Below are 230686 nucleotides of genomic sequence, written 5' to 3'. Positions count from 1 at the left end.
GAACGCCGGGATCGTGATCGTGTTTGCCGTGACTGATCCGAGTGCCGGCAAGCGCGGGATCAGCGCGTTTATCGTGCCGACCGACTCGCCGGGCTACAAAGTCGCCCGGGTTGAAGACAAGCTCGGCCAGCACGCCTCGGACACCTGCCAGATTCTGTTCGAAGACGTGAAAGTGCCGGTGGCCAACCGGTTGGGCGAGGAGGGCGAGGGCTACAAGATCGCCCTGGCCAACCTCGAAGGTGGCCGCGTCGGCATCGCTTCGCAATCGGTGGGCATGGCCCGCGCTGCGTTCGAGGCGGCCCGTGATTACGCCCGCGAACGCGACACCTTCGGCAAGCCGATCATCGAGCATCAGGCCGTGGCCTTCCGCCTGGCGGACATGGCCACCCAGATCGCCGTGGCGCGGCAGATGGTGCATTACGCCGCCGCCCTTCGCGACAGCGGTCAGCCGGCGTTGGTCGAGGCGTCGATGGCCAAACTGTTCGCCTCGGAAATGGCCGAGAAGGTCTGCTCCATGGCCTTGCAAACCCTCGGCGGTTACGGTTACCTCAACGACTTCCCGCTGGAGCGCATCTACCGCGACGTGCGGGTCTGCCAGATCTACGAAGGCACCAGCGACATTCAGCGCATGGTCATTTCGCGCAATCTTTGAGAAGGAATCTGCACATGAGTTACGAAACGATTTTGCTGGAAACCCATGGCCGCGTCGGCCTGATCACCCTCAATCGCCCGCAGGCGCTGAATGCCCTGAATGCGCAACTGGTCAGCGAAGTGAACCGCGCGCTCGATGGGTTTGAAGCCGACGCGAACATTGGCTGCATCGTCATTACCGGCTCGACCAAAGCCTTTGCCGCCGGCGCCGACATCAAGGAAATGGCCGATCTGACCTACCCGCAGATCTACATGGACGACCTGTTCAGCGACAGCGATCGCGTGGCCAACCGCCGCAAGCCGATCATCGCCGCCGTCAATGGTTTTGCCCTCGGCGGCGGCTGTGAACTGGCGCTGATGTGCGACTTCATTCTGGCCGGCGACAACGCCAAATTCGGCCAGCCGGAAATCAACCTCGGCGTGCTGCCAGGCATGGGCGGCACCCAACGCCTGACCCGCGCCGTGGGCAAGGCCAAGGCCATGGAAATTTGCCTGAGCGGTCGCATGATCGACGCGGTGGAAGCCGAGCGCTGCGGCATCGTCGCGCGAATCGTGCCAAGTGCCGAGTTGCTGGATGAAGCGCTGAAAGTCGCGGCGGTGATCGCCAGCAAATCGCTGCCGATTGCGATGATGGTCAAGGAAAGCGTCAACCGCGCGTTTGAAGTGAACCTGACTGAAGGCGTGCGCTTCGAGCGCCGGGTGTTCCATGCGGCGTTTGCGACGCAGGATCAGAAGGAAGGGATGGCGGCGTTTGTGGCCAAGCGGCCTGCCGAGTTCCAGGGCAAGTAATAGCGTTCGCCCCCACGCATTGCGTGGGGGCGATCAGTCAGAGCTGATAGTTCTTCAACTCCCGAGCAATCACCATCCGCTGTATCTCGCTCGACCCCTCATAAATCTGGGTAATCCGCGCATCCCGGTAGTACTTCTCAACCGGGTAATCCTCCAGATACCCATACCCGCCATGAATCTGAATCGCTGACGAACACACCTTCTCGGCCATTTCCGACGCAAACAGCTTGGCCTGCGAAGCCTCCGACAGACACGGTTTGCCCGCCGTGCGCAGCCGCGCCGCGTGCAGGATCATCAAGCGGGCCGCGTTGATCTGCATCTGCATGTCCGCCAGCAGGTTGGCGATGCTCTGATGCTCGACAATCGCTTTACCGAACTGCACCCGATCACGGGCATAACCCAGCGCCGCTTCGAACGCTGCACGGGCGATGCCCAATGCTTGCGCGGCGATACCGATACGTCCGCCTTCCAGGTTGGAAAGGGCAATCGCCAGACCTTTACCGCGTTCACCCAGCAGATTGGCTTCGGGAATGCTGCAGTTGTTCAAGGTCACCGCGCAGGTGTCGGAAGCGCGGATGCCCATCTTGTGTTCGGTGCGATCAACCATGAACCCCGGCGTATCGGTCGGCACCAGAAACGCCGAGATGCCACGCTTGCCGAGATCCGGATCAGTGACGGCAAACACGATCGCCAGTTTCGCCCGCTTGCCGTTGCTGACAAATTGCTTGGCGCCGTTGATTACCCATTGCCCGTCGCGCAGTTCGGCGCGGGTGCGCAGGTTGTGCGCTTCGGAGCCGGCCTGGGGTTCGGTCAGGCAGAAGCAGCCGATCACCGCGCCGCTGGCCAGATCCGCCAGCCAGGTCTGTTTCTGCTCTTCGCTGCCGTAATTGAGCACCGGCCCGCAGCCCACCGAGTTGTGGATGCTCATGAACGCGCCGGTGGCGCCGTCACCGGCGGAAATCTCTTCCACCGCCAGCGCGTAGGCCACGTAGTCGACGTAAGTGCCGCCCCATTCCTCCGGCACCACCATGCCCAACAGGCCGAGTTCGCCCATCTTTGCCACCAGGGCGTCATCGATCCAGCCGGCCTTTTCCCAGGCTTGTGCGTGGGGCGCGATTTCGCCACGGGCAAAGTCCCGGGCCATGTCGCGGATCATGACCTGGTCTTCAGTCAATTCGAGATCGTGCATGGCTCAGCTCCCGCTCTCTGCGAAACCGTGGAAGAAACTCGCGACCTGTTCGACGTGCAGCGCGGTCAAGGTCGGCGGATTCCAGTGTGGTGATTTGTCTTTGTCGATCAGAAGGGCGCGCACGCCTTCGATCAGGTCGCCGCGTTCGAACCACTGGCGATCCAGATGCAGTTCGAGGGCGAAGCAGTGTTCCAGGCTCAGATGGCGGCCGCGACGGAGCATTTCCAGGGTCACACCCATGGCCAGCGGCGAGCGGGTTTCCAGCAGGTCGGCGGTGGTGGTCGCCCATTCGTGGCTGTCGGCGACGGTCACGGCGCGCAGTTGCTCGACGATGCTCGGCACATCTGGCAAGGCGAAGAAGTGGTCGATGGCCGGGCGCAAGGCTTCGAGCGGCGCATCCGGCAGGGTTTGCACGGCGTGGCGGGCCAGCAGGCTTTGCAGGTCTTTGAGCGGCGTGTCGTGCCACTCCAGATGATCAAGCTGTTCGTCGAGGATGCCGAGTTTGCTGCTGTCCAGATACCAGTCGGCGAGGCCGCAATACAGCGCATCCGCTGCACGGATCTGCACGCCGCTGACGCCCAGATAAATCCCCAGCTCGCCGGGAATCCGTGGCAGGAAATAACTGCCGCCGACATCCGGGAAATAGCCGATCGCCACTTCAGGCATCGCCAGACGGCTCTTCTCGGTGACCACCCGCAGATCCGCGCCTTGCACCAGACCCATGCCGCCGCCGAGAACGAAACCGTCCATCAGCGCCAGCACCGGTTTGCGGTAGTGGTGGATCGTCAGGTCGAGGGCGTATTCCTCGACGAAGAAATCTTCGTGCAGCGTGTCGCCGCTTTTGAAGCTGTCGTACAGCGAGCGAATGTCGCCACCGGCGCAAAAGGCTTTTTCGCCGGCACCGCGCAGCACCACCGCGTGGATATCGGCATCGGCGGCCCAGGCGTCCAGATGCTGCTGGAGCTGGCGCACCATGTCGAGGGTCAGGGCATTGAGGCCGGCGGGGCGGTTGAGGGTCAGATGACCGATGTGATTGCGAACCTCGGCCAGCACTTCGTGCGGCGTGGCATCCATGGACGAAGTCCGCGGGGATGAAGCCTGAGCAGTCATCACTAACTCCCTGCTTTTATTGTCTTTATTCGAGAAGCTCGCGCGCGAGCGTTAGCGGATCGTAACAGTGCAAATTTGCCGTGTACAACGGGGATATGTGCACGGGCTGTCTGCATTTTTACCTTAGGCCAAATGCACGGGATCGCGGCTTCTTTTCAATCGACAACGCTGACAGGGACAGGCTCCGGACTCAGCGGAATACCTGACCAATGCTGCGCCGCTTGGCGTGCAGTTCACTGGCATGAATCAACTGTTCCAGATCCTCCGGCGTGACATCGATGAACGCCTCCATATCGGCCAGTGCCCGTTTCAGATCCTCGGCCGTAATGGACTGAATATCCACCGGCGCCACGGCCGGCGCCGGTCCTGCGGGGCGTTTCGGGTAGCGGATGCGGGTGAGGTTGTTGTAGGCCAGTGCGGCGAGCAGCAGGCACGCGGCGCTGAGCATCACCGGTTCCAGGGCTTTCCAGTCCATGGCGATGGTCATCGGGTCGGCCAGCACCATGGTCAACGCGACGGCGCCGGCCGGCGGGTGCAGGCAGCGCAGCCAGCACATCAGGATCAGCGCCATGCCCGCCGCGAGGCACGCACTGCCGAGGGTTCGGCCGAGGACGTGGGCCACCAGCAACGCGACGACGCCGGCGCACAGGTAGCCGCCGATGATCGACCATGGTTGGGCGAGGGCGCCGGAGGACACCGCGAACAGCAACACTGCCGAAGCGCCCAGCGGGCCGATCAGGTGGTAGGCCACTTCAATGCCGAACACCTGACTGCACGCCCACACGCTGAACAACGTGCCCAGGGCCATGCCGATGGCGGCGCGGCTCCATTCAGTGGGGCGGGTGTTGATGGCGGCGGGCAACCAGCGAGCGAGCATGCAGAATCGATCCTTTGCGAAATTCAGGGCAAAAAAAAGGACTTGTCCGTAAACGCGGAAAGTCCTTCGAAGTGTTCCAACTATTGGGGGAGGAACGCGCACAGTGTGCCAAGCAATCTCGATGCTGACAAATTCATATAAATGCAGTTTCAGTGCATTATTTGTGAAGTAAAGCCACGCGCCGCCCACTCATGAAACACAGGAATCCACCCATCGCCGTCAGTGCGCTGAGGGCGTAGAACATGGTCGGCGCCGGCGTATGCATCAGCAGAAAGCCGCAAATCACCGGGCTCAGCGCGCCGCCGAGGGCCGCCAGGTTCTGCGCGCCGTAATAGCTGCCGCGCAGTTCTTCGGGCGCCAGGGTGTCGACGAACAGAAATTCCGACGGGTAAATGATCATCTCGCCGAGGGTGAAGATGAACATCGCGATGCACCACGTCACCAGGCTGTCGGCGAGGCTGAAACCGATCAATCCAACGATGAACAGGCTGGTGCCGGCGGCGATCCAGTAGCGCAGTTTTTCCCGGTTGAGGAAGCGGCCGATCTGGTACTGCAGCAGAATCACCGCGATGGCGTTGCAGGCGAGCAGGGCGGCCATGGTTTGCAACGCCCGCTGCGAATCCTCGACCACCAGCAGGTATTGCGACAGGTACAGGGTGAAGCGGCCGTGAACCACGGTGCTGAGCAGACAGCCGCAGGTGAACATGATCAGCGTGCGGTCGTTTTTCAGGGTGATCAGCGTTTTCAGGAAGCTTTGCGGCTGGCCGATGGCGGCGACCGGGCTGGCATCCTTGGGAATCCCGATCATCAGGAAGATGCTGCCGAAAGCGATACCAGCGGCAATCAGGAACGGCGCAATCGGGTAGACCCCGGCGATTACCACGCCGAGCATCGGGCCGGTGGCGTAGCCGATGTTGGTCAGGGTGTAGCGCAGGGAAAACGCCTTGGCCCGCTGACCCATGGGCAGGTTTTCACTGAGGATCGCCTTGGAGCCGATCAGGAACAGCGCCGAGGCGGTTTCGGTGATGACCAGGGTGGCGGTCGTCAGGTACAGGTCTTTGGCAAAGGTCAGCAGCACGAAGCCGATGGCGCTGGAAAGCATCGCCAGAATCAGCAACCGGCGCTTTTCCAGCCGGTCGATGATGTAGCCACCGTACAGCGCAAGCAGGGTGGCGATGAACACCGCGATGCCCAGCAACAACCCGACATCCTGTTGGTTGAGGCCGAGCTTGTTGCTCAGAAACAGCGTGAGCAGCGGACTGGTGATGGCGCGGCTGACGACGATGGTCAGCGAAACGATCATCAGGCGGCGGATAACGAGCGAGTAGGTGGCCACGGAAAATCAAATGTCCTTATTCGGTTAACAGGTGCTCGAGATCGCGCACGGAATCCAGCGTTTGCAGTTGCCGCAGCTGCGCCAGTAACGGCTCGGCCTTGACCGGTGAAATGACTCGCAGCGCCAGACTGAAAAACTTCTCCTCCAGCGCCGCCTCGCTCAGCGGATTGCCCGGCGCGCCCAGCGGCACCTCGACACACAGACTCGTCTGACGCCCGTCGCGGGTTCGCACCACGACCACCGGCTCGCCATCCTCCGATAGTCGCTCATCCACTTCAAGGCGAATGCGCGTCAGCCAGTGGGCAATACGCGGATCGTCGCGCGGCTGTTCGTCGTAAGCCTCGAGCCGGCAATGGCCGTGCACCAGTCGCGCGGCGAGGGCGTAGGGCAGGCTCATTTGCGCGGCGGCCAGACTTTGGATGTCGCGACCGCCGCACATGTCGAGCAGAAACCCGCACAGGTTGACCTGCACGTCTTCCACCTGATCGGCGCCAACCTGCAATTGCTCCAGCAACAAGCCGAGTGCATCGATGGCCGAATGGGTGCCACGACACGCGGCATAGGGTTTGATCGAACAGCGCGCGAGTTTCCAGACCTGTCCCAAATCAGCATCCAGCGCGTCCGGCTGCGCGCTGCACGGTGCCAGGGTCTTGAGAAATCCACCCCAGACATCCTCGAACAATACCGACGGTCCACTGACGCCTTCACGGGCAAAACGCGCCGCGAGCAAACCACCCTCGGCCGCACGGCCGCTGTGCAGTTTCTTGCTTTGCGAACCGTCATGGATGAACGCCCACAACCCGCCGCTGAAACTACCGGCAATGCCCAGTGCCGACACGGTTTGCCCGACATCCAGCGCAAAGATCCGCGCACAGGCCGCCGCCGCGCCGAACACACCGCAAGTGGCGGTCGAATGCCAACCGGCGCCGTTGTGGGCCGAATAACTGCCGCAGGCTTCCAGTACCCGCCGGCCGATTTCGTAGCCGATCACCACGGCGGTGATGAACTCGCGACCGTCCACCGGCCGATCCACCAGCGACAGTGCCGCCATCACCGCCGGAAGCACCACCGCGCCCGAGTGATCGCACCCGCCGGTGTCGTCCAGCTCCAGCGCATGGGCGGCGATGCCGTTGAGCAATGCCGCATGCCCCGCGCCGACCCGCAACGATGAACCCCAGACCAACGCAGTGCCGGGTTCGGCGCCGAACACCTGCCGCGCCTGAAGCGCCACCGCGCTGTCGGCCCCGGCCAGTGCTGCGCCGAAGGTGTCGAGAATGTGTCGCTTGGCCTGTTCCACCAACGCTGGCGGCAGGTCTTCAAAGCGTGTCTCGACGCAAAACTGCGCCAGCCGCTGCATGCGTTCGGTCATACGAGGTAGTCCCGATAATGGCGCTCATACACCGACGCCGGATGATCCTGCGCAACCGGCGCCGCCGTCTGCGCCCACCACTGCGCGACTTCGGCGCCGGTGGCGATCCACACGTCGTGATGCTGCTGAATGCCTTGCAGCAATTCGCGCAGCACGCCGATGCGCCCCGGTGTGGCGATGATTTCCGGGTGCAGGCGCAGCACGTAGCACAGGCCGAAGCGGTGGAAGCCGGCGAAGTCCATTTGCAGGTTGCCCAGGGTGTGGCTGTAAGAGGCGATCCGCGATTGCGCCGGCGGTACGGCCGGGCTCAGGTTGAAGGCGAAGTAGGGTTCGTCTTCCAGTTCGTAATGCAGCGGCAACTCGACCACTTCGGGCGCGGTCGGGTGCAAGAACGGCAGGTCATCGCCACGCCATGAGGAAGACCAGAGAATGCCGTGATCTTTCAAGGCTTCGATGAAGCCCGGCGCGCCGTTACCCGCCGGAATCCGGAAGCCGGTTGGATGCACGCCGGTAAGTGCTTCCAGCGCTGCGCAGCCTTTGGCGACTTCCGCACTCTGCGCCGCCAGATCCAGCGTGTCGTAATTCTGATGGCGGTAACCGGCGCAGGCGATTTCATGCCCGTCAGCCAGAATCGCGGCGATGTGCTGCGGGTTTTCTTCGGCAACGATGCCGGGCACGAACCAGCTGCTGCGCACCCCGAGTTCCCTGAACAGGCCGAGCAAACGCTCGACGCCGCGTTGCGTGCCGTAGCGCCACACCGACAGCGTCTTGTCGCGCCCCGCGACTTCCGGGGCCTGGGTGAGAATGCCGTGGATGTCGTTGTAATCGACGGTCAGCACCACCGCGCAGCGTTTGCCGGCGGGCCAGAGGTTGTCAGCGTCAGCCATGGTGATGCTCCTTCAGCCACCAGCGGGCGACGTCGCGGCACGTGGCGAACCACACGTCATCGCGCTGGCGCATGTGTTCGAAGAGTTTCTCCAGCAACAGGATGCGCCCCGGTTTGCCGGTGATTTTCGGGTGGAACAGGGTGGTCAGGCACAGGCCTTCGTCCATCGCGCCGTTGTACTCGCGTTGCCAGTTGTCGAGGGTCAGCTCGTAGCTGGCGGTGCGGTCGAGCCCGGACGGGAAGTTCGGTGCGCGGGTGTAGGCGAGGGAGGCGTAGTCGTCCATTTCCCAGCGGCCGGGGATCTCCACCAGCGGGGTGTCGTGGCCGGGGACGTTGACCAGATAAGGGCGGTCGTCGCCGCGCATGCTGCTGGAATAGATGACGCCGTTGTCGGTCAGCATCGCCGGGGTTTCGGCACGCCAGTCGCCGGACGGGGTGCGAAAACCCTCGGCGCGGATGTGCAGATATTGCCAGAACACGTCGCGGGACTTGTTCATCACGGCCTGCTGCTGGTCCAGCGTCAGGGCGTAGAAGGATTCGTGTTTGTAGCCGTGGTAGGCGACTTCATGACCGCGCTCGACGATGGCCTGGCATTGTTTCGGCCAGTTTTCCACGACCCAGGCGGGGACGAAGAAGGTGGTCGGGATCTTGAAGGCATCGAGCAGATCCAGCAGGCGTGGCAGGGCGCGATACGGGCCGTAGCCGCCGAAGCCGAAGTATTCGGGTTTGTGCCAGATCGAGTTGTTGAGCATGGCATCGCCGGTCGGGCCGTCGAGGTCGAAGGCCAGGGCGAGGCAGGCTTTGTGCTGGTCGGGCCAGGTGGGTTGGGGTGAGGAGGACATCACAGCGCTCCGATACTCATCTGTAGGAACTGCCGAAGGCTGCGATCTTTGTTCGGGACGCAGAGCGTCCCCGGCTGCATTCCCACGCAGAGCGTGGGAACGATCAATCAAAAGATCGCAGCCGGGCATCCGTGGCGAAGGTTTACTTGCCCGCGTTAATGGTCACATCCTTGATCGCACCCAGCTCCAGATCCCACTTCTTCAGAATCGCGTTATAGCTGCCGTCATCCACCATGCTCTGCAGCGCTACCTTCACCGCTTCACTCAGCTCAGGCTTCTTCTTGCTCACACCCAACCCGGTGAACTGCACGGAGATCGGCTGGCCGACCGTTTTGTACATGTCCTTTTCCTGGGTCTTGAGGTACGACAGGGTTTCGCTGCCCTGCATCGCCGCATCGATACGGCTCTGGCGCAGTTGCGCACGGGCGTCGGCCGAGCCTTCGGTGCCGATCACGTTGATCGCCGGTTTCCCGGCGGCTTCACAGTTGGCCTTGCTCCACTCGGCGATTTCCGCCGGGAAGGTGGTGCGGCGGCTGGTGCCGACTTTCTTGCCGCACAGGTCGATGATCTCGTTGGTCGCTGCGTTCTTCTGCAAGGTGTAGAACTGCGGGCCGCTGGTGAAGTAGTCGACGAAGGTCACGCTGGCCTGGCGCTCGGCGGTGTCGGTCATGCCCGACAGGACCATGTCCACGCGATCGGTGGTCAGGGCGTTGATCATTTGCTCGAAGCCGGTCTCCTGCCACTTGATCTTCACCCCGAGGCGTTCGGCCAGGGCGTTGCCCAGGTCGTAGTCAAGGCCGGTGAGCTTGTTGGTGGCCGGGTCCTTGAAATCCATCGGCGGATAGTTGGGCATGATCGCGACGACGATCTCGCCTTTCTCCTTGATGCTGGCCGGCAACTCGGCGGCCACGGCGACACCGCAAGACATGAGGGAGGTGAGTACTGCTGGAATGACGAAGTTCTTCATGGACGTTCTCTTATGAGTGTTGTGAAGGCCAAAGGGGCCTCAGGTTCGAACGGCAGAAATGAAGCTTTGGGTGCGCGGGTTTTGCGGACTTATTAGTATTTCTTCGGGGCTTCCAGCCTCCACGATCTGGCCGCCGTCCATGAACACCATGCGGTTGGAAACCTCCCGGGCGAAGCCCAGTTCATGGGTGACGACGATCATGGTCATGCCGGTCTGCGCCAGATCGCGCATCACCGACAGCACCTCACCGACCAGTTCCGGGTCGAGTGCCGAAGTGGGTTCATCGAACAGCATCAGCTTGGGTCGCATGGCCAGCGCGCGGGCAATCGCCACCCGTTGCTGCTGACCGCCCGACAGTTCGATCGGGTAGCTGTTGCGTTTGTCGGCCAGGCCGACCCGGGCCAGCAGTTCCAGGGCTTCTTCGTGCGCCTCTTTGGGCGAACGCTTCAGCACCTGGCACGGGCCTTCGATGATGTTTTGCAGCACAGTCATGTGCGGGAACAGGTTGAAGCGCTGGAACACCATGCCGGTGGCCAGGCGCTGGCGGGCGATCTGCGACTCGTTGAGTTCGTGCAGCTTGTGCCCGACGACGCGGTAGCCGACCAGTTCGCCGTCGACCCAGAGGCCGCCCTTGTCGATCTTTTCCAACTGGTTGACGCAGCGCAGCAGGGTGCTCTTGCCCGAGCCCGACGGGCCGATGATGCACAGCACTTCGCCTTGCTCGACCTCGATGTTGATGTCCTTGAGCGCGTGGTACTGGTCGTAATATTTGTTCAGGCTCACGGCCTTGACGATGTTTCTCATGTTCGACTCCTCAAGAACGCTTGCCGGCGCCGCGAGCGAAACGACGCTCCAGACGGCTTTGACCAAAGGACAGGACAGTGACGGTGGCCAGGTACCAGATACCGGCGACGATCAGCAGCTCCATGACCCGGGCGTTGGCGTAGTAGATGTTCTGGGCGTTGTAGAGCAGTTCCGAGTACTGGATGACGCTCGCCAGCGAGGTCATTTTCACCATGCCGATGAATTCGTTACCGACCGGCGGAATGATGATCCGCATGGCCTGCGGCAGGATGATCCGGCGCAGCGCCTGCAAGCGCGGCATGCCGATGGACTTGGCGGCTTCGTACTGGCCGGTGTCCACCGACAGCAGGCCGGCGCGCACCACTTCGGCGGTGTAGGCGCCCTGGTTGATGCTCAAGCCGAGCAGGGCGGCCACGAACGGGGTCATCAGGCTCACGGTGTCGAGTTCGAACAGGCCGGGAATGCCGATGGTGGGGAAGATCAGCGCCAGGTTGAACCACAACAGCAGTTGCAGAATCAGCGGCGTACCGCGAAACAGCCAGGTGTAGGTCACGGCCACGTAGCGCAGGATCGGGTTGGCCGACATGCGCATGATCGCGGTGATCACCCCGAACACGATGCCCAGCGCCATGGCCAGCACGGCCATGATGATCGTGTTGAACAGGCCCCACATGATCGCTTCGGAGGTGAGGAACTGGCCGATGTACGACCATTCGATCTTGCCTTCGGCGAAGGCCCGCACCAGGCCGATGATGGCGATGACGATCACGGTGGCGAAGAAGATCCGCCCGTAATAACGCCGTGGCACATGCTGGTACTGGGTAATGTCGAACTGGTTTTCCGCCAGTTTGCGCTCCGCCTGGAGTCGTTCTGCCTGAGTCTGGCTCATGGTGTTTCTCCGTACACTGTACTTGTCGATCAACCCCCTCCCGATGGGAGGGGGACCCGGCTTAGAGGCGGAAGCCCTGGTAGTTTTCGGTCCACTGTTGCTGCGCGGCGAGGGCGGTTTTCAGGCGGCCGATCTGCTCGCGCACCTGTTGCGGTGCGGTGCCGCCCCAGCCGCTGCGTGCTGCGATGGCGGCTTCCAGGGTCAGGCTGTCTCGCACGTCTGCCGTGAGGCGCGGGTCGATCTCGGCCAGCAGCGCCGGCGAGGCTTCCCACAATTCGAGGTCGTGTTTTTCGCAGGCCTGCACCAGCGCGCCGGTGATTTCGTGGGCCTCCTTGAACGGCACGCCGCGCACCGCCAGCCAGTCGGCGACTTCAGTGGCGAGGGTGAAACCCAGCGGCGCCTGACGCCGCAGTTCCTCGACGTTGACGGTCATGGTCGCGACCATCCCGGCCATGGCCGGCAGCACCAGCAGCAAGGTGTCGACGCTGTCGAGCACGCCGTTCTTGTCTTCGCTCAGGTCGCGGTTGTACGACAGCGGCAGGGATTTGAGCGTCGACAGCAGGCCGGTCAGGTTGCCGATCAGACGCCCAGCCTTGCCCCGCGCCAGTTCGGCGATGTCCGGGTTTTTCTTCTGCGGCATGATCGAGCTGCCGGTGGCGTAGGCGTCGTCCAGATCGACCCAGCGGAACTGGCGCGACGACCACAGGCAGAACTCTTCGGCCAGACGCGAGATGTTGATCCCGAGCATGCTGGCGATGAACAGGAATTCGGCGACGTGATCACGGCTGGCCACGGCGTCGATGGAGTTTTCGCAGACCCCGGCGTAGCCCATTTCCCTGGCCGATTGTTGCGGCTGGCGAGCAATCGCGGAACCGGCCATGGCCGCAGCACCGAGGGGCGACAGCGAAGTGCGGGCGTCCCAGTCCACCAGGCGTTGCACGTCGCGCAGCATCGATTGCGCGTGGGCCAGCAGGTGATGGGCGAACACGATCGGTTGCGCCTGCTGCAAGTGGGTGAAGCCCGGGCAGATGCTTTCGACATGCTGCTCGGCCTGATCCACCAGCGCCGTTTGCAGGGCCAGCACTTCCACGGCCAGGGTGCGCACGTGGTCACGCAGGAACAGGCGCAGGTCGTTGGCGGTCTGGTCGTTGCGTGAACGGCCGGCGCGCAGCTTGCCGCCCAGTGCGCCGAGGCGTTCGGTCAGCAGGCGCTCGATGAAGGTGTGAACGTCTTCGTCGTCCAGCGTCGGGGCGATGCGCCCGGCAGCGAAATCGGCACCGATGCCGTCCAGGGCTTCGATCATCGTGCGGGTTTCCTGCTCGTCGAGCAGGCCGGCACGTTGCAGTTCCCCGGCGTGGGCCTTGGAGCCGGCCAGATCGTACGGCGTCAGGCGGAAATAGCGCTCGGGGCAACGGGACAGGGCCGCCAGGGCTGCGGACGGGCCGCTTTTGAAACGGGCACCCCAGAGACGGTCGGTGGTTTGAGACATTGGTTGTTTTCCTCGTCGGTAACGCGAACTGAAATCGGTGTGCCGGGCCCTGAAATCGCGCTGGCTATTCAGCGAACAGCAGCAGCGGACAGAATCAGGCCAAAGCAGTTTTCAAGAGGGCAGTTGCAAAGAGACAAGAGCTGATCGAAGTGTCAGCTTTTAATGTTTGGCGATCAGTGAGTTGGCACTGATGTTCGGGATTTTCTGGCGGTTGCCAAGGCTGGTTTTCTGTGATCATTATTATTAGCCGGCGATGTTTTTGTTGTTGGACACAGATTGTTGAACATTGCGCCAGAGGTAAATCAGCATTATGGAAACCCCACTTTCCAATTCCGGAAACCCACCGGTCAAAACCGCTCACCGGGCACCTTTGGCCCTCAGCGGACTGGATTTCAAACTGCTCAAGGTGTTCAAGGCGGTGGTCGAGGCCGGCGGCTTCAGCGCGGCGCAAAACGAGCTGAACGTGGGCCTGGCCGCGATCAGCAAACAGATCTCCGACCTGGAAATCCGCATCGGCATGCGCCTTTGTACCCGGGGGCGCGAAGGGTTTCACCTGACCGAAGAAGGGCGTCTGGTGTATCAGGCGTCGATTGATCTGTTTGCTTCGGTCGACAACTTTCGTGATCGGCTTAGTTCGGCACAGAACGAACTTATCGGCGATCTAGGAGTGGGGGTGATCGATAATACGATCAGCGACAATAATTCGCCGTTAGTTGCCGCGCTTAAAAAGATAAATGAACATTCACCGAAAGTAAGGTTTCAACTTCAGGCGACTCAGTTGGATGAAGTAGAAAGAGGCGTGGTCGAGGGTCGCTTAGTTGCCGGAATAGTCCCGGTTTATCAAAAGCGTGAAGAGTTCGATTATTACCCGCTCTATGAAGAACGCTCGCAGGCTTACTGCGCTGTCGGCCACCCGTTGTTCGAGATGCCGGCGGAGCAGATGGGCGGCAACGTGCTGCAGGATTACGAGTGCATCAACCACCGCTACGCGATCCATCGCGACAAGCTCAACTTCGCCCGCTACGACAGTTTTTCCGCCTCGGCGACCCAGGTCGAAGCGGTGGCATTGTTGATCAAGACCGGGCGTTTCGTGGGCTTTCTGCCGCAGCATTACGCTGCCACGCTGGTGGCCGCCGGGCAGTTTCGTGCGGTGTGCCCGGAGCTGATCCACTTCGACACGCCGTTCAATCTGATCCTGCGGCACAACACCGTGCGCAGTCCGTTGGTCAAGGCGTTCGCCCAGGCGCTGGGGGTCGATCTCAAGGCGACGGCGTAAGGATCAGACGCATGGCGCAACGTCGCTCGCCGGGCAATCCGTGAGCGATTTCATCGCGCAATACATGGTTCAGACGTGCGTCGCTGTCGTCGGCGTTCAATAGCGCAAAACCCATGCGTTGATAGAACGGCGCATTCCACGGCAGATCGCGAAACGTCGTCAGCGTCACCGCCCGAAGTTGCCACAGACGCGCCTGTTCAATCGCCGCCAACAGCAACTTGCGACCGACGCCCCGGCCCTGAAAGTGTTGGCTGACGGACAGTTCCTCAATGTGCAACTGTTGGTCGACAGTCACTGCCCTTAAAAAACCTGCAAGTTGCCCGTCGTTGTTTTCCGTGACCCACACTTCACCCCGTTCAATGGCCGGTAAATGCGCCGAGGCCTGGGGCACGGCGGCATCTGCCAGCCAGGCCAGTGATGGGTCGAGGCCAAACAGCGCGGCGGCCGAACGCTCGATGGCGGGGAGGGCGATGGCATCGGCTGCAAGGGCCTGTCGCACGGTAAAGGTCATCAGTCAGCGGTCCCTGTCGAAATCACGTCGCGCAGGTTAAGGCGTCAGCCACAGCAACACATAATCGTTTTTGTCGAAACGGCCGCTCAATATCGGCTGCAACGCCCCGAGCGACGTGCCTTGCAGGGCTTGATAGTCGCTGCGATCCATCATCAGCCACGCCGGCCCCTTGAGTGCTTCGAGCGCTTGCGTGGTTTCGCTGAACTGCGGTTGCAGATCCTGCTCGACGTTGACCATGAACTTGATCGCCTTGGCGTCCTTGCCCATGCCGTGCAGCACCAGCGGCGCGGGTTGCTCGTGGATCCGCACCATTACCGCCTGGCTGAAGGTTCGCGTGTCATACAGCTGTCGCTCCACCGGCTCGAACACCAGCGCGTAGGCCGACCAGACCGCCAGCACAGCGCTGAACGCGAGGACTTCGGTTCGCCAGCGCGGTAGCCACAACCGTGACAAAGCGGCCAGTTGCAGCAATCCGAGCACGATCATTACCGGCGTCAGGTCGGTCAACGACTCGGGAAACCGTCGCTTCGCCAGCCACAACAAAGCGATCAACAACGCGGGAATCAACAACCACAGCCCCTGCATGCCGACGCGCAGCCAGGCAAACACCCGACCATGCAACACCTGAAACGGATACGCCGCAATAATCGCCGCCATGGGCAGCATCGGCAGCAGATAGCGGGCCTTTTTCGCCTGGGGAATCGACAGCCCGACCATCACGATCAATCCCGCCGCGGCGCAATACTGCACCAGGCGCAAGGCCGGGCCGCGTTGCCGGGGCTTGCTCAGCCACACCGCCGCCAGCGCGAGCAAGGCCAGCGGATACGCCAGCGCATAGTTGCCCAGAGAACTGGTGAAGTAATACAGCGAACCGCTGACGCCTTCGCTGCCGTCCATGCGCCCCATGAACTGCATGCGGATCACGTCCTGACGAAACGCCGGCCCGCCGCTGACCTCCGCCAGCCACAACAGCAGCCCCACGCAGGCCGCCAGCAGCAGCGAAGCCAGCACGCCGAAGGTCAACAGACGCGACCACTGGCGATCCAGCAGGTAGTAACTGCAGAGCATGCCGCTCGGCACCACCAGCCCGATCGGCCCCCGAATGCCGAACCCCAGCAGCAACAGAAGGAACACCAGCGGCCAGCGCCGACCGGCAGCGAAATGGTCGTGGGCATAGCCGAGGTAGAACACCGAAAACGCCACGGCGGCGAGCATCAGGTCCTGCGACACCGCCCGAGTCTCGGTGATGAAGGTGCTGGTGAGCATCAGCAATGCGATGCTCACCACTGCCCAACGCACGGATGAGGGCGCGAGCAAGCGATACATCAACGTCACGATCACCGCGCCGGCGAAAGCGCTCGGCAGCCACGCCGTCAGGCTGTTGACCGTGCCGAACGGCAACGACAACAGCCAGATGAACAAGGTCGAGAGCGCCGAATAATCGGCGTACGGCTCACCGTAAGTGGTGGGAAATACACTGGGCCCGTGGCGCAGCATTTCCTGGGCGAACAACACGAAGCGCGAGTCGAAACCGATGGGTGCCTGCCCGTACACGCCGGCGATGAACAGCAGAAACGCCAGCAGCCCTGCGATCAGGGACTGCCGGCGCCGGGCAGGGGTTAAACCGATCAAGCCACGTCCGAGGCGTGCGGCCATTGCTGCAACGGAATCGGCAAGGTACGCGATTCGCCACGGCCCATCGGGAAGTAATGGAAGCCGTTGCGGGCCAGGCGTTCGGCGTCGTACAGGTTGCGACCATCGAAGATCACCGGGGCCTTGAGGCGTTGTTGGATCAGGTCGAAATCCGGCGCCTTGAACTGCTGCCATTCGGTGCAGATGATCAGCGCGTCGGAACCGGCAAGTACCGATTCCGGGGTGCCCATCAGCATCAGTTTCGATTCGTCCGGGTACAGATGCTGGGTTTCCTGCATCGCTTCCGGATCGAACGCGCGCACATTGGCGCCGGCGGCCCACAGCGATTCGAGCAGGACCCGGCTCGGCGCATCACGCATGTCGTCGGTGTTCGGCTTGAACGCCAGGCCCCACAGGGCGAAGGTTTTGCCGCGCAGTTCGCCCTTGTAGAACGCGTTGATGCGCTCGAACAATTTGTGTTTTTGCCGCTGGTTGATCGCTTCCACCGCTTGCAGCAAGTCGCTGGAGCAGTGCGCTTCTTCGGCGCTGTGGATCAGCGCGCGCATGTCTTTTGGGGAAGCACGAGCCGCCGTAACCGCAACCGGGGTAGATGAAGTGATAGCCGATACGGCTGTCGGCGCCGATGCCCTGGCGCACCGACTCGATGTCCGCGCCAAGGTGTTCGGCCAGTTCGGCGATCTGGTTGATGAAGCTGATCTTGGTCGCCAGCATGCAGTTGGCGGCGTACTTGGTCAGCTCGGCGCTGCGCAGGTCCATGAACATGATGCGGTCGTGGTTGCGGTTGAACGGCGAGTACAGGTCGCGCATTACGTCGCGTACTTCTTCGCGTTCGCAGCCGATGACGATCCGGTCCGGCCGGCGGCAATCGGCGACCGCCGAGCCTTCCTTGAGAAATTCCGGGTTGGAGACGATATCGAACTGCAACAGACGTCCGGCCTTGACCAAGGCTTTGTCCAGGTGCGTGCGCAAGGTGTCGCCGGTGCCGACGGGTACGGTGGATTTTTCCACCAGAATCAGTGGCTGTTCACGGTGCCGGGCCACCGCGTCGCCCACCGACAGCACGTAACGCAGATCGGCCGAGCCGTCTTCTTTGGACGGGGTGCCGACGGCAATGAACGCGACCTTGCCGTGCTGCACCGCGAGTTTTTCATCGCAGGTGAATTGCAGCCGCCCGGCGTCCAGGCCCTCGCGGACCAGACTGGCCAGCCCCGGCTCGAAGATGCTGACGTGACCCTGGCGCAGCAGTTCGACTTTCTTCTCGTCGATGTCCATGCACACCACGTCATGGCCGACTTCGGCCAGCACGGCGGCCTGCACCAGGCCGACATAACCGCTACCAAACACTGTGATTTTCATGGCGAACTCCTCAATTCGGGCGCACGGGCCGGACGAGTGTTGATGGTGATGACCCCGAGCATGACCAGCGCCACGCCCAGTGATTTGGAGAAACTGAAGGATTCGTTGAACAGCGGCAGACTGGCCGCCAGCAGGTACACCAGCGCGTAGCTGATACTCAGCAGCGAATAGGCCCGGCTCAGCGGCAGATCGCGCAGGGCGGCGAGCCAGCAGAGCATCGACAGCGCATAGGCGAAGATCGCCGCCAGCACCACGACCAGCGCGACTGAGTCGACACTGGGCAGGGCCAGCCACTGATCCGGCCGGGGCAGGCGCGTCATGCTCCAGCGCATGCTCAGTTGCGCCACGCTGACCAGCAGCACGCTGGCCAGGGCGAAGAAGATTCCACGGCACCGGTTCATGACTGTTGCCCCAGCAGCGCCACGCCACCAATCACCAGCACCACACCGAACCAGTGCTGAGCGTCGACGGGCTCCCTGAATACGAAGCGAGCGATCAGGGTGATGATCACGAAATTGAGGCTGAGCATCGGATAGGCGATGCTGACCGGCAGGCGCTGCAACACCAGCAGCCACACCAGCAGGCCCGCGCCGAGGGCGAGCAGGGCCAGCCATAGCCACGGCGAGCGCAATTTGCTCGACCACGACAGGCTCGCGCCGCGCCAGCTCTCGACGGCAAATTTCTGCGCGACCTGGCCCAGGCAGGTCAGCAGGCAGGCGGCCAACAGCAGCAACAGGCTCATGACGCCTCCTGCGGCAGGATCATGATCACCAGGTTGCCCTGCTCATAACGAACGCCGTCCTTGGGCAGTCTGTCGAGTTCGTCCAGTTCGTCTTGCCCCTTGACCCGCATCACCACGCCGACCGAACCGGTCTTGCGGGCTTGGCGCATCCACTGCTGCACCTGATCGGGATCGACCCGTTGTTGGATGCCGTCAGGATAGGCAAGGCCATATTTCAATTCGCCTATCGTGTTGTACAGCGCCACCTGCGGGCGTTTGAGGCGCCAGGACAGGGCCGACGCGGCGCCCAGGTCGTTGCTCAACAGGTGAGCGGCGCTCGCCAGTTCCGCTTGGTGGGCGAGGACGAACTGGTCCGGCATCTTGTTCGCCACCACCGATTTGGGCAGTGCCGCCGGCAGCAATGCGATCAGCAGCAGACTGCCCACCGCCGGCGCCGCCCAGCATTGCAATGGACGGAAGGCTTGCAGCAGGTTGCTGATGATCCAGCCGGTCAGGGCGATAAACACCAACACCAGACTGTGCAATTCGTGGTCGTACAGCGGACGTTTGAGCTGCACGTAAACCAGCCCGATCAGCGTGACGATGCCCAGCAACAGGTTCAGCAGACCATTGAGGCCCAGCGCCCGGCCTTGCTCCAGACGCAAGCGATCGGCCAGCGCATGGCCCAGCAGCAACGCCAGCGGCAGCAGGCACGGCAGGATGTAAGTCGGCAGCTTGCCGTTGCTCAGGCTGAAGAACAGCAGCGGCATCAGCAGCCACAGGCCAAGAAACGCGATGCCGGTTTCGCGGCGGGTTTGCCACGCCTGCTTCAGCGCCACCGGCAACATCCCGACCCACGGCAGACTGAACGCCACCAGCAGCGGCAGGTAGAACCACCACGGCGCGTCATGTTGGGCATCGTCCCCGGCAAAGCGGCGGATGTGTTCATGCCAGAAGAAGAACCGCCAGTAATCCGGTTCCTGACCGTGCACTGCCAACACCCACGGCAGGCTGACGATCATCGCCACCGCGATGGCCAGCGGGCCGTACAGCAGCAATTCCTTCCAGCGCTTCTGCCAGAGCATCCACGGCAACGCGACCAGCACCGGCAGCAGCCAGGCGAGAAAACCCTTGGTCATGAATCCCATGCCGCAGGCCAGGCCCAGCACCGACCAACCGGCCAGGCGCTGACCGTTGGAACGGCTGTCGAGGGCGAACCACAGCGCCACCAGACTCAGGTTGACCCAGAAGGTGAATTGCGGATCGAGGTTGGCGTAACCGGCCTGGCCGACGACGATGACGAAGCTCATGTAGAGCAGGGCGCAGACGAAACTTTTGCGCGGGTCATTCCACAAACGGCGGGCAATGAGGAAGCACAGCAGCACGCTCAGCCCGGTGCTCAGGGCCGAGGCAAACCGCACACCGAACAGGTTCTGCCCGAACACGGCCTGCCCGAGGGCGATCATCCAGTAACCGGCCGCCGGTTTTTCGAAGTAACGCAGGTTCATGAAATGCGGCGACACCCAGTTGCCGCTCAGCAGCATCTCCTGGCTGATCTGCGCATAACGGGTTTCATCGGGAATCCACAAACCATGGCTGCCCAGCGGCAGCAGATAAGCCAGCAGAAAAATCCCCAGCAACAGCGGCAATGCCCAGCGTTTGCTCATGCGCCTTGCACTCCCAGCCAGCCTTCGCGGCCTTCGAGGGCACCGCGTTGCACACGGCCGACGGGCAGGGTGTTGAGAAACTCGGGCAGCAAGTCGCCCAGCGGTTGAAAGTTGATGTTTCGCTGGCGTGCGTCGGCCAGCAGTCGACGAAAGTCTTCGGCCATCAGAATCCCTTCTACTTCGGCGTGAATGGTGTAGACGTTGAGGTTGTCCGGGCGGAACCGGTCGAGGATGAAGGCGTTGAAATCCTTCGCTGCCACACTCGGCCCGACCACCTCATCGAAGGTCGGCAGGTCCACCGGAATCTGCGGCGCACCGACCGAGCCGTCAGACAGCAATGGGCGAAACAGCCGCTGCCCACGGCAATCGCTGTTGTAGCGAAAGCCGAAGGCCTGTTTGGCTTCGATCACACGCTCGTCCGCGCGCCAACCGGCGGCGGCCGAACATGTGACTTTTTCGCCAAGGATGTCGCTCAAGGTGTCGACGCCCTGACGGATCTGCTTGACCAGTTGCGCATCGCTCCAGCGCCCGGCATTGGCCTGCCAGCCGTGGTGATCCCAGGCGTGCAGGCCGACTTCGTGGCCGGCGGCCCGGGCCTGACGCATCAGGTGCCCGAGGTCGCGGCCGATCGGTTTGCCCGGCCACGCCGTGCCGGCCAGCAGGATGTCCCAGCCGTACAGGCCGGCGGCGTTGGAGCGCAGCATCTTCCACAGGAACTGCGGACGGATCAGGCGCCACAGATGCCGGCCCATGTTGTCCGGGCCGACACTGAAGAAAAACGTCGCCTTGATCTGGGCTTCATCGAGAATTTCCAGCAAGCGCGGCACGCCTTCGCGGGTGCCGCGAAAGGTGTCGACGTCGATGCGCAAACCGGCCTGCATCAGCGCTTGCTCTCGATTTCGGCCATGGCCTCACGCAAGAAGAAATCCAGCGTGTTGCCGATGGTCTCGCGCATTTCCACGGTCGGCGTCCAGTCCAGCAGGCGCTTGGCGTTGGCGATGCTCGGTTTGCGGTGCTCGACGTCCTGGTAACCGGCGCCGTAGAACGCCTTGCTTTCCACGTCGCGGAAACCGGCGAACGGCGGGAAGTTGCTGCGCAACGGGTGAGCCTCGAACTGGCGCAGCAGTTCTTCGCCCAACTGGCGAATGCTCGCTTCGTTGTCCGGGTTGCCGATGTTGATGATCTGGCCGTTGCAGACGTCGTTGTCGTTATCGATGATCCGCGCCAGCGCCTCGACGCCGTCGGCGATGTCGGTGAAGCAGCGTTTCTGCTCGCCGCCGTCGAACAGGCGGATCGGCGTGCCTTCCACCAGATTGAGGATCAACTGGGTGATGGCGCGGGAACTGCCGATGCGCGCCGAATCGAGGCGATCCAGCCGTGGGCCCATCCAGTTGAAGGGGCGGAACAGGGTGAAGTTCAGGCCTTTGGCGCCGTAGGCCCAGATCACCCGGTCCAGCAGTTGCTTGGACACCGAGTAGATCCAACGCTGCTTGTTGATCGGGCCGACGATCAGGTTCGAGCGGTCCTCGTCAAAGTGCTTGTCCTGGCACATGCCATAGACTTCCGAGGTCGACGGGAAGATCACGCGCTTGTTGTATTTGACGCAGTAGCGCACCAGTTTCAGGTTTTCTTCGAAGTCGAGTTCGAACACCCGCAGCGGGTTGCGCGTGTATTCGATCGGCGTGGCGATGGCCACCAGCGGCAGGACCACGTCGCATTTCTTGATGTGGTACTCGATCCACTCCGAGTGAATGCTGATGTCACCTTCGACGAAGTGAAAACGCGGATGGCTGCGCAGACGGTCGATGGCGTCGGAGCCGATGTCCAGGCCATAGACTTCGTAGCGCTCGTCACGCAGCAGGCGCTCGGACAAATGGTTGCCGATGAAGCCGTTGACGCCAAGGATTAGCACCCGCGTGCGACGCGGGCCACGACCGGACTCGGCACCGCGCAGCAACGAGCCGTCCACCAGACCCAGTTCATTGGCCAGTTGCGGGCCGCTCAGGTACAGGCCGTTGTCGTTGCGCTGGCCGGCGTTGATCACCAGCGAGTCTTCACCGCAGGCGATGCGCAGCGGATCGACACTGATGACCCGGCCCGGCGCCTGGCCTTCGTTGCCCTTGACCACGTCGGCGCTCCACACGATCAGCTTGTGCTCGCCCACGGCGCAGAAGGCGCCGGGGTAGGGCTGAGTCACGGCCCGCACCAGGTTGAACAGTTGCTCGGCCGGTTGCGCCCAGACCAGTTTGCCGTCCGCCGGGGTGCGACGGCCGAATACCGTGGCCTGGGATTCGTCCTGCGGGGTTTCCCGCAGTTTGCCGTGCAACATCGCGGGCAGTGCATCGCGCAGCAGGTCGCTGGCGGTGATCCGCAGTTTGCCGTGCAGGCTCAGCGCTGTGTCGCTGCGTTCGATGGCCACGCGTTGCTGGGCCAGAATGGCGCCGGCGTCGGCGCGCTTGACCATGCGGTGCAGGGTGACGCCGGTTTCGGTTTCGCCGTTGACCAGCACCCAGTTGGCCGGCGCGCGGCCACGGTAGCGCGGCAACAAGGAGCCGTGCAGGTTGAACGCGCCTTTTTTGGCCAGCGCCAGCAGCGGCTCGCTCAGCAGGTTGCGGTAGTAGAACGAGAAGATGTAATCCGGGTCGAGCTTGGCGATCCGCTCGATCCACAGCGGATGGTTGGCGTCTTCCGGTGCGTGAACCGCGATGCCTTTGTTGGCGCACAGTTGTGCAACCGAGGCGTAGAAGGTGTTCTCCTTCGGGTCATCGGCATGGGTAAATACCGCCGCAATGTCATAGCCACTGTCGAGCAGGGCTTGAATGCCGGCGCAGCCAATATCGTGGTAAGCGAAGACAACGGTTTTTGCGCTCATGAGAGAACCTGATCGGACGTGGAGTTGGAAGTGAGGCCGTCAACGGTGATGGCGGGGGCCGGCGAGGCGGGATGGCCGCGCAGGACTTTTTCAATGAAGAAACGTGGACGAGCGCGCACGTCGCTGTACATGCGGCCCAGGTATTCGCCCAGCAGGCCCATGCCGATGAACTGGCCGCCAGTGAACACGAACAGCACGGCGAACAGTACGAACAGGCCATCGCCGGCCCATCCGGCGCCAAACGCCAGGCGCATGAAGATCAGCGCCGCCGCGAACAGCACGCCGAGCCCGGCCATGGCGAAACCGACGATGCTCAGCAGGCGCAGGGGCGTGGTGGTCATGCAAGTGATCAGGTCGAACATCAGGTTGATCAAACGCATCGGGCTGTACTTCGAATCACCGTGTTCGCGCTCGGCGTGGGCCACGACGATTTCGGTGGTGTGGCGGGCGAAGCTGTTGGCGAGGATCGGAATGAACGTGCTGCGTTCGCGGCAGGCGAGCATCGCGTCGATGATCGTGCGGCGGTAGGCGCGCAGCATGCAGCCGTAGTCGCTCATGGCAACGCCGGTGGAGCGCTGCACCGCGAGGTTGATCAGTTTCGACGGATAACGGCGCAGGGCCGAATCCTGGCGATTGCCGCGAACGGTGCCGACCACGTCAAAGCCTTTTTCAGCCTCGGCCACCAGGCGCGGGATTTCTTCCGGCGGGTTCTGCAGGTCGGCGTCGAGAGTGATCACCACGTCGCCCTTGCACTGCTCGAAACCGGCCATGATCGCCGCGTGCTGGCCGTAGTTGCGGTTGAGGATGACGGCCACAAACGGGCTGTCATCGACCGAGGCAGCGTCCTCGAGCAGTTGCGCGGAGGCGTCGCGGCTGCCGTCGTCGACCAGCACGATTTCGTAATCATGATGCAGTTGCTGGCAGGCGGCCTGGGTGCGGCGCAGCAGTTCCGGCAGGCTGTCTTCTTCGTTGTAGACCGGGATGACGATCGACACACAATGAATCGGATAAGGTCTCACGGGCGTTTCCCCATCAGGTGTTCAATGGCTCCGACGACCCGGTCCAGATCCTGGTCGGTCATGTCGGGAAACAAGGGAATCGAGCACAGCCGCGCCGAGTTCCACTCGGTGTCGGGCAGGGACAGGTGCGGATCACGCTGGCGATACCAGGTGTGCAGGTGGGTGGCGATGAAGTGGATGCCGGTGCCGATGCCTTGCGCCTGCAAACCCTTCATGAAGGCTTCGCGGTCGATGCCGCAGCGTTCGCTGTCGATGCGCAGGATGAACAGGTGCCAGGCGTGCTGCTGGGCGTATGGCGGCACGGCCAGCGGTTGCACCGGCAGGCCTTCAAGTTTTTGCAGGTATTGCGTGGCCAGCTCGGTGCGGCGGGCGTTGATTGCGTCCAGACGCTCCAGCTGCACCAGCGCAATCGCGGCGTTGATGTCGGCCAGGTTGTATTTGAAACCGGGCTCGATCACCTGGGCCTGGGGTTTGCGGCCGTGGGTCAGGCGGTCGTAGGCATCGACACCGAGGCCATGGAACTTGAGCATGCGCACGCGGTTGGCCAAGGCTTCATCATCGGTGACGAACATCGCGCCTTCGGCGCAGGTCATGTTCTTGATCGCGTGGAACGAGAAGATCGCGGTGCCTTGCGAGCCGACGTGACGACCCTTGTAGCGGGTGCCAGCGGCGTGGGCGGCGTCTTCGATCACGGCGATGCCATGCTTGTCGGCCAGCGCGTAGAGCGGGTCGAGATCGAACGCAGCGCCGGCGTAATGCACGGGAATGATCGCTTTGGTGCGCGGGGTGATGGCGGCTTCGATGCGCGCGGCGTCGGTCATCAGGGTGTCGCGGTCGACATCGACGAACACCGGCGTGGCACCGAGCAGGGAAATCATGTTGGCGGTGGACACCCAGGTCTGCGACGGGGTGATGACTTCATCGCCGGGGCCGATTCCCAGCGCCAGTAAAGTTACATGCATGGCACCGGTGGCGGAGGAAAGTGCCACGGCATGCCGACTACCGACATAGTTGCCGAAGTGTTCTTCCAATGCCTGATTCTTCGGCCCGGTGGTGATCCAGCCCGAACGCAATACTTGTTCGACGGCGGCAATTTCTTCTTCACCGATACTGGGCCGGGAAAACGGGAGAAACGCTTGACTCATAAGAACCTCGGGGCGACAGCCATCCTTCAGCCAATTGTCTGAAAAACACGTGTTTTCAAGGGTTTGAAGTACCGCCCGGGGAATGCCCGATTGACTTTTGCGTCCCCGGACGGCACGTTGTGAGCCATTCGGGGCCCACTGGATGCAAGTAAGGTTATGCGCGTTTTTGTGAAAGGAACATGAAAAAGCGGTTGGCGAATCGTCTATCTGAAACTTATACAGCCACCGTTCAGACTTCTTCCGTTCATCGGCGTTTTTAGTAGAAAAGTCCTACAGAAGTGCCCCGTCTTATTTAAGTTTTGTTGCCGTTTTTAGTTGTTTTGTTGAACTGTTTCTTATTCAAGGCCGTTTCGTTTGATTGACTTGTCGAGTACTGAATCCTCACCCTCCAACAGCAATCCGCTGACTGTTTATCTGGCGCGCCTGGCGCCCTCCAGCCAACTGACCATGCGTTACGTGTTGCAGGACGCTGCCGACCGCCTCGGTTTCGAAGACGTGAATCTCGAGGACATTCCCTGGCACGGGCTGCAACCGGAAGATGTCGTTGCGTTAGTCGCCGCATTGCGCGCCGACAATTACGCGCCAAATACGTCTTCGCTTTATGTAAACGCAATTCGCGGTGTGATGAATGAAGCCTGGCGCATGAGCCTGATCAGCCAGGACCATCTATTGAAGATGCGCTCGGTCAAAGGCATTGCCGGCACGCGACTGTCCCAGGGGCGCAATCTGAAGCGCACGCTGATTCATGAATTGATGGAAGTCTGCGCCGCTGATCCACGGCCACAAGGTTTGCGCGATGCGGCGGTGATTGCGTTGTTGTACGGCACCGGCATGCGCAAGTCGGAGTCGGTGGATCTGGACCTGAATCAGGTGGACTTCACCGAGCGCAGCTTGTGTGTCACCGCTAAGGGCAATAAGCAACTGATCAAGTACGCGCCAGCCTGGGCGTTCGCCAAACTGAATGCCTGGCTGGAGTTTCGTCGTTCGGAACTCAAGGAAGGCGAGAGCGACGACGCGTTTCTGTTCAACCGTATTCGCCGTGGCAGCCACATCACCCGCGAGCGCATCACCAAGCACGCGATCTATTACATCGCCCGCCAGCGCGGCACTCAGGTCGGGGTGAAGATCATGCCCCATGATTTCCGGCGTTCGTTCATCACCCGGGTGATCGAGGAGCATGACCTGTCGATTGCCCAGAAGCTCGCCCACCACAGCAATATCCAGACAACCGCCAACTACGACGTGCGCGACGACAACGAAAGGCGCCGCGCGGTGGATCGTTTCGACTTGTAGGCAGTGCGTTTCGATCAGGAGGCGGGCGGGCAGCCGCGTGAGCCGGCGGACGCCTGGCTGATCAACGCGGCCAGACGTTTGACGTTGTTCTGCTGGGCGATCACCAGATCGTCGATGGTCGGCCCGGACGGGGTTTGCAGCAGCGAGCGGCAGGCGAGCAGGGCGTCGTCACCGGTGTTGGCCTGGCGCAGGCGCCATTTGACGTCGATCAGCCCGTATTGCCCGGGAATCGAATCGAAGCGTTGCACATCGATGCGCACCGAGGTTTTGCGTGGGCCGCCGGCATTACTGAGCTGATCCACCAGTGCGCTGCGCAATTCATCGCTGAGGCTGGCGCCCCACCATTCGGTCTCGAGAATCGCCAGGCCGCTGTTGCCTTGGCGGATCACGATTTGTGGCCGGTCGACCTGCGGCGGCACGCTGATGCCTTCGATGGTGATTTCCGAGCCGGCGCGGCCGGTCATCGGTTGCGTCGGTGTCAGGGTGTGAAAGCTGATCGGGGCGCTTTTACAGGCGCCCAGCAGCAGACCGATCGCTAGCACGGTGAACTTCAGCTTTAAAGCCATGGGACAGCTCCTGTGCTCAATTGCGCGGCGGCCCTTTGAGGTCCAGCGGCGGGGCGTTGTCGGGACGGCCGCGAATCAACGATTCCGGATGACGGCCCAGATAATCGGACAGCTCACGCAGCGAACGGGACATGCGCCCGAGCTCGTCGAGGGTCTCGGTCAGTTGTTCGCGTTGCGGCGAGTCTTCGGCCAGGGTCGAGCTGGCCGACTGCAGGGTCTTGCTCAGGTCGGCGAGGGTGTTCTGCACGCCGGGCAGGGTCCTGGCATTGAACTGGGTCAGGCCTTTGCGCAATTCCACGAGGTTGCTGTCGAGGTTGCCGGCAATCCGTTCCACCGGCAGCTTGTTGAGCTTGTCGATCATCGCTTCGAGTTTTTCCTGCAACTGTTCGAGGCTGCCGGGGACGGTCGGAACGCTGATCGGGCGGGCGGTCGGGTCAAACGCGACTTTTTCGGCCTTGGGGAAGAAGTCCAGAGCAATGTACAACTGGCCGGTCAGCAGATTGCCGCTGCGGGCCTGGGCGCGCAGACCGTTGTCGATAAAGGTGCCGATCAGGCGCACGGCGGCGGCTTCGTCGTCTGGATTGTGCTCGAGTACCTTGAGCATCTTGACGTGAGCCTGGCCGAGGCGTTGCGGGTAGATCACGATGCCGACGTTGAGCGGGAAGCTGCGTTTTTTCGCATCGAAGTCCAGATTGACGCTCACCACCCGGCCGATTTCGATGCCGAGAAACTCCACCGGCGCGCCGACTTTCAACCCGCGCAGGGCCTGATCGAAACGCAGGGTCAGGTATTGCGCCTTGCCGTTGGGCGGGGCGAGGGCGGTTTGCTGGTCGTCGAACAGGTCGTAGGTTCTTTCTTCGGCGGCGGCGACATCGTTGGGGCTGTACTCCGGCGCGCGGAAGGCGATGCCGCCCACCAGCAAGGTCGACAGCGATTCGGTTTTCACCGCAAAACCGTTGGCGCCGACGTTGACGTCAATGCCGCTGGCGTTCCAGAACCGGGTGTTTTCGGTGACGTAGGCGTCGTTCGGCGCGTGGATGAACACCTCGATGTTCACGCCTTTGCCATCGGCGTCCAGCGCATAGGCCACCACTTGGCCGACCGGGATCTTGCGGTAATAGACCGGCGAGCCGATGTCCAGCGAACCGAGGTCCGAGGCGTGCAGATTGAAGCGTTTGCCCGGCTCGCCGTAGGTGATCGGCGGTGGATTTTCCAGGCCTTTGAAGTTTTTCGAGCGCGAGTTGGACTGACCGATGTCGGCACCGATGTAGTCACCGGACAGCAACGTGTCGATGCCCGAGACGCCACCCGCACCGATGCGCGGCCGGACGACCCAGAACTGCGAGTCTTCGCGGGTAAAGGTTTCGGCCTGCTTGGCCAGTTTGATCGTGGCGTTGACGCTTTTCTGGTCGTCGCTCAACTCGACGTCCGTGACCTGGCCGATCACCACGTTGCGGTATTTGACTTCGGTCTTGTTCGCGGTCAGGCCGCTGCCGGTCTTGAAGGTGACGGTGATGGTGGGGCCTTCCTGCATCAGGTTGTGCACCACCAGCGACAGGCCCACCAGCACCGCGACGATCGGCACGATCCACACCAGCGAAATGCTGAAACGCCGGGTCTTGACCGGCGCCTGGCCGGGCGCTCGCGGTTGATCGGCGGCTGACGACTCCATCCATGACCTCCAGGGTGTGTTGGGCACTGAGCGTCAGGAACGCAAAAGCACTTCATCAATATAGAAGTGCTTCGCGATAGAGCAAATGTGCAGGGCGCTTTAACCGGCAGGCCTCATCCCAGCAGTTCCCGCAGGCGATACCAGAACATGCCCAGTGCCAGCAGCGGCGAGCGCAGCGCCGGGCCGCCGGGGAAGGTCATGTGCGGCACGCCGCTGAACACATCCATGCCCTGACTGTGGCCGGCATGAATCGCCTCGCCCAGCAGCTTGGCGCACCAGTGGGTGACGTTCAGGCCATGGCCGGAATAGCCCTGGGCGTAGAACACATTCGGGTGCTGTTTCAATCGACCGACCTGCGGGAAGCGGTTGGCGGTGATGCCGATCTTGCCGCCCCACTGATAGTCGATGCGCACATCCGCCAGTTGCGGGAACACCTTGAGCATCTTCGGTCGCATGTAGGCAGCGATGTCTGCCGGATCCCGTCCCGAATAATGGCAGGCGCCACCGAACAGCAAGCGTCGGTCCGCCGAGAGCCGGTAGTAATCGAGGCCGACTTTCTGGTCGCACAGCGCCAGGTTTTGCGGAATCAGCTCGGCGGCGCGTTCCGCCGGCAGCGGTTCAGTGGCGATGATGTAGCTGCCGGCGGGCAGGACCTTGCCGCTGAGTTGCTGTTCGAGTTCGTCCAGATGCGCGTTGCAGCCGAGCACGAGACTGCCGGCGCGCACGCTGCCGCTCCGGGTGCGGACTTGAACGGTCGAACCGTGGAGGATTTCCAGCACCGGGCTCTGCTCGAAAATCCGCACCCCGAGGGACGCTGCCAGCCGCGCTTCACCCTGCACCAGATCCAGCGGATGCAAGTGCCCTGAACCCATGTCGATCAGGCCGCCCTTGTAGACCCCCGCGTTCACCACTTGCTGACGAATCAGCTCAGGGGCAACCAGCCGCGTTTCATGGCGGTAGCCCAACTGCGCCAGGCTGTCCTGCTCGGCTTTGAAGGCTTCGAACTGCGCCGGGGTGTTGGCCAGCTCGCAGAAGCCCCAGCGCAGGTCGCACTCGATGGCGTTGTCGGTGATGCGCTGGCGCACCAGTTCCACCGAGTCGATCCCGGCTCGGTGCAGGTAGCGCACACCTTCGCTGCCGACATGCCGGGCGAAGCCTTCTACGTCATGACCGATCCCGCGAATCAACTGCCCGCCATTGCGCCCGCTGGCGCCCCAGCCGATGCGCCGGGCTTCGAGCAGAATCACCGAAAGCCCGCGCTGCGCCAGTTCAATCGCCGTATTGACGCCGGTGAAACCGCCACCGATCACGCAGACATCGGCAATCAAGTCACCCTCCAGTTGCGGATAAGGTGTGCTGGCCCGGGCCGACGCGGCGTAATAGGAGCGGGCGTGTTCCTGGGTGTACTGATTCATTTGTTCGACTTCACTTTGCTCCAGGACCGGGTCATCAGACGCATGATCGACTGGGGCGGGGTAGAGGAGATGTAGAGCTTGTCGAGGACTTCCTGGGACGGATAGACCTCGGGATTGTTGACCAGCTCTGGATCCATGTATTGCTTGGCCGCCGGGTTCGGGTTGGCGTAGCCCACCGAGGCGCTGACCTTGGCGATCACTTGCGGATCGAGCAGATAATTGATGAAAGCGTGGGCTTCCTTGGTGTTGCCGGCATCGGCAGGAATCGCCAGCAGGTCGAACCACAGGTTCGCGCCTTCCTTGGGAATCGAGTAGGCGATGTTCACGCCGTTTTTGGCTTCCTTGGCGCGGTTGGCGGCCTGGAACACGTCGCCGGAATAACCGAAGGCCACGCAGATGTCGCCGTTGGCCAGGTCGGACACGTATTTCGAGGAATGGAAATAGGTGATGTACGGCCGGATGCTCAGCAGTTTTTCTTCGGCCTTCTTGTAGTCCTCGGCTTTTTCGCTGCGCGGGTCCATGCCCATATAGTTGAGGATCGCCGGGAACACTTCATCGGCCGAGTCCATCATCGACACACCGCACTGGGTGAGTTTCTTCAGGTTTTCCGGTTCGAACAGCACGGCCCAGGAATCGATGTGATCGATGCCCAGCACTTGCTTGACCTTGTCGACGTTGTAGCCGATGCCGTTGGTGCCCCACAGGTACGGCACCGAGTGCTCGTTGCCCGGGTCGTTTTTCTCAAGCAGGGCCAGCAGTTTCGGGTCGAGGTTTTTCCAGTTCGGCAGTTGCGCGCGGTCCAGTTTGAGGAAGGCGCCGGCCTTTACCTGACGGGCGAGGAAGTGGTTGGACGGCACCACCACGTCATACCCGGTACGCCCGGCGAGCAGTTTGCCTTCGAGGGTTTCGTTGGAGTCGAAGACGTCATAGATCACCTTGATCCCGCTGGAGGACTGGAAGTCGGCGAGGGTGGTTTCGCCAATGTAATCGGTCCAGTTGTAGACGCTGACCTGGGGTTGGGCGAAGGCACCGGCACTGCATGCCAATGCCAGGGTGGCGGGAATCAGGGATTTCAACAGACGCATATCGACACCTCTTCGATTGATCTTCCCATGCTGATCGTTCCCACGCTCCGCGTGGGAATGCAGCCCGAGACGCTCCGCGTCCCAAAGCGGACGCTGAGCGTCCATTGAGGCATTCCCACGCAGAGCGTGGGAACGATCGTTGGGTTGGGTTGTTTTTATTTTGGTTAAACGCTCAGCAACAGGAACTCCCGCTCCCAGGAACTGATCACACGCTTGAAGTTTTCATGCTCGGCACGTTTCACCGCGACGTAGCCGCGCACGAACTTGCTGCCCAGGTACTGCGCGACGGTGTCGCACTCTTCCATCTGGGTCAGGGCTTCTTCGATGGTGATCGGCAGGCGCAGGTTGCGGCGCTCGTAAGCCCGGCCTTCGACGGCGGCGCTCGGTTCGATGCCTTCGACCATGCCGATGTAACCGCACAGCAGGCTGGCGGCGATGGCCAGGTACGGGTTGGCGTCGGCGCCGGGCAGACGGTTTTCAACCCGCATCGCCTCGGGCCCAGAGGTCGGCACCCGCAGGCCGACGGTGCGGTTTTCTTCGCCCCATTCGACGTTGACCGGTGCCGAGGTGTCCGGCAGGAAGCGGCGGAACGAGTTCACGTTCGGCGCGAACATCGGCAGCACCTTCGGGATGTACTTCTGCAGACCGCCGATGTGATGGCGGAACAGGTCGCTCATGCTGCCGTCGGCATTGGCGAAAATCGGCTGGCCGCTGGCGATCTCAACCACGCTCTGGTGCAGGTGCATGGCGCTGCCGGGCTCATCGCCGATCGGCTTGGCCATGAAGGTTGCGGTGACGTTGTGCTTGAGCGCCGCTTCACGCAGGGTGCGTTTGAACACGGTGATCTGGTCGGCCAGATCCAGTGCATCGCCGTGGCGGAAGTTGATTTCCATCTGCGCCGGGCCGTCTTCGTGGATCAGCGTGTCCAGGTCCAGGCCTTGCAGTTCGCACCAGTCGTAGACGTCTTCGAACAGTGGGTCGAATTCGTTGGCGGCGTCGATGGAGAACGACTGACGACCGCTTTCGGCGCGACCGGAGCGGCCGAGCGGCGCCTTGAGTGGCAAGTCCGGGTCTTCGCAGCGCTGGGTCAGGTAGAACTCCATTTCCGGCGCCACGATCGGCTTCCAGCCTTTGTCGGTGTACAGCTGCAGGACTTTCTTCAGCACGTTGCGCGGCGACAGTTCGATCGGGTTGCCGAACTTGTCGAAGGTGTCGTGGATGACGATGGCGGTCGGCTCGATGGCCCACGGAATCACGTACACCGCGTCGCTTACCGGCTTGCAGACCATGTCGATGTCGGCCGGGTCGAGCAGGTCGTAGTAGACGTCGTCGTCGACAAAGTCCCCGGTTACCGTTTGCAGCAGCACACTTTCCGGCAGGCGCATGCCTCGCTCATGCAGGAACTTGTTGGTCGGTGCGATCTTGCCGCGGGCGATGCCGGTCAGGTCGCTGACCACGCATTCCACTTCGGTAATCTTGTGATCTTTCAGCCATGTGAACAACTGATCGAAAGGGGCATTCATAAAGACCTCGTCGTTGGTTTTGTTGACGCGGGGGAACGCGATTTCATCTTTCGCAGGCTTCCCCTGTGGCGCGTTGACGACTATCTTGGGCGGGCCTTGCCGTTCCATCTATCCACTTTCAGCAGCACCAAAGCGCACCAAAAGAGTGCGCAAGGTTCACCATGACGACGTGCAATCCGCTTCAGGTCCAAGCGTTCAACACCGCCGATGTCACCGAACAAATCCGCGCCACGCCGGGTTGGGTGCAGCATTACCAGCAGATGTCGCCAGGGCATTTCGCCGGGCAGATTCGCTATCTGGATTTGCAGGGAGTGGAGGTTTACGAAGAACAGATGAACACCCGGGTCGAGCAGAATTTCAGCGCGCCGCAAGGGGCGCTGGCGTTCTGTTTCGATCGCAGCGACAACGCGCTGTATCTGCTCAATGAAGAGAGCCGCAACATCTGGATCACCCCGGAGAACTACCAGGAAATCGCTGTGGTGTTCGGCCCGGAATTCGTCCAGCGCAACGGACTGGACATGGCCCGGCTGGAGGGGTTGTTCATGGCACCGCTCAATGGCGCGCAGAATGGATTGTTCAGCCGCTGGTTAAGCTCCACTCTCACGAAGTTGTCGCAAGCCCTTGATCTGCCGAGTAAAGAGGCACTGACTCAGCAGCTATTGGAGGACTGCCTGTTCATCCTCGACAACGCGAGCGTGTGTCTGGACGGCGGCGGTTTGCAGCGTCGCGCCGAGGAGCGAATCACCCTCAAACGCGTGGGCGAGTGGGCGGCGGATTCGCCGGAAGAAACCCTCAATCTGCTCGAGTTATCGCGGGTCGCCGGGGTTTCCCTGCGCCAGTTGCAGCAGACCTTCAAGGCTTACACGGGGATGTCGCCGAGCCACTGGCTACGGTTGCGCCGGCTCAACAGTGCGCGGCGCGAATTGCTCAAGCGTTCGCCTGCGGAGACCACCGTGGCGGAAGTGGCGATGAACTGGTCATTCTGGCATTTAGGCCGTTTTTCAAGCAGTTATCGAGCATTGTTCAAGGAGTTACCGAGCGAGACGTTGAAGCGCTCATCGTCCTTGTGACGGGCGCTCTGCGCCACAAACAAAAAAAGGCGGGAGAGGTTTCGGTATTCACCGAAGCCTCTCCCGCCTTTTTCATCTGCCGATATTGCCAAGCCTGTTGCGTTACCGACTAACCAACTCTGAGACGCTTGAAGGAGGACGAAAGAGATCTTTTCATCAGTCTGGCCATCGGGGTTTCTATTTCTTTATGGATGACATGGGACGCACCTATCATCAAAGCGATGGTGCCCCAGAGCAGCACGTGTGGATTGATGGTCGGATAAGCGATGTTGAAGATCATGAAGCCGATCATTTGATGCAGCAGGTAAAGCGGGTAAGTCAGTGCGCCCAATGCTGTCCAGTCGAACTTCCCCACGGCTGACGTCTTATGCGTCGCGATAAAAAGGAAGGTCATGAAAAACAGGGCAATGACGCCGCAGATGATCAAGGAGTCGTATTCGGTCGAATATTTCAGTTCAATCGACTCGGCCCACTTGATCGCGTTGAAGCTGGCCAATGCCTGCGCGGCTGCCAGCAGGGAAATACGGGATTTGGTAAAACCCTTGTCCCAGATGATGTAGAACGTCGCGCCAGCGATGAAATAGGCCGCGTAGTCGGTGATCAGGACCGAGCGCAGCTTTTCGAAAGCAAAGACTTCCGCTGCGGCCGAGATCAGCAGCCAGAGTACAAGGAAGGTTTCTATTTTCTCTATCTTCTTGAAAGCCAACAGGATCGCGATCATCAAGTAGAACTTTATCTCGACGAACAGAGACCAGTAGACCCCGTCTATGGGGGGCACACCGAGCAGGTCGCCTAGAAAGGTCAGGTTGATCAGGTATTGATAGAAATCGGCCGAAAATCGTGGCTGCCCGATGGCCAGCGTGATGAGAAAGGTGATCGTGCAGCACACCCAGAACGCCGGGCAGAGGCGGATGACCCGAGAAATGAAGAACACTTTGAGGTTGTTGCTCGAAGCGGTCATCAGGATCACGAATCCGCTGATCATGAAAAACAGTTCGACGCCCAGATACCCGTATTTGGCAACGTCAGCCAAAAGTGGATAGGGCATGACCGACATCTCACCCCTCGCATAGCCGCGAAACGCATAGTGAAAGATCACCACCGCGAACGCCGCAAGAAAGCGCAGCAAATCCAGTTCTGTCAGCCGTCGGTTGTTCATGTGCATGCGCTCCGGGGGTGTTCGCGCGAATTGAAAACTGACGACTGTGCCGAGTGAAAATCGACTCAAGGCGAAAGCTATGACGGTTGGGGCGGCTCATCGTCTGGCCCCAGGCCTGGTGTGAGGGTCAAGGATTGCGTTGCCACATGCGGATGTAATCGACTTCAAAAGTGGAGGGAAGGTCAGCATCGTCGACCACGCCGAACCATTTCCACATGGCCTCGCTGTCGAAGACGATCTGCATGGGGAAAAAGAAATAATGGTTCTTCGATTCTCTGACCAGCACACCATCGACGTACCAGCGCAGGGTATCGGGCTGCCAGTCGAAGCCGTAGACATGAAAGTCGCCGGCCAGCCGCCAGGGACTGGTCCAGGTGCTGCCGTTGGCAATATGTTCAGTGCTGTGCGGCGTGGCCCAGAGGTGGGCGTTCATGTTGTAGGCGCGGTCTGAAAGCGCATTTTTGGTCTTGCCGCCGATTTCAAAGATGTCGATTTCGGTAGCGTTGTCAGTCATGCCCGTCCAGGCCAGCCAGAAGGCGCTGGACGCTGCGGAATTCATGGGTTTGGCCCGCGCTTCGTAGTACCCGTAGAAGCCGCGTTCAAGGGTACGCACCATGGCTGAGGTGTAGTCCTTGAAGCCGAGCTCGACGTATTTCTGCGCCAAGGTTTCCTTGCGAAAGACAATGTTCAGGTTGCCATTGCCGACACTGGCGTTGCGCTCGGTGAACAACGCCGGCTTGCGGCCCAGTGACTCATTCCCGACAGCATTGTTGACGTGCCAGCGTGTGCGGTCGAGGGTGGTGCCATCGAACTCGTCGGACAGCGTCGTGTTGAGCACCCATTGCCCGGCATTGGCCTGATCGGACAAGGGCAGTTGGGCGTTGATGCGCGTCGGCGATGTCCCCAATGGACCGACGCGGGTCCAGGTGTCGGCATGCGTGGGGATGGTCACGGACCATTTGTCTGCCAGGTATTGAAAGGCGCGCTGGCGCTCGGCGAGCGAGGCGAATGGACGGTCATACACCAGCACTTCGGCGATGTCGCCGCGAAAATTTTCCGAGTGACCGACGGCATTGCGCCCGACCCCGTAGGGGCCGATCGGCACGTCGTGCAGTTCCAGCACGGAAACCGTCGGCTCGTACTCCCCGGTTTGCGCCAGGCTGACCGCGAAATTCGGCAGCACGTTGTCGTTGCTGGCGGCCTGCGGGCGTGAACTGAACAAGCGTTGCCAGGGATCGACTCCGGCCTGTTCCGGCAACCGCCGGGACACGATCAGTACGGTCACAGATCCTTTAGCCGTGCGCAGGGCCCGGCCGAGTAATCCCGAATTGCCGTCGAAGCGCACCACCGCATGGCCATTGAGGCTGTTTCCTATCCACTGTGGCGGTGAGCTGGCGTCAGCGACCGTCGCGTCATTGGCCTTGCCGGATTTGTCGCTCCAGCGCTGGAGCCGGTTCTGCGCATCCAGGGTCATCGCGGATGAGTCGGCCGCGTCCAGCCACAACACGAGGCCGGTGGTCGGTACAGGCGCTGGCGCCTGCGCGGCGTTGCTTGCCAGCGCAACCGAAAACAGCACGACCAGCAGACATTCCTTGAGCATCGGCATCACTTCACCGCAACGGGTGCCGGAATCTTGAATGAAGATTGATACCCCTGCGGATTGCACGACTGCCAGCGCCAGCTATCGGTGATCATTTGTTCCAGGCCGCGCTGCGCGCTCCAGCCCAGTTCGCGTCCTGCCTTGGCCGGATCGGCCCAGCACTTGGCGATGTCGCCGAGACGTCGAGGGGCGAAGCGGTAGGGAATGCTGATGCCGGTGATGTCCTCGAAACTGTGGATGATCTGTAGCACGCTGTAGCCGACGCCCGTGCCGAGGTTCCAGAAATGAATGCCATTGTCGTGCTGTAGCACTTGCAGGGCCTTGAGATGACCGATGGCCAGGTCGACCACGTGGATGTAGTCGCGCACGCAGGTTCCGTCCACGGTGGGATAGTCGCTGCCGTACACCGTGAGTTCGGGTATCCGGCCTATGGCAACCTGGGTCAGGCAGGGCAGCAGGTTGTTGGGGCGGCCGCTCGGGTCTTCGCCGATCATTCCGCTTTCGTGGGCGCCGATCGGGTTGAAGTAACGCAACAATCCAACGCTCCAGCGCGGATCGGAGTTGCACAGATCCGTCAGCAACTCTTCGATCATGAGCTTGGTGCGGCCATAGGGATTGACCGGTTTGCCGGTGCCGAAATCTTCGGCAATCGGCGTGCGAGTAGGCTCCCCGTACACCGTGGCTGACGAGCTGAACACCAGCCGAAATACGTTATTGCGGGCCATCGCCTGACACAGGCCAAGCGTGCCGGCAACGTTGTTGACGTAGTAGTCCAGCGGCTTGCGCACGCTTTCCTCGACGGATTTGAGACTGGCAAAGTGCACGACGGCGTCGATGTCGTATCGGCTGAAGATATCGTCGAGCAGGGCCGGGTCGCGAATATCGCCCTTGATGAAGTCGACCCGGGTCAGGGTCAGTTGCTCGAGGCGCCGGATGCACTCTCGACAGCTGTTGCACAGGTTGTCGAGCACCAGCACCTTGTGGCCGGCGTTAATGAGGGCCAGAGCCGTATGCGAGCCGATGTAGCCGGCACCGCCAGTAATCAACGTGGTTTTGCGCATGGTGAGGCCTTCCTGTCTCAGGGCTGAACTCAGCGGGAGGTGAAAACCGATTTGAATTCCTGTGGCCAGTGCGGGTGCAGGGCGCTGTAACCCACGGCATAACTCAGTGCGCCGAGTACGACGCTGCCGATCAAATGCAGGTAACCCTGGAGACCCAGCTGCGGTAGCACCAGCAGCACGGTTGCCGCCATGACCAGGGAAGCGATCACGCTGCGGTAACTGGCTTCGAAAAAGCCGCGCCAGCTGTAGCCGATCGCCGTGTTCAGGCCGCGGATTTGCAACGGCGTGATGACCAGCATGCGCGCCAGCAGAGCGACGGCTGCAGCCATGCCGCCGTACAGGTTGCCGAGGGCGTAGACCAGCGCCAGGGCCAGCGCGGTGGTCAGCACTTCAGCCTTGATCGTGAGGTGGCTGCGGTTGACCGCCACCAGTGCGGTGGTGGCGTACATGGCGCTGTTGCCGATGGCGGCGGTGCAGGCCAGCACTTGCAGCAGCGGAATGGCCTCTGCCCATTTGGCGCCGAAGATCAACAGGATCAGGTCGCTTGCGGTGAGTGCGAGTCCGACGAACAGGGGCGTCAACACAAAACCGCTGACGGCGGTTGAATCGCCAACGATCCCGATCAATCGTTTGGGCTCTGCGCTGCGCCGGGAGAACGCCGGCAGCGCGTAGCTCAGCAAGCCGTTGTAGATCGCGGTGCGTGGCAGTTCGATGATGCGCATGGCCATGTTGAACATGCCGACCGCGTTCGCGCCGGCGGTGATGCCCAGAACCACATTGACTCCGCGCTGCAGGGTTTGCGAGCTCAGCGCGTTGACGGCAACCGGTGCGCCTGACCTCAACAACTCGCGCAGGATCGGGCCGTCGATGTGAAAGGGGATGTGGCGTGGGTCTGCGCGCATCAACACAATGATCGACACCAGTTCCATGATCAGCGCCTGGGCAATGACCGCCCACGCACCCAGTCCCCAAAGCGCCACGGCAATCCCGCCGACACCACCCGCCACTTTGCCCAGCAATGTGCGCGAAGCCAGCATCTTGAAGTTACCGCTGCGGCGCATCTGCGCCACATAGACCCGCGCCATCATGGTGAACAGGATCTTTATCGAGGCTATCGCCGTCATCCATTGCAGCAGCGGGTCGGGGGTGTACAGCATGACCGCGCCGGAAATGACGCCAATGCTCGCCAGACTGACCAGCACCGCCGCCCAGTAGGCGGTGCTGATGTGCTTGTCCTCCAGTCGCTCAAGCCGGACCAGCGGGTCTTCGAGCACCGAGGAGTACACCAGACCGATCAACTCGACGATGGCGATGATTACCGTGCCCACACCCAGCTCGGCAGGCGACAGCAGCCTGGCGTAGGCGACAAAGGTAATCATCGACAGCAGGATCAGGCCGAATTTCTCGGTGAAGATCCAGGTCAATGTCGTCAGACGGTGGTTGGCCATGGCGGATTCCGGATCAATGAGCCGTGGTTGACGCCGTTGCCTTGCGCAAGGTTCTGGCGCGGGCATACAGGTAGCGCAAGGTCGGTTTGCCGCTGGCGAAGATCAGGGCCTGCCAGGAGCAATCCAGCATTCGCCGGTACACGCCGAGGACCTGGTCATGCTCGCCACGTCGGGAAAACGCCTCGAGAAAATCGGTGTGGTTGCCCAGCACGAAATCGATCCGCTGCTGCCGGGTCAGCTGCGCGCCGTAGCGGGCGAGGTACACCTCGATGAAGCGGATTTTGTTCTGGTAGTACTTTTTCGGATTCGCGGTCATGTTGCCGCCATTGACCGTGCGCTCCAGCAACACCTCCGGCACCGTGTGGATCTCCCAGTGTTCGGCGATCCGGGTCCACATGAAGCGGTCTTCGGAATAACGCAGGCTGGCATCGAAGCCGCCGAGTTGCATGATCACGTCACGCTTGACCAGCGCGGTGGAAACGCCATTGACGACGTTGGCGTGGATGAAATCGTAGAAATGCCGGCCGTTCTTCAACCGGTCGTCCCGCTGACGTCTGCCATCGCTGTAATTGACCTGCGCATAGCAGTCGATCAGCCCCACCGGTCGACCCTGTCGCGTGAGCTCGTCATACAGTGCCAGTTGTAACTCCAGCTTTCGCGGATGCCATTGATCATCGGCGTCGAGCATTGCCACAAACGTCTCTTCAGAGTGGCGCATCCCATGATTGCGGGCGCTGGCCTGGCCTTCGTTGGTTTGCTGCAACAGGGTCAGGCGAAACGGCGCGGCGAAGTCTCGAACCCGTTGTGGTCCGTCATCGGTGGACCCGTCGTCGATGACGATGACGTGATCGGGCAGTCGGGTTTGCCGGGCCAGGGAGGTCAGTGTCTGCTCGATGCTGTCGGCGCCGTTGTACATCGGGATGATGACGCACACCGAATCTGCTGAAGGGGAGGATTGGTTGGGCACGGTGATTCTCCTTGGGTTACGCGCGGGCGGAATCGCGCGGTAGTGCGCGGCCCGACGAGCGCTGACGCAGCGCTGCCGGTGAGGATTCGGGGTAGGTCGCGTGGTGGTGCCGGAAGGTCAGGGCCAGGGTGCAGAACACCAGAAACTCGGCGGAGCGGTAGTTGGGAATCACGTACGCCACATAATTGGTGACGGCGAACAGGCCGATGATGACCAGCGCACTGGCACGAAACCGGGCTGCCTGATTCGCCGTCACCGCGCGGTATTGCTTGAACAGTGCCTCACCCAACATCAATGCCAGCGCCGTCAACTGGATGAGGCCGCCGTTGAGCAGGGTCTCCATGTAGCCGCTGTGGGCGTTGCCGATATAACCCCAGCGGGTGATGAACGCATCGGCATCAGGGCTGGACCAGAAGGCGCCGAAGCCGTAGCCCTTGAGAAACTGGCTGTCGATAAAGGGCGCGAGCAGCTCCCAGATCAACGTCCGATCGGTCAGTGACGGGTCGCGACCGGCCATTTCCAGCAGCACCGCAAAGTTGCTGTACAGAAACAGACAGACCAGCAGGTAGAGCAGGGTGCATCCGAGGAACAGCAGCTGTGAGCGATTGATGCCCAGGCGGATCATTGTGAGGAAGTACCAGTAGCTGATCGTGCCGGAAATGATCAGCGCCACGCCGGTGGCTGACTGGGCAAGCAGGATCGCGACCAGCGAAAAGAACGAACAGAAGAGCGCCCAGCGATTGCGCTGCCGGATCATCGGCAGCAACAGCATGATGGCGATCGCATTGAGTCGGGCGCCGGCATTCTTTTCGGCGAAAACACCTTTGAACGCGCCGTCGCGAATGCCCCCGGAGAGAAACGCCACTTCAGGCATGACCACGGCGAGCAACAACCCGATCAACGCCGCGATGCCGATGGCGCAGCCGAGCATGAAGGCGATTTTTTCAAGGGAGTAGTTATAGGCAATGAAGCCTGCAAAAAACACCACGCCGAGCAGGGCGATAAACCGTTTGAGACTGAGCATCGGGTCGTGGGACCAGCCGATCGATGCGATGACACAGAGCAGGAACACCAGCAGAAAGAAATTGCTGCGATAAAAGGTCTTGCTGAGGAACACCTTGTTGCGGATGAAAAAGAACAACGGCACCAGCAGCGTGATGAGGCCGCAGACCTGATTGGCGACATTGCCTTCGAGGTCCTTGTTGATATCGCCGAAGCTCGCGGCACTGCCCAGACCCAGGACAAAGGTAATCACCTGGATGTAGAACAGGATGCCGAACAGCGTGAAGGCGTCGCGCAGTGTCGAATAGCGGATCGTCAGGGGGCTCATGATGACGGGTCTCCGATCAGCGCTTTGAGGTAGGTCTGCACCGCGCTGGCACTCATGAATCGCGCGGCCGCATCAAGGCGTGATTGACGCTGCAGATCGCGCGGTATGGACAATTGCTCGGCGATGGCCTGTGCCAGGGCGATCGGATCTTCCACTGCGACCAGCGGGGCAACCACGCCGCCGCCGAGAATCTCCTGAGGGCCATGGGGGCAGCGGGTCGCCACCACCGGCGTACCCGTGGATAACGCCTCGACCAGCGCGTTGGGGCTGCCCTCGAAACGCGACGACAGCACGAAGCAATCGGCTGCGGCCACTTCTGCCAGGGGATCGTTGGCATAGCCCGGCAGATCGAAGCGTTCCGCCACCCCCAGCTGTTTCGCCTGTTCAAGCAGTTCGGCCCTGAGGGCGCCTTCGCCAAAAATAATCAGGCGGGCATGCTGATCCGGCAGTGCGGCGAACGCTGTGATCAGCGTGTCGAACCCTTTTTGTGGCGCCAGACGCCCCACGGCGACGATCACCGTGCCGGACTTTTCCAGCAGCCAGCGGTGGCGGGGCGGTCCCGGTGTCTTCTCGCGAAAATCGTTGTCGAGCACCGGATTGTCGGCGATGGTCACGTCTTGGCGCCGGGCGAGGGTGGTATCGACCAGATCCTGGGCGACACCGCGCGAAACGCAGATCACCGGATTGGGAATCAGCCGATACAGCAGCGGCGCCACCCGATAAGCGATGCGCACCATCAAATCGGGATTCACGTGCCGGTCATGGGAAAAGGCATTGCGCTCGCTGACGTGCAGCCGGGCCAGCGTGCCGGACAGTGCCGCCGCGATGATCGCCACCACGTTGACGTGGGTGAGGGCTGCCAGCTGGGCGTCAAAGCGATTGTCACGCAGGAATCGCGTGAGTGCCGGCACCGCACGGACGCTGCGCGGGCTGTGCAATTCGACTTTTTTCACACGCGGATCGAGATGCGCTGCGTGAAGGCCACCGCCGGTGAGCATCAGCAATGTCACGTCGTTGCCTGCATCCACCAGCGCTTTGGCCAGGCGCGCCATCATTTTTTCAGCACCGCCGGCGCTGAGGTCATGGAGGATGATCAGTAACTTTTTCATTGATTCCAGACCTGGTAGTACGCCTGCGCCGCGTACTGACTGGTGTACGGGCGCAGGGTGGCAGTGAGCGTCTCTTCGCCGGGGGCGATGGCATGACTTGAGATCAGGTTGCGCAGCATTCCCTCGGCCAGTGCCTGTACATCGTTGACGATCACCAGTTGACCGAGTCGGCCGTGGTCCAGCAGTTCTCTGGGCCCGGTCTCGCAATCGCAGGCCAGCACCGGCGTGCCCAGCGCCAACGCCTCGATCAGCACGGTCGGCATGCCTTCTTGCAGCGAACTCAGAATGAACAGTCGGGCGTGCCTGAGCACGGGATAGGGATTGCTCATGAACCCGCTGAAATGCACACGTTGCGCGATACCCAATTGCCTGGCCTGGGTGACCAAGGCTTCGCGCAACGGGCCATCGCCGACGATCACCAGATCCGGCAGCGCCGCGCTGCGCAGCGCCAAGGCGTAGGCATCGAGCAGCAGATGAAACCCTTTGGGTTCGACCAGACGCCCCAGGCTCAGCCAGTAGTTGCGGGGCAAGTCGGCGGGCCGGGGCGCCCGGGCGGCTTGAAACAGTTGATCGGTGACGACCGCGTTGGGGCAATAGCTGATGCGCTGCCGCCCCCAGGGCACGGCATCGGCGAGGGTCTGGCGCAACGCCGAGGACACCGTCACCACCTTGCCGCTGCCACACAGGTACAAGGCGTAGAGCAGACGCAGGCTTGAGGGGCCGGTTTTCTGTTCGCTGCAGTCGAGGGTCGCATGCCGGCTGTAGATGACCTTGCAGGCACTGCCGAGGGTGGCGAACCACGTGCAGAGGTTGGCCTGCTCCTTGGCGGAAATGAGATGGGTGACACCTTCGTGCCGTATGAGCCGGCGCAGCAAAACGATGGACTTGAACAGGCCGACGAGGCCGTTGCCGCCACCGCTGAAGCATTGAATGTCCCGGGTGTCGGGCATGTCTGCGTTCATGACGAAAAAACTCACGCGCCGGCCGTCCTTGAGAAACTGCTCGGACAGCCGCTGCTGAACGCGCTCGACGCCACCGCCGGGCTTGAAATCCTTGAGGGTAAACAGGATGTGCATGGTCATTCCCCAACGCTGATGGCGACTTTGTGTCGAACGATCATGTTCAGCAGGTGCAGGAAGTTGCTCGGGTAATCGATGAGGTAGCGTTTGATCGTGTGGGGCTCGCGGTACATGCGATAGAACGCGCGCAAGTGCAGGCGGTTGATCAGCGCCGGGTAGTACTGCCGCGTGGCCAGAGCTTCCTGGCGGATGAACCCGCCACAGCTGAAGGCGACACCGCGAAAGCCTGCGCGCAGGGCATCCTGCTCGAACTGCTCTTGCCGTCCGGCGCCCAGGCCGACGATCAGAATGTCCGCTGCGCTGCGACAGATGTCGTACCGAATGTCTTCGGCCTGGGCAGCGTCGAAATAGCCGTTGTGATAGCCGGCGATGGACAGCTGCGGATAAAGGATCTTGATCTTGCTGATGAACAGGTCGAGTTCGGCTTGTCGGGCGCCGACGAAATAGACGCGTTTGCCCTGTTGCTCGGCGCTGCGCAGCACGACGTCGGCTATCGAGGTGAAGTCGAAGCTGACCCGGCCAATCGGTCTGCCGGTGATGCGAGACATGAAGGTTGACATCAGCATGCCGTCGCAAAAATAGGCAACGCTGCTCGGATTCTGCTCGAAAAAACTGCCAATCGAGGCAAAGTTGATGAAGGAATAGGCCTGGTTGGCCTCCAGCAATTTCGCCGAGTAGTGGCCGACTATCTCCAGTTTGAACATGGCGCGGCTCCTCTCAGAGAACTGAAGGGGTCTGCCGACCCACGGAGACGTAGGTGAACCCACGTTTGCTCAACCGCTGCGGATCGAACAGATTGCGCCCGTCGAAAATCAGTGGCTGTTTGAGCAACCGGCTGAGCTGGTCGAAGTCCGGTGCCCGAAACGATTGCCACTCGGTGACGATGATCAGGGCGTCGGCATTTTTCAGCGCCGCCTCCTTGGTGCCTGTCAGCGTCAGGTCGTCGCGCGAGCCGTATAGGCGCTGGGCCTCTTCCATGGCTTTGGGATCAAACGCCTGCACGCTGGCGCCGGCTTGCCACAAAGCCTCCATCAGTACCCGGCTGGGGGCTTCGCGCATGTCGTCGGTGTTGGGTTTGAAACTCAGCCCCCACAGGGCAAACGTCTTGCCGCGAAGGCGGCCGTCGAAGTGATCGAATACCTTGCGGTAGAGGCTGGCTTTCTGTTCCTGGTTGCGCGCCTCCACGGCCTTGAGCACCCGGGCGTCAATGTCGACAGCGTCGGCCGCCTGTATCAGCGCTTTCACGTCTTTGGGAAAGCACGAGCCGCCGTAGCCCAGACCTGGGTAGATAAACTGGTAACCGATGCGCGGGTCGGCGCCGATGCCGTGGCGCACTTTTTCAATGTCGGCGCCGAGCCTTTCGGCGAGGCAGGCCATTTCGTTCATGAAGCTGATTTTGGTCGCCAGCATGCAGTTGGCGGCGTACTTGGTCAGCTCGGCGCTGCGAACATCCATGACGATGATTTTTTCGCGGCTGCGATTGAACGGTTCATACAGTTCGCGCATGACCTCTTCGGCACGCGGGCTGTCGGTGCCGATGATGATCCGGTCCGGGCGCATGCAGTCCTCGACCGCGCAGCCTTCCTTGAGAAATTCCGGGTTTGAAACCACGTCGAACGTCAGATCGCCGCGACCGTTGTCGGCCAATACTTGCTCGATACAGGCTCGCACCCGATCGCCCGTACCGACGGGCACGGTGGATTTGTCGACGATGATCTGGTGCCGATCCATGTTCAGCGCGATGGTCTGCGCCACGCTCAGCACGTATTGGAGATCCGCCGAACCGTCTTCGTCGGGCGGTGTGCCGACGGCGATCAACAGCACATCGCCATGGTGAACGGCGTCCACCAGGTCTGTGCCGAACCGCAGCCGGCCGCTTTGGTAGTTGTCGCGCACCAGACTCTTCAGGCCCGGTTCGTAGAGCGGCAGCGTGCCCTCTTTCAATGCCTCGACCCTGCCGGCGTCGACGTCGACGCACAGCACGTTGTGCCCGACCTCGGCCAATGCAGCTCCCTGGACAAGGCCTACGTAACCAATACCGAATACGCTCACATTCATGGTCGAACCTCAGATCGTGGTGACGGTTATCAACGGTCGGGCAGGGGACGGCAGAGTTGGGGCGGGCTTAGTAGATGTTTTTCGAGAACAGGGTGAAGGGGGTCTTGATGAGGATTTTGATGTCGAGCCACAGCGACCACTGGTTGATGTAGTTGAGGTCCTGGGCGACGCGCAGCTGCATCTTTTCCACGGTCTCGGTTTCCCCACGATGGCCGGTGATCTGGGCCAGCCCGGTGATCCCCGGCTTGAGGCGATGCCGGGCCATGTAGGCGCGCACCTTGCCGGTGTAATAAAGGTTGTGGGTGACGGCATGCGGACGCGGGCCGACCAGCGCCATGCGGCCGGACAGCACGTTGAACAGTTGTGGCAATTCGTCGATGGAACTGCGGCGCAGAAAACCGCCGATCGGCGTCAGGCGATCATCGTTGCGGGTGGCCTGCCGAACCTGCTGGTCGTCGTGGACGTGCATCGAGCGAAACTTCCAGACCTTGATCACTTCGCCGTTGCAGCCGTGACGGTTCTGCTTGAACAGCACCGGGCCGGCGGAGGTCAGCTTGACGGCTATGGCCACCACCAGCAGCACCGGGCTGAGCAGAATAATCGCCAGGGCGGCAAGGCTGCGTTCAAACAGATCCTTGCAAAACAGGCTGGCAGGGTGCGAGCTGATCAGGCTCTCGTTGAGGTAGATGGCCGGCATTCGCTCGATTTCCGAGATCGAATGGTTGAGCAACACCATGCTGCCGAAATCCGGGATCCACACCACGTCGACGTTCATGTCCAGCAGGTCGATGTAGAGGGCTTCGATGGTGGCGGCATGGGCCATTGGCAGCACGATATAGACACGACGCACTTCCAGGCCCGTGATGATCTCGCGGATGGCGGAAACGTGGCCGAGCAACGGCAGAATGCTGGGTGCAGGGCCGCAGCTGTCCTCGGCGGCAATGAAGCCCAGCACCAGCGCGCGGTTCGGTCGGGACAGTTTTTTCGCCAGTTCATGGGCCGTCGGGCAGGTACCGATGATCACCGAACGGCGTCCGTTGCAGACCTTGCGTGAATACAGGCGGGCCAGGTAATGCAGGGGCAGAAAGCTCAAGGCCTGAACCACGAAACCCAGCACCGCCCAGACCATGATCACCTGGCGTGAATAAATGGCGCTGGTCTGGGTGAAGAACGCAATCGCCGCCAGTACGGCCAGCAGGGTCAACCACCCGGCCAGCAATCTGCCGAGCCCGACCAGCAGGCCATGGCGCTTGTGGTAGACCTGCATCACGCTGTAGATCGGCACCGAGCCGAGCACCGTCAGAATGATCAGGATCCGGTATTCGCTGGTCAGACTGCCGACGCGCCAATGCACGAGCAATATCAACAGCGCCGTCACCAGCGACAGCGCGCACAGCCACTGGCCCCAGAACGTCAGGCCTCGGCGGTGTGTCATGTGAGCGGTATAGAGCGATGTCATGGGCTTAACCTCGAGACAGCATTCATGCATCAGCGCGAATCGAGCAGGCACGGCGTGCCTCCCGATGGCTTTTCCGTAGCTCGGCGGAGGTGAAGCGAGTGGTGCGTTGGCAGAAGAGGGCGTAGCGGCGGGCGTATGCGCCCGATGGTTACCTGGGCGCGAAATCGTAGTTATAGAACGCCCGGGAGTGGTGGTAGCCGTACTTGCGCGCCTTGCGCAGGTCGACCTGGTTAAGCACCGTGCCGAAGACCGGCACATGGCTTTGTTGCAACATGGCAATCCCTCGCTGAACCTGGCTGATCGAGGTGCTGTCAGCCTTGACGACATAGATCACCGCGTCCGAATGTTTTGCCAGCAGCAGCGCGTCACTGATCATCTCCGCTGGGGGAGAATCAATGATGATGTGGCGATAACGTGACCTGAGCGCCTCGAGCATGCGCGCCATGCGCGGCGAGCTGAGCAAATCCTGTGGCGGTGGCTGAACCGGGTTGAGCGGATCGCCAGGGGACGGCAGGCGCGGCGCAACGAACATATCCAGCGACGGCGGCAAGACCTTCCCGGCCGGCAGCATGTCCAGATTGCCCACTGAAACAATGCAGTCTTCAAGCCTGGCCGTGCCGGCAATGACATTCGCCAGTCCGGGGCTGTCCGGCGGAAAATCGAAGTTCAGCGACAGGGTTGGCTGACGCATGTCGGCATCGATCAGCAGCACGCGTTCCAGCGGTGTCAGCGAACTGGCGAGGTTGGTGGCGATGGTGCTTTTGCCCTCGCCGGCAACCGTGGAGGTCACGAGCACCACTTGTGACGGTTTTTCGCTGCTTTGCAACATCAACCAGGTGCGCAGGTTGCGAATGGTCTCGGAAAAACGCGGGTTGTCGTTGTCCTCGAACAGGCGCGCCAGTTGCCGACGACTTTTCTTTATCACCAGCGGCACGACGCTGAGCAGTGGAACATTCAACACGCTCTCGATCGATTCATCGGTTTTGAAGGTATTGCTCAGACTCTCGAAGAGCAGTGCCAAACCGACGCCGATCACCGCCGCAATCAGCCCGACGATCGCGACAATCAATGTCTTGCGCGGTTTGCTCGCGTCGACGGGAACGATGGCCGGGTCGACGATGCGCACTTTCGTCGAGTCCATGTCGGCGGTGGCCGTGGTTTCTTTCAGGCGTGTGACGAAGGTTTCATACAGCGCGCGCGTGCTGTCGACCTCACGCTGGAATTCGCGCAACTGGAACTCTTTGCGCGCGATGTCCTGGATTTGCGCCTTGTTGCTGTTGAAGGATTGACGCAGCGACGCTTCACTCGCCGTGGCGAGCTGGTATTGCCGCTCGATACCGGCCACTACTTGCTGCACCTGCAATTGCAGGCTGGTGGTGGCGGTGCGCAACTCGGTTTGTGCGGAGATCAGGCTGGGGTGCTTCGGACCATAGCGCCCGGCCAGTTCATCAACCTTGGCCTGGGCCACCGCGCGATCGGCCTGGAATTTCTGCACCAGGGGGTTGCTCAAGACCGCCGGCACGCTGGACAGTCGGCTCAGGTCGCCGTTGCCCAGGGCCTTCGCCTGCCGGTACTCGCTCTCGGCTTCAGCGCGGTTGCGTCGGGCGTCGACCATGCGGTTGCCGGTCATTTCCAGTTCGTTGGCGCTGATGGTGGCAACGCCGCCAACATCCACCAGACCTTGTTCTTCGCGGTAACCCTGCAGCTTTTTCTCGGCCGCTCGCAGGTTGTCGCGCAGCTTGATCAGACGCGTGTTCATCCAGGCCGTGGTGGTTTGCGACGATTTCTCGCTGGTATCGAGCTGGCTGTCGGTAAAGCCCTGAGCCAGTGCGTTGGCCGCCGCCGCTGCCAGAACAGGGTCTGGCAACTCGACTTCGATTTCGAGCAACTGGCTTTTGCCAACGAACTTGACGCTGGTGTGCAGCATGAGGTTCTGCGTGACCTGATTGAAGACGTCTGCTTCAGTGAGTGGCTCTTTCTTTTGCGGTAGATATCGACCTAGCCCCGGGATCCATTGATCAAGGTCCAGATCGGCCAGCCATTGGCGCGGCGCAAACCAGGACTTTGGCTGCTGGCGCGGATCGGTGACCGGGTGAGTCGTCAGCCCGAGTTTTTTCACCGCGCGTTCGGCGAGGTCTCGCGATTGCAGGAGCGCCTGCTGAGTCTGCAAGTAATCTGTGGCGTTGCCGCCTGAGTCCTTGACTTGCTGGAACGACATCAGCGGAGGTGTTTTGTCGTTGAACAGCAGGGTGGTGCTGCCAATGTATTGCGGCGTGATATTGGAGACCACCACGGCCGCCAATACGCAACTGAGCAGCACCAGCCAGCCGATGCGCCACTTGGCGCGCCAGATGATCCTCCACAGATTGAGCAGATCCAGGGTGTCCTTGTCTTCGGCGTGCTGCGGATGCAGATGCGCTTGAAGAGGACGTTCGACGTAGTTGCTTGGGCTGTTGTCCATGATCAGAAAAAGCCTTGTGCAATGGAAATGGTGTCGCCGGGGGCGATCGTGGTGCTGCGTGAAATGTTATCGGTGACGCTTTCGCCACTCTCGCTGCGCAAGATGGTCACTCGCTTCATCGAGGCCCGCTCGGTCAAGCCACCGCCCAGTGCAATGGCTTTTTCCAGTGTCAGTCCGGGCACGAACGGATAGCTGCCGGGCTTTTTCACTTCGCCATTGATGTAGAACGAGCGGTATTCAATCTGGCTGAGACTGACTTTCGGGTCGATCAGATAACCCTGCTTGAGCCCGTCGACGATGATTTTCTCGACCTGGCTGGGGGTCAGTCCCTTGGCGGAAATCTCTCCCAGAAACGGATAGGAGAAGGTGCCGGCATCGCTGAGTCGGATCTTTTTGATGCTCAACTCCGGTTCACCGAAAACGATGATTCGCAACACGTCGCCGGCAGCGAGTTTGTATTGCGTGGCAGGATCTGCCGCATGGACGTGAGGCAAGAGAAACAACGCGAACAAAAGGACAAGTGTGCGAGTGTTCATGTCGAGACCCTCTTAAAGGCTGACGTTGAAGCTGATCTGGAACACGTTGCGGGTGAAGCTTTCGTTGTCGGCATCGGAATCGTTGTCGCGATATCGATAACCCAGTTCAATATCCAGCCAACGGCGCATGGCGTACACCACGGCCAGGTTGTAGTCCTGAAGATTGTCGGTACGGCTTTGGCCTTCGTAGACATAACGCCCGTAGCCGGCCTGTGCCACCGTGGTGATCCGTTCGGTCCAGCCGTGACGCCAGCCGACCTGGGTGAACGTGGACTTCACGGCATCCGCGCCGTCGTCACCCTCGGCGAGGGCCTGGCGAGCGACGAAGGTGAATGTCGAATAGGTCCGCGGTTTCCATTGCAGATCGACTTGCCAGGTCGGGTTGTCGAGGTCTTTGGATTCGCTGTTGTCGAAGTTCTTTTTCTCGTAACCGACGCGGACTTTACCCGTCGTGCGTGCCGTGAAATCCCATACGGCACCGGCCATGACGGCGTCGGATTTACTGCTGCGCGGGCTGTTGGCCTGCTGGTAATCAAAGTCGGTGTGGTTATATTCGACAAGACCCCGGGTGTTGCTGCCGATGCGGTGATACCAGGTGCTCGTCAGGGCAGTGGTATTGCGTTCCTTGTCGTCGTTAATGCCATCGGCGTTGTCGTAGCGCAGTTGTGCGTAACTGGCCCCGAGATCGATTTGGTTGTCAGCGCTTTTCGCCCCGAAGGTGTAGAGACCGCCCACCCGTTTGTTGTTGAGCTTGTCGTTGATGCCTTCGACCGCCGTCGATTCCGTGCGCTCCCATTTCCGGTACTCGGCGTCGAGCTTCAGACGATGCCGGTCAGTGAACTCCATGATGCTGTCGGCACGCACGCGTTGTGCCGTGTTCGAGGCATCCGACTCGTCGTGATAAATGTAGCGAGTGGGTTGCCAGATCAGTCGCGTGGCACTGTTGCGATCCTCGGCCTTGAGCTCGAAAGAAGGCGCCAGCTTGGTGACCATGGAGGACTGTTTGCTGTTTTCCAGTTCGCGAAAGTTGTCGTCATAACTTTCTGAAAACAGGAACGATGGCGTGAAGTCGAATCCATACACATCAATGGCTTGCGGATTGATGCTCCAGGCCATTTCGGGATAGAGACAGGCCATCATCAGCGCGACAGGGCATCGTGACTTCAAAGCCATGTTATAGCTCCTGAGCAAGGGCATATAAGGCAAGTCGTTAGTTGTAGGGGTGAAAACCGGCTTGTTGTCGTTCAATCACGCTGAGTGGCAGGCAGACCGGCTGCTCACGGTTGAGAAACTGCAGGAGGATCATCACGCGGTCGGTTCCGTGCAATCCGAGGAACACGCCCTCCAGTGGCGCGAGCGGGCCGCTGACAATCTGTAGATTCTCTCCGGGTTTCAGCGCTTCATCCGGCCCTGACGTCATTGATTCGATGCAACGCGTACGCAGATGCTCGATGACGTGCTCAGGCACGGTCGCGGGACCATGATTGAATTCGACAAAGCGACTGACCCCTCGGGTGGAACGCAAGGGTGCCCAGTTGTCGTCACGACTGAGCTGGATGAACAAATATCCAGGAAAGAGGGATTCGTGCACTCGCTGGCGTTTTCCGCGAATAATGCGCTCGCTGACGAGTTGGGGATGAAAGACCACGTAATTCTGTTGAAGCAGATTGAGATGAGCACGCTCATCCTGACGTGGCTTGCATTGCAAAAGGTACCAATTTGGGTGGTCCGAGCTGATGACTGGCATGCTGGTAAACTCTGTAATGATCGAAAGTTTATGGCAGGCAGAAGCTCTATTGAGGGCTAAGTAAGGGCAGTCAGCGAAAGTGCTTTTTTATTATGGGTTATTGAAGTGTTTCAAACATGAATCACAAAGTGTTTCATTGGTGTGCATCGAGCAGTGAAGTTTCGCTCTGTTATGCGGCACCTCTGGAGGAATCATCGGTTCAACTTTTTAGAGGGCAAAGCTACCGCACGGTCTGTTCATGCAGGCTTAAGGTTAGGTAACTAAGTAGTTGTCCCTGAAGCGACAGGGCGCGAGTAAGTAACTGCTCGCGCCCTGCAAAAAATCAACCTTGGTAGTTATCGGCCAGTCTTTCTGGTCTGTCAAACGTTAGCAGTCAAAAAACACGCCATCCATCCAGTAATGCTTTTGCCGATGGATAACTAACTGTTTTTTAATGACTTATTCTTTTGGCTGAACGGTAGAAACTTTTTCTGCCTGTTATGGTCGCGACTATTATTTAGATCGAAAGCTTTCCCCACTATTGGGTGCTGTTATAAAACCTGGACTGAATAAGTCATCCAGCGCTATAACTTATCGCCTGTCGGCTTGTGTGGAGCAGGGATTATGACCGTTCTTGTTACAGGCGCTGCGGGCTTTATCGGGTATCACGCGGTCAAACGATTGGCGCTGCAAGGCCAGGAAGTTGTCGGTATCGACAACCTTAACGATTACTACAGTGTGGATCTCAAACGGGCTCGGCTTGAACAGTTGAGCGGTCTGCAGAGTTTCAGTTTTGAAACACTGGATATTGTCGACAAGCCTGCCTTGATGGCGTTATTCAAAGCGCACGATTTCACCGAGGTGGTGCATCTGGCCGCTCAGGCGGGTGTGCGCTATTCGCTCGACAACCCGGATGCCTATGCGCAATCGAACCTGGTGGGGTTTCTGAATGTGCTGGAAGCCTGCCGACATTATCCGCCCGCGCATCTGGTCTACGCGTCGAGCAGCTCGGTATATGGGGCCAACAGCAAGTTGCCATACAGCGTCGATGATGCGGTCGAGCACCCTGTCTCGCTGTATGCCGCCACCAAGCGTGCCAATGAGCTTCTCGCCGACAGCTATTGCCATCTCTACGGCTTGAAGGCCAGCGGCCTGCGCTTTTTCACGGTTTACGGGCCCTGGGGCAGGCCGGATATGGCGCTGTTCAAATTTACCGAAGCCATTCTTCAGGGACGACCGATCGACATCTACAACCAGGGTCAGATGGCGCGGGACTTTACTTACGTCGATGACGTTGTCGAAAGCATCGTCCGCCTGTGTCTGAAACCGCCAGCGCCGGAGAAGGAGGCGAGTGGCGTCAACCGGATTTTCAACCTGGGGCGCGGCAAACCGGTCGCGTTACTGGATTTCGTCGACTGCCTCGAACAGGCACTGGGCATAAAAGCCCAGCGCAATCTGTTGCCGATGCAGGCCGGCGATGTCATCAAGACCTGGGCTGATGTTTCGGCATTGGAACAATGGATCGGGTTTTCTCCGCGAGTGGAAGTTGCAGAGGGTGTGGCGCAGTTTGTGAGTTGGTATCGCCAGTACTATCGAATTTGAGCGGTGCTTCATGCGCCTGGAGTACGGTCATGAGGCGAGACCCACCCGGTTGTTGCGCATGATCGAAAAATTAAGCGCCGCAGCGACACACAGCCAGGCCAGATAAGGAAACAGGATCAACCCGGTGATCACATCCAGGCGCAGGGCCAGGACCACCATCACGGCGACGACCAGCCACAACAGGACGAGAATAATCATCGCGGCAACGATCCGCTGCGCGCCGAAGAACACAGGCGTCCACAGTGTGTTCAGCGCAATCTGCGCCGCCCACAAAGCCAGCACCTGTTCGCTGCCGGGAATCATGGTCAAGCGATAGCCAACCCAGGCCAGCAGCAGATAAATCGTCGTCCAGGCCACCGGAAACACCCAGTTGGGTGGCGTGAACTTCGGTTTGTTGAGCTGCGCGTACCATTGGCCGGGCTTGAAAACCATGCCGGTGGTTGCCGCCGCACCGCACGCGATCAGAAAAATCAGGAAAGTCACCATTTCACACTCCTTGGCCGCAGCCCGTTTGCCTGGTTTGTTCCGCCGCAGCGGTCGTTCATTCGGATCTTGAGCACATCAGTTCACTGACCCGCGCCACCAGCGTATCGACCGCGAACGGCTTGGTCAGCACCTGCATGCCCGGGCCCAGTTGGGCGGCGCCGATTACTGCGTTCTCCGCGTAACCGGTAATGAAGAGGGTCGTCAGGTTCGGGCGGATCTCCCGGCCGGCGTCGGCCAGTTGCCGGCCGTTCATGCCACCGGGCAGGCCGACATCGGTGATCAGCAGGTCGATATGCACGTTTGATTGCAATACTTTCAGCCCGGCAACGCTGTCGCCTGCCTCAAGCAAGTTGTAGCCGAGATCGCCAAGCACATCGGTCAGCAGCGCGCGCACCGTGGGTTCGTCGTCCACCACCAGAATGGTCTCGCTGGCCTTGGGCACCACCGCCGGTGCGATGTGCTTGTCATCGTGGCTCTGCACGGGATCGCCACGGTGACGAGGCAGGTAGATGCACATCGTGGTGCCCCGGTCGACCTGGGAGTGCACGCGCACCTGGCCGCCGGACTGTTTGGCGAACCCGTAGATCATCGACAAGCCCAGCCCTGTGCCCTGGCCCAGCGGTTTGGTGGTGAAGAACGGGTCGAAGGCCTTGGCGATGACATCGGCCGACATGCCGGTGCCGGTATCGGTGACGCATAGGCACACATACTCGCCCTCGGGCATGTCCAGCGCGCCGGCGATCTCGGCATCCATGATGCGATTGGCCGTCTCGATGGTGATGCGTCCGCCGTCGGGCATTGCATCGCGCGCGTTGATACACAGATTGAGCAGCGCGTTCTCCAGTTGACTGGCATCCACAAGTGTCGGCCAAAGCACGGGCGAGCCAATGGTTTCCAGGAGAATGCTCGGGCCCACGGTGCGCTGGATCAGCTCGGTCATGCCGGTCATCAGCGTGTTGACGTCGGTCGGTCGCGGATCGAGAGTCTGGCGTCTGGAGAACGCCAGCAGGCGGTGGGTAAGGGCGGCGGCTCGCTTGACCGCGCCCTGTGCAGTCACCATGTATTTGTCGACTTCGCTCAAGCGGCCCTGATTGATCCGCGCGCCCATCAACTCCAGTGCGCCGGAAATGCCGGCCAACAAGTTGTTGAAATCGTGAGCGAGGCCTCCCGTCAGTTGGCCAACCGCTTCCATCTTCTGCGACTGACGCAGTTTTTCCTCTGCCTGCATCAACTCGGCGGTGCGCGATGAAACCCTTTGCTCGAGGGTGTCGTTGAGCGAACGCAACGCGGCAAGAGCCCGGTCGCGCTCCGCCTCGACGGTGCGCCGCTCCTCGACGTCGATCAGCACGCCGGGAAACCGCAGGGGAACTCCGTCATCTGCACACTCAACGCGTCCGTTGGCTTCGATCCACTGGAATCTGCCGTCCTCGCGCCGTACACGGTACTGGTGGGAATAGGCGCCCCCACGGCCAATGGCTTCGTCGATTGCCATGGTCAGGCTATCGCGGTCGTCGGGGTGCACGCTGGTGATGACTTGTTCGAGGCTGAGGCCTTCGCGCCCCAGTGCCGGGTCGAGGTTGAACACCTGGGCGAAGCCTTCGTCGATGGCAAAACGGTCGGTCAGCAGGTCCCAGTGCCAGGTGCCGATGATGGCGCCGGCCGCAAGGGCCAGTTGCACACGTTCGACGTTTTCCCGGGCGATTGCCTCGCTGGCGCGCAAGCGTTCCTCGGCGGCGCGCCGCTCGGTGACGTCGTTGAACAGGATCGCGATCTGTCGGTCGGCCGGATCGCCGACCCGCACCGCGCGCACATCGAACCAGCGCTCGAAGGTATTGGCGTAGTTCTCGAAATTCGCCGGCTCCCCGGTCTTGGCCACGTGGCCGTAGGTTTCGAACCAGAAGCGTTCAAGATTGGGCGCGAACTCGGTGACCCATTTACCGCGCAGGTTGACCCCGCACTGGCGCTCGAAGGCCGGGTTGGCCTCGACGAAGTAGTAGTCGACAGGCTCGTCGTTGGCGTCGAATTTGACTTTGACGATGGCAAACGCCGACTCGATGGTTTCCAGAATGGTACTGAAACGCTCTTCACTCCGGCGCAACGCCGTTTCGGCACTGCGCGAGCGCGTCAGGTCAAGCATCGCGCCGATCATGCGTTCGGCCTGGCCGGCGGGATTGCGAATCAAGTGGCCGCGATCGAGCACCTCGGCGTAGGAGCCGTCCTGACAGCAGAACCGATACTCCGCGCTCCATGTCGTGCCGTCGCCTTCGATGGCGGCGCGGATCGATGCCTGCACCCGCGCCTGATCCTGCGGATGGATCCGCGCGAATCGCCAGTCGCCACTGGGATCAACATTCTCCAGCGGGAACCCGTACGCCTGTTGCAACGCCTGGTTCCAGATGATCTGGTTGGTTTGCAGGTCCCAGTCCCACACCGCATCGCTGGTCGCCATGACGGCCAGTCGATAGCGTTCTTTTGTTTCGATGATGGCGCGCCCGTACAGATGCTCCTGAGTACGGTCGCGGAGTATTTTCACGAAACCCAAGTGAGTCTGGTCTGCATCGTAAAGCGGCATCAGCTCGCCAGAGGCCCAGAATCGCTCGCCGTTCTTGCGCAAATGCCAGCGCTCATCGTAGGCACGGCCTTCGACAAGGGCGCGCTGCATTTCCTGTTCGACGCGGCCGGCGGCGCGGTCTTCAGGGGTGAAAAAGCAGGATGCGCTCTGGCCGCGAACCTCTTCGGCGGACCAGCCGAGCACATTGGTCGCGCCGCAGTTCCACTCGGTGATGTACCCGGCAAGGTCGGTGACGACCATGGCAAAATCCACGGCACTTTCGAATACCGCCCGCTGCCGCGCTTCACTGCGGGCGAGCGCGGCTTGACTGGCGTGCAGTCGCGCCGTGATGTCGCGCTCAATGTCGACTTCATTGCTCTGCAGCGCGGCGCGTAATCGCTTGACCTCGCATTCGAGCGCTTCGCGACTAAGGTGTTTGAGGGTGTCCATCTCACCTTCTTGGTCAGGTTTTTCATGGGGTGGGTAAGCCCGTCAGGTGCAACCATCAGCGCGAAGCGGTGTGGCTCTGTGGTTGCTCATCCGTTGACAGGTTGCGTCGTCGTTAAGTTTCACTGATGGAGCAAGGTCGCTTCGGGTGAACGCTGATTTCAAATCGAATCGCCGTTATCCAGGCGCGCCAACAGTGCCTGGCCGCGTTGCCAGAGTGCCTGTTGCCTGGTTTGCGGCATGCGGTCGAGGTTCTTGTACATCATGCTCATGCGCTGATTGCCGCGCAGCAGCTCACCGTGGCGCATCAGGAAATGCCAATACAGCGCGTTGAACGGGCAGGCATTGTCTGCCGTGCTTTCGCTGACCTTGTACGCGCAGCCGCGGCAGTAATCCGACATGCGATTGATGTACTGGCCGCTGGCGCAATAGGGTTTGGAACCGAGATAACCGCCATCGGCGTGCATGACCATGCCCAGCGTGTTGGGCAGCTCGACCCAATCAAAGGCGTCCATGTAGATCGCCAGATACCACTCGCAGATCTGGCTCGGCGCGATGCCGGCGAGCAGGGCGAAGTTGCCGGTGACCATCAGCCGCTGAATGTGATGCGCATAGGCATGCTGCAGGCTTTGCCCGATGGCGTGGCGCATGCAGTTCATCTGCGTGTCACCCGTCCAGTAGAACTCGGGGAGCGGCCGGCTGTTGCCAAAAGAGTTGCCTAGCGCGTAATCCGGCATCTTCAGCCAGTACACGCCCCGCACATATTCCCGCCAGCCAATCAGTTGCCGAATGAAGCCTTCGGCGGCATTGAGCGCAACGCTGCCGGCCCAGTACGCCGACTCCACATCACTGCAAATTTGCCGCAAATCCAGTAGGCCAATGTTGAGCGCTGCGCTGATGCGCGCATGAAACAGGAACGGCTCGTCACTGGCCATGGCGTCCTGGTAATCGCCAAACCCCGCCAGGCCATAATCGAGAAAGTAAGCCCAGAGTGCCTGCGCATCGGCATGGGTGACGGGATAGTTGAAGTCATCAAGCGCACCGTAGTGCTGGCTGAAGCGCGCCTTGACCAGTGCCAGCACATCGAGGGTGATGGCGTCGTTATTGAAGCGTACCGGGTAGGGCGCTTTGACGCCTTTGGGCAGGGCCTTGCGATTCTCGGCATCGAAGTTCCATGCGCCGCCCACTGGTGAACCGTCGCCATTGAGCAGCAAGCGGCTCTTGCGCCGCATCTCACGGTAGAAAAACTCCATGCGCAGCTGTTTCTTGCCCTCGGCCCAGGCGGCGAACTCTTCGCGACTGCACAGAAAACGCGTGTCGGCGTGCCACTGGACGGGCAAACCGCATTCCTTGATCGAATGCTCCAGCCGCCAGTCGCCACACTCAGTCACGTGCACTTCGTCGGCCTGCAACAGCTTTTTCCAACGATGCAGCTCATCCGGCACCGAACCGCTGTTTTCCGGGTCATCCAGGGTCACGTATTCAACACGTATGCCTTGGTCTTCCAACGCCTGAGCGAAATGGCGCATGGCGCTGAAGATCAGAGCAATCTTCTGTGGATGGTGGGGCACATGGCTGGCTTCTTCCATGACCTCGACCAGCAGCACCGTATCGCGCTCCGCATCGAGTGCCTGTAAGGACGCCAGGTCGAAGGACAACTGGTCGCCCAGGACCAGGCACAAGCGGCGGGTAGTGTTCATTTTGCGGTTCATTGGCTTGCTTCGGTGCTCTGACGACGGAAGAACAAGGTCACCTGGCCGACCTCCACGCCGAACTTGGACATGCTGGTGCGGTTGATCAACGTGTCCTCGTCCATCAGGTACATCCAGTCGTCCATGCTCATTTCATAGGTCGAATCGTCGACCGGTACGTTCAGCCGATAGCGCCAGTGAAATGTGTTGCCCGCCACCTGGCCTTGGGCAACGCCGACTACATCGCCGGCGCGACCGCTCCAGCGTCCCTGGCCCTCGGGCGTCAATGTCCATACGCGGTGCTGGCGGGTGCCATCGCTGTACAGAAAGCGCTCGTCGAGAATCAGGTTGTTGCCTTCGCGACGGCTGACGATATTGACTTCGAAACGCTTGGTCACTTCGCCGCTGCGCTTCTGAAACATTCCCCAGGCCTTGACGGGCTGGTTGAAAAACCGATGCAGATCCAGGACTGGTTGTTGGTCGGCATAACGGGCGACGTCCACGCTGGTGCAGCTTGCGATGCTGAATATCAGTGTCAGTAGCAGCAGGAATCGTGTCATTGCCTTGCTCCCTGATTGCAAAGGTGTCGAAGGCCATGTTCGAACCATTTGCTTGTACGGTGGGCTGGATATGTACAGGTTTATCGTTTTATCCGGCTGGTCTTGACGCTCGAGTTTTGACGACGTCAACGAGAGTCTTACGGCGATGGCCGGCTTTTTTTTCCTCGCGGCAGCGCTGTACGTGAGGGCAAGCCATCGCTAAATAGTTGTACGTAGTTGGATAGTCTGTACAGGTATAAATCAAGATAGGCTGAAAAAAACCATCTGACAATACTTCTTCCCCCACGCAGGGCGCTTGCTGCGCCTTAACGCGATGCCGAACGTTTTGCCCTGGAAACAGCGGTTGGTCGGTCTGCCGGGCGAGCGCTGGTACTGGGCAATATCCAGCGCAGTGAACGCCGGACCGTGAGGCGCAGGATGCTCAGTGAGCATCCTGCGGGGATAGGAGTGGCCGACAGATCAATGCGCTGTCGGACTTGGCTGTGCACCGTATTGCGCAATGATGTGAGTACCCAGCTCCTCAATAACGTCCGCTGCCGGGCGCTTTCCGTATTTGAGATTCAGGATGACGTGATCGACGCCGATTTCCTCAAGCGACTCCAGCAAAAAACGCAAATGGTAACGTCCGAGTTTGAACCCCAAATGAATGCGAGTGGGTGGCGTAGACGGGTTTTCATCAAGGTCGATGTAAAGCGACTGAGTGAAGGGCTTATAGACGGAACCACATTGCTTCGTGACCTCCAGCCGCCAATCTTCCACGACCAGTCTCTGCATGTTCGGTATGCGTGGATAGTTGATCCATCCGTTGCTTTCGCGCGCGATCCAATCCAGTGACTGACGGCTATTGCCGGTCACGAGCATTGGAATGAATTGGGTGGTCGGTTTCGGAATCAGATCCGCGCCGCGCATTTCCCCGGCGCTCCAGTGGATGGGTTCGAAACTGGTGCTGTGGGCTCGGCGAATCACCGCGTAGTGCTCGCGAAAGATATCCCCGCGCCTTTCGGGATCGACGCCAAAAGCCGAGAACTCCACCGGGCGGTCGCCGGACGCCACCCCAAGAATCAAGCGACCTGCGCTCAACTGATCGACGCTGGCTGACGCCTTGGCCGTGTGCAGGGGATGGTGCAAAGGGATGGCGATGGAGGCGGTGCCAAGCGCAATTTCCGATGTATGGGCGGCCATATAACCCAGGTAGACCCAGGGGTCGAAGACTTGGCCGACATCGCCGAATCCGGGATCGCGAAGCGGCACGTCACGAAACCAGAGCGCGCTGAAGCCCAATGCCTCGGCCCGTTTTCGCCAATGCGACCTGGTTGAGCATGCTCGGCGTGTCGCCGTCGAAGGCCTCCATGGGAAAGAACAATCCAAGGCTCAAATGCCCCGGCGTGAAGGTTCGGCTGAACCCTCGATGCTGCTGATAAGGAATCGTGCTCGGCCGATACATACTGATTTTCCTCAGTGGCAGAACGTGAACAGCGCCCCGTTGCCAGAGGTGCTGCGGCATCGGTCGCTTGGGAACGACAGGTGGGGGGACTGAGTGCAGCTTTGCCCATTGCGCCGTACTGCCGGTCGGGTGGACCGGATTGAGGAGCCAGTTGCTGGCGATATGCGCGGGCAGGTCCGGATGGGTGATAAGCGGACGGTAAAAGGAATCCTCTCCCGGCTCGATACCGTCAACTCGGAAACGGGCCCAGAGGTTACCTCATCAGCGTAGGCGGTATTGCCGTGTTGCGCCATTGTGCCTCGCACATCGTGGGAGACCTTTGCGACTTCAACCGATCACAAGCAGGTGGCAGGATTACGATCCATCGAGTCCCACTCGACATGACTTCGGTCATTGGGCGAATCATCGATGAATCTCGAGCGGTTCCAGCAAAGGGTGAAAGCTGCATGCCATCAGGCATGCAGGGCCGAGCGGGCAGGTTCAGTCTTGGAGATGGATTCAATCCGTTTCATTTTGCAGCCAGCAGTCGCTTGGCGGTAGCAAGGATTGAATCGATATTGAAAGGCTTTTCCAGGACAGCATTGAACAAGTCCGATCTCTCCATGCCGAGGTGGGCTTGTGCGCCGCTGATCAGAATGATGGGCAAGAGATGCGCTGAGGGCAGGGCGCGGACGGCCGTGGCGAATTCGAGTCCGTCCATTACCGGCATCATGAAGTCGGTAATGATCAGGTCAGGGCGCTCTCGCTCAAGTACCTCAAGCCCTTTTTTGCCATTGCTGGCCTTTACGACCATGAAGCCTTCGTCCTCCAGCGCAAAGCCGAGAATGTCAGCGATCAAATATTCGTCGTCGACAACCAGGATGGTGGTCATGAGAATGCAACCTGAATAGAAGACCTAGGAAAATGAACCTGGCAGGGCTGCAGGATTAGGAACTGGCGGTTCATTTCTTGAAGCCTTTTTCAGATCAACGTCCTGGTCACGGATGACCACTTCAAATCGCGAAGGGTCATAAGAGCTATCTCTGACTTTAAGAATGGAAATGGTTCTGCTTAGTTCAGAGTCATTCTCGAAGAACCGCATCAGCATCAGATTGTCGACGATGCTGGACAGGTCAGAGTTTGGTGAACTGATCTCGGAGCCGAACAGATCTCGCATCTCCCAAGAGGCAAACACGGTCACGCCCCTGGAACGTAATTCGTTCATGAGGGCACTGTAAAAGTCAGTAATTCGGGCTGGATTCGTCGAGACGCGCGTCATGCCGCTAAGGCTGTCGATGAATAAACGCTTGATGCCCTTTTCTTCGACGATGCTCAGCAACCTTGAGCCCAGGCCGTCCAGGAGACCTTCGGTGGTCGGTTGCCACGCGATGCTCAACGCACCGCTTTCTTCCATGCCTTTGATGTCGATTCCTAGTGACTGGCCCTTCAGGCGTAACCGCTCCGGGCTTTCATAAAAGCCAAAATGCAGGCCCGGTGCCTTCACCGTCGACTCACCCAGGAATTTAAGACCTAGGGTTGTCTTGCCTATTCCTGACGGGCCCATGACCAGCGTCACGCTGGAACTGTGCAGCCCGCCACCCAGTATCGTGTCCAGAGAATGTATACCGCTGGGGATGCGCGTCATGTTGGCGCTGTCGGGCGAAGAGGGGTGGCTGTAGAGGCTTTCCAGGCGCGGATAAACCACCAGACCGTTCTCGGTGATTTCGCACTCGTGAAGCCCGGTCAGTGCCGCGCTGCCCCGGGTTTTACGCAGTTGAATACGACGCACCGAGCGGGTGCCATAAAGCTCCTCTCCCATTTCGATCACGCCATCCACCATGGTGTGCTCGGGGCTGCCGTCATCCAGTCGGGAACTGGTGAGAAACAACACGGTGCATCCAGCAAATGCAGCGTGCCCTTGCAATTCAGAGATGAACTTCTTGGTGTCGATGGGCGAGTCGGCTTTAGAGCGTGCGTTCAGCAAGCCGTCGACAACCATGACTGTGGCCTTCTGGCGGCTGATCTCACGCCTCAGCAGTTTTACGACTTCATCCAGACCTTCATTTTCCAGCGTATCGAATGCGCTGACGAACTGGATTTCAGCGCCAACTTTGGAAGCGTCGTAAAAGCTCAAGGTGGACAGAAACTGAAAAAGCCGGTCATGGGATTCGGCAAGCAGTGTCGCTACCAGAACACGGCCGCCGTTGCGCGCATGATGGAATCCAAGTTGGTTGGCGAGGATCGTTTTGCCCGACCCTGGACGCCCCTGAATAATGTAGGAAGCGCCTGAGACCAATCCGCCCTTGAGCAGAGCATCCAGGCCTTCGATTCCACTCTGAAGGCGATTTAACTTTTCCACTATGCGACCCTGATCTTGAAATCATGCTGTTAAACCGAATGTACGGGATGCTAACGCCATTTGTGTGCCGGAGCTATCTGCACTTCACTGACGTTTCAGGCAGCAGTGCCGGTAAAGCTATTCATTCGCCGCTGAACATGCGTTGGAGCAGCAACGCAACTTACTCAACCTGGTTGCACACTCTTTTCCACCCTGGGCGGCTCCAGCATTGTCAGCGGATGAACTACGCTCCTGAAACAACCCCCGCAGATTGAAGAAAACAGTACAAAGGGTCGATATGACCAGAAGGCTGGAGGGAACCAACAGGCCATTCTTCAGGATCCGGTTTCCCTGATGTTCATTGCCCGGAGTACGCTCCGTGAGAAACCAGCAGCGATGAGCCTTGGAGATGAAGGCTTTGCCTGATGCTGGCGGCTGGATCTCATATAGCCTAAGCGTAGCTTTTTATTCCCAAAACGAAGTTCATATTAATTTTATAGTGCGTTTTAATCTAAACAGGTATTTCCTGATTGGAGCATTCGCACTTGAAGATCCCCACACATTTGACACTTGGCCTGGCGCTCGCCGTCAGTTGCGCGGCAGCCTTCGCCGGGCCCACCCTCGATCGCGTGACGCAAAAAGGTGAGCTCACCGGTGTCCTGATGGAGAGTTACCCGCCGTTCTCTTTTCTCAATGACCAGAACCAGCTCGACGGCTTCGATGTGGATGTCGCTAAAGCTGTGGCCGAGCGCCTTGGGGTCAAGTTGAAACTTGAAACGCCTTCCTGGGACGTGATTGCCGCGGGGCACTGGAACGGTCGATACGACATCTGCGTGTGCTCGATGACACCGAGCAAGGCGCGGGCCGAAGTGTTCGACTTCCCCGTGGAGTATTACCAGTCACCGGCGGTGATCGTGGTCAATGCGAAGGACAAGGACATCGTCACTGGCAAAGATTTGTCCGGCAAAAAAGTCGGTGTGATCAGTGCCTCGACTTATGAGGCTTATCTGAACAAGGACCTGGTCATTGAAGGCGCCGAGGACAAACCGTTGAGCTATCCGTTCGACAATGTCCAGATCGCCCCTTACGACAATGAAACCGTTGCCTTCCAGGATCTCGCACTGGGTACCGGCGTGCGCCTGGATGCCATGGTCACCAACCTGATCACCGCGCGCGAACGCATCGCTCAGGATCCGCGCTTCAAGATCGCCGGAGATCCACTGTATGCCGAACCGAACGTCGTGGCGGTCGAGAAGGGTGATCCGCAATGGAATGCGAAAGTCACCGAGGTCATCGCACAACTCAAGACTGACGGCACGCTGAGCAAAATATCCCGCAAGTGGATCGGTTCTGATATCAGCCAATGACAGCCATCAATCCGCATCCGGCCAAAGCGGCTGTCAGCCCGCAAAAGCAGCCGCCACTGACACGTCAGCTGTTCGGTTTTCGCACGCGCCTGTATCTGACGTGGGCGGCGCTGTCGGGTCTGGGCGTGTGGTTTTTCATGCGCTTCGATCTGAAGTTTTCGATCATTGCGGAAAAGTGGCCAAACCTGGTCGGCCTGCATCTGGGGCCGAACGGGTTCTTGCAAGGCGCGGCGCTGACGATATTCCTGTGTTTCTGCTCGATCTGGTTTTCGTTATTGCTGGGCTTTGTCACCGCGTTGGCCAGGCTGTCGAGCAGCGCCGTGGCGTTTGGTATCGCCAGCTTCTACGCCTCGTTTTTTCGCGGCACGCCACTGTTGATCCAGATCCTGTTGATCTATCTGGGGCTGCCGCAGTTGGGTGTGGTGCCAGGCGCAATCAGCGCCGGGATCATCGCGCTGTCGCTCAACTACGGGGCTTATCTCAGTGAGATTTTTCGTGCCGGCATCCTCGCGGTTGCCCCAGGTCAGCGCGAAGCAGCCGCCGCACTGGGCCTGAGGCCGGCCGCGACGTTCATCCATATCATCCTGCCGCAAGCCATGCGCACGATCATTCCGCCGACCACCAGCCAGTTCATTTCGATGCTCAAGGACTCTTCCCTGATTTCGGTCATGGGGGTTTGGGAAGTGATGTTTCTGGCGCAGTCGTACGGGCGTTCGTCCTACCGTTACATTGAAATGCTGACCACCGCAGCCGCCATCTATTGGCTGTTATCCATCGGTCTCGAACTGATCCAGCATCGCCTCGAACGCCATTACGGCAGGGGCTTCAAGCATCAGCGCTGAGCCATTCCGTTGAATGATTTCTTGCAGGAACCAAGATGTCCGATCCCAAACCTCTGCTTTTTGCACTCTATGAACAAGCCAGTGTCGGGTGCGGCGGTGCGCCGAGTCTGTGGACGCACCCGGCTGACGAACGCCTGGCGATCAACTCGCTGGGCTACTGGTCAAACCTGGCGCGGATTGCCGATCAGGCGCACCTCGATATGTTGTTCTTTGGTGATGTGCTGGGCTTCTACGATGTGCTGGGTGGCAACGCCGATGCGGCAGTGAAATGGGCGGTGGAAGCACCGGCCAACGATCCGTTGATGATCATTCCAGCGTTGGCGGCCGTGACGGAAAACCTGGCGTTTGGTGTCACGGTGACCACCAGTTATGAGCACCCGTTCACCCACGCCCGGCGCTTCAGCACGCTTGATCACCTCACCAATGGGCGAGTGGGCTGGAACATCGTCACCTCTTACCTGTCCAGCGCCGCCCGCAATTTCGGGCTGGAGCAAATGATCAAGCATGACGATCGCTATGAACGCGCCGAGGAGTTTCTCGATGTGGTGTACAAACTCTGGGAAGGCAGTTGGGCCGACGACGCCGTGGTTGCCGACAAGGCCCGCCAGCTGTATGCCAGAGGCGAGCGGGTGCGACCGATCAATCACGAGGGTGCGCACTATCGCGTGGCCGGGCCGCACCTGACCGCTCCGTCCCCGCAGCGCACCCCGTTGCTGATTCAGGCGGGCTGGTCGGGACGCGGTCGAGAGTTCGCCGCCAAGCATGCGGAACTGATCTTCATCGCCAAATCCAACCCGCAGGAAATCCGGCAGGGCCTGGAAGACATCTGGGCCCAGGCTCAGGCGCGTGGGCGTCAACGTGAAGACGTGAAATCGTTGACGGTGTTGCGCATCGTCACGGCCAAAACCGAAATCGAAGCCCAGCGCAAATACGACGAGCTGCAAAGCAACTATCACTTGCAGGCACAACTGGTCAGTTACGCCGGCGACACCGGCATCGACATCAGCCGCTACGCCGACAGCGATGCACTCTCGACGCACACCGAAGGCCTGACCTCATACGTCATGCGCCCCGATGGCAGTGGCAAGCCGCTGACGGCGGGTGATGTGAAAAAGCGCTTCGCCAGTGTTACCCGTGGCAGCGACCTGATTCTCGTCGGTACACCGCAGCAAGTCGCCGAGCGCATCGAAGAACACGCGCGAATTTCCGGCACCAGCGGCTATATGCTCAACCCATTGCTCAGCCCAGGCAGCCTTGAGGACTTTGTCGAACTGGTGATTCCCGAACTGCAAAAGCGTGGGCTGTACCGTACTCAACCGCAAAGCGGCACTTTCCGCTCGCGGTTACGGGCAGATCACTCCAATCACCTGCCTGACTCGGCCTATGGGGCTTCGTTCCGCTTCGACAAGGCGCTTCATGGCTGACGCTATTTAACCGCATACACCTTGCGTACATAGCGCGTGCTTTTCCAGGCGCACGGTGCCCCGCGCGCAACAAATACGCTGTCGCCGGTATTGACGGTCATGCTCGACCCCTCAGGTGTCTGCAACGTTACGCTGCCTTCGATCAGATACATCAGCTCATTGAGCTTGTGCGGGCGACCGTGACGTTCGTAGGGCGTCGAGTCCCACACGCCGACACGCAGATCGGTTATGGCATCTTCGAAGGCATTATGTGACCGGCATTGCGGTGTCGGACCGATCAGGATCTGCTGCTCCGGCGCGGCGGAGGGGGACAGGTGCGCGAGCGGGTCGAGCAAGGTCAGGCCGGGTGTCGCGGCTGCGCTGGCCATGGCGCAAAACGCCCACCGGGTGCCGGTCTGCGCCTCGATCTGCAGGGCTGTGCCACGGCCGATGACTGCGCTGGCGCCGACGGCCAGTTCCAGCGTCCGCTCGCGGGTTTTCAACGTCACATGCCCCGCGTGAACCACGATCACTTCGGTGTGCGGGAAGTCCTCGATATCAAGGCTTGCGCCTGCTTCGACGATGCCTGCAGATATACCGTCGCTCCCTGACCAGGCGACCTGACGTCCGGTCGAGAAAGGGTCTGCAGCGTTCAAGGGTTGCTGTTTGAAAGCGGTGTCGACGCGACTGCCATCGGCACGAGCCAACAGCATGATGCAAGGTTCGGACATACGGGTGACGCTCCAGATATTGAGAGGATTTATTGAGGGGCGGCAAGCGCCAGCGCGATAGTCAGCCGATGGCTTGAGTGACCAGGGCAAACTGCCGAACGCCATTGTTTGCTTGCGGTGCTGCACCGCGGGACATTTGTGCCACGGTGTCGACCTTCTTCAGGCCGGCTGCTTCCAGCCAGTCGGAAAGGCCACAATCCGCTGGAATATCAATGCGCACAAAGGCGTCCGGTATCCCGGCCAGCAATGTCGCGATCAGATGTTGGGCCTGTCCAAGGTTTTCGGCGATCAGCGGGCCGATGCAACGACCGCGACCGAACGGGCGCAGCAGGGCGAAGGCGCGCAACTGACCGTCGCGCACAATGCCCACCGAATGTTCTACGACAGAGAACAAATCGTTGAGCACCGCTTGCCGATCCAGCCCGCTGCCGGCATTGGCCAGTTCCAGCACCCGCGCATGATCCGCTTCTCGCAGTGGGCGGCATTCTTCACCGTCTGCCAATGGGCCGGGCAGAGGGGCTTGCGCCTGGCCCTGATGCTGCTGAATCCGGCCAAACTCGACAAAACCCTGGCTGGCATACAGCGGTGCGCCGGCCACGGTTGCATTCAATATCGCCGTGCTTGACTGGCAAGCCTGCAGTGCGTGTTCCATGAGCTTTCGCCCGATGCCCTGGCCCTGGTAATCGTCACTGACAATGACCAGGCCAATGGTCGTGAAATCACCTTGCGGGCAGGCGAACGCGGTGCCGATCAAACGCTCGCCATCGAGTACGACAAAGCCCTTGCTGACCCGTTGCAGCATGGCCCAGTCGTCAAGTCGATGGGGCCACTTCAATTGCACGGACAGGGCATGGGCCTTGGGCAGGTCGTCGGCAGTCATCGGCCGATAGACGTAGGAAGGGAGTGGGGTGGACATGGCGATTCTCCGATCAAGAGTGTGCGCTGGCGCCGGGTTTTGCGGCGAGGTGACGCCTGTATCCCATCTGGATGAAAGCCTGACAAGGGGGCAGGGAATATTCGGCAGATTCCGCAAAGTGAGGTCCCGAAGACCACACTTACTACTTAATCGGGGCCTTCTGCCGGCAGCAAATGCTTGGGCTTATTTACCCTATAAAAGGCTTGCGCGCAGCCTCGTCGCTCACGGCGCTGGATGCGCTTTCAATTGCTTCAATCAGTACCGGACAGACCTGCGCCGCAGCAACTGATGCCAAGCCTGCGATGGGGCGCAGTTTCTGCGGGCAAAGTCGCTGTCGGAAATCAAAAACGCCAGATAAAGGTCCATAAGTGCGCATGAACCGGGGCTTTGCCCAAGGCTGGAGCGCACCGCAAAGTCTGCTGAGCGGCGTGACCAAAACGGTGATTTGTATCGAACGGAGGTCGCTTTTAACGCCATCTGCTGATTTCACGGTGTTGTAATGACGGTGTGCTGCAGCGTTGCATCGCTACTGCGCAAACCAGGCAAATGCTTGTAGCGCCATTGACCTCAACGAACTTCAGGAACGCACTCAATGAGCTTTCTTCGCCCCAAATTCATTACCTTCGACTGCTACGGAACGCTGACCAATTTCCACATGGGCACGATGACCCGCGAACTCTTCGCCGATCGCGTTCCCGCTGAGCAGATGGATCAGTTCGTCAAGGATTTCTCGGCCTATCGCCTCGATCAGGTCATGGGCGACTGGATGCCGTATGACGAGATTCTCAAGACCGCTCTGGCGCGTACCTGCAAGCGTTGGGGAATCGAATACCGCGAAGAAGGCCAGCTGTATTACGACGCCGTTCCGACCTGGGGCCCGCACCCGGACGTACCGGCCGGCCTGTCGAAAATCGCCGACAAGATTCCCCTGGTGATTTTCTCCAACGCCAGCAACAGCCAGATCATGTCCAACGTCGAAAAACTCGGCGCACCTTTTCACAAAGTCTTCACGGCCGAACAGGCACAAGCCTACAAACCACGTCTGGCGGCGTTCGAGTACATGCTCGACAACCTCAACTGCGGCCCGGAAGACATCTTGCATGTGTCCTCCAGCTTCCGTTACGACCTGATGCCGGCCCACGACATGAAGATCAAGAACAAGGCCTTCGTCGCCCGTGGCCACGAAGTACCGGGCAATGCGTTCTACAGCTACCACCAGATCCCGGACATTGGCGGTCTGGCCGCACTGGTCGGCCTGTAACGACATCCTCATTGGCAAAGGCGGGATTGAACATGGGCAGTGAATCCTACTGGCTCGACAGCGCACCGGCCTTCACCGGCGCACAGCTCGGCGGTTTGCCCGGGCAAGTCGATGTGGCCATCGTCGGTGGCGGTTTCACCGGGCTGGCGGCGGCCCGGGCCCTGGCGCTCAAGGGTGCCAGTGTGGTGGTGCTGGAAGCCGGGCGCGTGATCGGCGAGGCCTCGGGACGCAATGGCGGGCAGTGCAACACGGGGGTGGCGCAGGATTACGCCAGCCTCAGCGCCAGCCTCGGTGCCGACCGGGCCAAAGCCTATTACCAGGCTTACGAAAGTGCCGTGCAAAGCGTTGTGTCGCTGGTCGAGCAGGAGCAGATCGCCTGTGACCTGCTGCGCAACGGCAAGCTGAAACTGGCGGCAAAACCGCTGCACTACGAAGGGCTGGCCCGCACCTGCGAGCTGATTCGCAACGAAGTCGATGCCGATGTTGAATTGCTGTCTGCCGAACAGACCCGTACCGAAGTCAACTCTGCGCAGTTCCATGGCGGCCTGTTGCAGCGCAATGGCGTGCAGATGCACGTCGGGCGTTTCGGCATCGGTCTGGCAGAAGCGGCGGTGCGTCACGGCGCGCTGGTCCATGAGGGCACCCCGGTGCTCGACTGGAAAGCCCGGGCTGGTGGTTATCAGGTCAACACCAGCAAGGGATCGCTGCACGCCGGGCAGGTTCTGCTGGCGACCGGTGCCTGTCAGCACGGTGGTCTGGGCTGGTATCGGCGGCGAATCGTACCGGTGGGCAGCTTCGTCATTGCCACCGAGGTTCTGCCGCGGGCGCTGATCGACCAGTTGCTGCCGGGGCGCCGCGCTTATGTCACCAGTCGAATGATCGGTAACTACTTCCGCCTGACCCCGGACAACCGCCTGCTGTTTGGCGGGCGTGCGCGGTTTGCCATGTCCGACAGTGTCAACGATGCCAAGAGCGGCAAGGTGCTGCAGGCGGCAATGATCCAGATGTTTCCGCAACTGGCCGGCGTCAGGATCGATTACTGCTGGGGCGGCCTGGTAGACATGACCTCCGACCGTTTGCCGCGAGCCGGCCAGCACGGCGGCGTGTTCCATTCGATGGGCTACAGCGGCCACGGCGTGCAGATGTCGGTGCACATGGGGCAGGTGATGGCTGATGTGATGGCGGGCAATGCCGAGGCCAACCCGTGGCGTGAACTCGACTGGCCGGCGATCCCCGGGCATTTCGGCAAGCCGTGGTTCCTGCCTTTCGTGGGCGCCTATTACCGCTTTCAGGACTATTTGCATTGAGCTGATGCTGTGGCTTTACCGTCGTTTGCGTTTCCAGGACGTTCCGGCCAACCGGAACACTTGAGCCTTCTTAATTTCGACAGGTAGCACTGAAATGACTGATCACAAGAACGACTCACCTCTGATCTCGGGCGAAGAAAGCCTGCGAGTGTTCGAAGGCCTCAATCGCGGCATGTCACGCCGTCACGCGTTGCAAATGCTCGGCGTCGCCGGTGTAGCGGCTGCCGGCGCCGGCAGCCTGTTCGGTGCCGCGGGCAAGCTGTTGGCCGACGACACGGCGACGCCGGGCAAAGGCAAACAGGGTGGGCGCATACGTGTCGCCGGCATGTCCAGCTCCACCGCCGACACCCTCGACCCGGCCAAAGGCGCGCTGTCCACCGACTATGTGCGGCACTACATGTTCTACAACGGCCTGACCCGTTTCGACGCGCACCTGGTGCCGCAACTGGAACTGGCCGAGCGCATCGATAACACCGACGCGACCCTGTGGACAATCACCCTGCGCAAGGACGTGACTTTCCACAACGGCAAAACCCTCAGCGCGGCCGACGTGGTGTTCTCGCTGTCACGACACAAGGATCCGCTGACGGGTTCCAAAGTCATGCCGCTGATGGAGCAGTTCGCCGAAATCAAGGCCACAGGGGCCAACGAAGTACAGATTCGCCTGACGGCCCCGAACGCCGAATTGCCGTCGATTCTGGCCGTCTCGCATCTGCTGATCGTTCCCGAAGGCACCACTGACTTCAACCAGGGCATTGGCACCGGACCGTTCAAGGTCAAGGAGTTCAAACCGGGCGTACGTTCGGTTGCCGCACGCAACACCGGCTACTGGAAGCCAGGCCTGCCGTACCTCGACGAAATCGAATTCATTGCCATCGGCGACGAGCCGTCGCGGGTCAACGCGCTGCTGTCCGGCGATGTGCACATGATCAACGAGGTCAACCCGCGATCCACCGACCGGATCAAGGCCAGCGCCAGACACCGGGTCGTTGATGCGCCGTCGGGCAACTACACTGATTTGATCATCCGTCAGGATCAGCTGCCGGGTCAGAACGCTGATTTCACCCAGGCGATGAAGTACCTGCTCGATCGCGAACAGATCAAGTCGGCGGTGTTTCGCGGCTTTGCCGTGGTCGGCAACGATCATCCGATCGCGCCCGGCTCGCGCTACTACAACAGTGACCTGCCGCAAACAGTCTACGACCCGGAAAAAGCCAAATTCCTGCTGAAAAAAGCGGGCATGGAAAACATCAGCATGGAGCTGTTTGCGTCGCCTGCCGCAACGGGTTCCGTCGATATCGCAGTGCTGTTGCAGCAGTCGGCCAAGCAGGCGGGGCTCAAACTCGACGTCAAGCGCCTGCCGAGCGACGGCTACTGGTCCAACCACTGGATGAAGCACCCGATCAGCTTCGGCAACATCAACCCACGTCCGAACGCCGACGTGATGTTCTCGCAGTTCTTCCAGTCGAAGGCGCCGTGGAACGAGTCCGGCTGGAAGAACGAACAGTTCGATCAGTTGCTGATGCTCGCCCGCGGCGAAACCGACGATGCCAAGCGCGGCAAGATGTACGCGGACATGCAGACCCTGGTGCACGACCACTGTGGCATCGGCATTCCGGTGTTCATCAGCAACATCGACGGCGTCGATCAACGGATCAAGGGCTACGGCAGCAACCCGCTCGGCGGCTTCATGGGTTACATGTTCGCCGAGCAGGTCTGGCTGGACGCTTGAACAGAGCCGTCGAAATGAACGGCAAGCCAGGTGCAGGAGGGTAGGCGATGAATAGCAGCACACTGTGGTTGATCGGTCGACGGCTGGGCGCCGCGATCGTGACTTTGTTGATCGTATCGATGGTCGTGTTCGCGATCACGGCGGTACTGCCTGGAGACGCGGCGCAACAATCCCTTGGCCAGTTTGCCACCCCGGAACAGGTGGCGGCGCTGCGTCTGAAACTGGGGCTCGATCAACCCGGTGTGGTGCGTTACCTGCACTGGTTGATGAGCCTGCTCAGTGGCGATATGGGCGTGTCGGTATCCAACGCGATGCCGGTCGTCGAGCTGATGGCCGGGCGCGTGCCCAACACCTTGATGCTGGCGGCCGCCACGGCGCTGGTGTCGGTGCCGGTGGCGCTGGTTCTCGGCATCGGCTCGGCGATGGGTCGTGGCGGGCGGATCGACAGTGTCTTGAGTTTCACCACCCTGGCCATGGTCGCGGTGCCAGAGTTTCTGGTGGCGACCCTCGCGGTGCTGATCTTTGCGGTAAACCTGGGCTGGTTGTCGGCGCTGTCCTATGCCAGCGACATCACTTCACCGTGGCAATTCATGCGCACCTACGCCTTGCCGGTGATGACGCTGTGCTGCGTAATCGTTGCGCAAATGGCGCGGATGACACGCGCAGCAGTGATCGATCAGCTCGACAGTCCCTACGTGGAAATGGCCCGGCTCAAAGGCGTCAGTCCGATGCGCATCGTACTGCGCCACGCCTTGCCCAATGCCATCGGGCCGATCGCCAATGCGATTGCGCTGAGCCTGTCGTATCTGCTCGGCGGGGTGGTGATTGTCGAAACCATCTTCAACTATCCCGGCATCGCCAGCCTGATGGTCGATGCCGTGACCAACCGTGACATGGCACTGGTGCAGGCTTGCACCATGTTGTTCTGTACGGCTTATCTGGGTCTGGTGCTGATTGCCGACCTGTGCGCGATTCTGTCCAATCCGAGGCTGAGAAACCAATGAACAATCTCATTGTGAAATCGACGCCCGCGGCCCCCGATCTGTCAGCCGGCAAGGTGTCTCACGGGCCCGCGTGGCTGGGGCTCATCGGCGCCGCCATCTGCGTTATCTGGCTGCTGGTCGCGTTGTTCGGCCCGTGGCTGGCGCCGCATCCGGTCGGCGAAGTGGTTTCAGGCAATGTGTTCGACAACATCAGCGCGGTGTACCCGTTCGGCACTGATTATCTGGGCCGCGATATGCTCAGCCGGGTGCTCGTCGGCGCACGTTTCACCGTGGGCCTGGCGTTGATTGCGGCGGTGCTGGCCAGTGCGCTGGGCACCGGTTGCGCGCTGCTGTCGGTGGTCTCGCCGAAGTGGCTGGACGAAGTGATCAGCCGCTTGATGGACGCCTTTATCTCGATTCCGAGCAAGATGCTCGCGTTGATCATGGTCTCGGCGTTCGGCTCTTCAGTGACGCTGTTGATCAGCACGGCAGTGTTGAGCTTCGCCCCGGGCGCGTTCCGTATCGCCCGCAGCATGGCGGTGAACATCGAAGCGCTGGAGTATGTGCAGGTCGCCCGAACCCGTGGCGAGCGGCGCTTGTACATCGCGTGCGTGGAGATCCTGCCGAACATGCTCAACCCGGTGCTGACTGACCTGGGCTTGCGGTTTGGTTTCATCGTGCTGCTGCTCAGCGGCATGAGTTTTCTCGGGCTGGGCGTGCAACCGCCGGATGCCGACCTCGGTTCGCTGGTGCGGGAAAATATCGGCGGCCTCAATCAGGGTGCGCCGGCCATCGTCATCCCGGCGCTTGCCATCGGCACCCTGACCATCGGCGTGAATCTGTTTATCGACAGAGTGTCGTCGCGACGCAGTCGCCGCACGGGAGGCCATTGAAATGACCCAATTGATTCGAGTTGAAGACCTGCGCGTGGTCGCTTGCGGCGAGCACGGTGAAACCGAAATCGTAAAAGGCGTGAGCTTTGCCCTGGAACAAGGTGAAGTGCTGGCGTTGATCGGCGAGTCGGGCTCGGGCAAGACCACCATTGCCCTCGCTCTGTTGGGGTATGCCCGACGGGGCTGTCGGTTGTCCGGCGGCGTGGTGCAGGTCGGCGAGCACAACATGCTCGCGCTCAGCGAGCAGCAATTGCAGGGCCTGCGCGGTAATCGGGTGTCGTATATCGCGCAGAGCGCTGCGGCGGCTTTCAACCCGGCGAAGAAGCTGATCGACCAAGTGGTGGAGGGCGCCTTGATTCACGGCCTCGGCACCCGCGCCGCCCTTGAGGCCAAGGCCATTGAACTGTTCCGCGACCTGGCCCTGCCGGACCCGGATCACATCGGCCAGCGTTACCCGCATCAGGTGTCCGGCGGGCAACTGCAGCGGGTGATGGCGGCAATGGCGCTGATCAGTGATCCGTTGCTGGTCATCCTCGACGAACCGACCACGGCGCTCGATGTGACGACCCAGATCGACGTGTTGCGAGCGTTCAAACGCGTGGTGCGTGATCGTGGCGCAACAGCGGTGTATGTGTCCCATGACCTGGCCGTGGTGGCGCAAATGGCCGATCAGATTGTCGTGCTCAATGGCGGTCAGATCTTCGAACAAAGCGCCACGGCGGCGCTGCTCAAAGGCCCGCGTCATGAATACACCCGCAGTTTGCTGGCCGCCGCGCGACCGGACACGACGATCCGCCCACCTGGCGGTATTGCCGAAGAAACTCCGCTGCTGACCATTCGCGGACTGACCGCCGGTTACGGCAACAAGAACACCCAGGGCATGCCGGCCATTCGTGTACTGGAAGACATTGATCTGACCGTGCGCCGGGGCCAGGCGATTGGCGTGATCGGCGAGTCGGGTTCGGGCAAGTCAACGCTGGCCCGCGTGGTGGCCGGCTTGCTGACGCCGGCATTGGGCGGGCTGACCTTTGACGGGCAACCGCTGGGCGGTTGTCTGGCCGAACGCAGCGACGAGCAATTCCGGCGGATCCAGATGGTGTTCCAGAACGCCGACACGGCGCTCAATCCGATGCACAGCATCAGCACGATTCTGAGTCGGCCGCTGAAGATGTATTTCAACCTCAAAGGCGCGGCGTTGCGCGAGCGTATCGGCGAATTGCTGGATCTGGTGCGCCTGCCGCGAGCTCTGGCCGAGCGTCGTCCGAGTGAATTGTCCGGCGGGCAGAAACAGCGGGTGAACCTGGCGCGGGCACTGGCGGCCAAACCCGATCTGATCCTCTGCGATGAAGTGACCTCGGCGCTGGACACCGTGGTCGGTGCAGCGATTCTTGAGTTGCTCCGCGACTTGCGTGAGCAGCTCGGCGTGTCCTACCTGTTCATCAGTCATGACATCTCCACCGTGCGCGCGCTGTGCGATGACGTGGTGGTGATGTACAGCGGCCACAAGGTTCAGGCCGGCAGCCGCCAGTCGTTTGCGCAGGCACCGTTCCATCCCTACACCGATCTGTTGATTCACTCGGTGCCGGAGCTGCGCCAGGGCTGGCTGGAAACCTGCGGGACGACTTGCGGCGAACTGCCGCCCATCGGGCCCAAAGCCAATGTGGCCGAGCTGTGCACCTTCCTCAATCGCTGCCCGGTGCGTGTCGATGGCCTGTGCAACCGTACGGCACCCAACCGCCGAATCATCGACGGTGGCAGTGAAATTCTTTGCCACCACGACAGCGTCGAACTGCTGAAAACCCAGCGCGACGTGACCACCTTCAATCAGGGAGCCTATGCATGAGCGCTCGTTTTGTGAGACTGGCCGAGCAGGGCCGGGTGACCGTCGGGTTGACCGTGGATGGCGTGCCCATCAAGGCGTTGCAGGGCGATACATTGATGGTCGCATTGCTCACTCAGGGCAATGCGTTGCGTCAGTCGGAGTTCGATGCCGGTCGACGTGCCGGGTTCTGCCTGATGGGCGCCTGCCAGGATTGCTGGGTGTGGACGCGCAGCGGCGAACGTCTGCGTGCGTGCTCCAGTGAAGTCCGTGAAGGGCTGGATCTCGTCACCACACAACCGGAGGCGACATGGCCACTGCACGGGTAGTTATCGTCGGCGCCGGCCCTGCGGGGATTCGCTGCGCCGAGACGTTGGTGAAGGCCGGCATCAAACCGGTCCTGATCGATGAAAATCGCCGCGACGGCGGCCAGATCTATCGGCGCCAACCCGAAGGTTTCACCCGCGACTACCGCGCGCTGTACGGCACTGAAGCGGCCAAGGCGCGCGACCTGCACGAGAGTTTCGAGCGCTTGCGCCCACACATCGATTACCGCCCTGACACGCTGGTGTGGAATCTGGTGCCCAGGCAGTTGAGCTGCGTCAGTCAGGGTCACCATACGACGGTGGACTTCGACGCGTTGATCCTGTGCACCGGCGCCACGGACCGTTTGATGCCCATTGAAGGCTGGCAGCTGGCGGGCACCTACAGCCTCGGCGGGGCGCAGATCGCGCTCAAGTCGCAGGCGGTTTCCATCGGCCATCGCGTGGTGTTCATGGGCAGCGGCCCGCTGTTGTATCTGGTGGCCAGCCAGTACGTGAAGGCCGGCGCCAACGTCGCCGCGGTGCTTGATACATCGCCGATGAGCAAACGTATTGTGGCGCTGCCGAAGATGCTCGCGCGGCCCGGGGTGTTGCTCACCGGGATGAAACTGTTGGCGCAGTTGTATCAGGCAAAAATTCCGGTGCACCTGGGAATCAAGCCGGAGCAGATTTCGGGAGATGCCACCCACGGCGTCAGTGGCGTGCGCGTGCGCTCAGCCAAGGGCGAAACCCTGGACATCGATTGCGATGCCGTGGCCCTGGGGTATCACTTGCGTCCGGAAACCCAGTTGGCCGATCTGGCCGGGTGTCGCATGCGTTTTGATGAAGCGTCCGGCCAATGGTGGCTGGCGCTTGATGAAGAGGGCCGCACTTCGGCCAGCGGTGTGTATGCCGCCGGCGACGGCGCAAAGATTCGCGGCGCCGATGCGGCTGAACATGCCGGACGTCTGGTGGCGATGGCGCTGCTGGAGGATCAGCAACAACCGGTGGATGCCGGTTTGCGCGCAGAGCAACGGCGTGCACTGGCGGTGATGGATCAGTTCCGCCTCGGTCTGGCGCAGGCATTTCCCTGGCCCGCCGAACAGGCCGGGGCGTTGCCGGACTCGGCGATCGTCTGTCGCTGCGAGATGATCAGCGCGGGCGAACTGCGCCGTACGGTCAGTGAAAAGGGCGCGTGTGAAGTCAATCGGGCCAAGGCCTTCAGCCGGGTCGGCATGGGCCGCTGCCAGGGCCGCTACTGCTCGCAGGCCGGCGCCGAAGTAATTGCCGCCGCGGCCGGTGTAAGTGTGCAACAGGTCGGCCGCCAACGCGGTCAGGCCCCCGTCAAACCGTTGCCGATGGTCATCATCGAGGAGCCGTCATGAACCCGCAGAAAAGTGATGTATTGATTATCGGCGGCGGCATCATGGGTGCGGCGTCAGCGTTTTTCCTGCGTCAGCGCGGGCACTCCGTGACCCTGCTCGAGCGCGACCTGATTGGCCAATACGCCAGCGGCGTCAACTTCGGCAACGTGCGGCGTCAGGGTCGTTATCTGGGGCAACTGGAGTTGGCCAACCGTTCCTTTGCGCTGTGGAAGCGCTTGCCGGAGCTGATTGACGACGATCTGGAATTCATCGCCAGCGGCCACATGCGTGTGTGTTACCGCGAAGACGAAATTGCCGAGCTCGAGGCGTATGCCGCTGCACCGGAGGCGGCCCAACTGGATCTGCAGGTCTATCGCGGCGCTGAACTGCATCGGCGCTTTCCGTTTCTGGGACCGGACGTGAAGGGGGGCTCCTACGCACCGCACGACGGTCACGCCAACCCGCGTCTGGCGGCGCCGGCATTTGCCCGGGCGGCGCGGCGGATCGGTGCGCGTATCGAAGAACAGACCGAAGTGGCCCAGGTGCAGAAAACCGCAGGCGAGTTCAGCGTCACCACCACCGATGGCCGGCAATATCGCGCCGCACAACTGCTGATCACTGCCGGCGCCTGGGGCGAGAAACTGTCCGCGCAGTTCGGCGAACCGGTTCCGCTGGACACCCATGGCCCGCAGATGGCGGTGACGGAACCGGTGCCGTACGCCTTGCCGACGGTGATTGGGGTGTTCACCAAAATCCCTGAGGAAGTCATTTATTTCCGGCAGATTCCGCGCGGCAACATCATCATTGGCGGCGGCTATCGCAGCAAACCGGACATGCTCAATCGTCGCGCTTATGTCGAGCCGCGCAGCATCCTCAACCAGATCCGGCAAATGCGCCGACTGCTGCCGGGTGTCGGCAATCTGAACATCATTCGGGTCTGGAGCGGCATCGAAAGCTATCTGCCGGACTCGCTGCCGATCATGGGGCCAAGCGGTACGGTCGATGGCCTGTATTACGCGTTCGGCTTCTGTGGCCATGGCTTCCAGTTGGGGCCGGGCGTCGGTGACGTCATGGCTGAGCTGATCAGCACCGGCAGCACTTCCACGTTGATCGAACCCTTTTCCATACGCCGGTTCGCCCCCTTGGCCGAACAACGGAGCAAAGCCTCATGAAACCCCGTGTACTGGAGATTCTCAAACGATTGATTGCGTTCGAGACCGTGTCGTCGGAATCGAACATGGCGTTGATCGAGTACGTTCGCGAGTTGCTGCTGAGCAAGGGCATCGAGTCGCTGATCGTCAAGGACGAAAGCGGCAAGAAGGCCAATCTGTTTGCCAGTACCGGTCCGAAAGACCAACCGGGTATTCTGCTGTCCGGACACACCGACGTGGTGCCAGCAGCGGGGCAGGCGTGGACGGTTCCACCGTTCCAGCTGACGCAGCAGAACGGGCGGGTTTACGGGCGCGGCAGTTGCGACATGAAAGGCTTTATCGCGCTGGCCATCGACGCGATGCTTGATGCTGCTGAACATTCCCTCAGCCGTCCGCTGCAGCTGGCGCTGTCACACGACGAGGAAATCGGCTGCGTTGGCGTGCGGCGTTTGCTCGATGTGCTGCACCTGGCGCCGGTGCGGCCGTTCCTGTGCCTGATCGGCGAACCGACCAACATGCAGTTTGTGCTGGGGCACAAGGGCAAGGGCTCGTACCGCACCTATTGTCGGGGGCTGGAGGCGCATTCTTCGCTGGCGCCGCGCTCGGTCAACGCGATCCACGTGGCCTGCGATTTCATTGCTGCGTTGCGTGAATCCCAGCGCCAACTGCAGGAGCAGGGCGCCCGGGATGCCGATTACGACGTGCCTTACACCACCGTGCACGTCGGCCAGATCGGCGGTGGCCGGGCGCTGAATATCGTGCCGAATCTGTGCACGGTGGATTTTGAAGTGCGCAATTTGCCGGCCGATGATCTGCAACAGATTCTCGCGCAGATGCAGGAGCGTGCCGAGGTGATCGTGCGCGAGGCGCAGAAGCTCTCGAGCGTGGCAGCCATCGAGATTGAAACGGTCAACGTCTATCCCGGACTGGACACCCACCCGAGCGTCGAAGCGGTACGGTTCCTGAAAAATTTCGCGGCGCCGGATACCGCGACGTCCAAGGTTTCGTTCGGTACGGAAGGCGGGTTGTTCAAGCAGCGTCTGGATGTGCCGGTGGTTGTCTGTGGGCCCGGATCGATCGAGCAGGCACACAAGCCGGACGAGTTTATCGAGATCAGCCAGATGGAGGCGGGGGAGCGCTTTCTGGATGGCCTGCTCGGTTCGCTGAAAAGATAGAAAAACAGCAGTTCTGCTGTTCCACCGCCAATTTCAGCAGCCGACACTGTCCGCTACGCGCTTTCAGCATCCTTATCCGTCGAGTCTCCCTAGACTGGAATCTGTCTCGGATCAGGACTCGACCATGCTCAAGAATCGTTTGAAAGACCCCGGTCTTCTCGCAGAACTCGCTTACGTGAACGGCCAGTGGATCGGCGCCGATGACCGCGCGACCCTGGATGTCGTCGACCCGGCCAGCGGCGAATTGATCGGCCGCGTGCCCGCCATGCAAGGCGTGGAAACCCGGCGCGCCATTGCCGCCGCCGAACAGGCCTGGCCCGCCTGGCGGGCACGACCGGCCGCCGAACGTGCGGCGCTGTTGGAGCGTTGGTATCAGGCGATGATCGACAACCTCGACGATCTGGCGCTGATCATGACTTGCGAACAAGGCAAGCCGCTGAATGAAGCCAAAGGTGAAATCCGCTACGGCGCGGGTTTCGTCAAATGGTTTGCCGAAGAGGCGCGGCGGATTTACGGCGAAACCATGCCGGCCCCCAGCGGTGACCGCCGACTGTTGACCCTCAAGCAACCGGTGGGTGTCTGTGCGGCGATCACGCCCTGGAATTTCCCCAACGCGATGATTACCCGCAAGTGTGCACCGGCCCTGGCGGCAGGGTGCCCGATCATCGTCAAGCCGTCGGATCTGACGCCGCTGTCGGCGCTCGCGTTGGCGGTGCTGGCTGAGCGCGTCGGCATTCCGGCCGGGGTGTTCAATGTGCTGACCGGCATGCCCGCCGGGATTGGCGAAGAGCTGACCGGCAACCCGACGGTACGCAAGATTTCCTTCACCGGTTCCACTGCGGTGGGCCGTTTGCTGATGCGCCAGAGTGCCGAACACATCAAGCGATTGAGCCTGGAACTCGGCGGCAACGCACCGTTCATTGTGTTTGACGACGCTGATCTTGAGCAGGCGATTACCGGGATCATGCTGAGCAAGTTTCGCAACGCCGGGCAGACCTGCGTCTGCGCCAACCGGATTCTAGTGCAGGACGGCATTTACCCGCGTTTTGCCCAGCGTCTGGTCGAGGAGGTCGGCAAACTCAAGGTCGGCAATGGCCTGCAAGACAACGTGACCATCGGCCCGCTGATCAACAAGGCCGCCGTGAGCAAGGTCGCCCGCCACATCGATGATGCCTTGAGTCAGGGCGCGCAGTTGCTCTGCGGTGGCGTTCCGCAGGGCGACAGTCAATTTGTGCAACCGACGGTGCTTGGCGATGCCCACGCCGGCATGCTCCTGGCCAATGAAGAAACCTTCGGCCCCGTCGCGCCGCTGATGCGGTTCACCGACGAAGCCGAAGCCTTGGCCCTGGCCAACGCCACACCGTTTGGCCTCGGCGCCTATTACTTCACTCAAGACTTGCGTCGCTCATGGCGTTTCGGCGAAGCGCTGGAATTCGGCATGGTTGGCCTCAACACCGGAATCATCTCGATGGAAGTCGCGCCGTTCGGCGGCATCAAGCAATCGGGGCTGGGCCGTGAAGGCAGCAAATACGGTCTTGACGAATACCTTGAAGTCAAAGCCTTCCACATCGGCGGCTTGTAACTTCACAACAACGGGGAGCCACAACTGATGAGCAAGGTCTTCAAGATCGCCGCGATTGCCGGCGACGGGATTGGCAAGGAAGTGCTGCCCGAGGGGCTGCGGGTTCTGGAGCAGGCCGCGAAGAAATGGCAGCTGGACTTGAGCATTGAAGTGCTCGACTGGGCGCATTGCGATTATTACCTGGAACACGGGCAGATGATGCCCGAGGACTGGTTTGAACAGCTCAAGGGCTTCGACGCGATTTACTTCGGCGCCGTGGGCTGGCCGGAGAAAGTGCCAGACCATATTTCCCTGTGGGGGTCGCTGCTGAAATTCCGTCGCGACTTCGACCAGTACGTGAATATCCGCCCGGTGCGCTTGTTCCCCGGGGTGCCATGCCCGTTGGCCGGACGCGAACCGGGGGATATCGATTTCGTGGTGATTCGCGAGAACACCGAAGGCGAGTACTCATCGGTCGGCGGCAAGATGTTCGAAGGCACGGAGCATGAGTTCGTGCTGCAGGAATCGGTCTTCACCCGCCGGGGTGTCGACCGGATTCTCAAGTTTGCCTTCGACCTGGCCCAGACCCGGCCACGCAAGCGCCTGACCGCAGCGACCAAGTCCAACGGCATTTCGATCAGCATGCCTTATTGGGACGAGCGCACTGCGCTGATGGCTGCGCAGTACCCGGAAGTGACGTGGGACAAGCAGCACATCGATATCTTGTGCGCGCGCTTCGTTCTGCAACCGGATCGGTTCGATGTGGTGGTGGCGTCCAACCTGTTCGGCGACATCCTCTCCGACCTGGGGCCGGCGTGTGCCGGAACCATCGGCATTGCGCCGTCGGCCAACCTTGATCCGCAGCGACGCTTTCCGTCGCTGTTCGAGCCGGTGCATGGTTCGGCGCCGGACATCTATGGGCAGAACATCGCCAACCCGATTGCGATGATCTGGTCCGGGGCGCTGATGCTCGATTTCCTGGGCAACGGTGACGAGCGTTATCGTGCAGCACACGACGGGATCCTGCAGGCGATCGAGCGGGTGATCGCCGAGGGCCCGATCACCCCGGATCTGGGCGGGAAGGGCTCGACCCAGGATGTCGGCAGGGCCATCGCCGAGTTCCTCTGAAACATCGTCATCCTCTGCATGAGTGAGCCTGCTCACTCGTGCAGAGGGTATGAATCAGTAACCTTTGTTGCGGTCGATCTGACCGCTCATGGACTCGCCGCGTTCGAAGCGGCGGATGTTCTCCAGCAGGACAGCAAATGCACTTTCCGGCTGGGTCATCGCCGCGATATGCGGCGTCAGCAGAATCTGCGGATGGCCCCAGAAGGGATGATCCGCCGGCGCCGGTTCGTTCTGCACCACATCCAGCACCGCGCCGCTGAGTTGCCCGCTGTCCAGCGCTTGGAGCAAGTCTTCTTCCACCAGATGCCCACCGCGCCCCATGTTGATCAGTGCCGCGCCACGCGGCAATTGGCGAAAAAACTCACGATTGAGAATGCCACGGGTCTGCTTGGTCAGCGGCAATACGCACATCACAATATCGCACTGGCTCAGAAACGCCGGCAGTTGCTCGCGACCGGCAAAGCACTCGACGCCGGCAATCCGATGCGCACTGCGCGCCCAGCCCTTGAGGGCAAAGCCCAGGGGCTGCAAGGTGGCGAGAATCTGCTGCGCCTGAGTACCGAGGCCCATCACCCCCACCCGTCGCTGATGCGCCGGCTGCAGCAGGTGCGCCTGCCAACACCGCGCGATCTGCTGCTGGCGATAGCGCAACATGTCCCGGTGCAAAGCGAGCACGGCAAAACTGGCGTACTCGCACATGCCTTGGGTGATGCCGGGATCGAGCAGGCGCACCACCGGAAGACTCGGCGGGATACGGCTCAAATCCAGTTGATCGACGCCGGCCGACAACGCAAACAACACCTGCAGATTCGGCAGCACCGTCTGCAGATCTTCCGGCGCCTGCCACGCCGCCAGGTACTTGATGTCTGTGGGATCGCCGATGTCCGGCCAGGCGCGCCATTCGATGTCCGGGGCATGTTCGGCGAACAGTGCTTTCCACCGTTCGCCGCGCACGGGGTCAGCTTTGTAAAGCAGGGCCATGGTCAATTCCTGAGGAGGTTGAAGGTGCTCCCATCATCGCCCAACGCCAGAGCAGGATCTGTCGAAAGCAGCGTTGCGAACACTGCGCGCCACCTCATATCCGCACGCGGCCGGCAGATTCGGCGGCCTGAAGGAATCTGCCGTTTGGCAGGGTGAAAACAGTCGATCCGGATTTCTCAGGGGCCAAGTTCGGCGTAGTTCGTTCCGCACAAGTCTTAATCTTAAGACCCTGTGTAACCACCTCCTGCATTCACTCCGGGCTGCCGGACTCACGAAGGGAAATGCCATGAACAGCCAAGTCGACCAAACGCCTCATTTACTCCGTCAGCGTGATCAGTTCGTGCCACGCGGACTGGTCACCGCTCATCCACTGGTGATTGATCGCGCCCAAGGGGCTGAATTGTGGGACGTGGACGGCCAGCGTTATCTGGACTTCGTCGGCGGCATCGGGGTGCTGAACATCGGCCATAACCATCCCAAAGTGGTTGCAGCGGTGCAGGCCCAATTGCATAAGGTCTCGCACGCCTGCTTCCAGGTGGTGGCCTACAAGCCGTATCTTGATCTGGCCCAGCGTTTGTGCGAGATGATAGGTGGCGAGGAACACTACAAAACGGCGTTCTTCACCTCCGGTGCCGAAGCCGTGGAGAACGCGGTGAAAATCGCCCGCGCTCACACCAACCGCTCTGCGGTGATCTCCTTCCGCGGCGGTTTCCATGGACGCACCTTGCTCGGCACCACGCTGACCGGCATGAGCCAGCCCTACAAACAGAACTTCGGGCCATTCGCACCGGAGGTGTTTCACACCCCATATCCCAATGCCTATCGCGGCGTCACCAGTGAGATGGCGCTCAAGGCGCTGGACGAGTTGCTCGCCACTCAGATTGCGCCGGAGCGGGTTGCGGCGATCATCATTGAACCCGTGCAGGGCGACGGTGGTTTCCTTGCGGCGCCGGCACCATTCCTCCAGGCATTGCGCGAGTTGACCCACAAGCATGGCATCGTGCTGATCCTCGATGAAATCCAGACCGGATTCGGCCGCACCGGCAAGTGGTTCGGTTTCCAGCACGCCGGCATCCAGCCTGACCTGGTCACCGTCGCCAAGAGTCTGGCCGGCGGGCTGCCGTTGTCGGGCGTGGTCGGCAAAGCTGACATCATGGATTCGCCACTGCCCGGAGGCCTCGGCGGCACCTACGGCGGCAATGCACTGTCCTGCGCGGCGGCCCTGGCAGTGATCGACGCTTATGAAGAGGAGAAACTGCTCGAACGTGGCGATGCATTGGGCAAGCGCCTGCGTGAAGGTTTGCTGCAGTTGCAGCGCCGTCACCCGCAGATCGGTGACGTACGCGGCACCGGTTTCATGCTGGCCATCGAGCTGGTCAAGAACGATGAAGCACACTCCCCGGACGCCGATCTGAACCAGCGTGTGATCGATGAAGCGCGCAAAGGTGGCTTGCTGGTGATCAAGTGTGGCGTCTATCGCAACGTCCTGCGCTTCCTCGCGCCACTGGTGACGACCGAAGCGCAGATCGATGAAGCGTTGCAGATTCTGCAGGCTGCATTGGCACGGGTATTGAACTGATGTCCGCCGGGTTCAGCGGCGCGGTCGCTGGCCAGCGTCGCTGAACCTTTTTGGCGCACGGATTGATGAAACGCATCATCGGAGGCTGTGTACACCATGGGGCTGACTGATTATCGAGCACTGCTCATCGATTGCGACGAAGTCCTGGTCGACCGTGATTCGGGGGTCTGGACAGCGCTGCAGCCGTTGCTCGACAGCCGGGGCGGGCGCCCGGACAAGGAACAGGTGCTGGGCGAGTTTCGCGAAGTGGTGCAGGGGCTCTATCCGCGCTTTGCCGAACTGGGCTTCAGTGGATTGCTGTGTTTTGCCCATCGCCAGCTGGCCGAGCGCTGGAGCTTGAACGCCAGTTGGGAGGAGGGCATGAGTTTCGCGCGCTCTGCTGCCAACTGGTCATTGTTCGAAGACGCACCGGGAGCGATGCTGTACTTGCGCAAGTTTTATCGCCTGTTGGTGGTGGGCGACCGGGATGCCGAGGATCGCGCCGTGTTGTGCGAGCATCTGGGGATTGTGGCCGATGATTTTATTTCGCTGGCCAGCGATCCGCTGCGGGACGAGGACTGGTTGAATGCCAACGAGCTGAAGCCGGAGCACATCCTGCGGGTGACCCGACCCGCCGCCCGCGGCCCGGCACTTACCGATGTGTGTCTGATCGGTCGCGAACGGGGCCAACAGCCGACCCCATGTGCTGCGGATTATTGCATCAACAGCATGGCTGATCTGGTCGCACAGCATCAGCAGTGTTTACGGCGCTGATTTTGCTAGTAGATTGTCCTACAAATGGCAGTCAAGAGGTTCGCAATGGAAGGTTTAGTCAAACTGGACCGCATCGACATCAGTATCCTGGTTGAGTTGCAGAGGGACGGGCGCATGACCAATGTCAGCCTGGCCGATGCCGTGGGATTGTCGGCCAGCCCCTGTCTGCAACGGGTCAAACGGCTGGAATCGGCCGGGTACATTTCCAGCTACAAGGCCCACCTGAACCTGGCGAAGATCACCGAATCGGTAACGGTCTTCACCGAAATCACCCTGAGTGACCACAAGCGTGAAGACTTCGCCAAGTTCGAGTCAAATATCCGGCTGGTGGATGAAGTGCTCGAGTGCCATTTGATCAGCGGTGGCTACGATTATCTGGTGCGTTTCATGACGCGCAGTATTCAGCACTACCAGGAAGTGATTGAAAGCCTGCTGGATAAAAACATCGGCATTTCCAAGTACTTCAGCTACATCGTTATCAAGTCCCCGGTGCTCAAGGACGGTGTGCCGCTACGCAAGTTGTTGCGGCACTGAAGCTCCCTACATCCATCAGGTGCGAACCAATGGGGGACAGCTGACTGTCCCCCATTGTGTGCTAGCCACCGAAGCCGACGATGGCTTTGGTTTCCAGATATTCCTCAAAGCCGTAGACACCGAATTCACGACCATTGCCTGAGCGTTTGTAGCCACCGAACGGGGCCATGGGATTCCAGGCCGGGTGGTTCAGCAGTACTTGTCCTGCGCGGATGCGTGAGGCAACGGCGCGTGCCTGATCAAGGTCGCGGGATTGAACGTGGGCGCTCAGTCCGTACACCGTGTCGTTGGCGATCGCGACAGCCTCATCGAGCGTTTCATAGGCAATGATGCACAGCACGGGCCCGAAGATTTCCTCCTGGGCAATGCGCATGCTCGAGTCGACCTCGGAAAAGACAGTCGGTCGGGCATAGAAGCCTGTTTCATGACCAGGCACGCGGCCTGGTCCGCCGCAGACGAGTTTGGCCCCTTCATTCAGGCCCGATTCGATCATGGCTTGCACGCGCTTGAACTGGGCCTCATTGGCTATCGGACCGAGTACCGTTTCTTCCGATTGTGGATCGCCCACGATGATCGCGTTGGCGGTTGCGGCGGCCAGCGCCTCGACTTCCGCCAGCCGGTCCCTGGGTACGATCATTCTGGTCGGGGCGCTGCAGGATTGCCCGACGTTGCGAAACGCCGTCATCACGCCCAGTGGCACGACGTTGGCGAAGTCGGCATCGGGCAGCAGCACGTTGGGTGACTTGCCGCCCAGTTCCTGGGTGACGCGTTTCACTGTAGGGGCGGCCGCCTGGGCGACCAGCGCACCTGCACGGTTTGAACCGGTGATCGAAATCATATCGATATCCGGGTGTGCAGCCATGGCGCCGCCGACCTCGGGGCCCGTGCCATTGACCAGATTGAAGACACCCGGTGGCAGGCCGGCGTCATGCACCAGCTGGGCGAAAAGAAGGGCGCTCAATGGTGACAGCTCGCTGGGTTTCAGCACCACTGTGCATCCGGCCGCAATCGCTGGAGCCACCTTGGCGGTGATTTGATAAAGCGGCCAGTTCCAAGGGGTGATGAGACCGCAGACACCGATGGGTTCGCGTTCAATCGCGGTGCCGCTTTCAACCGTCTGGAAGCGATAGGTGGACAGCAGATCACGGGCAATCCGAACGTGTTCGGCCGCCAAAGGCACTTGCATCGCTCGGGCAAAACCGATGGCAGCGCCCATTTCCAGAGAAAGGGCCTGCGCAAGCGACTCTTTTCGTTCAAGGATCAGGTCGTAAATCTTCCCAAGAAAACCCGCGCGCGTTTCGGCGGAAGTCGCAGACCAGTGAGGAAACGCAGCACGCGCTGCAGCGACGGCCCGATTAACGTCTGCGGCCGACCCGTTGGCAACCTCTGCAACTACGCTTTCAGTCGCTGGATTGACCACGGGCGAACTGGCAGGCGTTGCCGGCGAACACCAGCCACCATTGATATAAAACTGTTCAGACGTATGCGAATCCACGGCGTGGATATTCGAAGATTGTGTTGTCATCCAACTAGCTCCTTAGAGGACTGATGGGGGCTGTTAACCGCAGGGACGGAGGGAGGTCAGAGCAACGCCGGGGCACCGGTATATCGGGTGCCCTGTGGTTTGAATAAGCTAGCAAAAGGGCTCAGTCGAAATATGCCGTTCTTGAAGTCGGCAAGGGATAATCTGCTGTATCTCAGGGGCTGACGTTGCTTCTGTGCGATCGAGCATCAAAGCTGATAGTCAGGTATTACTCACATCGATATTTTTTCATGTCTAAACTTGCCGAATTCCGCCAGCTCGAAAAACACCTCGCCGAACAGCTCCAGGCCCTCGAAGCCCTCAAGGGCGTCTGGCTGTCATTGACGATCCCGACAGCCTCGACGTGATGCCGACGATGTCTGTCAGCAGAACTGATGCACCTGCGAGCTCCATGCTCGAATAATAAACATTTAACGATATCTGAAATTCAACAAAACATAACAGATCATGGTGGCTGTCAGGCCGACCAATATGTACTCAATACGCGGTAGGAATATGACCAACCCACCTAGAGAAAACACGATCAAGGTATTTTGTATTATGTATTTCCTTATTTTAGGTACCGCTATGAAGTAGCCATATTGCTTGCCTAAGAAAAACAAGGCCATGCCGATGATTGACGCAATCTGGAAATCGCGCATCGCAATGTCATTCAAGATCGCATGCCTGATCAAGTTTGCGAGAAGTGCCAGCCCCACAAATAGAAAAAGGTGCGAGTAGATTAAGGAGTGTCCACTCATGCTGCTTTCATTTTTGCTCAACAAGTAAAAGCTATCGAAATATATCCACCATATACTGCAGATCATGATGAATCCGGTGACTGCCGCCATCACATTATAACGATCCCATTGAATGTCAGATAACCCTCCAGAAAGGCTAATTACTGACTCGCCCAATAAGATGAGGGTGAGTAAACCTATTCGTTCAACCAAGTGTTCTGTATGTGCGGGCAATGGCTTTAGCTTACCCCAAGAAAATAAAGGGAGCAGAATATCAAGAAAAATCCCAATGTAAGCGACAAGGTAACGCATGGGTGGTTCAAAAAGAATGGATGAAAGACTAACAGCTGCACTAACTAACAGGGCAACGCCAAGCCTGGAGGAGAATTCGCTATGATGATCGAATTTATTTATGGACGAAATGTACATGATACTGATAATGGCACGTATGCCAAAATAGCAGGCAATAACAAGCGCATAGTTGACTTCCAATTCTTCCCCAATCCGTGCAGACAGCACAATGAGCAACAACATTATAAATAATGTTGCCAAGCGGTGAAGATTGCTATCTGTATCAAACCTATTTGAGTAAATCGTGTGGCTGGACCAGATCCACCATAATGGAACAAAAAGCAGTAAAAATGTCCATAATTGCTCCTGTTCAAAATGGCCGTGATGAAGATGTCCGAGAGTGTGCGTTACCTTGCCAATTGCAACAACAAAAATCAGGTCAAAAAACAACTCTAACCATGTGGCGTGTCGATTCTTTTCATAATACTTCAAGGATTTCATTCGCTGCTGGCTCCGTATCGGCGGTCTGTATATGGCCAAATGGCGAGTGCGTGGCAGCGAGCCAATTGGATCGGGCAGATGCTGCCGTTCAACAGCCGTACATGCCGCCTCGATTACGGTGGGGAACTATCAGGCGAATTGACTATCCGGCCATTTCGTCAACTCACCAACGAAAGCTCAATCATCTGACTCATTTCGGCGAACTCTGGAACCCCGTCATAGCGAAGCCCGTCAATGTAAAACGCGGGGGTGCCGTTAACGCCGCTCCGTACGCCGCCATTAAAGTCGGATTTTATTTTGGCCAGGTAAGTGCCTTCCTGCAGCGCAACATAAAGTTCTTCACTGGAGAGACCGTGTTTTAGAGCGATGGCCCGAAACAGTGGCATGCCCAATCGATCCTGATTTTCATACAGTTCGTCGTGAGCCTCCCAGAAGAGTCCTCGACTCCCTGCATATTCAGCGGTGACGGCTGCACCCATGGCGTGCGGGTGGGCGGTGGTCAGGGGAAAGTTACGGAACACGAAGAGCAAATCGTTGCGAAAACGCTGTTGGAGATTTTTGACGACCCAATACGCTAAACCGCAATAGGGACATTCATAATCGCCAAATTCCACCAAGGTGACTTTGGCATGCGCGCTTCCCTGGCGATGGTCGTTGGCACTTACCGGCACTTTGAGAGAGGCCATGTGATCACCTGTTAATTTTTGGTTGGCGTGCTTTCTGGTGCATTCGCCAGCGCATCCAGCGCATCCAGAATGCCGTCCGCCCCTGGGTTGATTGCCATTGGTGAGATGTAGCTCCAGGTGATCACTCCCTCCTTGTCAATCACGAACAGTGCCCGTTTACAAACTCCCAAATGGGAGTCGTACGCTCCATACCGTCGCGCCACAGCTCCTTTGGGCTCAAAATCGGCCAGCAGGCTGAAGTGGAAATTCCGATCTTTGGCAAAGGCCTGATGACACCAGGCGCTGTCGACTGAGATCCCCAGGAGCGTCGCACCGTATTCTCTGAATGTGGGAAGCAACTGGTTGTACAAGGTCAGTTGATCGCCACAAACCGAACTCCAATCGGCGGGATAAAACGTCAGTATCACGGGATTTCCCTTCAGCTCGCGTAGCGACAATTGCTGATCGGGAGTCGCATACAGTAAGAAGTCGGGGCTACGGTGCCGGCTGGCAGCGGCTCCTGAACCAGGTCGTCTTTCGTTTCCTCTGCATCACCAAATTCTGAAGTGTTCATTGCTTGAGCCCTGATAGATAGGAGTTTGGGGTCTACTCAGGGGGGATGCGACTTGCCCGGCGGGGATAACTCCATCCACCATTAAGGGATTTACAAGAGGCAACGCTGCCACGATCTCAGCCTGAGCCTGAGTGTTTTCGGCAGCAAGACGTTCATACTCCGCGTCCAGAAGCACGACGACGCCCGCCGTGCTTTCGCGGTATTGAATTGAGGGCCAGGTGGGGAGAGCAGCGACAGGATTCGCTCTGGCTCACCAATGACTATAGTCGCTGTTGTCGCTTGTCGTAGTCGCTAAACGCGTTTTCGGTTTCCTTGGCAAGCCCTCGCGCGCTCGCTCTGTTGCCATACACCTTCGCCGTAAACGCCTGGTCATCTCATTACTGATCGATTCGCCCTGGCGAATTCGCAGATCAAAGCGTTGCTCGATCACTCTGGTGATTCTATAGCCTCAATTGCTGATGAGTGGGTGATTTACCACTGCCGGTATTTCTGATCATGAAGTCGATGTTCTTTGCTGGTTTGGCTGAGGTGCAGGAAGGGCTGGAAGCGGACGAACGGGATGGTTTCGTCATCATCGGAAATCCCAGTGAACTGCCTTCACTTGGAACGACCCCTGGGCCCGTAAGTCTATCTGTATCTACTCATTGGTAAGGTACAGCGCAATGGATAAGACAATCACTGTCGATCAACTGGCTACCACCGACCTCAGACCAATCAACGAAATATGGCTCGGCGAAACTCATACTCAACTTTGCCTATGGCGAGGTGAACAAGTCTTTACGCACGAGATGATGAGTGAGGGCACCCACGATCAGAATATCCAGCGCCTGTGCCTGCAGCTGGTCGACCCTGACGATCAAGCCGCAGTTGCCAGCGTTGAGTTGATGGTGCGCGAACAGCTCAAAAGGATAGGGAAGGAAGGTGAGTTTTATCCGGCCGAGGATGCGGATACTCATCGATAAGAAAGAGCTTTGGCCATTCACAGGGAATCAATTCAAGGCCTGTTGAGGCTGTCCAGGTAAAGACCCAGCGCCAGTCCTTGTAAGTGCGGGCCGTGATTTATGGTGTAACCTTCAGCTATTACCCACATCGAGATTTTTTCATGTCTAAACTTGCCGAATTCCGCCAGCTCGAAAAACACCTCGCCGAACAGCTCCAGGCCCTCGAAACCCTCAAGGGTGATGCTGGCCTCAAGAAAGAAATCGAGTTCGAAACGAAGCTGCGCGACTTGCTCGCAAAATACGGCTACAGCCTTAAGGACGTGATCAACCTGCTTGATCCGCAAGCAGGTCGTCGCGCTCCAGCCGCCGGGTCCAAAGCCGGCAGTCGCAAGCCTCGCCAGTTGAAGGTCTATAAAAATCCGCACACTGGGGAAGTTGTTGAAACCAAAGGCGGCAATCATAAAACGCTGAAGGATTGGAAAGCAGAGCACGGCTCCGACACTGTGGAGTCCTGGCTGACCAAATGATTTTGGTTTGAACACAAAAGGGCCTGATTACGGCCCTTTTTTGTTTTCGATTTTTAGCTACTTGAGAGGAATTCCATAACTCTAATCAGGGTGTAAGTGAGGCGCCTTTTACTTGCACCCTGGCAAGATATGTGAACTTTAGTGATACGCGAATTTCCATTGCTTGAGAGTGGAGCCGCCTGACTTCCAGCCCGGTAATCGGCCCTCCGAACCTCAAGTCAGGAAGTAGATCGTGAAGACCTTGCCCTCCAAGACCTCCCTGCGCCGGGCCGTTACCGGCCCGATGCTTTTTCTATTTATTCTCGGCGATGTGCTCGGAGCGGGCGTTTATGCTCTTGCCGGGACAATTGCGGGGGAGGTGGGTGGCGCAATATGGATGCCGCTGCTGATCGCTCTTTTTTTCGCGATGCTTACTGCAGGTTCCTATGCCGAGTTGGTGACAAAATATCCCCACGCGGGCGCCGCTTCGGTTTTCGCCGAGAAAGCGTTCGGGTCACCGCTCATTTCTTTTCTCGTGGGTTTTTGCATGCTATCTGCAGCTGTCACGAGCGCTGCGGGTTTATCGCTGGCGTTTGCGGGTGATTACCTGGCGGCGTTCATCCATGTACCACCCCACATTTCAGCCTTACTGTTCCTTCTCGTGATCGCACTACTAAATGCCAGGGGAATCAAAGAATCCTTGGGAGCCAACCTGGTGATGACAGTCATTGAGCTGTCAGGCCTTCTTTTGGTCGTTGTTGCCGCCGCTTGGTATTTGCGTACAGGTGATGCAGATTTGGGTCGCAGCCTGGAGTTCAAGCCGGGAGTCAGCCCGGTGTTAGCCGTTTTGGGTGCGGCACTGATCGCCTTCTATTCTTTTGTAGGATTCGAAACATCCGCCAATCTTGCAGAAGAAATTCGAGACGTTCGAAAGGTTTACCCCCGCGCATTATTTGGCGCATTGCTGACCGCCGGAGTCCTCTACATGGCGGTCGGTGTAGCTGCATCTTCCGTACTGCCCATGGAAAAACTGGTTGCAACCTCTGCTCCTCTTCTTGAGGTGGTTCGGGCGTCAGGTTTGAACATCCCGCCTCGCGTCTTTGCCTTTATTGCATTGGTCGCGGTAGCCAACGGTGCACTTCTAACCATGATAATGGCCAGCCGCCTTACTTATGGCATGGCCTGCCTTGGACTTTTGCCGAATGCCTTGAGCAAGGTGCTGCCTCAACGACGCACCCCGTGGATAGCAGTGATCGCTACCACCCTCGTGGCAATCGGGCTCACGCTGACGGGGACGCTAGCCACACTCGCTGAAACGGTCGTCCTGCTCCTGCTGTTCGTATTTCTCAGTACCAATTTGTCCGTGTTGATCCTGCGCCGTGACGAGGTTGCGGAAGATCACTTTCGAGTACCTACGTGGGTTCCGTTACTGGCTATCGTCTCGTGCCTGGTACTGCTTAGTCAGCAAAGTCTGGAAACCTGGATGCGTGGAGGCGCGCTGATCCTGACAGGCATGCTGCTTTTCGCCTGTGCAAGAGTGGCACTGCCGGCGCCAGTGAAGCCTGGCTAGGCTTGTAAGCGCTTTCCCTGTCTACCGCAGCGTTAACTTGGCTACGTCATACAAGTGCCAAGGCGAGCGGTTGTATGGGTGCATTCAATGCCTTGGATCGGCGGTTGTGAGCAACACTGGAACATCATCAGAATCCGGCCTTACGCCGAGAGTTAATCAGGCTCTTGGAGCGAGCTGAACCATTCGGCATAAGGGGAATTGCTGACCAGCCGCCGGTTGAAGTCCGGGCTTCCATCAGTCCACCAGACAGGCCCCCGTTCCCCGAGGGCCACTTTGGCCATTTGTACCTTTTCCCGAGCGCGCTTCAGTTGCGACGCGTTTTGCGAACCCTTTGCGTTCTTGACCTCTCGTCGAGCGGCCATAAGCGTATCGACAAGACACTGGCGCACCTCTTCATCCAATGATGGGTTGGAACATCGCCATAGCTGGCCTTTGACAACAAAGTAGCGACCGTCTGGTGTCACTGGATGCATTCCCGTCTCCGACCGTTCAAAGAGCACTTCTCCAAAAAATCAGCAAGGACGGCTATCTCGGTTTTCGGGCAGGAAGGCGATTGGCTTGTTTGACTCCAAGCAGTATTCCCAGTACTAGCGCGGCGCCTGCCGCCAGGAGTATTGGATACGGATGTTTACCTGATATCCGGACGCCCTCGACTCCGAGTTGATCGCTTGCCGGAGCAGGTCGATGTCGTGATGACGATGGAGTAAGAAGGCTTGGACTGGCAGTGGGGTCGGCATCTGCCCTGTACGGCATTTCGTTCAAGGGCAAACGCGCACCGTCCGCGAGAGTCAGGGTGAGGTCTTCGACAGTGCCGGCGAGTCGATCGGGAAACACCGGCTCACCCGTGGGATCAAGCTCATCGTAATAAAACTGCTTTCCTTCCAGCCAACCTATGGCCGTCATCAATTCCGGGCCAAGGTAATATTTTCCGTCGAGGAAGAAACCCGGGAAATGTCGCGTGCGTTCGAGACTGTCTATGGTGTAGCGCTCGCCTGCCTTCATACCGGTTGCTGGGTCGATCATGATGAAATCCTCAGATTCGCTGGTGTTGCGATAGAGGACGGGGCCTGGCGCAACGTTCCATCGAGATTACCGAAAGGCTGTTCTTCGTCAGACCTTTTGAACCTAATTCGAAAACTGTTGCTCAACCGGGAAATGTTTGGGGTGGGTGAAATGAATGCTTTCAAGAATCAACTGACGCTTGAGCAGGAATCCAAATTGAAAGCCCTGGATGCCTGGCATCGTGCGCTGGAGAATCGAGCGCTACGCATGGAGTGTCCCGATGCCTATCACGAGGAGCTATTGCGCCAGTCTGATGAGATGCATCGGTTGGGTATGTTGACCGATACCGAATGGCGTGACCTGCGAAGGGGGGCAGATGCAGCCTATCTGCGTGCCGTCGCCGGCGAGGATTATCACTGAGGGCATTCAGCTCATGTCTATTGCCGACGACACTGTTCACTACCTGCGCGCCAATGGTTTGGTGCTCACCACAGCGGAGTCGTGTACCGCCGGTAAAATTGTGACGCTGTTATCCGAGGTCGAGGGTAGTGGCGAGTTTATCGAGTGCGGGTACGTGGTGTATTCGCCTCAGGCGAAACAACGCCTCCTGCATGTCAAACCGCAGACCATCGAAACGTTCAACCTCACCAGCGTGGAAGTCGCGCGTGAAATGGCAATGGGCGCATTGCGCGACAGTACCGCCAACGTTGCCGTTGCTACAACGGGCATTCTCGGCCCGGACGATGTAGACGGTATCCCGGCTGGCACGATCTGCTTTGCTTGGGCATATCAGATAGCTGATGAGTGTCACGTGTTCAGTCACCAGCATCGCTTCTGCGGCGGACGCTGTGAAGTGCAGAAATACGCCACCGAGTATGCGTTGCAGTATTTAACGCGTTTCCATCAGCGAGTTCTGCAAGGTGAGAATGGTGAGCCCGATGAGCGATGAGCGAGACCATCCCCACTTGCGCAGCCGGAATTATCCAATACGCGAGGACATGGCCTATCAGCTGAAAGTCTGGCGTTTCGAGCGTGTTGGCTGGTACGTGTTGGTGTTAGTGGTGGTACTGGGGCTGGTCGGGGTGTTTTCCAGAGGTTTGGTCAGCTCCCGAGATGTGCGCAGCGACGACGGCAAGATCAGGGTGGAATATGAAATGTTCCATCGCAATGGATCCACCAACCCCATGAAAATCACTGTAACCGCGAAGCCCGACTCGGCGGTGGAACTGGAGTTGGCAGGTCAGTTGCTTGAAGGGTTCAGTATCGAAACGCTGCAACCTGAACCTTTGCGCTCAAGAAGCTCTTCACAGGGCATCAGGTTCTGGCTGCACACCGATCTCAACGGTCTGGCGACGCTGTACATCACCCTGCGTGGAGATGGCCTCGGCCTTTTCCGAAGTCAAATCGCTTCTCCAGGCACCAGCGGCGTAAGGCTGGAACAGTTCGTTTTTCCCTAGGTGATTTATGGATTCGGTACTACGTGCGGGTGCGATGTATCTGGCGCTTATGGTGCTTTTCAAAATCGCTGGGCGGCGCTCCTTGGCGGAGCTGACCACATTCGATTTCGTTCTGTTGTTGATGATTGGTGAGGCGACTCAGCAAGCGCTGCTGGGCGATGATTTTTCACTGACCAACTCGATGATTGTCATCGTTACCCTCGTCGCCATTGATGTTGGCTTGTCCCTGCTCAAGCAGCGCTCGGGGTGGATCTCGCGACTGATCGATGGTGAGCCGACCATCATCGTCGAGAACGGAAAACTTCTCCACGAACGCCTCCGTCGAGCGCGATTACTGGAAGCGGACGTAATGGAGGCAGCACGTTCCAGCCAGGGCATTGAGAAGCTTGAAGAGATCAAGTTCGCCATCCTTGAGCGCAACGGCAAGATCTCCGTTATTGCCCAGGAAGACTGAGTCGCGGGTTTCGAACAGCCAAGCAGCACCCGTTGGTCGACAGGGCAGAAGGTTTTTGAAATTAACTCCGGCGCATTTGCTTCAGATGAATGTGGGTTGGCATTCGGTCTATTGCCGAGTGAACGGCAGCCCTGATTCACCTGAGGAGAATGTCATGTTCCTACATAACAAACGACTTCAATACACCGTGCGCGTTGCTCAGCCCAATCCAGGGTTGGCCAATCTTCTACTGGAACAATTCGGAGGAGCCCAAGGGGAACTCGCCGCAGCTTCACGCTACTTCACACAGGCGTTGGCCGAAGATGATCCAGGCAGAAAGGATCTCCTTATGGATATTGCCACCGAGGAGCTCAGCCACCTTGAGATCGTCGGCTCGATTATCGTGATGTTGAACAAGGGCGCCAAAGGGCAAATGGCCGAAGGTGTCGAGGAAGAGGGCGAGTTGTATCGCGCCATCAACGGGGCCGGCAACGATTCCCACATCACAAGTTTGTTGTACGGCGCCGGTGCTCCCTTGACCAACTCGGCAGGCGTTCCCTGGTCGGCGGCTTACGTCGATACCATCGGCGAACCGACTGCAGACATGCGCTCCAATATCGCCGCTGAGGCCAGGGCGAAGATCGTCTACGAGCGTTTGATGAATGTCACAGATGATCCGGGTGTAAAGGAAGCCCTCGGATTTTTGATGACCCGTGAAATCGCCCATCAACTGTCTTTCGAAAAAGCACTGCACGCCATCCAGCCTAATTTTCCTCAGGGCAAACTGCCGGGTATGCCTGAATTCACCAACGTTTACTTCAACATGTCTCAGGGCGAAGGCAGCACCCGCGGGCCGTGGAACGAAGGGGAGGACTGGGAGTTCGTAGAGAATCCAGCGCCGGCGGTGGATGGAGGCGAGGGCACCGCGACTGTGCAATTGAGCGCCGAGGATGAAGCGTTGCTCATGGACATGAAAGCCAGGACGATGTCCGACCCAGACAGCAATCCGATCACGGGTGCGGACCTGGGGGCGGGTGTGCAAGGCGAACCACAACCTTAACGACGCGACCGCACGCCGAAGGGCGTGCGGTTTTTCCAACTCAAGAAAACAGGAGGGTGCGATGTCCGAGCCGTTGACCTCATCTGGCGCAACACTTCGCTCACGGTTTGTTCGACTCTCAAAATCCGGATGGGGCGGGCTAGCCTTCTGGTCAATTCTGATTGGCGTGACGCTTTGCCTGCTGATCAGCGGGTACGGCGCCTTCGTCGGCGCCAACAAACAAAATCTGCACTTTGCATTTCTCGGCGGCATGTCAGGCTTCGCTGCCACGGCCATAGGTGCGGTGGCAGCGATTGCGTTACGCGATATCGCCGCCAGAACGCAGGACATCATGCTCGGCTTCGCCGCCGGAATGATGCTGGCCGCCAGTTCGTTTTCGCTCATTCTTCCGGGCATCGAAGCAGCCCAGTCGCTGTACGGTAACCAGTTGCTCGCAGCCTGCGTCGTCGTCGCAGGATTGGGACTGGGGGTAGCGCTGATGGTCGGTCTGGATCGATTCGTGCCTCACGAACATGAGAAAAGCGGTCGCCGTGGGCCCGAGGCGCAGCGCATCAATCGCGTATGGCTGTTTGTCCTGGCAATCACGCTGCATAACTTGCCGGAGGGGATGGCCATTGGAGTGAGCTTTGCCAATGGCGATATGAAGGTGGGATTGCCGCTAACCACTGCCATCGCCATTCAAGACATTCCCGAAGGCCTGGCGGTGGCGCTTGCGTTACGCGTGACCGGGATTTCAGCGCTTCGCGCTGCGCTTATTGCGGTGGGCTCAGGGTTGATGGAACCCATTGGCGCGATCATCGGCTTGGGGATTTCGAGCAGCTTCGCATTGGGATATCCCATAGCGCTTGGTCTGGCGGCGGGCGCGATGATTTTTGTGGTGTCCCATGAGGTCATTCCCGAGACCCATCGCAACGGTCATGAGACACCTGCGACCTTGGGGTTGATGCTCGGTTTCGGGGTGATGATGTTTCTCGACACGGCTTTGGGTTGACCTTTACCTCCCATCCATCATTTCAAAGATTTTCTGAACACCACTTCTTTGAGGTGAGTCAGTTTCCATGCAAGGCCAGTTTTACTTGCAGGCTGACTCCATGCGAACGCCCCACCCGGCGACGCCTTACCGACCAAAAGGAAGTTTGAAAATGGCGAGAAAAACTGTCGAAGATTTGTTTATCCATGAGCTGTCCGATGTTTACAGCGCGGAAAAGCAAATTACCAAAGCACTGCCACGCCTGGCGAAGGCTGCGACCAACCCATTGTTGGCGGAGGCCTTCACCTCTCACTTGGAAGAAACCCATGGGCAGATTGAACGCATTGATCAGCTCGTGGAACTGACCGGGATAAAACTCAAGCGCATGAAATGCGTCGCCATGGAAGGCTTGGTTGAAGAGTCGAAGGAGCTGCTGGAAGAAATCGACAAAGGCGCCGTGCTCGATGCCGCGTTGATTGGCGCAGCGCAAAAAGTGGAGCACTACGAAATTGCCGCCTATGGCACCTTGATAGCGATGGCTAAGCATCTAAAACTCGACGACGCAGCCTCGCTATTGGCTGCCACGCTCGTTGAGGAAAAGGGTGCCGACGAGAAACTGAGCAAGATTGCCGAGCAAGGTGGTAATCAAGCCGCGACTCTGGAAAAGAAAGGATGAACAGGGCGCATTGAGATCTGACTTTTGGTGACGGTGGCAACATCGTCACCTTTTTTCATTTGTAATCAGTCTCGCTATTGACCCAGGAATTCGATTATTTCTCTCGCAAGCTCTTCCGGCACTTCCTCGGCCATGTGATGCCCACAGTCAACTCCACGACCACGTTGTTGTGTTGTCCATGGTTCCCACACGGCTAAAACATCGCCGTACAGAAGTTCCAGATCATCACGTAGCGACCATAAAATCATGGTCGGGCACTCAACCTTGCGGCTCTCTCGGCGATCGACTTCATCGTGAGTACGGTCGATTCCAAGGCCTGCTCGATAATCTTCGATCATGCCATGAACGGTCGCCGGGTCATGGATGGCTGCTTGATAGTCTCTGTAAGCGTCTGCACCCATCGCCTCGGCGGTGCCACCGTACCATCGATCAGGGTCAGCCAGGATTGCCTGTTCCGGTATGTCAGGTTGACCGAAGAAGAACCAATGCCACCATTTTGTCGCGAACTGAGCGTTGCAGCGTTCGAGAGCTTCCAGAATCGGTACGCCGTCCAATATGCCGAGATGAGTAACGACTTCGGGATGATCCATTGCCATGCGAAAGGCGGTGTAACTACCTCGATCATGACCAATCACGGCAAACCGCTGATAACCCAGATGGCGCATCAGGGCGATGCAATCCCGTGCCTTGGCGCGTTTCGAGGAACCTGCATGATCGGGTGTATCCTCAGGCTTTGATGACTGCCCAAAGCCTCTAAGGTCTGGGCAGACAACGTAATGTTTTTTTGCCAGGAGTGGAGCAACGCGATGCCAGGTCGCATGAGTTCTAGGATGCCCATGGAGTAACAAAACGGGCGAGCCGCTCCCACCATGCCTGACTCTGAGGGTCGCCTCTGGAAGTTTCACGGTATCGAGAGAAAAGCCATCGAACATCTCAATGTCCTTGGCGGTGTCCACCGCTCTTCGATTAACAATGACCCCCACCGGCTGATTCAGGGTCAATAATTAGGCGTCGCGCATAAGTAAGGGTTCCTTTCTTCGTGCCTCGCTCAGCTGGATCATTCGTGATAGCGCCGGGTCTAAAAACCATCGAAGTTTTTATGAAGGACGCCGCTGCAGTGCTGCTCTGAACCACCTGCTAACTCCCACCTACACTGCCTCTCAATTACGTGCAGCAAGGAGAAATCATGACAACGCACAGGCTGACAACGAAGGGCTTGCAGTTGAATGTTTCGATCTGCGGCCAAGGCTCTCCGCTGCTTTTGCTCAATGGTTTGGGTGGTTTGATTCGTACCTTCGATCCGCTGCGCAATGAACTTGACGACTTCATGACCATCACGCTGGACGTGCCCGGAGTCGGCAAGTCGCAAATGCCCCGTTGGCCCTTTCGCCTGCCACGCCATGCCGACGTGATTGCCGGGATGCTTGAGCAATTGGGGATCGACCAGGTCGATGTGTTCGGTGTGAGTTGGGGAGGTGCATTGGCTCAGGAGTTCGCTCTTCGTTACCCGAGCAGGGTACGCAGGTTGATCCTCGCGGCGACCTCTCCCGGCCCATTGCTGTTGATGAAGCCTGCAGACGTTATGGATTTTTTCCGCAAGAGCAAAAACACCAAAACGCACCAGCAAGAACGATCCGGCCATTCAGTTCAGACGCTGCTGCGGTTCGGTGTAATGAAGGGCATGCTCTCTGTTAATCCGCGAACCTACTATTTCCAGCTCGCAGCCTTGATCGGATGGACAAGCCTGCTTCGCTTGTCCCGACTGCTTCAACGCACGCTGATTCTTGCCGGCGACCGCGATCCGTTAATACAGGCGTACAACGGCCATGTCCTGCGCCGCACAATTGGACGTTCAGAACTTCGCCTTCTGAAAGGTGAGGGACATTTCTTTGTGGTGACCAGCGCTGGACGAACTGCCGTCCTGGTCCGCGAATTTCTTTGCCGCCATTACGACGATGAAGAGAAGGCACCGAGGATCGCGAACTGAAACACCAAGGCTGGCCTGGAGCGCACACGCTCGTCTCATCAATAGTCGCTCTGTACCTGATAAAGAAAAGGGGAGACCCGCTACACGCTGATGCTGAAGCAGCGTCTCACGCGTGCTCCTCAAGCCTGCGCACATCACCCAACGAATCACGTTGCATCGACTGCAAGTTCTTTTCAATGGTTTCGCACAGTGCTTCCATTTGAATCTGGTGTTCGCTGTGGCGAAACGGGCTTTGCAGATCGGTGCCGATGCGTTCGATGGCCAGCAGCATGAATCCCACCACGGTCGACGCCAGCGGCGTGAACCAGCCCAGGGATTCGACCAGTCCCACCGGTACGATCAGGCAGAACAGCGAAATAAACAGCCGCGGAAAATAGACGTAAGGGTAGGGCAGCGGGGTATTGGCGATCCGCTCCATGCCGCCCTGACTGTTGGACAGGTCGACCAGCGTCGACTCAAGCCGCGCCAGGCGAATACTGTCCAGATGCCCGGCCTTGTATTCCTTGGCGAGCAAAGTCGCGGAGCCGGTGAGGATATCGTTGGCAAAGTTATTGGTCGTGCCACTGCGGGCGAACTCTTCGGCGGGAATAAACGCCCGCACCTCGTCGGGACAAGGCTGGCCTTGCAGATGCGCGGCGAGGCAGTTCACATACGCGACGTGGCGGCGCAGCAGAGTGGATTTGACCGGATTCACCTCGCCGCCGGCATCGTCCAGCAGCGTCAGCACCTGCCGGGCGAAGCTGCGGGAGTTGTTGATCATCGCCCCCCACAACGTCCGCGCTTCCCACCAGCGGTTGTAGGCGCTGCTGTTGCGAAAACTGATCAATACGATCAACGCCGAACCGAGCAAGGTCAGCGGCATCAGCGGCAGGTTCAGCTTGGCGTTGAGGAACAGCATGAAGTCGACGGTGACGGCGATGTCCCACAGCAGCAACCAGAACAGAGACCAGCCCACGTAGCCCAGGGTCTTGATGATCAGGCGGTATTTTTTGACGATGGCAGCTTTCAAACGGAAACCTCGTGGCGAGCAGTTTGCTTAAACGCTTAAGCTCGGACGACGCCTGGCATCGGCAGTTCCCTGGTGAAGCAGCCAACCGTCAGTCAATCTACGAACGCAGAAGGGAACGGACAGAGCGACCGAGCAAAAAGTTGTTCGTCCGCTCTCTCAAAGACTCTTGAACACTAGGCAGGGGTTTGCCGCGCTGCCGACACACTGGATCGTCGGTCCGCCCGCTCGCCGAGCCGCCATCCCAGCAGACCCCATAGCAGTGCACACAACGCGCCGACCAGCGCTGCCATGCCTGCACCTTGGCCGAGCGCGTCCAGCGCGCTTTTCGCCCAAGCACTGATGGCATCGCCGGCGCGGTAAACCACGGTGTCGATGACGTTCTTTGCCTTGTACTTGCTTTCGGCATCGAGCGGGGCAAACAGCATCTCCCGGCCTGGGCGAACGAGGGCGTACTCACCGATGCGGCGCACGATCATCAGCGCGGCGATCAGGCCAAAGCCGGGCGCGAAGATCAGCCCGATAAACCCCGCGCACATGACCAGCGGCACCATTGCCAGCAACACGCCGACCCCTAGCTTTTGGGCGACGCGTCCAGTGATGAACAACTGACAGAGCAGGGCGCCAGCCTGCACGACAAAGTCGATGATGCCGAACACGCGCACCTGCGACTCGCGGTCCGGGAAGTGGTCGGCGACGACACGTGCCTGCTCGAAGTAGAGGAACGTGGTGACCGTGGCCAGCAGCACCACAAAGCCACAGATGCCGAACAGATAAGGTGATTTCAAAATGGCCGTCATCCCGCTGAAGGGATTGCCCGGCAACGGCCTGCGGGGGCTTTCGCTCGGCGCTGCACCTGGGCGTCCTGCGCCACCCCGATTACGCCAGCGCATCAACTGGCGCTTGAACAACATCGCAGCGCCCAGCAGAACAGCGGCCAGTAGCATCAGGCCGGACTCGCCCAGCGGACCGATCAGCAAGGTGCTCAGAGCAGGGCCACTCAGGCCACCCACGCTGGCGCCCGCCGCGATGAAAGCGAACAGGCGTTTGGCCTGGGCACTGTCGAATACATCGGCCATCAGGCTCCAGGCGACCGATACCACAAACAGGTTGTAGACCGATATCCAGACGTAAAACACTCGCGCCAGCCACGGGCTTTCCTCGCCCAGGAACAAGGCGGCGAACAACAGCAGGTTGGCGCAGAAAAATCCGTACACCCAGTCTACGAAATGCAGGCGCGGCACGCGTGTGCTGAGCCAGGCGAACAGCGGAACGGCCGCCAGCATGACGAAGAAGGTTGCGGTGAACAGCCACTGCAAGTTCTCGACGCCAGCAGTGATGCCCATCGATTCACGGATCGGACGAAGCATGAAATAGCCGGCGAACAGGCAAACGAACAACACAAAGCCATTGAGCGCGGGACGCAGCTCGTGAGCCTCGGCATTGATGATGGCGCTCGTGCGGTGGGCGAGAAGGGACATATCCATGTTGCGCTCCTGTAGGAGTGTCGAGGCAATGGCACGCGGCTTGCCCGTGCCGGGTTGGTCAGCGGTAGGTCACGCCGGTCAGACGCTCGGAAAGTTGCCACAGCGCGTCGGAATTCGAGCGATCGGCAGCGGCCGGAGGCATCTTGGCGAAGCCCAGCGGCCCGCGCTTCTCGTTATCACCGGTGGGCCCGTAGTAGGCTCCGCCGACGGCCTCCGGCGCCGTCGCCGCATACAGTGTGGGCAGTGCGCCCTGCGCTGCGGAATGGTACATGTCCCGCTCTACAGCCCATTGTTTGCCGAATTCACTGTCCAGGCCAGGCCCTCGGGCGATCAGCTCGGTCACGGCAACGCCGGGGTGAGCGGCGATGCTGCGTATGCCCCAACCGGCGGCATCGCTGCGCTGCTGCAGCTCAATACTCCACTTGAGTACCGCCAGTTTCGATTGGCTGTAGGTGGTGAACGGGTCGTAAGCGCGCTCAGCCTGCAGGTCATCGAAGTTCAGGACGGCGCGCCCTGCGGCGATGCTCGACAGACTGACTACCCGACCATCGTCGCTTTTGCGTAGCAGAGGCATCAGCAGGCCGGTCAAGGCGAAATGCCCCAGGTAATTGGTCGCCAGCTGCATCTCGTAGCCGTCGGCCGAAACGCCTCGAACAGGCGGCGACATGATGGCGGCGTTGTTGATGAGCACGTCGAGCCTTGACAGACGCCCTTGCAGACGGTTGGCGAGGTCGCGCACGGATTGCAGATTGGCAAGATCCAGCGTTTCGAATTGCACGCGTGCCTCGGGCACGGCTTGCTTGATGTTTGCGATCGCTTCGCGGCCGCGCTCGGCGTTCCGTGCGGCGATGATCACCTCGGCACCGGCTCGCGTCAGGGCCAGCGCGTCTTCATAGCCCATGCCGCTGGTCCCTCCGGTCACCAGCACGATGCGGCCATTCTGGCTGGGCATGTCCTGGGTTGACCAGTCCGGCTTCGGCTCTGTTCGGGGAGTGGCTTGCGCAGCCAGTGTGCTGGCCAGCGCGGAAATGGCGAACAGCGTCCGGACGGCCTTGAGGATGCGTTGGGTTGCGGTAATGCTCGGCGTAACGGGTGAATGAACCATCGGGGAATTCTCATTCGCGTTGTAGGTTCCCGGTTTACGGGGCGAGCGAGCAGTATCGGTGTACGAGTGCGCGAGGATAAGTCGGACATTGGTGGATGGCCCGTACGGCATGGCGTACAGTCAACTGCCTGCGGAGGAATAATCCATGCGTAAACCAAACCTTACCGATGTGTCGATATTTGCTGCGGTGGTCGAGGCAGGGGGATTTCGAGCTGCGGCGCAGAAGCGGGGTTTGTCCGCCTCGTCGCTGAGCGACTGCATACGTCGGTTGGAAGGCGACCTGGGCTTGCGCCTGCTCAATCGAACCACGCGCAGCGTCACGCCAACGGCGGCCGGCGAGCGATTGCTCGAGCGCCTGCGCCCGGCCTTGCAAGAAATCGACGCTGCTTTCAACGATCTGGACGACGATGCTCAGCGCCCGGTCGGCACGCTGAAGCTCAATGTGCCAGTGCCGGTGGCCCGCTTTTTGTTGCCCGACCTGCTGGCGCGTTTTCTGCGTCTTTATCCAGGGATCAACGTCGAAGTCGTCATGGACAATACATTTGTCGACGTCAACGCTGGCGGGTATGACGCCGGCGTGCGCTATGAAGAGAGCCTGGCCAGGGACATGATCGCCGTTCCCATCGGCCCACGTCGCCAGCGCTTCGTGGCGGCGGCCGCCCCGCGCTATCTGGCTGAACGTGGGACGCCTACTCAGCCCGAAGAACTGCCGGGCCATGACCTGCTCGGGCATCGCTTCGAGAGTGGAAAAGTGGGCGTGTTTGAGTTCCATCGAGACGGCCGTGTGGTGCGTATCCCGCCTCAAGGACAATTGCTGACGTCATCCCACGATTTGAAAATCCAATCGGCCATCAACGGGCTGGGCATCGTGTATACCTTCGAGGATTTTCTGCGCGAGCCGCTATCCGATGGTCGACTGGTGCCGATTCTCGAGGACTGGTGGCAGGCCTTCGACGGTCCGTTTCTTTACTACCACGGGCGCCGTCACATGCCTTCGCCGCTCAGGGCGTTTGTAGATTTTCTGCGGGCCGAGCGGCAACTCGCAGAGAGCTCAAGCATCTTCAGCGCCGTGTCGTAAGGCCTGCATCAACAGCAACCTGCGTCTCCGCTCAGGGTCAATCCGCCCCAACGAACACTGCAGCAACCCAAGGCCGTACCATTTCCATGCTTCTGGCGGTGACGCCAAGACCTGCGCGCGTCGCTGCTTTGATGCCAATGGGAAGGCCTAAGCTCATTCCAAAAAGATATTTATTTAATCTTTTTAAGATCGTTTAGCTTTTAGCAAAGGAAACGTGCAGCGCCTCGCTTGCGGCGTTTTTTTGCCTCAGGCCAACCCTGTCCGCGGTCGTGCCTGAGGCTACTGTCCATTTTTTCTACCCTGGTACGGCCACACATCAGGCCGTCAGCGGTTTGTTGCCCGGAGCCCTCGTGACACTTATTCAAACCTCTTTGGCAACGGTACAGGTCGACTTGCCTGAACGATTGGCCCCACCCATCGACGATAGGGCCGAGGAGGGCGATGTTGTCCTCGAACTGCGAGGCGTCACTAAAGCTTATCTGCGCAAAGGCGGATCGCCGTTGCCGGCTGTCAACCATGTCAGCTTGAAGGTTCGGCGCGGCGAAGTGCTGTGCCTGATGGGCACCTCCGGCAGCGGCAAATCGACCTTGCTTCGCCATATCAATCGTTTGATCGAACCCACCAGCGGTGAGGTCTTGATTGACGGTCAGGCTATCAGCGGCCTGAGCCACAAAGCGTTGCGGGATTTGCGCTCGCGGCGAATCGGCATGGTGTTCCAGCATTTTGGTCTTTTGCCCCATCGCACGGTGCTGGACAACGTTGCGCTGCCTCTGGAGTTGCGCGGCGAATCCGAGGCCGTCCGGCACGCAGCGGCCACCCGACAGTTACAGGCGATGGGCCTGGAGGCATGGGGCGAGCATTATCCCCACGAGTTGTCCGGCGGTATGCAGCAACGGGTCGGTCTTGCGCGGGCATTGGTGACTGATCCGGATATTCTCCTGATGGACGAGCCTTTCAGCGCACTGGATCCGACCATCCGGCGAGACCTGCAAAGCCACTTTCTGGCCTTGGTACGCGAACGCGGGATCACCACGTTGCTGGTCACCCACGATCCTGCCGAAGCGGTACGCCTCGCTGACCGGATAGCGGTATTGCGCCAGGGACGTCTGGTGCAGTCGGGCACCCCGAAACAGCTGCTCGAGACGCCGGCCGATGCTGAGGTCGCGGATTTTTTCCGCGATTGCCTTCCAGCCGCACCGGTATTGCACGATGCCGGTGGCGCGGTACGTCAGGTTCCCGAAACGGCACCGAAGGAGCAACCGGTTCAGCCGGGCTTGCGCGGCTGGCAAGCCCTGTTGCTCGGGCCGGCAGCGCTGGCGGCGCGGGGTCGAGGCGGGTTGTTCTGGCTCGGGTTCGCCGCAGAACTCGCAGCCCTGGCCACTGCGGTGCAAGGCATTGCGAGCGCATCCTGGATATCGGTCGTGGTGGGATTGGCCGTGCTGGCGGCCAGTCGTTTCACCGCGTATTCGCTGGGCCGTCAACCGGTGCGGCGCGCCGTTTCGAGTTGGGCGTTGCCGCTGGCGGTGCTGCTGGTCAGTCAGGCATTGGTGATCTGGCGCGTGTTGACGCCCGATACCACCCAGGCGTTCTTGCAGTTCCCGGCCAGCCGCCAGGCGCTGTTACTGACTGCACAGAGCCTGGATGATTTTATTGGTTGGTCACAGGTGACATTCGAGAGCGCTTTTGTCGGCGTGATCGTTGCGGTTCGCACGGTCATTGAAGGGATCGAATCCCTGCTCGGTTGGCTGCCCTGGCCGGTTTGCGCGCTGGCGCTGGTATTGCTGGCCTGGCGCTCGGCGGGCTTGGCCCTGGCGCTCACCAGCAGCGCTGCGTTGTTGTATATCGGCCTGTTCGGGTTTTGGGAGCGGACAATTGCCACGCTGGCGCTGGTTGGTTCGTCGGTGCTGATCGCACTGGTCATCGGCGTACCCACCGGCATTCTGCTGGCGAAGCGGCCATTTGCCCGCAGGCTGCTCACGCCTTTGCTGGATGTCATGCAGACCCTGCCGACCTTTGTCTATCTGATTCCCGCTGTGGCGTTCTTTTCGGTAGGCAAGACCCCGGCGGTCATTGCAACGGTGATTTTTGCCCTGGCACCGATGATTCGTCTGACGTCTCTGGGCATTCAGGAAGTCCCGAAGGATGCCGTGGAAGCGGCGATCGCCCATGGAGCAACCCCCTGGCAAACCCTGGTGAAGGTGCAACTGCCGCTGGCGCGACGATCCCTGTTGCTGGGGATCAATCAGACCATTGTCATGAGCCTGTCGATGGTGGTGGTTGCTGCCCTGATCGGCGCTGGAGGGTTGGGTTACGACGTCATGACGGCGTTGCGCAATATCAAGGGCGGCGAGGGCGTGCTGGCCGGCGTGGCGATCGTGCTGTGTGCATTGATCCCCGATCGAATCATTCAATCGAGCTTGCGCAAGCAAGACCATCTGCATAACTGAACTGTGAGACTTATCGTGACAAAACATCTATTGCGTAACCTGAGTGCGGTTGCAGTGCTGGCTTCCCTGATCGTGCCGGCCAGCGTGATGGCCAAGGACAAAATTGTCATTGGCGAGCAGAACTGGACGGGGGCCATCGCCATTCAACACATTTTGGGTGAGGTGATCAAAAGTCGTCTGGACGGTGATGTGTCGTATCTCGCCGGGGACGTGCCGGTGCTGTTCAGTGCGGCGGCCAAGGGCGACGGGTCTGTGGATGTGCTGACGGACATCTGGCTGCCCAATCAGTCGGCGGCGTGGGCCAAGTACGTCACCGGCGGCACCCGCTCACTGGTGCCCAATGCTCACCCTTATACCGGCGAACAAGGCTTCTACATTCCCGGTTATCTGCAAGACAAGTACGGCGTCAAATCGATCTACGACTTGAAAAAACCGGACGTGGCCAAGCTCTTCGAGCCTTTGGGCGGCGGCAAGGCCGAACTGCTGGTGGGGCCGGCGGGCTGGGAGTCGACCTATATCGGCCAGATCAAGGCCAAGGATTACGGCTTCGCCGATAAATTCGAATCCGTGTCGACGGAAGCCTCGGTGACTTACGCCAAACTGGCCTCGGCTTACAAGGCGCAACGCGGCGTGGTGTTCTACGCCTACACCCCTGACTGGATTTTCTCGGCCTATGATCTGCGTCGCCTGGAAGAGCCCGCGTTCGATGGCTACGCCCAGGACAACAAAAAAGAAGATCCTCTTTACAAGGCGGATGGCTGCTGGAAATTCATCAGCCCGACCGTCGATCCCGACTGGCTGAACAAGAGCCACATCACCTGCGCCTTCCCGGATGCCAAGGTGTACGTCCTGGCTTCCACAGCACTGCAAAAGCGCGCGCCGAAAATTGCCGAGTTCCTGCACAATTTCTCCATCGACCCGGCACAGTTGAACGGACTGATCCAGAAGATCGAAAAGGAGAAACAGCCAGTAGACGTCGCCGCCAAAGCCTGGGTTCAAGCCAACCCTTCTACTGTTGACCAGTGGTTTGCAGGTCAAGCGCAGCAAGTGAGTTCAGCCCAATGACCAGAGCGAACGTACGTGTACTCGATGGTGGCATGGGGCGCGAGTTGAAGCGAATCGGCGCGCCGTTCCGTCAACCGGAGTGGTCGGCCCTCGCGCTGATCGAAGCGCCCCAGTATGTGCTGCAGGCGCATCAGGCGTTCGTGACAGCGGGCGCCCGAATCATCACCACCAACAGCTATGCGGTGGTGCCTTTTCATATTGGCGACGAGCGATTTGCCGAGCAGGGAAGAGCGCTGGCTGAGCGCGCCGGACGACTGGCGCGGCAGGCCGCCGGCGAAAGTACCGATGCGGTCACCGTGGCCGGGTCGTTGCCGCCGGCACTGGGGTCGTACCGGCCGGATCTGTTCGATCATCAGCGTTCAGTAGCGATCCACCGCGAACTGATTGCCGGATTGCAGGCGCACGTCGATGTGTGGCTGGCCGAAACGCAAAGCTCCATTGCTGAAGTGCGTGCGGTGGCCGAAGCCCTCGGAACGAATCCCGCGCCACTCTGGGTGTCATTCACGCTGTTGGACGAAGAGGGCCGGGAACCGCGATTACGCTCAAACGAGGCCGTTGCTGATGCGGTTGGGGTGGCGGCTGAGCTGGGGGCCAGGGCGGTGCTCTTCAATTGCAGCCAGCCGGAAGTGATGGCCGCGGCCTTGATTGAGGCACGCGCTGTGATTGAAAACCTGGATCATCCTGTCGAACTGGGGGTTTATGCCAATGCTTTCCCCCCTGTCAGTGCCAAAGCCGAGGCCAATAGCGATTTGTTGGACATTCGGCGCGATCTGGGCCCCGAGTCCTACCTGGACTGGTCGAAATCATGGGTTGCCGCAGGGGCCAGCATTGTCGGCGGATGCTGTGGAATCGGCCCGGAGCATATCGCCCAGTTGCATTTGCACCTGCACTATCAAAAGGGTGAGGAGGCCGCGCATGAGTGATTTTCCAGGCGACGTTCTGTCAGAGCAGGCGACATTCGGTGCCGGCTGTTTCTGGGGGGCGGAAGCCTCATTCCGGGCATTGCCGGGTGTGCTCGACACCCGCGTCGGGTTCGCGCGGTCAGACTTGGGCGATGCCACCCTGATCGAAGTCGTGCAAGTCGACTTCGACCCCCGACTCATTTCCTACAGCCGTCTCGTCGAGCACTTCTGGACACTGCACGATCCCACGTCAGTCGACCGGCAGGGTGCGGACGTCGGGGCGAAATACCGTTCCGCGCTGTTTTTCAACAGTGCCGAGCAGTCCCGACTGGCGCTTGTCGCCAGGCAGCAGCTGGATGCCAGTGGCCAGTTGGGCAAGCCAGTGGCTACGGTGATCCTGCCACTGGGTGAGTTTCAAAAGGCAGATGAAGAACATCAGCGCTACCTTGAAAAGCATGGTGGTAGCGCCTGTTCCATTTGATGCATAGGCAACGCTTTTGCCGTCTGGGCCGGGGCGTTGCAATTGCTCGGCGAGGTACAGGTCACGGGGACGCGGATCGATCTGCGGAAAAGGTGCCGTTTCAGCATTGCCGATTCTGGCGACCAGGTTGTCGGCTTGACGGCCGCTTTGGAGCCAGATGGCGTAACCGTCGAGAAAGCCAGAATCGCCTCGCAATAGAAAGCCTGGTTCGCTCGCAGGTGCGCCGTAGAGATGTTGTACGCAGGGTGCCTGAGTTCAGTAGGACGTAGATGAATGGAATGAGTATGGGCAACGGCGCTGCATCACCAACTAAAATTTCAGTTCGACGAGATGGGGTCGAGCGCGTGCGCCTGGAACTGAGTAGGGGAAGTCCGGCTAGAGTCGGTAGGCTCCTAGATATTTGATGGGCACGTTTAGCCGAACGTCTGAGCGGGGAGAACCGTTTGCCGGCGTTACCTAGTGAGGTGTCGCAGGCGTTTATCGCTGTGTGGCAGCAGGCGATCCACATGGCGCAGGGTGTCGCCGAACAGGGTTTAGCGGAGCAGCGCCAAGTGCTGGACGCCGAACGCGAGCGACTCGCAGAAATTGAAGGTAGAACGTATCAGGATCTGGCGAAAAGGCGTCATCAGGCTTCAGAAGCAATTGCCGGGCGTCAGGCGGCCGAATCTCGCTTGGCTGACCTGGACCTTCTGTTGGTGTAGCGGCAGGCCCAGATTGAGGAGCTCCAGCAACAGCGTGATGTCTTGAAGCGTGAACGGCACGATGCCCAGGGGCAAAATCAAATTCTCCAACAGGAACTCCATTCGCTACGACTCAAGGCCGAGCAGGAGCGAATCACACAGGAGAACTATTTGCGTGGCGTTGAGGATCGAGCTCACCGCGAGGTTGATCGGGCCCGGGAGGAGGGGAAAGCCGCAGTAAGCCAATCAAAAGTAGCCAACCGCAGGTGCGACGACTTGCGACGTAGGTTGGAGTCGGCCCAGAGCGAGCTCAGCCGAGCGGAGCAACGTGCGGCGGCGCAGTTGGCCCGCGCAGAAACTTTAGAACAACAGTTGATTCAGATACGCCAGCTGCCAGAGATCAAGCGCAAGCCGCGAGTCAGAAAAAACCGACATCAAGCAACCCTAAAGACTAACCGCAGGTGTCAGCTAGCGGCCATTAGAAAACCCTCAAAAGCGACCGCTATTGGCCAAAAGCGGTCATTCGTGATCTGCAGAAATCGGCCATTAGCAGTCATTAGCAGTCATCAGCACTACCTGATTTGGGGCATGAAGCAGCAATTCGATTGCTAGCCCGCACCATGCAACAAACTAAATACTCCTTACTCAGCTATGATCGCCTAATGATTTAACTAAGGCGTCGTTGCTAGCTATGTTCGAAATTACAGGGGCCGACATCGCAAACTTGAGTGACGGAGATTTGCGCACTCTCGTGGCGCGTCTAGCGTTGTCAGAATTACGTGCGCAAGACTGCCCACTTTCGTCCGTGACCGCTGGTGGTAATCAAGATGCCGCGGACGGCGGACTCGATGTTCGGGTTGAGTGCCCTAATGCAATGGTAAAACCCGACTTCGTACCAAGAGCGCTCACTGGTTTTCAGGTGAAAAAGCCCAATATGTCCGCCAGCGCGATTCGCAGCGAGATGCGTCCAAAAGGCGTACTGCGGCACGTAATTGGCGAGCTTGCTGCTGCGTCCGGTTCCTACATCATAGTGAGCGCACAAGGGTCAGTCGCCGACAAGCCGTTGGCGGATCGACGCCAAGCGATCCGTGAACAACTACGTGATCTGGCCGATGCCCGAAAGCTTCACACGGACTTCTACGATCGGGACCGGTTGGCCACCTGGGTAAACGAGTATCCAGGCATCGTGGCTTGGGTTCGTTTACGGATCGGCATGAACTTAACTGGATGGAGCAGTATCGGAAATTGGGTCGGGACAACTGTCGCCGAACCTGGCATATATCTTTTCGACGATAAGGCGTGTCTAACGGATGAACGCTTTCCAGAACGGCCACAACTAACTATCGATGAAGGGATTGCTAAGCTTCGCGTTGCATTACACGCTCCTAAACAATGTATTCGGTTGGTCGGTTTGTCTGGGCTCGGCAAGACTCGATTGGTACAAGCCCTTTTTGAGAGTCAAGTTGGGGTAGATCCACTAGACCCAAGCCTCGCGGTTTACACGGATTATTCGGTCGAGACTGATCCAACAGCTCGGGATATGGCGCGTCTACTCGTTATGCGAGGCCAGCGCTCGATTCTCGTGGTAGATAATTGCAATCCAGCCACACATAGCGAACTCGCACGTATCTGCTCTGACAGCACAAGTAGCGTGAGTCTTCTGACTATTGAATACGATGTCGGTGATGATGAGCCTGAACGGACCGAAGTATTCCGTCTGCAATCAGCGTCAACCGACTTGGTTTCGCTATGGCTCAAACAGTCCTTCCCCAATATTTCGCAGATAGACAGGAGCACGATCGCGAATTTCAGCGACGGTAATTTTCGTGTTGCTCAGGCAATAGCCGACACACTGAGAAAAGGAGAAACCTTAGGTAAGCTTAAGAGCCGCGATTTGTTTGAGCGAATCTTCCAGCAACGTAACGAACACGATCAATCCCTACTGTTTGCGGCGGAAGATCTCTCACTTTTCTATTCGCTAAACGGTGAAGATACTTCGAGTGACGGCGAGCTGGCAAAAATTGGAAGCATTCGCTTAGTCACTTCAAATGACATGTTTACAGCGCTTGTCAGGTTAGGTCGTCGCGGAGTCGCCCAGTCGCGCGGCAGGTGGCGCGCAATACTACCCCATGCGATCGCCAACTCCTTAGCGACATCCGCGCTGGAAAGAATACCCCAGCAAGAATTCGATCGTTTTTGCAAAACTCTGACGCCGCGGATGCAGAAGTCACTTTCACGGAGAATAGGCTTCCTTCACGACAGCACTGAAGCGCAGTCAACGGTCGCTCGCTGGCTCTGCGTAGACGGCCCACTTGGAGATCTTTTTTCGTTGGGCAAGCAAGGTCTCGAGATCTTAACCAACATTGCCCCTGTCGCTCCTGATGCGGTACTCGCGAAAATTGAGCGGGAATTGAATAGCGCCAAAGGCGAACTGGTATTGGCACCTAATTCTACAGATCGCTGGCAGTGGGCCCGCCTAATCAAGATGCTTGGTTACGATCCACAACTTTTCGAGCGTGCCGCTATGTTGCTTGCCCGTTTCGTAGCTATTGAGCCTGAAGGTAACAAGGGTAATTCCGCGCAAAATATGTTTGCCGAGCTTTTTCATTTGCTTTTATCAGGGACACAGGCATCGCCGGAACAGCGATATGCCGCCGTCCGGCAATTGGCGATGTCAATCGATCTAGAGCAGCGCCGTTGTGCATCAATCGCTCTCGATGCCCTGCTAAAAACAGGCCAATTCACTTCATCGAGCACCTTTGAGTTCGGAGCCCGTCCTCGTGACTGGGGCTGGAGTCCGAAGATCAATAAGGATGCTTGGGATTGGTATACGGCAGCAATTGCGCTCGCAGTTGAGCTTTCACCTGCCATCGACGACGCTCCTAAAATCCTCGCACGCAGAGTTCGCGAAATTTGGGCCATCGATGCTTGCCACGAGGCGCTTGAAAGCGCCGCTGTAGCCCTAACGAAAGAAAAATCTTGGATTGAAGGTTGGCTTGGCTTTCGAGCTGCGCTTCGTTTCGAAGGGAAGGCTATGCGTCCTGACGTCAGGGGAAGGCTCGAGACAATCATTCAACGGTTGAAACCGTCCGATCTTTTGAATCAGGCACGCGCCATAGTCCTCAGTGGCGCCAACAGCGGCTGGGACATCATTGATGGCGACCCAGATGACGACGATGTAATGAAACCATGGCGGAAGGCTTCGCTTATGGCGAAGGAGGTAGGAAGTTTTTTGGGGCAAGACTCTGAGGCACGTAAGCAGTTTCTCGTTGAGTTAATACCTGCGTCGAATCAGCAACGCGCCTTTGAATGTGGAGAAGGTCTTGCGGAAGGGGCGACTGATCTATCGCAAATGTGGCACGAACTAGTTGGTGAATTTGCGCGTATCGCTCCAAATACGCGAAATGCAACAGTGCTAGGTGGTTTCATCTACCAAGCAAATCAGCGGGATGCCACATTCACATCATCGGTGTTGGAGTCCGCTATTGACGATCCCGATCTTGCTCCAAGTCTGCCCTATCTCCAGGCACGCGTAGGAATTGATAAAGCTGGTATCAATCGGTTGCGACGGGCAATTGGCAAGGGCGTACTCCGTGCGATGGACTTCAACAGTATTGCGAATGGCGCTGTCGGTGACTCGCCGCCTGAGGAGCTAAGTGCGCTCCTTCTTGATATTGCGGAATTGCCAGAAGGTGTGGAAATCGCGCTCGATATATTACATATGCACTTCTTTCGAGATAGAGAAGGTGGTCAACAATGGGATCACCTACTGATTGAGACCGGTCGAAATCTTCTATGCCGCACCGATTTCAGCAAAAGCGGACAACTACGCGATTACGGTATGTACACAGTAGTGAGCATATGCTGCGCTGGCATTAAAGGTGAAGATACCGCGCGCGACGTATGTAATCATCTGAGTGTGGCCATTGAGTCGTATCAAGCCTCTCCCTACGATTTGAACTACGTGCTCAAAGGATTGTTCGAGACTCAGACCTTCATCGCGTTGGATGCATTCCTACTCCACGGAGCGACGTCAGGAATAACCAATCTATTTGATATGCATTTTAGTTCTGACACTCCAGTTGAGAAAATTGATCCGGCGCTCCTTCGTCAGTGGGCGAACATGGATCCCACGTTAAGGTATCCGCTGCTAGGTCAAGCTATCCCAATGTTCAAGCGTAAACACGGCGAAGAAAGTGATGACTTTGACCCAGTTTTCTTGGAGTTATTGGAGGCTGCTCCAGATAAACACGCCTTTCTCGGAGACTACTGGGCACGTTTGCACCCGCGAAGCTGGATGGGGTCTCTAGCCAATGTATTGATTCAGCGCCGGTCGCAGGTGCTCAGGCTTCAAGTAAGCCCACATGCAGAAGTGCGCCAATGGATTGATGGGGTGCTTCCTGACCTCGACGTTTGGATTGAGAAGGAACAGATCCGTGATCGAGATAAGGAAGAAAGTTTTGAATAAAGAGCGTCGGCTCTATTCAGACGCGTCTATTAGGGTACGATCAAGAAGGCTTTTAAAATCTGCGGTCCTGCACGACAGGCAGCAATGGACCATAGCGGCCGCTTACTTGCATTCAAAAAACTGACTTTGCTGCTCCTAGAAGTTGTAGGCAGATTTAAATTTAGTATTTCGAAATACATGCGAAATTCTATAGGTAAAGGCTTAGTTTCGCCGCTTGTGGAAGTTTCGCTGGACGCCCAGTGTGTATAGCAAGCGGTGGAGCACAACACGGATGGCCGAAAATCGGGAGCTCAGAATGAACAGCGAGTGGGAGCGGTGGTGCCGCGATATACACCACGTGGTGGATGGTCTAGTCAAAGAGGTTGCTGAGATGAAGCAAGAACAGATCGTAGAGAAGCAGATCAGCGCGTTCATCCAACTCAATGAGAAACTGATGAACAACGCCAATGCATATACCAACCTAATCATGGTGGCGGGATACGCCGGCTACTTCGCCTTCTGGTCGACCTTGTCTGGAAAATTACCCACTTGGCTTTTCAATGCGTGCGGCCTTTCCATCACGCTTTCCCTTACCCTGTTCATCACCTGGGAAATCGTAAAAATGTTTTGGAGCGCCAAACATATGCGAGCGACCCAAGCGATTCTGTCGAAACGGCCACACGCGAGCGTTATTTCCGAATTCGAGAAAGCTTTTCAAGACTTCAGTACTCGCTCGCAAAAGGTCTGGCTCGTGTTCTTGGTTCCGACTGTGGTGAGCGGCATGACCGCAGCTTGCCTTTTGATCGGGTATTTCTGCCTAGGCCTGGCCGGAATGATATCGACTGCCTAAAGGGCCTGCGAATCGTCTCCGTTTTTGTAGATATCAATGACCGCTTTTGGCCGAAAGCGGTAGCCTGGTACGGCAGGTTTCGGCTAGAAGCGAACTCGACAGCTAGCCGCTGATGTCTCTACGCTGATCGATCTGGTGAAAGCACACCACTAAAAGGAGCAGTCATGTTGGTAGTTGCCATTGATCGAGATAGCGTTCATGCGGGAGATGATCTGGAAAGTCATGCAATATCGATCACACTCGATCAATCAGCAACACTGCGCACCTTGATCGAAGTGATACAAGATATGGACTACCTACCTCTTATCAGTGGAGGCAAGGCCACTTGGGTTGTTTATTCATCTGGCAAACCATTAGGTGTTTTAGCCCAGCAATGGCCAGAACCTAAATGGGTCGTGCGCCCCGAGAGCATCGTGGATCAATATTTGGGAAATATCGAGCCTCGCCTACTTTTCAGATATTGGTGTCAGGCAGATCCAGATGAGGTCTTTTCGGATGCCCAGGCCGGAAACGAACTGCCATCACGATTTTAGGATAGGCAGGAGGCATTGCTTCAGATCAATGCGGTTCAGATTACTGCTGTGGGTCAATAGCTGCCTCCTTGAACGACTGCTTCTGGCCGGTTGCTGCCTTTTGCGAGGGCTAGCTTCTAGCCGATTCTGTTGAAAAAGTCGCTTTGCCGAAACGGTCTCATCGTTGATCGGTGAAAACGCCTTTTTTGCACGCTCTTACGTGAAATCGTAATCCGGACGCCTCTGCCCAAAGCAAAGATTTCAATCTCACGCGCTTACTTTTCTGCCGAGGAAACCATGGCCGACTTTTTCAACAGAATAAGTCGATAGCAGTCGCTCGCACGTCTCTTCTTTTATCCTGAGGCTGTCGTAACGAACGGTAAGATTAATCGCAGGTAGACAGCTTATGGAGCTAATCCCAGTCCATTTTGATGTTTTCTTGTTTGCGGAACTCATCCAGTACGCTCTGATAATGGAGCCTTTCAAAAATCAAGCTCGGTATCGCGTCGTACCAGTCAACAGTAGGGGATTTCAGCGTGATCAAATCCCTTAACAAGCCAAATCGGCACCACTGGACTTGATGCTCATCAGCGGACTGCTCAGCGACGATAACGGTACAGGTCAGGTCCAAGTCATCAGAGCAGACAAGCAAAGGAACCAAGGTCTTCCATCCCGGCGCAGTGGAATAAATCCGATCCCATATCAACCAGGTATCTTCATCGCTGTATAAACCTGAATGGGCCGCTACAAGGTGAAGCTCAGCATCTGGATTTTGCCTAGGCAGCCAAATCTCCAAAGGTACTCCGTCAACGGCAAAGGTTGGATAGAAGCCGATGCTGTACTTCGATTTATGGCTTGCAATTGATAGTAGGTTGCTCATTCCATTCCTTGATTCTCTGGAAATTCGTAGAGCCTACATTTTTCCAAATGTAGATGTCTGCTTTTGGCCGGTTGCTGCCGGAGGCCGCTATTGGCCGATAGCTTCTCCCAGGAGAAAGGGCGACTGTTGGTCGGGTGCGGTACATTCTCAACGGTGGCTCGTGTCCAATTGCTTCCTGTCACAAGCGTCCATTTTTTGCCGATAACTCCTCCTAACTGCAATCAACTTGCTACAAGTGCTGACTTCCAATACGAAACAGTTCCAGTTTCAATACGCTCAAGGTCGCTCTTTCACTCGATTTCGAAGCAGCAAGGGCTGTCTGTTCACACCGAATTGCCTGCACCACTCCAGCACCGACACCCCAAACCATCGATGAAAAGCCCGCGAGAATGTACTGACATCGGCGTAGCCCAGCAGGTGCGCTACCTGCGGCAGACTGATCGTCGGGACCTGCAGGTATTTGCGCGCCAATTGCTGGCGCGTCTCGTCCAGCAACTGCTGAAAAGAGGTCTTTTCCTCAGCCAGGTGGCGCTGCAAGGATCTCGGGGTGACGGCCATGCAATCGGCCACTCTGTCGATCGTCGCGCGTCCGCTGGGCAACAGATTGCGCAGCAATTGCCTGACGTATCCCGGCATGGCATCGGTGGACAGACGTTCAATACCTGCCAAATGTTCAGCGATGAGCTGATGCAAGGCTTCACTGGCGCAATCCAGCGGCTGCGCGAGCACACTGGCATTGAAGAGCAATCCCGTGTGGGCGGCTGAAAACGTCGGCGTGATGTTTAGCGCCTGCCGATAGAGGCCTTCATCCGCCAAAGGCGCATGGCGGAGCATGATTGTCTCGGGTTGCCATGGTGCACTGGCCAGGGTTTGCATCAGGCGCAGACCGACCCCGCACGCCAGCTCTTCGGCCTGAGCGAGGCCGTCGATCTCCTGCTCATCGGCTCGATAACCCAGTAACGCGATGCCGTCGGCCACCTCCAGATAGAGATGCGCCGCGCCGTTGTACAGGGCGAAATTGGCGCGCAGTTCGCGCAGCGCGTCGCCGACGGTACGGGTGTTGTGAATCAGGAAAAACATGTCACCGAAGACGTCGACTCCCTGATGGAGGCCGAACTCCAAACCGAACAATGCGTTGTTCGAGCGCTGCCGGCACAGCGTCAACAAGCGGCAGTAATTGCGAAAGGACAGGATGTCTTCCGGGCGCTGCAGTGACGCTACGGACAGACACGCTTGGCGCAGCATCCGGTTCGGCTCCAGTCCCTGACGCCGGGCAAATGGATCGAAACCTGTCAGGCTGATGGCGCGAATGAACGGGTTGCAAGCCATGTCGATTTACCGAGGTAAGTGTTGCATGCGTTGTTTCCACTGCTGCGGGCTGACCCCGTTCCAGCGCGTGAATGCCCGGGAAAACGCGCTCAGGTCGGCGTAACCCAACAGACCCGCCACTTGCGTCAGGCTGAGCGAAGAATCGCAGAGGTAGCGCGCGGCCATCGACCGGCGTGTCTGGTCCAGCAGCGCCTGAAATCCAGAGCCCTGCGCTCGAAGATAGCGCTGCAAGGTGCGTGGACTGATCATCATGTACTCGGCCATGTCGCGCAGCGTGACCGGGCCGTGGGCCAGTTCATTGCGCAGCCTTTTTTGTAGGTAAGACGGCAATTCCTCCAGCGTCACGCGGGCCAGTTCGTCGATATGTTGCCGGGCCAATTGTTGGTATCTGGCGTCTGTCGTGCTCAGCGGTGTCGTCAGTAATGACTCATCAAACACCCAGGCATTGACCGGGCTGTCGAAACGCGGCGCTACCCCGAGCAAGGCGCGATAGGCCAGGCGGTTGGCCGGAGCACTGTGGCGCAACAGCAGCGATTTTGGTTGCCAGGCGTGCCCGAGCAGTTCGCGCAGCAGGCAACTGGCGATACCCATCGCCAGTTCCACGGTCTGGCGGACCGAAATAAAGGTGCCATCCGTGACGTCGTATAGCAGCAGGGCGTTACCGGCCTGACGCTCAAGCTGCACGAGCGCGCCGTCGCTATGGATATGGAAATAACGTGTCAGCAGGTTCAGCGCCTCGCCGACCGTGCCTGAACTGCGCATGGCGTAAAGCAGGGTGCCGAGACTTTGCGTGCCCTGGCGCAAGCCGAACTGCACGCCGAATAGCGGGTTGTGCGAGCGCTGGGCGCACAAGTCAATCAAGGCATTGAACTGCGCGCCGGACAGTCGAGCATCCAGAGGGTCTTCAGGCAGCTCAACCGCGGCCAGCGCCGAAGCCGGGTCGATGCCCTGACTGGCACAAAACGCCTTGAACCCCAACAGCGCAGTACCTCGAACCGTGGACATCCGCTCAACCCTCAGAATGACCGGCCGCCGCTGGCCGGAAAGAACTGGCACGATTTGCAAAATCGCTGGCGCGATCTGCAAAGCTTTCACCTCGCTCGGAGGGCCAGACTCGAAGCACCCATAACAATAAAACTGCGTTCGGCCCGCGGCCGGACGATGGAGGTGTTCGATGCGTCGGTTCCTGTTTGCTTTGCTCGCGGTCGCATTGGTTTCGGGTGCGCTGTATTCGCAGCACCGGCCAGCTGGCCACACCGTTGTCCATCATTCCAGTCACCCTCCGGTCGCCAGCATCAGCGATGCCTTCACCCATTTTTGAGCGTTAGAGCATTTTTTCCGGCAAGCAGGCGTCCTCGCGCAATTGACTACCAGCCAGCGCGCCATGCAGGAACATTTGCTCAAGGGTGCGTGCCGAATCGGCGTTGGCGGCTCGCCCGCGCTGTTCGGCATCCACCAGGCCATACACCAGAGTGATGAACAGCTCGGTGAAAATCGCGGCGGTGATGTCGATGCGAAACAACCCTTGTTGCTGGCCTCTCAGAAAAAATCCGTCCAGCGCCTCCAGGTAAAACTGCCAGCGTGTGTCGCCCCGTTCGAAATCGAGAAAGTCGGGGCGGTAATGTGCCATCAGAAACGCCAACAACTCGCGATGGGCGAGGTGTTCGCGGATCAATCGACGTAACGCGTCCAGCGCCTGCAAATGCTGCAAACCGGCACGGCGGATAATCAAATTGAGCGTTGCTTCGGCGTGTTCTTCCAGTTTTTGCACCAGGTTTTCCCGTGTCCCGCAATAGCGGTGCAGGGTGGCCTTGCTCACGCCTGCCAATTGCGCCAGCTCTTTCATGGTTGCCCTCGGCCGGTTGACGACCGCCACGGTCAACGATTTGAGCAGGTGTTCTTCATGGAAAATCAGGTTCATCACCAAGCCTCAAGCGACCGTAATGTAAGATTCATATATTTCTCACATGAGACAATATTGACTCATTAGGATTTGAAAAGTAGCATTCGCACCAAATTCAATCAAGCCTCGGGTGAGTTATGGGCAATTTGCGTGCAGTAGGGATGGCGGGGTCGTTGGCAGTTGCCATTGCGCTGGCCGGGTGTGGACCAGCGAATGAACAGGCGGATATGGCTGAAGTGGCGCGTCCGGTAGAGGTGCTTGCAGTGAAGACTGAGCCACTGGCACTGACGTCAGAGCTGCCGGGGCGGGTGGAACCGATGCGCGTTGCGGAAGTGCGTGCGCGGGTGCCGGGCATCGTGATGCAGAAGCGTTTTGAAGAGGGCGCTGATGTCAAAGCCGGCGACCTGCTTTTCCAGATCGACCCGGCACCGCTGAAAGCAGCCTTGTCTCGCGCCGAGGGTGAACTGGCCCGTGCGCAATCCGTTGCCCTTGAGGCTCAGGCGCGGGTCAAGCGTTATGAACCGTTGGTGAAGATCGAAGCGGTCAGCCAGCAGGACTACGACAGCGCCATGGCCGATTTGCGCAGTGCTCAGGCGGCCACGCGTTCAGCCCAGGCTGATCTGCAAAGCGCCCGGTTGAACCTGGGTTATGCCTCGGTGACCGCGCCGATTTCCGGGCGTGTCGGCCGCGCACTGGTCACAGAAGGCGCCTTGGTCGGTCAGGGTGACGCAACGTTGATGGCGCGGATTCAGCAGCTGGATCCGGTGTATGTCGACTTCACCCAATCGGCCGCTGACGCGCTGCGTCTGCGCGAATCACTCAAGGGCGGCAAACTCTCCGCCGACGACAACAAGGCGTTGTCGATTCGTGTCGACGGCACTGCTTACGAGCGTCAGGGCGCCCTGATGTTTACCGATGTCGCCGTTGACCGTGGCACCGGCCAGGTGTCGTTGCGTGGCAAGTTCGCCAACAGTGACGGTGTGTTGCTGCCGGGCATGTTCGTGCGCGTGCGCACACCTCAAGGCACCGACAATCAGGCCATTCTCGTGCCACAGCGCTCGGTGCAGCGCGGCAGCGATGGCGGGGCGCAAGTCATGGTGGTCGGCGCCGACGGCCGCGCCGAAGCGCGCACTGTGGTGACCGGTTCCATGCAGGGTTCGCGCTGGCAGATCAGTGAAGGCCTGAAGGCTGGCGATCAGGTGATTGTCAGCGGCCTGAGTGGCCTGCAGGCAGGCGCCAAGGTCGCGCCTGCTCAGCCTCAAGCCCAGGCGCTGACGCCTGAGTCGAAACAGTAAGGGCGCCGTCGCCGCGAGGATATTCCGATGTCTCAGTTTTTCATCAAACGCCCGAACTTCGCCTGGGTGGTGGCGTTGTTCATCTCTCTGGCCGGTCTGCTGGTCATTCCGATGCTGCCGGTGGCGCAATACCCCAACGTCGCGCCGCCGCAGATCAAGGTGACGGCAACCTATCCCGGCGCCTCCGCGAAGGTGCTGGTGGACTCGGTCACCAGCGTGATCGAAGAGTCGCTCAACGGTGCCAAGAACTTGCTGTATTTCGAGTCGACCAACAACTCCAACGGTATCGCCGAGATCGCAGTGACGTTCCAGCCGGGCACCGACCCGCAGCTCGCTCAGGTTGACGTGCAAAACCGTCTGAAAAAAGCTGAAGCGCGGATGCCGCAAGCCGTGCTCACCCAAGGTCTGGAAGTGGAGCAGACCAGTGCCGGGTTCTTGCTGATCTATGCGCTGAACTATAAGGAGGGTACCCAGCACAGCGACACCACCGCACTGGGCGACTACGCCGCGCGCAATATCAACAACGAGCTGCGCCGGGTTCCGGGTGTCGGCAAGCTGCAGTTCTTCTCCTCCGAAGCGGCGATGCGCGTCTGGCTCGACCCACAGAAACTGGTGGGCTACGGGCTGTCCATCGACGACGTCAGCGCGGCCATCCGCGGCCAGAACGTACAAGTGCCGGCCGGCAGCTTCGGCAGTACGCCGACCAGCAGCCAGCAGGAACTGACCGCCACCCTGGCGGTGAAAGGTACGCTGGACAATCCGGAAGAATTCTCACGCATTGTCCTGCGTGCCAACGAGGACGGTTCCACGGTCAAACTGGGCGACGTCGCCCGCGTGGAAATCGGTCAGGAAAGTTACAACTTCAACTCGCGTCTCAATGGCAGACCTGCCGTGGCAGCGGCGATCCAGTTGTCGCCCGGCGCCAACGCAATCCAGACCGCAACCGCAGTCAAGCAGCGCCTGGCCGAACTGTCGGCGTACTTCCCGGATGACGTGGAATATTCCGTTCCTTACGACACCTCGCGTTTCGTTGATGTCGCGATCGAGAAGGTGATTCATACCCTGATCGAAGCGATGGTCCTGGTATTTCTGGTGATGTTCCTGTTCCTCCAGAACATCCGCTACACCCTGATTCCGTCGATCGTGGTTCCAGTGTGTCTGTTGGGCACGCTGATGATGATGTACCTGATGGGCTTCTCGGTGAACATGATGACCATGTTCGGCATGGTGCTCGCGATCGGCATTCTGGTGGACGACGCAATTGTTGTGGTGGAGAACGTCGAGCGGATCATGGCCGAGGAGGGCTTGTCGCCGGTTGATGCCACGGTGAAAGCCATGGGGCAGGTATCGGGCGCGATCATCGGTATCACCCTGGTGTTATCGGCGGTGTTCATGCCGCTGGCGTTCATGTCCGGCTCGGTCGGTGTGATCTACCAGCAGTTCTCGGTATCGCTGGCGGTGTCGATTCTGTTCTCCGGTTTCCTTGCCCTGACGTTCACCCCGGCGCTATGCGCCACGCTGCTCAAGCCGATTCCACAAGGGCACCATGAAAAGCGTGGCTTCTTCGGCGCTTTCAACCGTGGCTTCGCCAAGCTCACCGATCGCTATTCGGTGCTGAACAACGGGCTGGTGGCGCGCGCCGGCCGGATGATGTTGGTGTATTTGGGCATTATCGCCATGCTCGGCTTCTTCTACCTGCGCCTGCCGGAATCCTTCGTGCCGGTGGAGGATCAGGGCTACATGATCGTCGACGTCCAGTTGCCACCGGGCGCGACTCGCACCCGTACCGAAGCGACCGGCGAACAACTGGAGCGCTACCTGGCTACCCGCGACGGGGTTCAGTCGACGTTCCTGGTGTCCGGCTTCAGCTTTTCCGGGATGGGCGATAACGCAGCGCTGGCATTCCCGGTGTTCAAGGACTGGTCGGAGCGTGGCGAAGATCAATCGGCCATGGCGGAAGTCAATGCGCTGAACGAGCAATTTGCCGTGACCAACGACGGTGCGGTGATGGCCGTGCCACCGCCACCGATTGACGGGCTGGGCAACTCCGGTGGTTTCGCCTTGCGCCTGCAGGATCGTGCCGGTCTGGGCCGCGAAGCATTGCTCGCTGCCCGTGACCAGGTGCTCGGTCAGGCCAACGGCAACCCGAAAATCCTCTACGCCATGATGGAAGGCCTGGCCGAGTCGCCGCAATTGCGCGTGGTGATCGACCGTGACAAGGCACGCACCCTGGGGGTGAGTTTTGAATCAATCAGCAGTGCGTTGTCTGCCGCGTTCGGTTCGGAGGTGATCAACGACTTCACCAACGCCGGCCGCCAGCAGCGCGTGGTGGTGCAGGCCGAGCAGGGCGACCGGATGACTCCGGAAAGCGTGCTCAAGCTTTATGTACACAACACCGCGGGTGATCTGGTGCCGCTCAGTGCTTTCGTCACCACGCATTGGGAGGAAGGTCCGGTGCAGGTGGTGCGCTACAACGGTTATCCGTCGGTGCGCATCGTCGGTGATGCGGGGCCGGGCTACAGCACCGGTGAAGCCATGGCGGAAATGGAGCGTATCGCTGCGCAATTGCCGGCCGGCTTCAGCTACGAGTGGACCGGTCTGTCCTATCAGGAGAAGGTCTCCAGCGGTCAGGCCACGCAGCTGTTCGCGCTGGCCATTCTGGTGGTGTTCCTGCTGCTGGTGGCGCTGTACGAGAGCTGGGCGATTCCGCTGACCGTAATGCTGATCGTGCCGATCGGCGCCATCGGTGCGGTGCTCGCGGTGATGGTCGCCGGCATGCCCAACGACGTGTACTTCAAGGTCGGTTTGATCACCATCATCGGTCTGGCGGCGAAAAACGCGATTCTGATCGTCGAGTTCGCCAAGGAGCTTTGGGAGAAAGGTTACAGCCTGCGCGACGCCGCGATCGAGGCCGCACGGCTGCGCTTCCGGCCAATCGTGATGACGTCTATGGCGTTCATTCTCGGCGTAGTGCCGCTGGCACTGGCGACCGGGGCAGGTGCCGCAAGTCAGCGGGCGATCGGTACCGGGGTGATCGGCGGCATGCTCAGCGCGACGCTGCTGGGGGTGTTGTTTGTACCGATCTGTTTTGTCTGGGTGCTGTCGATGCTGCGCAGTAAACCTGCGCCCATTGAACAACCCGCTTTGACTCAGGAGTGACACATGCGTATTTCAGGATTTTCTACGCTGGTGATCGCCATGCTGCTGGCCGGTTGCTCGTTGGCGCCGACCTATGAGCGGCCCGTTGCACCGGTCGCGGACAACTGGGCGGGCGAGTCGCTGAAACAAGGCGCTCCGATCAACCAATTGGCGTGGCAGGCGTTCATCGTCGATCCCGATCTGCGCCGTCTGGTGGAGGTTGCGCTGGATAACAATCGCTCATTGCGCCAGACCCTTCTGGACATCGAGCAGGCTCGGGCGCAGTACCGAATTCAGCGGGCTGATCGGGTTCCCGGGCTGAATGCAAGCGCGTCCGGCAATCGCCAGCGCTTGCCGTCGGACCTGGCCAGCGACGGCCGGGCAGGGGTGGCCAGCCAGTATCAAGTCGGCCTGTCGCTGCCCGAATACGAGCTGGATCTGTTTGGCCGGGTAAAAAGCCTCAGCGACTCGGCGCTGCAGGAATATCTGGCTACCGAAGAAGCCGCCCGCGCCGCGCAGATCGCGCTGATCGCCGAAGTCAGTCAGGCCTATCTTGTTCATGACGGCGCCCAGCGTCGTCTGGATTTGACTCAACAAACCCTGAGCAGCCGCGAATACTCGTTCGCGCTGATCAGCCAGCGCCGCTCCAGCGGCACGGCGACTGCGCTGGATTATCAGGAAGCACTGGGGCTGGTGGAGCAGGCGCGGGCCGAGCAGGAACGCAATCTGCGCGAGAAGCAGCAGGCGTTCAACGCGCTGGTTTTGCTGCTGGGGACAAAGGATGCAGGGAAAGTGATTCCCGAGCGGCTGACGACGCAGCCGATGCTGGTGCAGGACATCGCCCCGGATACCACCTCGACGCTGATCGAGCGCCGGCCGGACATTCTTGCGGCCGAGCATCGACTGCAAGCGCGCAATGCCGACATCGGCGCGGCACGGGCGGCGTTCTTTCCGCGTATCAGCCTGACCGGCAGCTTTGGTACTTCCAGCGCGCAGATGTCCGGTCTGTTCGACGGTGGCTCGCGCTCCTGGAGTTTCGTGCCGAACCTTTCGCTGCCGTTGTTCGATGCCGGTCGCAACAGTGCCAGGCTGAGTCTGGCCGAAGCCCGCAAGGATTCAGCCGTGGCGGCCTATGAAGGCACGATTCAGACGGCGTTCCGCGAGGTCGCCGATGCATTGGCCGCCACCGACACCTTGCGCCGGGAGGAAGCCGCGCGCCGCGCACTGGCCAACACCAGCACTGAAACCCTGAGTCTGGCCAAGGCCCGTTATGAAGGCGGTATCGACAGCCACCTGCGTTATCTCGATGCCCAGCGCACCAGTTTCGTCAACGAAACGGCGTTTATCGAAGTCAGCACTCAGCGCCAGATTGCCTTGGTCGATCTGTTCCGTTCGCTGGGTGGAGGATGGTCATCACAAACAAACGTCAGATAAATCCTGGCAAGAGCTCCTTTGGGTTGGCGCATCCAACCCTTTGCCCCGTAGACCGAGAGGTCACGGGGCTTTTTTGCAGGAGGACAGAGTGTGGATTATTGGGGTTTTACGTTAGCGGCACCGTGCAGGAACATCTGTTCCAGCACATTGGCCGAGTTGGCGCTGGCCGCGCGCCCTCGGCGCTCGGCATCGACCATTCCGAAGATCATGGTCAGGAACAACTCTGTGAAAACGGCTGCTGTGATATCGATGCGAAATGCGCCCAATTGCTGGCCGCGCAGAAAAAAAGCATCCAGGGCATCGGCATAAGATTGCCAACGGTCGCCCTCACCGTTGACTGGAAAAGTGTCGGGTCGGTACTGAAAGAGCAGGAAAACCAGCATTTCACGATGCGCCAAATGCTCATTGATCAAACTGCGCAACGCCTGCACCGGCTCTCCGTGCAGCAGGTCGGTTGTGGTGGTGATCTGGTTCAGCACCGTCTCACCGTGGCTTTCCATTATCTGCACCAAGTTGTCGCGGGTGCCGCAAAAGCGATGCAGCGTAGCCTTGCTCACGCCTGCCGCTTCAGCCAGTTCCTTGAGCGTCGCACGGGGGCGATCAACGATGGCCAGGGCAAGCGCCTTGATGAGTCGTTCGTCTTGAGGAGTCAGGGACATCAGTCGGTCTCGAATCGTATTTCAGTCCTCGGAATTGTGCAGGAAAAGCTCATTACTGCAATGAAAACCACAGAACTTGAGCAACTTACTTCATCTGAGACGAAATAAGCTCAACGCCCGGCTCACAAAGCTGAACGGATTTCGGGGTATTTGCATGTCATGAACTGCAAAATACCTGGCGTGATCTGCCAAGCTTTTGCATCGGTCGTTATCCAGAATCGAAACCCTCAATAACAAAAGACACTGCATTTGGCTCCCGCCAGATGACGGAGGTTTGCGATGCGCCCGATTCTATTTTCCTGCCTGGCCCTGACTCTCGTCTCTCTCGCCATCTACTCGATTCATAGCTTCTACTCAGTGGGCTCATACGGTGTGTTCAGCCCGGTCAGCTGGAACCCGACAGCACAGTCGCAGCCAGCCTATCCCGTTGCCAGCATCGGTGATGTTTTCCGGAAATTCTGAAACGCCGCGGATATTCGATCTTCAATCACGCCCTCTCAACACCCTGAATACGTCAGTAAGGGACACTCCATGTGTGACCTGATCCATTACCGCGTCGTAGATGGCCTGGCGCTGATCGGTCTTGACCGTGCGCCGGTCAACGCACTCGACCAGACCCTACGTGCAGCCCTCATTGATGCCTGTGAGCGTGCCGCTACGGACATAGCGGTGGGTGCCGTCATTCTCTATGGGGTGCAGGGACTGTTCAGTGCTGGTACCGACATCAAAGAATTCGGGACCGAAGCGTGCTTCGCTGAACCTGACTTGCCTGGCATCCTGACTCGCTTGAGCGCGCTTCATAAACCACTGATTGCGGCGATCAGTACGTTTGCGTTAGGAGGAGGGCTAGAGCTGGCCCTGGCCTGCGGATACCGGATTGGTGCGCCAGATGCACGGCTAGGGTTGTCGGAAATCAATCTTGGTCTGATGCCTGGCGCCGGCGGTACGCAACGCTTGCCCAGGCTGATAGGCGCCGAATCGGCTTTGAACCTCATTCTTTCAGGTGAGCAGATCGATGCCGAGCGTGCTCGAATGCTCGGCATTCTTGACCGTATCTCCTCCAGCACCGAACAGTTGCTGGAAGAGGCGCGCGCTTATGCCAATGAGCTGATCGAATGTTGTGCTCCTGCGCGGCCAGCCGAAGCATGGCCAAACCCCGCCGAGGACTTGCCCGATGATTTCCTGGCGCGTTATCGCGTGGAGCATGAGCCGCGCTGGAAAAGTCGACTGGCGCCCAGGTTGGTGCTTTCTGCGCTGGAGGCCGCCTGCCTGTTGCCGATGGAAGAGGGATTGGTGCGGGAATTGACGCTGTTCAAGCAGGCTGAAGCATCACGTCAGTCGAAAGCATTGCGGCATGTTTTCTTCGCAGAACAAGACGCGCGGCGAACGCCCCGGATCGATACGGCTGATCCGTCGCGCAAGATCAACAAGGTTGCCGTGATCGGTGCAGGCACCTTGGGTGGAGGCATCGCGATGAGCTTTGCCGATGTCGGTATTCCCGTTGCGCTGATGGATCTTGATGGGCGCACGCTTGATCGCGGTCTCAAACGTGTTCGTGAAAACTATCAGCTCAGCGTCAAGCGCGGAAAACTCAGTGCCGTACAAATGCAGCAGCGGATGGAGCTGCTGTTTGGCACGCTCGACTACGCAGACCTTTCAGATGCCGACCTGATCATTGAGGCGGTATGCGAAAAGATGGAGAGCAAGCATCAGGTGTTCCTCGCTCTGGAGAGCGTGTGTAAGCCAGGTGCCATTCTTGCGACCAATACGTCGTCGCTGGATATCGATGCGCTCGCGAAGATGGTCTCTCGTCCGCAGGATGTCATTGGCATGCATTTCTTTAGTCCGGCCAACGTCATGCGATTGGTGGAAATTGTGCTTTGTCAGACTACAGCGCCGGACGTCGTAACCGCTGTCATGGACATCGCCAGACGTATCGGCAAACTTCCGGTCATCTCCGGTAACAGCGCCGGCTCCATCGGTAATCGCATGCTCGAACCCTATGCCCGCGAAGCTCACCGTCTGGTACTGGAGGGGGCGACGCCGGTCCAGGTTGATGCAGTGCTGACCAGTCTGGATTTGAATATGGGCGTATTCAGCATGCTGGATCTGGCAGGTATCGATGTGAGCTTTCTAATGCGCGACGCCAAGCGTGAAGCCATCGCCCATGACCAGAGCTACTGCTGCCTTGCCGAGGAACTGTATGCCTTGGGACGGTACGGGCAAAAGACCGGACGTGGCTTTTACCTCTACGAGGGACGTAGTCCAAGGGAAGACCGGGAAGTCATCATGCTGGCAGAGCAGCTTGCCCGTGAACACAACGTTACGCGTCGCAACATCGAAGATTTGGAAATTCACGATCGCTGCCTGTTTGTAATGATCAACGAAGGCATTCGCTTGCTGGACGAAGGTATTGCCCTGCGTGCCAGTGACATCGATCTGGTGTGGATCAACGGCTATGGCTTTCCCGCGCATCTCGGAGGCCCCATGCATTACGCCGAGCAGTTGGGCCTGGAAACGGTGCTCAGCCGCATCCATCACTATCGCAGCGCGCTTGGCGAATACGGTGAGATGTGGTTTCGCCCAGCGGCGCTTCTGGAACGTCTGGTAGCCGCCGGCAGATCTCGCATCGAAATATTCTGAAAATTCCCTTTCTCCGGACGAGAGCGAGTCATGAGGACGACCACGCATCTGCCTCATGCTCGCCCGATTTCGGAGAAAGGGACCTGTTACCCGTAGAGCGCGCCAGCGCGATTCATTTCGAGGTGTGTTGATGACTCAAGATTTCATTCAGAATTTTTCGCTTGCCGGCCGAACTGTATTGATCACCGGCGCCTCCAGCGGCATTGGAGCTCACCTGGCAAGGGTCGCTGGGCATGCCGGCGCCCGGGTTGTGCTGACTGCACGACGCGTCGAAAGACTCGCACAGGTGGCAAAGGACATTGAATGGGATTGCGGGCAAGCGCTGTCCGTCGAACTCGATGTGACTGACCGGAACAGTGTCGAAGCGGCGTTCGATGCGGCCGAAGCACATTTTGGCGTGGTTGACGTGGTACTCAACAACGCAGGTATCGGTAACGGCCAGCGTCCACTCGAAATCAGTGAAGAGCAGTGGCGTGAGATGCTTTCAACCAATCTGGATGGCGTCTGGCGTGTCGCCCAGGTTGCTGCACAAAGGCTGGCAAAGGCCGGACGTAAGGGCAGCATCGTCAACGTGGCCTCGATACTCGGACTGCGCGTTAGCACCGGTTACAGCCATTACTGCGCTGCAAAAGCCGGGGTGGTTCAGCTGACCAAGTCACTGGCGCTGGAGCTGGCGCGGTACAACATCAGGGTCAACGCCATCGCGCCAGGTTATTTCAAGACTGAAATGAACGAAGCTTTTTTTGAGGGTGACAAGGGCAACAGCTACATCCGCGATAGGGTGCCCATGCGTCGACTGGGTCAGTTACACGAACTGGCCGGTCCCTTTTTGCTGTTAGCGAGTGACGCCGGTGCATTCATGACTGGCAGCGTACTGACCGTGGATGGAGGCCATCTGGTCAGCAGCATGTGATCGGCTCAGTGACTGGCCACCAGCAGGGCCAGTGCGGCGCAAGCCGTCTCGGTTTCGGCCCTCAATCTATGCAGGTCTCCATGGGCGGACCACGCGATAGTCAACCCGTCAACTAGTTGGACCAGAAGCCGACTTGCGGCCTTTAAAAACTTTTCCCCCAGCTCTGCGCCTACAGCTCGCTCCAGTGCCTGCTCAGTCGCTTCAATGGCTACTGAGTAAATCTTGCTTGCCATTTCGGGGTCATTGCGCAGTGCCCAAAAAAACAACTCACTCTGCGCCTTGGCCGCGTCCGGATGATCGATGAACCAAGTGATCAACTGTCGCAGGACTTCGGCAGTCGTATCAGCGGCAGTTGTCCCGGCAGGGACGTGTTCCAACGCTTGATGAGGCAGGTTAAACAGTGACTCATAGACGGCATAGAAGAGGTCGTTCTTGGTATGGAACACGTAATGCAACGATGCCAACGGACAACCGGCCGCCGCCGCTATCCGTCGGGTCGTTGCATTGGCGACACCGTGCTCGGCAATCACTTTGATCGTTGCCTCGACGAAATCCTGCCGGCGTAATTCAGCGCCCATTCTGGCCATAGGTCAGCAATCTCCAATATTCCTGGCGCCCTTTATCGGTAAGGGCACTGTCGACGCTTGCGGATGCTACAGCAACGAATCGCCTTGCGTCAGGGAAGAAACGGTGGTCTGAAACTGTCGCACCATTATTGGTAACGACTGTTTCGCAAATTCCCGATTTGGTGCGAACCGAAGAAACACTCGGAAATGTTTAACGAAACTCTCGTGGCTCGAATCTATCCCGCGTCTCTGTAATCGATTGATTAAACGTGACTATTTCCCGCGCTTCAGACATTGGCACCAGCCTTGCTTTGATCAAGCGACTTGGTCAATTGATCAAGTCAGTTGATTAGGTTAGCGCAGGCAACGTGTTACTGCCGTCAAAGTGGCCACGGTGCCGATCAAGACCCACGAGGATCCTCCAATGAACACAGTGATTGAGCGCCCCAATAACAATGTTTCTAAAGGCGTCGTACGCAGATGTTTGATCGCGGCCGTCGCCGCATCAACCTTCATCTGCACGGCGCAGGCGGCAGATAAGGATCCTGCATTGCTCGGCACAAAACTGACCCCGCTGGGAGGTGAGGCGGCGGCCAGCGCCGATGGTGTCATTCCTGCCTGGACACCACCCGGACCACAAGGCGGCGGTTGGAGCCACGGCCAGGTGCGAGGTCAGCAGTGGAAGTTCAAGGATGACAAACCGCTGTTCAGTATCGACTCAGGCAACGTCGCGAAGTACACCGGCAAGCTTTCCCCTGGCCAAGTGGAAATGTTCAAGAAGATTCCGGGGTACCGGATGGATGTGTATCCGACACGGCGCAGCTGTGGGGTACCGGATTTCGTCGCGGAAAACACGAAGAAGAATGTCGGTTTCGCGAAACTCGACGGCGACGGTCTGGCACTGCAGGAGGCTTACGTCCCCGGTATCCCATTTCCGTTTCCAACCTCGGGTGCCGAGGTTATGTGGAACATGAAAATGCGTTATCGCGGCGTCGGCTTCGATATGTCGAAAACCGTTTCCGGAATTTCGCCGCGAAAAGGGAGTGAAGACTGGCTGCGAACCTCCACGGACTGGTTCATGTACACACCATGGGGCGTGAAGGGCAGTGCATTGTTTTCTTCATTCGATCGACTCGAAGTTGCGACCTACTTCAGCTACTCCGACCCCGCCGCCCTTGCCGGGCAGGCCGGCGTGGTGACGACCAAAGCTGGCGAGCAAGCCACTACGTTCTATTACTTCCCGGGCCAGCGCCGGGTACGTCGCATGCCGGCGTACTCCTACGACGCACCGCAAATCGGTCTGGACAATCAGTACACCATTGATGAGTCCAACGTGTTCTTTGGTCCGATGGATCGCTTCGACTGGAAGTTGGTCGGCAAGCAGGAAATGCTTGTGCCCTACAACTCGTTCGGCGCCTACGACAACTCGGCGAAGATTGAGGATGTGGCCAAGCGCGACTTCATCGCCCCCGAATCGCGTCGCTATGAGTTGCACCGCGTCTGGGTGGTAGAAGCAACCGTTCGCCAGGGCATGCGTCATCAGGCTCCGAAACGTCTGTTTTACATCGATGAGGACAGTTGGAACGCGCTGATGGCGGTGGACTACGACAAACAAGGGCAAATCTGGAAAGTCCGCGAAGGCTACACAATCCCGGTCTACGAGACTGGCACCTGCGATATGGAAGCCCAGGCGCAATACAACCTCGTTGATGGTCGCTACCTCTACGACATGACCTCCATTGGTACCGGCAAGAACGACCATCGCTGGCTCACCGATAGCGCCAACAACCCTCGTTTGAAACGCGACTTCTACACCTCAGACAATCTGCGCGCCACCAGCGAACGCTAACAGCGGCTTTCGGGAACAGACATGAAAAAAATAATCAGTAAAACCTCAGGTCTTGTCATCGCGTGTGCAACCCCATTTGCCATGGCGTTCACTTTTGAAACCGAAAACATCCGAGGCTCATTCGATTCCACTCTCGCTGTGGGCATGGGGTTACGGACCGAATCTCGCGGATGCAATCTCATCACCAGCAGTCCAGGCGGTCACAATCCTCCCAGCGGTTGTCTGGCTCCCAGCGCCAATATTGGTGACCAGGGCGACTTGAACTACGACCGGGGGGATCTGTTCACCAACTACATAAAAGGTACCCATGAACTGGTGCTTAAATTTCCCGAGGACTACACGTTCATGGCACGCGGGAGTTGGATACGCGACTTTGCCGCGACCGACACCAGCGGTGCGCTATCGGCCAACCGGCCTGAAGGTGTCGGGAGCGACGGCCTCACCAGCAGCGCCCGGGACGATCTGGAGTTCAAAGCGCGCCTGCTGGACCTGTGGGTGAGCAAGAGTTTCGATGTCGGTGAACAGCGTGTTCGTGCTCGTCTGGGTAATCAGGTCATCAACTGGGGCGAGAGCCTGTTCGCTGCCGGCGGCATCAACAATACCAACGCCTACGATGTCATGGCGTTGTCGCGTCCCGGCACCCAGCTCAAGGAAGCCCTGTTGCCAGCGCCGATGTTGAGCCTTGCGTCAGGACTGGGTGCCGGCGTCAACATCGAGGCGTACTGGCAGTTCAACTGGAACAAAAGCGAACTGCCTCCCGTGGGCAGTTATTGGTCCACCACCCATGCACTGGGCGAGGGCAGGGGAGCCTACGGTTACGACGAAAAGGACGCACGCAATGGAGGCCAATGGGGGGTGTCGCTGCGCTGGCAGCCTGACAACACCGATCTCAACCTCGGCCTGTACGTGATGCGTTATCACGACAAACTGCCGTCGTTGAGCATGCAGGTACTGGATCCGGAAACCTTCGCTTTGGCGCAAACCTGGAAGTATCCGGAGGACCGCATGATGTACGGCATCAGTGCCAACATGCCGGTCGGCGACTGGGCATTGGGTACGGAGCTTTCATATCGCCCAAAGGATGCGGTGCCGCTTAATCCAGTCATCGACGCCTGTGCCAGCAACGGTGGCAAGTGCTGGACGGATGAAAAGAAACTGCAATGGCACCTGACCGGCATTTACAGCATGACCCCGTCCAACTCGCCGACGTTGCTCGACCTCACCGGTGCCAGCACCGGTACGCTGCTGAGCGAACTCGTGGTCGTGAAATACCCGGGGCTGCATAACGAGTACGCCGGTGAACCGATTGCCGCCGGTCTCAATACCTGGCAACTGGATCCGTCCATCCCGCCGAGCGCCAAGGGCAACAAAACCTCTTCCGGAATCAGCCTCGATTTCAGCCTGACGTATGACAACACGCTGATCCCTGGCTGGCAGGTGACGCCGGGAGTGTTCTATTCGCAATCCATCAAGGGACGCACACCCAACCTGTCGGCGACGTTCACCGAGGATGCCAGCAGTATGAACCTGTACCTCAACTTCGTGCGCAATCCTGCGAGCTGGCAGATCTCGGCCAACTACGCCAAGTTCATGGGCGGCAAGACCCCTTACGATCAACTGCTGCGTGATCGCGATTACGTCGGCCTTGTGGTCTCCCGAACCCTATGAGGCACGCCGTGAATAGTTCTCTGAAAATGAAGGAAACCAAAGTGCGCGGTGTATTGCCGCGCATCGAACAGTGGTTGTTCACTCATCGCCTGCTGACGTTGTTGAGTTTGGCGGTGTTCACAGCGGGCATGGCCTGGTTTGCCGTCCAGTTACGCATGGAAGCAGGATTCGAAAAGCAGCTACCCATTGGCCACGAGTACATCTCAACCTTTGAGACGTATCGCAACGACTTGCTCGGTGCGAACCGGCTGACCGTGGTGGTAAAGGCTCGTCAGGGGACGATCTGGAGCCAGGTAGGGCTCAAGCGCCTTTATGACGTCACTCAGGCGCTGATTTTCCTGCCGAACGTATCGCGCAGCAGTGTGCGTTCGTTGTGGACGCCCAACGCGTTCGTCAACGAAATCACCGAAGAAGGTTTTCGTGCCGATCCGCTGGTGCCGGGTACGGTGACGCCCGAAAGTCTCGATGAAACGAGCATGGCGATGATCGCCAACTCGACGGCGCAGGGTGGCTTTATCGGAACGCTGGTCGCTCGCGACCAAAGCAGCGCAATGATCACTGTCGATCTCAACGAATTCGATGCTGACGGCCAGCGCCTCGACTATGTGGCCTACAACCATGTGCTTGAGGAGAAAATTCGCAATCAGTTCGAGGATAAGGACTTCGAGATCCAAATCATCGGTTTCGCCAAGCAGATCGGTGACATTGCAGTAGGTGCCTCGGCGGTGCTGGAGTTCTGCCTATTGGCATTGCTGCTGACGGCCGCTGCGGTGTACTGGTATTGCCATTCGCTTCGTTTCACCTTGCTGGCGGTGGGTTGCTCGCTGGTGTCACTGATCTGGCAGTTCGGCGCCTTGCGTTTGCTCGGCTATGGACTGGATCCGCTGGCAGTGCTGGTGCCCTTTCTGGTGTTTGCCATCGGGGTCTCCCATGGCGTACAGCAAATCAACTTCATCATTCGCGAGATCGCCTGCGGCAAGTCGGTGGAAGGAGCGGCACGCGCCAGTTTCAGCGGCTTGCTGATTCCCGGCACGCTGGCGTTAGTCACTGCATTTGTTTCGTTCGTAACGCTATTGTTGATCCCGATTCCAATGGTTCGGGAGCTGGCAATCACTGCCTCGCTCGGGGTGGCGTTCAAGATCGTCACCAACCTGGTGATGCTGCCGATCGTGGCATCAATGCTACGGGTAGATGCCGGTTACGCCGCTGCCGAGGAAATTTCTCGCCAGCGCCGGGCTCGTTGGTTACGCGGTTTTGCCCGATTGACTGAATGGCACAACGTCCGGTGGGTGCTGGGCATGGCCATGCTGATATTTGTCACCGCGGCCTGGCAAAGCCACGATCGGGTGGTTGGCTCCCTGCAGGCCGGGGCGCCTGAACTGCGCGAGGATGCGCGCTTCAATCGTGATGCGGTATCCATTGCCGGCAATTACGACATCGGGCTGGATTGGCTCAGTGTGGTCTTCGAAGCCAAAACTGACGCCGGCGCAAACGCTTGTGAAGACATTGCCCTTGGTCAGTATCAGGATCGCTTTGTATGGGCTATGCAAGGTGTACCAGGTGTGGTGTCGGTCACCTCGTTCTCTAACAGCCTGCGGCAGTTTAACGAGGGCTATAACGAGGGCAACCCGAAAATGAACGCAGTGCCCATCGACCCGACCAACTACTCGTCGATGGCCGCCGAAGTAGCTCGAGTGCCAGGGATGATGCGTCCCGATTGCAGCATGACGGCGGTGCATCTGTTCCTAGCCGATCATAAAGCGACGACCATTCACCGCGTGATTGCCGCCGCCAAGGCATTCCGTTCTCAGTTCATTCAGCCGGGCGTGAGCATACGCTTGGCTTCCGGTAACGCTGGCGTGATTGCGGCGATCAACGAAGAGGTAGAACGCAGCGAGCTGCCCATGATGCTTTATGTCTATGCAGCGATCGCTCTGTTGGTGTTTGTCGTCTATCGAGACTGGCGCGCGGTGTTGGTCTGTTGCCTACCGCTGACACTGGGCACCTTCATCGGCTACTGGTTCATGAAAGAGCTGCAAATCGGTCTGACCATCGCCACCTTGCCAGTCATGGTGCTGGCCGTCGGCATCGGCGTGGATTACGCCTTTTATATCTACAACCGTCTGCAACTGCACCAGGCTCTCGGGCAGCCAATTACCAAAGCGGTCGAGCACGCGTTGCTGGAGGTAGGCGTCGCTACGATCTTTACCGCCATCACCTTGGCGGTGGGCGTCGCCACCTGGGCGTTTTCCGATCTTAAGTTCCAGGCCGACATGGGCAAGCTGCTGGCCTTCATGTTCCTGGTCAACATGATCATGGCCATGACAGTTCTGCCTGCATTCGCCGTCTGGCTTGAACGAATGTTCCCACGGCGTCGTCCAGTGCGCCTGATTGGCTCACTGGTGCATTGAGGAGATCCCGATGCGAAATCTGATTGCTTTACTCGTTCTAATGTTATCGGCGTTATCGCAGGCTTCGCCCTTGCCGACCGTACCTGCAGCAAAAACTGCCAACGCCAGTGCCGCCACGCTGTTGAGTGTTACCTGGGCTGGGGAGCGGACCGTTGCCGTCGGCGATCACGGGGTGGTGTTGCTGTCGGACGACCGAGGCCAGCATTTCCGTCAAGCGACATCCGTACCGGTGTCCACGCCTTTGACCGGTGTGTCCTTCGTCGATGCCAGACAGGGCTGGGCTGTCGGCCACTGGGGCGCAATTCTCGCCACCAGGGACGGAGGTGAGAATTGGCAAGTTCAACGCTTGTCCAGTGCAGAAGATCGGCCATTGTTTGCGGTGCACTTTTTCAACCCGATCCAGGGTGTCGCGGTAGGGCTGTGGTCGCTGGTGCTGACAACCGATGACGGCGGAAAGACCTGGATCGAGCAAAAAATCGATGCGCCTCCCGGAGCGAGTCGTGCCGACTTGAATCTGATGGGACTGTTTGCCGATGGAGCAGGGCATTTGTACGCAACTGCGGAACGCGGCCAGTTATTGCGCTCCGATGACCAGGGCAAACACTGGCGCTATCTGGATACGGGCTACAGCGGCACGTTGTGGACAGGGGCCGTGCTTGGCGACGGTTCACTGCTGGTGGGCGGGCAACGCGGCACCTTGTTGCACAGCTCTGCAGACGGTTCGAACTGGCAGCGCGTACCGTTGCAAAGCAAGAGTTCAGTCACAGCCATAGATGTTTCCGGGCGAGCAGTGATTGCGGTAGGACTCGACGGTTTGATGGTTCGCAGTGACGACGGTGGGAGCAGTTTTCACGAGCAATCCAGTAGCGACGGTGTTTCTCTCACCGCGATCCTGCTCAACAGTGACACTTCACCGATTCTGTTTTCACGGCGAGGCGTCGTCCCTCAACGCTGATGCCATCGATATGTCGGAAGACAGGTGCCAGCCCGCTTTCCGGCATTTCAGCGCGAAAAAACATCTAGAACTCTGCTGATTTTCGGCCGGATTTTCCGTGCCTGGAAGGCTGCCATTTACGTTTCGAACAATAAACATAACAAGTGTTGCGTTAAATAATTTTGCTTGTTAGAGTCGATTGCAAATAACAAGACGCAGAACGCTGCAAAGCGCAGCGACCTGCGATTTCGATGGAGGTACTCTGATGATCTCGCTCAAGTCGACACTTACCCTGCCAGCCGCCGGACTCTCCGGATTCGAAACACCGCTGACAGAAGAGGAGGCTGCAATACAGGCCTCCGTCCACCGCTTCGCCAAAGAGGTGTTACGCCCGCTGGGTCGAGAGCTGGACCGGATGACCCCGGAAGAAGTCGTTGCCCCGGGCTCGCCTTACTATTCGTTGTTCGGCGAATTCGCCAAGCTCGGTCTTGACCCGGCACTGTTGGCGCAGTTACCGCCGGAAATGGCAGTGCGGATCGAATCTCTGATAGGCGAAGAACTCGGCTGGGGCGATGCAGGCCTGGCTGTCTCGCTGGGTTGCGCCGACTTCCCTCTGCAAATGGCCATCGCCGCTGGCAATGCCGAGTTGGTCGAACTCTGCCAAGGCCGGATCGGCTGCTGGATGGCCACTCAACCTGATCGTGGCAGCGACAACCAGATCTTCGACATGGCGCGAGACTGGCCGGCAGGTAAGCTCGGCAATATCGGCAATCTGACCGCTAAAGTGGTCGGCGATGAAGTCATCCTCAATGGCCAAAGCTCCGCGTGGGTCTCCAACGGAGCCATTGCACAGGTTGCACTGGGCTTGATGTGCGCTGATTACGGCGACGGTTTCTACGATGAGAACGGCCGGCCGCACGGTATTGCGCTGATTATCCCCCTCGACCTCAAAGGCGTGTCCAAAGGCAAGCCCCTGGACAAGATCGGGCAGCGTTCCTTGCCCCAAGGCGAAATCTACTTCGACAGTGTACGAGTGCCACGTCGCTTCGCTATTGCCGAGCGCGACCAGTACTACGGTGCTGTCAGCTCCTCCTGGTCCTTCGCCGGCACCCACATGAGTCAGGTGTTCACCGGTGTCGCACGTGCCGCCTTCGAGATGGCGCTGCAGTACTGCCATGAGCGCCGCCAGGGCGGTCATCCATTGATCGATCACCAGATGACCCGTCTGCGCCTCGGCGAAATGTTGCGTCGGGTCGAGGCAGCGCGTGCGGTTGCCCGACGTTCGTTGAGCTTCGCGCGCCTGTCGCCGCAAACCCACCCGTACGCCACAGCCTCCGCCAAGGTCACGGTGACCGAAGAGGCAATGGCCGTTGTGCAAGAGGCTTTCCGCCTGTTCGGCGGCAATGGCACCACGCGCGAATACCCGATCGAAAAACTGCTGCGCGACACCCAGTCGTCATTGATCGAGGACGGCGAAAACCGGGTCCTGACCATGCGACTGGGGCTGCTTGCCCAGCAGCTGTATGCCGAAGGCTGGGCGAACAACTGACTCTGCAGATTCACCCGACATCACTCATCCAAAAACAACAAATGAGGTAAATCCCGATGGCCAAATATCCAGTAGTTGTCTACGGCGCCAGTGGTTACACCGGCATGCTGATCATGGATTGGTTGATCGACCAGCACATCCCGTTCACCGCCGTAGCTCGTAACGCTGCTCGTGCTCAGGAAATGATGGCGCAACGCGCTGTCGGTCTGGAGTCGGCGACCTACGAAATCATCGAGTGCCCACATGAGGTCGAGGCTTTGGTTTCGGTATTCAAAGGCGCGCGCGTGGTTTGCAACACAGTCGGCCCATTCATCAATTTTGGCCTGACCGCCGTTGAGGCGGCCTTGAAGGCTGGCTGCCATTATCTGGATCCGGCCGGAGAGCAGGCGCACATTCGCGCCTTGCGCGATCAGTTCGGCGAGCTGTATCGCCAGGCCGGTCTGCTGCTGTCGCCATCGCTGGCATATATGTACACCTACGCCGAAATAGCCGCCGAGCTGGCCCTGGAAACTCCGGGCGTCGATTCGCTGGAAACCGCCACACTGACTCGTGGCCCACGCACCGGTGCCGCCGGGGTGACCGTCGGTTCAACGGCGACCATCTTCGAAGGCGTCCGCTATCCCGGGGCCTACCTGTGGGAAAAGGAACTCGTGCCTTATGCACCGAACGCCAGCTTCAATGTGGTTTGTCCCGATCTGCTGGAAGCGGTGTTTTGCCTGCCTTGGGGCGGCACCTCATTGCCGGTGTTCTTTGAGGATGATGGCCGTGTCCGCAGTTGCATGTCCTGTGTCGGCTTCTACGACAACCCGGTAATGAAAATGGTCCACGGCCTGGGTGAGAAGTGGGAAGCGGAATACAAGCACTTGCCTAAGGAGCAGCAGGACGCGGTGATTCAAAGCCTCGTTCAATCGACCACTCCAAGCATGCCACCGCGTGAACGCAGCACCTTGCAACGCACCGTCGACTTCGCTATCGGTCGCGGTCAACTGACGGCCGTGCGTGCAACCGTGCATGGCATCACGCCTTACATCGCCACTGGCGCCTTGCACGCTGCGGCCGTGGTCAAGCTGTTGAATAACGACACCGCCAAGACAGGTTTCGCTTCGGCCTCCAAAGCCTTCGGTCATCGCTATCTGCTGGGCTTCCTCGAGCAACGTGGTCTGGCCCGCGCAACCGTTACTCAACTGTGAAGTGACTGACATGGCGATTATTGATTTCTTTGACCGTGGCTGGCGGATCAATCCGCATGGCGCGGCGTATATCCAGGACGATCGGGTGTTCACTTTTACCGAAGTCCGCAACCTGTCATGCCGGATCGCCAACGCACTGTTGGCAGCCGGTTTGCCCAGCGGCACCAAGGGCGCCATCTGGTCTGCCAATGATGCAGTGGCGTGGACCTGCACCTTGGGGTTATGGCGCGCCAACCTTTGCTGGATTCCTGTTGGTGCACGCAACAGCGCCGAAGAGAACCGTCACGTGCTCGACGCGTTCGACTGCGAAGTGCTGTTTTTCCAGAAAGAGTTCGCGCCGATCATCGACGCGTTGCGTCCTGGCCTGCCGAAAATTCGTCTGTGGATCTGTATCGACGAGCACCTGCCGGGGGCACCGTCGCTCAAGTCCTGGATCGATGGTCAGCCGGTCACGGCACCGGAGGTCGAGTATCAACTGGACGATGTCGTGGCACTCTCGCCAACCGGCGGCACCACCGGGCTGCCGAAGGGGGTGATGAACACTCATCGCAGCATCCAGACGTTCTGCGCACACTTCATGATCAATTTCCCTTACGGGGATGACCATCCGCCAGTCAACCTGGCGGCGGCGCCGATGACCCACACCGCTGGCACGCTGTCGCTGCCGTGCACCTCGCGGGGCGGCACGGTGGTGATCATTACCAAACCGGATCCGGCGCTGATGCTGGCAATGATCCCGAAGTACAAGGTCACCGAAACCTTTTTGCCGCCGACCGTGATCTATCGACTGCTGGATGTGCCGGATCTGGCGCAGAAGGTCGATTTCAGTTCGCTGAAGTATTTCCTGTACGGCGCGGCGCCGATGTCGGTGGACAAACTCAAGCAAGCCATCGAGACCTTCGGCCCGGTCATGGCCGGTGGTTACGGCCAGACTGAAGCCCCAGCCTCGATCTCCAACCTGCCGCCCGCCGAGCATCTGCACGGTGGACGCCTGGCATCGGACGAGCGTCTGTCTTCGGTGGGCCGGCCCAATCCGCTGGTGCGCGTGGAAATCCTCAGCGACGCCGGGGACATCCTCGGCCAGGGGCAAACCGGCGAAATCTGTGTGCGCGGCGATCTGGTAATGAAGGGGTACTACAAGGACCCGCAGAAAACTGCAGAAACCATCATTGATGGCTGGCTGCACACCGGCGACATCGGCCACGTGGATGCGCACGGCTACCTGCACATTACCGACCGCAAGAAAGACATGATCATCTCCGGCGGATTCAACGTTTATCCCAGCGAAGTCGAGCAAGTGCTGTGGAGTCATCCTGCGGTGCAGGACTGCGCGGTCATCGGTGTGCCGGATGAGCAATGGGGCGAGGGCGTGAAAGCCGTGGTTGAGTTGAGCGCCGGGCTTACCGTCACCGCCGAGGAGTTGATCGAGCTGTGCAAGAGCCGGCTCGGCTCGGTCAAGTCGCCGAAAACCGTGGATTTCATTGATGCATTGCCGCGCAGCCCGGTCGGCAAGGTGCTGAAGAAAGATCTGCGTGCCCATTACTGGCAAAACGTTGACCGGCGTATCTGAGGGGAACGATCTGATGGAACCTATTTACATCGCCGGCATTGCCATGACCGAGTTCGGTCGCCACCTGGAACGCAGTCTCCAGGATCTAGCGCTGGAAGCTTTGCAGGGCGCACTCGCTGACTCCGGCGCCTTGCGCGCTGATATCGGTGCGGTGTTCTACGCCGGCATCACCAACGGTCATCTGCAAGGACAACTGTCGATTCCCGGGCAGGTGCTGTGCAGCAAGATCGGCCTCGAAGGGGTGCCGGTGTACAACGTCGAAAACGCCTGCGCCTCGGGCAGTACTGCGGTTCATCTGGCAGTGCAGAGCTTGCGCTCGGGGGCTACCGACGTGGCCCTGGCGTTGGGCGCGGAGAAAATGAACGTGCCGGACAAGGCGCGGGCGCTGGCCCTGTTCGAAACCGGCTGGGACGTTTCCACCGCCGAGGAAAACTACGCGACGCTGGTGAAAATGGGCGAGGGCATCGTGGTGCCGCCAGGCTCGGAATCCGATCGTCCGTACAGTAAATTCATGGCCATTTATGCTGCCATGTGTCGCTGGCATATGAAGACCTATGGCACCACTCAGCGGCAGATTGCGGCGGTGTGTGCCAAGAACCATCAACACTCGGTGCACAACCCTTATTCGCAATTTCGCAAGACCTTCACCATAGAAGAAGTTCTGGCGGCGCCTCCAATTACCTATCCGATCACATTGCCCATGTGCGCGCCGCTGTCCGACGGTGCGGCCGCCGCGATCCTTTGCACCGAGGCGGGACTCAAACGCATTGGTGCCGATCCAAAACGTTGTGTGCGAATCGCCGCCAGCGTGATCCGCAGCTTCACCCTGCGCGGGCTCGACGAGCCGCACAAGCACGTCAGCCTGCTGGCGGCGCGTGAAGCCTACGAAATCGCCGGCCTCGGCCCGCAGGACATGCACGTGGCCGAGGTACACGACGCCTCGGCAATGGGGGAAATCATCCAGTCGGAAAATCTCGGACTTGCACCGCTGGGAGAGGGTGGGGTTTGTGCAGAACGGGGCGATTTCACTCTCGGTGGCCGTCTTCCGATCAATACCTCCGGCGGCCTGGAATCCAAAGGTCATCCACTTGGCGCGACGGGGATCGGGCAGTTGTACGAGTTGGTCACCCAATTGCGCGGGGAGGCCGGGCCGCGTCAAGTCCACGGCGCGCGGCATGCCATCCAGGAAAACGGTGGCGGTCTTCAAGGTGTCGAGGAAGCAGCAGTCGCTATTCACATCCTGAGTCGATAGGAGCGCATCACATGTCCATGGCCTATCAAGCACAAGAGTTGGAACGCCATTTTGCAGGCGGACATTTCCGTCGGTTGGGTGGCTGGGTCGAAAGTCCGGTTGATCTGCAGCCAGAGCTCGAAGGCGATGTAAGCGCGGACGTCATCGTGATCGGTGCCGGTTTCGCCGGGCTGTCCACCGCCCTGGAGCTTACGGCGCTGGGAGCGAAGGTAATTATTCTCGAGCAGGAGTTTGCCGGTTTCGGTGCCAGCGGTCGGAATGCCGGTTATCTGGGCGGGAGCATCGGCATTGAGTTCGAGTTGTTCTTGAAACGTGTCGGCAAGGAAAAAGCGCAAAATATCGTCAGGTTCTATGACGAAGCGGTCGCCTACGTCGAAGGTCGACTGCGCGAACTGGGGATCGACTGCGACTACAACGCCTCGGGCATCATCAGGGCGGGGATCCATCCGTCGCAAGAAAAGAGGCTGCGCAAAAGCATGGCCGTGGGCCACGAATTGGGTTCGCAAACCGAGTTTCTGGATCAGGCACAAATGCGCGCGCGGGGGATTCCACCGGCCTTTCTGTTTGGCTGTCTGCAACGCCACGGCGGTACCCTTGACCCTGGCAAATACGTAATGGGCCTGCGCCGCGCTGCACTCCAGGCGGGTGTGAGGCTGTATGAAAACACCACGCTTGAGTCGTACTCCGACGGGCCGACGATCACCTGCCGGACGCCACGCGGGCGGGCGAGCGCGCCAATAGTGGTGCTGGCCACCAATGCCTATACGCCGCAGCTCGGTCTTTTGCGCGACAAAGTCGTACCGTTTCGGGTTTCGGCGGTCGAAACCGAGCCATTGACACCACAGCAGTTGGCATCGCTGGGCTGGGCAGGGCGGGAAGGGTTGACCACGCCGCACCTGGTGATGGAAAGCCATCGCCTGACCGCACGCAATACACTGCTGATGACCACCAAACGGCTGGGTTATGCCTACGGCTCGAAAACCCCGAACATTCCCGATGAGGTGACCTACCGCGCGTTGCAAGACAACCTTGGCGTGCGTTTCCCGACGTTACGCGGTGTCGGCATTCAAGCGTGCTGGAGTGGTTACGTCAGCATGGCCTACGACGCGTTGCCGGTGGTGGGCGAAACCGGGTCCCACCACAACATTCTCTACACCGCGGGTTGCTCCGGACACGGTGTCGCCTCGCAGTCGCTGATCGGCCATTTGCTGGCAGAAAGAATCGGCGGTATCGAGCATCCGCTGCTCGCCGCGCTGCGGCATAAAACTCCGAAAACCCTGCCCGAACCGCTGCAGTGGTGCGCCGTGAATGTGGCGCTGGAGGGAGCACATCTGCTGGACGAATACACCAACCGCAAAGTTGTGCACCCTCATGTCTGACGGTTGAGGTTATAGAACCAACACGCTGATTTTCCGTGGTGAAGCTGACCTTGGAGTCCTGGGGCCGGCAGGCGTTCGCCTGCAGAAAGACAAACGAATGTTTGCGTTCTCGTCACCACTTTTTTACTGCCGCACCCACGCTCGGCCACGGGCGTTCAATCCAACAATAACGTGATGTGAGGCATCGAACATGAGTACTGACGCCCCTCCCGATCTGAAGCGAAGACAATTACTCAAACTGGCCGGTGCAACCGCCGCCGTAGGATCGATCGGTTTGAACCTTGGCCTGGCCAATGCCGCCGATGCGCTGCAAAAGGACAGTTCGGACGATGTATTTGATGTGGTGATCATTGGTGCCGGCCTGGCTGGTTTGACCGCCGCCCGTGATCTGCATCTGGCAGGCTGTGAGTCGCTGCTGGTGCTTGAAGCGCGTGATCGTGTCGGCGGCCGCACCCTCAATCATGACTTGGGCTCCGGCTACATCTCCGAAGCCGGAGGTCAGTGGATCGGTCCAGGACAAACCGCCGTAGCGGATCTGGCCCGTGAGCTTGAGGTCGGCACCTTTCCCAGTTTCTATGACGGGGAAACCGTGATCCTCGGGGGCGATGGACGTGTCGCTGTCGATTTGAAAGGCACCTTCGGTACCGACGAAAGCGTCTCGGCAAAACTCAGCGAGCTGTCGCGTGATGTGCCGTGCGGTGCGCCATGGAAATCCCCCAGGGTGGCCGAACTGGACAAGCTCTCGGCGGGCGACTGGCTCGCTCAGCAAAACATCAAGCCGGAAGATCGCGCAGGGTGGAATGCCAGCTTCCTCCTGACCTGCGGTGTCACGCCGGCGAAGATGGGCTTCTTGCATTTTCTGTCGATGATCAATTCGGCCGGCAGCGAATACATGCGGCTCGATTCGATCAAGGACAGCGCGCAAGGCACGCGGATCGTCGGCGGTTCACAGGTTCTCAGCAGCAAAATGGCGCAATTGTTGGGCGACAGGGTTCGCTTGTCGTGCCCAGTGCGCAAAATTGCTGACTGGAACCGCGACATCGTCAGACTGCAAACGGATCAGGGCGAGATCCGCGCCCGCCGGGTGATCATGGCGATTCATCCCGCGCTGTGCCAACGCCTGCAATTCGATCCACCGCTGCCCGAAGCTCGCGCCGCCCTGCAGCGGGCCTGGCCAGCGCACTCGCCGGCACGCAAGACCGCAATGGTTTACCCGCGGCCTTTCTGGCGTGACAAGGGCTTGAACGGCCACATCATTCAGGTCGGTGGGCCAGTCATCTGGGCCTACGACAACTCGCCGCCAAACGGCGAAATCGGCGTGATCAATGCATTCATTCTGAATGCCGCAGCCCCCACCGACCCCGAAGCCGCGAAGCGTGTGCAGACCGAAATCTATGCACGCGCCCTGGGGGACGCAGCGCTTGAGCCGGTTTCCTACCACGATCACGACTGGGCGCATTTCGACCCGTGGACCATCACGTGCGTGTCGCCGATTCCTCCCGGTTTCTGGTCGACACATGGCGAGGCACTGCGTCCGCCGTGCGGCAATCTGTTCTGGTCGGGCACCGAAACCGCCGACATCTGGGCAGGTTACATGGACGGCGCCGTGCGCGCCGGACGCCATAGTGCCTTGCAGGTGCTCAACGCGTTACGTCGGGCATAGGAGGCGGCAATGAAAAAAAACATAGCGCTTGGCGTCATCGCGCTCATTGCGGTGCTGGTGGTGGTTTTCGGCCGTGATCTGCTCGACTTATATCGGCTGCAGACTTACATCACGACCTCCACGGAGACCTATCAGGCCGAACGCGGAAACTGGCCACACCTGACCGATGCCTGCACCGGTTGCCATGGCAGCCACGGTAACTCGCTGAACCCGACGTATCCGAGCCTGGCCGGGCAACCCGCCGCGTACCTGTCTGCCCAGTTGCGCAACTTTGCAAGTGGGCAACGGCTCGCTCCCAACATGGGGCCGCTGGCGATGACCCTGAGCCCGGATGAAGTTGATCTGCTGGCGAAGTTCTACGCCCGGCAATCGGTCGTTGCTCATGCGGCTGTCAGCCCTGACGAGGGGCTGAAAGACCAGGGCAAACAACTGGTGCAAACCCGAGGTTGCACCGCCTGTCATGGTGCCCAACTGATGGGCCACGACACCTTCCCGCGCCTGGCTGCACAAGGCCAGGACTACCTTTTGGCCCAGCTCAACGCTTTTGCCAGCAGCGAGCGCACTGAGCCAAGTGGCGCGATGCAAGCCATTGCAGCGGCGCTGTCAGCGCAGGAGCGCCAGGCAATTGCTGCTTACCTGGCTGCACTGGTTTCTCAATCCCGCTAACCCATCAAATTTTCTGTCAGCTGTACCGAGGCTATCGTTATGGAACCGAGAAATATTGTGCTGTGCCTTGCCTGTTTCTTGCTGCTTGCCAATGGTCTGACCTTTGGCATCAGGTTTCTGAAGAAGAGAAACCTGCTACTGGCTCTGGAGTGGTTTGTGGTTGCCTTTTCCGCGACAAACTTCCTGATCTTTTTCCTGACAGGATCGGAACATGCGTACCTGATTTCATACTTCTGCGACGCGTTCTCCAGAGCCTTCGGGATTCCGATTATTACGGTGCTCGGGCTGATGGCGGTAACGCATGCCTACAAGCCCTCGATGGGCAAGGAGCTCATGATGTTTGCCGGCGCTCTGCTGGGCACACTCGCGTTGATCTCGACCAAGGTTCTGGTCACGCTCCTGCCGTATTTCTACGTGCTGATGTGGGTGATGTTTTCGGTCTACCTGGTGTATTTCGCAGTACGCCTTGCAAATGTCGGAGAGTCGCTACACGCGATCGGTGTGATGATTGGCATGCTCGCCTCACTGACCATTGCGTGCATCTACGATTTCTACAAGATCCCCGGCGACGAAAGCAATGTGCTGCTCAACTTCTACGTGCTAGCACTGACGACCTGGGCTTATCTGCTGGTGCACCTGTATTACGCGTATTGCGCGCTGGAGCGCGCGAAGGGCGCAATGGCAGTTCTGCAAACGCGCTGAGGAGGATAGTTGAAGTGCTCGAAGCCGCCGTTTTGGCGGCTTTTTTGCGTAATGCAGGGTAGGGCGGTGGGCATCCTTGCCCGGGCAGGATCAAGGGTTCAGCTTGGCCAGATACTGCGCCACGGCCTTGATGTCCTCATCTGACAGGGTGCCCGCCATGGCATTCATGGCCTGCGTCGGATCGATGCGTTGGCCACGTTTGAAAGCGCTCAGTTGATCGCTCAGATAAAGCTGCCCTTGTCCGGCGATACGCGGAGCCAGGGGGCCGCCAGTGAGTTTTTCACCGTGGCAGGCTGCACACCCATTGGCGGCGACCACACGCTGACCGCGCTGGTCCAGCGCATCATCCTTGGCCGGGACTTCAGTCACGCCTGGTCGCTGTTCGGCAAAATAACTGGCCAGGCGCTTGATCTGCTCGTCGGTCAGATTGGCCGCCAGCGGCTGCATCTGGGCACTGTGGCGACGCCCTTCGGCAAACGCGCGCAACTGGTTTTCGATGTATGCCGCAGGCTGCCCTGCAAGCGCTGCGTATTGAGCATCGCGGGGTTGACCGTTGGCGCCATGGCAAAGTGCGCAGGTGTCCTGCAACTGTGGCCACGCACCGCCGTTGGCCTGGTATGCAGCGTCGTGCTGATCCACGGCCTGCATGAAACGATAGCCCGCCCACAGTTCCGGCCCGTAAATCGCTATTGATCCGGCCAACGCCGCGCTCACGGTGATGACTCCAAACACCACAGTCCGCTTCATCAGGCGCTCCTCCGTGGTTGAAGCAACGCCTGCAGCGCTTCCATTGCCGCGCGATGTCCGGCGCGGACCGCACCGTCCATTGCCCCGGCCCAGATTTCCGCAGTCTCGGTACCCGACCAGATCAGGCGACCGACCGCCGGCGTCAGGTACTCGCCCCATTGCGTCCAGAAACCGGGGGGCATAGGGGAAATACAACTCAAACTCCACGGGTCGATCTTGCCCCAGTCCAGATCATGAAACTGAATCGGGTGCAGGGCTTGTTCGCCCATGGCGCTGGCGTAAATCGCCGACAGGATGTCCTGCGCCGTTTTCGGGTCATGGGGTAATTGGCCGGTCCTGACGAAGCCGCTGAGCACACCCAGGCTGCCGTCCGCCGGGGAGTTGTCAAAGGCCCAGATCAGCGGACCTTCCACTGGCACAATCTGCCCGTTGAGGCCTTGGTCGCGCCAGAACGGGCGCTCATAGACGTGCACGGTCTTGCGCATCGGTGCATGGGCCGGCCAATGCCGCTGCAGCTCGGCACGCCCGGACGGCAGGGGCGGATCGAAGAGGATCTGATTGCACAACGCCGGGCTCAGCGCAGCAATTACCTGCCGCGTGCGGATGATGCCCTGATCGGTGTGCAACTCGACGACATCACGATCCCAACCGACAATCTTGCGCACCGGGCACGCCAACCGGATTTTATCTCCCAGCGCCTGAGCCATCTTCAAACTGAGAATTTGCGAGCCGCCAGCCAGGCGAGATTCCTGCGCACCGCCCTGGACCCCTTCGAGCTTTTCAAGGCGGCAGTCCGACGAGTTGATCATCGCCAGGTAATGCAGGAGTCCCATGCCGGCCGGCGTGGTACCGAAGGTGAGGCTCACGGACATGTTGAAGCCGATCTTGTCGACGTTGCTGATGCCTTGACCGGCCAGCCACTGGCCGACCGACAGTTTGTCCAGCTCAGCCGCGTCCTTGGCTTTCCACGGCGCTTTGCTGGGGACGCCTTCGGCGAGCTTGTTCAGTTTTGCGACGACTTCTGTATTGGAATTCGGCCCGTCGCTGAGATCTTCCTGGATGTTGACCTCGTCCATCAGATACACCGCCTTGCCCTTGTAGTAGGTGGGGAAGGTGGCGACATCGAGCTGTCTGGCCAAGTCGGCGATCGACGTTTGCCCCGGTCCGATCCATTGGCCACCGGCTTCGGAGATCACGCCATTGCCCAGATCATGGTTCAGCGTGCGACCACCGACGCGGTCGCGGGCTTCAAGCACGGCAAAAGACTCGCAGCCAGCGGCCTGGAGGTCTCTGGCGGAGGTTAGCCCGGAAAGCCCTGCGCCAATGATCACCACATCCAGTATCGAGGTATCTACAGGTTCGATTTGCGCCATCGCACGCCCGGTGACACCCAGCCCTCCGGCGAGGGCTGCGCCTCCGATCGCTTGCAATAACAACCGTCGCTGTCGTGATTGCGTCGACAGTTGATCGAGATCCGCACTCATCTTCACCTCCGTTTTCTATTTATAATCACAGATGTTATGTGAATATATGACGGATCAGGAATTCAGCAAAGTGAAATCGGCGCGATGTCGGTTAACCGTGGGTATGAGCGTAACGCGGGCGTGACCAAGCAGGGTTCGCTGCGCAAATGAAGCGAACCTTGTTGATGCTGGAGGGCAGGGTTTAGCGAGCGGGGCTGATCAGCGTGATGACCGCATCCATCAAGGCCTTGCTGCGTTTGGCTTCAAATCGCTCTGGCTCGATTGGCAGCATCATCATCCAGCCGTCACTCAGCGCGCTGAGCTGATCGGCAAGCAGATCGGCAGCAATGTCCTTGCGGATGATGCCTTGGCTTTGTCCCTTGCGCAGAATGCTGGCGAGATCCTCGCGGAAGCGCGAATAACGTTTCTGGATCACGTCGGCAAATACCGGTTCGTGCCGAGCGTGGGCAAGCATCTGAAACAAGGCCAGCCAGCGCGCCGAGTCGTTGGCTTGAGTCAGGTTCAACCACTGCTCGATCATTGCCCTGACATCGACTTTTTCCTGACCGGCATCCAGCAAATGGTCGAACTCGTCGAACAGACTCTGCGCCGCCGCCGTGATCATTTCTTCTTTGTTGGCAAAGTAATAGGTCACGGCCCCCGTGGTGCACCCGGCATGACTGGCGACCTTGCGCAGAGACGTCCCGGCATAACCTTCCTGGGCAATGACTTCGATGGCTGCGGTCAACAGTTCACCGCGTTTTTCCAGACGATTACCTACCGGACGACCGCGACGTGGAGCGGGCGCGGAATCACTGTCAATGGAGTGCTGACTATCCGTGGAAGGCGCTTGAGCATCATGCATGAGAGAAAGTGATTCCGTTGGTTGAAGGCGTTGAGTCGACAGTGGCTGCGAACGCCATTTTGGCTTGGCACGTCGCGATCATGCAATCGTTCAGATTCGACCGCTGCCAATCACCGCGACGGCCCGGACTTCCACGCGCAAGCCCGGCATTGCCAGTTGGGAAATGCCGACAGCGGTCCAGGCTGGATAACGTTCAGGGAAATATTCGTCCTTTACTTGTCCAAAGGCGTGCACTTCGGCCTGCAGATCAGTATGAAACGTCATCAGCTCGACCACGTCGACCAGGCTTGCGCCCGCAGCTTCGAGAATGGTCCGCAAGGATTGAAACGCCAGATGGGATTGAGCCTGGATACCCTCGGCTGGAACCATGGCCTCGTCGATACCGACCTGGCCGGACACCCAGATCATGTTGCCGACGCGTGTGGCCTGGGAAAAGTGGAAGTTGTCGTAGATCGCCTGGGTGTGACCAGGGTTGAAGGACTGACGCTGCAGGTCTTGAGTGCTCATGGCGGTGCTCCTCTTATATTAATTGGCGGAACGTTGGGTGGCGGAAGGCGTCTCCCGCTTTCAGCGTCGACAGCTCTTCAGTGAACAGCACGCCTTGCTGCGGATAACCGCCGGCGCTGTGTTCTGGCAAGGGATGGAAGGTGGCGTCGTCGCCAAAGAAACGGAAAACGAAGGTGTGACGGTCCGGGAAGGCTTCATCCACCGGAGCGCCGCCATGCAGCGAACCCGGATGCAGCAGGAGGATATCGCCAGGCTCGGTGGCCCACGAAATGATCTCGAATGCCTCAGGATCGTTTTGCCGCAAAGCCTCGATGTCCGGCAGGCGTGGCAATGCATCGCCGCCATGCAGCGGTTGAGTCGGATCATTCGGATCGCGAAACGTGGTGCCGTCGTAGCGTGGTCCTTTGTGCGAACCTCGAACGATTTCCAAAGCGTTTTTCTTCGGCACTGATTCAAAGCTGATCCAGGCATTCGCCCAATGGTTTCCGGCCCAAGGCAGATAGGACGTGTCCTGATGCCAAAGCGTGCGAGAACCGCGTCCACCTGCTTTGAGAAACACTTCTTCGGCGAAGTACCACACATTCTCCGAACCCCAGAGCTCGGCAAATAGCTCGCCAAAGGGGAGGGAAGCCACCAGTTCTTCGAGACGGGCCTTTGCAACGGGATTGGCGTTGTCGACGTGCGACTGTTGCTCCGTTCCGTCGAACATTCGAGTCGCATGAGGGCCATGATTCTCAACAGCCCAGTCGTAGGCTGCACGGCACTCGGCCAATTGATTTTTGCTCAGAAAACCTTTGATCAGGACGGCCCCGTCTTCCAGGAACGCCTTTCGCACAGAGAGTTGCATGAGAGCTTTCTCCTCGAAAATGCCACTTGGCGATTTCGATGCTAGCAGGCGATAAGATTAAACACAACAGTCGTTATCTTAATAATGTTATCATCAATGGAGGCCTAAGCAGATGCTCTGCGGCGGGGCCCCGGTGATCACTCGCTGATGATCGGTCGCTCAACCGCACCGTGGGTCTGAGGCTGCACACACTTAATCAAGGTCCTAATGCTGAGCTTTTATGGAAAACCCAGGTCTCGTTAAAACACTGCTAGTTGAGGACGATCAGAGGCTGGCGAAACTCATCACTAAATTCCTGGCCCGGCATGGTTTTGCGGTGCAAGTGGTTCGCCGGGGTGACCAGGCATTGGCGGCCATCGCTGAACTCAAGCCACAAATCGTCGTACTTGAGCTCCTACTGCCAGATCAGAACGGACTGCACCTGTGCCGTCGGATTCGTGATGGTTTCGATATCCCCATCATCATCTTGACTGCCAAGGGAGATGACAGGGATCAGGTTCTCGGCCTGGAATCCGGTGCCGACGACTATGTAGTCAAACCTGTCAAACCATCGGTATTCCTGGCTCGGTTGCGCGCTTTACTGCGACGCCATATCCCCACGAAGCAACCGACAGCGCTCGACATCCTCGAATTCGGTCAGCTGTCGATCGATCGCAGTGGCCGGGTAGTGAGCCTGGCCGATCAGAGAATCGATCTGACAACCATGGAGTTCGAACTACTGTCCTTGCTGGCCAGTGCGGCGGGCACACTTTTTTCTCGCGACGAAATCCTCAACCGTATCCGCGGTATTCCTTTCGACGGGATCAACCGCAGCGTCGATGTTCACATCAGTAAATTGCGCGGAAAGCTCAATGACAACCCTCGAAATCCAGAGCTCATCAAGACGATCTGGGGCAGGGGCTACCTTTTTAATCCGTTTGCTTGGGAGGCATAGATAAGTATGAAAAAGGACGTGCTGATAACAGGAGAGCCAGTTAAAACATACTTATTAAAAAATATCACACTGACTGCCAGTGATACCGCGACGTTCTCGTGCACGGTAAAAAAATTCACACGAAATAGAAACACGGATGTATAAAATGCAGGAGGGCCGCTCTATATGTTAGGGGCAGACTGGGAATCCCGAGCCCCCGCGCTAATCTTCCCGAAAAAGCGGGCGTGAGCAGCCGCGAATGGAAGCTTGATCTTCATGTGTACTCGCCCCACGGTCGAGTTACTTAATGCCGTGAAAGTTATGCCTGAAAACGCAGTTCTAATCCGGACTGAGGAGCGTAAGCGATCATTGAAAGCTCATGCGCAACGGGAAAGTTAAGCATTAATGATGTACACGGATAGTTATGTTTTAGGCAGAGAGGAAGCATGCTTCAGCTTTAATAGAAACTAACTCGACTAAATGACCGTTTAGTCGAGTTATTACAGAATGTATTGAAAATCAATGGAGCAGGCCATGAATCCGAGTCAGATCAGTGCGTCGAACCTGATTGCATCACTGGACCTTGAACCTCATGTTGAGGGCGGCTATTTCCGCAGGACATACCAGGCTGATCACCGGGACATGCTTGAAACCACGAGCGGCTCACGCTTTCTGATGACGTCGATTTACTACCTGCTGACCGAAGATTCACCGGTCGGCCAGTTTCATTTCAACCATTCGGACATCCTGCATTATTTCCATCTGGGCGATGCCATTGAGTACAGCTTGATCCTTGAAGACGGTTCACTGCAGACGTTGGTGATGGGCAGCGATGTTCTAGCCGGACAACATTTGCAATTGCACGTACCGGGCGGAATCTGGAAAGCCTCCAGACTGCTGAATGGCGAGAACGGATTTGGTTTGATCAGCGAAGCGGTTTCACCAGGATTCGATTTCGCGGATATGGAAATGGGGAACCGGCAGAAACTCACAGCGCGGTATCCGCAGCATCGAGCGCTGATTGAAAAGCTGACGCGTGCCGAGGATTGAGAGCGGCACATTTTAAATAGAGGGATCTACAGCCAACAAAGATCAGGTCGTTTGAAAGCGATGCTGGAGATCGAAATGGCGTGCGCAACCGGGCTGGCTCCGTAATACTTTGTTACGTGTAATGTATATTATGTTAAATGGTGTTTCTGACCGGAACTTCCTCGGTTCACCTTTGACGCCAGGACGCCCTGACTCCCTGGTGATATGCAGGTTGAAACCAAACCGTCGTTTGGCTCTTTGGGCTGGATGCGGCCGTTTCAGGGTCAGGTCGGTGGGAATGATCAACGTGTACAACACCGCAAGCACCAGGCCGAACGCGAGGACAAAGACACTCAACGCCGCGAACAACGGCAGGCAATGTAAACGGCTACGAAACCCAACAGCAAAACCCGCCAGCAGTCCGCAAAGAATCGACGCAGCCGGGAAACCGACCCACGGCGATGTCAGCCGTTTGGCATATTGCGTCAGTTCGGCCATGTTGTTCATCTGCATCGCGCCATCGCCCACCAGGGCGATCATCCATGTTTAACCTCATCTTTTCATTGCGTATGACATCCAGGCGCCGGCATCAACGGCACGCACGGTAGATGTAAAGGTCTGGATCGCCCGGCAGACGGCGAAGTTTCGATTAATTGCGGATCACGACGGAGAGGCAAGACAGGGTTATATGGCGCTCTTCATTGTGAGGAGGCACGCGCCCACCACCGCCAGTCACTTCCCCCGCCTTTCATTATGAACTTACGCTCTCTGTGTGCCCTCTCCCACTTACATTCAGTGAAAGTCAGAGGTAGGACGCCATGAGAGCACTTACGTATCACGGCGCGCACAGCGTCAAAGTCGACAACGTTGCGGATCCAGTCATCCAGGACAGCGATGACATCATTCTTCGAGTGACGGCAACCGCGATTTGCGGATCTGACCTTCACCTTTATCGAGGAAAGATTCCAACCGTCGAGCATGGCGATATTTTCGGTCATGAGTTCATGGGGATCGTCGAGGAGGCAGGTTCAGCGGTCACCGCCGTGCAGCCGGGCGACCGGGTTGTCATTCCCTTCGTCATTGCCTGCGGCAGCTGTTTCTTCTGCGCAATGGATCTGTTCGCGGCCTGCGAAACTACAAATACCGGGCGTGGAGCGATCTTGAATAAAAAGGCGATACCCCCGGGAGCCGCGCTGTTCGGATTCAGCCATATGTACGGCGGAGTGCCTGGCGGGCAGGCCGAATATGTGCGTGTACCGAAAGCCAACACCGGGCCGTTCAAAGTGCCAGGGACACTGCCGGATGAGAAAGTTCTTTTCCTCTCCGACATCCTCCCGACTGCGTATCAGGCTGTAACGAACGCGGGGATTGGCAACGGCTCCAGCATCGCCATTTATGGTGCGGGCCCTGTCGGTTTATTAAGTGCAGCCTGCGCGAGAATGCTCGGGGCCGACCAGATTTTCATGGTCGATCACCATCCTTACCGCTTGGCTTACGCGCAGAAAACATACGGCGTAATTCCCATCAACTTCGATGAAGACGACGACCCTGCAGATACGATCATTCGGCAAACCAAAGGAATGCGGGGAGTCGACGGCGTCGTGGACGCGGTCGGGTTTGAAGCAAAAGGCAGTACGACGGAAACGGTTCTAGCGACACTCAAGCTCGAGGGAAGTAGCGGCAAAGCTCTGCGCCAGTGTATTGCAGCTGTCAGACGTGGTGGCATTGTGAGTGTCCCTGGAGTCTATTCTGGATTCATACATGGATTCCTTTTCGGGGACGCGTTTGATAAGGGTCTGACTTTCAAAATGGGTCAAACCCACGTGCATCGCTTCCTGCCGGCGTTGCTCCATCACATCGAGGCAGGCCGCCTCTCACCGGAGGTCATCATCAGCCATCGTATGTCGCTGGAACAGGCTCCGGAGGGCTATAAAATTTTTGATAAAAAGGAAGAGGATTGCCGCAAGGTCATTCTGACGCCGGGCGATAGCGATGTGGCTCTACCGGAACACGATGTCAACACCACGGCGTTGGCCACGTAAATGTGTGAATAAAAGAAAGGACGTGAAATATCAAAAGATTGTGAGTCATCGGTGGGTCTTTGATTCGGGCCAGGGACCGATCGGCCGGGACGAAATTTTCCCCGTCCCGACCTGTTTGTCGCCGTTATATCTGACCACCGTTGCGCGCAGCGACGGCAACGGTGGTCGGTGAATCGGAAAGTGGAACAAAGCGTCGAGTGGCTCCATCCAGCGCATCGATGCAACCCGCCTCGATGTCATAGACCCAGCCATGCAAATTCAAACGTCCTTGCTCAAGCGCAAGCGCCACCGATGGATGAGTCCGCAGGTTTGCCAGTTGTGCGATCACGTTTTCACGAACGAGGCCATCGAGCTTGTCGCGTGGCGTATCGAACTCATGCGCCGCGTTGATCGCTTTCGCGGCGTCCGAGTGACGAAGCCAGTTGGCAACTGCCGGAAGATGATCCAGACACGTGCAGCGTGAAATCGCGCCCATCGCTCCGCAATCCGAGTGGCCGCAGATCACAATGTCCCGTACGCCGAGCACTGCAACCGCATATTCGACGGTGGCCGAAACACCACCGGGTTCAGGGCCATACGATGGCACAATGTTGCCGGCGTTGCGGATCACGAACAGCTCACCCGGCTCACGCTGTGTGAGCAGTTCAGGCACTACACGACTATCCGAGCACGTGACAAACAGCGCCTTTGGGTTTTGCTCTGTCGCGAGCTGCCTGAAAAGCTCGACACGTTGTGGATACACCTCGCGCTGAAACCGCAGAAAGCCATCAATAATGTCACGCATAAAGTCCTCCAAAGCCTGATTGCGGATGCTGAGACGAGCACTCGATGCCTTCGCGCCTCACTGGGTCGTGATTATCGCAGACGTTGCAGGCGAGTGCGCGACCTCACACCGCTCAAGCTTCGTTTCAAAACCTGTTAGGACCAAAACCCCCTGTGCGGTTCAGCCGCCTCTCCCTCCAGCATCGGCCCCAAGACGCTGACCTTGCGCTGCCCCTTGGCGAACACCTCGCGGCACGGCAGCGAGAACGTCGGATTTTCCGGATGGTCCCCCGTCAACCCCAGCAAGGCATGCTCCGACAAGGCATAGACCACACGCCCGATCCCCGTCCAATACACCGCGCCGGCGCACATGCAGCATGGCTCGGCGCTGGTGTACAGCGTGCACAGTTCCAATTCCTGCGGCGACAGCAGTTTTGCCGCTGCCGCCGCTGCCACCAACTCGGCGTGCTGCGTTGGATCACCTTCCGGGGGCATCGAGTTGTTCCCCGCTTCGACAATCACCTTGCCGTTGCGGTCGGCCACCAATGCCGCGAACGGATGGCGACCGCGTTGCTTCGATGCCTCGGACAAGGCAATGGTCTGGCGCAGTAACGTCAGATCAAGCGCGCTGACGCCGGCCGGGATGAGTTGAGCAAATTGATTCATGGGTAACTCCTGGGCAGTGGAATACAAAAGTCAGTCGGCCAGTTCAGCCGATGTAGCGCCGATGGTTTCGGTCGATTTTTTTTCATCGTTGAGCAGAACGTTGAGGACGATGGCGGTGATCGCTCCGAGGAAAATCCCGCTGTCGAGCACCAGTTTCAGGGTCGGGCCGACGTGTTCGAACAGCGTCGGAAAGGACATCGGCAGCACCCCGACACTCACTGACACGGCGACGATAATGCCGTTGCGCGTGCCCTCGAATTGCACCCGTGACAGTTCCTGAATCCCCGCCACCGTGGTCATGCCGAACATCACAATCGCGCAGCCACCGAGCACCGGCGTCGGCACTGCGGCGATCAACGCGCCGAGTTTCGGGAACAGGCCCATCAGCACCATGATTGCCCCGGCAGCGGCCACAACGAAGCGGCTTTTAACGTTGGAGAGCGCAATCAAGCCGGTGTTCTGAGTAAAGGCGTTGTAAGGAAAGCTGTTGAACAAGCCACCGAGCATGGTCGACAAGCCATCGGCGCGGAATGCGTTGCCGAGGGTCTGTTGCGTGGTCGGTTTGCCGGTCAATTTGCCGATCGCCAGACAGTTGCCGGTGGTCTCGGCCATGATGACCAGCATCGCCAGGGTCATGATCAGAATCGGCACCGGCGCGAATTCCGGCGCGCCGAATGCCATCGGCGCACTTAGCTCAAACCACGCCGCTTCGCTGACCCGATTGAAGTGAGTCATGCCGCAAACCGCTGCGATCAGGCTGCCGACAAACAGGCCAATCAGTACGCTGAGGTTGCCGATGAAGCCCTTGAATCTGGCGTAGATCACCAGGGTCACACTGACCGTGGCCAAACCCAGCAACAGGTTGGCGGGATTGCCAAAATCTGCCGAATCGGGATTGCCACCGCCCAGCCAGATCGCCGCTGCCGGCATCAGCGAGATGCCGATAATGGTGATCAGACTGCCAATCACCACCGGCGGAAAAAACCGCAGCAAGCGGCTGAACACCGGTGCCAGCGCAACGGTGATAAAACCCGCCGCGATCACCGCACCGAAAATCTGGCTGAGACCGAACTCCCTGCCGATCATGATCATCGGCGCCAAGGCAATGAACGAGCAGCCCTGAATCAGCGGCAGGCGGGCGCCGAACTTCCAGAAACCGAGGGTTTGAATCAGCGTCGCCACACCAGAGGTCAACAGGTTGGCGTTGATCAGCAACACGACTTGCGCCGAGGTCAGCCCCATCTCGCTGCCAAGAATCAGCGGCACCGCCACCGCTCCCGCGTACATCACCAGAACATGCTGCAAGCCAAACGTGAACAACTGGCGCAGTGGCAAAACCTCGTCCACCGGATGAATGCGTTGTGTGGTCATTTCACACGCTCCTGAAGGTGCGGCATCTGTTGAGATTGCGGGCATGCCCAGGGCGTTTGAAGGTGGATCCGCCCCGGAGATTGTTTGACGCGGGGCCATATTTGAACGTTTATTGCGATGAAACAAATTAGCAACCATCGCTTTTTTCGATGGCACGAATCTGGCATTCGTTAGCCGCTCCAAACCTTCATTTTCGAACCGGGAGTTCAACGCTTGCGCTTCTCACTCGATCAACTGTTGATGTTCGTCCAAGTGGTCAAAAGCGGATCGTTTTCCGCCGCCGGGCGCAAACTGGGCAAGACTCAATCTACAATCAGCGCAGCGATTGCCAACCTCGAAACCGACCTTGGCGTCGACCTGTTCGACCGCAGCAACCGCAGCCCTGCCCTCACCGCCAGCGGCCACAAATTACTGGTGCAGGCCGAAGCCGTGCTCGAACGCTGCATGACCTTCGAAGCCCACGCCGATTGTCTGTCGGACAACGTAGAACCCAGCCTGACACTGGCCATTGAAACGCCGTACGGCCCGATCATGCCGGTGCTCAAAGCCTTCGAAGCAGCCTTCCCCTTTGTCGACCTGATCATTCGTCATCCGGTCCATGGCGACGTCAGTGAACTGGTCAGCAGCGGCGAAGCGGTGCTCGGTGTGGCGTTCTCACAGCCAGGCTACCCCAAGGAGCTGGCGTTCCAGCAACTGGGCAAACTGATCATGCTGCACGTCTGCCATCCCCAGCACCCATTGGCGCAACTCGAAAACGTCACGTTCGAGGATCTGCACGTCCATCGCCGCCTGGCCTTCAGCGCCCACGCGAGCAAACTGCCGAGCAGCGAATATCTGCGTTCGACCCAGCTGTGGCAGGCCGAAAGTTATCTGGCGTTATTGGAAATGGTCCGCGCCGGACTCGGCTGGGCCACCCTGCCCCGCCAGCTCATTCAGCGTGAACTGGCCAAGGGTGAGCTGGTGGAACTGCAGCTCTCGGCGTATCCGCATACGGACTGGCAGATTGGTGTGGATTTGCTCTGGGCGCGGCAGCGGCCGCTGGGTAAGGCGGAGCGATGGCTGAAGGAGAAGTTGCAGGGCAACAAGGTGTATGAACTGGATCGCAACGGGCAGACCACCACGCTTTGAGGTCAATGCAGATGGAACGAGTCGCCTTATGCCTGCCCGAAGCTTTACCAATCCCCTGCTTCAGATTTGCGATAAACCACCATCGACCATCAGCTCCACGCCGTTCACGTATCTGGCGTCGTCCGAGGCGAGAAACAGTGCTGCGCTGGCAATTTCTTCGGGTTGCGCCATGTAGCCCAATGGCGTGATTTGCTCGACGTGCTGGCGCAGCGCGGCGATGTCGCTCTCGCTCATTTTCAGCCCGTTGTCCATCAGCGGTGTGCGGGTGAAGCCAGGACTCAACACGTTTGCGCGGATTTTGCGGTCCTTGAGTTCATTGGCCCACGTCCGTGCAAACGATCGGACCGCTGCCTTCGACGCGTTGTACAGACTCAATCCTTCCATGCCGTTGCTGGAGCAGATTGAGGCAGTCAAGACGATGGACGAAACGTCTTTCATCAACGGAAGAAGCGTTTGAACGCTGAAGAAAACGCCTTTCACGTTCACGTCGAACATGGCGTAGTAAGCAGCCTCGCTGGTCTCTCCGAGCGGATTTTTCTCACAGATCCCGGCATTTGCGAACACTGCGTCCAGCCGATCGTCGCGCGTTTGGATTGTCGCTTTGAGCGCGTCGAGATCAGCCTGACGCGAGACATCGGAAACCACCGCGACAGCTTTGTCGCCGAGTCTGGCAACTGCCGCCTCCAGCCTGTCTGCTGCCCGTGCAGTGATGTAAACGCGTTTGGCGCCCTCGGCGATCAAGGCTTGCGCGATGGAAAACCCGATCCCTGTGGAACCGCCGGTCACGACGGCAACCTGATCACTGAATTTACCTGACATGTCTGACTCCTCGGTCGTTGATGAAGGGAATGTCTGAAACGACCTGCCCATGGTGAGCGTCATCGCAGCGGCGCGGCACTGACACGAATGAACGTTGGCCGTGCAGTTTTGTAAGGCGAAAACGCAGGAGCGATTCCCTAAATTGGGACCCGGCGACCTGACCCGGGCAGGCGCGAAGCCTTGCCCTTCGGTCGTCGTCAAACCTGAGTTCCCTACAGGATGCCTGTCATGTCTCGAATCGAAATCGAAGTGCCCGAACCCCGGCGCTGGTTGATGTTTGCCATATTGCTCGTCGGTGCGTTTCTGCCGCCCCTGGATTTTTTTATCGTCAACGTCGCCCTCCCCTCGATACAAGAGGATCTGGGGACAGCCTCCTCTGCCGAGCAGTTGGTGATTTCTTCCTATGCAACGCTCTATGCCGTGACGCTTATTACCGGCGGGCGACTCGGCGATCTGTACGGCCGCGGGAGGATGTTTTTCCTTGGTCTGCTGGGTTTCGCCGCCGCGTCGCTGATGTGCGGCCTGGCGGTTTCGCCGTGGATCCTCATCCTCGGACGCGCCTTGCAGGGTGTGACCGCCGCCGTCATGGCCCCTCAGGCACTTGCATCGGTGCAGGCGATTTTCCCAGTGTCGGAAAGACCATTGGCATTGAGCATTTACGGGGCCGTATTTGGACTGGCGTCTGTGATCGGTCAGGCACTGGGCGGCTTTTTGATTGAGGTCGACGTGTTGGGCATGGGATGGCGCGCGATCTTCCTGGTCAACCTGCCGATCGCGTTGCTGGTGATTGCGTTCGGCATCCGTGTGCTCAAAGAAACCCGTGCGCAGCACGCGAGCAAGCTGGATCTGGTGGGCACTGCGTTGTCGATGCTGACCCTGACCACCCTGGTCGTGCCATTGATTGAAGGCCGCGAGGCCGGATGGCCGTGGTGGGCATGGCTGTCGCTGGCCGCCAGCCCCGTGCTGGCGGTAGTGTTCTGGCGCTACGAGAGCTGTTTGCACCGGGCCGGAGGAACTCCCATCCTCGCCCCGGCCGTACTGAATGCACCGGGCCTGGGGCGAGCGCTTCTGGTCGCGCTTTGCTTCTATTCAATCGGTGTGTTTTTTCTGATGTTTTCGATGTACATGCAAAGCGCATTGCATATGAGCGCACTGCATGCCGGCCTGATCTTTCTGCCGTTTGGCGCGGGATTTCTGCTCGGTCCCCTGTCGGTTCCGCTCCTCAGGCGCGTCCTCGGGGGCTACGTGAATCCGCTAGGCATGGGGCTGGAAGTGGTCGGGTTACTATGGCTGGGCTGGCTCGTGTCAGTGACACCGACTACCCTCGCCCCGCCCTTCACTTCCTTGACGGTCATCCTGTTCCTGATCGGTCTGGGACAGGGGCTGGGCCTGCCGACGTTGATGCGCATGGTCACGGGCCGGGTAGCGCCGGCGTATGCCGGGATGATCGCAGGCATTACCAGCGCAACGCTGCAGATCAGCACATCGCTGAGCGTCGCACTGATTGGCGGTGTGTTTTATACCTTGCTCGGAGAACCGGCGACGGCGGTCAGCATCACTCATGCGTTCACGATCGCTGTTCTGTGCATCGTCGTTTGCCTGGCCGTAGGGGCAGCGATAAGCCTGACGTTAGCGCGCGAGCCAGCGACGGTAGCGCAAGCCTCGGCTGTACGCCCGACCTGAGGCGCGCTACCCCGCACCGATCATGTTGGAGGCAAGGTCAGCCAGTGCGCGCAGCCGGTCCATCTGGCGCATGTCCTGGTGATACCCCATCCAGATGTCCCGCCCTGGCGGTGGCTCGTGCTCATCCAGCAGTCGCAGTCCCGGCACGGAGTCGCCTAGGACGCGGGGCAACACCGCAACACCCAGCCCCTTCGCGCACATCTGTGCCTGAACCGTACGGCTGCTGCTGGTGAACACGGTGCGGGCCAGCGGATAGCGTTGCTGCAGCCATTGCACGTCCGGGTAATGGGCCTGGGCGATGTTCATCAGGATCAGGCCAAGCCCCTCGCCGTCCGGCTGCGGCGCCGGGGCATGCAAAGCCGCGTATAGGCCGTACGACAGAGTTGTCAGCTTGCGGTGCACTATGTCGGGTTCGGTGAAAGGCACGATCCGGAAAGCGATGTCGGCATCCCGGCGGGCAAGGTCGAACAGTCGATGCCCGGCGATGACTTCGGGAACGATCAACGGGTAGCGGTGCACCAGTTCGCTGAGAACCGGCGACAAAACATGACAGGCGAACCAGTCGGCTGAGGATATCCGCAACAGGCCTTCAGGCTGATCACCATGCCCCGCCAGACGCCGCTCGATGGCCAACGCGCTGTGTTCCATGTCCTGCGCCAGACCGAGAATCCTCTCGCCACTGTCCGTGAGCACCAGCCCTTGAGCGGTCCGCAGGAAAAAGGCTTGCCCACTGGTTTGTTCAAGCACCTGCAAGCGCCGTCCGACCGTTGGGTGACTGACCCCCAACTCCCTGGCGGCTCCGCCCAGCGAGCCGCTGCGGGCAATCGCCAGGAAGATCCGCATGTCACTCCAGTCCATGCCCTCGCCCCGTACAAAAATGAACATTGAGTGGTCAGCTTATAGTTCAAGTAGATGGCTGTTCATGAATATCGATTCAATCAGCCGATCTGATCAGCCTCGCGACAATGACTTCAAGCGCTCCACCAGCGCGGCTTCGAAAATGATGTACAGCCTCTCGGCATCGCCGGCACGCAAAGCCCCGCCGGTTTCCAGTCCCAGCACGAAACCATCCGCCCGCGCCCCTGCCTTGACAGCAATGATCATCGAGTCTGCCCGGACAATCTGCGCCAGCAGCCGGTCCGCTTCTCGCTGAATCTTGTCGCCCAACACCACGCCTTCCACATCGCCACCCAATACGTTCAATTAGACATCCAGTACATGACCGCGATAACCGCTGAAACCCAGATGATGGTCAATACAATCGAGTAACCAGCCAGTTGCTTGTCCATTTTCACCACGGCATCAATATGAATCTGAATGATGGGTCAGGATCGTCCGGCTCGCAACGGCAGCTCGTCCCCTTCATCCATCGCACTCCGGGTAAACGTCCGGACTCCGATTTGTAACAGAACCCCTTTCAGCAACAAGGGTCTGCTCTCTTAATACACCTCGGAAATCTATCCAATGTCCGCGCAACGCAGTCTCGTCATACTCGCTCGGGGCGGATACGCCGCTCGCGGAGTGCTTTATTTGATCATCGGCATATTCGCGTTATTGGCAGCCCATGATTCGACAAAACCCAAGGACAGTCACAAGAGTCTGGAAGCCTTGCTGAGCCAGCCGTTCGGCTATTTTCTGGTGGGCCTTGTGGTGGCGGGTCTGCTTGCGTTTGCAGCCTGGCGTGTCCTGCAAGCGATACGCGATGTCGATCATCACGGCACGCAGCTCAAAGGTCTGGTGATTCGTGCAGGCCTGTTTGCAGGAGGTCTGGTCAACGGTGCTCTGGCGTTTTTTGCATTGGGACTGCTTGTGAGCGGTAGCCGCCGTTCGAGCCATTCCGCAGAGCAGACCAAAGACTGGCTGGCGCATCTTTTGTCGTGGGAACACTCGAATCTATTGTTGTACCTGATTGCGCTCATTCCGCTGGGGGTTGGCGTTGCTCACATCATCAAGGGATGGAAGGCCTCGTTCGAGAAGTATTTTGAGGCCGACGAAGAGGTCATGCGCTATGTCCGTCCGGTGTCTCGCTTCGGTCTGATCGCACGCGGCGTCGTGTTTATGGAGATTGCTTTGCTGCTGGCCGTCAGCGGTTCCGCTTATCAAGCCATGGACCCGCCTGGCATGAAGGAAGCGCTGGACGCGCTGCAGAATCTGCCCGCCGGATGGCTTGTCCTGATGGTGATGGCCCTGGGGCTGATTGCCTTCTCGGTTTACAGTTTCTCGGAAGCGTGTTGGCGCAAGATCAATATGGATGTGCTTCAGTAACTGAAGTCATGCCCCAACTCACGCTGCATCCATTCCAGAAAACGCCTCACCCGTGGAAACCCCGCATGCGCCTTCGGGAAAACCAGGTGGTGTGCGGTGATCGGGGCGCTCAACCCGGGAATGACTTCGACCAACTCGCCGCGCGCCAGGTAGTCCTGCGCCAGCAGCGTGCTTTCCAATGCAAATCCAAGCCCGTGGCTGGCAGCCTCGAGGGTCATGTAGGAGCGGTCAAAGCTCAAGGTGTAGGGGCTTTCAGGGCGCGACAGCCCGTGTTGAGCAAACAGTTGCGGCCACTTGATCAGCGTCGCTTCCGACAGGATCAGGTTGCAGTCCAGCAAGTCGGCGACGGCGCGGATCGGGCGTTTTTCCAGAAGTTTGGGCGATGCGAGGACCGCGATTTTTTCGTTGCGCAGCGTACGCACTTCGAAACTTGGCCAGTTCGGCATGCCGTGGCGGATGTCCACGTCGATCTTGTCCCGACTGAAGTGCAGCGATTCATAGGAGCATGAGAGATTGAGCTGAATGTCGGGATGGCTCTCGCGAAACTGTTCCAGGCGCGGCATCAGCCACAACAGGCCGAAGCTGGGTGATGAATGCAATCGCAGACAGTCGAGGCTGACATCACTGGTCGCGCGCTCTGTTGCCACCGCCAGGCTGTGCAGGATGCCGGATATCTCGGACAGGTATTGCTCGCCCACGGGCGTCAACGTCACTCCCCTGGCCGTTCTGAGGAACAACTGCCGCCCGATCATCGCCTCGAGCTTGGCCAGTTGGTGACTGACTGCCGAGGGCGTCAGGTCCAGCACTTCGGCCGCACGCGCGACGTTGCCAAAGCGCGCAGTTTGCTCAAAGGCCTGAATGGCTTTCAGGGGTGGCAGGATTGGCGGTGCTTCGCCAGATGAACTCATGATGTGGGTTGTTCCGCTGCAAGTGGCTGAGGCCGGGCGTTCGACTATTCAAACACCGCAACCGCATGTTGGCGAGTGCTGAATTTTTTTCAGCATCCAGTGAAGTTTGCGTTATTGCTCAGGGTCGTTGCGGGAGACAAGCTGAGTCATCGGTTCTGCACGGACCGACTCAATAACAACAATCAGAGGTTTTCTCCCATGCTTCTTCAAGGCAAAGTCGCGATCATCACAGGTGCTGCCTCCGCACGTGGTATCGGCCGCGCGACAGCTACGACCTTCGCTCAACATGGCGCCCGGGTGGTGATTCTGGATCTGGACGCATCCGCTGCCCGCGATGCCGCTGCCTCTTTGGGCGAGGGTCATCTCGGCCTGGCTGCCAACGTCGCCGACGAGTCCCAGGTGCAGCAGGCTGTCGCCACCGTCATCGAACACTTTGGCCGGATCGACATACTGGTCAACAATGCCGGCATCACCCAACCCCTCAAGACCCTCGATATCCGCCCCGGTGATTACGACAAGGTGCTGGACGTCAGCCTGCGCGGTACGTTGCAGATGTCCCAGGCGGTAATTCCGCTCATGCGCCAGCAAGCCAGCGGCAGCATTGTGTGCATGTCTTCGGTTTCCGCGCAGCGCGGCGGCGGCATTTTTGGCGGGCCTCATTACAGCGCCGCCAAGGCCGGTGTGCTGGGCCTGGCCAAGGCCATGGCGCGTGAGCTGGGGCCGGACAACGTACGCGTCAACTCCATCGCCCCCGGCCTGATTCACACCGACATTACTGGCGGCCTGATGCAGGACGAGCGCCGCCACGCGATCATCGACGGCATTCCGTTGGGTCGCCTGGGCGAGGCGCAGGATGTGGCCAATGCGGCGCTGTTCCTGGCCAGCGACTTGTCCTCCTATCTGACTGGCATCACCCTGGATGTGAACGGCGGCATGCTGATTCACTGACACACGTGGCGGGCCTCGCGGCCCGTGCGGTTCTGGATCGATGATACGGCCGGGCAGACTTGCCCGGCGGTCAATAAAAACAAGAGATCAGACCATCATGACTACCCTGTCGCTCGAAGCCGTTTCGGCGGTGCGTTCCAACGCCTACCGTAAAACCGCCTGGCGCCTGATGCCGTTCCTGATGCTGTGCTACCTGTGCGCCTACCTCGATCGCGTCAACGTCGGCTTTGCCAAACTGCAAATGATGAACGATCTGGCGCTCAGCGAAACAGTCTACGGGCTGGGCGCGGGCATGTTCTTCATCGGCTACTTTCTCTGCGAAGTGCCCAGCAACATCATCCTGCACAAGGTCGGCGCGCGAGTCTGGATCGCGCGCATCATGATCACCTGGGGCATTGTCTCCGCCCTCTTCGCCTTCGTCGAAACCGCCTGGCAGTTCTACGCCCTGCGCTTTCTGCTGGGCATTGCCGAAGCCGGCCTGGCGCCGGGGCTGCTGCTGTACCTCACCTACTGGTTTCCGTCCTACCGGCGTGCGCGCATGACGGTGTTGTGGTTCATCGCTATCCCGCTGTCGGGCATGGTCGGCGGCCCGCTCTCCGGCTGGATCATGAACCACTTCGCCGGTATGCACGGCTGGGCCGGCTGGCAATGGATGTTTGTGCTGGAGGCTGTGCCTACGGTGGTTGTCGGACTGTTGGTGCTCAGCTATCTCAAGGATGGCGTGCATCAGGCCAGTTGGCTCAACGACGACGAAAAAGCCCTGATCACCCGTGAGCTGGCGGAGGATGACCAGCAGAAAGTGACGCATGCGTCCGTGGGCGAATTCATTCGTGACCGTCGCCTCTGGCTGCTCGCGGGGATCTATTTCTGTGTGGTGATGGGACAGTACGCAATTACCTTCTGGCTGCCGACCCTTGTGCGTAATGCCGGGGTCTCCGATCCGATGAAAATCGGCTTGCTGACCAGCCTGCCGTACCTCTGTGCCATCGCCGCCATGTTGCTGGTCGGACGCAGTGGCGACAAACATCGCGAACGCCGCTGGCACCTGATCGTGCCGATGATCGCCGGGGCCATCGGCCTGACCCTCGCGGCGCTGATGGGAGGCAATGTGATGCTGTCCATTCTCAGTCTGTGCCTGGCGGCTTCCGGCATCCTGTCCGCGACCTCGCTGTTCTGGATGCTCCCCACCACGCTGCTTGGTGGTGTCTCCGCTGCGGCAGGCATCGCCGCCGTCAACAGCTTCGCCAACCTTGCCGGCTTCTGCTCGCCCTACCTGATTGGCTGGATAACCACCCTCACTGGCTCCAGCGCTATCGGCATGTATCTGATCACCGGCGTGCTGCTGGTCGGCGCCTCGCTGGTCCTGCGCATTCCCGCTGCCTTGGTCAATCGTTGATTCACAGGAGAATTCACCATGACTGCCAACCTTTCATTCACAACACCCCAGACGCTGGCCGAGCGCGCCCACAACATCCGCCGCCATGCCTTGCGCATGGGCCAGGTGCAAGGCCAGGGCTATGTCGGCCAGGCCCTCGGTGCGGCGGACCTGCTCGCGGTCGCCTACTTCCATGCGCTGAGTTATCGTCCCGAAGACCCGGCGTGGGAGCCGCGTGATCGTTTCTATCTGTCGATCGGTCACTATGCGATTGCGCTGTACGCGGCGCTGATCGAAGCCGAGATCATCCCGCTCGATGAGCTTGAAACCTACGGCTCGGATGACAGCCGATTGCCGATGTCGGGCATGGCCGCCTACACGCCGGGCATGGAAATCACCGGTGGCTCGCTGGGTCAGGGGCTGGGCATCGCGGTCGGCGCCTGCCTGGGCCTCAAGCGCAAGGGCTCGACATCGTTCGTCTACAACCTGCTGTCGGACGGCGAGCTGAACGAAGGCTCGACCTGGGAAGCCGTGATGTCGGCCTCGCACTGGAAGCTCGACAACCTGATCGCCATCGTCGACGTCAACAATCAGCAAGCGGACGGCCATTCCAGCGAGATCCTGTCGTTCGAACCCATCGTGGATCGCTGGAAAGCGTTTGGCTGGTTCACCCAGCGCGTCGACGGCAACGACCTGGACGCACTGGTCGAAGCCTTCGATGCCGCCCGCCACCACCCCGGCACTCAGCCACGGGTGATCATCTGCGACACCACCATGGGCAAAGGTGTGCCCTTCCTCGAAAACCGCGAAAAGACCCATTTCATCCGTGTGGACGAACACGAATGGGATCTGGCACTGACCACGCTTGAAGAAGGAAAAAACCAATGAGCAACGCCGCCAACACACCGACCTCGACTGGCGAACCGATCAAGAAGCGCCTGACCACCTCGGCGATGATTGCCTCGATTGCCTCTGAAGGCCAAGCCACCCGCTCAGCACCTTTTGGCCATGCATTGGCTGCACTGGCGGATCAGCGTCCGGACATCGTCGGCCTCTCCGCTGACCTGTCCAAGTACACCGACCTGCACATTTTCGCCAAGGCCCACCCGGATCGTTTCTATCAGATGGGCATGGCCGAACAGTTGCTCATGAGTGCGGCCGCAGGCATGGCCCGCGAAGGATTCGTGCCGTTCGCGACCACGTATGCGGTGTTCGCCTCGCGTCGCGCCTATGACTTCATCTGCATGGCCATTGCCGAGGAAAACCTCAACGTCAAAATCGTTTGCGGATTGCCCGGCCTCACCACCGGTTACGGCCCCAGCCACCAGGCCACCGATGACCTGGCGATCTTTCGGGCGATGCCCAACCTGATGATCGTCGACCCTTGTGATGCCTTGGAAATCGAACAGGCCGTGCCCGCCATTGCCGCGCATCAGGGGCCGGTCTACATGCGGCTGCTGCGCGGCAACGTGCCGCTGGTACTGGATGAGTACGGCTATCAATTCGAGATCGGCAAGGCCAAGACCCTGCGCACCGGCAACGATGTCCTGATCATCTCGACCGGATTGATGACCATGCGCGCATTGGAGGCCGCCAAGGCGCTGCAGACCGATGGCGTCGATGTTGCGGTGCTGCATGTGCCGACGATCAAACCGCTGGATGAACAGACCATTCTCGCCGAGGCCCGCAAGTCTGGCCGGCTGGTGGTTACCGCAGAAAACAGCTCGATTATTGGCGGACTGGGTGAAGCGGTTGCCGGGGTACTGCTGCGCAACGGAGTGACGCCGACGTTCAGGCAGATCGCGTTGCCTGACGCGTTCCTCGACGCCGGCGCACTGCCGACACTGCATGATCGCTATGGCATTTCCACCGACGCCGTCTGCGCGCAAATCAAGTCCTGGCTTTGATTGCTGGCTGATCGGGGCGCTTACGGATGAGCGGCCCGATCAGATGGATTCTCCTGGCCGATCCGCCTGGCATCCCTTCGAACCGCCTGCGGCGGAACGCCAAACCCTCGCATGAATACTTCGCGCATGTGGCGACGGTCTCGAAACCCCGTTTCCTTCGCCACGCGGTCCAGACTGTGACGACTTTGCTCGATCATCACGCGAGCGGCCTCCAGACGCAGGCTTTCAACAGCCTTGGCCGGTGACTGGCCTGTCTCGGCAGTAAACACCCGGGTGAATTGTCTTGGGCTCAAGTGCACGACGTCGGCAAGTTCCTCCACGCTGAGCGGGCGGTCCAGGTGCGTGCGCGCATACTCCAGCGCACTTTGAATACGGTCCGACTTTGGAGCAAGCGTAAGCAGTTCCGAATGCTGGGATTGCCCACCCGAACGCCGTTGATGCATGACCAGTTTGTGCGCCACCGACCTGGCCATGTCGGTGCCCAGATCCTTTTCCACCATGCCCAGCGCCATGTCCAGCGCGGCTGTCATGCCTGCCGACGTCCAGACGGGACCGTCGACGATGAAGATCCGGTCTTCCTCGACCTCGATTTTTGGATGCAGCTCACGGAGCTTGTTCGCATAGGCCCAGTGGGTGGTCGCCCTTCGATCGTCCAGAACCCCAGCCTGCGCCAGAACGAACGAGCCGGTGCACAGACCTGCTGTGCGTCGGGCTCCATCGACGAAGGCGCGCACACTGGCCAACACTTCTTCATCTGGTGGATTCAACGGGGTCAGCGTACCGGTAATCATCCACGTGTCGGCCAATCCCGGGGCGCCCAGAGGGAGCGTGTCGATGTACATGCCCAACGAAGAACGCACGGTCCCACCACCGATCGAGAAGTTCTGGACCTTGTAGATCTCTTCCCCCGCAACGATGTTGGCGAACTCGAATACAGCCTGGGTTGCCAGGGACATCACCTGAAAACCTTCGGTAATCAGATAGCCGACGCGATGCATGACTGAACTCCTTTTTGAATGTCTTTAAACACTACCATATACGTCGTTTAAGACATCCACCACCTCCTTCATCATGGCTCCACACCCAACCCACGGAGCTTGATCATGTCGCAACAATACAAAGGCACTGCACTCATCACCGGCGCGTCCACCGGCATCGGCTCGATTTACGCCGAACACCTTGCCCGCCGGGGTTACGACCTGGTGCTGGTGGCGCGCAACCGCGAACGTCTGAACGCACTGGCCAGCCGCCTGACCAGCGAAACCCGGCAGAACATCGAAGTGTTGCAGGCCGATCTTGGCCGCCCCGAGGACCTCGCCAAGGTAGAACGCAAGTTGCGTGAGGACGCCAGCATCACTTTGCTGGTCAACAATGCCGGCATCGGCACCCATACCGGCCTGCTGGAGAGTGATGTAGAGCGAATGGCCGAGATGATCACGCTGAACGTCACCGCCCTCACCCGCCTGACCTACGCCGCGATTCCAGGTTTTGTCGCCCGCGAACGAGGCGCCGTGATCAATATTTCCTCGATCGTCAGCCTGGCGCCGGAGTTGCTCAACGGCGTGTACGGCGGCAGTAAGGCCTACGTCACCGCGTTCACCCAGTCCCTGCACAAGGAACTCTCGGATAAAGGCATCCGGATTCAGGCCGTCCTGCCCGGCGCAACCGCGACGGACTTCTGGCAAATCGGTGGATTGCCTGTCGAACATCTGGATCCGGGCATCGTGATGTCGGCCCAGGACCTGGTTGCCGGCGCCCTGCAGGATTTCGACAACGGCGTGCTGATCTCCATCCCCTCGATGCACGACCTGCAAGGTTACGAGCGTTACGAAGCCAGCCGCCAGGCCTTGTTCTCCGAGCTCTCGAGCAACCGGCTCGCACCGCGCTACAACGCCAACTGATCGCTATCAAAAGGATATGAATCATGAAACTCAGCGCTAACACGATCTTCATCACCGGCGGCACCTCCGGCATTGGCCGCGCTTTGGCCGAGGCATTTCACCAGCGCGGCAATCAGGTCATCATCGCGGGCCGTCGACAGGCCCTGCTGGATGAGATCGCCCGGGCCAATCCCGGTATCGACACGGTCCAGCTGGACATCAATGACCCGCAGCAAATCAAGGATGTCGCCCAGGAAGTCATACGCCGCCACCCCTCGCTGAACGTGATCATCAATAACGCCGGGATCATGCCGTTCGATAATCCAGCCTCGGGTGATTACGACGACGAACAGGCGGTGAGTCTTTTGCAAACCAACCTGCTCGGCCCGGTGCGTGTCAGCGCCGCATTCGTCGAGCACCTCAAGCGTCAACCCGAAGCCTTCATCATCAACAACAGCTCCGTGCTGGCCTATCTGCCACTGGCTGCGACAGCGTTGTACTCGGCGACGAAGGCGGCCATTCACTCCTACTCGCTGTCGCAACGCTTCACCCTGCGCGACACCCGCGTAAAAGTGCTGGAGATCGCGCCGCCATGGGTCGACACCGACCTGATTCACAAAAGCGGCGATGAACGCGCCATGCCGCTCGACGAATTCATTCGGGAAACCCTGGAAAAACTCGAAACGGCGACCACGGAAGTGTTGGTGGATCGGGTCGTCCCGTTGCGAGCCAACCAAGGCATTAATGAGCATGCGCTGATCAATCAGTTCAACCAGGCACTGGAGGAGAACCCGATTCCGGTCGCCTGAGTTGAAGCCATCTGTCGTCAAGGCTGCCAGCCCTCCCTGATGGAAGGCTGGCCGTTTTGTATTTTCCGCAAAATGCGGAAAGTCTTCCTGCGATCTGCTTCTGTCTGGAGAAGGTCTTCGTGCATAGCCTGTCACTGCCTTCTCGCGCTCACTGATTTATCGCGACTCGTGCTTGAAGGCTCCTCATATCACTGGCGCTCAAGGACTTGAACATGAACAGATTATTTAAAATCGCAGGCCTGGCCTTTGCGGTATCCGTAAGCGGCGTGGTCGTAGCGCAAAGTGATACGGGCAAAGGCGCCGCCATCGAACGTGTTTACGCGTTCAACGGGGCCATGCCGACAGGCGTGACGGTGACCGAAACCGGCCGTATCTTCGTGAACTTCCCCCGCTGGGGCGATGACGTGCCCTACACCGTTGCGGAAATTTCCAACGGTCAGCTTGTGCCCTACCCTGATCTGAAAACCAATGTCGCGGATCCGCGGAACCCGGCCAAGGGATTCATCAGCGTGCAAAGTGTGGTTGCCGACGGCAAAGGCCGCGTCTGGGTGCTCGACACGGCCGCACCGAAGTTTTCCGCGCCTCAGGCGGGCGGAGCCAAGCTGGTGGCGATCGACCTGGCCTCCGACAAAATCACAAAAACGATTGTGTTCCCTGACGACGTCATCCTGCCGACCACCTATGTCAATGACGTGCGCTTTGACTTCCGTACAGGCAAGGAAGGGACCGCCTACATTACCGACTCTTCGGTCAGCGGCCCTGGCGGCATCATCGTGGTCGATCTGGCGAGTGGCCAGGCAAGCCGCAAACTGACTGGTGCCCAATCCACCTCGGCCGACCCGTCCTTTATCCCGAAGGTTGAAGGCAAGCCCGCACTGGTGACGCGCGATGCTCAAGGCAAAACCGGCCTGTTGACGGTGGCGTCTGACGGTATTGCCCTGTCCAGTGATGGCAAGACGCTTTACTTCTGCCCGTTATCGAGCAGGCATCTGTACGCCGTGCCGACTGCCCTGTTGCGTGATCCGGGTGTGAGCGATGCCGAACTGGAAAAAGCCGTCGTCGACCTCGGTGAAAAAGGTGCTTCCGACGGTCTTGAAGCCGATGCCGACGGTGCCGTGTACGCCGGTGACTACGAGCACAACGCGATTCGCAAACGCCTGCCGGACGGTCGCTGGCAGACGCTGGTCGAAGACTCACGAGTGCTTTGGCCCGATACGTTGTCGATCGGCCCGGACGGCTATTTGTATTTCACCGCCAACCAGCTGCATCGCTCGGCAGGTTTTAATGACGGACAGGACAAACGCGTCAAACCGTACAGCCTGATGCGCGTCAAGATCGGCGCCAGGCCTGCAGCGACGTACTAAAGAAACGTCAGAGCAATGAGGTATGGCTCAAAGGCCTGAACCTGACGCGGCACCTGCAGCCTCGTCAGGTTCTCAATGAGCTACGTAACGTTCGAAGCGTTGCGCCAGGAAAGCCCTCAATGCCTGCACGGCAGGTGTGAGCGAGGTGCGATGGGGGCAGACGAGTTGGAGCGGTGCCGGCTGCCCGACGTCTGCCGGGAAAAGCTCCACCAGTCGACCGCTGCGCAAGTCATCCAGCACATCGATTTTCGACCTGTAGACGATTCCGAAACCGGCAACCGCCCAGCGCCGGACGATATCGGCATCATCACTGACCCGGTCGCCCGTCACCTGAACGGTCCTGACACCGTCCGCCGAATGAAAGCTCCAGCGTTCGTAGGTCTGCTCGCCCATCACAAACCGAAGGCAGTTATGGTTGCCCAATTCTTCAGGTGTGGCTGGCTGGCCGTGGCGGGCCAGATAGTCCGGCGAGGCGCAGACCGTTCTTCTGTTCGACGGCGCCAGGGCCAGAGAGACGAGGCTGGAATCGGCCAGCAAACCATAACGGATACCGGCATCCAGTTGTTCGCCGACCAGGTCGGCAATCTGATCGCTGACCCGTAACTGCAACAGCACCTTCGGATGCAGTTGCTGAAACTCGTCGAGCCATCGCAACAGCACGTTTCGGCCGATATCCGACGGTATGGACAAGCGAATCGTGCCAGCGATTTCATCGCGACCTTCACTTAGTGCGATCTCGCCATTTTCGAGCGCTTCGAGTGCCTGCCGGGCATGGGAAAGGTAGCGTTCGCCATCGTCCGATAATCTCAAGCGCCGGGTCGAGCGAACGAACAACCGTGCTCCAAGACTGCCTTCAAGACGCTGAACCGCTCCGCTGGCCAAGGCTGGAGAAATGTCGAGCAATCGGGCGGCGGCGGAGAAACTGCCGGCCGCAGCCGTGGTGACGAATACCTGAAGGTCATCTACGCGGACTATTTTCTTCACGATCACGAAATTCTGTAGGGTGCGGACGAAGTTTTTCAGCGTAATGGGAAAAATGATCATTGCCCAGCCGTCGCTCAGGCGCCGGCGCTGTTAGCCATTAGTCTAATCAGCCCAGGCACCGGCGTGATCACTGCGCGAACCATGTCTGTCACAAATCCCACTTCCCCTGACAGAAAAGCGACTTTCAACCGCATTTCAATATCGCTTGCAGCCTTACAGGCGCAAACCGTCCCCCGATCCGACGCTTCGCTGAGCAGCAAACTACACTTCATGCTGATTTAGTGATTTAACTAGGTAGTTACCTAACTATATAATGCACGCCTCATTTCAACGGGACATTCAACGTGAAGCAGAGTCAACGCCTCTCGGGCATATCAACATTCATTCTGGTCGGGCTGGGCGTGATCATCGCCCTGCTCGGCCTGGCACTGGCCGCTGGCGGTGTGAAATTGGTCAGCCTGGGAGGCTCCTGGTACTTCCTGGTGGGTGGTCTGGTGATGGCCGTTTCCGGTCTGCTGATCGCGCGGCGCAAGCCTGCCGGTGCCTGGCTGTTCGCGGCGTTTCTGGTTGGGACCGCCATCTGGGCCGTGATCGATGCAGGGCTGGTGTTCTGGCCGGTGTTCTCGCGCCTGTTCATGTTCAGCGCGGTGGGTCTGGTGGTCGCGCTGGTCTATCCGCTGCTCAAACGCGCCAATGGCGACGTTGCAGGTCGCGGTGCTTACGGCGTTGCGGCTGTTCTGGCCGTTGGACTGGCCGTGGCTGCCGGCAACATGTTCGTCGCGCACCCGACCGTCGCCCCTACCGGCACCGGTCCGGGCCTGACGCCGGTCGAGCCGGAAAAAGCGCAGAAAGACTGGGCCCACTACGGCAATACCGAAGGCGGCAGCCGCTTCGCCGCGCTGGACCAGATCAACCGCAGCAACGTCGACAAGTTGAAAGTGGCGTGGACCTACCACACCGGCGACATCGCCGAGAGCGATGGCAACGGCGCCGAAGACCAGCTGACCCCGCTGCAGATCGGCAATAAAGTCTTCATCTGCACCCCGCACAACAACCTGATCGCACTGGATGCCGACACCGGTAAAGAACTCTGGAAAAACGCGATCAACGCTCAGTCCAAAGTCTGGCAGCGTTGCCGAGGAATGGCGTATTTCGACGCCAGCACCGCCATCGCCAAACCGGCCAGCTCGCCAGTGAGCGAAACCCCGACCGCTCCGGTCGCCAACTGCACGCGTCGCTTGCTCACCAACACCATCGACGCCCGCCTGATCGCAGTCGATGCCGACACCGGCGAGTTCTGCCGGGGTTTCGGCAACAACGGCCAAGTGGATCTGAAGGCCGGTCTGGGTGATGTGCCGGACAGCTACTATCAACTGTCCTCGGCGCCGCTGATGGCCGGCACCACCGTGGTGGTTGGCGGTCGTGTGGCCGACAACGTGCAAACCGACATGCCGGGCGGCGTGATCCGTGGTTTCGACGTCATGACCGGTGCCATGCGCTGGGCGTTCGACCCGGGCAACCCGCAGGATAAACAGGCACCGGCCGATGGCAAAACCTATGTTCGCAGCACGCCGAACAGCTGGGCCCCGATGTCCTACGACCCGGCGACCAACACCGTATTCCTGCCGATGGGCAGTTCTTCCACTGACATCTATGGTGTCGAGCGCAGCAAACTCGATCACACCTACGGTGCCTCCGTCCTGGCGCTGGACGCCAACAGCGGCGAAGAAAAGTGGGTATTCCAGACTGTGCACAACGACCTCTGGGACTTCGATCTGCCGATGCAGCCAAGCCTCATCGACTTCACCAAGGACGGTAAAACCGTGCCGGCGGTGGTCATCGGCACCAAGGCCGGGCAGATTTACGTGCTCGACCGCGCCACTGGCAAACCGTTGACCGACGTAAAGGAAGTGCCGGTCAAGGCCGCCAATATCCCCAACGAGCCGTACTCGCCGACCCAGCCGAAATCCGTGGGCATGCCGCAAATCGGTGCCCAGCACTTGACTGAATCGGACATGTGGGGCGCCACCCCGTACGACCAGCTGCTGTGCCGGATCGATTTCAAGTCGATGCGTTACGACGGCTTGTACACCGCGCCGGGCACTGACAAATCCCTGAGTTTCCCGGGTTCGCTGGGCGGCATGAACTGGGGCAGCATTTCCACTGACCCGGTGCACGGTTTCATCTTCGTCAACGACATGCGTCTGGGCCTGTGGATTCAGATGATCCCGTCGCAGAACAAGGCTCAGGCCTCTTCCGGTGGCGAAGCGCTGAACACCGGCATGGGTGCCGTGCCGCTCAAGGGCACGCCTTACGCCGTGAACAAAAACCGCTTCCTGTCGGTCGCCGGCATTCCGTGCCAGGCCCCGCCGTTCGGTACGCTGACCGCCATCGACATGAAAACCCAGAAAGTCGCCTGGCAAGTGCCGGTCGGCACCGTTGAAGACACCGGTCCCTTGGGCATCCGCATGCACCTGCCGATCAAGATCGGTCTGCCAACCCTCGGCGGCACGCTGTCGACCCAGGGCGGCCTGATCTTCATCGCCGGCACCCAGGACTTCTACCTGCGCGCCTTCAACAGCGCCAATGGTGAAGAAATCTGGAAAGCGCGTCTGCCGGTCGGCAGTCAGGGTGGCCCGATGACCTATGTGTCGCCGAAAACCGGCAAGCAATACGTGGTCATCACCGCCGGTGGCGCTCGCCAGTCGACTGATCGCGGTGACTACGTGATGGCTTACGCCCTGCCGTAAACCGTCGCGTTCGCCTTCGTTTCACTTGTGCGCGGCACCTTCGGGTGCCGCGTTGTTTCATGTCCTTCGCTCTGGATTTGCGCAATGTCATTGGCTGTTCGCTTTTCTCACGCCGGGGTTTTCACCGGCATGCTGTTCGGTCTCACCTGCGGCGCTGCCCTGCCCGCCCTTGCCGATACCGATTCGAACGTATTTACCCGCAGCACCCTGACCGGCGACTGGGGCGGCCTGCGCCACCAGTTCGACGAAGACGGCATCAAGTTCACCGGTGATTACACCGGCGAAACCGCCTACAACGCCGACGGCGGCCTGCATCGCTCGGCGCGTTACTCGCAGAACATCAAGCTCGGTGCGCAGTTCGACCTGAGCAAACTGTACGGCGTCGATAACGCCGGCAAGATTCAGCTGACCATCAACGATCGACGCGGCAACAGTGCCTCCGAAGATCTGGTCGGCAACCGTCTGCCGATCCAGGAAAACTACGGCGGCCTCTACACCCGCCTGACCGAGCTGAGCTACGAGCGCAGCCTGTTCACCCCGGCACTGAACGTCAAACTCGGCTACATGGCCATGGGCAACGACCTCGGCGGCCTCGACAGCGGCATTCTCTGCAACTTCATGAACGCCGGTTTCTGCGGCCATCCGCTGAACATGTCCGGTGGCAGTGGCTGGACCAACTACCCCAACGCCCACCTGGGTGTGCGGGTGAAATACGACCTCTCCCCGGCCTGGCAACTGCGCGTGGCCGCGTTCAATGTCGATCCGGAGAGTAACGGCAATTCCAGCCGTGCCTGGCACTTGGGCCCGAAACACACCACCGGCACCGTGGTGCCGATCGAGCTGGTCTACAAGCAGGCCGGCAAACTGCCCGGCGAGTACAAGCTCGGGTATTACTACGACAGCTCCGACGTCAAACGCATCGGCAGTGACAAGGAAGTGTCCGGACGCGGCGGCCATTACGTCCTGATCGACCAGGCCGTGTGGGCTTCGGATGTCTCCGAAGGTCGCAGCCTGCACGCTTTCGGCCAATACTCGGCGGCCAGCGAAGCAGCTTCGCCGTTCAGCAAGTGGTACGGCACCGGTCTGGTTCTGTACAAGCCTTTCGAAGGCCGCCCGCGTGACACCGTGGCGCTGGGCTATGGCCGCGCAGTGCCGAACCCGCGCAGCCGCGATGTGCTGCAGGACACCGCCATGGCCAATGGCGCCGCGTTCCCCAATCTGGACAGCGCCGAACAATTGATCGAACTCGGTTACGGCTATCAGGCCACGCCTTGGCTGACGCTGCGCCCGAATGTGCAATACATCATTGAGCCAGGCGCGTTCTCCGGCCAGGACATCGACAATGCGTTGGTGTTTGGATTGCAGGTGAAAGCCGCGCTCTGACACCATCATCTGCCGACCACAAAAAAAGCACCCGAAGGTGCTTTTTTTGTACGTGCCGCCAACCGAATCAACCCGCGAAGTTGGCCCGCGCCGCGTGCAGTTTCTTGTAGCTCTCGATCAGGCGCAGATGCCGATCCAGCCCCTCCAGTTTCATGCTGGTCGGCGTCAAACCGTAGAAGCGCACGCTGCCATTGACCGAGCCGATCGCCGCGTCCATGCGCTCGTCGCCGAACATGCGGCGGAAGTTGGCTTCGTAGTCTTCCAGCTGCAGATCCTCGTCCAGCTCCATTTCCAGCACGACGTTGACCGCTTGATAGAACAAGCCGCGCTCGACGGTGTTGTCGTTGTATTGCAGGAAGGCTTCGACCAGATCCTTGGCCTGCTCGTACTTCTGCAAGGCGAGGTAGATCAGCAGGCGCAGTTCGAGAATGGTCAACTTGCCCCATGGCGTGTTGTCGTCGAACTCGATGCCGATCAGCGTGGTGATGTCGGTGTAATCGTCCAGCTCGCTGTGTTCCAGGCCTTTGACCAGGTTGCGCAGGCCGACTTTGCTCAGGTTGTGCAGGTTGAGAATGTCCGCACGGAATTGCAGCGCTTTGTTGGTGTTGTCCCAGATCAGGTCTTCTACCGGATAGATCTCCGAATAGTCCGGCACCAGAATGCGGCACGCCTTGGCGCCGATGTGCTCGTAGACCGCCATGTAGACTTCCTTGCCCATGTCTTCGAGGATGCCGAACAGCGTTGCGGCCTCTTCGGCGTTGGAGTTTTCGCCGTTGCCGGAGAAATCCCACTCGACGAATTCGAAGTCGGCCTTGGCGCTGAAGAAGCGCCACGACACCACGCCGCTGGAATCGATGAAGTGCTCGACGAAGTTGTTCGGTTCGGTCACGGCCTGGCCCGAGAAGGTCGGCTGTGGCAGATCGTTGAGGCCTTCGAAGCTGCGGCCCTGCAGCAACTCGGTAAGGCTGCGTTCCAGCGCCACTTCGAAGCTCGGGTGCGCGCCGAACGAGGCGAACACGCCGCCGGTGCGCGGGTTCATCAGCGTCACGCACATCACCGGGAATTCACCGCCCAGCGACGCGTCCTTGACCAGCACCGGGAAGCCCTGCTCTTCCAGCGCCTGGATCCCGGCGAGGATGCCCGGGTACTTCGCCAGCACCTCTTGCGGCACATCCGGCAGGGCCATTTCGCCTTCGAGGATTTCGCGTTTGACCGCCCGCTCGAAGATTTCCGACAGGCACTGCACCTGCGCTTCGGCCAGGGTGTTGCCGGCGCTCATGCCGTTGCTGAGAAACAGGTTCTCGATCAGGTTGGACGGGAAATACACCACTTCACCGTCGGACTGACGCACGAACGGCAGCGAGCAGATGCCGCGCTGGGTGTTGCCGGAGTTGGTGTCGAACAGGTGCGAGCCGCGCAGTTCGCCGTCGCGGTTGTAAATGCCCAGGCAGTATTCGTCGAGGATTTCCGCAGGCAACTCATCCTTGGCTCCGGGCTTGAACCAGCGCTCGTCCGGGTAATGCACGAACTCGGCATTGGCGATCTCTTCGCCCCAGAACTGATCGTTGTAGAAGAAGTTGCAGTTGAGCCGCTCGATGAACTCGCCCAGCGCCGAGGCCAGCGCGCTCTCTTTGGTCGCGCCCTTGCCGTTGGTGAAGCACATCGGCGACTGCGCATCGCGGATGTGCAGCGACCAGACGTTGGGCACGATGTTGCGCCACGATGCGATTTCGATCTTCATGCCCAGGTCGGCCAGAATCCCCGACATGTTGGCGATGGTCTGTTCCAGCGGCAGGTCCTTGCCGGCAATGCAGGTGCCCGCGCCGGACGTGGAAACCGGCATCAGCAGGGCCTGGGCATCGGCGTCGAGGTTCTCGACTTCCTCGATCACGAATTCCGGCCCGGCCTGCACCACCTTCTTCACCGTGCAACGGTCAATCGAGCGCAGGATGCCCTGGCGATCCTTCTCCGAGATGTCTGCCGGCAGCTCGACCTGGATCTTGAAGATCTGGTTGTAGCGGTTTTCCGGGTCGACAATGTTGTTCTGCGACAGACGAATGTTTTCGGTCGGGATATTGCGGGTACTGCAGTACAACTTTACGAAGTAAGCCGCGCACAAGGCCGACGACGCCAGGAAATAGTCGAACGGACCCGGTGCAGAGCCATCGCCCTTGTAACGGATCGGTTGGTCGGCCACCACCGTGAAGTCATCGAACTTGGCTTCGAGTCGGAGGTTGTCGAGAAAATTGACCTTGATTTCCATGCGGGTTACCAGAATAGCGGGCTAAACAAATTGGCCGCCATTATCCGGCTTTTGAGCGTGAAGTCTTGTGCTTTTGCGCAACGGGGCCTGAGCGGTCAGACACATTTGGCGAACTTCTGAACATCTCGAAGCCGAAGATGTTCTAGATTGAAGAAGTACCGGATCAAGGACGAGCAAATGGACATTTCCAGCCGTGCGACGTCGTTACCCACCCTGCAGGGCTCTGTCACCCGGCGTCTGGCCATTGCGGTGGGCGCGCTGTTCATTGTCGGGGTGATGGCGGCGACCGCTGCGTTGCTCGGCATTGCCACTCAACTGGATGAGGAGGACGTCAATGACGTCCGGTTCTATTCGGCCCGGGCGCTGGAAAACCGGATTACCGCATCCAAGAACTACATCACCAGTTACGCCTACTGGACGACAGCGTATGAACGTTTGAGCGGTACGGTCGACACGAACTGGGCGTACACCGAGCAGAACATGGGCAAGACCCTGTTTACCAGCGACGGCTATGACGGTCTGTTCGTGCTGGATCGGGAACGCACCAAATACGCCGTCGTTCGCGGGCAATTGCTCAATGCGCAACTGCCCCAGTTCCTTCAGCTTTCGGCGAACAGTCTGGTGGAGCAAGTGCAGAGTCAGCCCGACCTGACCAGGCCCGTCAGTACTTATTCATTGTTCGAAGACTGGCCGGCGCTGGTCACCGCGGCGGCGATCATTCCCAACGATGAGCGCCCGATAGGCGATCCACAAAAGACTTCGGTACTGGTATTCGTCGACAAGTTGACGCCCACCAAGTTGCGCAAGATCGGCAGCGGGTACGGCCTGAACAATCTGACGCTGGCACCGGACGGCACCATCGACCCGGGCCAGCCTCGCGTCCCGCTGGACAGCACCGGATACAGCCTCGTTGCAGATCTGGAACGACCGGGCCAGCATCTGCTCTGGTCGTTGCTGCCAACGCTCGGCCCCGCTTTGCTCGTGCTGATGGCCCTGACGGTCTGGTTCTTTCGTCATGCGTTACGTTCCTCGCGGTACGTCGACGACAGTTTTGAAGCGATGCAGGCGTCGAATCAGGCACTGCTGGCGTCCAACCGCGCACTGGAAGCCAGCGAGGAGCGCTTTCGGGCGGTGGCCGAAGCGGCGTCCGACTGGATCTGGGAGGTGGATGAAGCGTTGTCCATCACCTATCTGTCGACCCGGTTCAGCGCGGTCACCGGCTATCCGCAGGCGCAGTGGATCGGGAAACACATCGGGCACTTGCTGGCGTGCGACACCACTCCGCTGGATCTGTGGCTGAAAAAACTGGATGAGGAGAGCAATGCCAGCGACCTGCGCTGCACCTATCGCGACCGCAAGGGGCAACAGCGCCACTGCCGTCTCTCGGCCAGGCCGATCGTGGAAAGTACGGCAGTCGTCGGCTATCGCGGCACGGCCAGCGACATCACCGATGAAGTCGCCGCCCATGCGCAGATCCAGCATCTGTCCTTGCATGACGCGCTGACGGGACTGCCCAACCGCAACAAACTGTCGCGCTATCTGGATGACGCCCTGTTGCTCAAGGAGCACGCTCCGCCTTTATCGGTGCTGATGATTGACCTGGACAATTTCAAGCCGATCAACGATTCCCTCGGGCACCCGGCCGGCGATGCGGTGTTGCAAGAGGTTGCCGGCCGTCTGCGCGAATGCACGCGCGACCACGATATCGTCGCCCGTCTGGGCGGTGATGAGTTCGTCGTGGTGCTCTGCGGCATGGACACGCATCAGGAGATCGACAGATTCTGCACACGCCTGATCGGCAGCCTGCATCAGCCCATCCTCTTCGAACAGCAACCGTTGCACATCGGCGCCAGTGTCGGAATCGCCCTGAGCCGGCGTCACGGGTACGTCGCCAGTGAGCTGATCCGTTGCGCGGACATTGCGCTGTACCAGGCCAAATCCGAAGGCAAGAACACCTGGTGCTATTTCGAAGCGCACATGAGCGACCAGATCCAGACCCGCCGGCAGATGGAGGACGACCTGCGCAGGGCCCTGAAGAACAACGAGTTCGTGCTGCACTATCAACCCCGATACAAGGTCGATGGCAAGGAAATCGTTTCGGTCGAGGCTCTGGTGCGCTGGCAGCATCCGGTAAAAGGGTTGCTCGGACCGGATTTATTCATTCCGCTGGCCGAACAGACCGACCTGATTGTTCCCCTGGGTCGCTGGGTCCTGCGTGAGGCTTGTGAAACGGCGCTTACGTGGCCGGCGGACATTCTCCTGTCGGTGAACCTGTCACCTGCGCAGTTTGCGATCAGCGATGTGGTCGAAGATGTACGTGAAGTGCTGGTCGGCACTCGCTTCCCGGCCAGCCGGCTGGAGCTGGAAATCACCGAGAACGTGATGCTCAACGACACGGACGGCGCGTTGACCACCATGAACGCGCTCAAGGAACTGGGCGTGCGGCTGAACATGGACGACTTCGGCACCGGTTATTCCTCCCTTGGCTACCTGCGTGCCTACCCGTTCGACGGCATCAAGATCGACAAACGCTTCATCGCGTCCATCAGCACCGGCGCCAATGATCGGGCGGTGGTGCAGGCCATCATCGGACTGGGTAAAGCGATGGGGCTGACCGTGACCGCCGAAGGCGTCGAAACCGAGGAACAACTGGACATCCTGGGCAAGGATCAATGCAACGAAGTCCAGGGTTATTACATGAGTCGCCCGATCGACAAGGCGGCCTTCGCCAGTCTTCTGCAGGCATCAAGAGCCGCCGCTGTCGATCCTTCCAGGCAACGAAAAGGCCGGGTGACCTGAGGACGCTGACTCAGCACATCCGCTCAATCGCAGCACGAATGTTTGCTTCAGTATCCGGCAACTTCCATCACGGCCGGTCACTGACACATGAAAGGTTTCATGCAACCGCGTTTCGCCCTGGCACTGTTGTATTGCGCAATGGCCGACTCGGCATTTGCCAGCGGTTTTCTCGACGACGCCAAGGCCGAGGTGCTCAGCCGCAACTTCTTTCTGAGCAACGATTACCGCTCGCCCTCGCCCGCTGGAAAAAACTACAAACAGGAATGGGCTCAAGGGTTTATCGGCACTTTCGCATCCGGTTTCACTGAAGGAGCTGTCGGGATTGGTCTCGATGCCCACGCCTTTTATGGGCTGAAACTCGATGGCGGCAAGGGGCACTCCGGCACGGGATTATTACCGGTGGACAGTGATGGCCGCAGCGAAAGCGAATATTCCAGCGCCGGTGGTGCGCTGAAGTTGAAGACTTCGAAAACCACCCTCGCCTTCGGTGAAATGACCGTGGAAACGCCGGTGTTCGACACCTCGGACAAACGCCTGCAACCGGAATACGCCACGGGGTTGCTGCTCGATAGCCACGAAATCGAAAACGCACGCGTTGTGGCCGGGCGCTTCACGGCGTTCAAGAACCAGGACAGCTCTTCCGGCAAAGGCGACTTCCAGGGCTATGGCGCCAGCACCCAAGGCGAAAGCATCAGTTTTGTCGGCACCGAGCTGTTCAGCGACAGCCCGGTGGGCGGCGCGCTGTATGCGTCCGATCTGAGCGACACCTGGCGCCAGTACTACGCCAACCTGCATTTCAAACAGTCCGGTCTGTTGCTTGACGCCAACGTCTACCACACCCGCGACACCGGGCAGGCATTAGCCGGCGACATCGACAACACGGCGTTCAGCCTATCGGGCAAATACACCTTCGGCGCCCACGCGGTGATGCTCGGCTGGCAACGCATCAATGGCGACACGCCGTTCGATTTCGTCGGCGGCGACTCGATCTACCTGGCCAACTCGATCAAATACGCCGACTTCAACGGCGCCCACGAGCGCTCCTGGCAAGCGCGCTACGACCTGGATCTTGGCGCCTTCGGCATTCCCGGGCTGAATTTCATGACCCGCTACGTCGCCGGCAGCCACATCGACGGCACCCACGCGCCCAAGGGCGGCGCCTATAACCCGTTCGACGCGGATTCCGGTGAATATCAGCCTCAGCAAGGGGACGGCGGCAAACACTGGGAACGCGACATCGATCTGCGTTACATCGTCCAGTCCGGCGCGGCCAAGGATCTGTCGGTGCAGCTGTCTCACGTGTCGCACCGGGCCAACAGCGCTCAGGCGGGCGACGACATTGACCGGATCTACGTGGTGATCCAGTACCCACTGGGGTTTTGAGGGGAGAAATGGCGGAAGGCAGCCGGAGTCGAACCTGCCCGGGAACGGATGCCGTCCCCAACCGGGTTTGAAGCCCGGCCGCGCCACCGGGCGCGATTGCCTTCCTTGAACTCAGTCGGCGCCGGGGTTGGCCAGCGCACTGTCGGTGCGGATTTGCCGGCCTTCGCCGACGCGCCGGGTCAGGCCCAGCCGATCGAAGTATTCAAGGATCTGAATACTGCGCTTGCGTCCCAAGCCTAGCGCATCGCGGAAGGCCGTGACTTCGATCTGCGGATTTTCTTCGGCCAGGCGCAGCAGCACCGCCACCATTTGCCGCAGCGTGATGTCGGTGACAAACAGGTCGCGCACCACTTGATGCATCACGCCAAGGCGCGCCAGTTTGCGCAGCAGCAAACGCACGATCGCGTCTTCCAGACCGACGACTTTCGCCACGTCACGTACCCACGGCGGATCGAAACCAGCCTGTTCGAACAACGGCTGCAACGCCTGCCACAGGGTTTCGTCGTCGGCGCTCAGGCGCACCTGATGGTCGGGCAAATGCAGCCACGGGCCGCTGGCGACCAGCGAGCCGGCGCCGAGCAGTTCTTCCAGCAGGCTGATGAAGGTCGCGCGTTCGAGGCTCAAACCGCTGAAACGCCGCAGACGGTCGCGGTCCGGGCCCATCTGATCGGGCTCCAGCTCATGAAAGCGCGCCAGTTGCTCCAGCAGCCTGAACTTGAGCATGCCCCAGCGCTGCGCATTGAACAGCACCGGGCCCTGACGGGTTTCGATCAGGCGGACATTGTCCGGCAGCGTCCAGCCGTCACGCGGACGGTTGAACTGTCGCTCCAGGCGTTGCGGGTCGAGGCCGCTTGCGCTGTATTCCAGTAACGTCGGCAAGGCCTGTTCCAGCTCGGAGCTGATCGCCAGTGCCCGCAGTTGTGTCAGCCGTTCCGGGCTGCGCCGCTGGCGGGCCGGGGCGAAAGGATCAAGGACGCGCCCGCCGCCAAGGGTTCGCTGGGCGCTGGCATCACGCAGGATCAGCGGATCACCGTGGACGCCGTGCACCGGGACGTTCGTCAGCACTTGCGCAAACATGCGCTCGCCGGGCGCCAGGCTCGAACCCTCCAGTAAGGCGACCCGGGCGATCACGTCCTGCGTGCCGAGATGCAGGTGGACCGGCTGGAAATGCTCGAAAACCCGCTCGCCCGGCAACAACCGGAATTCGATATCCAGCCGCTGGGTCGGCGCGTGCAGCCATTCGGCGAGCAACCATTGGCCGCGATGGATCTGCCCGAGTTCCAGGCGATCCGCGCTGATGTTCAGGGCCACGCGCTGGCCGGCGAAGGCTTGTTCGGCAGTCTGATTCTGCGCGTGCAGACCTCTGACCCGCACGGTTTTGCCCGCCGGGCCGAGGCTGAGCTTGTCGCTCACAGCGACCGAGCCCGAAAGCGCCGTCCCCGTCACCACAATACCGGCGCCGGCGACACTGAACGCCCGGTCGATGGCCAAGCGAAAACCGCCTTCGCGACTGCGCTCCTCTGCGTCTATCTCCAGCAACGCCTCGCGCAGCGCGTCGACGCCCTCGCCCGTCACGCTGGAAACCGTCAGCAACGGTGCTTCGGCATAGGGGCCGGTCGCCAGCAGGCTTTCGACTTGTCGGTGAACCTCTTCCACCCTGCCCGCCTCGACCCGATCACACTTGGTGATCGCTACCAGCGCCCGTGGAATGCCCAGCAGCTCGACAATCGCCAGATGCTCGCGGGTCTGCGGCATCACCCCGTCATCCGCCGCCACCACCAGCAACACCAGATCGATGCCTTGCGCGCCGGCGAGCATGTTGTGGGTGAATTTCTCGTGGCCCGGCACGTCGATGAAACCGGTCAGCCCGGCGCCGGGTGCCAGTTCTGCGTACCGATAACCGAGGTCGATGGTCATCCCGCGCTCGCGTTCCTGCGGGCGGCGGTCGCCGGTTTGCCCGGTCAGTGCCTGGAGCAGTGACGTTTTGCCGTGGTCGATGTGCCCCGCCGTGCCGACGATCACGTTTGCAACTGCCCGAGTTGTGCCTGCCACGCCGGTTCATCGTCGAGTTGCCGCAGATCCAGCCACAACGCGTCGTCATCGATGCGCCCGAGCACCGGGATCGGCAAGGCACGCAGCGCGGCTTCCAGATTCAGCAGGCAACGTCCGCGCAGGCGTTTCGATACCTGTGGGCGCAGGCACAGCGCCGCGCTTGGCAGGCGCGCCACCGGTTGGCTACCGCTGCCGATCATGCCCAGTGCGGGCTCCGCCGTGACGGTCCAGACCTCGCCCAGCCGTTCGGACAAGGCCGGCTGCAGGCGTTCGGCCTGGGCCAGAATCTCGGCTTGCGGACGGGTCATCAAACGCAGGCTCGGCAAGCGCTCGGCCAGACGATCCGGGTCGCGATAGAGTCCGAGCACCGCTTCCAGTGCCGCCAGCGTCAGTTTGTCGACCCGCAATGCGCGTTTCAGCGGGTTCTTCTTGATCTTCGCGATCAAGTCCTTGCGCCCGACAATCAACCCCGCCTGGGGCCCGCCAAGCAGTTTATCGCCGCTGAAAGTGACGATGTCAGCGCCATCGAGCAGCGCCTGACGCACCGTCGGTTCCGCCGGCAAGCCCCAGCGGGTCAGGTCCAGCAGACTGCCGCTGCCGAGGTCTTCGAGCAGCGGCAAGTCATTTCGATGGGCCAACGCCGCCAGTTCGGAGGTCGGCACCCGGGCGGTGAAGCCTTCGATGCTGTAGTTGCTCGCGTGCACGCGCATGATCAGGCCGCTGCGTGGGCCTATCGCCGCTTCGTAGTCGCGGGCATGGGTGCGGTTGGTGGTGCCGACCTCGTGCAGGCGCACGCCGGCGCGGCTCATGATGTCGGGGATGCGGAACGCGCCGCCGATCTCGATCAGCTCGCCCCGGGAAATGATGCCTTCCTTGCGCGCGCCGAGGCTGTTGAGCGTCAGCAGCACGGCGGCGGCATTGTTGTTGACCACGGTCACGGCTTCGGCGCCGGTCAGCTCGCGGATCAGGCCTTCGATCAGATCGTCGCGGTCACCGCGCTTGCCGCTGGCCAGGTCGAATTCCAGATTCAAGGGATAGCGCGCCGCCAGTTGCACCGCTTCAATGGCTTCTTCGGGCAACAAGGCCCGGCCGAGGTTGGTATGCAGCACCGTGCCTGTCAGGTTGAACACACGGCGCACCTGGCTGCGCTGCTTCAGCGCCAGACGTTCGGCGACCCTTCCGGCCAGCGCTTCAGAGCTGATTTCGACGGCGGTCAGTTGCCCCGCCACCACCGCTTCGCGCAAGTCATCCAGTAACTGGCGAAACCCCGTCAACAAGGCCTCACGCCCGTAACGCTCGGCCAATGGCTGGCACGCCGGGTGGCGCAACAGGCTGTCAATCGACGGTAACCGCAGGGCAACACTTACGGACATCAGGCACTCCCGAAATCGAAATACGCCTGATGATGTTAGACCACCCTGCTGCTAGCGCAGCGCGGCCCGCTGAACCGGCACATAGGTTTGACTCAAGTCCGTCGCCCAGCCATCGAGCACGGCTTTCACGTTATCGGGCGTCATGACCTGTTTGTCGTTCTCCAGCGGCACGCCCTTGCCCTTGCGCACCACCTCGGCCACGACTTCCCCGGTCGAACCGTCCTCGAAGGACACTTCCGTGGCGATTTCACTGTCGCGGTCACGAATGCCGGTGGCGCTGCTTACGCCGGCCGCAACCAGTGTCACCGGCAGCCATTCATAAAAGCGCAGGCCCTGAGTGCTGGCGGCGACCTGGGTGATGGCCGGTTTGACGATCAGCGTGTTCGGGCCGGGTTTAGACGCCAGCGGCAGCACCTTGCCCAGTTCCAGCCTGAGGGCTGCGTCGTAGTAGTGGGTCACGCCCGACAAGGTACTTTGGGGAATGCGCTGAGAAGGCTTGATCCGTGGATAGAACTGGCTCGGCGCCAGGTAAACCTGGCTATAACGGCCTCTCGCCAATGTCGGGCTGATCCAGCTCAATATTGTTTGCCCCGAAGCGGTCTGCCCTTCCTTGAGCACGCTGTAATCCCGTAGAAACCCGGCCTGCGGCTCCGCCGGAAGCTTCTTGCTGCTGCACGCCGACAGGCTGAGGGTGGCGGCAAACAACACGGCCAGTGAGCGATGGCTAGTCATCGATGGTGTTTCCTTGTTCAGGCGTGGACGTGGCTGTGCGGGGTGTTGTCGGAGCACTCGATGCGCAACTGGCCGTGGGTCATGATCCATTGGATGAATTCGGCGGTGGGAATCGAGTGGAGGTATTCGACCCAATGGGCCTCGGTCGGGCTGAACCGTTCGAAATAGCGGCGCAGGATCAACTGACTCTGATCGTTGGCCAGCCCCAGGCACGTCTCCTGGAACAGGATCGGCGTGTCCGGGCCCGGTGCGGTGGTGCGCTGGGTCAGGATCAACGGGCGCACGGCGCCATGGTCCCGGGTGATGTAGCCGCTGTTCATGTCCTTCATGTTGAGCCCCCTTGGTTGGAAGGCGTGCAGAGTGCCTGCGGATGTTTGCCCGACGATGTCCGGCTGATGTCCGCGCTGAAGGAATGTTGCAGGATTGAAATATATGACCGGCGCATCGAAATGGTTTTAGATGCGCTTCTTTTGGGTTCATGGATTGCGCAAACGTGAGCAGATTGCTGATCGTCGATGACGACGGGGAAATTCTGTCCTTGCTGAAGAAATTCTTCGTTCAGCACGGTTATCAGGTCGATGTCGCCGCCCATGGCGAGGCCATGTGGGCGGCCATTGCGCAGGCGCGACCGGACACGATCATCCTCGACCTGATGCTGCCCGGCGAGGGTGGCCTGAGCCTGTGCCAGAAGGTCCGGGCGCAGATGGGCATCCCGATCATCATGCTCACGGCCATGGCCGAGTTGAGCGACCGCATTGTCGGCCTTGAACTGGGCGCCGACGACTACCTGACCAAACCCTTCGCCCCGCAGGAACTGCTGGCCCGGGTGCGCGCCCTGCAACGGCGGGTCGGTGAGAGCACGCCGTCCGGCGCCGAGCCTTCACGGCCGGTCATGGCCTTCGCCGGTTGGCATCTGGACATCACCTGCCGTGAACTGCGCTCGCCGGAGGGCGTGATGATTCCGATGTCCGCCGGCGAATTCGACCTGCTGCTGGTATTGCTCGAACATCCGCAACGCATCCTGACCCGCGAACAACTGATCGACCTGACCCACGGTCAGGGCCACGACGCCTATGACCGCAGCATCGACGTGCAGATCAGTCGGCTGCGACGCAAGATCGAACCGGACAGCAAACGTCCGGACCTGATCCGCACGGTGCGTAACGGCGGCTACATGTTCACTGCCAAGGTCAGCCGCTCATGATCGGCCGGATGCTGCGGCGCGACACCCTCAGCCGGCGGATTGCCCTGACAATCGTCGCGGCCATGCTCGCGTCGCTGCTGCTCAATGCGCTGTTCGTTCAGGTCGCGGGGATCTGGGCCCGGCCGCCGATCGAGCGCACCGGGCTGCTGGAACAGATCGCTGCCACCACGCGCGTGATCGAGGCAGCGCCGGCGGCTCTGCGCCCGCAACTGGCCAGTGCCGCCAGCAGCCCGATGCTTGAAGTGCTGTGGAAACCCCGTCGAGCCGACTTCGGTCTGCCGGGGGACGGCGAACAGGTCGAGGCCGGAAAAGTGCCGGCGCTGCGGCAGTTGCTCGGCGATGACCGGCAGATCGACGTGTTCAACCCCGACGACTGGCCCGCCGGCAGCCCTCGCGCGCATTACATGGCACTGGTGCGGCTGGCCGATGACAGCTGGCTGTCGTTCACGCCGCCGGAGCGCAGTTGGGGCTTGAGCCTGAACGTGCGGATTGCCGTGATCGTTGCCCTGGGACTGGTCGCCACGCTGCTGGTCGCCTGGCTGGCCACACGACAACTGGCCCAGCCGTTACAGCGCTTTGCCCATGCGGCGCGGCGTTTCGGCGGGGACCTGAAAGCGCCGCCGATCCACCTCGAAGGCCCGCACGAGATCCGTCAGGCCATCGTCGCGTTCAATACGATGCAGGCGCAGATCCAGCATTTCATCGGCGAGCGCACCCACATGCTGGCGGCCATCTCCCACGACTTGCGCGCCCCGCTGACCCGAATGCGCCTGCGCAGCGAGTTCATGGAAGACCTCGACCATCAGGGCAAACTGATCCGCGACATCGAGGAAATGCAATCGATGATCAACGCCGCTCTGGCGTTCTTCCGGGAAGACACCCACCTGGAGCAATCCACCGCGTTCGATCTGTCGGAGTTGCTGCAAACCATCGTCGATGACTACCGCGATCAGCACCTCGACATCGGTTTCACCGGCCCGGCGCATGTGGTGTACGACGGCCGGCCGCTGGGTATCAAGCGGGTCATCGTCAATCTGCTGGATAACGCGGTGAAATACGGACAGCGACCCAGTGTGGCGCTGAGCTGCGATGACACGTCGATTCGCATCGAGGTCATTGACGAGGGGCCGGGAATTCCCGAGGACGCGCTGGAGCGGGTGTTCGATCCGTTCTTCCGTCTCGAGACCTCGCGCAACCGCGACACCGGCGGGGTCGGGCTCGGTCTTTCGGCGGCACGGGGAATCATTCGTGAACAGGGTGGCGAACTCAGTTTGCGTAACCGCCGCAGCGGCGGCTTGCGCGCACGCGTTGAGTTGCCGCACCGCTGAGGCCTATTCGTCGCCGGGCGCCAGCAATAGATTCGGCGCCAGCCGCTGATAGCCGTCCTGAGCCAGGCGCATGTCGAGCAGCAGACTGCCCAGATCTGCCGACAGCGCCTCGCCCTCCCCGTCGTTTTCCAGATACAGCAACTTCAGGTAGCTGTTGCAGCCCGGACAGACTTCGGCGCGCAGCGGCGCCTGATTGGCGGCGTGGCGATCATCCTCAAGGCTCAGGTATTCAAGCCCTTTGCTCTGCTCGCAATACACGCACTTGACCCGCACCACATGCCATTCGCAGGCGCATAGCGAACACACCAGATACCGCAGGCCGTTGTGTTTGCCGCGATGGCGGATCACCCCGGCCATGGCCGGCGAGCCACAGGCCGGGCACTGGCTGAGGCTGTCGCCGGGCGTCAGTTGCAGGTTCGGAGCGCTGAGCAGCCAGTGACTCCACGCCGCTTGCAGCGCCGCCCCGAGAAACGGCACCAGCGCCGCCGGCACCAGCGAATACTGGCCGCTGACCAGCGCCACGGCCCACGCGCGTAACTGGCCGGGACTGGCGATGCGCAGCGTGGTCACGGCCTCGCCCACCGCCGGTTGCTCAGGGGCGACATAACGCTGGAGCAAGGCCTCGAAATACAGCTGCCAGGTGTCCTCGCGAATCAAGGTTTCGGCAGCAAACGGTGGCATGCCGTGTTGCCGGCAGACTTCCAGCCGCTGTTCATCAAGCGGCGCGGTCGAGGGCGGATCATCGAGGATTTGCTGCTGGACCCGGCACAAACCGGCAATCAAGCGCAGGTAATCGGCCAGCGGATGCCCTTCGGCCAAACGTTCCAGACGCTGGGCCCGCAGCGTGAACAGGTTGTGCGGCGGCAGGTGCAGAAACGGCGGCGAACTGGCCGCCGCTTCGATTTCTCCGGGTTCAAGGATGGTTGGCAACTGTCAGCCCTTTTTTGTGACCGGTCGCTCTGGCGGATCTTTGCTCTCCACCTCGCGATACCAGAGTGCATGGTGTTTCCTGGCCCAGGCGCGGCTGACCCAGCCGTGCATCATTGCGTTCACCGAGCCCTTGATCCAGATCCCGGCATAGATGTGAACGATGATGCTCAGGATCAGCACAAACCCCGCCAGTGCGTGCAACAACATCGCCCAGCGGATGGTGGTGATGCCGAAGTAATGACTGAAATACGCGCGCCAGATCACCAGCCCCGTGAACAGCAATCCGAGCATGCACAGCAGTAAAGTCCAGAACAGCAGCTTTTGCCCGGCGTTATATTTGCCCACCGCCGGCACGGTCTCTTCGTCGTTGACCAGCACCCGGTCGATGCGCCGCAGCCATTTCCAGTCGTTGTCGATGAAAAAGTTCGAGCGCCAGAAGCGAAACACCAGCCCCAGGAAGAACACAAACATCAGCACGCCCATGAAAGGGTGCAGGATTCGCGTCCACGGCCCGCCGCCGAACAGATTGGTCAGCCAGAACATCGACGGATGGAACAGTGCCAACCCCGACAGGCCGGCCATGAAGAACAGAATCGCCACCAGCCAGTGGTTGGTGCGCTGGTTGGCGGTGTAGCGCAGGATCGTCTTGTTGCTCATGGCCGGCCCTCCCCGCGTGGGTCGAAGGTGTGCACTGCCGGATCGACGACGTGCACCGAGGTGTCGGGCGGATCTGGATGTTCATCTTCCTCGACCCGGTTCGGGCCGATCCGCACGTAATGGAAGAACCCGGCCAGCACCGCCGCGCCCATGGCCAGCAGACCCAACGGCTTGCTGATGCCTTTCCACAAACCCACCAGCGGACTGATCTCGGGGTTGTCCGGCAGGCCGGCGTAGATTTTCGGGGTGTCGGCGTGGTGCAGCACGTACATGACGTGGGTGCCGCCGACGCCTTGCGGGTCATACAGGCCGGCGTTGTCGAAGCCACGGCTTTTCAGGTCGACGATGCGTTCGGCGGCATGGGTTTTCATGTCGTCCTTGGTGCCGAACACGATGGCTCCGGTCGGGCAGGTTTTTACGCAGGCCGGTTCCAGACCCACCGCCACCCGGTCCGAACAGAGCGTGCATTTGTAGGCCTTGTGGTCCTTCTGCGAAATGCGCGGGATGTTGAACGGGCAGCCGGTGATGCAATAACCGCAGCCGATGCAGTGGTCCTGATCGAAATCGACGATGCCGTTGGCGTGCTTGATGATCGCGCCAGGGCTGGGGCACGCCGCCAGGCATCCGGGTTCGGCGCAGTGCATGCAGCCGTCCTTGCGGATCAGCCATTCGAGGTTGCCGGCGTCGGTTTCGTGCTCGGTGAAGCGCATCAGCGTCCATGAATCGGCGCTCAGATCCTGCGGATTGTCGTAGGTGCCGTGGTTGTGGCCGACCTCGTCGCGCAGCTCGTTCCATTCCGAGCATGCGACCTGGCAGGCCTTGCAGCCGATGCACTTGGTGGTGTCGATCAGCTTGGCCACCTGTTCCTGGCCGCGTATCGAAGGCGCCGGGGTCGTGGTGGCCGAGCGGGCAATGATGTCTTGGCTGGCCATCTAAAGATTCTCCATCAGAGCTTCTCCACGTTGACCAGGAATGACTTGGATTCCGGGGTCTGTGTATTGCCATCGCCGAGGAACGGCACCAGGGTGTTGGTCAGGTAACCGTGGCGCGTCAGGCCGGTGAAACCCCAGTGCAGCGGAATGCCGATCTGGTGCACCACCTGGTTGTTGACCTGCAACGGCCGGATCCTTTTGGTCACCACCGCCACCGCTTCAATGAACCCGCGCTTGCTGCTCACGCGCACCCGATCGCCAGCGGCGATGCCCTTCTCTTTTGCCAGCACTTCGCCGATTTCCACGAACTGCTCGGGTTGAGCAATCGCGTTCAACTTGCAGTGCTTGCTCCAGAAGTGGAAATGCTCGGTCAGCCGGTAGCTGGTGGCGGCGTACGGGTAATCCTTGGCCACGCCGAGGCTGTCCCACACCGAATCGAAGATCCGTGCCGCCGGGTTGCTGGTGGCTTTCTTGTTGTCCGGGTGCAGCGGGTTGATGCCGATCGGCGTTTCGAACGGCTCGTAGTGCTCGGGGAATGGTCCTTCGTTCATCTTGTCGACGGCGAAGAACCGCGCCACGCCTTCGGGGTTCATGATGAACGGGTTCATCCCGGCTTCCGGCGGCACGTCAGCCTTGTAGTCCGGCACGTCGGTGCCGCCCCACGTCTTGCCGTTCCACCAGACCAGGCGTTTTTTCGGATCCCACGGCTTGCCGGCGACGTCCGCAGAGGCGCGGTTGTACAGAATCCGCCGGTTGGCCGGCCAGGCCCACGCCCAGCCTTGATGCTGATGCATGCCGTATGGGTCGTTGTTGTCGCGGCGGGCCATCTGGTTGCCGGCTTCGGTCCAGCTGCCGCAGAAAATCCAGCAGCCGGACGCAGTGCTGCCGTCATCCTTGAGCTGGGCGAACCCGGCCAGTTGCGAATTACCCTTGATCACCGCGCCCGTGGCGTCGGTGAAGTCAGTGGTGGCGTAACCGTTGACCTCTTTGGCGATCTCTTCCGGCGAGGGCTCTTCGGCGATCTTGTACGGCCACGACAGCTTCAACAGCGGATCGGCGAATTTGCCGCCCTCGGCCTGATAACGCTCTCGCAGGCGCAGGAACAGCGCGCTCATGATCTGCACGTCGGTGCGCGCCTCGCCCGGGCCGTCGGCACCTTTCCAGTGCCATTGCAGCCAGCGGCTGCTGTTGACCAGCGAGCCGTCCTCTTCGGCAAAACACGTCGTTGGCAGGCGTATGACTTCGGTCTGGATGTCGGCGCTCTTCACATCGTTGAACGGCCCGACGTGTTCCCAGAACTGCGAGGTTTCGGTGGCCAGCGGGTCCATCACCACCAGCCATTTCAGTTTGGCCAGCGCCGCCATCACCCGGTTCTTGTCCGGCAACGCGGCAATCGGGTTGAAGCCCTGGCACATGTAGCCGTTGACCTTGCCCTGCCCCATCAGATCGAACACCTTGAGGATGTCGTAGTTGGGGATGTCGAGTTTCGGCAAGTAGTGGTAGGCCCACTGGTTCTCGGCGGTGGCATTGGCGCCATACCAGGCTTTCATCAGGCTGACGTGGAACTTGCTGTAGTTCTGCCAGTAGGACAATTGCCCCGGCCGCAATGGAACTTGCGTGCGTTTATGGATGAAGGCCGCGTAATCCTGCTCGGCGTCGGTCGGCAAGGTCAGGTAACCCGGCAGCGCGTTGGACAGCAGACCAAGGTCGGTCAGGCCCTGAATGTTCGAGTGCCCGCGCAAGGCGTTGACCCCGCCGCCCGGCATGCCGACGTTGCCCAGCAACAGTTGCACCATCGCTGCGCTGCGGATGATCTGCGAGCCGATCGAGTGCTGGGTCCAGCCCAGCGCATAGAGAATGGTCATGGTCTTGCCCGGTGCCGAGCAAGTGGCGATTTCCTCCCAGATCTTTTTCATCGCATCGACCGGCATGCCGCAGATCTGGCTCGCCAGGTCGATGTTGTAGCGGCTGTAATGCTGCTTCATCAGTTGATAGACGCAGCGCGGGTCCTGCAGGGTCGGGTCGACTTTCACGAAGCCGTCCTCGCCCAACTCGTAACCCCAGGTGGATTTGTCGGTGTAGCTGCGCTTGGCCGCGTCGTAACCGGTGAACAGTCCGTCCTCGAAGCCGAATCCGGCTCTGACGATGAACGATACGTCGGTGTAGTTGCGCACGTATTCGTGCTGGATCTTGTCCTCGGTCAGCAGGTAATTGATCAGCCCGCCCATGAACGCGATGTCGCTGCCGGTGCGAATCGGCGCGTAGTAATCGGCCACGGACGCGGTCCGGGTAAACCTCGGATCGACCACGATCAGCCGCGCGGCATTGTGCGCCTTGGCTTCGGTCACCCATTTGAAGCCGCAAGGGTGGGCTTCTGCTGCGTTGCCGCCCATCACCAGGATCAGATTCGCGTTGGCGATATCGGTCCAGGTGTTGGTCATGGCTCCACGGCCGTACGTCGGGGCAAGACTTGCCACCGTCGGGCCGTGTCAGACACGCGCCTGGTTATCGAACCCCAGCATGCCGAGACTGCGAACCACCTTGTGGGTGATGTAACCCGCTTCGTTGGACGCTGCCGACGCCGCGAGGAATCCTGTAGTCAGCCAGCGATTGACTGTCTGGCCCTGGGCGTTCTGCTCGACGAAATTGGCGTCGCGGTCGGCCTTCATCAGGTCGGCGACGCGGTCGAGGGCTTCGTCCCAGGTGATCCGGGTCCATTCGCTGCTGCCGGGCTTGCGCACCTGCGGGTACTGCAAGCGGCCGGGGCTGTGAATGAAGTCCAAAAGGCCCGCGCCTTTCGGGCACAGGGTGCCGCGGTTGACCGGGTGGTCGGCGTCGCCCTCGATATGGATGATGTTTTGCGCAACGTTCTTCGCCGCATCGCCCTGGCTGTACATGATCAAGCCGCAACCGACCGAGCAGTACGGGCAGGTATTGCGGGTTTCATGGGTGTGGGCAAGCTTGAAGTGGCGCACCTGCTCGGCGAAGGCCTGCGTCGGGGCCATGCCCAACGCGCCCAGGCTAGAGCCTGCAAGGCCGATACCGGCGACCTTGAAGAACTGACGACGGCTGAGATCCATCGTGCACTCCTGATCAGGTGGAACCCGGTACTGGTGCCGGGTTTGTTCTGGACAATCACGGTTGCGGCACACGAGTGCCGACTTTTTCACTGTAGACAAAGCCTCTGCCGCCTGTGTGAAAACCGACCGTCGGCCGTTTGTCGGAGCATCACCTCCCACAGGTTTTGTGTGCTCCTTCAAGGGCATGGGCTTATCATGGCGGGCACGACCCATCTCCGCTTCAGAGACCGCGCATGACTTTCGATTTTGATCAGGTATTCGACCGCCACGACACCGGCAGCACCAAGTGGAGCCGCTACCCGGCCGACGTGTTGCCAATGTGGGTCGCTGACATGGATTTCGCCGCCCCGCCGGTGGTCATTGAGGCGCTGCACCAACGCCTGCTGCACCCATTGGTGGGCTACAGCGTGGCCCAGGACAATCTGCGCCAGGCCATCGTCGCCGACCTCTGGAACAAGTTCGCCTGGCGGGTCAAACCGCAGGAGCTGATCTTCCTGCCGGGTGTGGAGTCGGGTTTCAACATGGCGCTCAAGGCGCTGGTGCAACCGCAGCAGAATGTCGTGGTGCAAACCCCGAATTATCCGCCGCTGCGCCATGCACCGGGTCATTGGGGCCTGAACAAGGTCGAACTGGAATTCAACGCCCAGGCCGACGGCAGCTACGCCACCCCGCTGGACGCACTGCGTGAATCCCTGAAAGGTGGCGGCGCCCTGCTCCTGAGCAACCCGCACAACCCGATCGGCAAGGTCTTTGGCCGTGAAGAACTGCAAGCCGTGGCGGACATCTGCGTGGCGCAGGACGCCTGGATCATCTCCGACGAAATCCACGCCGAGCTGTGCTACGACGGCCGCGTGCACATTCCGACTGCGTCCCTGAGCCCGGAAATATCCCGCCGCACCATCACCCTGATGTCGGCGAGCAAGGCCTACAACATCGCCGGCCTCAAGACTTCGTTCATGATCATCCAGGACGCGGCCCTGCGCGAGCGCGTCAACCACGCCCGCTGCGGCATGGTCGACAGCGTCAACCCGCTGGGCATGGAAGCCACCCGCGTGGCCTACAGCGAAGCCGGTCCGTGGCTTGAGGCGCTGAAGCAGTACCTACAAGCCAACCGTGACTGGCTGGTGGACGCGGTGCGCAGCCGCTTGCCCGGCGTGACCCTCAATGTGCCGCAAGGCACGTATCTGGCCTGGCTCGATTGCTCGGCGCTGGATCTGGACGACCCGCAGAAGTTCTTCCTGGACCACGCTCGTGTCGGCCTCAGCCCGGGTCTGGACTTTGGCGACCACAGCCAGCAATTCGTGCGCCTGAACTTCGGTTGCCCGCGTTCGATGCTGGAAGAAGGCATTGCCCGGATGGAGCGAGCCCTCAAGTCCCGGTAATCACGTCAGGGCAAACCCAAGCGTCAATCCGATCGAACTCAGCGCAAACGGGCCGGGTCAACCGGCCTACTTGCCATGAGACCCGGAGATTGACGATGACCGACTATCCAAAACCCCCGTTCCCGAAACAGGCGCAACCGGTTCCCGGTTCGCAGCGCAAAATGGAGCCGTATCCTGATTGCGGCGAACAGAGCTACACCGGCTCCGGTCGGCTGGCCGGCAAGATTGCCTTGATCACCGGTGCCGACAGTGGCATCGGCCGTGCTGTGGCCATTGCCTTCGCCCGCGAAGGTGCCGATGTAGCGGTCGCCTATTTAAATGAACACGAAGACGCCAGGGAAACCGCGCGCTGGGTAGAACAAGCCGGCCGCCAGTGCCTGTTGCTGCCTGGTGACATTGCCCAGAAAGCCCAATGCCAGGCGTTGGTGGATCAAACCGTCGAGCGCTTCGGCCGAATCGACGTGCTGGTCAACAACGCGGCCTTCCAGATGACCCATGAAACCTTCGAGGAGATTCCTGACGATGAATGGGTGATGACCTTCGACGTCAACATCACCGCGATCTTCCGCCTGTGTCAGGCCGCCATCAAACACATGGGACCTGGCTCCTCCATCATCAACACCAGTTCGATCAACTCGGACATGCCCAAGCCCACCCTGCTCGCCTACGCCACCACCAAAGGCGCCATCGCCAATTTCACCGGTGGTCTGGCGCAAATGCTCGGCCCGAGGGAAATCCGCGTGAATTGCGTGGCACCGGGGCCGATCTGGACGCCGCTGATTGTCTCGACCATGCCCGATGAGGAAGTGCAGCATTTTGGCGAGCAAACCCCACTCGGGCGTCCCGGCCAGCCAGTGGAGGTCGCGCCGATCTACGTGCTGCTGGCATCGGATGAGGCCAGCTACATCACCGGCCAGCGCTATGGCGTGACCGGCGGCAAACCGATGCTCTGAACCGCTTGCCAGAAAAAGTGAACCGCTGGACACGGCGACCTCTCCATACCTTCATGGCCCGTTCGGGTTGCAAGAGATCAGGAGGTCGTCATGTCTGCGCCTATTATCAAACTCTTCACCCAGCCGAACTTCGCCTGGACCGACATCCGTCGCGAAGAAGAGGCCCACCCGCGTCATTACCTGACCCATCTGCTATTGCTGGCCCTTGTCCCGGCGGTGTGCCTGTTCATCGGCACCACCTATGTCGGCTGGAGCCTGGCAGTCGGTGAATCCGTGAGGCTCAGCAGTGCCAGTGCGTTGCAGCTGAGCATCTTGCTCTACATCACTATTGTCGTCGGCGTGGCGATCATCGGCGGTTTCATCCGCTGGATGTCGCGCACCTTCGATGCGCGGCCGACGCTCAACCAGTGCATCGGTTTCGCGGCATACACCGTAACCCCGTTTTTCATCGCCGGTCTCGCCGGCCTGTATCCCAGCCGCTGGCTGGCGGTGCTGGTGCTCGGCGCAGCGTCGATCTATTCGACGTTTCTGCTGTTCGTCGGCCTGCCGACTTTCATGCACGAGCGCAAGGAACAGGGTTTGCTGTATTCGGCCAGTGTCTGGGGTGTCGCGCTGCTGGTGCTGGTGACGTTGTTGGTGTCGATGATCCTGCTGTGGTTCAACGTGCTGACGCCGGAATACCTGCGCACGACTGCGGGTTAGGCCGGTTATGTCGGGGCGGCATCGAACTGACCTTACGGGCCGCGCGTCATGAGCTTCATCATCTGGGTGGCGGTGCTCGGTGCCGTGCTGCTGACCCTGGCGCTGACGTCGTCCTATCTTCGCTGGATGCCGGTGACGACTTCCGCTGTCTGTTTGCTGCTGGGGGTTGGCATCGGGCCGTCCGGGCTCGATCTGCTGAAACTGCCGCTGGACGAAGCCTCTTTGTGGATGGAGCACCTGACCGAAGTCGCGGTGCTGTTTTCCCTGTTCGTCTGCGGTTTGAAGTTACGTTTGCCATTGCGCGACAAACGCTGGCGGATTGCATTCGGTCTGGCAGGTCCGGTGATGGTGCTGACGATCATTGGCGTCTGCCTGTTGCTGCATTTTGGCCTGAACCTGAATTGGGGCCCTTCGCTGTTGATCGGCGCGATTCTGGCTCCGACCGACCCGGTGCTCGCGGCGCTGGTGCAGGTTAACGATGCGCGGGACGTCGACAGCGTGCGTTTCGGCCTGTCCGGCGAGGCCGGGCTCAACGACGGCGTTGCATTTCCCTTCGTGATCCTCGGGCTGTTGCTGCTGCACGGTGAAGGGTTTGCCGCCGAGTGGCCCGACTGGGTACTGCGCAGCCTTTTGTGGGCGGTTCCGGCCGGGTTGCTTTGCGGCTACTGGATGGGCCGTGGCATTGGTCGACTGACCCTCTCGCTGCGTATCCGCAACGATGACAGCACCCTGAGCCCGAACGACTATCTGGCCCTGGCGTTGATTGCGCTGGCGTACGTCGTGGCTGAATCCATTGGTGGCTACGGCTTTCTGTCGGTATTCGCCGCCGGCCTCGGCTTGCGACAGGAGGAAGTCAAATCCACCGGCGCCCACCAACCACCCGCCGAGCATATGGTGCAACCGATTGTCGGTCATCAGAACGTCGAGCCGCAGCAGGCGGTGCACGGCGATACCGAGCGGCTGGAAGACAGTCAGGTGGCGGCCGGGATCATGATGGGCGACATGCTCGCGTTCGGCGGTTTGGTGGAACGGGCGATGGAGGTGTTTCTGGTCACGCTTCTGGGGGTAGTGCTGGTCAGTCACTGGGATTGGCGGGCGCTGCTGGTCGGCGGGGTATTGTTCTGTGTCATTCGCCCGGCCTGCGTAGCGTTGATGCCGTGGGGATCGCTGTTGGCCAAGCGCCAACGGTTATTGATCGGCTGGTTCGGCATTCGCGGCATCGGCAGTCTGTACTATCTCTTCTATGCGCTGAACCATGGGTTGGGCGACAGCGTGGCCACGCTGTGTACCGACCTGACCCTGTCGGTGGTGGCGCTGAGCATTCTGCTGCACGGCGTCAGCACCCAGCCGATCCTCGCCAGCTATGAGCGGCGCAAGAACAGAAACGGGCGAAAAAAGCCCGGCCATGATGACCGGGCTCGATAGCGGGGTGTCATTTATCCTCCCGGATTGGTCACCTGAATATAGAAGGCATAGCTGCCGAGCAACATCCAGAATGTGGCGAAAATCCACGGCGTACGAATGGAAAACAGCAATGACTTGCGATACCCCTTGTGGCTCGACTCCATTTCGCTGAATAACGGCGATTCGTCATAAGCCAGGCCCATCAGCGGTTCGCTGCGCAGCAGTTCACTCTGCTTGAAGTGCCAATGATCAATGATGTCGTAGGCGGCGCGAATCCCCGGCCAGGCGTTGAGCGAACTGAGCAGTCCGAGTAACGCCAGAAACGGCGGCACCACCAGGGTGAACAGCTTGCCCCATTCCGGGTTGAGGTTGGCCATGCAGGACGCAAAGGCAATCACCAGAAACGATTGTGCCGCCAGGTACGCGTCGGTGCGGTTGGCCAGGATGCTGGTTTCGTACTGGATTTCCCGACGGTAGAAATCCAGTCGCTCCTTGGGCGAACCGAACATCTTCGCGTTGTGTTCGGTCTGGGTTTCTTCGGCGGTCGGTTGGGTCAGTATGCGAGGCACGGTACGAACGCTCCGAAAGGCAAAGCGTTTGGAGCCGCCTCGTCGCGGACAAGTTCAGCCGGATTCAGTCCCGGTTCGTTTCATCGTCTGGGCAATAATCGTTACAAGATTCATCTGATTGAACGGTTTCGACAGCCGTGGCAACCCCGCTGCGAAGCCTTCGAGGCGTTCGGCAAAGCCGGTGGCGAGAATGATCGGCAGATCCGGCTTGAGCAAACGCACGGCATGAGCCAGTTGCGCGCCGCTCATATGCGGCATGGCCATGTCGGTGATCATCAGGTCGATGACCTCTCCCTGGTCAAACAGCTCGAGCGCGTGGGTACCAGAGGCGGCGCTGATCACCCGATGGCCAAGGTCTTCCAGCAGCAGGACGGTGCTGGTACGCACCAGACTGTCATCATCCACCACCAGCACGCTGAGGCGCGGCACTGTAACGGTGGACACCATCGTGCCGGACGATTGGGTCGCGACTCCGTCGATGGCGACCGGTAACCAGAGCTCAGCAGTGGTGCCCTGCCCCTTGATACTTTTCAGAATGAACCGGCCGCCCAGTTGTTCGATGAAGCCATGGACCATCGACAATCCCAGGCCGGTGCCCTTGCCCAAACCCTTGGTGGTGAAAAACGGATCGGTTGCCGACGCCAGCGTATCAGCGTCCATGCCTTCCCCGGTATCGGTCACCCGCAGACAGACATAACGCCCGGCCGCGAGCGTCGAATCGTTTTGTTCGATGACCACTTCAGGTTCCGCGCTGATGGTGACGCTGCCGCCCTCGGGCATGGCGTCGCGGGCGTTGGTGGCGAGGTTGAGCACCGCCAGTTCGAGCTGATTGCTGTCGGCCAGCACCGCTTGCAGGTCTTCGGGAAACTGCGTTTCGATGCGGATCCCGGGCCCGAGTGAGCTGCGCAACAACCCGGTGATGCCCTGCACCAGTTTCGGGATATCGATCGGTTCGGTCTTGAGCTCCTGCCGCCGGGCAAAGGCCAGCATGCGTTGGGTCAGCGATACGCCGCGCAATGCTCCCTGCGTGGCGTTTTCCAGCAGGCGGCTGACTTTCGGGTCGTCGCCCATACGTTTGCGCACGATTTCCAGGTTGCCGAGGATCACCGTCAGCAAGTTGTTGAAGTCGTGGGCGATACCTCCGCTCAACTGACCGATGGCCTGCATTTTCTGCGCCTGGAACAGCGCTTCACGGGTTTTCTCCAGTGCCTGTTGCGCCTCGGTGGCTTCGGTCACGTCCCTGGTGATCTTGGCGAAACCCAGCAAGGTGCCGGTCTCGCCACGGATCGCATCGACCACCACATGCGCCAGAAACCGCGTACCGTCCTTGCGCAGACGCCAGCTCTTGTTTTCGAAACGGCCCTCGCGCGCAGCAGTTTCCAGAGCGCGCTGGGGTTCGCCGATCTCACGATCTTCAGGGGTGTAGAACATCGAAAAGTGCTGGCCGATGACCTCTTCCGGCCTGTAGCCCTTGATCCGCTGCGCACCAGGGTTCCAGTTGGACACGCGGCCGTCCGGGCTGAGCATGTAGATCGCGTAGTCGCTGACGCCCTGCACCAGCAGGCGAAACTGCTGTTCGCTCTGTTTGAGGGTTTCTTCGGCCATCTTGCGGTCGGTCAGGTCGCGGGTGATCTTGGCAAACCCGAGCAGTTGCCCGCTCGGGCTGAAAATTGGATCGATCACCACGTGGCACCAGAAATGCGTGCCATCCTTGCGTACCCGCCAGCCCTCACCCTCGAACCGGCCTTCGCGGATCGCCGTGTCCAGCGCCCGCTGCGGCATACCGTTGGCGCGATCTTCGTCGGTGTAGAACCTTGAAAAGTGCTCGCCAAGGATCTCGGCTTCTTCGTAACCCTTGAAGCGTTTGGCGCCGGAGTTCCAGCTGGTGATGATGCCTTCGGGGTCGATCATGTAGATCGCGTAATCGACCACCGCATCGATCAGCAAACGAAAACGCATGTCTTCGATTGCAGCGGACTTCTTGTTATCGCTCATCAGGCTTGGCTCGAAACAGATCTTCAATAACCCGAGTATGCGGCAAACCAGCGGAATGGAAAGGCGCAATAGCACCTCATGTCCGAACCTCGGCTCGCTCAACGTTGAACATATTTGGCGATCCGGGCATAAAGTGCATCGAAAAGAAAGTCCGGTACCTGCATTGCATACTGCGCAGCCTTGTGCAGGGCGAGATGACTCTCCTTGATCACCTCGTGACGTTCGCTGTCGCTGTTGAGCGATTTGCCGATGATGCGCTCATAGGCGCTGTAGCTGAACGGCGTGGATGTTGAGGTAACGGAGAGCTTGTTCTGCATATCTCGAGCATACAAGCTGTGCGCACGCACGACACGCTCCCTCATGGCCCCAAAACCTCGTTCGTAAAGGAACACCTGTGAGCCGCCGACTCTTTTGGCCGCAGCGTCGAGCGCGTAGATCACTGCGTGGGCATTTCCAAAACTGGATTTCAGTTCCGAAGGTCGGACAAAACGTTCGAGCTCGCCTTTCTCCAGGCTTTTGAACCCTCTCTGGACGCCGGAAATAAATGCGAACGGATAGTTGCAGGCCACGATGTGAACCTCAAGCCTGTAACCGGCGTTGGCCATGTAGTCAGGCAGAGTCGCAAACTCGATACTGTCGAACGCGCATTCGAAAATGATGTTGAGCTTTTGCTCAAAAGCCCGTTCAAAGATTTTCCTGCTCAAATCACGAATGAAGTCATTCGTATGTTCGTAGGCGTGCAACGTGCCCAGCTTGATCATCTCCTGGTATTGCGGATGCTTCTCCCGATACTCCGGCAGATACAGACGGACGTAATTTTTATAGAGGCCGGAAGGAAGCAGTTGTTTTTCCAGCAGGTAGGTTTTCCCCGAGCTTTGCACTCCGGCTGTCACCAGGATAGTGGGTGTGAGCTGTGCAGTGATTCCGGCGAACAGGGTTGTGCTGATGTCATTGAAGGCTGAAGTGACCTGCTCGGAGGTATACGTATAAGTGTGGGTAGCGGACATATATTGATTTCCTTATCAAATATCGCGAGAGACCGAGATCCGGCTTACTGAATAAAGACTGAAGTTCGCGATTTATCAAAGGGGGTTTTTCACAAGATATGTCGCTGTTTTATAAGGAAATATGTCCTACAAGTCCAAGTAAAATCCCCTCAAGTCGCACTGACGTTATCCCGCAACATCGCCAACCGGATTCTCACTGCTCAACGACCACCAGAACGGCAATAATTGCTTGATTCGGCTTTCGGCAAAACGATCATCGATCAGCATCACCACGCCGCGATCCTGCTGGGTACGGATCACCCGCCCGGCAGCCTGCACCACTTTCTGCACGCCTGGGAAAAGATAGGTGTAGTCGTAGCCCGCACCGAAGATCGCTGCCATACGGCGCTTCATCTGTTCATTGACCGGATTGAGCTGTGCCAGCCCGAGGGTGGCGATGAACGCGCCGATCAGCCGCGCGCCGGGCAGATCGATGCCCTCACCGAAGGCGCCGCCGAGCACGGCAAAACCGACGCCCTGGCTGTCGGCGGTGAATTGATCGAGAAAGTCCTGCCGCGCGCCTTCGGTCATGCCTCGGGATTGCTGCCAGCGGGTGATGTGTGGGTGCCGCTCGGCGAGCAACTGCGCGACCTGTTGCAGGTAATCGAAGCTGCTGAAGAACGCCAGGTAGTTGCCCGGACGTTCACTGAACTGGCGGGCGATCAGCTCGACAATCGGTTCCAGCGATGCTTGCCGGTGCGTGAAACGCGTGGAAATCCGGCTGACGATCTGCACCTGCAATTGTTCGGCGCTGAACGGCGACTCGACGTCGATCCAGACCGTGTCGGCCGGGGTGCCGAGCAAATCCGCGTAATAGTGGCGCGGGCTGAGGGTGGCGGAAAACAGCACGCTGCTGCGCGCCGCCGTCAGGCGCGGGCCGATGAACGCCGCCGGCACCACGTTGCGCAGGCACAGTTGTGATAACGGGCGTTTGCGTTCGAGATCGCGTTTGCTGATGTCGAACAGATAATGCGCGTCGAACAGTTCCGCCACCCGGCCGAATTGCAGCATTTCGAAGTAGAAGTTCTGCAGTCCGCTGTCGAGCCCTTGCGGGTGATCGTTGAGGTAGTCGCCGATGCTCGCCGTGCAGGATGAGAGCGCCTGCAACAGTTTTTCCGGCGCCTTGTCGTAGGCCTGATACGGCGCGAACTGGTCATTGTGCAGCGCGTTCCATTCACGATTGACCCGTTGCAAAGACTTTTTCAGGACCTCGGGCGCGGTTTTGCGCACGCTGCCCAGTGTCGCCTGATCGAGAGTGGCGCTGTACATCTGCCGCCCGCGCTCGACCAGGTTGTGCGACTCGTCCACCAACACCGCAATGTTCCATTGATTGAACTGCGCGAGACCGAACAGCAGCGCGCTGAAATCGAAGTAATAGTTGTAGTCCGCCACCACCACGTCGGCCCAGCGGGCCATTTCCTGGCTCAGGTAATACGGACACACCCCGTGCCGCGCCGCGACGTCCCGCAGTGCGGCCTGATCCAGCAGGCGCAATTGGCTGGCAGCCTCACGGGCGGCGGGTAAACGGTCGTAAAAGCCCTGGGCCAACGGGCAGGATTCACCGTGACAGGCCTTGTCCGGGTGTTCGCAGGCCTTGTCCCGGGCGACCATTTCCAGCACCCGCAGGGGCAAGGTTTCGCTGTGCTCGAACAGCACTTGCGCCGCATCCAGCGCCAGTTTGCGTCCGGGTGTCTTGGCAGTGAGGAAGTAGACCTTGTCCAGTTGTTGCGGCGCCAATGCCTTGAGCATCGGAAACAGGGTGCCGAGGGTCTTGCCGATCCCGGTCGGGGCCTGGGCCATCAGGCAGCGCCCGGTGCTGACGGCTTTGAACACCGATTCGGCGAGGTGACGCTGGCCGGGGCGAAACGTGGCATGGGGAAAACCCAGCTGCTGCGCCGCCCGGTTGCGCGCTTCGCGGTGGGCCATTTCCTGTTCGGCCCACGCGAGGAACAAACCGCACTGCTGTTCGAAGAACTGTCGCAGCGCATCAGCGCTGAACGCCTCGACCAGGCAGGTTTCCTTTTCCGTGACGATGTCGAAATACACCAGCGCCAGATTGATCTGCTCAAGCTGCAATCGGCAGCACATCAACCAGCCGTAAATCTTCGCCTGGGCCCAATGCAACGAACGGTGATTGGCCGGTTGCTTGCCCAGGTCGCCACGGTAGGTTTTGACCTCTTCCAGGCAGTTCTGCGTCGGGTCGTAGCCGTCCGCCCTGCCCTTGACCTTCAATGGCCCGAATGCGCCCTCCAGCGCCACTTCGCTCTGGTAGGCGTCGTTGCGCCGGGACGCCACGGTGCGATGCCCGGCAATCCCCTCCAGCGCGGTCGGTGACGGGGTGAAGCGCAAGTCGAGGTCACCGGTTTTCGCGGTGAATTCGCACAATGCCCGCACGGCGATGCTGTAGCTCAAGCGCCCTGCTCCGCCCATTGCACGTAACACACGGCGACCGGCATCCGGTGCGTGTGGCAGAACTCCAGCCAGCGCAATTGATTGTCTTGCAGCCGATCGCCCGGGCCTTTGACTTCGATCATCCGGTAGGTCCTGTGCTGCGGCCAGAACTGGATCAGGTCGGGCATGCCGGCGCGATTGGCCTTGATGTCCAGCAGCAGACGGCTGAACCAGTGCTTGAGGTGTTCGGCCGGCAGACAAGCCAAAGCTTGCTCCAGCAGTTCTTCATTGAGCGCGCCCCAGAACACGAACGGCGACTGCACACCCCATTTGGTGGTGAACCGCGCGCGGATGGTGTCTGCATAACGGCCATCGTCGAGCTCGGCCAGACAGGCCTGAAACAGCTCGGCGCGACGGAACTGGAAGTCCTCGTTGAGCAGATCCACCGGCCCGCGCTGGAACGGGTGAAAGAACGCGCCCGGCAGCGGCGCGAAGATCGCCGGCCAGCACAGCAGGCCGAACAGTGAGTTGATCAGGCTGTTTTCCACGTAATGCACCGGGCCCGTTTCGTCGTGCAAGTGCGCTTGGACGTGATATTCCACCGACAATGCCGGATCGATACGCGGCAGGTGCAGATCCAGCCGCTCCACCAGGCTAGGCGCCGTGCGTTTGATCGGTGGCCCGCCGAGCTTGCGTCGCAAACGCGGCAACACCCGTTGCAGGCCCTGCTGTTCGGTAGCGGTTTCCGGCGCCTGCTCGGCAATGACCGCCAGTTCGAGAGCCAACGCATATTCGGCGCTGCGCTCCAGCACGCGGATCATCCGCAATCGCGCGCCGGGATAGGCGCAGTCGCGATAGATCTTCAGCGCCAGGGCGAATTCGCCGAGGCGCTCGCAGTATTGGCCGATCTGGAACAACAGCTTGCCGCGTCGGCGTTGCAGCCACGGGTTATCGAAATGCAGCGCCGCGACTTGTTCGACGATCGGCTCCAGCGGCTCGCCGGCTTCGAAATACAGCTGACAGTCATGCAGAAACAGGCAGGCATCGACGTCGGCACGGCTGCGCAAACCCCGGGAATCGGCGCTGAACTCGACTTTTTCATAAGTGAAGATGCCGAGGTCGGCGAGCACGAATTCCGACCAGTCCTGATAGAGATTGCCGAAGAACATCAGGCGAAAACGGTCGCACAGGTCCATCAGCGTCAGGCTGAACAGCCGATCCGCCAGCGCCGGGCACCATTGCACGAAACTGCGGGGCTCGGGGAATTGTTCGTGCAGCTGCGGCAACCAGTCGACTTTCTTGCCTCGGGGCTGGTCGATGGCCGGGCCGAAGGCTTGCAGGATCTCGGCCTTGAGCAACACCTCGAACAGTTCCGCCATCGACAACGGCGCCTGTTCATGGAGCCAGCCATGCTCCAGCAGCGGTTGCGCCGCCTCGGCGATGTCGCCGATTTCCGGATAATTCAGCTTGCTGGCCCGGAAATGTACACCCTTGCGCATCACCATACGCACCAGCAGGCCCTGGGACGGACGCGGCAGCGCCTTGAACTCGCGAATGAAGGCATGTTCCGTTTCGCTCATGACATCGGCATAGCGAAGCTCAAGCCAATCAAGCACCTGGCGGAAGTTGTTGAGGTAATAGAACGGATCGTCGAGGGGATTGGCAGTCACGGTAGATTCGGGGGCCATGGCAAGCGAGTACTGGTTATGCGTACAGATACCAGTCTGCCCCAGCGGGCGCAAACGGAAAAAGATCAGTGGCATCGGCAAAGCGGTTTTTTTCACTTGGCCATCGAACTTTTCCGGGTGTCACGGCACCAACCGCGTTAGAGGACCGACAATGGTCGAAATGAATGAGGAAGCCGTCCTATGAAAATCAAAACCTTGGGTATCCCGCTGGCAGTAGCTGTGCTGTTGACGCTGGCCGGTTGCTCGACGCCAACGGTGGTCACCCTGCAGAACGGCACCCAGTACCTGACCGAAGACATGCCCGATACCAAAACCGAGGATGGCTTCTACGAGTTCAAGGATATTTCCGGCGCCAAAGTCCGCGTGCGTGCCGACGAAGTGGCCACGGTGCGCAAAGAAGACTGACGGATAAAACATCAAAAAAGGCTGCGACCTTATGGGATCGCAGCCTTTTTTGTATTCATCAGCGTGGTAACGCCATGCCCGGGAGGGAGCCGTCGCAACTGAAGGGACGCTCGCCACGGCGAACCAGTTCTTCCTGCAAGCGCTGGCAGCGCTGACGCTCCTGTTGCGCCATGCGGTCGATGCTCAGATTTCCGGTCATTTCCGGCTCATGGTCTTCGCCGATGCGAACGGTCACGAACGGTTGTTCGGGCTGGATATGAAAGCGGTTTTTTTCTTCGACGGGTTTGGCGTCTTCGCTTTTGGCCGGCTCTGGCAGTTGATCGGGTGTCACGCCATAGCGACTCAGAATCGAGCTGTGAGGCAGATCGGCCCAGGCATTGGCCGACAGCAGCGCCAGTCCCGCGATACCGATATACCCCTTGAAACCTTTCACGTGTGAATCTCCTGTACTCGTTGGCAGCCCTTGAATGACGAACGTCGACGTCATGGCTTTAGGCCGCATTTCCTGTTGGTGCAGGGATTGGAGTCAGGGAATGGTTGGTGAGTCACTTCCTGCCCGTCTCCGTTGAGGCGACACCCTCAACCCTGTTTATGGTTTTGTTTGATCGACGCTCCTCCAACAACGTCCTCGGCAAAACAAACCCTTCAAAACTGCGTTGGGTAACCGGGTTGTTGGCCTTCTCCGCCCCAATCCGATAGCGCATCAAGCCATCGGCGACGGCAAAGGTCAGGTCCACGCTGGTGTCGGTCCTGCCATTAAGATGCCCACGGCTGAGCAGCCGGAACAACGACCACGGCCCGCGATAGCTCAGGCTGGCGGTGTTGCCGCTGCTGTGCACCAGCGTCAGTTGGCTGCCATTGGTGTTGCCCAGACTGTTGGGCCACACCAACCCCGTGCGTTGCGGCGCGCCGTGCTGGTAAGGGATCAGTTGGCCGTCGACGCTGAGCATGCTGCTCAGACGGGTCGCGCTCAGGGCCAGGGGTTCGATGGTGAGTTGCACGGCCAGGTGGCCGTCTGGACTGAAGAATGTCTCGCGGATGCGCTCAGCCTTTTCAAGTTGCTCCAACACCTCTTGGCGCACCCAGTGGCCGCCCTGGTCTCCGGCGGACAGGCTGTCCAGATTGTCCTTGAGGAACACGTTCAGATACTGGTCCTGGAACTGTTGCAGGCGCCCTTTCGGCCCGAAGAAAGCGACGAAGTCCTCCAGCGAAGCGTCCTCGCCACTGGCCTTGAACGGATAGCGTCCAGCCAGGCGGTCACGGTAGAAGCTGTAAATCTCACTGTCCCAGCGTTTTTCCAACTCGCGCAGCGCGCTAATGGTCAGCATCTGAGAGCTCTGTACAGCCAATTGGTTGACGTGTCGGTTCAGTGGCTCGGGCAGACCCGAAGCGATGCGTTGCAAGTTACGGATCGGGTCAGGATCGGACTTGGAAAACCGGGTAAGCACCACGCCCAGCGCCGCCTTGCCAGGGCTTGGCTGATCCTGCACGCCTTTGACATAGTCGTAGACGGCATTGACCGCGCGCAGGGTTTCTTCGTAGTAGGACGGCTTGTCCTGCTCGGCATTGAGCAACCCGGACAGGCCGGCGAATGCGCGGTGAATACCCAGCGCCTGAGTGCGGCCGGGCTCATCGCCGGGCGCCGCCTCGTCCTTGCCGGTGGCAGGCGGATAAATCAGGGTGTTGTCACGCACAGTTTCCAGCAAACGGCGCAGGGGCGCAGCCGGGCCGGTGACCTGGCCCAGCACTTCAAGGGTTTGGGCCAGGTCGGTGAAGTCGGTGACGGCGAACTGATTCAAAGCGCGGCGCCAACTGTCGACATAGTCGGCGCTGTACAAGGCCCTCAGCCGTTCGATTAGCACCTGCCGGTCGGCTTCGGAATAATCCAGGCTACGGCGCTCGCCCAACACCCATTGATCGATCAGCGCCAGCTCAGTGACGTTCTGGCTGTTGGGCTCAAAATAATCCCGAAAGCCCCGCGCGGTCAGCAGGGGCGGCAACGCCAGGTTTTCGTCCAGTGCCGCACCGCTGTCGCGTTCGTTCAGGGGGCGGTAGACCACGTCGAAGGCCGGGCCAATCTCGTTGCGCAAGTCCAGTTCGCCATGCAGGCGCTCCTGCGCCTGTTGCCGCAGGGTCATGTACACCCGTTGCGCCATCGGCAGTTTGCGCAATTGCTGTTGGGTTTGTGCGATCAGTGCACCGTGCTCGGGCAGTTCAACATCGGCATAGGTCAGCGCGTAAGTCAGGTGGCGCATCAACGCCGCCTGACGTTGGCCCTGCCCCGGATAGGCCTGTTGCCATTGCTGGGCCATCCATTGCGCAACGATCTCCGGGCGACGATTGTCGCGATCCTCAATCATGCGGTACACGCGCAGGGCGGCAAGCTGTTCATCGCTGCCCGGTTCGGCGCGGTGGATGACCTCGACGGCGCCTTCGGCAATCGCCGGCAGGAAACGCCGGGACAACAGGCTCAGGTAAGCCTGATCGACCATCGGCCCGATGAGCTGCCCTTGGTACAAGCCCATGTCGGCCAATTGCGGCCAGGTGGCTCGATAGTCGCCATACACCGTGACCGCATCACGAATTTCATCCAGCGGCACCAGCAAGTTCAGCCCGGTGGGGTCGGCCTGCAGGTCGCTGGCCTTGCTGCTGAAGGCCTGGCTCTGGGCCAGGACCTGATCAGCCTTGTCGCGGTTGATACCGTAGTAGTACCACCAACCGCCCACCAGCAACGCGCTGGAAATCCCGGCCAATACCGAACCGCTGAGCAGCAGGCGACGCTTGCGCCGCGCCACCTTGAAATTGTCCCCGGCCAACCCGGCCTCCGGGTAGACCACCTGCTGCAACAGGTGCTGGGCGAAGTACACCACCGAATGCCCCTGCGGCTTGACCGAGCTGACCGGCGCGGGGAACCCATAGGCCCGCGCCGACGCCTCGACAAACAGGTTGGACACAACGCCACGCTGGTACACCGACGACAGGTACACCCCACGCACCAGCGCCGGCGTGGTGTAGCGATCACTGCCCAGCACATCGCCGAGAAAGCGCAGCAGAATCTCCCGCGAACCACTGAGTTGACGCATCAGGCAGAACAACTGCTCACGTACCTCGGCTGGCTGGGGATCCCCCATGGCCCGCATGACCTTCATGTTCAACACATCGACGAAGCGGTCATACGCGGCCGTCAACTCACCCAGCCAGGCATCAAAATCCTCAACTGCATCAAGACTGAAGGTGAAGCCCTGCACCTCTTCGCGCGCCGACGCCGGAAGCTTGGCGAACAACGCTTCAAAGCCGTCGAGCAAATCGAACTTGCTCAGCACCACATACAACGGCAGCCGCGTACCCAGCTCATGACCCAGCTCGTTCAGACGGGCGCGCAGCAGATAGGCTAGGTTGCGGCGCTCGTTGGGCGGACGCTCGAACAGGCTGACCATGTCCACCAACAGCACCACGCCGTTGAGCGGACGGCGGCTGCGACTGCGTGCCAGCCAGTCGATCAGGTGGTGCCACAGGCGTTTCTCGGCGCCGGCGGGCAGCCCGCTGGGTTGTTCGACCTGGGCGACTGCGGGTTCGGCGATCGCGTCAGTGTCCGCCGCAGCATCCTCAGTGGGCGCGGCTGGAGCTGGCGTCGGTGGCGGCTGCCGCTCGGGCTGGCTGATGAACTCGCCGGGCGGGTCGATCAGCACCGCCTCATCGCCGATCCACCAGTCGATATCGAACGCCAGGTCTGGATCAGAAGCGGCCTGCGCAGCACCACTGCGCGCAGTGCGGGTCAGGGCGAAACTCTGGCTGGAGCGGCTGATAAAGCTGGACTTGCCGGCGTTCTCCTCCCCCAGCACCAAGTACCAGGGGATCTGGTGCAGGCTGCGGCCCTGATGGTTGTCCCGAACCCGCGCCAGGTTGTTTTCCAATGACCGTTCCTGGGCTTGCAGGTAGACCAGGCAAGGGTCTTGCACCCGTTGTGCCTGTTGCTCACGTTCCCACTGCAAACGGCGCTGCCGACGGTGCACTAGCCAGGTCCACGCCAACAGCGGCAGCACCACCAGCCCCACGCTGATCGCCAGGCGCAGCGGCCAGGATGCCAGCGGTTGCTCGTCGCGCCAGGTCCAGGTTGGCCCCAACCACCACAGCCACCCCAGCGCCAGCGCAATGGCCAACACCCCAGCGGCGATGGCGATCAGCGCCCCATGGCGCTGAAGGGCATAAAACCCGCGCGCCAACGTGCCCAGCCTCTTGTTCATTACTGTTCGCCCCTGAACTTTTTCCAAGATAAAAATCGTCCCCGCCCGTGTGCGAAAACTTTTATTTGAATGGCTTCATTCTTGATTTCGGGCAAACAGTAGCAGTGCAAACAACCCACTTTCAATGCACAACACGAAAGAAACAAAAACTTACACCTGAACTTTTAATTACCTTGACGCAGCAAGTCCACCAACCGAAACATCTGCAAATATCTTTAAACCTCATCTAACAGCACGAGCCTACAACTTACCTACAGAACTTTCCCACAAATAACCCGCACAACTTTAAACTCATTAAACAGGCTTGATCCATGTCGCTAAAAGACCGCTTTTCAGAAGAACTCCGTTACTTGCGAGAGTTGGGGCGTGAGTTCGCTGAAGACGACCCGCGACTGGCACCGTTCCTGGGTGACCAGGCGTCAGATCCGGGCGCTGCGCACCTGCTGGAAGGCTTCGCATTCCTGACCGCCAAGCTGGCCCTGAAGATCGAAGATGACCTGCCACAGATCACTCACCAGCTGCTGCAGCAGGTCTACCCCAACTACCTACGCCCGTTGCCCAGCCTGACCCAGGTGCGCTTTGAGCCCGTAGCGCACGCCCTCAGCGGCCCCCAGGTGATTGCCAAGGGCACGCAGCTGTTTTCTCAACCGGTAGACGGCGTCAGTTACACCTTCCGCACCTGTACCGACGTGACCCTTTACCCGTTGCAGGTGAGTGCCGCCAGCGTCTCCCACAGCGTGCAAAAGTCGGTGTTGAGCATCGAGCTGCAAGCCTTGTCGGACCAGCCATTGAGCGAGATCAACGGCGACCGCCTGGACTTCCACCTCGGCGGCGGCGATCTGAATGCATTGACGCTCTACCAGTGGCTGGCCCAGCACCTGCACAAAATGGTGTTGTGCCTCGACGACCAGCGCCTGGCCCTGCCGCCACACGCCCTGGGCTTTCCCGGCTTCGAGCCCCACGACGCCCTGCTGCCCACCTTGGGCCAGCAACTGGAGGGCTATCGCCTGCTCCAGGAATACTTCTACTTCCCCCAGCGTTTTCACGGCTTCAGCGTCAGCGGCCTGCGCCGCCTTTGGCCACAGGCAACAGCCGGGCAGATTCGCCTGGAGCTGCACTTTTCTACCCCGCTGCCGGCCACTGTGCAGGTCAACCCCGAGACGCTGTGCCTGTACTGCACTCCCGCCATCAACTTGTTTGAACACCCCGCCGAACCGATCCAGCTGGACGGCGAGGAGCTGCACGTGCAAGTGCAACCGCGCGGCCCGCACCACCAAGCCTATGAGATTTTCAGCATCGACCGGGTCAGCGCCCGGCGGCGCAAACCGCAAACCCCGGCAGATAACTACCGTGTCGACTTCGCTCCGTATGAATCGCTGCGACATCAGGTCGAACCGGTCGGCCAGCGCACGGCGCGCTATTTCAGCCACACCATTGAACCGGAGCTGCTCAAGGACCGCGCCAAACACAGCCTGCGCCTGATCCATGCCGACCAGCGCCCGTACCTGGGCGAGCGTGAAGTGCTCAACGTCGAACTGACCTGCAGCAACGGCGACCTGCCCCGGCAATTGCAGATAGGCGAGCTCAGCCTCACCACCCAGACCACGCCCTCATTCGCCACCTACCGCAACCTCACCCGCCCGAGCCGCGCCTACCCGCCGATGCTCGACGGCCAGGTGCAATGGGCGCTGATCTCGAACCTGGCCTTGAATAACCTGTCACTGTCATCGCCAGCGGCGCTCAAGGCGGTGTTGCAGGTCTATGACTTTATCGCAGCCCACGACCTGCCCCGCCACCGCGCCACCCAACGCCGCCTGGAAGGCATTCGCCGGGTCAGCACCGCACCGGTCGACTGGTTAATCAGGGGCGTGCCCGTACGCGGCAGTTGCACCACCCTGACCATCGACCCCACTGCCTTCAGCAACGCTGGCGACCTGCATCTGTTTGGCAGCGTGCTCTCGCACTTCATGGCGCTGTACGCCAGCACCAACGCCTTCCACCAGTTGGAAATCATCAACACCGCCGACGGCACCGCCTTTACCTGGCCGATGCGCACCGGTCAGCAACCGATCATTTAACGCCGGAGACCGCCATGCCGACCCTGAACCCCGCCACCACCTTTTTCAGCACCCATGGCGACGCCCGCGACGGCCGGCCCGACGGTGAGCTGTTTTGTCTCCACGACCCGCTGGAGTTCCAGCTGCGCGGGCACAGCCTCAACCCATTGGTGGACGTGGCCATGCCGCTGTTCGGGCTGGTAATTCGCCTGCGCCGGACCGACACCTACCCGCCGGTGGCACAACTGCAAGGGCACCTCACCAACCAGATCAAGGTGATGCTGGAAGAACTGCGCCAGCACGGTTACAGCGAGGCCGAGCTGCGGGTGTTCTCCTACGTGCTGTGCGTGTTTGTCGATGAGGCGGTATTGGCCACCCCGTGGGGCGCAGGCTCGATATGGCAGGCCAAGTCACTGCTGAGCACCTTCCACCAGGAAACCTGGGGCGGCGAGACTTTCTTCACCCTGCTCGCTCGCCTGCAGGAAACCCCAGAGCAGTACCGCGACGTGCTGCTGCTCATGTACCTGTGCTTGTGCCTGGGTTTCAAAGGCCAGTACGGCGTGCAGCCCCAGGGCGACCAGGTCTTGCAGCAACTGATCAGCCGATTGCAAGCCATGATGGGGGCGCTGCACGACCCAGTGCCTTCGCAGCTGACCCGCCCGCTGGACAACGTTGCGCCGCGCCACTACCAGATGAACCGGCAATGGCCGTGGTGGACACCGTGGGCGGCGGCCGGTGCGATCTGCCTGGGCGCTTATGGGTTCTTTGCAATACGCCTGAACACCATGACCCAGCAAGTTATGCAATCGCTGGAAAGCATCTTGTTGCGTTGAACTGCGTGCGTCGCATCGCCGTTATCTGTAATCCCCAAGACATTAGCAGTCCGGCAAAGACCAGTCCTGCCAACAACAAACGGAAACTTCCCACAACATATAAAGAAAGCATGAAGGCGACATCCAGATAATGCCTCTTTAAAGTTTCCAAATCTTTAAACCTGCCACATGGATCGCCAGCAGGAGTTGCCATGCCTCATCCGCGCGATGTGCGCTTTACCTTCAGTTCAACTGCCGATATCAACTTCGATATCGTCTCGTTTGAACTGACCGAAGGTCTTTGCGAACTGTATTGCCTGACCGTAGACCTGGTCAGCACTTCGGCCAATGCCAACTTCGCGCAACTGCTGGATCAACCCGCCACCCTGACGATCTGGCAAGGCGAGCAGCCAGTGCGCCATGTGCATGGCCTGATCAGCCGCTTCGAGCAGGGCAAAACCGGCTTTCGCCGCACCGTCTACCGCGCCATGATCGAACCGCAGCTGGCCCGCGCCCGCTTGCAATCGGACTGGCGCATCTTCCAGCAACGCAGCGTGCCGCAGATCCTCGAACAGCTGTGCACCGAGCGCCGTTGGGGCAACTGCACCCAGCATCTGACCGAAACCCACCTGTCCCGTGAGTACTGCGTGCAGGCTGGCGAGCTGGATTGGGACTTCTACCAGCGCCTGGCCGCCGAAGAAGGCGTGCTGTCGATCTTCCAACACAGCGAGGGCGGGCATCAGCTTATCCAGGCCGACCATATCGCCAGTTTTGGCGTGCTGCCCGGCGAACCGGTGGTGTACGAGGCCAACGCCGGTGGCGCCCAGGCGCAACCGGCGCTACACAGCTTCACCTACCGAGAGCAGGTGCGCAGCGCGCAACAGACCCAGCGCGACTACACCTTCACCCACCCGCGCTACAACCTCGAACAGCGTGAACAGGCGCGCCAGCTGGAGCATCAAAGCCCCGACTACGAACGCTACGACTACCCCGGCCGCTACAAGCACGATGACGCCGGCAAGCCCTTCACCCTCACCCGCTTGCAAGGCCTGCGCGGTGATGCACGTACTGCCGAAGTCACGGGTGACGATGCGCGCCTGGTGCCGGGGCTGGCGTTTGACCTGGTCGGCCACCCGCGTGAAGACCTCAACATCGGCTGGCGCGCCGTCGCCATCCACCACATCGGCCGCCAGCACACCGCACTGGAAGAAGAAGCTTCCGACAGCCAGGTGGGCACCCATTACAGCTTCACCGCCACACTGATTCCCGACACGGTGGAATGGCAAGCACCACCGCGCCCCAAACCCTGCATCGAAGGGCCGCAGATCGCCACCATCGTCGGCCCGCCCGGTGAAGAAATCTACTGCGACGAACACGGTCGCGTGCGCCTGCAATTTCCCTGGGACCGCCAAGGCCAGGACGACGACCGCAGTTCCTGCTGGGTGCGCGTCACCCACAACTGGGCCGGCGCCGGCTGGGGCCACGTCGCCCTGCCCCGGGTCGGTCAGGAAGTGCTGGTGGGCTTCGTGCAAGGCGATCCCGACCAGCCCCTGATCATTGGCCGCAGCTACCACGCCATCAACCGCTCGCCGTACAAACTGCCGGAGTTCAAGGCCCTCAGCCCAATCCGCAGCAAGGAATTGCACGGCGAACGCCACAACGAACTGCGCCTGGACGACACCACCGGGCAGATCAGCGCCGCGCTGATGAGCGACCACCAAGCCAGCGCCCTCACCCTCGGCTACCTCACCCACCCGCGCCCTGGCGGCGGCGTGCCACGCGGCGAAGGCTTTGAACTGCGCACCGACGCCCACGGCGTATTGCGCGCCGGCGGCGGCCTATTACTCACCACCCAACTGCGCCCGCGCGCCGCCGAGCACCACACCGACCTGCCGGAAACCGCCGAACAACTCGACACCGCCCGCCAACACCACGCCACCTTCGCTAGCGAAGCCCGCGACCACCTGGCCCAGGAAAGCGGCGATCAGGATGAAGTGGCCGACGCACTCAAGGCCCAACACAGCGCCATCCGTGGCAGCGGCGGCAACCCCGGCGCCAACCAATACCCCGAACTGGCCGAACCGCACCTGGTACTGCACAGTCCGGCCGGAATCGCCAGCAGCACCCCGCAATCCACCCACATCGCCAGCGGCGAACACCTCGCCCTGAGCAGCGGCGGCCACACCAGCCTGGCCATCGGCAAACGCCTGTTGATCAGCGCCAGTCGTGGCATGCGCACCTTTGTGCAAAGCCTGGGCTGGCGGCTGGTGGCGGCCTCCGGGGATATAGACATCCGGGCACTGAAAGACAACATCCACCTGCTGGCCAAGCTCAAGGTCACCGTGACGGCTGAGCGCATCACCTTGAGTGCCAAGGAAGAGATCGTGATTCAGGCGGCGGGGAGTAGCACCACTTACAACGCAGGTGGGATTACCCATGCCACCAGTGGGTTGTACACGGCGCATGCCACGGACTTTTTTTACGAGGGGGCGAAGAGCCAGGCGGCGGCGTTTCCGGAGGAGCCGAAGGCGGGGAAAGGGAACTTGGAACTGCTTCAACAGTATGCCAACGGGATCACTTTCAAGGGAGGTGAATACCAAGTGGAGGATGCCTTGGGCAAGGTCATCAAAGGGACGCTGGATGGCAATGGCTTTGCAGCCGTGGCCGGTGTCGCGCCAGGCCCGGCGAAAGTGCTTTTCAGCAAAGACCCGGTGGATGTCTGGACCGATCCCGGCTTCCCCGGTCCGCATGAACAGATAGAAGCAGGTGCCACTGAAGCCTCCAAACCACTGCCGGCACAAGCGCAAGCCCTGCTGGACAGTGTGCTCAACGCCACCCAGCAAACGCCAGCGAGCCTTGCCACAGATCTACTGAAAAAGACTGTGCCAATGCCAAACGTGGCGGCCACCTTTGCCTCCCAGTTACCTCAGACACTCGTGAAGAACGCCGAGATGCTCGGATTGCCACGCAAGCTCTCGGAGAAAACAAAATGACCGCAGCGACACCGCGTCCGCCCCAATCAGCCACTGGCCCGCTCAATACCACCTCAAAACACGACATCGACGCGGGCAAGGAAAAGCTCGATCAGTGGCTGCGTAAACTCACCAATGACGCCGTGGGGTGGAATGCCGTACAGACCGCAGGCTCGGTGATTCCAGGTGTGGGCACCGTCTTCGCCGCCATTGACGCCATCGGCGACCTGCTCACCCTGATTGATGGTGACCAGAACGACTTCCTTACATGGGTCAGCTTTGGCATCAACGTCGTTGGTCTGGTCTCCTTTCCAGGAGTCGGGCCGGCAAGGCTCGCCGTGCGCACCACGCTCTCAACCATCCGCCGCAACGGCCTGCCAGCCATATCTGCTGCCATGCTTAGTGCATTGGAAGAGAACCTCAATGACAAAACCCGTGGTGCACTTGAAGACTTTGCCAACGCCATACAGGTGCGTCTCAGCGAGTTGCTCACCAAAATCGCCGCAGAAATCAGAAAAGCCTGTGCCGCCTTTGCCCGCATGCTCAGGAACATTGCCAGCGAGCAAGGGCAGCAGGCGCTGGCCAAGAAAGCCAAGGTTGGCTCCTTCTTCTTTGGCCCGGTGGTCGGCATTGCCGCCCAGTTCATCATCGACGACAGGCTGCTGTCCAAATCCGTTTGCCAGAAGCTGCTCACCGTTGCCAGTGCCGCCGACAGGATCGGGTTGGCGGTGGCGCAGAAAGTTCAGGGGTTAGGGGATCCGAAAAAAATCGGCAGTATCGGCAATCTGGTCATGGAGTTGGTCAGTGCATTAGCCGCCCGCAAACGTCGCGGCGCTCACTCGACCAATTCCTCCAGCCACCAGAACAATCGCGCACAAGCCACTCATGGCCAAGGTGCACAGGTCACCCGCTCAACTGAGCGCAAAGCTGCCAATGATCCCAATGGCTGTAAAAACTGTAGTCTCAGCGTCCCTTCAGGCACTGGCCGCAGCATCAGTTTCGCTACTGGCAGTGAAACACTGGAACACACCGATTTCTCGCTGCCCGGCCCCTTCCCGATCGAGTGGACACGCACCTATCGCTCAAGCCTGTCAGCGTTTGATCAGGGAAGCTTTGGGGCACGCTGGATCACGCCGTTCTCGATTCGCATTGACCAACACGCAGATGGCCTGATCTACCACGGTTACGACGGGCGCAGCCAGCGTTACCCTGATCTCGAGATCAGCAAGCACCACTACGACCCGATCGAAGGGATGCTGCTGATTCGCACCACGGCCAATACGCTGGTGGTCGTGCGCGGTCACGACAGCCAGGAGACGTTTCAAAAGCAAGGTGATCGCTATGTGCTCAGTGGCATCACCTTGCGTGGTGGCGCCCGCATCGCCCTGCACTACGAGCACCAACACGCAGGCCGAGCCGTGCTTTCGGATCTGGTCACCTATCAGGACGACACCGCACACCACCATATCCATAGCGAACTCGACGAAAATGGATGCATCACTGCCTTGTGGTTGATGCACGAAGGCCGGCCCCAGCGCCAACTGGCGGGCTATGACTACGACGAGCATAGCGACCTGATCGCTGCACGTGACGAACACGCTGCGCAGTGGAACTACGAATATAGGCATCGCCTGATCACCCGATACACCGACCGCACTGGGCGGGGTATCAATCTACAATGGCAAGGCAAAGGCGCCGACGCCAAGGCCATACGCGAATGGGCCGACGACGGCACCTACGACACCCGACTGGAGTGGGACGAGAACATCCGTCTGACCTACGTGACCGACTCCTTGGGTCAGGAGACTTGGTACTACTACGACATCCTCGGCTACACCTACCGCGTTATCTATCCCGACGGTAATGAAGAGTGGTTCTACCGAGACGATGCCAAGAATGTTGTCCGCCATATCCATACCGACGGCAGTGCCGACAGCTATGCCTACGACGACCGTGGCAACCTGCTCCAGCACACCCGCCCCGACGGCAGCAGTGTTCATCACGCCTACGACGATCAGGATCAACGCTTCAAAACCCGCGACGCCGAAGGCGGCTTGTGGAAGTACGACTACGATCAACGCGGCAACATCATCGAAACCATCGATCCGCTGGAGAACACCACCCAGTACGCCTACAACAGCGACAACCTGCCCGTGGTCACTACCGATGCCAACGGCGGCAGCAAGCAACTCGCCTACAACGCCGACGGGCAGCTGATCCGCTACACCGACTGCTCCGGCAAGGTCAGCCACTGGGACTACGATGCACTCGGCCAGCTCAGCCGCTTCACCGATGCCGAAGGCAATGTCACCACCTACGAGTACCGCGCCGGGCAGCTGGTGCGACTTATCCACCCGGACAAAACCGAAGAACTCTTCGAACGCGACGCCGAGAGCCGCCTGCTCACCCACACCGACGCCCTGCGCCAGCGCACCACCTGGCACTATAACGAAGCCGGCTTGATCCAACAGCGTCAGGACGCCAACGGCACAACCCTCGACTACCGCTGGGACCGCCTCGGCCAACTGCTGGAACTGCGTAACGAAAACAACAGCAGCGCCAGCTTCAAGTACGACCCGGCCGGACGTTTGCTTAAGGAAACTGGCTTCGACCAGCAGACCACCCACTACCTCTACGACCACGGTAGCAATCAACCGACCCGCCGCCTCGATGGCGACCGCGTCACCGAGTTCGAATACGACCCACTCGGCCGCCTGATCGCCCGCCATGCCGGGCACAAGGAGGGCCTGGAATGGCAGACCGAGACCTTCGCCTATGACGGCAACGGCAATCTGCTGCTGGCCGAGAATGCTGCCTGCAAATTGCAATGGTTCTATGATCGCGCGGGCAACAACACCCGCGAGCACCAATACCTGCGCTACCTGCAGGAACCGCATGTGGCGGTGTGGAAGCATGAATACGATGCCCTCAACCAGCGCACCGCCACTACTCGCCCGGATGGGCATCGGGTCAGTTGGTTGACCTATGGCAGCGGCCATCTATTGGCGCTAAAGGTCGACGACACCGAGCTGCTCAGCTACCAACGCGACAACCTGCACCGTGAAATCGCCCGTAATCAGGGCAACGGTCTGCAACAGCGCCAAGTCTGGACACCCAACGGCCAGCTGTTGGAACAGGCACTGGGTAAACGCGGCGACTCCCAACGTTTGGTGGTGCGTAACTACCGGCACGACGCTGCCGGTCAGCTGACGCTCATCGACGACACCCGGCGCGGTGCACTGAGCTACCGCTATGATCCACTCGGCCGACTGCTCGCGGCCCAAACCATCAGCGGCGAAGAGACCTTCGCCTTCGATCCGGCCAGCAATCTGCTGGACCCGCAGGCGCCGCGTCGTCCCAATCAATACGGCCCTCCTAAGCTGCTGGACAACCTGCTTCGCGATTACGTCGGCACCCACTACAGCTACGACGAACGCGGCAACCTTAAAGAACGGCTGCACAATGGCAAAAAATCCCACTTCACCTGGGATCTGTACGACCGCCTGATCGGCTACGAAGATGACCGATTGACCGTCAACTTCGCCTACGACGCGCTGGGTCGGCGCCTGTTAAAACTGTCCAAAGCCAAGTACCACGACCGTCGCGAAGCCGGGCCGATGTGGAACAAGCTGGAGCGCGCCAAGCTCGATGAGCAGTACGGATGCGGCTACACCCTCTATGGCTGGGATGGTGATGTACTGGCTTTTGAAAGCCGCAACAATGACAAGAGCGAACGCCTGACCCACTACTTTTTTGAACCGAGCAGTTTTGTGCCGGTGGCGCAGGCCGTTGAACAACGCAGCATCCAACTAGTGGCCGAGCCGGTCTATGAGGGTGCTTACGACATCGACCGCGATCCGCTGTGGCAGCACAAACCCAAGCCTGTGAGCTTCAGCGCAGTGGCCTGGTATCAGTGCGACCACCTCGGCACGCCGATGGAGCTGACCGACGAGCACGGCGATATCGCCTGGGCCGGGATCTACAAAGCGTGGGGTTTAGCCAAGGAACAGCGCAGCGAGACTGCCAAGCGCGCGGATATCCGCAATCCGCTGCGCTTTCAGGGGCAGTACTTCGATGTGGAAACCGGACTGCACTACAACCGCTATCGGTACTATGATCCGCTGGTGGGGCGGTTTATCGGCAAGGACCCGATTGGGTTTGCGGGTGGGCTGAATGTCTATACCTATGCCCCCAATCCGGTGGACTGGGTTGATCCATATGGATTAGCCCGTATAAAAAATGCGGTGGATGGTGACAGAAGACATCAAGCATTTAATAACCAAATCAGGGAAAAACATCCACATGCAACCATTCAGTGCGAATGCTATTTGCGAGACTCACATGGAAATTCAGTAAAGGACCCGATTACCGAAGAGAGGCGAAGAATTGACACGGTCGTCATTGATAATGGCCGAGCGCAAACATATGAAGTAACCAGCCCAACGGCGCTAAAACAAAGTCAAATAGACAAGGAAAACAGAATAATTGACTCCGGGGGGACATACATAAGAGTAAGAGACAGAGACAGAAAGACAAAACAACTAGTCCCCATAAATGGGCCATCCATAATCAAGAGAATTCCATAGCATGGAAAAAAACTATCTGGTCTGGTCAGACATAAACTCAGTGGTCTCGAGATATCAAATGGACGACCAAGACGGCCAAAGTATTCCAGACGTCGAAAAGCAGATTATTGCAAGAAGGACGCTAACCGCACTGCGAATGTTTTTTTATAAAAATAAACTTTTAAACAATGACAGGCAAGATTCAAATGGAGAGTTACTTGGCCGCAGCTACTATCGTAATGATTTCACAGAAGATGGAATGGAATTACTCAAACGCAAAGTATCCTCATGGCTAGACTCCAAGGGCGCTCAAAAAAACCCACCAGACATGAAGGTCCTCGAAAAAGCACTTTCAGATATCCGCTCAAACAAGAAGACGTGATGACCCCTTCAGCTACCGTCACACGAAGAGATGCATTCATATGAAAGCAATCGTTCGATTGGGGGACACCACCGACCACGGCGGCGTTGTCACCGAATCCATCCCACACACCAACCTCAACGGCAAACCCATGGCCGGCAAAGGCCACATGGTGCTGTGCCCCTTATGTAAAGGCCCCTTCCCGATTGCCGAAGGCAGCAGTACCTATTCCGTCAACGGCATTCCCGTGGCCTTGGATGGCATGAAGACCACCTGCGGCGCCACCCTGATCGCCAGCGGCTCCCGCGGCTCCGTTCACCGCTGACAGCCACGAATCCAGCAATGACACTCTGCTAGCTTTTCACCAATAATCACAATAACAAGGAAGCACACATGGACATACATGGAGATATTCGAGCCTGGTTGCTCAAGCAACAGGATTGGCTTCAGGAAGCTGCAGACAGGCTGCTCAAAAACGGCCTTCTCACTCAGGACGATATTGCAGCCCTGGCGTCTCATGTGAAAACAGCAGGTGGACAGGCTGTCACCCACCATCGGCCCTTTGACGAACTTATGCACGACCCGCAAGATCTCAGCGAGGTTCGACTGGCGCGCATAGATGGGGTAACCGGCATCGAAAGTCTGGGCCCTCGCAAGCCCCTGGATTTTGGTGATGGCAACCTAACCGTCATCTACGGCCACAACGGTTCAGGAAAATCGAGTTACACCCGCATCCTGAAGAAGGTCTCGGGCAAACCACGCGCCCTTGATCTGAAGTCCAACGTATTTCAGGATTTTCCCGCCGAGAGCAAGTGCCAGATCAGCTACAGCCACAATGCCCTGAGCCACTCTCCCGAATGGCGGGTGGGCTCTCCCCCGATAGATGCGCTGCGGCAGATAGACATCTTTGATAGCGATGAAGCAGGCCACTACCTACGCGGCGAAAGCGCGGCGTCCTATACACCGCCGGTAGTAGGTTTGTTTGAAAAGCTTGCTGTAGCGACTGACAAGATCAAGGAATTGCTTCAGGCCGAGCAAGCGAAGCTCACCAGTGCCTTACCTGCAATACCAGCGATCTATCAACAGACCCAACTGGCACAGACCTATGCAGCACTTCACACCCTTCGCAAAGCCGGCGATCTCGACAAGCTGCTGGAGTGGACTGACCAGCACACGCAAAGCCTCGACGCCCTCGTAGAGCGCCTCAAAGCAGATGACCCGGACACGTTGTCGAAGCAGAAGCGCAGAACGAAGACGCAGGTCGAACAGATTATTAACGGGCTATCGAAGGCCTCGAACGCCTACGGTGCCGACAATCTAAATGCCGTCCGAACGTTAAGAGAGGCTGCGGACGCCAAAAGAAAAATTGCCAATGAAGCCGCCCAGGTCAAATCTGCCGTAATTGAGGGGGTCGGTTCAGAGACCTGGCGCGCACTGTGGGAAGCTGCACGAAAATACTCTGCAACCCCCTACCCTGCGCAACCGTTCCCTGTGACTGAAGATGCACGTTGCGTGCTATGCCACCAAGAACTCCAGCCAGACGCTCAACTTCGTCTTCTCGACTTTGAAAAGTTTGTTCAAGGACAACTGGAGCGGGACGCAAAGCAGGCAGAGGCACAGCACACAGCTGCACTGGATGAACTTCCGGTCAGTCCTACCGAGCAGCAAGTGCAAACGCAATGCGAAGCGGCCGGGTTGACCGACGTAAAGTGGGAAGAGTATCTCCTTGCCTTTTGGAACAAGGCCGCCGCCGCCCGGACCGCGCTCATCAGCTTTGAATTGGTTGAGGACGCGGCACCTGTCGATGACACAAAAGAACATATTCGTATCCTTGGGACCTACCGGGACCAGCTTGAAGCCTCAGCGATCCAGCTCGATGCAGACGCCCTCGAGTTCGACAGAGTCAAAGCCACCAGCGAGAAGCTGGAACTCGAAACAAAGAAATGGGTAGTACAACAATCAGCCGCCGTTCGTGCTGAGGTCGATCGACTTGCGAAGGTCAAGGCTTATGACGGCTGGAAGGCATTGGCGAACTCCCGAAGCATCTCGCTGAAGGCGACCGATGTGGCCGAGAAAGTTGTAACGGAAGCGTACGTGGGCCGATTCAATCGAGAGCTGCAGGCACTCGGTGCCTCAAGAATTCAGGTTGAGTTAATCAAGACCCGGACCAAAAGTGCAAAGGTTCTGCATCAACTGCGGCTGAAGGGCGTGAAAAATGCTCAAGGTACGCCTGAGACCGTGCTTAGCGAAGGTGAGCGCCGCATCATCTCGCTAGCCGCTTTCCTTGCGGACGTTGCCGACAAACCCGGATCATCACCGTTTATCTTCGACGATCCCATTTCCTCACTCGACCACGACTTTGAGTGGCATGTAGCCTGCCGGCTGGTCCAGTTGGCGAAGCAACGCCAGGTGCTGATATTCACCCACCGCCTTTCGTTGTATGGCGCCATGGACGACGTATCCAAGAAAGAAGGCGAGGCTTGGCAGAAAGCCCACTATCGGCCCATGTGCATTGAATCCTATGCCGGAACATCGGGCCAACCAGCGGATCAAGAGGTGTGGAACAACAGCACCAAGAAGGCGAATAACATCCTGCTGACTCGCCTGAATGACGCCCACAAGGCAGGCGAAGCTGGAGGTGCCGCAGCGTACCGTGGTCTGGCACAGGGCATTTGCAGCGACTTCCGCAAACTCATTGAACGCTCTGTCGAAGAAGACCTTCTGAACAAGGTGGTTTTGAGGCATCGGCGCAGCGTGACGACGGAAGGACGTCTAGCGCAGTTGCATGGAATCCTGCCTGCCGAGTGCAAGTTGATTGATGACCTTATGACGCGGTACAGCTGCTTTGAGCACAGTCAATCCGGTGAGGCCCCGGTCATCATCCCTGAAGCGGATGTGCTTAAGGTTGATATTGAGAGCCTTGCAAAGTGGCGCAAAGAGCTGAACGAACGAAGGGCACGGTTGGTTGCGGCTTAGAACTCGACGCAACTTTGGGACAATCTGACTAAATAGCGCTCGAAGATCGTGGTGATACTAACCTACCGCAACTCAGTTCCCCACATCAGCCCCCTACTCTCGCCTGGCTTACGCGAAGTAGGGGGGATTCGCCGACACCACTACCGGGGGTCAAGGTAGTTCGGAGTTGATTCTGAGTTGCAACTGGACAACGTATGACGTACCTGGCTTCTCCGGCTGGTCCGTAAACTGATGTTGCGCCTAAACCTTCCTGATTCACTTGTGGTTATCTGTCGCCGGCATCACTGATTCATTTGCTTTAATCGCTGGATGCTGTTATCGCGCGCGCCTCAACCCTGTTTATGGTTTTGTTTGATCGATGTTCCTCCAACAACGTCCTCGGCAACACAAACCCTTCAAAACTGCGCTGGGTAACCGGGTTATTGGCCTTCTCTGCCCCAATGCGATAACGCATCAACCCATCGGCGACGGCAAAGGTCAGGTCCACGCTGGTGTCGGTCCTGCCATTAAGATGCCCACGGCTGAGCAGCCGGAACAACGACCACGGCCCGCG

The 230686-nt window shown here is 59.6% G+C and carries 189 protein-coding genes, 1 tRNA gene and 5 pseudogenes (1 of these 195 running past the window's edge); 94 read left to right on the top strand and 101 right to left on the bottom strand.

Annotated features, from left to right (window positions below):
- Both BMZ46_RS18860 and BMZ46_RS18855 read left to right on the top strand, forming a co-directional pair.
- A protein-coding gene (locus BMZ46_RS18860) for an acyl-CoA dehydrogenase (RefSeq protein ID WP_074690508.1) crosses the window boundary here: on the top strand, positions 1-652 show its 3' portion. 476 nt of this gene lie to the left of the window's left edge; 652 of the gene's 1128 nt are visible here — the last part of the coding sequence; its start codon lies off the left edge, out of view; it ends in the stop codon at positions 650-652.
- A 14-nt stretch (positions 653-666) separates the two neighbouring features.
- Positions 667-1440 (top strand): enoyl-CoA hydratase, encoded by a 774-nt coding sequence (locus BMZ46_RS18855; RefSeq protein WP_074690509.1) that lies wholly within the window; start codon positions 667-669, stop codon positions 1438-1440.
- 37 nt (positions 1441-1477) lie between these two features.
- On the opposite strand, the gene BMZ46_RS18850 is transcribed toward BMZ46_RS18855, so the two are convergent.
- From BMZ46_RS18850 to argH, 11 genes are all read right to left on the bottom strand, one after another.
- Complete coding sequence (locus BMZ46_RS18850; protein WP_074690510.1) at positions 1478-2629, bottom strand: acyl-CoA dehydrogenase family protein; 1152 nt, start codon at positions 2627-2629, stop codon at positions 1478-1480.
- Between the two features lie 3 nt (positions 2630-2632).
- A complete protein-coding gene (locus BMZ46_RS18845) occupies positions 2633-3739 on the bottom strand; it encodes an enoyl-CoA hydratase/isomerase family protein (protein ID WP_074690511.1) in 1107 nt (368 codons plus the stop codon).
- A 190-nt stretch (positions 3740-3929) separates the two neighbouring features.
- Positions 3930-4616 (bottom strand): HPP family protein, encoded by a 687-nt coding sequence (locus tag BMZ46_RS18840; protein WP_074690512.1) that lies wholly within the window; start codon positions 4614-4616, stop codon positions 3930-3932.
- Between the two features lie 157 nt (positions 4617-4773).
- Positions 4774-5952, bottom strand: a complete 1179-nt coding sequence (locus BMZ46_RS18835; RefSeq protein ID WP_074690513.1) for an MFS transporter — start codon at positions 5950-5952, stop codon at positions 4774-4776.
- A 16-nt stretch (positions 5953-5968) separates the two neighbouring features.
- Positions 5969-7321: an MmgE/PrpD family protein gene (locus BMZ46_RS18830; RefSeq protein ID WP_074690514.1), complete on the bottom strand. Its 1353-nt coding sequence runs from the start codon at positions 7319-7321 to the stop codon at positions 5969-5971.
- On the bottom strand, positions 7318-8208 hold the full coding sequence (locus BMZ46_RS18825) for a polysaccharide deacetylase family protein (RefSeq protein ID WP_074690515.1): 891 nt from the start codon (positions 8206-8208) through the stop codon (positions 7318-7320). The genes BMZ46_RS18830 and BMZ46_RS18825 overlap by 4 nt, the downstream gene beginning before the upstream one ends.
- A complete protein-coding gene (locus tag BMZ46_RS18820) occupies positions 8201-9049 on the bottom strand; it encodes a polysaccharide deacetylase family protein (RefSeq protein ID WP_074690516.1) in 849 nt (282 codons plus the stop codon). The genes BMZ46_RS18825 and BMZ46_RS18820 overlap by 8 nt, the downstream gene beginning before the upstream one ends.
- A gap of 142 nt (positions 9050-9191) precedes the next feature.
- Complete coding sequence (locus BMZ46_RS18815) at positions 9192-10016, bottom strand: ABC transporter substrate-binding protein (protein ID WP_074690517.1); 825 nt, start codon at positions 10014-10016, stop codon at positions 9192-9194.
- Between the two features lie 39 nt (positions 10017-10055).
- Positions 10056-10820: an amino acid ABC transporter ATP-binding protein gene (locus BMZ46_RS18810; RefSeq protein ID WP_039768627.1), complete on the bottom strand. Its 765-nt coding sequence runs from the start codon at positions 10818-10820 to the stop codon at positions 10056-10058.
- Positions 10821-10830: 10 nt separating this feature from the next.
- Complete coding sequence (locus BMZ46_RS18805; protein ID WP_011334265.1) at positions 10831-11709, bottom strand: amino acid ABC transporter permease; 879 nt, start codon at positions 11707-11709, stop codon at positions 10831-10833.
- 61 nt (positions 11710-11770) lie between these two features.
- Entirely contained in the window at positions 11771-13198 is a 1428-nt protein-coding gene (gene argH, locus BMZ46_RS18800; RefSeq protein WP_074690518.1) for an argininosuccinate lyase, read from the bottom strand.
- A gap of 310 nt (positions 13199-13508) precedes the next feature.
- Between argH and BMZ46_RS18795 the strand changes: the two genes are divergently transcribed.
- Complete coding sequence (locus BMZ46_RS18795) at positions 13509-14474, top strand: LysR family transcriptional regulator (RefSeq protein ID WP_074690519.1); 966 nt, start codon at positions 13509-13511, stop codon at positions 14472-14474.
- Here BMZ46_RS18795 and BMZ46_RS18790 read toward each other — a convergent pair.
- The 10 genes and pseudogenes from BMZ46_RS18790 to arnB all read right to left on the bottom strand — a co-directional run bounded on the left by BMZ46_RS18790 (position 14458) and on the right by arnB (position 25418).
- Entirely contained in the window at positions 14458-14985 is a 528-nt protein-coding gene (locus BMZ46_RS18790) for a GNAT family N-acetyltransferase (protein ID WP_074690520.1), read from the bottom strand. The two genes, BMZ46_RS18795 and BMZ46_RS18790, sit on opposite strands and share 17 nt — an antisense overlap.
- 36 nt (positions 14986-15021) lie before the next feature.
- The gene (locus BMZ46_RS18785; protein ID WP_170844924.1) at positions 15022-16641 is read right to left on the bottom strand and encodes an ArnT family glycosyltransferase; all 1620 of its coding nucleotides are present in this window, start codon (positions 16639-16641) and stop codon (positions 15022-15024) included.
- Positions 16614-17994 (bottom strand): annotated as a pseudogene (locus BMZ46_RS18780) (UDP-glucose/GDP-mannose dehydrogenase family protein). The gene BMZ46_RS18785 and the pseudogene BMZ46_RS18780 overlap by 28 nt, the downstream one beginning before the upstream one ends.
- Positions 17991-18395, bottom strand: coding sequence for a 4-amino-4-deoxy-L-arabinose-phosphoundecaprenol flippase subunit ArnF (arnF, locus tag BMZ46_RS18775; protein ID WP_074690521.1), 405 nt, complete (start codon positions 18393-18395; stop codon positions 17991-17993). The pseudogene BMZ46_RS18780 and the gene arnF overlap by 4 nt, the downstream one beginning before the upstream one ends.
- Positions 18392-18736 (bottom strand): 4-amino-4-deoxy-L-arabinose-phosphoundecaprenol flippase subunit ArnE, encoded by a 345-nt coding sequence (arnE, locus tag BMZ46_RS18770; RefSeq protein ID WP_039768616.1) that lies wholly within the window; start codon positions 18734-18736, stop codon positions 18392-18394. Before arnE ends, arnF begins: the two co-directional genes overlap by 4 nt.
- Positions 18733-20382, bottom strand: coding sequence for a lipid IV(A) 4-amino-4-deoxy-L-arabinosyltransferase (gene arnT / locus BMZ46_RS18765; RefSeq protein ID WP_074690522.1), 1650 nt, complete (start codon positions 20380-20382; stop codon positions 18733-18735). The genes arnE and arnT overlap by 4 nt, the downstream gene beginning before the upstream one ends.
- Positions 20379-21263 carry a 4-deoxy-4-formamido-L-arabinose-phosphoundecaprenol deformylase gene (arnD, locus tag BMZ46_RS18760; RefSeq protein WP_074690523.1) on the bottom strand — a complete coding sequence of 295 codons (885 nt, stop codon included), beginning with the start codon at positions 21261-21263 and terminating at the stop codon, positions 20379-20381. The genes arnT and arnD overlap by 4 nt, the downstream gene beginning before the upstream one ends.
- Positions 21263-23254, bottom strand: coding sequence for a bifunctional UDP-4-amino-4-deoxy-L-arabinose formyltransferase/UDP-glucuronic acid oxidase ArnA (gene arnA / locus BMZ46_RS18755; RefSeq protein ID WP_039768610.1), 1992 nt, complete (start codon positions 23252-23254; stop codon positions 21263-21265). Before arnA ends, arnD begins: the two co-directional genes overlap by 1 nt.
- Entirely contained in the window at positions 23251-24273 is a 1023-nt protein-coding gene (arnC, locus tag BMZ46_RS18750; protein ID WP_074690524.1) for an undecaprenyl-phosphate 4-deoxy-4-formamido-L-arabinose transferase, read from the bottom strand. The genes arnA and arnC overlap by 4 nt, the downstream gene beginning before the upstream one ends.
- Positions 24270-25418, bottom strand: coding sequence for a UDP-4-amino-4-deoxy-L-arabinose aminotransferase (arnB, locus tag BMZ46_RS18745; protein ID WP_074690525.1), 1149 nt, complete (start codon positions 25416-25418; stop codon positions 24270-24272). The genes arnC and arnB overlap by 4 nt, the downstream gene beginning before the upstream one ends.
- Before the next feature lie 447 nt (positions 25419-25865).
- On the opposite strand from arnB, the gene xerC reads away from it, so the two are divergent.
- Positions 25866-26711 (top strand): site-specific integrase, encoded by an 846-nt coding sequence (xerC, locus tag BMZ46_RS18740; RefSeq protein ID WP_254778437.1) that lies wholly within the window; start codon positions 25866-25868, stop codon positions 26709-26711.
- A 14-nt stretch (positions 26712-26725) separates the two neighbouring features.
- On the opposite strand, the gene BMZ46_RS18735 is transcribed toward xerC, so the two are convergent.
- From BMZ46_RS18735 to BMZ46_RS18715, 5 genes are all read right to left on the bottom strand, one after another.
- Entirely contained in the window at positions 26726-27277 is a 552-nt protein-coding gene (locus BMZ46_RS18735) for a PqiC family protein (protein WP_039768602.1), read from the bottom strand.
- Between the two features lie 16 nt (positions 27278-27293).
- The gene (locus BMZ46_RS18730; protein ID WP_074690527.1) at positions 27294-28949 is read right to left on the bottom strand and encodes a PqiB family protein; all 1656 of its coding nucleotides are present in this window, start codon (positions 28947-28949) and stop codon (positions 27294-27296) included.
- A gap of 113 nt (positions 28950-29062) precedes the next feature.
- Entirely contained in the window at positions 29063-30364 is a 1302-nt protein-coding gene (locus tag BMZ46_RS18725) for an NAD(P)/FAD-dependent oxidoreductase (protein WP_074690528.1), read from the bottom strand.
- Positions 30361-31449 carry a polyamine ABC transporter substrate-binding protein gene (locus tag BMZ46_RS18720; RefSeq protein WP_074690529.1) on the bottom strand — a complete coding sequence of 363 codons (1089 nt, stop codon included), beginning with the start codon at positions 31447-31449 and terminating at the stop codon, positions 30361-30363. The genes BMZ46_RS18725 and BMZ46_RS18720 overlap by 4 nt, the downstream gene beginning before the upstream one ends.
- A 164-nt stretch (positions 31450-31613) precedes the next feature.
- A complete protein-coding gene (locus BMZ46_RS18715; RefSeq protein ID WP_074690683.1) occupies positions 31614-32972 on the bottom strand; it encodes a glutamine synthetase family protein in 1359 nt (452 codons plus the stop codon).
- Positions 32973-33133: 161 nt separating this feature from the next.
- On the opposite strand from BMZ46_RS18715, the gene BMZ46_RS18710 reads away from it, so the two are divergent.
- Positions 33134-34042 carry a helix-turn-helix domain-containing protein gene (locus BMZ46_RS18710; protein WP_074690530.1) on the top strand — a complete coding sequence of 303 codons (909 nt, stop codon included), beginning with the start codon at positions 33134-33136 and terminating at the stop codon, positions 34040-34042.
- A 109-nt stretch (positions 34043-34151) separates the two neighbouring features.
- Here the strand turns inward: BMZ46_RS18710 and BMZ46_RS18705 are convergent, their stop codons facing one another.
- The 15 genes from BMZ46_RS18705 to rfaH form a co-directional block, all read right to left on the bottom strand.
- Complete coding sequence (locus BMZ46_RS18705) at positions 34152-35201, bottom strand: acyltransferase family protein (protein WP_074690531.1); 1050 nt, start codon at positions 35199-35201, stop codon at positions 34152-34154.
- A gap of 127 nt (positions 35202-35328) precedes the next feature.
- A complete protein-coding gene (locus BMZ46_RS18700; RefSeq protein ID WP_074690532.1) occupies positions 35329-36807 on the bottom strand; it encodes a family 16 glycosylhydrolase in 1479 nt (492 codons plus the stop codon).
- Entirely contained in the window at positions 36807-37862 is a 1056-nt protein-coding gene (gene galE / locus BMZ46_RS18695; RefSeq protein WP_039768589.1) for a UDP-glucose 4-epimerase GalE, read from the bottom strand. The genes BMZ46_RS18700 and galE overlap by 1 nt, the downstream gene beginning before the upstream one ends.
- A gap of 29 nt (positions 37863-37891) precedes the next feature.
- Positions 37892-39310, bottom strand: coding sequence for an oligosaccharide flippase family protein (locus BMZ46_RS18690; RefSeq protein ID WP_074690533.1), 1419 nt, complete (start codon positions 39308-39310; stop codon positions 37892-37894).
- A 13-nt stretch (positions 39311-39323) separates the two neighbouring features.
- Positions 39324-40277, bottom strand: a complete 954-nt coding sequence (locus tag BMZ46_RS18685) for a glycosyltransferase family 2 protein (RefSeq protein ID WP_074690534.1) — start codon at positions 40275-40277, stop codon at positions 39324-39326.
- A 16-nt stretch (positions 40278-40293) separates the two neighbouring features.
- Positions 40294-41607, bottom strand: a complete 1314-nt coding sequence (locus BMZ46_RS18680; protein WP_074690535.1) for an O-antigen ligase family protein — start codon at positions 41605-41607, stop codon at positions 40294-40296.
- On the bottom strand, positions 41604-42716 hold the full coding sequence (locus tag BMZ46_RS18675) for a glycosyltransferase (RefSeq protein WP_074690536.1): 1113 nt from the start codon (positions 42714-42716) through the stop codon (positions 41604-41606). Before BMZ46_RS18675 ends, BMZ46_RS18680 begins: the two co-directional genes overlap by 4 nt.
- Positions 42713-43792 (bottom strand): glycosyltransferase, encoded by a 1080-nt coding sequence (locus BMZ46_RS18670; RefSeq protein ID WP_074690684.1) that lies wholly within the window; start codon positions 43790-43792, stop codon positions 42713-42715. Before BMZ46_RS18670 ends, BMZ46_RS18675 begins: the two co-directional genes overlap by 4 nt.
- A 2-nt stretch (positions 43793-43794) precedes the next feature.
- Entirely contained in the window at positions 43795-44499 is a 705-nt protein-coding gene (locus BMZ46_RS18665; protein WP_074690537.1) for a WecB/TagA/CpsF family glycosyltransferase, read from the bottom strand.
- Positions 44500-44512: 13 nt separating this feature from the next.
- Complete coding sequence (locus tag BMZ46_RS18660) at positions 44513-45853, bottom strand: UDP-glucose dehydrogenase family protein (protein WP_074690538.1); 1341 nt, start codon at positions 45851-45853, stop codon at positions 44513-44515.
- A 67-nt stretch (positions 45854-45920) separates the two neighbouring features.
- Positions 45921-47312, bottom strand: a complete 1392-nt coding sequence (locus BMZ46_RS18655) for an undecaprenyl-phosphate glucose phosphotransferase (protein ID WP_074690539.1) — start codon at positions 47310-47312, stop codon at positions 45921-45923.
- Between the two features lie 148 nt (positions 47313-47460).
- Entirely contained in the window at positions 47461-49773 is a 2313-nt protein-coding gene (locus BMZ46_RS18650; protein ID WP_039768574.1) for a GumC family protein, read from the bottom strand.
- Between the two features lie 2 nt (positions 49774-49775).
- Entirely contained in the window at positions 49776-50309 is a 534-nt protein-coding gene (locus BMZ46_RS18645) for a polysaccharide biosynthesis/export family protein (RefSeq protein ID WP_039768572.1), read from the bottom strand.
- A 12-nt stretch (positions 50310-50321) separates the two neighbouring features.
- On the bottom strand, positions 50322-51482 hold the full coding sequence (locus BMZ46_RS18640; protein ID WP_039768571.1) for an outer membrane beta-barrel protein: 1161 nt from the start codon (positions 51480-51482) through the stop codon (positions 50322-50324).
- 37 nt (positions 51483-51519) lie between these two features.
- Positions 51520-52056: a transcription/translation regulatory transformer protein RfaH gene (gene rfaH / locus BMZ46_RS18635; protein WP_039768569.1), complete on the bottom strand. Its 537-nt coding sequence runs from the start codon at positions 52054-52056 to the stop codon at positions 51520-51522.
- Positions 52057-52659: 603 nt separating this feature from the next.
- Here rfaH and BMZ46_RS18630 point away from each other — a divergent pair.
- A complete protein-coding gene (locus BMZ46_RS18630; protein WP_074690540.1) occupies positions 52660-53637 on the top strand; it encodes an NAD-dependent epimerase in 978 nt (325 codons plus the stop codon).
- Between the two features lie 27 nt (positions 53638-53664).
- Here BMZ46_RS18630 and BMZ46_RS18625 read toward each other — a convergent pair whose 3' ends face one another.
- From BMZ46_RS18625 to BMZ46_RS18595, 7 genes and pseudogenes are all read right to left on the bottom strand, one after another.
- Positions 53665-54120 carry a tryptophan-rich sensory protein TspO gene (locus BMZ46_RS18625; RefSeq protein ID WP_074690685.1) on the bottom strand — a complete coding sequence of 152 codons (456 nt, stop codon included), beginning with the start codon at positions 54118-54120 and terminating at the stop codon, positions 53665-53667.
- Positions 54121-54178: 58 nt separating this feature from the next.
- On the bottom strand, positions 54179-57124 hold the full coding sequence (locus tag BMZ46_RS18620) for a PAS domain-containing hybrid sensor histidine kinase/response regulator (protein WP_074690541.1): 2946 nt from the start codon (positions 57122-57124) through the stop codon (positions 54179-54181).
- Positions 57125-57282: 158 nt separating this feature from the next.
- Positions 57283-58821 carry a cryptochrome/photolyase family protein gene (locus BMZ46_RS18615; protein ID WP_074690686.1) on the bottom strand — a complete coding sequence of 513 codons (1539 nt, stop codon included), beginning with the start codon at positions 58819-58821 and terminating at the stop codon, positions 57283-57285.
- Between the two features lie 8 nt (positions 58822-58829).
- Complete coding sequence (locus BMZ46_RS18610; protein ID WP_074690542.1) at positions 58830-59372, bottom strand: DUF3833 domain-containing protein; 543 nt, start codon at positions 59370-59372, stop codon at positions 58830-58832.
- Between the two features lie 459 nt (positions 59373-59831).
- A pseudogene (locus BMZ46_RS18605) lies at positions 59832-60816 on the bottom strand (LLM class oxidoreductase).
- A 508-nt stretch (positions 60817-61324) separates the two neighbouring features.
- Positions 61325-61687: a response regulator gene (locus tag BMZ46_RS18600; protein ID WP_074690543.1), complete on the bottom strand. Its 363-nt coding sequence runs from the start codon at positions 61685-61687 to the stop codon at positions 61325-61327.
- A gap of 24 nt (positions 61688-61711) precedes the next feature.
- Positions 61712-63157 (bottom strand): ATPase domain-containing protein, encoded by a 1446-nt coding sequence (locus BMZ46_RS18595; RefSeq protein WP_166742306.1) that lies wholly within the window; start codon positions 63155-63157, stop codon positions 61712-61714.
- Between the two features lie 521 nt (positions 63158-63678).
- Here BMZ46_RS18595 and BMZ46_RS18590 point away from each other — a divergent pair.
- The 3 genes from BMZ46_RS18590 to BMZ46_RS18580 are packed head-to-tail and all read left to right on the top strand — an operon-like array spanning position 63679 to position 66766.
- Positions 63679-64500, top strand: a complete 822-nt coding sequence (locus BMZ46_RS18590; RefSeq protein ID WP_039768560.1) for an ABC transporter substrate-binding protein — start codon at positions 63679-63681, stop codon at positions 64498-64500.
- Positions 64497-65342, top strand: a complete 846-nt coding sequence (locus BMZ46_RS18585; protein ID WP_074690544.1) for an amino acid ABC transporter permease — start codon at positions 64497-64499, stop codon at positions 65340-65342. The genes BMZ46_RS18590 and BMZ46_RS18585 overlap by 4 nt, the downstream gene beginning before the upstream one ends.
- Positions 65343-65377: 35 nt before the next feature.
- Positions 65378-66766 (top strand): LLM class flavin-dependent oxidoreductase, encoded by a 1389-nt coding sequence (locus BMZ46_RS18580; RefSeq protein ID WP_074690545.1) that lies wholly within the window; start codon positions 65378-65380, stop codon positions 66764-66766.
- Positions 66767-66768: 2 nt separating this feature from the next.
- Here the strand turns inward: BMZ46_RS18580 and BMZ46_RS18575 are convergent, their stop codons facing one another.
- Both BMZ46_RS18575 and BMZ46_RS18570 read right to left on the bottom strand, forming a co-directional pair.
- Positions 66769-67476, bottom strand: coding sequence for a cupin domain-containing protein (locus tag BMZ46_RS18575; protein ID WP_074690546.1), 708 nt, complete (start codon positions 67474-67476; stop codon positions 66769-66771).
- Positions 67477-67537: 61 nt separating this feature from the next.
- Positions 67538-68392 (bottom strand): GNAT family N-acetyltransferase, encoded by an 855-nt coding sequence (locus BMZ46_RS18570; protein WP_074690547.1) that lies wholly within the window; start codon positions 68390-68392, stop codon positions 67538-67540.
- Positions 68393-68984: 592 nt separating this feature from the next.
- On the opposite strand from BMZ46_RS18570, the gene BMZ46_RS18565 reads away from it, so the two are divergent.
- The 12 genes from BMZ46_RS18565 to BMZ46_RS18510 all read left to right on the top strand — a co-directional run bounded on the left by BMZ46_RS18565 (position 68985) and on the right by BMZ46_RS18510 (position 83068).
- Complete coding sequence (locus BMZ46_RS18565) at positions 68985-69653, top strand: haloacid dehalogenase type II (protein WP_039768553.1); 669 nt, start codon at positions 68985-68987, stop codon at positions 69651-69653.
- 32 nt (positions 69654-69685) lie between these two features.
- Complete coding sequence (locus BMZ46_RS18560; protein ID WP_074690548.1) at positions 69686-70960, top strand: NAD(P)/FAD-dependent oxidoreductase; 1275 nt, start codon at positions 69686-69688, stop codon at positions 70958-70960.
- A 94-nt stretch (positions 70961-71054) separates the two neighbouring features.
- Entirely contained in the window at positions 71055-72692 is a 1638-nt protein-coding gene (locus BMZ46_RS18555) for an ABC transporter substrate-binding protein (RefSeq protein WP_039768550.1), read from the top strand.
- A 47-nt stretch (positions 72693-72739) separates the two neighbouring features.
- Positions 72740-73696, top strand: a complete 957-nt coding sequence (locus BMZ46_RS18550) for an ABC transporter permease (protein WP_039768548.1) — start codon at positions 72740-72742, stop codon at positions 73694-73696.
- Complete coding sequence (locus tag BMZ46_RS18545; RefSeq protein ID WP_039768547.1) at positions 73693-74568, top strand: ABC transporter permease; 876 nt, start codon at positions 73693-73695, stop codon at positions 74566-74568. The genes BMZ46_RS18550 and BMZ46_RS18545 overlap by 4 nt, the downstream gene beginning before the upstream one ends.
- 1 nt (position 74569) lies before the next feature.
- Positions 74570-76411 carry an ABC transporter ATP-binding protein gene (locus tag BMZ46_RS18540; protein ID WP_074690549.1) on the top strand — a complete coding sequence of 614 codons (1842 nt, stop codon included), beginning with the start codon at positions 74570-74572 and terminating at the stop codon, positions 76409-76411.
- Positions 76408-76716, top strand: coding sequence for a (2Fe-2S)-binding protein (locus tag BMZ46_RS18535; protein ID WP_039768543.1), 309 nt, complete (start codon positions 76408-76410; stop codon positions 76714-76716). Before BMZ46_RS18540 ends, BMZ46_RS18535 begins: the two co-directional genes overlap by 4 nt.
- Positions 76698-78074 (top strand): FAD/NAD(P)-dependent oxidoreductase, encoded by a 1377-nt coding sequence (locus tag BMZ46_RS18530; protein ID WP_074690550.1) that lies wholly within the window; start codon positions 76698-76700, stop codon positions 78072-78074. The genes BMZ46_RS18535 and BMZ46_RS18530 overlap by 19 nt, the downstream gene beginning before the upstream one ends.
- Positions 78071-79225: an NAD(P)/FAD-dependent oxidoreductase gene (locus BMZ46_RS18525; RefSeq protein ID WP_039768540.1), complete on the top strand. Its 1155-nt coding sequence runs from the start codon at positions 78071-78073 to the stop codon at positions 79223-79225. Before BMZ46_RS18530 ends, BMZ46_RS18525 begins: the two co-directional genes overlap by 4 nt.
- Positions 79222-80379: an acetylornithine deacetylase gene (gene argE / locus BMZ46_RS18520; protein ID WP_074690551.1), complete on the top strand. Its 1158-nt coding sequence runs from the start codon at positions 79222-79224 to the stop codon at positions 80377-80379. The genes BMZ46_RS18525 and argE overlap by 4 nt, the downstream gene beginning before the upstream one ends.
- A 124-nt stretch (positions 80380-80503) precedes the next feature.
- A complete protein-coding gene (locus tag BMZ46_RS18515) occupies positions 80504-81961 on the top strand; it encodes an NAD-dependent succinate-semialdehyde dehydrogenase (protein ID WP_039768536.1) in 1458 nt (485 codons plus the stop codon).
- A 27-nt stretch (positions 81962-81988) separates the two neighbouring features.
- Entirely contained in the window at positions 81989-83068 is a 1080-nt protein-coding gene (locus BMZ46_RS18510; protein ID WP_074690552.1) for a tartrate dehydrogenase, read from the top strand.
- Positions 83069-83122: 54 nt separating this feature from the next.
- On the opposite strand, the gene BMZ46_RS18505 is transcribed toward BMZ46_RS18510, so the two are convergent.
- Positions 83123-84049 carry a 2-hydroxyacid dehydrogenase gene (locus BMZ46_RS18505; protein WP_074690553.1) on the bottom strand — a complete coding sequence of 309 codons (927 nt, stop codon included), beginning with the start codon at positions 84047-84049 and terminating at the stop codon, positions 83123-83125.
- A 286-nt stretch (positions 84050-84335) separates the two neighbouring features.
- Between BMZ46_RS18505 and gabT the strand changes: the two genes are divergently transcribed.
- From gabT to BMZ46_RS18490, 3 genes are all read left to right on the top strand, one after another.
- Positions 84336-85628 (top strand): 4-aminobutyrate--2-oxoglutarate transaminase, encoded by a 1293-nt coding sequence (gene gabT / locus BMZ46_RS18500; RefSeq protein WP_074690554.1) that lies wholly within the window; start codon positions 84336-84338, stop codon positions 85626-85628.
- A gap of 96 nt (positions 85629-85724) precedes the next feature.
- Positions 85725-86381 carry an HAD family hydrolase gene (locus BMZ46_RS18495; RefSeq protein WP_039768528.1) on the top strand — a complete coding sequence of 219 codons (657 nt, stop codon included), beginning with the start codon at positions 85725-85727 and terminating at the stop codon, positions 86379-86381.
- Between the two features lie 45 nt (positions 86382-86426).
- Positions 86427-86915 (top strand): Lrp/AsnC family transcriptional regulator, encoded by a 489-nt coding sequence (locus tag BMZ46_RS18490; protein WP_039768527.1) that lies wholly within the window; start codon positions 86427-86429, stop codon positions 86913-86915.
- Between the two features lie 61 nt (positions 86916-86976).
- On the opposite strand, the gene BMZ46_RS18485 is transcribed toward BMZ46_RS18490, so the two are convergent.
- Entirely contained in the window at positions 86977-88440 is a 1464-nt protein-coding gene (locus tag BMZ46_RS18485; protein WP_074690555.1) for an aldehyde dehydrogenase family protein, read from the bottom strand.
- A 248-nt stretch (positions 88441-88688) separates the two neighbouring features.
- Between BMZ46_RS18485 and BMZ46_RS18480 the strand changes: the two are divergent.
- Positions 88689-88766: pseudogene (locus BMZ46_RS18480) on the top strand (transcriptional regulator); the annotation flags it as partial.
- A gap of 102 nt (positions 88767-88868) precedes the next feature.
- Here BMZ46_RS18480 and BMZ46_RS18475 read toward each other — a convergent pair.
- The 4 genes and pseudogenes from BMZ46_RS18475 to BMZ46_RS29580 all read right to left on the bottom strand — a co-directional run.
- On the bottom strand, positions 88869-89969 hold the full coding sequence (locus tag BMZ46_RS18475; protein ID WP_074690556.1) for a low temperature requirement protein A: 1101 nt from the start codon (positions 89967-89969) through the stop codon (positions 88869-88871).
- Positions 89970-90127: 158 nt separating this feature from the next.
- Positions 90128-90655, bottom strand: a complete 528-nt coding sequence (locus BMZ46_RS18470) for a DsbA family protein (RefSeq protein ID WP_074690557.1) — start codon at positions 90653-90655, stop codon at positions 90128-90130.
- An 11-nt stretch (positions 90656-90666) separates the two neighbouring features.
- Entirely contained in the window at positions 90667-91092 is a 426-nt protein-coding gene (locus tag BMZ46_RS18465; RefSeq protein ID WP_254778423.1) for a redoxin domain-containing protein, read from the bottom strand.
- Between the two features lie 148 nt (positions 91093-91240).
- Positions 91241-91522, bottom strand: a pseudogene (locus BMZ46_RS29580) (TolC family protein); the annotation flags it as partial.
- A 348-nt stretch (positions 91523-91870) separates the two neighbouring features.
- On the opposite strand from BMZ46_RS29580, the gene BMZ46_RS18460 reads away from it, so the two are divergent.
- From BMZ46_RS18460 to BMZ46_RS18450, 3 genes are all read left to right on the top strand, one after another.
- Complete coding sequence (locus BMZ46_RS18460) at positions 91871-92170, top strand: hypothetical protein (protein WP_074690559.1); 300 nt, start codon at positions 91871-91873, stop codon at positions 92168-92170.
- Between the two features lie 140 nt (positions 92171-92310).
- On the top strand, positions 92311-92676 hold the full coding sequence (locus BMZ46_RS18455; RefSeq protein WP_039768520.1) for a histone-like nucleoid-structuring protein, MvaT/MvaU family: 366 nt from the start codon (positions 92311-92313) through the stop codon (positions 92674-92676).
- 232 nt (positions 92677-92908) lie between these two features.
- Entirely contained in the window at positions 92909-94225 is a 1317-nt protein-coding gene (locus BMZ46_RS18450; RefSeq protein ID WP_371855417.1) for an APC family permease, read from the top strand.
- 152 nt (positions 94226-94377) lie between these two features.
- Here BMZ46_RS18450 and BMZ46_RS29575 read toward each other — a convergent pair whose 3' ends face one another.
- Together BMZ46_RS29575 and BMZ46_RS18440 are read right to left on the bottom strand one after the other, a co-directional pair.
- Positions 94378-94698 carry a hypothetical protein gene (locus BMZ46_RS29575; RefSeq protein WP_074690560.1) on the bottom strand — a complete coding sequence of 107 codons (321 nt, stop codon included), beginning with the start codon at positions 94696-94698 and terminating at the stop codon, positions 94378-94380.
- 52 nt (positions 94699-94750) lie between these two features.
- Positions 94751-95248 carry a short chain dehydrogenase gene (locus tag BMZ46_RS18440; protein ID WP_074690561.1) on the bottom strand — a complete coding sequence of 166 codons (498 nt, stop codon included), beginning with the start codon at positions 95246-95248 and terminating at the stop codon, positions 94751-94753.
- Between the two features lie 150 nt (positions 95249-95398).
- On the opposite strand from BMZ46_RS18440, the gene BMZ46_RS18435 reads away from it, so the two are divergent.
- The 7 genes from BMZ46_RS18435 to BMZ46_RS18405 all read left to right on the top strand — a co-directional run bounded on the left by BMZ46_RS18435 (position 95399) and on the right by BMZ46_RS18405 (position 99823).
- Positions 95399-95647 carry a hypothetical protein gene (locus tag BMZ46_RS18435; protein WP_170844925.1) on the top strand — a complete coding sequence of 83 codons (249 nt, stop codon included), beginning with the start codon at positions 95399-95401 and terminating at the stop codon, positions 95645-95647.
- 13 nt (positions 95648-95660) lie between these two features.
- On the top strand, positions 95661-96176 hold the full coding sequence (locus tag BMZ46_RS18430) for a CinA family protein (protein ID WP_074690563.1): 516 nt from the start codon (positions 95661-95663) through the stop codon (positions 96174-96176).
- Positions 96166-96684 (top strand): hypothetical protein, encoded by a 519-nt coding sequence (locus BMZ46_RS18425; RefSeq protein WP_039768515.1) that lies wholly within the window; start codon positions 96166-96168, stop codon positions 96682-96684. Before BMZ46_RS18430 ends, BMZ46_RS18425 begins: the two co-directional genes overlap by 11 nt.
- A gap of 7 nt (positions 96685-96691) precedes the next feature.
- Positions 96692-97138, top strand: a complete 447-nt coding sequence (locus tag BMZ46_RS18420; protein WP_039768514.1) for a DUF421 domain-containing protein — start codon at positions 96692-96694, stop codon at positions 97136-97138.
- A 154-nt stretch (positions 97139-97292) separates the two neighbouring features.
- Positions 97293-98177, top strand: a complete 885-nt coding sequence (locus BMZ46_RS18415; RefSeq protein WP_064596678.1) for a manganese catalase family protein — start codon at positions 97293-97295, stop codon at positions 98175-98177.
- 61 nt (positions 98178-98238) lie between these two features.
- Positions 98239-99168 (top strand): ZIP family metal transporter, encoded by a 930-nt coding sequence (locus BMZ46_RS18410; protein WP_074690565.1) that lies wholly within the window; start codon positions 98239-98241, stop codon positions 99166-99168.
- Positions 99169-99319: 151 nt separating this feature from the next.
- Complete coding sequence (locus BMZ46_RS18405) at positions 99320-99823, top strand: YciE/YciF ferroxidase family protein (RefSeq protein WP_039768511.1); 504 nt, start codon at positions 99320-99322, stop codon at positions 99821-99823.
- 74 nt (positions 99824-99897) lie between these two features.
- Here the strand turns inward: BMZ46_RS18405 and BMZ46_RS18400 are convergent, their stop codons facing one another.
- Positions 99898-100779: an alpha/beta fold hydrolase gene (locus BMZ46_RS18400; protein ID WP_254778424.1), complete on the bottom strand. Its 882-nt coding sequence runs from the start codon at positions 100777-100779 to the stop codon at positions 99898-99900.
- Between the two features lie 230 nt (positions 100780-101009).
- On the opposite strand from BMZ46_RS18400, the gene BMZ46_RS18395 reads away from it, so the two are divergent.
- On the top strand, positions 101010-101810 hold the full coding sequence (locus tag BMZ46_RS18395; protein WP_074690566.1) for an alpha/beta fold hydrolase: 801 nt from the start codon (positions 101010-101012) through the stop codon (positions 101808-101810).
- A gap of 106 nt (positions 101811-101916) precedes the next feature.
- Here BMZ46_RS18395 and BMZ46_RS18390 read toward each other — a convergent pair whose 3' ends face one another.
- The 3 genes from BMZ46_RS18390 to BMZ46_RS18380 all read right to left on the bottom strand — a co-directional run bounded on the left by BMZ46_RS18390 (position 101917) and on the right by BMZ46_RS18380 (position 105408).
- Positions 101917-102819 carry a bestrophin family protein gene (locus tag BMZ46_RS18390; protein ID WP_039768508.1) on the bottom strand — a complete coding sequence of 301 codons (903 nt, stop codon included), beginning with the start codon at positions 102817-102819 and terminating at the stop codon, positions 101917-101919.
- A 173-nt stretch (positions 102820-102992) separates the two neighbouring features.
- Positions 102993-104303 (bottom strand): NTP/NDP exchange transporter, encoded by a 1311-nt coding sequence (locus BMZ46_RS18385; protein WP_074690567.1) that lies wholly within the window; start codon positions 104301-104303, stop codon positions 102993-102995.
- Positions 104304-104361: 58 nt separating this feature from the next.
- On the bottom strand, positions 104362-105408 hold the full coding sequence (locus tag BMZ46_RS18380; protein WP_074690568.1) for an SDR family oxidoreductase: 1047 nt from the start codon (positions 105406-105408) through the stop codon (positions 104362-104364).
- 145 nt (positions 105409-105553) lie between these two features.
- Between BMZ46_RS18380 and BMZ46_RS18375 the strand changes: the two genes are divergently transcribed.
- The 9 genes and pseudogenes from BMZ46_RS18375 (at position 105554) to BMZ46_RS18330 (ending at position 117891) form a co-directional block, all read left to right on the top strand.
- Positions 105554-106486, top strand: coding sequence for a LysR family transcriptional regulator (locus tag BMZ46_RS18375; RefSeq protein ID WP_074690569.1), 933 nt, complete (start codon positions 105554-105556; stop codon positions 106484-106486).
- A 350-nt stretch (positions 106487-106836) separates the two neighbouring features.
- Positions 106837-108933 carry an ATP-binding cassette domain-containing protein gene (locus BMZ46_RS18370; protein WP_371855414.1) on the top strand — a complete coding sequence of 699 codons (2097 nt, stop codon included), beginning with the start codon at positions 106837-106839 and terminating at the stop codon, positions 108931-108933.
- 87 nt (positions 108934-109020) lie between these two features.
- The gene (locus tag BMZ46_RS18365; RefSeq protein WP_305955798.1) at positions 109021-109998 is read left to right on the top strand and encodes an ABC transporter substrate-binding protein; all 978 of its coding nucleotides are present in this window, start codon (positions 109021-109023) and stop codon (positions 109996-109998) included.
- A complete protein-coding gene (locus tag BMZ46_RS18360) occupies positions 109995-110921 on the top strand; it encodes a homocysteine S-methyltransferase family protein (protein WP_074690571.1) in 927 nt (308 codons plus the stop codon). The genes BMZ46_RS18365 and BMZ46_RS18360 overlap by 4 nt, the downstream gene beginning before the upstream one ends.
- Positions 110914-111381, top strand: coding sequence for a peptide-methionine (S)-S-oxide reductase MsrA (gene msrA, locus BMZ46_RS18355; RefSeq protein WP_170844926.1), 468 nt, complete (start codon positions 110914-110916; stop codon positions 111379-111381). Before BMZ46_RS18360 ends, msrA begins: the two co-directional genes overlap by 8 nt.
- A gap of 269 nt (positions 111382-111650) precedes the next feature.
- Positions 111651-112673, top strand: a pseudogene (locus BMZ46_RS29570) (plasmid replication region).
- Between the two features lie 262 nt (positions 112674-112935).
- The gene (locus tag BMZ46_RS18340) at positions 112936-116529 is read left to right on the top strand and encodes an amidohydrolase family protein (RefSeq protein WP_254778425.1); all 3594 of its coding nucleotides are present in this window, start codon (positions 112936-112938) and stop codon (positions 116527-116529) included.
- Positions 116530-116824: 295 nt separating this feature from the next.
- The gene (locus BMZ46_RS18335; protein ID WP_139184870.1) at positions 116825-117358 is read left to right on the top strand and encodes a hypothetical protein; all 534 of its coding nucleotides are present in this window, start codon (positions 116825-116827) and stop codon (positions 117356-117358) included.
- Positions 117359-117522: 164 nt separating this feature from the next.
- The gene (locus tag BMZ46_RS18330) at positions 117523-117891 is read left to right on the top strand and encodes a hypothetical protein (protein WP_074690574.1); all 369 of its coding nucleotides are present in this window, start codon (positions 117523-117525) and stop codon (positions 117889-117891) included.
- Positions 117892-118282: 391 nt separating this feature from the next.
- Here BMZ46_RS18330 and BMZ46_RS29565 read toward each other — a convergent pair whose 3' ends face one another.
- The 3 genes from BMZ46_RS29565 to BMZ46_RS18315 form a co-directional block, all read right to left on the bottom strand.
- Positions 118283-118750: a hypothetical protein gene (locus BMZ46_RS29565; protein WP_235375889.1), complete on the bottom strand. Its 468-nt coding sequence runs from the start codon at positions 118748-118750 to the stop codon at positions 118283-118285.
- Between the two features lie 276 nt (positions 118751-119026).
- Positions 119027-120079, bottom strand: a complete 1053-nt coding sequence (locus BMZ46_RS18320) for an AraC family transcriptional regulator (RefSeq protein ID WP_074690575.1) — start codon at positions 120077-120079, stop codon at positions 119027-119029.
- Between the two features lie 6 nt (positions 120080-120085).
- The gene (locus BMZ46_RS18315; RefSeq protein WP_074690576.1) at positions 120086-121084 is read right to left on the bottom strand and encodes an AraC family transcriptional regulator; all 999 of its coding nucleotides are present in this window, start codon (positions 121082-121084) and stop codon (positions 120086-120088) included.
- Positions 121085-121253: 169 nt separating this feature from the next.
- On the opposite strand from BMZ46_RS18315, the gene BMZ46_RS29350 reads away from it, so the two are divergent.
- Positions 121254-121400, top strand: coding sequence for a hypothetical protein (locus BMZ46_RS29350; RefSeq protein ID WP_164872147.1), 147 nt, complete (start codon positions 121254-121256; stop codon positions 121398-121400).
- 3 nt (positions 121401-121403) lie between these two features.
- On the opposite strand, the gene BMZ46_RS18310 is transcribed toward BMZ46_RS29350, so the two are convergent.
- Entirely contained in the window at positions 121404-122000 is a 597-nt protein-coding gene (locus BMZ46_RS18310; RefSeq protein WP_074690577.1) for a TetR/AcrR family transcriptional regulator, read from the bottom strand.
- 119 nt (positions 122001-122119) lie between these two features.
- On the opposite strand from BMZ46_RS18310, the gene BMZ46_RS18305 reads away from it, so the two are divergent.
- From BMZ46_RS18305 to BMZ46_RS18295, 3 genes are read left to right on the top strand one after another with little or no spacing between them, the layout of a single operon-like run.
- A complete protein-coding gene (locus tag BMZ46_RS18305) occupies positions 122120-123277 on the top strand; it encodes a MexC family multidrug efflux RND transporter periplasmic adaptor subunit (protein WP_039768489.1) in 1158 nt (385 codons plus the stop codon).
- 27 nt (positions 123278-123304) lie between these two features.
- A complete protein-coding gene (locus BMZ46_RS18300; RefSeq protein ID WP_011334170.1) occupies positions 123305-126436 on the top strand; it encodes an efflux RND transporter permease subunit in 3132 nt (1043 codons plus the stop codon).
- 3 nt (positions 126437-126439) lie between these two features.
- Complete coding sequence (locus BMZ46_RS18295) at positions 126440-127849, top strand: efflux transporter outer membrane subunit (RefSeq protein WP_074690578.1); 1410 nt, start codon at positions 126440-126442, stop codon at positions 127847-127849.
- Between the two features lie 95 nt (positions 127850-127944).
- Here the strand turns inward: BMZ46_RS18295 and BMZ46_RS18290 are convergent, their stop codons facing one another.
- Positions 127945-128508, bottom strand: a complete 564-nt coding sequence (locus BMZ46_RS18290; protein ID WP_011334168.1) for a TetR/AcrR family transcriptional regulator — start codon at positions 128506-128508, stop codon at positions 127945-127947.
- A gap of 531 nt (positions 128509-129039) precedes the next feature.
- On the opposite strand from BMZ46_RS18290, the gene BMZ46_RS18280 reads away from it, so the two are divergent.
- The gene (locus BMZ46_RS18280; protein WP_074690579.1) at positions 129040-131151 is read left to right on the top strand and encodes a 3-hydroxyacyl-CoA dehydrogenase NAD-binding domain-containing protein; all 2112 of its coding nucleotides are present in this window, start codon (positions 129040-129042) and stop codon (positions 131149-131151) included.
- 130 nt (positions 131152-131281) lie between these two features.
- A complete protein-coding gene (locus BMZ46_RS18275) occupies positions 131282-132064 on the top strand; it encodes an SDR family NAD(P)-dependent oxidoreductase (protein ID WP_011334166.1) in 783 nt (260 codons plus the stop codon).
- Positions 132065-132069: 5 nt separating this feature from the next.
- Here BMZ46_RS18275 and BMZ46_RS18270 read toward each other — a convergent pair whose 3' ends face one another.
- Positions 132070-132651 carry a TetR/AcrR family transcriptional regulator gene (locus BMZ46_RS18270; protein ID WP_011334165.1) on the bottom strand — a complete coding sequence of 194 codons (582 nt, stop codon included), beginning with the start codon at positions 132649-132651 and terminating at the stop codon, positions 132070-132072.
- Between the two features lie 403 nt (positions 132652-133054).
- On the opposite strand from BMZ46_RS18270, the gene BMZ46_RS18265 reads away from it, so the two are divergent.
- The 12 genes from BMZ46_RS18265 to BMZ46_RS18210 all read left to right on the top strand — a co-directional run bounded on the left by BMZ46_RS18265 (position 133055) and on the right by BMZ46_RS18210 (position 149463).
- The gene (locus BMZ46_RS18265; RefSeq protein ID WP_011334164.1) at positions 133055-134479 is read left to right on the top strand and encodes a DUF1329 domain-containing protein; all 1425 of its coding nucleotides are present in this window, start codon (positions 133055-133057) and stop codon (positions 134477-134479) included.
- A 21-nt stretch (positions 134480-134500) separates the two neighbouring features.
- Positions 134501-136147 (top strand): DUF1302 domain-containing protein, encoded by a 1647-nt coding sequence (locus BMZ46_RS18260; RefSeq protein WP_039768483.1) that lies wholly within the window; start codon positions 134501-134503, stop codon positions 136145-136147.
- 8 nt (positions 136148-136155) lie between these two features.
- Positions 136156-138558: an efflux RND transporter permease subunit gene (locus tag BMZ46_RS18255; protein ID WP_074690580.1), complete on the top strand. Its 2403-nt coding sequence runs from the start codon at positions 136156-136158 to the stop codon at positions 138556-138558.
- 10 nt (positions 138559-138568) lie between these two features.
- The gene (locus BMZ46_RS18250) at positions 138569-139513 is read left to right on the top strand and encodes a WD40/YVTN/BNR-like repeat-containing protein (RefSeq protein WP_074690581.1); all 945 of its coding nucleotides are present in this window, start codon (positions 138569-138571) and stop codon (positions 139511-139513) included.
- Between the two features lie 244 nt (positions 139514-139757).
- On the top strand, positions 139758-141041 hold the full coding sequence (locus BMZ46_RS18245; protein ID WP_011334160.1) for an acyl-CoA dehydrogenase family protein: 1284 nt from the start codon (positions 139758-139760) through the stop codon (positions 141039-141041).
- A gap of 56 nt (positions 141042-141097) precedes the next feature.
- Positions 141098-142231 carry a saccharopine dehydrogenase family protein gene (locus BMZ46_RS18240; protein ID WP_074690582.1) on the top strand — a complete coding sequence of 378 codons (1134 nt, stop codon included), beginning with the start codon at positions 141098-141100 and terminating at the stop codon, positions 142229-142231.
- A 10-nt stretch (positions 142232-142241) separates the two neighbouring features.
- Entirely contained in the window at positions 142242-143801 is a 1560-nt protein-coding gene (locus tag BMZ46_RS18235; protein WP_039768480.1) for an AMP-binding protein, read from the top strand.
- A gap of 13 nt (positions 143802-143814) precedes the next feature.
- On the top strand, positions 143815-145053 hold the full coding sequence (locus BMZ46_RS18230; protein ID WP_074690583.1) for a thiolase family protein: 1239 nt from the start codon (positions 143815-143817) through the stop codon (positions 145051-145053).
- An 11-nt stretch (positions 145054-145064) separates the two neighbouring features.
- Complete coding sequence (locus tag BMZ46_RS18225) at positions 145065-146432, top strand: NAD(P)/FAD-dependent oxidoreductase (protein WP_074690584.1); 1368 nt, start codon at positions 145065-145067, stop codon at positions 146430-146432.
- A 190-nt stretch (positions 146433-146622) separates the two neighbouring features.
- The gene (locus BMZ46_RS18220; RefSeq protein WP_011334155.1) at positions 146623-148095 is read left to right on the top strand and encodes a flavin monoamine oxidase family protein; all 1473 of its coding nucleotides are present in this window, start codon (positions 146623-146625) and stop codon (positions 148093-148095) included.
- Positions 148096-148104: 9 nt separating this feature from the next.
- Entirely contained in the window at positions 148105-148761 is a 657-nt protein-coding gene (locus BMZ46_RS18215; protein ID WP_074690585.1) for a c-type cytochrome, read from the top strand.
- Positions 148762-148800: 39 nt separating this feature from the next.
- Positions 148801-149463, top strand: coding sequence for a hypothetical protein (locus BMZ46_RS18210; RefSeq protein WP_074690586.1), 663 nt, complete (start codon positions 148801-148803; stop codon positions 149461-149463).
- A gap of 90 nt (positions 149464-149553) precedes the next feature.
- Here BMZ46_RS18210 and BMZ46_RS18205 read toward each other — a convergent pair whose 3' ends face one another.
- From BMZ46_RS18205 to BMZ46_RS18185, 5 genes are all read right to left on the bottom strand, one after another.
- Entirely contained in the window at positions 149554-150210 is a 657-nt protein-coding gene (locus BMZ46_RS18205) for a c-type cytochrome (protein WP_074690587.1), read from the bottom strand.
- Positions 150210-151694 (bottom strand): flavin monoamine oxidase family protein, encoded by a 1485-nt coding sequence (locus BMZ46_RS18200; protein WP_039768474.1) that lies wholly within the window; start codon positions 151692-151694, stop codon positions 150210-150212. Before BMZ46_RS18200 ends, BMZ46_RS18205 begins: the two co-directional genes overlap by 1 nt.
- A gap of 181 nt (positions 151695-151875) precedes the next feature.
- Positions 151876-152538: a TetR/AcrR family transcriptional regulator gene (locus tag BMZ46_RS18195; RefSeq protein WP_011334150.1), complete on the bottom strand. Its 663-nt coding sequence runs from the start codon at positions 152536-152538 to the stop codon at positions 151876-151878.
- Between the two features lie 90 nt (positions 152539-152628).
- Entirely contained in the window at positions 152629-153045 is a 417-nt protein-coding gene (locus BMZ46_RS18190) for a RidA family protein (protein WP_074690588.1), read from the bottom strand.
- A gap of 13 nt (positions 153046-153058) precedes the next feature.
- Positions 153059-153892: a phytanoyl-CoA dioxygenase family protein gene (locus tag BMZ46_RS18185; protein WP_074690589.1), complete on the bottom strand. Its 834-nt coding sequence runs from the start codon at positions 153890-153892 to the stop codon at positions 153059-153061.
- A gap of 220 nt (positions 153893-154112) precedes the next feature.
- On the opposite strand from BMZ46_RS18185, the gene BMZ46_RS18180 reads away from it, so the two are divergent.
- Positions 154113-154826, top strand: coding sequence for a winged helix-turn-helix domain-containing protein (locus tag BMZ46_RS18180; protein WP_011334147.1), 714 nt, complete (start codon positions 154113-154115; stop codon positions 154824-154826).
- Positions 154827-155339: 513 nt separating this feature from the next.
- Positions 155340-155855, top strand: coding sequence for a cupin domain-containing protein (locus tag BMZ46_RS18175; RefSeq protein ID WP_011334146.1), 516 nt, complete (start codon positions 155340-155342; stop codon positions 155853-155855).
- Positions 155856-155897: 42 nt separating this feature from the next.
- Here BMZ46_RS18175 and BMZ46_RS29115 read toward each other — a convergent pair whose 3' ends face one another.
- Positions 155898-156374: a hypothetical protein gene (locus BMZ46_RS29115; protein ID WP_139184871.1), complete on the bottom strand. Its 477-nt coding sequence runs from the start codon at positions 156372-156374 to the stop codon at positions 155898-155900.
- A gap of 278 nt (positions 156375-156652) precedes the next feature.
- On the opposite strand from BMZ46_RS29115, the gene BMZ46_RS18170 reads away from it, so the two are divergent.
- Positions 156653-157876 carry a zinc-dependent alcohol dehydrogenase gene (locus BMZ46_RS18170; RefSeq protein WP_074690590.1) on the top strand — a complete coding sequence of 408 codons (1224 nt, stop codon included), beginning with the start codon at positions 156653-156655 and terminating at the stop codon, positions 157874-157876.
- Positions 157877-158000: 124 nt separating this feature from the next.
- Here the strand turns inward: BMZ46_RS18170 and BMZ46_RS18165 are convergent, their stop codons facing one another.
- The 3 genes from BMZ46_RS18165 to BMZ46_RS18155 all read right to left on the bottom strand — a co-directional run bounded on the left by BMZ46_RS18165 (position 158001) and on the right by BMZ46_RS18155 (position 160675).
- Complete coding sequence (locus BMZ46_RS18165) at positions 158001-158660, bottom strand: carbonic anhydrase (RefSeq protein WP_011334144.1); 660 nt, start codon at positions 158658-158660, stop codon at positions 158001-158003.
- Positions 158661-158794: 134 nt separating this feature from the next.
- On the bottom strand, positions 158795-159304 hold the full coding sequence (locus BMZ46_RS18160) for a nucleoside deaminase (protein WP_039768393.1): 510 nt from the start codon (positions 159302-159304) through the stop codon (positions 158795-158797).
- A gap of 30 nt (positions 159305-159334) precedes the next feature.
- Positions 159335-160675: a nucleobase:cation symporter-2 family protein gene (locus tag BMZ46_RS18155; RefSeq protein ID WP_074690591.1), complete on the bottom strand. Its 1341-nt coding sequence runs from the start codon at positions 160673-160675 to the stop codon at positions 159335-159337.
- 213 nt (positions 160676-160888) lie between these two features.
- Here BMZ46_RS18155 and BMZ46_RS18150 point away from each other — a divergent pair, with 213 nt between their 5' ends.
- Complete coding sequence (locus tag BMZ46_RS18150; RefSeq protein WP_074690592.1) at positions 160889-161803, top strand: LysR family transcriptional regulator; 915 nt, start codon at positions 160889-160891, stop codon at positions 161801-161803.
- Between the two features lie 60 nt (positions 161804-161863).
- On the opposite strand, the gene BMZ46_RS18145 is transcribed toward BMZ46_RS18150, so the two are convergent.
- Positions 161864-162622 (bottom strand): SDR family NAD(P)-dependent oxidoreductase, encoded by a 759-nt coding sequence (locus BMZ46_RS18145; RefSeq protein WP_074690593.1) that lies wholly within the window; start codon positions 162620-162622, stop codon positions 161864-161866.
- A gap of 228 nt (positions 162623-162850) precedes the next feature.
- Between BMZ46_RS18145 and BMZ46_RS18140 the strand changes: the two genes are divergently transcribed.
- On the top strand, positions 162851-164305 hold the full coding sequence (locus BMZ46_RS18140) for an MFS transporter (RefSeq protein ID WP_074690594.1): 1455 nt from the start codon (positions 162851-162853) through the stop codon (positions 164303-164305).
- A 6-nt stretch (positions 164306-164311) separates the two neighbouring features.
- On the opposite strand, the gene BMZ46_RS18135 is transcribed toward BMZ46_RS18140, so the two are convergent.
- On the bottom strand, positions 164312-165163 hold the full coding sequence (locus BMZ46_RS18135) for a LysR family transcriptional regulator (protein WP_074690691.1): 852 nt from the start codon (positions 165161-165163) through the stop codon (positions 164312-164314).
- Positions 165164-165256: 93 nt separating this feature from the next.
- Positions 165257-165487 carry a hypothetical protein gene (locus tag BMZ46_RS18130; RefSeq protein WP_011334137.1) on the bottom strand — a complete coding sequence of 77 codons (231 nt, stop codon included), beginning with the start codon at positions 165485-165487 and terminating at the stop codon, positions 165257-165259.
- Positions 165488-165769: 282 nt separating this feature from the next.
- Between BMZ46_RS18130 and BMZ46_RS18125 the strand changes: the two genes are divergently transcribed.
- Positions 165770-166570, top strand: coding sequence for a DUF1206 domain-containing protein (locus tag BMZ46_RS18125; protein ID WP_011334136.1), 801 nt, complete (start codon positions 165770-165772; stop codon positions 166568-166570).
- Here BMZ46_RS18125 and BMZ46_RS18120 read toward each other — a convergent pair.
- Positions 166564-167478 carry a LysR substrate-binding domain-containing protein gene (locus BMZ46_RS18120; protein ID WP_011334135.1) on the bottom strand — a complete coding sequence of 305 codons (915 nt, stop codon included), beginning with the start codon at positions 167476-167478 and terminating at the stop codon, positions 166564-166566. The genes BMZ46_RS18125 and BMZ46_RS18120 overlap by 7 nt on opposite strands.
- Before the next feature lie 198 nt (positions 167479-167676).
- Between BMZ46_RS18120 and BMZ46_RS18115 the strand changes: the two genes are divergently transcribed.
- The 4 genes from BMZ46_RS18115 (at position 167677) to BMZ46_RS18100 (ending at position 171708) form a co-directional block, all read left to right on the top strand.
- Positions 167677-168426 (top strand): SDR family NAD(P)-dependent oxidoreductase, encoded by a 750-nt coding sequence (locus BMZ46_RS18115; protein WP_039768387.1) that lies wholly within the window; start codon positions 167677-167679, stop codon positions 168424-168426.
- 97 nt (positions 168427-168523) lie between these two features.
- A complete protein-coding gene (locus tag BMZ46_RS18110) occupies positions 168524-169822 on the top strand; it encodes an MFS transporter (protein ID WP_039768386.1) in 1299 nt (432 codons plus the stop codon).
- 18 nt (positions 169823-169840) lie between these two features.
- On the top strand, positions 169841-170689 hold the full coding sequence (locus BMZ46_RS18105) for a transketolase (protein ID WP_011334132.1): 849 nt from the start codon (positions 169841-169843) through the stop codon (positions 170687-170689).
- A complete protein-coding gene (locus tag BMZ46_RS18100) occupies positions 170686-171708 on the top strand; it encodes a transketolase family protein (protein ID WP_011334131.1) in 1023 nt (340 codons plus the stop codon). The genes BMZ46_RS18105 and BMZ46_RS18100 overlap by 4 nt, the downstream gene beginning before the upstream one ends.
- 20 nt (positions 171709-171728) lie before the next feature.
- On the opposite strand, the gene BMZ46_RS18095 is transcribed toward BMZ46_RS18100, so the two are convergent.
- Positions 171729-172706, bottom strand: coding sequence for a GlxA family transcriptional regulator (locus tag BMZ46_RS18095; RefSeq protein ID WP_074690595.1), 978 nt, complete (start codon positions 172704-172706; stop codon positions 171729-171731).
- Positions 172707-172811: 105 nt separating this feature from the next.
- On the opposite strand from BMZ46_RS18095, the gene BMZ46_RS18090 reads away from it, so the two are divergent.
- The 3 genes from BMZ46_RS18090 to BMZ46_RS18080 all read left to right on the top strand — a co-directional run bounded on the left by BMZ46_RS18090 (position 172812) and on the right by BMZ46_RS18080 (position 175761).
- On the top strand, positions 172812-173609 hold the full coding sequence (locus BMZ46_RS18090; RefSeq protein WP_039768382.1) for an SDR family NAD(P)-dependent oxidoreductase: 798 nt from the start codon (positions 172812-172814) through the stop codon (positions 173607-173609).
- Between the two features lie 23 nt (positions 173610-173632).
- Positions 173633-174397: an SDR family oxidoreductase gene (locus BMZ46_RS18085; RefSeq protein ID WP_011334128.1), complete on the top strand. Its 765-nt coding sequence runs from the start codon at positions 173633-173635 to the stop codon at positions 174395-174397.
- A 212-nt stretch (positions 174398-174609) separates the two neighbouring features.
- Complete coding sequence (locus BMZ46_RS18080) at positions 174610-175761, top strand: L-dopachrome tautomerase-related protein (protein WP_092163879.1); 1152 nt, start codon at positions 174610-174612, stop codon at positions 175759-175761.
- A gap of 72 nt (positions 175762-175833) precedes the next feature.
- On the opposite strand, the gene BMZ46_RS18075 is transcribed toward BMZ46_RS18080, so the two are convergent.
- Complete coding sequence (locus BMZ46_RS18075) at positions 175834-176805, bottom strand: LysR family transcriptional regulator (protein ID WP_170844928.1); 972 nt, start codon at positions 176803-176805, stop codon at positions 175834-175836.
- 284 nt (positions 176806-177089) lie between these two features.
- On the opposite strand from BMZ46_RS18075, the gene BMZ46_RS18070 reads away from it, so the two are divergent.
- A complete protein-coding gene (locus BMZ46_RS18070; RefSeq protein WP_074690597.1) occupies positions 177090-179495 on the top strand; it encodes a glucose/quinate/shikimate family membrane-bound PQQ-dependent dehydrogenase in 2406 nt (801 codons plus the stop codon).
- Positions 179496-179579: 84 nt separating this feature from the next.
- Positions 179580-180878, top strand: a complete 1299-nt coding sequence (locus BMZ46_RS18065; protein WP_041475272.1) for a carbohydrate porin — start codon at positions 179580-179582, stop codon at positions 180876-180878.
- Positions 180879-180945: 67 nt separating this feature from the next.
- Here BMZ46_RS18065 and BMZ46_RS18060 read toward each other — a convergent pair whose 3' ends face one another.
- Entirely contained in the window at positions 180946-183141 is a 2196-nt protein-coding gene (locus BMZ46_RS18060; protein ID WP_074690598.1) for an OsmC domain/YcaO domain-containing protein, read from the bottom strand.
- A 177-nt stretch (positions 183142-183318) separates the two neighbouring features.
- On the opposite strand from BMZ46_RS18060, the gene BMZ46_RS18055 reads away from it, so the two are divergent.
- A complete protein-coding gene (locus BMZ46_RS18055) occupies positions 183319-185940 on the top strand; it encodes a bifunctional diguanylate cyclase/phosphodiesterase (protein ID WP_074690599.1) in 2622 nt (873 codons plus the stop codon).
- 99 nt (positions 185941-186039) lie between these two features.
- Positions 186040-187323, top strand: a complete 1284-nt coding sequence (locus BMZ46_RS18050) for an OprD family porin (protein ID WP_246883830.1) — start codon at positions 186040-186042, stop codon at positions 187321-187323.
- A 9-nt stretch (positions 187324-187332) separates the two neighbouring features.
- Here the strand turns inward: BMZ46_RS18050 and BMZ46_RS18045 are convergent.
- The 5 genes from BMZ46_RS18045 to BMZ46_RS18025 all read right to left on the bottom strand — a co-directional run bounded on the left by BMZ46_RS18045 (position 187333) and on the right by BMZ46_RS18025 (position 191809).
- Positions 187333-187428: transfer RNA gene (locus tag BMZ46_RS18045), tRNA-Sec, on the bottom strand.
- A gap of 6 nt (positions 187429-187434) precedes the next feature.
- Positions 187435-189345, bottom strand: a complete 1911-nt coding sequence (selB, locus tag BMZ46_RS18040; protein WP_074690601.1) for a selenocysteine-specific translation elongation factor — start codon at positions 189343-189345, stop codon at positions 187435-187437.
- Positions 189342-190748, bottom strand: coding sequence for an L-seryl-tRNA(Sec) selenium transferase (gene selA / locus BMZ46_RS18035; protein ID WP_074690602.1), 1407 nt, complete (start codon positions 190746-190748; stop codon positions 189342-189344). The genes selB and selA overlap by 4 nt, the downstream gene beginning before the upstream one ends.
- A 51-nt stretch (positions 190749-190799) precedes the next feature.
- Positions 190800-191480 carry a DUF3313 domain-containing protein gene (locus tag BMZ46_RS18030; RefSeq protein ID WP_074690603.1) on the bottom strand — a complete coding sequence of 227 codons (681 nt, stop codon included), beginning with the start codon at positions 191478-191480 and terminating at the stop codon, positions 190800-190802.
- A gap of 17 nt (positions 191481-191497) precedes the next feature.
- On the bottom strand, positions 191498-191809 hold the full coding sequence (locus BMZ46_RS18025) for a hypothetical protein (protein ID WP_074690604.1): 312 nt from the start codon (positions 191807-191809) through the stop codon (positions 191498-191500).
- 149 nt (positions 191810-191958) lie between these two features.
- Between BMZ46_RS18025 and BMZ46_RS18020 the strand changes: the two genes are divergently transcribed.
- Positions 191959-192684 carry a response regulator gene (locus BMZ46_RS18020; protein ID WP_074690605.1) on the top strand — a complete coding sequence of 242 codons (726 nt, stop codon included), beginning with the start codon at positions 191959-191961 and terminating at the stop codon, positions 192682-192684.
- Positions 192681-194012: an ATP-binding protein gene (locus tag BMZ46_RS18015; RefSeq protein ID WP_074690606.1), complete on the top strand. Its 1332-nt coding sequence runs from the start codon at positions 192681-192683 to the stop codon at positions 194010-194012. Before BMZ46_RS18020 ends, BMZ46_RS18015 begins: the two co-directional genes overlap by 4 nt.
- Before the next feature lie 3 nt (positions 194013-194015).
- Here BMZ46_RS18015 and fdhE read toward each other — a convergent pair whose 3' ends face one another.
- Genes fdhE through fdnG form a run of 4 tightly spaced genes read right to left on the bottom strand, consistent with a single transcriptional unit; the run spans position 194016 to position 199611 of the window.
- On the bottom strand, positions 194016-194942 hold the full coding sequence (fdhE, locus tag BMZ46_RS18010) for a formate dehydrogenase accessory protein FdhE (protein ID WP_074690607.1): 927 nt from the start codon (positions 194940-194942) through the stop codon (positions 194016-194018).
- A 3-nt stretch (positions 194943-194945) separates the two neighbouring features.
- Positions 194946-195599: a formate dehydrogenase subunit gamma gene (locus BMZ46_RS18005; protein WP_074690608.1), complete on the bottom strand. Its 654-nt coding sequence runs from the start codon at positions 195597-195599 to the stop codon at positions 194946-194948.
- Entirely contained in the window at positions 195596-196531 is a 936-nt protein-coding gene (fdxH, locus tag BMZ46_RS18000) for a formate dehydrogenase subunit beta (RefSeq protein WP_011334112.1), read from the bottom strand. The genes BMZ46_RS18005 and fdxH overlap by 4 nt, the downstream gene beginning before the upstream one ends.
- 14 nt (positions 196532-196545) lie before the next feature.
- Positions 196546-199611 (bottom strand): formate dehydrogenase-N subunit alpha, encoded by a 3066-nt coding sequence (gene fdnG / locus BMZ46_RS17995; protein WP_139184872.1) that lies wholly within the window; start codon positions 199609-199611, stop codon positions 196546-196548.
- Positions 199612-199844: 233 nt separating this feature from the next.
- On the opposite strand from fdnG, the gene BMZ46_RS17985 reads away from it, so the two are divergent.
- The 4 genes from BMZ46_RS17985 (at position 199845) to BMZ46_RS17970 (ending at position 204073) form a co-directional block, all read left to right on the top strand.
- On the top strand, positions 199845-200993 hold the full coding sequence (locus BMZ46_RS17985; RefSeq protein WP_039768358.1) for a MalY/PatB family protein: 1149 nt from the start codon (positions 199845-199847) through the stop codon (positions 200991-200993).
- Positions 200994-201088: 95 nt separating this feature from the next.
- Positions 201089-201946 carry a glucose 1-dehydrogenase gene (locus BMZ46_RS17980; protein ID WP_074690610.1) on the top strand — a complete coding sequence of 286 codons (858 nt, stop codon included), beginning with the start codon at positions 201089-201091 and terminating at the stop codon, positions 201944-201946.
- A 90-nt stretch (positions 201947-202036) separates the two neighbouring features.
- Positions 202037-202648 carry a Yip1 family protein gene (locus tag BMZ46_RS17975; protein ID WP_074690611.1) on the top strand — a complete coding sequence of 204 codons (612 nt, stop codon included), beginning with the start codon at positions 202037-202039 and terminating at the stop codon, positions 202646-202648.
- 48 nt (positions 202649-202696) lie between these two features.
- Positions 202697-204073 carry a cation:proton antiporter gene (locus tag BMZ46_RS17970; protein ID WP_074690612.1) on the top strand — a complete coding sequence of 459 codons (1377 nt, stop codon included), beginning with the start codon at positions 202697-202699 and terminating at the stop codon, positions 204071-204073.
- 11 nt (positions 204074-204084) lie between these two features.
- On the opposite strand, the gene BMZ46_RS17965 is transcribed toward BMZ46_RS17970, so the two are convergent.
- The 5 genes from BMZ46_RS17965 to BMZ46_RS17945 all read right to left on the bottom strand — a co-directional run bounded on the left by BMZ46_RS17965 (position 204085) and on the right by BMZ46_RS17945 (position 211723).
- A complete protein-coding gene (locus tag BMZ46_RS17965; protein ID WP_074690613.1) occupies positions 204085-204621 on the bottom strand; it encodes a hypothetical protein in 537 nt (178 codons plus the stop codon).
- Between the two features lie 54 nt (positions 204622-204675).
- Positions 204676-206616, bottom strand: coding sequence for a hybrid sensor histidine kinase/response regulator (locus BMZ46_RS17960; RefSeq protein ID WP_074690614.1), 1941 nt, complete (start codon positions 206614-206616; stop codon positions 204676-204678).
- A 98-nt stretch (positions 206617-206714) separates the two neighbouring features.
- Positions 206715-207623, bottom strand: a complete 909-nt coding sequence (locus tag BMZ46_RS17955; RefSeq protein ID WP_039768351.1) for a zeta toxin family protein — start codon at positions 207621-207623, stop codon at positions 206715-206717.
- Positions 207624-207788: 165 nt separating this feature from the next.
- Positions 207789-210074 carry an ATP-dependent DNA helicase gene (locus BMZ46_RS17950; protein ID WP_074690615.1) on the bottom strand — a complete coding sequence of 762 codons (2286 nt, stop codon included), beginning with the start codon at positions 210072-210074 and terminating at the stop codon, positions 207789-207791.
- The gene (locus tag BMZ46_RS17945; RefSeq protein WP_074690694.1) at positions 210071-211723 is read right to left on the bottom strand and encodes a VRR-NUC domain-containing protein; all 1653 of its coding nucleotides are present in this window, start codon (positions 211721-211723) and stop codon (positions 210071-210073) included. The genes BMZ46_RS17950 and BMZ46_RS17945 overlap by 4 nt, the downstream gene beginning before the upstream one ends.
- A gap of 198 nt (positions 211724-211921) precedes the next feature.
- Between BMZ46_RS17945 and BMZ46_RS17940 the strand changes: the two genes are divergently transcribed.
- Entirely contained in the window at positions 211922-212146 is a 225-nt protein-coding gene (locus BMZ46_RS17940) for a YgdI/YgdR family lipoprotein (RefSeq protein ID WP_074690616.1), read from the top strand.
- Between the two features lie 58 nt (positions 212147-212204).
- Here the strand turns inward: BMZ46_RS17940 and BMZ46_RS17935 are convergent, their stop codons facing one another.
- Together BMZ46_RS17935 and tssM are read right to left on the bottom strand one after the other, a co-directional pair.
- Positions 212205-212579: a hypothetical protein gene (locus BMZ46_RS17935; protein WP_074690617.1), complete on the bottom strand. Its 375-nt coding sequence runs from the start codon at positions 212577-212579 to the stop codon at positions 212205-212207.
- A gap of 112 nt (positions 212580-212691) precedes the next feature.
- A complete protein-coding gene (gene tssM / locus BMZ46_RS17930) occupies positions 212692-216390 on the bottom strand; it encodes a type VI secretion system membrane subunit TssM (RefSeq protein ID WP_092163878.1) in 3699 nt (1232 codons plus the stop codon).
- Positions 216391-216701: 311 nt separating this feature from the next.
- On the opposite strand from tssM, the gene tssF reads away from it, so the two are divergent.
- From tssF to BMZ46_RS17895, 7 genes are all read left to right on the top strand, one after another.
- The gene (gene tssF / locus BMZ46_RS17925; RefSeq protein ID WP_074692342.1) at positions 216702-218468 is read left to right on the top strand and encodes a type VI secretion system baseplate subunit TssF; all 1767 of its coding nucleotides are present in this window, start codon (positions 216702-216704) and stop codon (positions 218466-218468) included.
- A gap of 14 nt (positions 218469-218482) precedes the next feature.
- Entirely contained in the window at positions 218483-219280 is a 798-nt protein-coding gene (icmH, locus tag BMZ46_RS17920; protein ID WP_081353144.1) for a type IVB secretion system protein IcmH/DotU, read from the top strand.
- Between the two features lie 191 nt (positions 219281-219471).
- On the top strand, positions 219472-222252 hold the full coding sequence (locus BMZ46_RS17915; protein ID WP_074692345.1) for a type VI secretion system Vgr family protein: 2781 nt from the start codon (positions 219472-219474) through the stop codon (positions 222250-222252).
- Positions 222249-226817, top strand: coding sequence for an RHS repeat-associated core domain-containing protein (locus BMZ46_RS17910; protein ID WP_074692348.1), 4569 nt, complete (start codon positions 222249-222251; stop codon positions 226815-226817). The genes BMZ46_RS17915 and BMZ46_RS17910 overlap by 4 nt, the downstream gene beginning before the upstream one ends.
- A gap of 58 nt (positions 226818-226875) precedes the next feature.
- Positions 226876-227178 (top strand): hypothetical protein, encoded by a 303-nt coding sequence (locus BMZ46_RS17905; RefSeq protein WP_134333767.1) that lies wholly within the window; start codon positions 226876-226878, stop codon positions 227176-227178.
- A gap of 40 nt (positions 227179-227218) precedes the next feature.
- Positions 227219-227482, top strand: coding sequence for a PAAR domain-containing protein (locus tag BMZ46_RS17900; protein ID WP_074692353.1), 264 nt, complete (start codon positions 227219-227221; stop codon positions 227480-227482).
- A gap of 68 nt (positions 227483-227550) precedes the next feature.
- Positions 227551-230133: an AAA family ATPase gene (locus tag BMZ46_RS17895; RefSeq protein ID WP_074692356.1), complete on the top strand. Its 2583-nt coding sequence runs from the start codon at positions 227551-227553 to the stop codon at positions 230131-230133.
- Between the two features lie 298 nt (positions 230134-230431).
- On the opposite strand, the gene BMZ46_RS29560 is transcribed toward BMZ46_RS17895, so the two are convergent.
- The coding region (locus BMZ46_RS29560; protein ID WP_302847167.1) for a type VI secretion IcmF C-terminal domain-containing protein at positions 230432-230686 on the bottom strand (255 nt) is incomplete at its 5' end.

It is taken from the genome of Pseudomonas sp. NFIX49, assembly GCF_900115915.1.
In the GTDB taxonomy this organism is placed as follows: domain Bacteria; phylum Pseudomonadota; class Gammaproteobacteria; order Pseudomonadales; family Pseudomonadaceae; genus Aquipseudomonas; species Aquipseudomonas pharyngis.
This window is presented reverse-complemented; position numbering and strand designations above follow the sequence as displayed.

Excerpts from the sequence above, each read along its gene's own strand:
- BMZ46_RS18855 (WP_074690509.1), top strand. The coding sequence starts at position 667 with ATGAGTTACGAAACGATTTTGCTGGAAACCCATGGCCGCGTCGGCCTG.
- BMZ46_RS18850 (WP_074690510.1), bottom strand. The coding sequence starts at position 2,629 with ATGCACGATCTCGAATTGACTGAAGACCAGGTCATGATCCGCGACATG.
- BMZ46_RS18845 (WP_074690511.1), bottom strand. The coding sequence starts at position 3,739 with ATGACTGCTCAGGCTTCATCCCCGCGGACTTCGTCCATGGATGCCACG.
- BMZ46_RS18840 (WP_074690512.1), bottom strand. The coding sequence starts at position 4,616 with ATGCTCGCTCGCTGGTTGCCCGCCGCCATCAACACCCGCCCCACTGAA.
- BMZ46_RS18830 (WP_074690514.1), bottom strand. The coding sequence starts at position 7,321 with ATGACCGAACGCATGCAGCGGCTGGCGCAGTTTTGCGTCGAGACACGC.
- BMZ46_RS18825 (WP_074690515.1), bottom strand. The coding sequence starts at position 8,208 with ATGGCTGACGCTGACAACCTCTGGCCCGCCGGCAAACGCTGCGCGGTG.
- BMZ46_RS18820 (WP_074690516.1), bottom strand. The coding sequence starts at position 9,049 with ATGTCCTCCTCACCCCAACCCACCTGGCCCGACCAGCACAAAGCCTGC.
- BMZ46_RS18815 (WP_074690517.1), bottom strand. The coding sequence starts at position 10,016 with ATGAAGAACTTCGTCATTCCAGCAGTACTCACCTCCCTCATGTCTTGC.
- BMZ46_RS18810 (WP_039768627.1), bottom strand. The coding sequence starts at position 10,820 with ATGAGAAACATCGTCAAGGCCGTGAGCCTGAACAAATATTACGACCAG.
- BMZ46_RS18805 (WP_011334265.1), bottom strand. The coding sequence starts at position 11,709 with ATGAGCCAGACTCAGGCAGAACGACTCCAGGCGGAGCGCAAACTGGCG.
- argH (WP_074690518.1), bottom strand. The coding sequence starts at position 13,198 with ATGTCTCAAACCACCGACCGTCTCTGGGGTGCCCGTTTCAAAAGCGGC.
- BMZ46_RS18795 (WP_074690519.1), top strand. The coding sequence starts at position 13,509 with ATGGAAACCCCACTTTCCAATTCCGGAAACCCACCGGTCAAAACCGCT.
- BMZ46_RS18790 (WP_074690520.1), bottom strand. The coding sequence starts at position 14,985 with ATGACCTTTACCGTGCGACAGGCCCTTGCAGCCGATGCCATCGCCCTC.
- BMZ46_RS18785 (WP_170844924.1), bottom strand. The coding sequence starts at position 16,641 with ATGGCCGCACGCCTCGGACGTGGCTTGATCGGTTTAACCCCTGCCCGG.
- arnF (WP_074690521.1), bottom strand. The coding sequence starts at position 18,395 with ATGAACCGGTGCCGTGGAATCTTCTTCGCCCTGGCCAGCGTGCTGCTG.
- arnE (WP_039768616.1), bottom strand. The coding sequence starts at position 18,736 with ATGAGCCTGTTGCTGCTGTTGGCCGCCTGCCTGCTGACCTGCCTGGGC.
- arnT (WP_074690522.1), bottom strand. The coding sequence starts at position 20,382 with ATGAGCAAACGCTGGGCATTGCCGCTGTTGCTGGGGATTTTTCTGCTG.
- arnD (WP_074690523.1), bottom strand. The coding sequence starts at position 21,263 with ATGCAGGCCGGTTTGCGCATCGACGTCGACACCTTTCGCGGCACCCGC.
- arnA (WP_039768610.1), bottom strand. The coding sequence starts at position 23,254 with ATGAGCGCAAAAACCGTTGTCTTCGCTTACCACGATATTGGCTGCGCC.
- arnB (WP_074690525.1), bottom strand. The coding sequence starts at position 25,418 with ATGAGTCAAGCGTTTCTCCCGTTTTCCCGGCCCAGTATCGGTGAAGAA.
- xerC (WP_254778437.1), top strand. The coding sequence starts at position 25,866 with ATGCGTTACGTGTTGCAGGACGCTGCCGACCGCCTCGGTTTCGAAGAC.
- BMZ46_RS18735 (WP_039768602.1), bottom strand. The coding sequence starts at position 27,277 with ATGGCTTTAAAGCTGAAGTTCACCGTGCTAGCGATCGGTCTGCTGCTG.
- BMZ46_RS18730 (WP_074690527.1), bottom strand. The coding sequence starts at position 28,949 with ATGGAGTCGTCAGCCGCCGATCAACCGCGAGCGCCCGGCCAGGCGCCG.
- BMZ46_RS18725 (WP_074690528.1), bottom strand. The coding sequence starts at position 30,364 with ATGAATCAGTACACCCAGGAACACGCCCGCTCCTATTACGCCGCGTCG.
- BMZ46_RS18720 (WP_074690529.1), bottom strand. The coding sequence starts at position 31,449 with ATGCGTCTGTTGAAATCCCTGATTCCCGCCACCCTGGCATTGGCATGC.
- BMZ46_RS18715 (WP_074690683.1), bottom strand. The coding sequence starts at position 32,972 with ATGAATGCCCCTTTCGATCAGTTGTTCACATGGCTGAAAGATCACAAG.
- BMZ46_RS18710 (WP_074690530.1), top strand. The coding sequence starts at position 33,134 with ATGACGACGTGCAATCCGCTTCAGGTCCAAGCGTTCAACACCGCCGAT.
- BMZ46_RS18705 (WP_074690531.1), bottom strand. The coding sequence starts at position 35,201 with ATGAACAACCGACGGCTGACAGAACTGGATTTGCTGCGCTTTCTTGCG.
- BMZ46_RS18700 (WP_074690532.1), bottom strand. The coding sequence starts at position 36,807 with ATGCCGATGCTCAAGGAATGTCTGCTGGTCGTGCTGTTTTCGGTTGCG.
- galE (WP_039768589.1), bottom strand. The coding sequence starts at position 37,862 with ATGCGCAAAACCACGTTGATTACTGGCGGTGCCGGCTACATCGGCTCG.
- BMZ46_RS18690 (WP_074690533.1), bottom strand. The coding sequence starts at position 39,310 with ATGGCCAACCACCGTCTGACGACATTGACCTGGATCTTCACCGAGAAA.
- BMZ46_RS18680 (WP_074690535.1), bottom strand. The coding sequence starts at position 41,607 with ATGAGCCCCCTGACGATCCGCTATTCGACACTGCGCGACGCCTTCACG.
- BMZ46_RS18675 (WP_074690536.1), bottom strand. The coding sequence starts at position 42,716 with ATGAAAAAGTTACTGATCATCCTCCATGACCTCAGCGCCGGCGGTGCT.
- BMZ46_RS18670 (WP_074690684.1), bottom strand. The coding sequence starts at position 43,792 with ATGCACATCCTGTTTACCCTCAAGGATTTCAAGCCCGGCGGTGGCGTC.
- BMZ46_RS18665 (WP_074690537.1), bottom strand. The coding sequence starts at position 44,499 with ATGTTCAAACTGGAGATAGTCGGCCACTACTCGGCGAAATTGCTGGAG.
- BMZ46_RS18660 (WP_074690538.1), bottom strand. The coding sequence starts at position 45,853 with ATGAATGTGAGCGTATTCGGTATTGGTTACGTAGGCCTTGTCCAGGGA.
- BMZ46_RS18655 (WP_074690539.1), bottom strand. The coding sequence starts at position 47,312 with ATGACATCGCTCTATACCGCTCACATGACACACCGCCGAGGCCTGACG.
- BMZ46_RS18650 (WP_039768574.1), bottom strand. The coding sequence starts at position 49,773 with ATGGACAACAGCCCAAGCAACTACGTCGAACGTCCTCTTCAAGCGCAT.
- BMZ46_RS18645 (WP_039768572.1), bottom strand. The coding sequence starts at position 50,309 with ATGAACACTCGCACACTTGTCCTTTTGTTCGCGTTGTTTCTCTTGCCT.
- BMZ46_RS18640 (WP_039768571.1), bottom strand. The coding sequence starts at position 51,482 with ATGGCTTTGAAGTCACGATGCCCTGTCGCGCTGATGATGGCCTGTCTC.
- rfaH (WP_039768569.1), bottom strand. The coding sequence starts at position 52,056 with ATGCCAGTCATCAGCTCGGACCACCCAAATTGGTACCTTTTGCAATGC.
- BMZ46_RS18630 (WP_074690540.1), top strand. The coding sequence starts at position 52,660 with ATGACCGTTCTTGTTACAGGCGCTGCGGGCTTTATCGGGTATCACGCG.
- BMZ46_RS18620 (WP_074690541.1), bottom strand. The coding sequence starts at position 57,124 with ATGGACACCCTCAAACACCTTAGTCGCGAAGCGCTCGAATGCGAGGTC.
- BMZ46_RS18615 (WP_074690686.1), bottom strand. The coding sequence starts at position 58,821 with ATGAACACTACCCGCCGCTTGTGCCTGGTCCTGGGCGACCAGTTGTCC.
- BMZ46_RS18610 (WP_074690542.1), bottom strand. The coding sequence starts at position 59,372 with ATGACACGATTCCTGCTGCTACTGACACTGATATTCAGCATCGCAAGC.
- BMZ46_RS18600 (WP_074690543.1), bottom strand. The coding sequence starts at position 61,687 with ATGACCACCATCCTGGTTGTCGACGACGAATATTTGATCGCTGACATT.
- BMZ46_RS18585 (WP_074690544.1), top strand. The coding sequence starts at position 64,497 with ATGACAGCCATCAATCCGCATCCGGCCAAAGCGGCTGTCAGCCCGCAA.
- BMZ46_RS18580 (WP_074690545.1), top strand. The coding sequence starts at position 65,378 with ATGTCCGATCCCAAACCTCTGCTTTTTGCACTCTATGAACAAGCCAGT.
- BMZ46_RS18575 (WP_074690546.1), bottom strand. The coding sequence starts at position 67,476 with ATGTCCGAACCTTGCATCATGCTGTTGGCTCGTGCCGATGGCAGTCGC.
- BMZ46_RS18570 (WP_074690547.1), bottom strand. The coding sequence starts at position 68,392 with ATGTCCACCCCACTCCCTTCCTACGTCTATCGGCCGATGACTGCCGAC.
- BMZ46_RS18565 (WP_039768553.1), top strand. The coding sequence starts at position 68,985 with ATGAGCTTTCTTCGCCCCAAATTCATTACCTTCGACTGCTACGGAACG.
- BMZ46_RS18560 (WP_074690548.1), top strand. The coding sequence starts at position 69,686 with ATGGGCAGTGAATCCTACTGGCTCGACAGCGCACCGGCCTTCACCGGC.
- BMZ46_RS18555 (WP_039768550.1), top strand. The coding sequence starts at position 71,055 with ATGACTGATCACAAGAACGACTCACCTCTGATCTCGGGCGAAGAAAGC.
- BMZ46_RS18550 (WP_039768548.1), top strand. The coding sequence starts at position 72,740 with ATGAATAGCAGCACACTGTGGTTGATCGGTCGACGGCTGGGCGCCGCG.
- BMZ46_RS18545 (WP_039768547.1), top strand. The coding sequence starts at position 73,693 with ATGAACAATCTCATTGTGAAATCGACGCCCGCGGCCCCCGATCTGTCA.
- BMZ46_RS18540 (WP_074690549.1), top strand. The coding sequence starts at position 74,570 with ATGACCCAATTGATTCGAGTTGAAGACCTGCGCGTGGTCGCTTGCGGC.
- BMZ46_RS18535 (WP_039768543.1), top strand. The coding sequence starts at position 76,408 with ATGAGCGCTCGTTTTGTGAGACTGGCCGAGCAGGGCCGGGTGACCGTC.
- BMZ46_RS18530 (WP_074690550.1), top strand. The coding sequence starts at position 76,698 with ATGGCCACTGCACGGGTAGTTATCGTCGGCGCCGGCCCTGCGGGGATT.
- BMZ46_RS18525 (WP_039768540.1), top strand. The coding sequence starts at position 78,071 with ATGAACCCGCAGAAAAGTGATGTATTGATTATCGGCGGCGGCATCATG.
- argE (WP_074690551.1), top strand. The coding sequence starts at position 79,222 with ATGAAACCCCGTGTACTGGAGATTCTCAAACGATTGATTGCGTTCGAG.
- BMZ46_RS18515 (WP_039768536.1), top strand. The coding sequence starts at position 80,504 with ATGCTCAAGAATCGTTTGAAAGACCCCGGTCTTCTCGCAGAACTCGCT.
- BMZ46_RS18510 (WP_074690552.1), top strand. The coding sequence starts at position 81,989 with ATGAGCAAGGTCTTCAAGATCGCCGCGATTGCCGGCGACGGGATTGGC.
- BMZ46_RS18505 (WP_074690553.1), bottom strand. The coding sequence starts at position 84,049 with ATGGCCCTGCTTTACAAAGCTGACCCCGTGCGCGGCGAACGGTGGAAA.
- gabT (WP_074690554.1), top strand. The coding sequence starts at position 84,336 with ATGAACAGCCAAGTCGACCAAACGCCTCATTTACTCCGTCAGCGTGAT.
- BMZ46_RS18495 (WP_039768528.1), top strand. The coding sequence starts at position 85,725 with ATGGGGCTGACTGATTATCGAGCACTGCTCATCGATTGCGACGAAGTC.
- BMZ46_RS18490 (WP_039768527.1), top strand. The coding sequence starts at position 86,427 with ATGGAAGGTTTAGTCAAACTGGACCGCATCGACATCAGTATCCTGGTT.
- BMZ46_RS18485 (WP_074690555.1), bottom strand. The coding sequence starts at position 88,440 with ATGACAACACAATCTTCGAATATCCACGCCGTGGATTCGCATACGTCT.
- BMZ46_RS18475 (WP_074690556.1), bottom strand. The coding sequence starts at position 89,969 with ATGAAATCCTTGAAGTATTATGAAAAGAATCGACACGCCACATGGTTA.
- BMZ46_RS18470 (WP_074690557.1), bottom strand. The coding sequence starts at position 90,655 with ATGGCCTCTCTCAAAGTGCCGGTAAGTGCCAACGACCATCGCCAGGGA.
- BMZ46_RS18460 (WP_074690559.1), top strand. The coding sequence starts at position 91,871 with ATGGATAAGACAATCACTGTCGATCAACTGGCTACCACCGACCTCAGA.
- BMZ46_RS18455 (WP_039768520.1), top strand. The coding sequence starts at position 92,311 with ATGTCTAAACTTGCCGAATTCCGCCAGCTCGAAAAACACCTCGCCGAA.
- BMZ46_RS29575 (WP_074690560.1), bottom strand. The coding sequence starts at position 94,698 with ATGCATCCAGTGACACCAGACGGTCGCTACTTTGTTGTCAAAGGCCAG.
- BMZ46_RS18440 (WP_074690561.1), bottom strand. The coding sequence starts at position 95,248 with ATGATCGACCCAGCAACCGGTATGAAGGCAGGCGAGCGCTACACCATA.
- BMZ46_RS18435 (WP_170844925.1), top strand. The coding sequence starts at position 95,399 with ATGAATGCTTTCAAGAATCAACTGACGCTTGAGCAGGAATCCAAATTG.
- BMZ46_RS18430 (WP_074690563.1), top strand. The coding sequence starts at position 95,661 with ATGTCTATTGCCGACGACACTGTTCACTACCTGCGCGCCAATGGTTTG.
- BMZ46_RS18425 (WP_039768515.1), top strand. The coding sequence starts at position 96,166 with ATGAGCGATGAGCGAGACCATCCCCACTTGCGCAGCCGGAATTATCCA.
- BMZ46_RS18420 (WP_039768514.1), top strand. The coding sequence starts at position 96,692 with ATGGATTCGGTACTACGTGCGGGTGCGATGTATCTGGCGCTTATGGTG.
- BMZ46_RS18415 (WP_064596678.1), top strand. The coding sequence starts at position 97,293 with ATGTTCCTACATAACAAACGACTTCAATACACCGTGCGCGTTGCTCAG.
- BMZ46_RS18410 (WP_074690565.1), top strand. The coding sequence starts at position 98,239 with ATGTCCGAGCCGTTGACCTCATCTGGCGCAACACTTCGCTCACGGTTT.
- BMZ46_RS18405 (WP_039768511.1), top strand. The coding sequence starts at position 99,320 with ATGGCGAGAAAAACTGTCGAAGATTTGTTTATCCATGAGCTGTCCGAT.
- BMZ46_RS18395 (WP_074690566.1), top strand. The coding sequence starts at position 101,010 with ATGACAACGCACAGGCTGACAACGAAGGGCTTGCAGTTGAATGTTTCG.
- BMZ46_RS18385 (WP_074690567.1), bottom strand. The coding sequence starts at position 104,303 with ATGGATATGTCCCTTCTCGCCCACCGCACGAGCGCCATCATCAATGCC.
- BMZ46_RS18380 (WP_074690568.1), bottom strand. The coding sequence starts at position 105,408 with ATGGTTCATTCACCCGTTACGCCGAGCATTACCGCAACCCAACGCATC.
- BMZ46_RS18375 (WP_074690569.1), top strand. The coding sequence starts at position 105,554 with ATGCGTAAACCAAACCTTACCGATGTGTCGATATTTGCTGCGGTGGTC.
- BMZ46_RS18365 (WP_305955798.1), top strand. The coding sequence starts at position 109,021 with ATGGCCAAGGACAAAATTGTCATTGGCGAGCAGAACTGGACGGGGGCC.
- BMZ46_RS18360 (WP_074690571.1), top strand. The coding sequence starts at position 109,995 with ATGACCAGAGCGAACGTACGTGTACTCGATGGTGGCATGGGGCGCGAG.
- msrA (WP_170844926.1), top strand. The coding sequence starts at position 110,914 with ATGAGTGATTTTCCAGGCGACGTTCTGTCAGAGCAGGCGACATTCGGT.
- BMZ46_RS18340 (WP_254778425.1), top strand. The coding sequence starts at position 112,936 with ATGGTAAAACCCGACTTCGTACCAAGAGCGCTCACTGGTTTTCAGGTG.
- BMZ46_RS18335 (WP_139184870.1), top strand. The coding sequence starts at position 116,825 with ATGAACAGCGAGTGGGAGCGGTGGTGCCGCGATATACACCACGTGGTG.
- BMZ46_RS18330 (WP_074690574.1), top strand. The coding sequence starts at position 117,523 with ATGTTGGTAGTTGCCATTGATCGAGATAGCGTTCATGCGGGAGATGAT.
- BMZ46_RS29565 (WP_235375889.1), bottom strand. The coding sequence starts at position 118,750 with ATGAGCAACCTACTATCAATTGCAAGCCATAAATCGAAGTACAGCATC.
- BMZ46_RS18320 (WP_074690575.1), bottom strand. The coding sequence starts at position 120,079 with ATGGCTTGCAACCCGTTCATTCGCGCCATCAGCCTGACAGGTTTCGAT.
- BMZ46_RS18315 (WP_074690576.1), bottom strand. The coding sequence starts at position 121,084 with ATGTCCACGGTTCGAGGTACTGCGCTGTTGGGGTTCAAGGCGTTTTGT.
- BMZ46_RS29350 (WP_164872147.1), top strand. The coding sequence starts at position 121,254 with ATGCGTCGGTTCCTGTTTGCTTTGCTCGCGGTCGCATTGGTTTCGGGT.
- BMZ46_RS18310 (WP_074690577.1), bottom strand. The coding sequence starts at position 122,000 with ATGAACCTGATTTTCCATGAAGAACACCTGCTCAAATCGTTGACCGTG.
- BMZ46_RS18305 (WP_039768489.1), top strand. The coding sequence starts at position 122,120 with ATGGGCAATTTGCGTGCAGTAGGGATGGCGGGGTCGTTGGCAGTTGCC.
- BMZ46_RS18300 (WP_011334170.1), top strand. The coding sequence starts at position 123,305 with ATGTCTCAGTTTTTCATCAAACGCCCGAACTTCGCCTGGGTGGTGGCG.
- BMZ46_RS18295 (WP_074690578.1), top strand. The coding sequence starts at position 126,440 with ATGCGTATTTCAGGATTTTCTACGCTGGTGATCGCCATGCTGCTGGCC.
- BMZ46_RS18290 (WP_011334168.1), bottom strand. The coding sequence starts at position 128,508 with ATGTCCCTGACTCCTCAAGACGAACGACTCATCAAGGCGCTTGCCCTG.
- BMZ46_RS18280 (WP_074690579.1), top strand. The coding sequence starts at position 129,040 with ATGTGTGACCTGATCCATTACCGCGTCGTAGATGGCCTGGCGCTGATC.
- BMZ46_RS18275 (WP_011334166.1), top strand. The coding sequence starts at position 131,282 with ATGACTCAAGATTTCATTCAGAATTTTTCGCTTGCCGGCCGAACTGTA.
- BMZ46_RS18270 (WP_011334165.1), bottom strand. The coding sequence starts at position 132,651 with ATGGCCAGAATGGGCGCTGAATTACGCCGGCAGGATTTCGTCGAGGCA.
- BMZ46_RS18265 (WP_011334164.1), top strand. The coding sequence starts at position 133,055 with ATGAACACAGTGATTGAGCGCCCCAATAACAATGTTTCTAAAGGCGTC.
- BMZ46_RS18260 (WP_039768483.1), top strand. The coding sequence starts at position 134,501 with ATGAAAAAAATAATCAGTAAAACCTCAGGTCTTGTCATCGCGTGTGCA.
- BMZ46_RS18250 (WP_074690581.1), top strand. The coding sequence starts at position 138,569 with ATGCGAAATCTGATTGCTTTACTCGTTCTAATGTTATCGGCGTTATCG.
- BMZ46_RS18245 (WP_011334160.1), top strand. The coding sequence starts at position 139,758 with ATGATCTCGCTCAAGTCGACACTTACCCTGCCAGCCGCCGGACTCTCC.
- BMZ46_RS18240 (WP_074690582.1), top strand. The coding sequence starts at position 141,098 with ATGGCCAAATATCCAGTAGTTGTCTACGGCGCCAGTGGTTACACCGGC.
- BMZ46_RS18235 (WP_039768480.1), top strand. The coding sequence starts at position 142,242 with ATGGCGATTATTGATTTCTTTGACCGTGGCTGGCGGATCAATCCGCAT.
- BMZ46_RS18230 (WP_074690583.1), top strand. The coding sequence starts at position 143,815 with ATGGAACCTATTTACATCGCCGGCATTGCCATGACCGAGTTCGGTCGC.
- BMZ46_RS18225 (WP_074690584.1), top strand. The coding sequence starts at position 145,065 with ATGTCCATGGCCTATCAAGCACAAGAGTTGGAACGCCATTTTGCAGGC.
- BMZ46_RS18220 (WP_011334155.1), top strand. The coding sequence starts at position 146,623 with ATGAGTACTGACGCCCCTCCCGATCTGAAGCGAAGACAATTACTCAAA.
- BMZ46_RS18215 (WP_074690585.1), top strand. The coding sequence starts at position 148,105 with ATGAAAAAAAACATAGCGCTTGGCGTCATCGCGCTCATTGCGGTGCTG.
- BMZ46_RS18210 (WP_074690586.1), top strand. The coding sequence starts at position 148,801 with ATGGAACCGAGAAATATTGTGCTGTGCCTTGCCTGTTTCTTGCTGCTT.
- BMZ46_RS18205 (WP_074690587.1), bottom strand. The coding sequence starts at position 150,210 with ATGAAGCGGACTGTGGTGTTTGGAGTCATCACCGTGAGCGCGGCGTTG.
- BMZ46_RS18200 (WP_039768474.1), bottom strand. The coding sequence starts at position 151,694 with ATGAGTGCGGATCTCGATCAACTGTCGACGCAATCACGACAGCGACGG.
- BMZ46_RS18195 (WP_011334150.1), bottom strand. The coding sequence starts at position 152,538 with ATGCATGATGCTCAAGCGCCTTCCACGGATAGTCAGCACTCCATTGAC.
- BMZ46_RS18190 (WP_074690588.1), bottom strand. The coding sequence starts at position 153,045 with ATGAGCACTCAAGACCTGCAGCGTCAGTCCTTCAACCCTGGTCACACC.
- BMZ46_RS18185 (WP_074690589.1), bottom strand. The coding sequence starts at position 153,892 with ATGCAACTCTCTGTGCGAAAGGCGTTCCTGGAAGACGGGGCCGTCCTG.
- BMZ46_RS18180 (WP_011334147.1), top strand. The coding sequence starts at position 154,113 with ATGGAAAACCCAGGTCTCGTTAAAACACTGCTAGTTGAGGACGATCAG.
- BMZ46_RS18175 (WP_011334146.1), top strand. The coding sequence starts at position 155,340 with ATGAATCCGAGTCAGATCAGTGCGTCGAACCTGATTGCATCACTGGAC.
- BMZ46_RS29115 (WP_139184871.1), bottom strand. The coding sequence starts at position 156,374 with ATGATCGCCCTGGTGGGCGATGGCGCGATGCAGATGAACAACATGGCC.
- BMZ46_RS18170 (WP_074690590.1), top strand. The coding sequence starts at position 156,653 with ATGAGAGCACTTACGTATCACGGCGCGCACAGCGTCAAAGTCGACAAC.
- BMZ46_RS18165 (WP_011334144.1), bottom strand. The coding sequence starts at position 158,660 with ATGCGTGACATTATTGATGGCTTTCTGCGGTTTCAGCGCGAGGTGTAT.
- BMZ46_RS18160 (WP_039768393.1), bottom strand. The coding sequence starts at position 159,304 with ATGAATCAATTTGCTCAACTCATCCCGGCCGGCGTCAGCGCGCTTGAT.
- BMZ46_RS18155 (WP_074690591.1), bottom strand. The coding sequence starts at position 160,675 with ATGACCACACAACGCATTCATCCGGTGGACGAGGTTTTGCCACTGCGC.
- BMZ46_RS18145 (WP_074690593.1), bottom strand. The coding sequence starts at position 162,622 with ATGTCAGGTAAATTCAGTGATCAGGTTGCCGTCGTGACCGGCGGTTCC.
- BMZ46_RS18140 (WP_074690594.1), top strand. The coding sequence starts at position 162,851 with ATGTCTCGAATCGAAATCGAAGTGCCCGAACCCCGGCGCTGGTTGATG.
- BMZ46_RS18135 (WP_074690691.1), bottom strand. The coding sequence starts at position 165,163 with ATGGACTGGAGTGACATGCGGATCTTCCTGGCGATTGCCCGCAGCGGC.
- BMZ46_RS18125 (WP_011334136.1), top strand. The coding sequence starts at position 165,770 with ATGTCCGCGCAACGCAGTCTCGTCATACTCGCTCGGGGCGGATACGCC.
- BMZ46_RS18120 (WP_011334135.1), bottom strand. The coding sequence starts at position 167,478 with ATGAGTTCATCTGGCGAAGCACCGCCAATCCTGCCACCCCTGAAAGCC.
- BMZ46_RS18115 (WP_039768387.1), top strand. The coding sequence starts at position 167,677 with ATGCTTCTTCAAGGCAAAGTCGCGATCATCACAGGTGCTGCCTCCGCA.
- BMZ46_RS18110 (WP_039768386.1), top strand. The coding sequence starts at position 168,524 with ATGACTACCCTGTCGCTCGAAGCCGTTTCGGCGGTGCGTTCCAACGCC.
- BMZ46_RS18105 (WP_011334132.1), top strand. The coding sequence starts at position 169,841 with ATGACTGCCAACCTTTCATTCACAACACCCCAGACGCTGGCCGAGCGC.
- BMZ46_RS18100 (WP_011334131.1), top strand. The coding sequence starts at position 170,686 with ATGAGCAACGCCGCCAACACACCGACCTCGACTGGCGAACCGATCAAG.
- BMZ46_RS18095 (WP_074690595.1), bottom strand. The coding sequence starts at position 172,706 with ATGCATCGCGTCGGCTATCTGATTACCGAAGGTTTTCAGGTGATGTCC.
- BMZ46_RS18090 (WP_039768382.1), top strand. The coding sequence starts at position 172,812 with ATGTCGCAACAATACAAAGGCACTGCACTCATCACCGGCGCGTCCACC.
- BMZ46_RS18085 (WP_011334128.1), top strand. The coding sequence starts at position 173,633 with ATGAAACTCAGCGCTAACACGATCTTCATCACCGGCGGCACCTCCGGC.
- BMZ46_RS18080 (WP_092163879.1), top strand. The coding sequence starts at position 174,610 with ATGAACAGATTATTTAAAATCGCAGGCCTGGCCTTTGCGGTATCCGTA.
- BMZ46_RS18075 (WP_170844928.1), bottom strand. The coding sequence starts at position 176,805 with ATGATCATTTTTCCCATTACGCTGAAAAACTTCGTCCGCACCCTACAG.
- BMZ46_RS18065 (WP_041475272.1), top strand. The coding sequence starts at position 179,580 with ATGTCATTGGCTGTTCGCTTTTCTCACGCCGGGGTTTTCACCGGCATG.
- BMZ46_RS18060 (WP_074690598.1), bottom strand. The coding sequence starts at position 183,141 with ATGGAAATCAAGGTCAATTTTCTCGACAACCTCCGACTCGAAGCCAAG.
- BMZ46_RS18055 (WP_074690599.1), top strand. The coding sequence starts at position 183,319 with ATGGACATTTCCAGCCGTGCGACGTCGTTACCCACCCTGCAGGGCTCT.
- BMZ46_RS18050 (WP_246883830.1), top strand. The coding sequence starts at position 186,040 with ATGCAACCGCGTTTCGCCCTGGCACTGTTGTATTGCGCAATGGCCGAC.
- selA (WP_074690602.1), bottom strand. The coding sequence starts at position 190,748 with ATGTCCGTAAGTGTTGCCCTGCGGTTACCGTCGATTGACAGCCTGTTG.
- BMZ46_RS18030 (WP_074690603.1), bottom strand. The coding sequence starts at position 191,480 with ATGACTAGCCATCGCTCACTGGCCGTGTTGTTTGCCGCCACCCTCAGC.
- BMZ46_RS18025 (WP_074690604.1), bottom strand. The coding sequence starts at position 191,809 with ATGAAGGACATGAACAGCGGCTACATCACCCGGGACCATGGCGCCGTG.
- BMZ46_RS18020 (WP_074690605.1), top strand. The coding sequence starts at position 191,959 with ATGGATTGCGCAAACGTGAGCAGATTGCTGATCGTCGATGACGACGGG.
- BMZ46_RS18015 (WP_074690606.1), top strand. The coding sequence starts at position 192,681 with ATGATCGGCCGGATGCTGCGGCGCGACACCCTCAGCCGGCGGATTGCC.
- BMZ46_RS18005 (WP_074690608.1), bottom strand. The coding sequence starts at position 195,599 with ATGAGCAACAAGACGATCCTGCGCTACACCGCCAACCAGCGCACCAAC.
- fdxH (WP_011334112.1), bottom strand. The coding sequence starts at position 196,531 with ATGGCCAGCCAAGACATCATTGCCCGCTCGGCCACCACGACCCCGGCG.
- BMZ46_RS17985 (WP_039768358.1), top strand. The coding sequence starts at position 199,845 with ATGACTTTCGATTTTGATCAGGTATTCGACCGCCACGACACCGGCAGC.
- BMZ46_RS17980 (WP_074690610.1), top strand. The coding sequence starts at position 201,089 with ATGACCGACTATCCAAAACCCCCGTTCCCGAAACAGGCGCAACCGGTT.
- BMZ46_RS17975 (WP_074690611.1), top strand. The coding sequence starts at position 202,037 with ATGTCTGCGCCTATTATCAAACTCTTCACCCAGCCGAACTTCGCCTGG.
- BMZ46_RS17970 (WP_074690612.1), top strand. The coding sequence starts at position 202,697 with ATGAGCTTCATCATCTGGGTGGCGGTGCTCGGTGCCGTGCTGCTGACC.
- BMZ46_RS17960 (WP_074690614.1), bottom strand. The coding sequence starts at position 206,616 with ATGAGCGATAACAAGAAGTCCGCTGCAATCGAAGACATGCGTTTTCGT.
- BMZ46_RS17955 (WP_039768351.1), bottom strand. The coding sequence starts at position 207,623 with ATGTCCGCTACCCACACTTATACGTATACCTCCGAGCAGGTCACTTCA.
- BMZ46_RS17940 (WP_074690616.1), top strand. The coding sequence starts at position 211,922 with ATGAAAATCAAAACCTTGGGTATCCCGCTGGCAGTAGCTGTGCTGTTG.
- tssM (WP_092163878.1), bottom strand. The coding sequence starts at position 216,390 with ATGAACAAGAGGCTGGGCACGTTGGCGCGCGGGTTTTATGCCCTTCAG.
- tssF (WP_074692342.1), top strand. The coding sequence starts at position 216,702 with ATGTCGCTAAAAGACCGCTTTTCAGAAGAACTCCGTTACTTGCGAGAG.
- icmH (WP_081353144.1), top strand. The coding sequence starts at position 218,483 with ATGCCGACCCTGAACCCCGCCACCACCTTTTTCAGCACCCATGGCGAC.
- BMZ46_RS17915 (WP_074692345.1), top strand. The coding sequence starts at position 219,472 with ATGCCTCATCCGCGCGATGTGCGCTTTACCTTCAGTTCAACTGCCGAT.
- BMZ46_RS17910 (WP_074692348.1), top strand. The coding sequence starts at position 222,249 with ATGACCGCAGCGACACCGCGTCCGCCCCAATCAGCCACTGGCCCGCTC.
- BMZ46_RS17905 (WP_134333767.1), top strand. The coding sequence starts at position 226,876 with ATGGACGACCAAGACGGCCAAAGTATTCCAGACGTCGAAAAGCAGATT.
- BMZ46_RS17900 (WP_074692353.1), top strand. The coding sequence starts at position 227,219 with ATGAAAGCAATCGTTCGATTGGGGGACACCACCGACCACGGCGGCGTT.
- BMZ46_RS17895 (WP_074692356.1), top strand. The coding sequence starts at position 227,551 with ATGGACATACATGGAGATATTCGAGCCTGGTTGCTCAAGCAACAGGAT.